This is a genomic window from Mesorhizobium sp. P3_A2 (assembly GCF_056403115.1).
Genome location: NZ_JBFUGC010000004.1, coordinates 170,376 through 391,141, shown reverse-complemented (window position 1 = coordinate 391,141; position 220,766 = coordinate 170,376). Strand labels below are relative to the sequence as shown.

The 220,766-nt window shown below is 63.4% G+C and carries 220 protein-coding genes, 2 tRNA genes and 1 pseudogene (1 of these 223 only partly in view); 97 read left to right on the top strand and 126 right to left on the bottom strand.

Annotated features, from left to right (window positions below; genetic code table 11):
- Positions 1-53: 53 nt before the first annotated feature.
- Together AC1DXM_RS12250 and sppA are read right to left on the bottom strand one after the other, a co-directional pair.
- On the bottom strand, positions 54-338 hold the full coding sequence (locus tag AC1DXM_RS12250; protein ID WP_006200394.1) for an integration host factor subunit beta: 285 nt from the start codon (positions 336-338) through the stop codon (positions 54-56).
- Between the two features lie 80 nt (positions 339-418).
- Positions 419-1,375, bottom strand: coding sequence for a signal peptide peptidase SppA (gene sppA / locus AC1DXM_RS12245; RefSeq protein WP_477233273.1), 957 nt, complete (start codon positions 1,373-1,375; stop codon positions 419-421).
- A 297-nt stretch (positions 1,376-1,672) separates the two neighbouring features.
- Between sppA and lptC the strand changes: the two genes are divergently transcribed.
- From lptC to ptsN, 6 genes are all read left to right on the top strand, one after another.
- Positions 1,673-2,386 carry an LPS export ABC transporter periplasmic protein LptC gene (lptC, locus tag AC1DXM_RS12240; protein WP_477233272.1) on the top strand — a complete coding sequence of 238 codons (714 nt, stop codon included), beginning with the start codon at positions 1,673-1,675 and terminating at the stop codon, positions 2,384-2,386.
- Positions 2,373-2,957: an LptA/OstA family protein gene (locus AC1DXM_RS12235; protein ID WP_477233271.1), complete on the top strand. Its 585-nt coding sequence runs from the start codon at positions 2,373-2,375 to the stop codon at positions 2,955-2,957. Before lptC ends, AC1DXM_RS12235 begins: the two co-directional genes overlap by 14 nt.
- Positions 2,954-3,772 carry an LPS export ABC transporter ATP-binding protein gene (lptB, locus tag AC1DXM_RS12230; RefSeq protein WP_477233270.1) on the top strand — a complete coding sequence of 273 codons (819 nt, stop codon included), beginning with the start codon at positions 2,954-2,956 and terminating at the stop codon, positions 3,770-3,772. Before AC1DXM_RS12235 ends, lptB begins: the two co-directional genes overlap by 4 nt.
- A 214-nt stretch (positions 3,773-3,986) precedes the next feature.
- The gene (rpoN, locus tag AC1DXM_RS12225; protein ID WP_477233269.1) at positions 3,987-5,513 is read left to right on the top strand and encodes an RNA polymerase factor sigma-54; all 1,527 of its coding nucleotides are present in this window, start codon (positions 3,987-3,989) and stop codon (positions 5,511-5,513) included.
- Between the two features lie 294 nt (positions 5,514-5,807).
- Complete coding sequence (gene hpf / locus AC1DXM_RS12220; RefSeq protein ID WP_112562681.1) at positions 5,808-6,392, top strand: ribosome hibernation-promoting factor, HPF/YfiA family; 585 nt, start codon at positions 5,808-5,810, stop codon at positions 6,390-6,392.
- Between the two features lie 83 nt (positions 6,393-6,475).
- Entirely contained in the window at positions 6,476-6,940 is a 465-nt protein-coding gene (gene ptsN / locus AC1DXM_RS12215; RefSeq protein WP_135898701.1) for a PTS IIA-like nitrogen regulatory protein PtsN, read from the top strand.
- Positions 6,941-7,073: 133 nt separating this feature from the next.
- On the opposite strand, the gene AC1DXM_RS12210 is transcribed toward ptsN, so the two are convergent.
- Both AC1DXM_RS12210 and AC1DXM_RS12205 read right to left on the bottom strand, forming a co-directional pair.
- Positions 7,074-7,331, bottom strand: coding sequence for a BQ00720 family protein (locus AC1DXM_RS12210; protein WP_112562677.1), 258 nt, complete (start codon positions 7,329-7,331; stop codon positions 7,074-7,076).
- Positions 7,332-7,395: 64 nt separating this feature from the next.
- Positions 7,396-7,821, bottom strand: coding sequence for an Hsp20 family protein (locus AC1DXM_RS12205; RefSeq protein ID WP_013893014.1), 426 nt, complete (start codon positions 7,819-7,821; stop codon positions 7,396-7,398).
- A 144-nt stretch (positions 7,822-7,965) separates the two neighbouring features.
- On the opposite strand from AC1DXM_RS12205, the gene AC1DXM_RS12200 reads away from it, so the two are divergent.
- On the top strand, positions 7,966-8,907 hold the full coding sequence (locus AC1DXM_RS12200) for a nucleoside hydrolase (RefSeq protein WP_477233268.1): 942 nt from the start codon (positions 7,966-7,968) through the stop codon (positions 8,905-8,907).
- A 61-nt stretch (positions 8,908-8,968) separates the two neighbouring features.
- Here the strand turns inward: AC1DXM_RS12200 and AC1DXM_RS12195 are convergent, their stop codons facing one another.
- The 6 genes from AC1DXM_RS12195 to AC1DXM_RS12170 all read right to left on the bottom strand — a co-directional run bounded on the left by AC1DXM_RS12195 (position 8,969) and on the right by AC1DXM_RS12170 (position 13,978).
- Positions 8,969-9,340, bottom strand: coding sequence for a hypothetical protein (locus AC1DXM_RS12195; protein ID WP_477233267.1), 372 nt, complete (start codon positions 9,338-9,340; stop codon positions 8,969-8,971).
- Positions 9,341-9,397: 57 nt separating this feature from the next.
- Positions 9,398-9,712 (bottom strand): hypothetical protein, encoded by a 315-nt coding sequence (locus AC1DXM_RS12190; protein WP_477233266.1) that lies wholly within the window; start codon positions 9,710-9,712, stop codon positions 9,398-9,400.
- A 106-nt stretch (positions 9,713-9,818) separates the two neighbouring features.
- Positions 9,819-10,433, bottom strand: a complete 615-nt coding sequence (locus tag AC1DXM_RS12185) for a LysE family translocator (protein ID WP_477233265.1) — start codon at positions 10,431-10,433, stop codon at positions 9,819-9,821.
- Positions 10,434-10,556: 123 nt separating this feature from the next.
- Positions 10,557-12,008, bottom strand: a complete 1,452-nt coding sequence (locus AC1DXM_RS12180) for an amidase (protein ID WP_477233264.1) — start codon at positions 12,006-12,008, stop codon at positions 10,557-10,559.
- 5 nt (positions 12,009-12,013) lie between these two features.
- Positions 12,014-12,922 (bottom strand): ribokinase, encoded by a 909-nt coding sequence (locus tag AC1DXM_RS12175; protein WP_477233263.1) that lies wholly within the window; start codon positions 12,920-12,922, stop codon positions 12,014-12,016.
- 150 nt (positions 12,923-13,072) lie between these two features.
- Entirely contained in the window at positions 13,073-13,978 is a 906-nt protein-coding gene (locus tag AC1DXM_RS12170; protein ID WP_477233262.1) for a methylated-DNA--[protein]-cysteine S-methyltransferase, read from the bottom strand.
- A gap of 115 nt (positions 13,979-14,093) precedes the next feature.
- On the opposite strand from AC1DXM_RS12170, the gene AC1DXM_RS12165 reads away from it, so the two are divergent.
- Positions 14,094-14,909, top strand: coding sequence for a class I SAM-dependent methyltransferase (locus AC1DXM_RS12165; protein WP_477233261.1), 816 nt, complete (start codon positions 14,094-14,096; stop codon positions 14,907-14,909).
- Positions 14,910-14,918: 9 nt separating this feature from the next.
- On the opposite strand, the gene AC1DXM_RS12160 is transcribed toward AC1DXM_RS12165, so the two are convergent.
- Entirely contained in the window at positions 14,919-15,413 is a 495-nt protein-coding gene (locus AC1DXM_RS12160; protein WP_112562662.1) for a DUF2244 domain-containing protein, read from the bottom strand.
- Between the two features lie 22 nt (positions 15,414-15,435).
- Here AC1DXM_RS12160 and nth point away from each other — a divergent pair, with 22 nt between their 5' ends.
- Positions 15,436-16,242: an endonuclease III gene (nth, locus tag AC1DXM_RS12155; protein WP_477233260.1), complete on the top strand. Its 807-nt coding sequence runs from the start codon at positions 15,436-15,438 to the stop codon at positions 16,240-16,242.
- Here nth and AC1DXM_RS12150 read toward each other — a convergent pair.
- The 4 genes from AC1DXM_RS12150 to AC1DXM_RS12135 form a co-directional block, all read right to left on the bottom strand.
- Entirely contained in the window at positions 16,239-17,747 is a 1,509-nt protein-coding gene (locus AC1DXM_RS12150; RefSeq protein WP_477233259.1) for a tripartite tricarboxylate transporter permease, read from the bottom strand. The genes nth and AC1DXM_RS12150 overlap by 4 nt on opposite strands.
- 9 nt (positions 17,748-17,756) lie before the next feature.
- Positions 17,757-18,218, bottom strand: a complete 462-nt coding sequence (locus tag AC1DXM_RS12145) for a tripartite tricarboxylate transporter TctB family protein (RefSeq protein WP_477233258.1) — start codon at positions 18,216-18,218, stop codon at positions 17,757-17,759.
- Positions 18,219-18,315: 97 nt separating this feature from the next.
- Positions 18,316-19,293 carry a tripartite tricarboxylate transporter substrate-binding protein gene (locus AC1DXM_RS12140; RefSeq protein WP_477233257.1) on the bottom strand — a complete coding sequence of 326 codons (978 nt, stop codon included), beginning with the start codon at positions 19,291-19,293 and terminating at the stop codon, positions 18,316-18,318.
- 179 nt (positions 19,294-19,472) lie between these two features.
- A complete protein-coding gene (locus AC1DXM_RS12135) occupies positions 19,473-19,928 on the bottom strand; it encodes a DUF2214 family protein (protein WP_477233256.1) in 456 nt (151 codons plus the stop codon).
- Positions 19,929-20,177: 249 nt separating this feature from the next.
- On the opposite strand from AC1DXM_RS12135, the gene AC1DXM_RS12130 reads away from it, so the two are divergent.
- Both AC1DXM_RS12130 and AC1DXM_RS12125 read left to right on the top strand, forming a co-directional pair.
- Positions 20,178-20,717 (top strand): GNAT family N-acetyltransferase, encoded by a 540-nt coding sequence (locus AC1DXM_RS12130; RefSeq protein WP_477233255.1) that lies wholly within the window; start codon positions 20,178-20,180, stop codon positions 20,715-20,717.
- Positions 20,718-20,838: 121 nt separating this feature from the next.
- A complete protein-coding gene (locus AC1DXM_RS12125) occupies positions 20,839-21,939 on the top strand; it encodes an OmpA family protein (protein WP_477233254.1) in 1,101 nt (366 codons plus the stop codon).
- A 25-nt stretch (positions 21,940-21,964) separates the two neighbouring features.
- Here AC1DXM_RS12125 and AC1DXM_RS12120 read toward each other — a convergent pair whose 3' ends face one another.
- The gene (locus AC1DXM_RS12120; protein ID WP_477233253.1) at positions 21,965-24,451 is read right to left on the bottom strand and encodes an EAL domain-containing protein; all 2,487 of its coding nucleotides are present in this window, start codon (positions 24,449-24,451) and stop codon (positions 21,965-21,967) included.
- Positions 24,452-24,784: 333 nt separating this feature from the next.
- On the bottom strand, positions 24,785-25,537 hold the full coding sequence (locus AC1DXM_RS12115; protein ID WP_477233252.1) for an IclR family transcriptional regulator: 753 nt from the start codon (positions 25,535-25,537) through the stop codon (positions 24,785-24,787).
- Between the two features lie 306 nt (positions 25,538-25,843).
- Between AC1DXM_RS12115 and AC1DXM_RS12110 the strand changes: the two genes are divergently transcribed.
- The 5 genes from AC1DXM_RS12110 (at position 25,844) to AC1DXM_RS12090 (ending at position 31,054) form a co-directional block, all read left to right on the top strand.
- On the top strand, positions 25,844-26,821 hold the full coding sequence (locus tag AC1DXM_RS12110) for a Bug family tripartite tricarboxylate transporter substrate binding protein (protein WP_142869019.1): 978 nt from the start codon (positions 25,844-25,846) through the stop codon (positions 26,819-26,821).
- A gap of 126 nt (positions 26,822-26,947) precedes the next feature.
- The gene (locus AC1DXM_RS12105) at positions 26,948-27,484 is read left to right on the top strand and encodes a tripartite tricarboxylate transporter TctB family protein (RefSeq protein WP_477233251.1); all 537 of its coding nucleotides are present in this window, start codon (positions 26,948-26,950) and stop codon (positions 27,482-27,484) included.
- A gap of 4 nt (positions 27,485-27,488) precedes the next feature.
- Positions 27,489-29,012 (top strand): tripartite tricarboxylate transporter permease, encoded by a 1,524-nt coding sequence (locus AC1DXM_RS12100; RefSeq protein ID WP_477233250.1) that lies wholly within the window; start codon positions 27,489-27,491, stop codon positions 29,010-29,012.
- Positions 29,013-29,027: 15 nt separating this feature from the next.
- Positions 29,028-30,206, top strand: coding sequence for a CaiB/BaiF CoA transferase family protein (locus AC1DXM_RS12095; RefSeq protein WP_477233249.1), 1,179 nt, complete (start codon positions 29,028-29,030; stop codon positions 30,204-30,206).
- Positions 30,203-31,054, top strand: coding sequence for a citryl-CoA lyase (locus tag AC1DXM_RS12090; protein ID WP_477233248.1), 852 nt, complete (start codon positions 30,203-30,205; stop codon positions 31,052-31,054). Before AC1DXM_RS12095 ends, AC1DXM_RS12090 begins: the two co-directional genes overlap by 4 nt.
- Positions 31,055-31,057: 3 nt before the next feature.
- Here AC1DXM_RS12090 and AC1DXM_RS12085 read toward each other — a convergent pair whose 3' ends face one another.
- Both AC1DXM_RS12085 and AC1DXM_RS12080 read right to left on the bottom strand, forming a co-directional pair.
- Positions 31,058-31,534 carry an NUDIX hydrolase gene (locus tag AC1DXM_RS12085; RefSeq protein ID WP_477233247.1) on the bottom strand — a complete coding sequence of 159 codons (477 nt, stop codon included), beginning with the start codon at positions 31,532-31,534 and terminating at the stop codon, positions 31,058-31,060.
- A 119-nt stretch (positions 31,535-31,653) separates the two neighbouring features.
- Complete coding sequence (locus AC1DXM_RS12080) at positions 31,654-31,956, bottom strand: hypothetical protein (protein ID WP_477233246.1); 303 nt, start codon at positions 31,954-31,956, stop codon at positions 31,654-31,656.
- A gap of 195 nt (positions 31,957-32,151) precedes the next feature.
- On the opposite strand from AC1DXM_RS12080, the gene AC1DXM_RS12075 reads away from it, so the two are divergent.
- Positions 32,152-32,730 (top strand): invasion associated locus B family protein, encoded by a 579-nt coding sequence (locus tag AC1DXM_RS12075; protein WP_477233245.1) that lies wholly within the window; start codon positions 32,152-32,154, stop codon positions 32,728-32,730.
- Positions 32,731-32,738: 8 nt separating this feature from the next.
- Here AC1DXM_RS12075 and AC1DXM_RS12070 read toward each other — a convergent pair whose 3' ends face one another.
- From AC1DXM_RS12070 to AC1DXM_RS12040, 7 genes are all read right to left on the bottom strand, one after another.
- Entirely contained in the window at positions 32,739-33,431 is a 693-nt protein-coding gene (locus tag AC1DXM_RS12070; RefSeq protein ID WP_477233244.1) for a response regulator transcription factor, read from the bottom strand.
- A complete protein-coding gene (locus AC1DXM_RS12065) occupies positions 33,428-36,163 on the bottom strand; it encodes a DUF4118 domain-containing protein (RefSeq protein ID WP_477233243.1) in 2,736 nt (911 codons plus the stop codon). The genes AC1DXM_RS12070 and AC1DXM_RS12065 overlap by 4 nt, the downstream gene beginning before the upstream one ends.
- A gap of 67 nt (positions 36,164-36,230) precedes the next feature.
- The gene (kdpC, locus tag AC1DXM_RS12060) at positions 36,231-36,794 is read right to left on the bottom strand and encodes a potassium-transporting ATPase subunit KdpC (RefSeq protein ID WP_477233242.1); all 564 of its coding nucleotides are present in this window, start codon (positions 36,792-36,794) and stop codon (positions 36,231-36,233) included.
- 12 nt (positions 36,795-36,806) lie between these two features.
- On the bottom strand, positions 36,807-38,900 hold the full coding sequence (gene kdpB, locus AC1DXM_RS12055) for a potassium-transporting ATPase subunit KdpB (RefSeq protein ID WP_477233241.1): 2,094 nt from the start codon (positions 38,898-38,900) through the stop codon (positions 36,807-36,809).
- Positions 38,897-39,112 carry a hypothetical protein gene (locus AC1DXM_RS12050; RefSeq protein ID WP_477233240.1) on the bottom strand — a complete coding sequence of 72 codons (216 nt, stop codon included), beginning with the start codon at positions 39,110-39,112 and terminating at the stop codon, positions 38,897-38,899. The genes kdpB and AC1DXM_RS12050 overlap by 4 nt, the downstream gene beginning before the upstream one ends.
- An 8-nt stretch (positions 39,113-39,120) precedes the next feature.
- Positions 39,121-40,824, bottom strand: a complete 1,704-nt coding sequence (kdpA, locus tag AC1DXM_RS12045) for a potassium-transporting ATPase subunit KdpA (RefSeq protein WP_477233239.1) — start codon at positions 40,822-40,824, stop codon at positions 39,121-39,123.
- A gap of 18 nt (positions 40,825-40,842) precedes the next feature.
- Positions 40,843-40,932, bottom strand: a complete 90-nt coding sequence (locus AC1DXM_RS12040) for a K(+)-transporting ATPase subunit F (protein ID WP_023669708.1) — start codon at positions 40,930-40,932, stop codon at positions 40,843-40,845.
- Between the two features lie 404 nt (positions 40,933-41,336).
- Between AC1DXM_RS12040 and AC1DXM_RS12035 the strand changes: the two genes are divergently transcribed.
- Positions 41,337-43,130: an NAD(P)-binding domain-containing protein gene (locus AC1DXM_RS12035; protein ID WP_477233238.1), complete on the top strand. Its 1,794-nt coding sequence runs from the start codon at positions 41,337-41,339 to the stop codon at positions 43,128-43,130.
- A 148-nt stretch (positions 43,131-43,278) separates the two neighbouring features.
- On the opposite strand, the gene AC1DXM_RS12030 is transcribed toward AC1DXM_RS12035, so the two are convergent.
- Together AC1DXM_RS12030 and AC1DXM_RS12025 are read right to left on the bottom strand one after the other, a co-directional pair.
- Entirely contained in the window at positions 43,279-44,505 is a 1,227-nt protein-coding gene (locus tag AC1DXM_RS12030) for an amidohydrolase/deacetylase family metallohydrolase (protein ID WP_477233237.1), read from the bottom strand.
- Between the two features lie 29 nt (positions 44,506-44,534).
- Entirely contained in the window at positions 44,535-44,900 is a 366-nt protein-coding gene (locus AC1DXM_RS12025; RefSeq protein ID WP_112562601.1) for a RidA family protein, read from the bottom strand.
- Positions 44,901-45,088: 188 nt separating this feature from the next.
- On the opposite strand from AC1DXM_RS12025, the gene AC1DXM_RS12020 reads away from it, so the two are divergent.
- Positions 45,089-45,574: a hypothetical protein gene (locus tag AC1DXM_RS12020; RefSeq protein WP_477233236.1), complete on the top strand. Its 486-nt coding sequence runs from the start codon at positions 45,089-45,091 to the stop codon at positions 45,572-45,574.
- A gap of 24 nt (positions 45,575-45,598) precedes the next feature.
- Here AC1DXM_RS12020 and AC1DXM_RS12015 read toward each other — a convergent pair whose 3' ends face one another.
- A complete protein-coding gene (locus AC1DXM_RS12015; RefSeq protein ID WP_477233235.1) occupies positions 45,599-45,853 on the bottom strand; it encodes a DUF982 domain-containing protein in 255 nt (84 codons plus the stop codon).
- A 152-nt stretch (positions 45,854-46,005) separates the two neighbouring features.
- Positions 46,006-46,236 carry a hypothetical protein gene (locus AC1DXM_RS12010; protein ID WP_477233234.1) on the bottom strand — a complete coding sequence of 77 codons (231 nt, stop codon included), beginning with the start codon at positions 46,234-46,236 and terminating at the stop codon, positions 46,006-46,008.
- A 152-nt stretch (positions 46,237-46,388) separates the two neighbouring features.
- On the opposite strand from AC1DXM_RS12010, the gene AC1DXM_RS12005 reads away from it, so the two are divergent.
- The 3 genes from AC1DXM_RS12005 (at position 46,389) to AC1DXM_RS11995 (ending at position 49,778) form a co-directional block, all read left to right on the top strand.
- Positions 46,389-47,030, top strand: coding sequence for a glutathione S-transferase family protein (locus tag AC1DXM_RS12005; protein WP_477233233.1), 642 nt, complete (start codon positions 46,389-46,391; stop codon positions 47,028-47,030).
- 136 nt (positions 47,031-47,166) lie between these two features.
- Positions 47,167-48,669 carry a helicase HerA domain-containing protein gene (locus tag AC1DXM_RS12000; protein WP_477233232.1) on the top strand — a complete coding sequence of 501 codons (1,503 nt, stop codon included), beginning with the start codon at positions 47,167-47,169 and terminating at the stop codon, positions 48,667-48,669.
- A gap of 143 nt (positions 48,670-48,812) precedes the next feature.
- Complete coding sequence (locus AC1DXM_RS11995; protein ID WP_477233231.1) at positions 48,813-49,778, top strand: hypothetical protein; 966 nt, start codon at positions 48,813-48,815, stop codon at positions 49,776-49,778.
- Positions 49,779-49,856: 78 nt separating this feature from the next.
- Here the strand turns inward: AC1DXM_RS11995 and AC1DXM_RS11990 are convergent, their stop codons facing one another.
- The gene (locus tag AC1DXM_RS11990) at positions 49,857-50,300 is read right to left on the bottom strand and encodes an SRPBCC family protein (protein ID WP_477233230.1); all 444 of its coding nucleotides are present in this window, start codon (positions 50,298-50,300) and stop codon (positions 49,857-49,859) included.
- A 415-nt stretch (positions 50,301-50,715) separates the two neighbouring features.
- Between AC1DXM_RS11990 and eglC the strand changes: the two genes are divergently transcribed.
- From eglC to AC1DXM_RS11975, 3 genes are read left to right on the top strand one after another with little or no spacing between them, the layout of a single operon-like run.
- A complete protein-coding gene (gene eglC, locus AC1DXM_RS11985; protein WP_477233229.1) occupies positions 50,716-52,140 on the top strand; it encodes an endo-1,3-1,4-beta-glycanase EglC in 1,425 nt (474 codons plus the stop codon).
- A complete protein-coding gene (locus AC1DXM_RS11980; protein WP_477233228.1) occupies positions 52,141-53,913 on the top strand; it encodes a type I secretion system permease/ATPase in 1,773 nt (590 codons plus the stop codon).
- Between the two features lie 3 nt (positions 53,914-53,916).
- The gene (locus AC1DXM_RS11975; protein WP_477233227.1) at positions 53,917-55,236 is read left to right on the top strand and encodes an HlyD family type I secretion periplasmic adaptor subunit; all 1,320 of its coding nucleotides are present in this window, start codon (positions 53,917-53,919) and stop codon (positions 55,234-55,236) included.
- Here the strand turns inward: AC1DXM_RS11975 and AC1DXM_RS11970 are convergent.
- Positions 55,223-56,212 carry a GlxA family transcriptional regulator gene (locus tag AC1DXM_RS11970; RefSeq protein WP_477233226.1) on the bottom strand — a complete coding sequence of 330 codons (990 nt, stop codon included), beginning with the start codon at positions 56,210-56,212 and terminating at the stop codon, positions 55,223-55,225. The genes AC1DXM_RS11975 and AC1DXM_RS11970 overlap by 14 nt on opposite strands.
- A gap of 212 nt (positions 56,213-56,424) precedes the next feature.
- Between AC1DXM_RS11970 and AC1DXM_RS11965 the strand changes: the two genes are divergently transcribed.
- From AC1DXM_RS11965 to AC1DXM_RS11945, 5 genes are all read left to right on the top strand, one after another.
- The gene (locus tag AC1DXM_RS11965) at positions 56,425-56,634 is read left to right on the top strand and encodes a hypothetical protein (protein WP_477233225.1); all 210 of its coding nucleotides are present in this window, start codon (positions 56,425-56,427) and stop codon (positions 56,632-56,634) included.
- 3 nt (positions 56,635-56,637) lie between these two features.
- The gene (locus AC1DXM_RS11960) at positions 56,638-57,069 is read left to right on the top strand and encodes a type II toxin-antitoxin system VapC family toxin (protein WP_477233224.1); all 432 of its coding nucleotides are present in this window, start codon (positions 56,638-56,640) and stop codon (positions 57,067-57,069) included.
- Positions 57,070-57,166: 97 nt separating this feature from the next.
- Entirely contained in the window at positions 57,167-58,315 is a 1,149-nt protein-coding gene (locus AC1DXM_RS11955) for an amidohydrolase (protein ID WP_477233223.1), read from the top strand.
- An 89-nt stretch (positions 58,316-58,404) separates the two neighbouring features.
- Positions 58,405-58,764, top strand: coding sequence for a hypothetical protein (locus AC1DXM_RS11950; protein ID WP_477233222.1), 360 nt, complete (start codon positions 58,405-58,407; stop codon positions 58,762-58,764).
- Between the two features lie 299 nt (positions 58,765-59,063).
- A complete protein-coding gene (locus AC1DXM_RS11945) occupies positions 59,064-59,504 on the top strand; it encodes a hypothetical protein (protein WP_477233221.1) in 441 nt (146 codons plus the stop codon).
- A gap of 362 nt (positions 59,505-59,866) precedes the next feature.
- On the opposite strand, the gene AC1DXM_RS11940 is transcribed toward AC1DXM_RS11945, so the two are convergent.
- The 8 genes from AC1DXM_RS11940 to AC1DXM_RS11905 all read right to left on the bottom strand — a co-directional run bounded on the left by AC1DXM_RS11940 (position 59,867) and on the right by AC1DXM_RS11905 (position 69,347).
- Positions 59,867-60,847 carry an ABC transporter permease gene (locus AC1DXM_RS11940; protein WP_477233220.1) on the bottom strand — a complete coding sequence of 327 codons (981 nt, stop codon included), beginning with the start codon at positions 60,845-60,847 and terminating at the stop codon, positions 59,867-59,869.
- Between the two features lie 268 nt (positions 60,848-61,115).
- Positions 61,116-62,087, bottom strand: a complete 972-nt coding sequence (locus AC1DXM_RS11935; RefSeq protein ID WP_477233219.1) for an ABC transporter permease — start codon at positions 62,085-62,087, stop codon at positions 61,116-61,118.
- Positions 62,084-63,634, bottom strand: coding sequence for a sugar ABC transporter ATP-binding protein (locus AC1DXM_RS11930; RefSeq protein WP_477233218.1), 1,551 nt, complete (start codon positions 63,632-63,634; stop codon positions 62,084-62,086). The genes AC1DXM_RS11935 and AC1DXM_RS11930 overlap by 4 nt, the downstream gene beginning before the upstream one ends.
- 371 nt (positions 63,635-64,005) lie before the next feature.
- The gene (locus AC1DXM_RS11925; RefSeq protein WP_477233217.1) at positions 64,006-65,040 is read right to left on the bottom strand and encodes an ABC transporter substrate-binding protein; all 1,035 of its coding nucleotides are present in this window, start codon (positions 65,038-65,040) and stop codon (positions 64,006-64,008) included.
- Between the two features lie 85 nt (positions 65,041-65,125).
- A complete protein-coding gene (locus tag AC1DXM_RS11920) occupies positions 65,126-66,040 on the bottom strand; it encodes a sugar phosphate isomerase/epimerase family protein (protein WP_477233216.1) in 915 nt (304 codons plus the stop codon).
- A 35-nt stretch (positions 66,041-66,075) separates the two neighbouring features.
- Positions 66,076-67,608 (bottom strand): mannitol dehydrogenase family protein, encoded by a 1,533-nt coding sequence (locus tag AC1DXM_RS11915; protein ID WP_477233215.1) that lies wholly within the window; start codon positions 67,606-67,608, stop codon positions 66,076-66,078.
- Positions 67,605-68,387, bottom strand: a complete 783-nt coding sequence (locus AC1DXM_RS11910; RefSeq protein ID WP_477233214.1) for an SDR family oxidoreductase — start codon at positions 68,385-68,387, stop codon at positions 67,605-67,607. Before AC1DXM_RS11910 ends, AC1DXM_RS11915 begins: the two co-directional genes overlap by 4 nt.
- Positions 68,388-68,465: 78 nt before the next feature.
- Entirely contained in the window at positions 68,466-69,347 is an 882-nt protein-coding gene (locus AC1DXM_RS11905) for a MurR/RpiR family transcriptional regulator (protein WP_477233213.1), read from the bottom strand.
- 151 nt (positions 69,348-69,498) lie between these two features.
- Here AC1DXM_RS11905 and AC1DXM_RS11900 point away from each other — a divergent pair, with 151 nt between their 5' ends.
- Together AC1DXM_RS11900 and AC1DXM_RS11895 are read left to right on the top strand one after the other, a co-directional pair.
- Positions 69,499-70,683, top strand: a complete 1,185-nt coding sequence (locus tag AC1DXM_RS11900; protein ID WP_477233212.1) for a Gfo/Idh/MocA family protein — start codon at positions 69,499-69,501, stop codon at positions 70,681-70,683.
- A 239-nt stretch (positions 70,684-70,922) separates the two neighbouring features.
- The gene (locus tag AC1DXM_RS11895) at positions 70,923-71,171 is read left to right on the top strand and encodes a hypothetical protein (RefSeq protein WP_477233211.1); all 249 of its coding nucleotides are present in this window, start codon (positions 70,923-70,925) and stop codon (positions 71,169-71,171) included.
- 50 nt (positions 71,172-71,221) lie between these two features.
- Here AC1DXM_RS11895 and rsgA read toward each other — a convergent pair whose 3' ends face one another.
- Positions 71,222-72,280 carry a ribosome small subunit-dependent GTPase A gene (gene rsgA / locus AC1DXM_RS11890; protein WP_477233210.1) on the bottom strand — a complete coding sequence of 353 codons (1,059 nt, stop codon included), beginning with the start codon at positions 72,278-72,280 and terminating at the stop codon, positions 71,222-71,224.
- Between rsgA and AC1DXM_RS11885 the strand changes: the two genes are divergently transcribed.
- A complete protein-coding gene (locus tag AC1DXM_RS11885) occupies positions 72,279-72,593 on the top strand; it encodes a hypothetical protein (RefSeq protein ID WP_477233209.1) in 315 nt (104 codons plus the stop codon). The two genes, rsgA and AC1DXM_RS11885, sit on opposite strands and share 2 nt — an antisense overlap.
- A 312-nt stretch (positions 72,594-72,905) precedes the next feature.
- Positions 72,906-74,051 (top strand): extracellular catalytic domain type 1 short-chain-length polyhydroxyalkanoate depolymerase, encoded by a 1,146-nt coding sequence (locus AC1DXM_RS11880; protein WP_477233208.1) that lies wholly within the window; start codon positions 72,906-72,908, stop codon positions 74,049-74,051.
- A 39-nt stretch (positions 74,052-74,090) separates the two neighbouring features.
- On the opposite strand, the gene AC1DXM_RS11875 is transcribed toward AC1DXM_RS11880, so the two are convergent.
- The 9 genes from AC1DXM_RS11875 to AC1DXM_RS11835 all read right to left on the bottom strand — a co-directional run bounded on the left by AC1DXM_RS11875 (position 74,091) and on the right by AC1DXM_RS11835 (position 81,240).
- Entirely contained in the window at positions 74,091-74,309 is a 219-nt protein-coding gene (locus AC1DXM_RS11875; RefSeq protein WP_477233207.1) for a hypothetical protein, read from the bottom strand.
- A gap of 39 nt (positions 74,310-74,348) precedes the next feature.
- Positions 74,349-76,460, bottom strand: coding sequence for a catalase (gene katE, locus AC1DXM_RS11870; RefSeq protein ID WP_477233206.1), 2,112 nt, complete (start codon positions 76,458-76,460; stop codon positions 74,349-74,351).
- 84 nt (positions 76,461-76,544) lie between these two features.
- Positions 76,545-77,150, bottom strand: a complete 606-nt coding sequence (locus tag AC1DXM_RS11865; RefSeq protein WP_477233205.1) for a general stress protein — start codon at positions 77,148-77,150, stop codon at positions 76,545-76,547.
- 33 nt (positions 77,151-77,183) lie between these two features.
- Complete coding sequence (locus tag AC1DXM_RS11860) at positions 77,184-77,948, bottom strand: DUF4142 domain-containing protein (protein WP_477233204.1); 765 nt, start codon at positions 77,946-77,948, stop codon at positions 77,184-77,186.
- Between the two features lie 517 nt (positions 77,949-78,465).
- On the bottom strand, positions 78,466-79,104 hold the full coding sequence (locus AC1DXM_RS11855) for a DUF6766 family protein (RefSeq protein WP_477233203.1): 639 nt from the start codon (positions 79,102-79,104) through the stop codon (positions 78,466-78,468).
- A 15-nt stretch (positions 79,105-79,119) separates the two neighbouring features.
- Entirely contained in the window at positions 79,120-79,728 is a 609-nt protein-coding gene (locus AC1DXM_RS11850) for a cysteine hydrolase family protein (RefSeq protein WP_477233202.1), read from the bottom strand.
- Positions 79,729-79,762: 34 nt separating this feature from the next.
- Positions 79,763-80,284: a DUF6894 family protein gene (locus AC1DXM_RS11845; protein WP_477233201.1), complete on the bottom strand. Its 522-nt coding sequence runs from the start codon at positions 80,282-80,284 to the stop codon at positions 79,763-79,765.
- A gap of 103 nt (positions 80,285-80,387) precedes the next feature.
- Positions 80,388-80,897, bottom strand: a complete 510-nt coding sequence (locus AC1DXM_RS11840; RefSeq protein WP_477233200.1) for a YciE/YciF ferroxidase family protein — start codon at positions 80,895-80,897, stop codon at positions 80,388-80,390.
- A gap of 133 nt (positions 80,898-81,030) precedes the next feature.
- Positions 81,031-81,240: a hypothetical protein gene (locus AC1DXM_RS11835; RefSeq protein WP_477233199.1), complete on the bottom strand. Its 210-nt coding sequence runs from the start codon at positions 81,238-81,240 to the stop codon at positions 81,031-81,033.
- Between the two features lie 215 nt (positions 81,241-81,455).
- Here AC1DXM_RS11835 and AC1DXM_RS11830 point away from each other — a divergent pair, with 215 nt between their 5' ends.
- Positions 81,456-81,893 carry an inorganic diphosphatase gene (locus tag AC1DXM_RS11830; RefSeq protein WP_477233198.1) on the top strand — a complete coding sequence of 146 codons (438 nt, stop codon included), beginning with the start codon at positions 81,456-81,458 and terminating at the stop codon, positions 81,891-81,893.
- 20 nt (positions 81,894-81,913) lie between these two features.
- Here AC1DXM_RS11830 and AC1DXM_RS11825 read toward each other — a convergent pair whose 3' ends face one another.
- From AC1DXM_RS11825 to AC1DXM_RS11805, 5 genes are all read right to left on the bottom strand, one after another.
- Complete coding sequence (locus tag AC1DXM_RS11825; protein ID WP_477233197.1) at positions 81,914-82,087, bottom strand: hypothetical protein; 174 nt, start codon at positions 82,085-82,087, stop codon at positions 81,914-81,916.
- Positions 82,088-82,164: 77 nt separating this feature from the next.
- The gene (locus AC1DXM_RS11820) at positions 82,165-82,371 is read right to left on the bottom strand and encodes a hypothetical protein (RefSeq protein WP_477233196.1); all 207 of its coding nucleotides are present in this window, start codon (positions 82,369-82,371) and stop codon (positions 82,165-82,167) included.
- 26 nt (positions 82,372-82,397) lie between these two features.
- Entirely contained in the window at positions 82,398-82,592 is a 195-nt protein-coding gene (locus tag AC1DXM_RS11815; protein WP_477233195.1) for a hypothetical protein, read from the bottom strand.
- Positions 82,593-82,640: 48 nt separating this feature from the next.
- Entirely contained in the window at positions 82,641-82,904 is a 264-nt protein-coding gene (locus AC1DXM_RS11810; RefSeq protein ID WP_477233194.1) for a hypothetical protein, read from the bottom strand.
- A gap of 201 nt (positions 82,905-83,105) precedes the next feature.
- Positions 83,106-83,336, bottom strand: coding sequence for a DUF6894 family protein (locus AC1DXM_RS11805; protein ID WP_477233193.1), 231 nt, complete (start codon positions 83,334-83,336; stop codon positions 83,106-83,108).
- 129 nt (positions 83,337-83,465) lie between these two features.
- Between AC1DXM_RS11805 and AC1DXM_RS11800 the strand changes: the two genes are divergently transcribed.
- Both AC1DXM_RS11800 and AC1DXM_RS11795 read left to right on the top strand, forming a co-directional pair.
- Entirely contained in the window at positions 83,466-84,278 is an 813-nt protein-coding gene (locus tag AC1DXM_RS11800) for a Crp/Fnr family transcriptional regulator (RefSeq protein ID WP_477233192.1), read from the top strand.
- A 123-nt stretch (positions 84,279-84,401) separates the two neighbouring features.
- A complete protein-coding gene (locus AC1DXM_RS11795) occupies positions 84,402-84,656 on the top strand; it encodes a DUF6894 family protein (protein WP_477233191.1) in 255 nt (84 codons plus the stop codon).
- Positions 84,657-84,736: 80 nt separating this feature from the next.
- On the opposite strand, the gene AC1DXM_RS11790 is transcribed toward AC1DXM_RS11795, so the two are convergent.
- Together AC1DXM_RS11790 and AC1DXM_RS11785 are read right to left on the bottom strand one after the other, a co-directional pair.
- The gene (locus tag AC1DXM_RS11790) at positions 84,737-84,928 is read right to left on the bottom strand and encodes a hypothetical protein (protein ID WP_477233190.1); all 192 of its coding nucleotides are present in this window, start codon (positions 84,926-84,928) and stop codon (positions 84,737-84,739) included.
- 106 nt (positions 84,929-85,034) lie between these two features.
- The gene (locus AC1DXM_RS11785; protein WP_477233189.1) at positions 85,035-85,211 is read right to left on the bottom strand and encodes a hypothetical protein; all 177 of its coding nucleotides are present in this window, start codon (positions 85,209-85,211) and stop codon (positions 85,035-85,037) included.
- Between the two features lie 191 nt (positions 85,212-85,402).
- On the opposite strand from AC1DXM_RS11785, the gene AC1DXM_RS11780 reads away from it, so the two are divergent.
- Positions 85,403-85,741, top strand: a complete 339-nt coding sequence (locus AC1DXM_RS11780) for a hypothetical protein (protein ID WP_477233188.1) — start codon at positions 85,403-85,405, stop codon at positions 85,739-85,741.
- Between the two features lie 16 nt (positions 85,742-85,757).
- On the opposite strand, the gene AC1DXM_RS11775 is transcribed toward AC1DXM_RS11780, so the two are convergent.
- On the bottom strand, positions 85,758-86,570 hold the full coding sequence (locus AC1DXM_RS11775) for a S1 family peptidase (protein WP_477233187.1): 813 nt from the start codon (positions 86,568-86,570) through the stop codon (positions 85,758-85,760).
- 125 nt (positions 86,571-86,695) lie between these two features.
- On the opposite strand from AC1DXM_RS11775, the gene AC1DXM_RS11770 reads away from it, so the two are divergent.
- Together AC1DXM_RS11770 and AC1DXM_RS11765 are read left to right on the top strand one after the other, a co-directional pair.
- Positions 86,696-87,283 carry a TetR/AcrR family transcriptional regulator gene (locus AC1DXM_RS11770; RefSeq protein ID WP_477233186.1) on the top strand — a complete coding sequence of 196 codons (588 nt, stop codon included), beginning with the start codon at positions 86,696-86,698 and terminating at the stop codon, positions 87,281-87,283.
- 90 nt (positions 87,284-87,373) lie between these two features.
- Positions 87,374-87,997, top strand: coding sequence for a hypothetical protein (locus tag AC1DXM_RS11765; RefSeq protein ID WP_477233185.1), 624 nt, complete (start codon positions 87,374-87,376; stop codon positions 87,995-87,997).
- 30 nt (positions 87,998-88,027) lie between these two features.
- On the opposite strand, the gene AC1DXM_RS11760 is transcribed toward AC1DXM_RS11765, so the two are convergent.
- Positions 88,028-88,219, bottom strand: a complete 192-nt coding sequence (locus AC1DXM_RS11760; RefSeq protein WP_477233184.1) for a hypothetical protein — start codon at positions 88,217-88,219, stop codon at positions 88,028-88,030.
- A gap of 517 nt (positions 88,220-88,736) precedes the next feature.
- On the opposite strand from AC1DXM_RS11760, the gene AC1DXM_RS11755 reads away from it, so the two are divergent.
- The gene (locus AC1DXM_RS11755) at positions 88,737-89,324 is read left to right on the top strand and encodes a DUF308 domain-containing protein (protein ID WP_477233183.1); all 588 of its coding nucleotides are present in this window, start codon (positions 88,737-88,739) and stop codon (positions 89,322-89,324) included.
- Between the two features lie 283 nt (positions 89,325-89,607).
- On the opposite strand, the gene AC1DXM_RS11750 is transcribed toward AC1DXM_RS11755, so the two are convergent.
- Entirely contained in the window at positions 89,608-90,066 is a 459-nt protein-coding gene (locus tag AC1DXM_RS11750) for a DUF3237 domain-containing protein (RefSeq protein ID WP_477233182.1), read from the bottom strand.
- A gap of 93 nt (positions 90,067-90,159) precedes the next feature.
- Between AC1DXM_RS11750 and AC1DXM_RS11745 the strand changes: the two genes are divergently transcribed.
- A complete protein-coding gene (locus tag AC1DXM_RS11745; RefSeq protein ID WP_477233404.1) occupies positions 90,160-91,017 on the top strand; it encodes a LysR family transcriptional regulator in 858 nt (285 codons plus the stop codon).
- Positions 91,018-91,153: 136 nt separating this feature from the next.
- Positions 91,154-91,363 (top strand): hypothetical protein, encoded by a 210-nt coding sequence (locus AC1DXM_RS11740; RefSeq protein ID WP_477233181.1) that lies wholly within the window; start codon positions 91,154-91,156, stop codon positions 91,361-91,363.
- Positions 91,364-91,790: 427 nt separating this feature from the next.
- Here AC1DXM_RS11740 and AC1DXM_RS11735 read toward each other — a convergent pair whose 3' ends face one another.
- Complete coding sequence (locus tag AC1DXM_RS11735; protein WP_477233180.1) at positions 91,791-92,735, bottom strand: DMT family transporter; 945 nt, start codon at positions 92,733-92,735, stop codon at positions 91,791-91,793.
- Positions 92,736-92,999: 264 nt separating this feature from the next.
- Here AC1DXM_RS11735 and AC1DXM_RS11730 point away from each other — a divergent pair, with 264 nt between their 5' ends.
- Positions 93,000-95,000 (top strand): AI-2E family transporter, encoded by a 2,001-nt coding sequence (locus AC1DXM_RS11730; protein ID WP_477233179.1) that lies wholly within the window; start codon positions 93,000-93,002, stop codon positions 94,998-95,000.
- A gap of 115 nt (positions 95,001-95,115) precedes the next feature.
- On the opposite strand, the gene AC1DXM_RS11725 is transcribed toward AC1DXM_RS11730, so the two are convergent.
- Positions 95,116-95,205 (bottom strand) — tRNA-Ser (locus tag AC1DXM_RS11725).
- A gap of 360 nt (positions 95,206-95,565) precedes the next feature.
- Here AC1DXM_RS11725 and AC1DXM_RS11720 point away from each other — a divergent pair.
- From AC1DXM_RS11720 to AC1DXM_RS11705, 4 genes are all read left to right on the top strand, one after another.
- Positions 95,566-96,303 (top strand): hypothetical protein, encoded by a 738-nt coding sequence (locus AC1DXM_RS11720; RefSeq protein WP_477233178.1) that lies wholly within the window; start codon positions 95,566-95,568, stop codon positions 96,301-96,303.
- A gap of 116 nt (positions 96,304-96,419) precedes the next feature.
- A complete protein-coding gene (locus tag AC1DXM_RS11715; RefSeq protein WP_477233177.1) occupies positions 96,420-96,743 on the top strand; it encodes a hypothetical protein in 324 nt (107 codons plus the stop codon).
- Between the two features lie 233 nt (positions 96,744-96,976).
- Positions 96,977-97,966, top strand: a complete 990-nt coding sequence (locus AC1DXM_RS11710; protein WP_477233176.1) for a BMP family lipoprotein — start codon at positions 96,977-96,979, stop codon at positions 97,964-97,966.
- 30 nt (positions 97,967-97,996) lie between these two features.
- A complete protein-coding gene (locus AC1DXM_RS11705; RefSeq protein WP_477233175.1) occupies positions 97,997-98,491 on the top strand; it encodes a GNAT family N-acetyltransferase in 495 nt (164 codons plus the stop codon).
- Here AC1DXM_RS11705 and AC1DXM_RS11700 read toward each other — a convergent pair.
- Positions 98,486-98,878: a hypothetical protein gene (locus AC1DXM_RS11700; RefSeq protein WP_477233174.1), complete on the bottom strand. Its 393-nt coding sequence runs from the start codon at positions 98,876-98,878 to the stop codon at positions 98,486-98,488. The genes AC1DXM_RS11705 and AC1DXM_RS11700 overlap by 6 nt on opposite strands.
- Before the next feature lie 13 nt (positions 98,879-98,891).
- The gene (locus tag AC1DXM_RS11695; RefSeq protein ID WP_477233173.1) at positions 98,892-99,101 is read right to left on the bottom strand and encodes a SlyX family protein; all 210 of its coding nucleotides are present in this window, start codon (positions 99,099-99,101) and stop codon (positions 98,892-98,894) included.
- A 214-nt stretch (positions 99,102-99,315) separates the two neighbouring features.
- Here AC1DXM_RS11695 and AC1DXM_RS11690 point away from each other — a divergent pair, with 214 nt between their 5' ends.
- The 6 genes from AC1DXM_RS11690 (at position 99,316) to deoA (ending at position 105,615) form a co-directional block, all read left to right on the top strand.
- Positions 99,316-100,848: an ABC transporter ATP-binding protein gene (locus AC1DXM_RS11690; RefSeq protein ID WP_352559571.1), complete on the top strand. Its 1,533-nt coding sequence runs from the start codon at positions 99,316-99,318 to the stop codon at positions 100,846-100,848.
- Positions 100,845-101,984, top strand: a complete 1,140-nt coding sequence (locus tag AC1DXM_RS11685; protein WP_477233172.1) for an ABC transporter permease — start codon at positions 100,845-100,847, stop codon at positions 101,982-101,984. Before AC1DXM_RS11690 ends, AC1DXM_RS11685 begins: the two co-directional genes overlap by 4 nt.
- 1 nt (position 101,985) lies before the next feature.
- Complete coding sequence (locus tag AC1DXM_RS11680) at positions 101,986-102,957, top strand: ABC transporter permease (RefSeq protein WP_023671125.1); 972 nt, start codon at positions 101,986-101,988, stop codon at positions 102,955-102,957.
- 114 nt (positions 102,958-103,071) lie between these two features.
- On the top strand, positions 103,072-103,464 hold the full coding sequence (cdd, locus tag AC1DXM_RS11675; RefSeq protein ID WP_352559568.1) for a cytidine deaminase: 393 nt from the start codon (positions 103,072-103,074) through the stop codon (positions 103,462-103,464).
- A gap of 10 nt (positions 103,465-103,474) precedes the next feature.
- Positions 103,475-104,296 (top strand): purine-nucleoside phosphorylase, encoded by an 822-nt coding sequence (locus AC1DXM_RS11670; RefSeq protein ID WP_477233171.1) that lies wholly within the window; start codon positions 103,475-103,477, stop codon positions 104,294-104,296.
- On the top strand, positions 104,296-105,615 hold the full coding sequence (gene deoA / locus AC1DXM_RS11665; protein ID WP_477233170.1) for a thymidine phosphorylase: 1,320 nt from the start codon (positions 104,296-104,298) through the stop codon (positions 105,613-105,615). The genes AC1DXM_RS11670 and deoA overlap by 1 nt, the downstream gene beginning before the upstream one ends.
- A 9-nt stretch (positions 105,616-105,624) precedes the next feature.
- On the opposite strand, the gene AC1DXM_RS11660 is transcribed toward deoA, so the two are convergent.
- From AC1DXM_RS11660 to AC1DXM_RS11650, 3 genes are all read right to left on the bottom strand, one after another.
- A complete protein-coding gene (locus tag AC1DXM_RS11660; RefSeq protein WP_477233169.1) occupies positions 105,625-106,188 on the bottom strand; it encodes a TIGR02281 family clan AA aspartic protease in 564 nt (187 codons plus the stop codon).
- Between the two features lie 129 nt (positions 106,189-106,317).
- Positions 106,318-106,947: a uracil phosphoribosyltransferase gene (gene upp / locus AC1DXM_RS11655; protein WP_095084682.1), complete on the bottom strand. Its 630-nt coding sequence runs from the start codon at positions 106,945-106,947 to the stop codon at positions 106,318-106,320.
- Positions 106,948-107,047: 100 nt separating this feature from the next.
- The gene (locus AC1DXM_RS11650) at positions 107,048-108,022 is read right to left on the bottom strand and encodes an adenosine deaminase (RefSeq protein WP_477233168.1); all 975 of its coding nucleotides are present in this window, start codon (positions 108,020-108,022) and stop codon (positions 107,048-107,050) included.
- A gap of 134 nt (positions 108,023-108,156) precedes the next feature.
- On the opposite strand from AC1DXM_RS11650, the gene ubiE reads away from it, so the two are divergent.
- From ubiE to coaBC, 3 genes are all read left to right on the top strand, one after another.
- Positions 108,157-108,933, top strand: a complete 777-nt coding sequence (gene ubiE / locus AC1DXM_RS11645) for a bifunctional demethylmenaquinone methyltransferase/2-methoxy-6-polyprenyl-1,4-benzoquinol methylase UbiE (RefSeq protein ID WP_477233167.1) — start codon at positions 108,157-108,159, stop codon at positions 108,931-108,933.
- A gap of 43 nt (positions 108,934-108,976) precedes the next feature.
- Positions 108,977-110,551, top strand: a complete 1,575-nt coding sequence (ubiB, locus tag AC1DXM_RS11640) for a 2-polyprenylphenol 6-hydroxylase (RefSeq protein WP_477233166.1) — start codon at positions 108,977-108,979, stop codon at positions 110,549-110,551.
- Between the two features lie 80 nt (positions 110,552-110,631).
- Positions 110,632-112,104 carry a bifunctional phosphopantothenoylcysteine decarboxylase/phosphopantothenate--cysteine ligase CoaBC gene (gene coaBC / locus AC1DXM_RS11635; RefSeq protein ID WP_477233165.1) on the top strand — a complete coding sequence of 491 codons (1,473 nt, stop codon included), beginning with the start codon at positions 110,632-110,634 and terminating at the stop codon, positions 112,102-112,104.
- 3 nt (positions 112,105-112,107) lie between these two features.
- On the opposite strand, the gene AC1DXM_RS11630 is transcribed toward coaBC, so the two are convergent.
- Positions 112,108-112,473: a VOC family protein gene (locus AC1DXM_RS11630; protein ID WP_477233164.1), complete on the bottom strand. Its 366-nt coding sequence runs from the start codon at positions 112,471-112,473 to the stop codon at positions 112,108-112,110.
- 106 nt (positions 112,474-112,579) lie between these two features.
- Positions 112,580-113,907, bottom strand: a pseudogene (locus AC1DXM_RS11625) (aspartate aminotransferase family protein).
- 98 nt (positions 113,908-114,005) lie between these two features.
- Here AC1DXM_RS11625 and AC1DXM_RS11620 point away from each other — a divergent pair.
- Complete coding sequence (locus AC1DXM_RS11620; protein ID WP_477233163.1) at positions 114,006-114,839, top strand: LysR family transcriptional regulator; 834 nt, start codon at positions 114,006-114,008, stop codon at positions 114,837-114,839.
- A gap of 45 nt (positions 114,840-114,884) precedes the next feature.
- Here AC1DXM_RS11620 and AC1DXM_RS11615 read toward each other — a convergent pair whose 3' ends face one another.
- The 9 genes from AC1DXM_RS11615 to AC1DXM_RS11575 form a co-directional block, all read right to left on the bottom strand.
- Positions 114,885-116,321 carry an MFS transporter gene (locus AC1DXM_RS11615; protein WP_477233162.1) on the bottom strand — a complete coding sequence of 479 codons (1,437 nt, stop codon included), beginning with the start codon at positions 116,319-116,321 and terminating at the stop codon, positions 114,885-114,887.
- 363 nt (positions 116,322-116,684) lie between these two features.
- Positions 116,685-117,164 carry a DUF992 domain-containing protein gene (locus AC1DXM_RS11610; RefSeq protein WP_477233161.1) on the bottom strand — a complete coding sequence of 160 codons (480 nt, stop codon included), beginning with the start codon at positions 117,162-117,164 and terminating at the stop codon, positions 116,685-116,687.
- A gap of 88 nt (positions 117,165-117,252) precedes the next feature.
- On the bottom strand, positions 117,253-117,726 hold the full coding sequence (locus AC1DXM_RS11605) for a DUF992 domain-containing protein (protein ID WP_477233160.1): 474 nt from the start codon (positions 117,724-117,726) through the stop codon (positions 117,253-117,255).
- 141 nt (positions 117,727-117,867) lie between these two features.
- Positions 117,868-118,428: a DUF4274 domain-containing protein gene (locus AC1DXM_RS11600; protein ID WP_477233159.1), complete on the bottom strand. Its 561-nt coding sequence runs from the start codon at positions 118,426-118,428 to the stop codon at positions 117,868-117,870.
- A gap of 157 nt (positions 118,429-118,585) precedes the next feature.
- Positions 118,586-119,440, bottom strand: coding sequence for a tetratricopeptide repeat protein (locus AC1DXM_RS11595; protein WP_477233158.1), 855 nt, complete (start codon positions 119,438-119,440; stop codon positions 118,586-118,588).
- Between the two features lie 214 nt (positions 119,441-119,654).
- Positions 119,655-119,933, bottom strand: coding sequence for a 30S ribosomal protein S21 (gene rpsU, locus AC1DXM_RS11590; protein WP_023671138.1), 279 nt, complete (start codon positions 119,931-119,933; stop codon positions 119,655-119,657).
- A gap of 176 nt (positions 119,934-120,109) precedes the next feature.
- Positions 120,110-120,496, bottom strand: coding sequence for an SET domain-containing protein (locus AC1DXM_RS11585; protein ID WP_477233157.1), 387 nt, complete (start codon positions 120,494-120,496; stop codon positions 120,110-120,112).
- A 103-nt stretch (positions 120,497-120,599) separates the two neighbouring features.
- Positions 120,600-121,358: an SDR family oxidoreductase gene (locus tag AC1DXM_RS11580; protein WP_477233156.1), complete on the bottom strand. Its 759-nt coding sequence runs from the start codon at positions 121,356-121,358 to the stop codon at positions 120,600-120,602.
- 135 nt (positions 121,359-121,493) lie between these two features.
- On the bottom strand, positions 121,494-121,862 hold the full coding sequence (locus tag AC1DXM_RS11575; RefSeq protein ID WP_477233155.1) for a YrdB family protein: 369 nt from the start codon (positions 121,860-121,862) through the stop codon (positions 121,494-121,496).
- 201 nt (positions 121,863-122,063) lie between these two features.
- On the opposite strand from AC1DXM_RS11575, the gene AC1DXM_RS11570 reads away from it, so the two are divergent.
- Genes AC1DXM_RS11570 through AC1DXM_RS11545 form a run of 6 tightly spaced genes read left to right on the top strand, consistent with a single transcriptional unit; the run spans position 122,064 to position 127,881 of the window.
- Positions 122,064-123,317 carry a sarcosine oxidase subunit beta gene (locus AC1DXM_RS11570; RefSeq protein ID WP_112559217.1) on the top strand — a complete coding sequence of 418 codons (1,254 nt, stop codon included), beginning with the start codon at positions 122,064-122,066 and terminating at the stop codon, positions 123,315-123,317.
- The gene (locus tag AC1DXM_RS11565) at positions 123,317-123,739 is read left to right on the top strand and encodes a hypothetical protein (protein WP_477233154.1); all 423 of its coding nucleotides are present in this window, start codon (positions 123,317-123,319) and stop codon (positions 123,737-123,739) included. Before AC1DXM_RS11570 ends, AC1DXM_RS11565 begins: the two co-directional genes overlap by 1 nt.
- Before the next feature lie 12 nt (positions 123,740-123,751).
- Entirely contained in the window at positions 123,752-124,048 is a 297-nt protein-coding gene (locus AC1DXM_RS11560) for a sarcosine oxidase subunit delta (RefSeq protein ID WP_477233153.1), read from the top strand.
- On the top strand, positions 124,045-127,035 hold the full coding sequence (locus AC1DXM_RS11555; protein ID WP_477233152.1) for a sarcosine oxidase subunit alpha: 2,991 nt from the start codon (positions 124,045-124,047) through the stop codon (positions 127,033-127,035). The genes AC1DXM_RS11560 and AC1DXM_RS11555 overlap by 4 nt, the downstream gene beginning before the upstream one ends.
- Entirely contained in the window at positions 127,028-127,600 is a 573-nt protein-coding gene (locus tag AC1DXM_RS11550) for a sarcosine oxidase subunit gamma (RefSeq protein WP_477233151.1), read from the top strand. The genes AC1DXM_RS11555 and AC1DXM_RS11550 overlap by 8 nt, the downstream gene beginning before the upstream one ends.
- A 53-nt stretch (positions 127,601-127,653) precedes the next feature.
- On the top strand, positions 127,654-127,881 hold the full coding sequence (locus AC1DXM_RS11545) for a hypothetical protein (protein WP_477233150.1): 228 nt from the start codon (positions 127,654-127,656) through the stop codon (positions 127,879-127,881).
- A 118-nt stretch (positions 127,882-127,999) separates the two neighbouring features.
- Here AC1DXM_RS11545 and AC1DXM_RS11540 read toward each other — a convergent pair whose 3' ends face one another.
- From AC1DXM_RS11540 to AC1DXM_RS11515, 6 genes are all read right to left on the bottom strand, one after another.
- Positions 128,000-128,233, bottom strand: coding sequence for a DUF680 domain-containing protein (locus AC1DXM_RS11540; protein WP_477233149.1), 234 nt, complete (start codon positions 128,231-128,233; stop codon positions 128,000-128,002).
- A 194-nt stretch (positions 128,234-128,427) separates the two neighbouring features.
- Positions 128,428-129,072: a TetR/AcrR family transcriptional regulator gene (locus AC1DXM_RS11535; protein WP_477233148.1), complete on the bottom strand. Its 645-nt coding sequence runs from the start codon at positions 129,070-129,072 to the stop codon at positions 128,428-128,430.
- Positions 129,073-129,196: 124 nt separating this feature from the next.
- Positions 129,197-129,973 (bottom strand): SDR family NAD(P)-dependent oxidoreductase, encoded by a 777-nt coding sequence (locus tag AC1DXM_RS11530; RefSeq protein ID WP_477233147.1) that lies wholly within the window; start codon positions 129,971-129,973, stop codon positions 129,197-129,199.
- Between the two features lie 17 nt (positions 129,974-129,990).
- The gene (locus AC1DXM_RS11525) at positions 129,991-131,025 is read right to left on the bottom strand and encodes a phosphotransferase (RefSeq protein WP_477233146.1); all 1,035 of its coding nucleotides are present in this window, start codon (positions 131,023-131,025) and stop codon (positions 129,991-129,993) included.
- Positions 131,022-131,516: a MaoC family dehydratase gene (locus AC1DXM_RS11520; RefSeq protein ID WP_477233145.1), complete on the bottom strand. Its 495-nt coding sequence runs from the start codon at positions 131,514-131,516 to the stop codon at positions 131,022-131,024. The genes AC1DXM_RS11525 and AC1DXM_RS11520 overlap by 4 nt, the downstream gene beginning before the upstream one ends.
- A 17-nt stretch (positions 131,517-131,533) precedes the next feature.
- The gene (locus AC1DXM_RS11515) at positions 131,534-132,349 is read right to left on the bottom strand and encodes an SDR family oxidoreductase (RefSeq protein ID WP_477233144.1); all 816 of its coding nucleotides are present in this window, start codon (positions 132,347-132,349) and stop codon (positions 131,534-131,536) included.
- A 139-nt stretch (positions 132,350-132,488) separates the two neighbouring features.
- On the opposite strand from AC1DXM_RS11515, the gene AC1DXM_RS11510 reads away from it, so the two are divergent.
- The 4 genes from AC1DXM_RS11510 to AC1DXM_RS11495 are packed head-to-tail and all read left to right on the top strand — an operon-like array spanning position 132,489 to position 136,388.
- Complete coding sequence (locus AC1DXM_RS11510) at positions 132,489-133,130, top strand: TetR family transcriptional regulator (protein ID WP_477233143.1); 642 nt, start codon at positions 132,489-132,491, stop codon at positions 133,128-133,130.
- On the top strand, positions 133,127-134,368 hold the full coding sequence (locus AC1DXM_RS11505; RefSeq protein ID WP_477233142.1) for an acyl-CoA dehydrogenase family protein: 1,242 nt from the start codon (positions 133,127-133,129) through the stop codon (positions 134,366-134,368). Before AC1DXM_RS11510 ends, AC1DXM_RS11505 begins: the two co-directional genes overlap by 4 nt.
- A gap of 3 nt (positions 134,369-134,371) precedes the next feature.
- Positions 134,372-135,340, top strand: coding sequence for an NADPH:quinone oxidoreductase family protein (locus AC1DXM_RS11500; RefSeq protein WP_477233141.1), 969 nt, complete (start codon positions 134,372-134,374; stop codon positions 135,338-135,340).
- A 10-nt stretch (positions 135,341-135,350) separates the two neighbouring features.
- Positions 135,351-136,388, top strand: coding sequence for a zinc-binding dehydrogenase (locus AC1DXM_RS11495; protein ID WP_477233140.1), 1,038 nt, complete (start codon positions 135,351-135,353; stop codon positions 136,386-136,388).
- Positions 136,389-136,414: 26 nt separating this feature from the next.
- Here the strand turns inward: AC1DXM_RS11495 and AC1DXM_RS11490 are convergent, their stop codons facing one another.
- From AC1DXM_RS11490 to AC1DXM_RS11480, 3 genes are all read right to left on the bottom strand, one after another.
- Complete coding sequence (locus AC1DXM_RS11490) at positions 136,415-139,546, bottom strand: efflux RND transporter permease subunit (RefSeq protein WP_477233139.1); 3,132 nt, start codon at positions 139,544-139,546, stop codon at positions 136,415-136,417.
- Positions 139,543-140,706, bottom strand: a complete 1,164-nt coding sequence (locus AC1DXM_RS11485; protein WP_477233138.1) for an efflux RND transporter periplasmic adaptor subunit — start codon at positions 140,704-140,706, stop codon at positions 139,543-139,545. The genes AC1DXM_RS11490 and AC1DXM_RS11485 overlap by 4 nt, the downstream gene beginning before the upstream one ends.
- 168 nt (positions 140,707-140,874) lie before the next feature.
- Positions 140,875-141,699, bottom strand: a complete 825-nt coding sequence (locus AC1DXM_RS11480) for a MurR/RpiR family transcriptional regulator (protein ID WP_477233137.1) — start codon at positions 141,697-141,699, stop codon at positions 140,875-140,877.
- A gap of 145 nt (positions 141,700-141,844) precedes the next feature.
- Here AC1DXM_RS11480 and AC1DXM_RS11475 point away from each other — a divergent pair, with 145 nt between their 5' ends.
- From AC1DXM_RS11475 to AC1DXM_RS11420, 12 genes are all read left to right on the top strand, one after another.
- Entirely contained in the window at positions 141,845-142,663 is an 819-nt protein-coding gene (locus AC1DXM_RS11475) for an N-formylglutamate amidohydrolase (protein ID WP_477233136.1), read from the top strand.
- A gap of 21 nt (positions 142,664-142,684) precedes the next feature.
- Positions 142,685-144,247, top strand: a complete 1,563-nt coding sequence (locus tag AC1DXM_RS11470) for an amino acid permease (protein ID WP_477233135.1) — start codon at positions 142,685-142,687, stop codon at positions 144,245-144,247.
- Positions 144,248-144,331: 84 nt separating this feature from the next.
- Positions 144,332-145,702 (top strand): glutamine synthetase family protein, encoded by a 1,371-nt coding sequence (locus tag AC1DXM_RS11465; protein WP_477233134.1) that lies wholly within the window; start codon positions 144,332-144,334, stop codon positions 145,700-145,702.
- Between the two features lie 229 nt (positions 145,703-145,931).
- On the top strand, positions 145,932-147,320 hold the full coding sequence (locus tag AC1DXM_RS11460) for an aldehyde dehydrogenase family protein (RefSeq protein WP_477233133.1): 1,389 nt from the start codon (positions 145,932-145,934) through the stop codon (positions 147,318-147,320).
- Between the two features lie 18 nt (positions 147,321-147,338).
- Complete coding sequence (locus AC1DXM_RS11455) at positions 147,339-148,511, top strand: iron-containing alcohol dehydrogenase (RefSeq protein WP_477233132.1); 1,173 nt, start codon at positions 147,339-147,341, stop codon at positions 148,509-148,511.
- A 241-nt stretch (positions 148,512-148,752) separates the two neighbouring features.
- Positions 148,753-149,859, top strand: coding sequence for an ABC transporter substrate-binding protein (locus AC1DXM_RS11450; RefSeq protein ID WP_477233131.1), 1,107 nt, complete (start codon positions 148,753-148,755; stop codon positions 149,857-149,859).
- 63 nt (positions 149,860-149,922) lie between these two features.
- Positions 149,923-150,837, top strand: coding sequence for an ABC transporter permease (locus tag AC1DXM_RS11445; protein WP_112559240.1), 915 nt, complete (start codon positions 149,923-149,925; stop codon positions 150,835-150,837).
- Positions 150,834-151,625 (top strand): ABC transporter permease, encoded by a 792-nt coding sequence (locus tag AC1DXM_RS11440; protein ID WP_477233130.1) that lies wholly within the window; start codon positions 150,834-150,836, stop codon positions 151,623-151,625. Before AC1DXM_RS11445 ends, AC1DXM_RS11440 begins: the two co-directional genes overlap by 4 nt.
- 30 nt (positions 151,626-151,655) lie before the next feature.
- Positions 151,656-152,720 (top strand): ABC transporter ATP-binding protein, encoded by a 1,065-nt coding sequence (locus AC1DXM_RS11435; RefSeq protein ID WP_112559242.1) that lies wholly within the window; start codon positions 151,656-151,658, stop codon positions 152,718-152,720.
- Between the two features lie 149 nt (positions 152,721-152,869).
- A complete protein-coding gene (locus AC1DXM_RS11430) occupies positions 152,870-154,423 on the top strand; it encodes a cation:proton antiporter (RefSeq protein WP_477233129.1) in 1,554 nt (517 codons plus the stop codon).
- Between the two features lie 203 nt (positions 154,424-154,626).
- Positions 154,627-155,535 carry an endonuclease/exonuclease/phosphatase family protein gene (locus AC1DXM_RS11425; RefSeq protein WP_477233128.1) on the top strand — a complete coding sequence of 303 codons (909 nt, stop codon included), beginning with the start codon at positions 154,627-154,629 and terminating at the stop codon, positions 155,533-155,535.
- Positions 155,536-155,542: 7 nt separating this feature from the next.
- A complete protein-coding gene (locus AC1DXM_RS11420) occupies positions 155,543-156,388 on the top strand; it encodes an EamA family transporter (protein WP_477233127.1) in 846 nt (281 codons plus the stop codon).
- On the opposite strand, the gene AC1DXM_RS11415 is transcribed toward AC1DXM_RS11420, so the two are convergent.
- The 13 genes from AC1DXM_RS11415 to AC1DXM_RS11355 all read right to left on the bottom strand — a co-directional run bounded on the left by AC1DXM_RS11415 (position 156,375) and on the right by AC1DXM_RS11355 (position 171,075).
- Positions 156,375-156,692: a Dabb family protein gene (locus tag AC1DXM_RS11415; protein ID WP_477233126.1), complete on the bottom strand. Its 318-nt coding sequence runs from the start codon at positions 156,690-156,692 to the stop codon at positions 156,375-156,377. The genes AC1DXM_RS11420 and AC1DXM_RS11415 overlap by 14 nt on opposite strands.
- Positions 156,693-156,712: 20 nt before the next feature.
- Positions 156,713-158,341: a GMC family oxidoreductase gene (locus tag AC1DXM_RS11410; protein WP_477233125.1), complete on the bottom strand. Its 1,629-nt coding sequence runs from the start codon at positions 158,339-158,341 to the stop codon at positions 156,713-156,715.
- Positions 158,342-158,351: 10 nt separating this feature from the next.
- Entirely contained in the window at positions 158,352-159,113 is a 762-nt protein-coding gene (locus tag AC1DXM_RS11405) for a 3-ketoacyl-ACP reductase (RefSeq protein WP_477233124.1), read from the bottom strand.
- On the bottom strand, positions 159,110-160,612 hold the full coding sequence (locus AC1DXM_RS11400) for a GMC oxidoreductase (protein WP_477233123.1): 1,503 nt from the start codon (positions 160,610-160,612) through the stop codon (positions 159,110-159,112). The genes AC1DXM_RS11405 and AC1DXM_RS11400 overlap by 4 nt, the downstream gene beginning before the upstream one ends.
- Before the next feature lie 5 nt (positions 160,613-160,617).
- The gene (locus AC1DXM_RS11395; RefSeq protein ID WP_477233122.1) at positions 160,618-161,733 is read right to left on the bottom strand and encodes an ABC transporter ATP-binding protein; all 1,116 of its coding nucleotides are present in this window, start codon (positions 161,731-161,733) and stop codon (positions 160,618-160,620) included.
- A gap of 21 nt (positions 161,734-161,754) precedes the next feature.
- Positions 161,755-162,699: a carbohydrate ABC transporter permease gene (locus tag AC1DXM_RS11390; RefSeq protein WP_477233121.1), complete on the bottom strand. Its 945-nt coding sequence runs from the start codon at positions 162,697-162,699 to the stop codon at positions 161,755-161,757.
- Positions 162,696-163,646, bottom strand: coding sequence for a carbohydrate ABC transporter permease (locus tag AC1DXM_RS11385; protein ID WP_172224447.1), 951 nt, complete (start codon positions 163,644-163,646; stop codon positions 162,696-162,698). Before AC1DXM_RS11385 ends, AC1DXM_RS11390 begins: the two co-directional genes overlap by 4 nt.
- A gap of 154 nt (positions 163,647-163,800) precedes the next feature.
- A complete protein-coding gene (locus tag AC1DXM_RS11380) occupies positions 163,801-165,054 on the bottom strand; it encodes an ABC transporter substrate-binding protein (RefSeq protein WP_477233120.1) in 1,254 nt (417 codons plus the stop codon).
- Positions 165,055-165,114: 60 nt separating this feature from the next.
- Entirely contained in the window at positions 165,115-166,626 is a 1,512-nt protein-coding gene (locus AC1DXM_RS11375; protein WP_477233403.1) for an aldehyde dehydrogenase family protein, read from the bottom strand.
- A gap of 10 nt (positions 166,627-166,636) precedes the next feature.
- The gene (locus AC1DXM_RS11370; RefSeq protein ID WP_477233119.1) at positions 166,637-167,413 is read right to left on the bottom strand and encodes an enoyl-CoA hydratase/isomerase family protein; all 777 of its coding nucleotides are present in this window, start codon (positions 167,411-167,413) and stop codon (positions 166,637-166,639) included.
- Positions 167,406-169,007, bottom strand: a complete 1,602-nt coding sequence (locus AC1DXM_RS11365; RefSeq protein WP_477233118.1) for an acyl CoA:acetate/3-ketoacid CoA transferase — start codon at positions 169,005-169,007, stop codon at positions 167,406-167,408. The genes AC1DXM_RS11370 and AC1DXM_RS11365 overlap by 8 nt, the downstream gene beginning before the upstream one ends.
- The gene (locus AC1DXM_RS11360) at positions 169,004-170,020 is read right to left on the bottom strand and encodes a Gfo/Idh/MocA family protein (RefSeq protein WP_477233117.1); all 1,017 of its coding nucleotides are present in this window, start codon (positions 170,018-170,020) and stop codon (positions 169,004-169,006) included. Before AC1DXM_RS11360 ends, AC1DXM_RS11365 begins: the two co-directional genes overlap by 4 nt.
- Positions 170,017-171,075, bottom strand: a complete 1,059-nt coding sequence (locus AC1DXM_RS11355; protein ID WP_477233116.1) for a LacI family DNA-binding transcriptional regulator — start codon at positions 171,073-171,075, stop codon at positions 170,017-170,019. The genes AC1DXM_RS11360 and AC1DXM_RS11355 overlap by 4 nt, the downstream gene beginning before the upstream one ends.
- A 229-nt stretch (positions 171,076-171,304) precedes the next feature.
- Here AC1DXM_RS11355 and AC1DXM_RS11350 point away from each other — a divergent pair, with 229 nt between their 5' ends.
- The 4 genes from AC1DXM_RS11350 (at position 171,305) to AC1DXM_RS11335 (ending at position 176,041) form a co-directional block, all read left to right on the top strand.
- The gene (locus tag AC1DXM_RS11350; protein ID WP_477233115.1) at positions 171,305-172,459 is read left to right on the top strand and encodes a dihydrodipicolinate synthase family protein; all 1,155 of its coding nucleotides are present in this window, start codon (positions 171,305-171,307) and stop codon (positions 172,457-172,459) included.
- A 104-nt stretch (positions 172,460-172,563) separates the two neighbouring features.
- A complete protein-coding gene (gmd, locus tag AC1DXM_RS11345; RefSeq protein ID WP_477233114.1) occupies positions 172,564-173,634 on the top strand; it encodes a GDP-mannose 4,6-dehydratase in 1,071 nt (356 codons plus the stop codon).
- A gap of 9 nt (positions 173,635-173,643) precedes the next feature.
- The gene (gene fcl, locus AC1DXM_RS11340) at positions 173,644-174,612 is read left to right on the top strand and encodes a GDP-L-fucose synthase (RefSeq protein ID WP_477233113.1); all 969 of its coding nucleotides are present in this window, start codon (positions 173,644-173,646) and stop codon (positions 174,610-174,612) included.
- Positions 174,557-176,041 carry a hypothetical protein gene (locus tag AC1DXM_RS11335; protein ID WP_477233112.1) on the top strand — a complete coding sequence of 495 codons (1,485 nt, stop codon included), beginning with the start codon at positions 174,557-174,559 and terminating at the stop codon, positions 176,039-176,041. The genes fcl and AC1DXM_RS11335 overlap by 56 nt, the downstream gene beginning before the upstream one ends.
- A 4-nt stretch (positions 176,042-176,045) precedes the next feature.
- On the opposite strand, the gene AC1DXM_RS11330 is transcribed toward AC1DXM_RS11335, so the two are convergent.
- The gene (locus AC1DXM_RS11330; RefSeq protein ID WP_477233111.1) at positions 176,046-178,091 is read right to left on the bottom strand and encodes an alginate lyase family protein; all 2,046 of its coding nucleotides are present in this window, start codon (positions 178,089-178,091) and stop codon (positions 176,046-176,048) included.
- Between the two features lie 279 nt (positions 178,092-178,370).
- Between AC1DXM_RS11330 and AC1DXM_RS11325 the strand changes: the two genes are divergently transcribed.
- The gene (locus AC1DXM_RS11325; RefSeq protein ID WP_477233110.1) at positions 178,371-178,577 is read left to right on the top strand and encodes a hypothetical protein; all 207 of its coding nucleotides are present in this window, start codon (positions 178,371-178,373) and stop codon (positions 178,575-178,577) included.
- Between the two features lie 103 nt (positions 178,578-178,680).
- On the top strand, positions 178,681-179,448 hold the full coding sequence (locus tag AC1DXM_RS11320) for a Stf0 family sulfotransferase (RefSeq protein WP_477233109.1): 768 nt from the start codon (positions 178,681-178,683) through the stop codon (positions 179,446-179,448).
- A 92-nt stretch (positions 179,449-179,540) separates the two neighbouring features.
- On the opposite strand, the gene AC1DXM_RS11315 is transcribed toward AC1DXM_RS11320, so the two are convergent.
- Positions 179,541-179,615 (bottom strand) — tRNA-Val (locus AC1DXM_RS11315).
- A 116-nt stretch (positions 179,616-179,731) separates the two neighbouring features.
- Complete coding sequence (gene cpdR, locus AC1DXM_RS11310) at positions 179,732-180,094, bottom strand: cell cycle two-component system response regulator CpdR (protein WP_023671195.1); 363 nt, start codon at positions 180,092-180,094, stop codon at positions 179,732-179,734.
- Positions 180,095-180,257: 163 nt separating this feature from the next.
- On the opposite strand from cpdR, the gene AC1DXM_RS11305 reads away from it, so the two are divergent.
- Positions 180,258-181,199: an N-formylglutamate amidohydrolase gene (locus AC1DXM_RS11305; protein ID WP_181057444.1), complete on the top strand. Its 942-nt coding sequence runs from the start codon at positions 180,258-180,260 to the stop codon at positions 181,197-181,199.
- Between the two features lie 338 nt (positions 181,200-181,537).
- The gene (gene hisN, locus AC1DXM_RS11300) at positions 181,538-182,311 is read left to right on the top strand and encodes a histidinol-phosphatase (RefSeq protein ID WP_477233108.1); all 774 of its coding nucleotides are present in this window, start codon (positions 181,538-181,540) and stop codon (positions 182,309-182,311) included.
- Between the two features lie 15 nt (positions 182,312-182,326).
- On the opposite strand, the gene AC1DXM_RS11295 is transcribed toward hisN, so the two are convergent.
- The 4 genes from AC1DXM_RS11295 to AC1DXM_RS11280 all read right to left on the bottom strand — a co-directional run bounded on the left by AC1DXM_RS11295 (position 182,327) and on the right by AC1DXM_RS11280 (position 184,809).
- Positions 182,327-183,157, bottom strand: a complete 831-nt coding sequence (locus AC1DXM_RS11295; protein ID WP_477233107.1) for a helix-turn-helix transcriptional regulator — start codon at positions 183,155-183,157, stop codon at positions 182,327-182,329.
- A 109-nt stretch (positions 183,158-183,266) separates the two neighbouring features.
- Positions 183,267-183,503 carry a DUF1127 domain-containing protein gene (locus AC1DXM_RS11290; protein ID WP_203278587.1) on the bottom strand — a complete coding sequence of 79 codons (237 nt, stop codon included), beginning with the start codon at positions 183,501-183,503 and terminating at the stop codon, positions 183,267-183,269.
- Between the two features lie 3 nt (positions 183,504-183,506).
- Entirely contained in the window at positions 183,507-183,677 is a 171-nt protein-coding gene (locus tag AC1DXM_RS11285) for a hypothetical protein (RefSeq protein WP_477233106.1), read from the bottom strand.
- A gap of 172 nt (positions 183,678-183,849) precedes the next feature.
- A complete protein-coding gene (locus AC1DXM_RS11280) occupies positions 183,850-184,809 on the bottom strand; it encodes an alpha/beta fold hydrolase (RefSeq protein ID WP_477233105.1) in 960 nt (319 codons plus the stop codon).
- 462 nt (positions 184,810-185,271) lie between these two features.
- Between AC1DXM_RS11280 and AC1DXM_RS11275 the strand changes: the two genes are divergently transcribed.
- Together AC1DXM_RS11275 and AC1DXM_RS11270 are read left to right on the top strand one after the other, a co-directional pair.
- The gene (locus tag AC1DXM_RS11275) at positions 185,272-185,739 is read left to right on the top strand and encodes an Hsp20 family protein (RefSeq protein WP_203278585.1); all 468 of its coding nucleotides are present in this window, start codon (positions 185,272-185,274) and stop codon (positions 185,737-185,739) included.
- Positions 185,740-185,895: 156 nt separating this feature from the next.
- Positions 185,896-186,648, top strand: coding sequence for a sulfite exporter TauE/SafE family protein (locus tag AC1DXM_RS11270; protein ID WP_477233104.1), 753 nt, complete (start codon positions 185,896-185,898; stop codon positions 186,646-186,648).
- Here AC1DXM_RS11270 and AC1DXM_RS11265 read toward each other — a convergent pair.
- Positions 186,645-187,541: an MBL fold metallo-hydrolase gene (locus AC1DXM_RS11265; RefSeq protein ID WP_477233103.1), complete on the bottom strand. Its 897-nt coding sequence runs from the start codon at positions 187,539-187,541 to the stop codon at positions 186,645-186,647. The genes AC1DXM_RS11270 and AC1DXM_RS11265 overlap by 4 nt on opposite strands.
- A 9-nt stretch (positions 187,542-187,550) precedes the next feature.
- Complete coding sequence (locus tag AC1DXM_RS11260) at positions 187,551-188,600, bottom strand: threonine aldolase family protein (protein WP_477233102.1); 1,050 nt, start codon at positions 188,598-188,600, stop codon at positions 187,551-187,553.
- 498 nt (positions 188,601-189,098) lie between these two features.
- On the opposite strand from AC1DXM_RS11260, the gene gltB reads away from it, so the two are divergent.
- Entirely contained in the window at positions 189,099-193,835 is a 4,737-nt protein-coding gene (gene gltB, locus AC1DXM_RS11255) for a glutamate synthase large subunit (RefSeq protein ID WP_477233101.1), read from the top strand.
- Between the two features lie 145 nt (positions 193,836-193,980).
- A complete protein-coding gene (locus tag AC1DXM_RS11250; protein ID WP_477233100.1) occupies positions 193,981-195,435 on the top strand; it encodes a glutamate synthase subunit beta in 1,455 nt (484 codons plus the stop codon).
- A 79-nt stretch (positions 195,436-195,514) separates the two neighbouring features.
- Here AC1DXM_RS11250 and AC1DXM_RS11245 read toward each other — a convergent pair whose 3' ends face one another.
- The 3 genes from AC1DXM_RS11245 to AC1DXM_RS11235 form a co-directional block, all read right to left on the bottom strand.
- Positions 195,515-195,922, bottom strand: a complete 408-nt coding sequence (locus tag AC1DXM_RS11245) for an MAPEG family protein (RefSeq protein ID WP_477233099.1) — start codon at positions 195,920-195,922, stop codon at positions 195,515-195,517.
- 86 nt (positions 195,923-196,008) lie between these two features.
- Positions 196,009-197,229 carry an SGNH/GDSL hydrolase family protein gene (locus tag AC1DXM_RS11240; protein ID WP_477233098.1) on the bottom strand — a complete coding sequence of 407 codons (1,221 nt, stop codon included), beginning with the start codon at positions 197,227-197,229 and terminating at the stop codon, positions 196,009-196,011.
- 103 nt (positions 197,230-197,332) lie between these two features.
- Positions 197,333-198,556, bottom strand: coding sequence for a lytic murein transglycosylase (locus AC1DXM_RS11235; protein WP_477233097.1), 1,224 nt, complete (start codon positions 198,554-198,556; stop codon positions 197,333-197,335).
- A gap of 207 nt (positions 198,557-198,763) precedes the next feature.
- Here AC1DXM_RS11235 and galU point away from each other — a divergent pair, with 207 nt between their 5' ends.
- Complete coding sequence (gene galU / locus AC1DXM_RS11230; protein WP_477233096.1) at positions 198,764-199,669, top strand: UTP--glucose-1-phosphate uridylyltransferase GalU; 906 nt, start codon at positions 198,764-198,766, stop codon at positions 199,667-199,669.
- Here the strand turns inward: galU and AC1DXM_RS11225 are convergent, their stop codons facing one another.
- A complete protein-coding gene (locus tag AC1DXM_RS11225) occupies positions 199,670-201,451 on the bottom strand; it encodes an outer membrane beta-barrel protein (RefSeq protein WP_477233095.1) in 1,782 nt (593 codons plus the stop codon).
- Positions 201,452-201,600: 149 nt separating this feature from the next.
- Here AC1DXM_RS11225 and AC1DXM_RS11220 point away from each other — a divergent pair, with 149 nt between their 5' ends.
- Positions 201,601-202,596, top strand: a complete 996-nt coding sequence (locus AC1DXM_RS11220) for a KpsF/GutQ family sugar-phosphate isomerase (RefSeq protein ID WP_477233094.1) — start codon at positions 201,601-201,603, stop codon at positions 202,594-202,596.
- Between the two features lie 79 nt (positions 202,597-202,675).
- Here AC1DXM_RS11220 and AC1DXM_RS11215 read toward each other — a convergent pair whose 3' ends face one another.
- The 7 genes from AC1DXM_RS11215 to AC1DXM_RS11185 all read right to left on the bottom strand — a co-directional run bounded on the left by AC1DXM_RS11215 (position 202,676) and on the right by AC1DXM_RS11185 (position 210,657).
- Complete coding sequence (locus tag AC1DXM_RS11215; protein WP_477233093.1) at positions 202,676-203,140, bottom strand: NfeD family protein; 465 nt, start codon at positions 203,138-203,140, stop codon at positions 202,676-202,678.
- A gap of 37 nt (positions 203,141-203,177) precedes the next feature.
- The gene (locus AC1DXM_RS11210; RefSeq protein WP_112559280.1) at positions 203,178-204,128 is read right to left on the bottom strand and encodes an SPFH domain-containing protein; all 951 of its coding nucleotides are present in this window, start codon (positions 204,126-204,128) and stop codon (positions 203,178-203,180) included.
- A gap of 161 nt (positions 204,129-204,289) precedes the next feature.
- Entirely contained in the window at positions 204,290-205,342 is a 1,053-nt protein-coding gene (gene hemH / locus AC1DXM_RS11205) for a ferrochelatase (RefSeq protein ID WP_477233092.1), read from the bottom strand.
- A 130-nt stretch (positions 205,343-205,472) separates the two neighbouring features.
- Positions 205,473-207,512 (bottom strand): 5'-nucleotidase C-terminal domain-containing protein, encoded by a 2,040-nt coding sequence (locus AC1DXM_RS11200; RefSeq protein ID WP_477233091.1) that lies wholly within the window; start codon positions 207,510-207,512, stop codon positions 205,473-205,475.
- 200 nt (positions 207,513-207,712) lie between these two features.
- Entirely contained in the window at positions 207,713-208,090 is a 378-nt protein-coding gene (locus AC1DXM_RS11195; RefSeq protein WP_477233090.1) for an Omp10 family outer membrane lipoprotein, read from the bottom strand.
- Positions 208,091-208,277: 187 nt separating this feature from the next.
- A complete protein-coding gene (locus tag AC1DXM_RS11190) occupies positions 208,278-209,723 on the bottom strand; it encodes a homospermidine synthase (protein ID WP_477233089.1) in 1,446 nt (481 codons plus the stop codon).
- Between the two features lie 187 nt (positions 209,724-209,910).
- A complete protein-coding gene (locus AC1DXM_RS11185) occupies positions 209,911-210,657 on the bottom strand; it encodes an SDR family NAD(P)-dependent oxidoreductase (RefSeq protein WP_477233088.1) in 747 nt (248 codons plus the stop codon).
- Positions 210,658-210,765: 108 nt separating this feature from the next.
- Between AC1DXM_RS11185 and AC1DXM_RS11180 the strand changes: the two genes are divergently transcribed.
- Positions 210,766-211,644 carry a LysR family transcriptional regulator gene (locus tag AC1DXM_RS11180; RefSeq protein ID WP_477233087.1) on the top strand — a complete coding sequence of 293 codons (879 nt, stop codon included), beginning with the start codon at positions 210,766-210,768 and terminating at the stop codon, positions 211,642-211,644.
- A gap of 6 nt (positions 211,645-211,650) precedes the next feature.
- Here AC1DXM_RS11180 and AC1DXM_RS11175 read toward each other — a convergent pair whose 3' ends face one another.
- The 6 genes from AC1DXM_RS11175 to AC1DXM_RS11150 form a co-directional block, all read right to left on the bottom strand.
- On the bottom strand, positions 211,651-212,571 hold the full coding sequence (locus AC1DXM_RS11175) for a heme-dependent oxidative N-demethylase family protein (protein ID WP_477233086.1): 921 nt from the start codon (positions 212,569-212,571) through the stop codon (positions 211,651-211,653).
- Positions 212,568-212,855: a YciI family protein gene (locus tag AC1DXM_RS11170; protein WP_477233085.1), complete on the bottom strand. Its 288-nt coding sequence runs from the start codon at positions 212,853-212,855 to the stop codon at positions 212,568-212,570. The genes AC1DXM_RS11175 and AC1DXM_RS11170 overlap by 4 nt, the downstream gene beginning before the upstream one ends.
- A gap of 76 nt (positions 212,856-212,931) precedes the next feature.
- Positions 212,932-213,597: an aminotransferase class IV family protein gene (locus AC1DXM_RS11165; protein ID WP_477233084.1), complete on the bottom strand. Its 666-nt coding sequence runs from the start codon at positions 213,595-213,597 to the stop codon at positions 212,932-212,934.
- A complete protein-coding gene (locus tag AC1DXM_RS11160; protein ID WP_477233083.1) occupies positions 213,546-214,691 on the bottom strand; it encodes an aminodeoxychorismate synthase component I in 1,146 nt (381 codons plus the stop codon). Before AC1DXM_RS11160 ends, AC1DXM_RS11165 begins: the two co-directional genes overlap by 52 nt.
- Positions 214,692-214,855: 164 nt before the next feature.
- A complete protein-coding gene (locus AC1DXM_RS11155) occupies positions 214,856-215,593 on the bottom strand; it encodes a proton-conducting membrane transporter (RefSeq protein WP_477233082.1) in 738 nt (245 codons plus the stop codon).
- Positions 215,594-216,012: 419 nt separating this feature from the next.
- Positions 216,013-217,851 carry a M3 family oligoendopeptidase gene (locus AC1DXM_RS11150; protein WP_477233081.1) on the bottom strand — a complete coding sequence of 613 codons (1,839 nt, stop codon included), beginning with the start codon at positions 217,849-217,851 and terminating at the stop codon, positions 216,013-216,015.
- A 145-nt stretch (positions 217,852-217,996) separates the two neighbouring features.
- On the opposite strand from AC1DXM_RS11150, the gene AC1DXM_RS11145 reads away from it, so the two are divergent.
- Positions 217,997-219,535, top strand: a complete 1,539-nt coding sequence (locus tag AC1DXM_RS11145; protein ID WP_477233080.1) for a sigma-54-dependent transcriptional regulator — start codon at positions 217,997-217,999, stop codon at positions 219,533-219,535.
- Positions 219,536-220,028: 493 nt separating this feature from the next.
- Positions 220,029-220,766: the 5' end (the start) of a peptidoglycan L,D-endopeptidase MepK gene (gene mepK / locus AC1DXM_RS11140; RefSeq protein WP_477233402.1), read on the top strand. It continues 1,104 nt past the right edge of the window; 738 of the gene's 1,842 nt are visible here — the first part of the coding sequence; it begins with the start codon at positions 220,029-220,031; its stop codon lies beyond the right edge, outside the window.

The window sequence follows — 220,766 nt, the reverse complement described above, 5'->3', positions numbered from 1 at the left end:
GAGATTCCTTGGGAAAGGCAGGCCTTGAGAAGGCCGACGCGTCAAGTCCGCGCTTATTTGCCGCCGTTCAGCCGTTCACGCAATTCCTTGCCGGTCTTGAAGAACGGCACCCACTTCTCCTCGACCTCGACGGATTCGCCGGTGCGCGGGTTGCGGCCGGTGCGGGCAGGGCGGTTTTTCACCGAAAAAGCGCCAAAGCCGCGCAACTCCACCCGGTTGCCTTCCGCAAGGGCATCAGTGATCTCGTCGAATATCGCCCCCACGATGTTTTCGACGTCGCGCAGGAAAAGATGCGGGTTGCGCGTGGCAATGATCTGCACAAGCTCGGATTTGATCATCAGAAAGGTCCCCGTGAAAGCGCTGCGGTCAAATTATCAGGATGATTTTATTTGTTTTTTTACTCGCCCCAAACGGCAGATCAAGGGTGCCAGACGGAAACGAGACCGTCAAGAAACAAGCGATCGGCGCCGATTTCGTGAAGAACGTCGCTTCCGGTCTCCGACAGCCCGAGCGCGCTGCCGACGCTGCGCGCTATTGCTTTCGAGAACAGGAAGCTGCCGCGCCGTTCGGTGTCCTTCCATTCCACCACCTTGAGCTTGGCGTCGACACCCTTGGTCGCCAGCCAGTCGATGGCCACGCTTTCGCCGCCGACGGCGTCGATCAGACCGTTGGCGAGACCCTGGCGGCCGGTGAAGATCGACCCGTCGGCGAGCGCCAATGCCTGGTCGCGGGTCATCTTGCGGCGCTCGGCGACGATGCCGACGAACCAGTCATAGCTGTCGAGGATGAGCTTGCGGACCATGGCGCGCTCGTCTTCATTGGTCGGCTTGAAGGGCGAGGGCGCGGCCTTCAGCGGCGAGGATTTCACTTCCTCGAGCTTGATGCCGACCTTGTCCATCAGGCCGCTGACATCGGGATACTGGATGAGCACGCCGATCGAGCCGACGATCGAGGTCTTGCGGGCGACGATGTGGTCGCTGGCGCTGGCGATCATGTAGCCGGCTGATGCGGCCAGCGTGCCGACCTCGGCCACGACCGGCTTGTCGGCGGCGAGCTTGCGCACCTCCTCATAGATCGATTCACCGCCGACCGTGGTGCCGCCGGGCGAATCGATGGCCAGGATGACGCCCTTGACCTGCGAGGACGCGCGGATGGTTTCCAGCCGCTTGATCAGCTCCTCGTCCTCGGTGATGGTGCCTTCGATCCTGACCTTGGCGATATGGTTGACCGAGGAGCCGCCGAGATCTTCGCCATAGAACCAGCTTGCAAGCGCAACCACCCCGAGCGCCACGATGGCAATGGCCGCGCCGCGCCAGAACGTCAACTTGCGTCGCAAGCGGCGGCGGTCGATCAGGTCGTCGGCTCTCAGTGCCATGGTCTGCCTCATAGTCTGTGGGAAGCGATGCTTTTAAAGCAAGCATCCGCGCCCGGCTACCTCTTCCTCACGGGCCCGCGACGAAGCGACCGTCACGCCCGGCGGCATTTCAGGAAAAAGTGACGCGGCGCCTTCGTTTCTGCTATGAAGTGCCGAAATTGTGTCGCCTGATTTCCGTTTGCAAAAACAACGGCTGTCACATTTTTGTGGTTTTCCTCCGCTTGTGCTTGCTTGCGGGGGCCGGCAACCCACCTATAGCAGGTGTTTTGGCGGGCAAGGGTTTATTAGAAGACAGTCATGCTAGCTCGATCGAACGAAACGACCAACGCCGATGCGGCCTTGGCGCCCACGGCGCCAGCGGGCACGCGCGGGGACGCCTTCGACCGCGCCCAGCGCCATTCGCGCCGCGTGCGCGTGCTGAAGTTTGCAGTGCCGGTGCTTGCCGCCGGGATCGCGGTTGCCTTTCCGGTCTATTCCTATTTCGCGGCGCCGGTCTCGATCTCGATACAGGCAGACGGCACCGCCTTTGCCAATGGCAAGCTGGTGATGGCCAATCCCAAGCTCAATGGCTTCACCAAGCAGAAGCTGCCCTATTCGCTGACGGCGCTGCGCGCCATCCAGGACGTCGGCAAGCAGGACATCATCGAACTCGAAGGCATCCATGCCAAACTGCCGCTGACGGCCGACAATGTGGCGATCGTCGACGCCAAGCGCGGCATCTATAACAGAAACGCCAACACGATGGACATGACCAGCGACGTCACCGTCACCACCACCGACGGCGTCGCTGCCATGTTCAAATCGGTCTTCCTCGACATGGGCAAAGGCTCTATGAAGACAGGTGATCCGGTCGATGTCAGCCGCAACGGCTCGCGGATCACGGCGGGTTCGATGTCGGTCGAGGAAAATGGCAAGGTTGTCGTTTTCGAAAACAAGGTAAGCGTTCACATCGATCCGGCCACTATGAAGGCGGCAGAGGCAAAGAGCGGAGAATCGAATGCGTCCCAGTAATTCGGCACGGCTTGTCGCCGCAGCTTCGGCCTTGCTGTTGCTGGGTGTGGCGCCGTCCTGGGCTCAGTCCAGCGCCAGCAGCCAATCCGGGCTCAAACTGTCGGGCGACCAGCCGATCCAGATCGAGAGCGACAAGCTCGAGGTCCGCCAGGCCGACAACATGGCGCTGTTCAGCGGCAACGTCACCGTGACGCAAGGGCCGACGCTGCTCAAGGCTGGCAGTATGGAGGTCTACTACGTCAAGGACCCCAACGCCGCCAAGGGTGCCGCCGCCGGCGCTTCGGCGATGACAGGTTCGGCCAACATCGATCACCTGGTGGTCAAAAACAAAGTCTACATGAAGTCGAATGACCAGATCGCCACCGGCGACAACGCCACGTTCGACATGAAGACGCAGGTTCTCGTCCTGTCGGGCAATGAAGTCGTGCTGTCCCAAGGCCCCAATGTGCTCAAGGGCTGCAAGCTCACCGTGCAGATGAAAAGCGGCCTGGCTCAGGTCGATGGCTGCGGCGGGCGAGTCATCATGTCGATGACACCGCCGCCGAAATCTGAGGCGCCGAAGCCCGAATGACTGGCGTATCTTCGCTGCTGACCCGCCTTCCGGGACGGGCGGCCAGCAAACTTGCTGCACCGGCCGCGGTCACCGTCGATTCCGCGAAGTTCAAGGGCACCCTGATCGCCAAGGGTCTGACCAAGAGCTACAAGGGTCGCAAGGTGGTCAGCGGCGTCACCATCGGTGTGCGCGCCGGCGAGGCTGTCGGGTTGCTCGGCCCCAACGGCGCCGGCAAGACCACCTGTTTCTACATGGTCACCGGCCTGGTGCCGGTCGACGAAGGTACGATCGAGATCGACGGTTTCGACGTCACCTCGATGCCGATGTACCGCCGCGCCCGCCTCGGCATCGGCTATCTGCCGCAGGAAGCGTCGATCTTCCGCGGCCTCAATGTCGAGCAGAACATTCGCGCCGTGCTCGAAGTGGTCGAGAAGGACCGCAAGGTGCGCGAGCGCAATCTCGACGAACTGCTCGAGGAATTTCACATCAGCCATCTGCGCAAGTCGCCGTCCATGTCGCTGTCCGGCGGCGAGCGGCGGCGCCTGGAAATCGCGCGCGCCCTGGCGACGCGGCCGGCCTACATGCTGCTCGACGAGCCTTTCGCCGGCATTGACCCGATTGCCGTCGCCGACATCCAGCAACTTGTGCGCCATCTGACGGCGCGCGGTATCGGCGTGCTCATCACCGACCACAATGTGCGCGAAACGCTCGGCCTCATCGACCGCGCCTACATTATCCATGCCGGCCAGGTGCTGACGCATGGCCGCGCCGACGAGGTGGTGGCAAACCCGGATGTGCGGCGGCTTTATCTCGGCGAGGGTTTCACGCTCTGAGCGTGAAATTTGTTTCCTGAGGCGAATTTTGCCGCCCCGTAGGGCCTTTTTCTCCGATTTTGCGTGAGATAATGCTCCGGTAGGGGCCTTTTGCCAGCATTTGCCTTGACAAGCAAAAGCCGGGCCAGTTTCTATGGAGGGTCGGAAAAATTCATTTTCCGGCAGCTTCTGATGTGTAGGCTTCCGGGTGCAGAAGGGCGTTTGAAACCGAACCATGGCGCTGGCGGCGAAATTACAGCTACGACAATCCCAGTCGCTGGTGATGACGCCGCAGCTGATGCAGTCGATCAGGCTGCTGCAGCTCACCCATATCGAGCTAGACCACTTCATCGACGACGAGATCGAGCGCAATCCGCTGCTGGAGCGCGCCGAGCCGCAGGATGACGCCGCAAGTGACCAGGTGCAGAAGGGCGACGCCGCGCCTGAGCCTGCCGCCGATGGCGACTGGTTCGAGAGCGAGACGGCGTGGAGCGCCGAGGCGATCTCCGACAAGCTCGACAGCTCGCTGGAGAACCTGTTTCCCGACGATCCCGGCACCAGCGAGCGACTCGGTCCCGACCTGACGGCGCAGTGGAAGTCGGCCACCGGCAATGGTTCGTCCGGCTCGTCCGAAGGCTTCGATGTCGGCGACATGGCTGCCGCCGCCATCACGCTGCGCCAGCATGTCGGTGAGCAAATCGCGCTTGCCTTTGCCGATCCGGCCGCAAGGCTGATCGCCGGCGAACTGGCCGACGGCCTGGACGAGGCCGGCTATCTGCGCGCCGACCTGGCAGACATCGCGAAACGGCTGGGCGCCGATCAGGCGATGGTGGCCAAGGTGCTGGCCGTTTGCCAGACATTCGAGCCGGTCGGCCTGTTTGCGCGCGACCTTGCCGAGTGCCTGTCGCTGCAGCTTGCCGTGCGCGATCGCCTCGATCCGGCGATGAAGACGCTGATCGGCAACCTCGAACTCCTGGCGCGGCGTGATTTCCAGACGCTGAAGCGGCTTTGCGGGGTCGACGAGGAGGATCTCCTCGACATGTTGGCCGAAATCCGCGCGCTCGACCCGCGCCCGGGCATGGCGTTCTCGGGCGGCACCAGCGACGCCATCGTCGCCGATGTCGAAGTCCGCGCCGCCAATGACGGCAGCTGGACGGTCGAGCTCAACGCCGAGACGCTGCCGCGCGTGCTGGTCGACCACATCTATTTCGCCCAGGTCTCGCCGCAGGCCAAGAACCAGGCGGAGAAGGATTTTTTGGCCGAATGCCTGCAGAACGCCAATTGGCTGACGCGCAGCCTCGACCAGCGGGCAAAGACGATCCTGAAAGTGGCGTCGGAAATCGTGCGCCAGCAGGACGCTTTTCTGGTCCATGGCGTGCGTCATCTCAGGCCGCTCAACCTGCGCACGGTGGCCGATGCCATCGGCATGCACGAATCGACCGTCAGCCGCGTGACGGCCAACAAATACATGCTGACGCCGCGCGGCGTATTCGAGCTGCGCTATTTCTTCACCGCCTCGATCGCGGCATCGGGTGGCGGCGACGCGCATTCCTCGGAAGCGGTGCGCGACCGCATCAAGCAGCTGATCGATGAGGAAAAGCCCGCAGACGTGCTGTCCGATGACGCCATCGTCGACATGTTGAAAGAAAGCGGCGTCGATATTGCCAGGCGCACCGTGGCCAAATACCGCGAGGGCATGAACATTCCGTCATCGGTGCAGAGGCGGCGCGAGAAGCGCGCTCTAGCCAGCGCCGGGCGCTAGTTCTGCTTGCCCGACACGGCGTTTGCTATGGCTGGATTTCCACAACTCTAGACCTTCATTGACAAGCCGCAATGAAGTGTCTAGAAGCCCGCCCGCATGAGACGGGCTGAATTGCCCGCATGCGGATGGTCCGTCACGATGAAGGCCACGGGACGGCCAAGAAGGCGGATTGTGATCAACCGGAAAGTTCGGATCTAAAATCGGCGCGAGTTGACGCCGCAAAGCTTGTGCGCACGGACCACGAGTATAAACTCTGGCCAGTTTGAAGCCTGAGCAAGGAAGGTCAGTTTTCAGATGAAGCTGCGCATATCGGGAAAGCACATGGATATCGGCGATGCGTTTCGTACGCGCATCACCGACCGTGTCGGAGAGGCGATCGGAAAATATTTCGACCGCGGTTTTTCAGGGCATGTCACGGTCATCAAATCGGGGTCGCGTTACTCCGCCGACTGTATGATCAGGCTGGATTCCGGCGCTTCGCTGCAGGCGACCGGGGACGCCCAGGATCCAACGCTTGCCTTCGAGGCGGCGGCGGATCGCCTCGAAACGCGGCTTCGGCGCTACAAGCGCCGGCTGAAGTCGCACAATTCAGGCAACGGAAATGGCGAAATCACCGACATCGCCTACACGGTGATGGCGCCGCTAGCCGACGACGACGAGGAGATCCCGGAGGATTTCGCGCCGGCCATCGTCGCCGAATCAACCATGACGCTGCAGACCATGTCGGTGGCGTCGGCAGTCATCGAGCTCGACACCAAGGAGAGCCCGGTCTTCGTCTTCCGCAACGCTGGAAACGACCACCTCAACATCGTCTATCGGCGGCCGGACGGAAATATCGGCTGGATCGACCCGTCCACGACCAAAGTCGCACAAGGATGACGACAATAGTCGCACAGGGATAAAGAACCAGCCGCGCGAGGGGCGAGGACTGGCGACGGCAGGCGAATAAGGGATTTTCAAGCATGGATCTGAGCGATCTTATCAACGTTCCGGCGATCTTGCCGGCGTTGAAGGCGAACTCCAAAAAACAGCTTCTGCAATTGCTGTCCGAGAGAGCGGCGGCGATTTCGGGCATTCCGGAGCGCGAAGTGTTCGACACCATCCTGCAGCGCGAACGGCTGGGCTCCACCGGCGTCGGCAACGGCATCGCCATTCCGCATGGCAAGCTCGCGGGGGTCAAACGCATCGCCGGCGTCTTTGCCCGGCTGGAGACGCCGGTCGATTTCGAGGCGCTGGACGACCAGCCGGTCGATCTGGTGTTCTTGCTGCTGGCCCCGGAAGGCGCCGGCGCCGATCACCTCAAGGCGCTGTCGCGCATCGCAAGGGTGTTGCGTGACGCCGACACGGTGGCCAAGATCAGGGGCACGCGCGATGCGGTCGCCATCCACGCGCTGCTGTCGGACACGCAGGCCTCGCACGCGGCCTGAAGTCTTTTGGGGATTAAGTCTTCCAGGGGCCGCCAAAGGCGGCCCTTTGCATTTCCGATCCTGACAATCGCCGATTTCTATCGGTAACTATGATCTTTCCCGAAAACCGGTTCCCACTTTTCGGGATCATGGTTTAGTGAATGGCGACAGTGGTCAGGTCGTTTTCCATGGCGCCGGCCAGAGCCCGGTCTTTCGCATCGGAAAGCAGGATCGGCTGGCCGTTGGCGGCAAACAGAGCCCACAAGACCATGCCGGGCGCGATTTCGCCGAGATTGGGGAAGCGGCCGAGCAATTCTTCGCTCGAGACCTTGCGGAGGTAAGCGACCGAGCCTTCGCCGAGATGGGCGAATTCGCCGCTGGTCATGGTGATGGTTTCGTCAGTTCTGGTCATTTCAAGCCTCCTTGGTGCGTGGACGCCGCTCAAGGCCATCCCGCATGAGAGCCATCGGTAAAGATCAGTCTTTCACCGATATATTTATTTTCCGTACCAGCCGTTCGGACTCCGGCCGATCGAGATCGATCGACAAAAGGCCGTTCTTCAGTTCCGCTGCGATCACCCGCATGCCGTCGGCCAGCACGAAACAGCGCTGGAACTGGCGCGCGGCAATGCCGCGGTGGAGGAATTCGCGCTCGGTGTCGTCGGTCTGACGGCCGCGCACGACCAGCTGGTTTTCCTCCGTTGTGACATCGAGATCGCTTTCGGCGAATCCCGCTACAGCGAGCGTAATGCGCAGCCTTTCGGCCTTGCCGTCGGCACCGCTGAGGCGCTCGATGTTGTAGGGAGGATAGCTGTCACCGGATTTCGCCAATCGTTCCAGGGTCTTTTCCATGGCATCGAAACCCAGGAGAAGCGGGCTGGAGAAGGGCGTCATTCGGCTCATGTTACACTGTCCTCTTTGGAGCGACATAAACTGGAAAAACCCGGATGGCATTTTTCCCGATGGTCTTGATATGGTCCGCGCCGCGGCGAAGTTCAAGCCGTCTAAAACCCCCGCCAAAAAGACTCCCCCGCATAAGGAAATGAAATGCCCCAAACCCGCAAGATCATCATCGACACGGATCCCGGCCAGGATGATGCCGTCGCCATATTGCTGGCGCTCGGCAGCGCCGAGCTGGAGATCGTCGGCATCTCCGCTGTTGCCGGCAACGTGCCGCTGAAATTGACCGAGAAGAACGCCAGAAAAATCTGCGAACTGGCCGGTCGGCCCGACATCAAGGTCTATGCCGGCGCCATCCGCCCGCTGGTGCGCGAACTCGTCACCGCCGAGGAAGTGCATGGCAAGACCGGCCTCAACGGCCCGCAACTGCCCGACCCGAAGATGAAGCTGCAGCACCAGTATGCGGTCGATTTCATGGTCGAGACGCTTATGAAGGAAGAGGCCGGCACGATCACGCTATGCGCACTCGGCCCGCTAACCAATGTCGCGCTGGCGCTGATCCGCGAGCCGAAGATCGCGCCGCGCATCAAGGAAATCGTGCTGATGGGCGGCGGTTTCTTCGAGGGCGGTAATGTCACACCGACCGCTGAGTTCAACATCTATGTCGACCCGCAGGCCGCCGACCTCGTGTTCAAATCCGGCATTCCGATCGTCATGATGCCGCTCGACGTTACCCACAAGGCGCTGACCACGGCCAAGCGCACGCAGGCCATCCGCAAGCTCGGTACCAGGGTCGGCACGGCGACGGCCGAGATGCTGGAATTCTTCGAGCGCTTCGACGAGGAGAAATACGGCACCGATGGCGGCCCGCTGCATGACCCCTGCGTCATCGCCTATCTGTTGAAGCCGGATCTGTTCAAGGGCCGCAACTGCAACGTCACCGTGGAAACGGCCTCCGAACTCACCATGGGCATGACCGTGATCGACTGGTGGGGCGTGACCAAGCGGCCGAAGAACGCCATGGTGATGCGCGACATCGACCATGACGCCTTTTTCGCGCTGCTGGTGGAGCGGTTGGCGCGGCTTTAAGCCTGCCTTGATGCAGATCGTTCGCCCAGGGGTCTAGCGCCTCTGGGCGATACCTGTGTGCCTATTCACGCAGCAGGCGGTATGTTTCGGTGTCGTTGCGGCGATGCTGTCGCTCGATCGAAACCTTCGAGCCGATGGCTCGCGGCGACGTCGTGTTGTCATAGGCAAACACCAGGCGGTCATTTTCATCGAGGCGAATTCCATACAAGTAGCGGAATCCGCTGCCGATCGCGACTTCGGGACTTGCAGGAGCGTTGAGAACGTTGACCACTGTACCGGTCAGGCGCTCGACATTGACGATCGGACTGCTTTGCCTTGCAATCGGGATGCCGATCGCCAGCGCGCAAACGCCCACAACAAGAATGGTGATGAGGATGCCCCTGAGGTTCTCCTGCAGGGTCATCCAGGCAAGGGAATGCCGAGCCTTGGCCATGCGTATCACCTGACAGCAAGGACGCTGTGTTTCATCGGTATCGTGATCGGCGGTGGTTCAATTCGCGAACCGGTAGAAGGTCGAGCCATTCTCGCGCGTGACGAGCTCAATGTTTGCGTGAGCGCCGATCAGATGTGGGCGTTCGTCTTCTACAAGAAAAGACGAGCCGTCCTCGACGGACACCAGATGGATGCCGCGGCCGTGATCCAACTGGACACTTTTGACTGTTGCATCGATTGGCTCAGCCGAGCGGATCGGGCTGGCGTCATTCGCCCATTTGTGCGGATCCATGGCAAAAAGCGCCGCAAACAAGGCAACGATCAGGATCACGCCAGGCGCATTTCTTTTTATATCGGCAATAGTCCACGACACGGCATGAATCTCCAACTGTCAATTCATGTGATGGACCGGAGGCCGACTTTCAATCGGCCTCCCTGTTCCAGGAGATTGTGGTTCGCGTCTTGGCTTCTGGCCGCCGTTACTTCGCCTTAGAGAACGCCAGCCACAGGCCGCCGCCGACCAAAAAACTGCCGCTGATCCTCGACATCAGCTTGATGCGGCTGGCCGAGAGCAGGCGGCCGGCGCGGCTGGCGGCGAGTGCATAGGTCGAATCCGAGACGGCGGCGAAGATCATGGCGGTGAGGCCCATGACGATGATCTGCAGGGTGTAATTGCCCTGCGGGGCGATGAACTGCGGGAAGAAGGCGCCGAAGAAGACCAGCGTCTTGGGGTTGCTCAGCGCCACAGCCAAGCCCTGCAGGAAGAAGCCGCCGCGCGGCTTCCTGGCGGTGCCGTCAGCGTTCAGCGTGCCCCTGGCGCGGAACATCTGCACGCCCATCCAGATCAGGTAGGCGGCGCCGATCAGGCGCACCCATTCGAACCAATGGCCCATGCCCGATATCAGCGTGTTGAGGCCGATGCCGACAATGGCGATCATCACGGCAAGGCCGGCCTGCGTGCCGGCGACATTGGCAAGCCCGGCGCGTGCGCCATGGCGGATGCTGTTGGCGATGATTAGCGTCACGGTCGGGCCGGGCACCAGGATGATGACGATGCAGGCAAGGACATAGGCGGCGTAGAGTTCCAGCGACATGGGGTTCCTCAGGGATTTCCTCGGCAGAAAGCGCCTCGCACGGACGCGTCGGAGCCTGATCATGCACGCCGGCGACGCTGGTGCAAGCCGGCAGGAGAGGTCGCCGGCAGCCGCGGGTTGACATCAGGAGGCTCCGGTCTGCCACGGCAGCGTCGCCTCATAGGCCGCGCCGGCCCTGAGCACGGCGAGATCGCCGCGCGGCCGTCCGATCAGCTGCATGCCCATCGGCCTGCCCCTGGCGTCGAAGCCGACCGGCACGTTGAGCGCCGGACAGCCACCCAGTGTGGCGAAGGCCGAAACCTGCATCCAGCGGTGGTAGCTGTCCATGGCGCGTCCGGCGACTTCGCGCGGCCAATGAATGCCGATTTCGAAAGGAAATACCTGCGCCGTCGGCAGCGCGATCAGGTCGAAGCGCTCGAACAGCGACAGCAGCGTCCGGTGCCAGGAGGTCCGGACAACCGAGGCCGCGCGGATCTGCGGCGCCGTCAGCCGCATGGCGTTCTCCACCTCCCAGACGGCTTCCGGCTTCAGCAGGGCGCGCTTGTGCGGGTCGTCATAGTGGATTTTGAGCGCAGATCCGCTGGTTGCCTGGCGCAGCGTCACGAAGGCTTGCCACAGCGCCTCGACATCGACATCCGGCAGCAAGGGCTCGCCCACGAAGGATGCCTGGGCGAAGCGGCCGAGCCCGGCCTCGCACAGGTCGAGGATGCCGGGTTCGAGCGGCAGATGACCACCGAGATCGCCGAGCCAGCCGATGCGGCCGCCGCTTGCCGTCGTTGCCAGGCCTTCGAGGAAGGAGCCAGGCTTGTCCCACGACAGTGGCGCCTGCGGGTGATAGCCCGCCTGCACATCAAGCAGCAGAGCCATGTCGCGCACATTGCGGCCCATCGGCCCGTCGACGCCCATCTGGGCATGAAAGACCTCGACGTCCGGTCCGCCGGGGACAAGGCCCTGCGACGGGCGGAAGCCATAGATATTGTTCCAGGCGGCCGGATTGCGCAGCGAGCCGCCGAAATCGCTGCCGTCGGCAACTGGCACCATGTCCAGCGCAAGGGCGACCGCGGCGCCGCCACTCGAACCGCCGGCAGTGAGGGCCGGATCGAAGGCATTCAGCGTCGGGCCGAACACGTTGTTGTAGGTGTTGGAGCCCAGGCCGAACTCGGGAACGTTGGTCTTGCCGATGATGATGGCGCCGGCGTTGCGGATACGCTCGACGAAGAAATCGTCTTCCTGCGGCACGAAATCGGCGAAGATCGGCGAGCCGGAACTGGTCCTCAAGCCGCGCGTCATTGCGAGGTCTTTTATCGCCATCGGCAGGCCGAACAGGGTGCCGGTCGGCTTGCCCTGCGCCAGATGCGCGTCAGCCTCGTCGGCCTCGCGCAAAATGTCTGCGCGCTCGCGCAACGACACGATAGCGTTGACCAGCGGGTTCACAGCGTCGATGCGGTCGAGGAAGGCTGTAACCACCTCGCGCACCGACAGGCGGCGAAGCCGGATCGCCTCGGCAAGGTCGATGCCGGAGAGGCGGCAGATGTCGCCGGCCGGCGGCACGGCATGCTTCGTGGCGGGGCGCATGGCTGTTACTCGGCGGTGTTGCTCAGGGCGGCATCGACATCCGCCGCCAGCGGGATCGCCGGCTGGGCGCCAGGCTTCAGGCAGGCCAGCGAACCGGCAGCGGCGGCGCGGATGAGAGCCTGCTCGAGTGGCAGGCCCGCCGCCAGCCCGGCAGCAAGATAGCCGCAAAACGTGTCGCCGGCCCCGACCGTATCGACCGGGGTGATCTTGAGTGCCGGCACGGTCAGGAAATCGTCCGGCGTCGCCGCCAGCACGCCGTCGCCGCCGAGCGTGACGACAATGGTTCGGCCGGTCTTGCCGGCGAAGTCACGCATGCGCGCCGGGCGGTCGCGGCCCTTCAACGACAGCGCCTCGCCGTAAAGGTCGAATTCGGTTTCGTTGGCGACGGCGTAATCGGCCTTGCCGAGAAACGCCGCCGCGTCGCCGCGGAAGGGGGCGGTGTTGAGCACGGTGATGGCGCCGGCGGCACGGGCGGCGTCAAGGGCGGCATCGACCGTCTGCAGCGGGATTTCGTGCTGCAGCAGGACGACGTCGCCTTTCCCAAGGAAAGCCTTGGCGAGATCGCCCGGCAGCACCGAATCATTGGCGCCCGGCACCACGGCAATGACGTTCTCGCCGTCGGCGCCGACCAGGATCAGCGCCGTGCCGGTGGAGGCGAAGCTCTGGCCAACGCCGGAAAGATCGACCTTGCCCGCGACAAGCAGCGCCTGCGCCTCGGTGGCAAAGTTGTCCTTGCCGACGGCGCCGACCATGCGCACCTTGGCGCCGGCCCGGGCCGCGGCCAGCGCCTGGTTGGCACCCTTGCCACCGGGCGCGGTGGTGAAACCGGAGCCGCGGACCGTCTCGCCCGGCGAGGGCAAGCGGTCGACATTGGCAATAAGGTCGAGGTTGATCGAGCCGACAACGATGATCAAGAAAAGGCCTCCTGCGGGATGCGCGGGAAGCTAACCTGTAAGCCGGCGGCTTGCCAGAGCGTGCGTATATTTTGCGCGATTTCCGAGGGCTCGCAAAAAGAAAAACGCCGGCGAAGGGTTTTCGCCGGCGTTGTTTGATGCGGGGTGTCTTCAGGATGCGGTCTGGCCTGCTTCCCAACCGAGGATGGCGCGTTTGCGCGTCAGACCCCAATGGTAGCCGGTCAGCGCGCCGGACTTGCCGATAGCCCGGTGGCATGGGACGACGAAGGACAACGGGTTGGCGCCGACTGCCGCGCCCACCGCCCGGCTGGCCTTCGGCGCGCCGATGCCGGCGGCGATCGAGGAGTAGGTGCAGGCCCTGCCCATCGGGATCCGGAGCAGCGCGTCCCAGACGCGCAGCTGGAAGTCGGTGCCGATCATCACCACCCGCAGCGGCTGGTCGGCGCGCCACAGCGTCGGATCGAAGATGCGCGCGGCATAGGGCTGGGTGGCGCTCATGTCCTCAACATAGGTCGCGTTCGGCCAACGGCCCGACATGTCGGCGAAGGCTGCCCGCTCGCCGCCCGGATCGTTGAAGGCGAGCCCGGCAAGGCCACGGTCGGTGACCATGATCAGCGCAATGCCGAAGGGCGAGATGTGATAGCCGTAGCGGATGGTGAGCCCCGCGCCGCGCGTCTTGTAGTCGCCTGGCGACATCGCCTCATGGGTGACGAACAGGTCATGCAGCCGGCCGGGGCCGGACATGCCGAGTTCGAATGAGGTTTCGAGCAGCGGCATGCCGGAATCGAGCAGCTTGCGCGCGTGGTCGAGGGTGACAGCCTGCAGGAAGGCTTTTGGCGACAGGCCGGCCCAGCGGGTGAACAGTTTCTGCAGGCCGGTCGGCGTCTCGCCGACATCGGCGGCCAGAGCTTCCAGCGAGGGCTGGTCGCGGTAATCGAGGCTGATCTTCTCGATGGCGCGGCGCACGACCTCGTAGTCGCTGCCTTCAGGCGTGATGTCGTTCTGCAGGATCGCTGTCGGTTTCATCTGCGTATTCATGGTCATCTGGGCGTTCATGGCAATATCTCCTTGACCGCGAATATCGGTCTTTCTGCCCTTTGCAACCACCCGAAACTTGCCTTGTTGCGGCGCAAACCCAGATAGAAGCTGGATCGCCAAGCAGGAGATGCCGATGGCCGGCGAAAAGGTAAGTCTGACCGGCGCGAGGGAGACCTTGCTGATGACGCTCTACGGCAAGGCGCTGGAGAGCCGGTTGGCGCATTCGCTGCTCAAGGACCGTTTCGCCGACGAGGCTGTGCGCGCCATCGACTATGATTTCTCGCGGCTGAAGGTCGACAGCAATCTCGGCATCGGCCTGGCGATCCGGGCCAGGACGTTTGATGTTCGCGTTCAGGACTTCATCGCCAGGAATCCCGGGGCCATCGTGCTGCATCTCGGCTGCGGGCTCGATACGCGCATCTTCCGCGTCGATCCGCTCGATGGCGTGGAGTGGTTCGATGTGGATTTTCCTGACGTCATCGCGCTCAGGCGCAAGCTCTACCCGTCCCGGGACAATTATCACCTCGTCGGGTCGTCGGTGACCGAACCGGACTGGCTGACGCAAGTGCCACGCAATCGCCCGGCCGTCGTGGTGATGGAGGGGCTGACGCCCTATCTGCCGGCCGAGGAAGGGCTGCGGCTGTTGTCGCGTCTCGTCTCGCATCTTGCCGGTGGCGAGCTGATGTTCGACGCCTACAGCCGCTTCGGCCTGAAGATGCTTCGCCTCAATCCGACCATCAGGGCGACAGGCGCCGAAGTCCACTGGGCGATCGACGACCCGCACGAGCTGGAGCGCGCCGTTCCGAAGCTGCGCTTTGTCGATGATATCTCGGCCTATAGCGCCGAACGCACAGCTCACATGGGCTGGTCGGCGAAACTGTTCATCGGGCTGTGGAGACACATTCCCGCGTTGCGCAAGGTCGGCAGAATCTTGCGCTACCGGTTCTGAGGCGCTGGGTCAGCGCGTTTTAGCGGTCGCCAGCGCGCGTGAGAACGCGGTGGCAAAACTCTCACGGGAATCTGGGTCCAGGAATGAGCCGATCGGTACATTCTGCCCCTGTGCTTCCACTGTCATCCTGGTGATGCCGATCTCGGCGTGGCGGGCGACGGAAAAGCGCGCCCAGAACGGATTGAAGCGATGCGCCTCCGATTTGCCCGAAGGCGCGGTCTTGCGGATGTCGAGGCTGGTGCGCGACACCGACACTTCTTCACGAGCGCGGGCCGCGCGGTAGTTGGCGCGGAAGGCGATGTAGACGGCGATCACGTCGAGCCCGAAGAAGCCGAACACCGGCCAGGCGCCGCGCGACAGGAAAAACGCACCGGTCACCACCCAACCGAACAGCAGCGCGCCCATCAGGATCAGGAAGCCCGTCCTGCCCAGCGACCGGTGTGGGGTCAGCAATGCGTGAAAGAAGGGCTCGTCAGCCTGAAACGAGGCGTTTGTGTCGCTCATGGCGGGATATTATAGGAGGGAAATGGCGAGCCCCAAGTCCAAAGATTCTTCCATGCCCAAAATCGAACTGCCGCCCGGGCGGCGCGACGGCTCGAACGCGAAGCCGCGGCCACGGCCGGCAAGGGTTCGTTCGCTCTACAGCGCCGCCGAAGTGCATGAGATTTTCCGGCGGTTTGCGGTGCAGCGGCCGGAGCCCAAGGGTGAACTCGAGCACGTCAACGCCTTCACGCTGCTGGTGGCGGTTGTGCTGTCGGCGCAGGCGACCGATGCCGGCGTCAACAAGGCGACGCGGGCGCTGTTCAAGATCGCCGACACGCCTGAAAAGATGCTGGCGCTGGGCGAGGCCAGGGTCGGCGAGTACGTCAAAACCATCGGGCTCTGGCGCAACAAGGCCAAGAACGTGATTGCGCTGTCGGAGGCGCTGATCCGCGACTATGGCGGCGAGGTGCCCGGCGACAGGGATGAACTGGTCAAACTGCCGGGGGTCGGGCGCAAGACCGCCAATGTCGTGCTCAACATGGCGTTCGGCCAGCACACGATGGCGGTCGACACGCACATTTTTCGCATCGGCAACCGGCTCGGCCTGGCGCCCGGCAAGACGCCGGAACAGGTCGAGCAAGGACTGCTGCGGATCATACCGGACGAGTATATGCGCCATGCGCATCACTGGCTGATTCTGCATGGCCGCTATGTCTGCAAGGCGCGCAAGCCGGATTGCCCGGCCTGCGTCATTGCCGATATCTGCAAGGCGGCGGAGAAGACCACCGATGTGCCGGCGCCGCTGGTGGAAATCGCTGCGCTCGGCCCTTCGGACGTCCCGGATAACTAGTTCTCCTCCACGAACACCTCTTCGCGCTTCTTCTTGACCGACGGCAGGAAGACGACGACGAGCACGGCGAGTGCCACGAGCAGCAGGCCGGCGCTGATCGGCCGCGTTACGAAGGTCGAGGGGTCGCCGCGCGACAGGATCATGGCGCGGCGCAGGTTCTCCTCCAGCAACGGGCCGAGCACGAAGCCGAGCAGCAGCGGTGCGGGTTCGCAGCGCAGCTTGGTCAGGACGTAGCCGAGCAGGCCGAAGAAGGCGACGGCATGGAGATCGAAGGCGTTGGTGTTGACGCTGTAAACGCCGATCGAGCAGAACGCCATGATGATCGGGAACAGCACGTAGTAGGGGATGGTCAGCAGCTTGACCCACAGCCCGATCAGCGGCAGGTTCAGCACGATCAGCATCAGATTGCCGATCCACATCGAGGCGATGATGCCCCAGAACAGCGCCGGCTGCTCGGTCGCGACATTGGGACCGGGCACGATGCCCTGGATGATCATGGCGCCGATCATCAGCGCCATGACCGGGTTGGCCGGAATGCCCAGCGTCAGCATCGGGATGAAGGAGGTCTGGGCGCCGGCATTGTTGGCCGATTCCGGCCCGGCGACGCCGGCGATCGCGCCCTTGCCGAATTCCTCCGGGTGTTTCGAGACGCGCTTTTCGACCGTGTAGGAGGCAAAGGCCGCAAGCACCGCGCCGCCGCCGGGCAGGATGCCGAGCGCCGAACCGATAATGGTGCCGCGCACGATGGGTGCTGCCATGGCCTTGAAGTCGTCGCGGGTCGGCATCAGGCCGGAGACCTTTTTGATCAGCACCGAGCGCTCGTGCTCGTTTTCGAGGTTACGCAGGATCTCGGCGACGCCGAACACACCGACCGCCACCGCGACAAAGTTCAGCCCGTCGGCATATTCGCGGATGCCCAGCGTGAAGCGCGGCGTGCCGGTGTAGATGTCGGTGCCGACAATGCCGAGCAGCAGGCCGAGCACGACCATGGCGAGCGCCTTGACGATCGAGCCATGGGCGAGCGCGATGGACGAGACGAGGCCGACGATCATCAGCGAAAAATACTCCGCCGCGCCGAACTGCAGGGCGATTGCCGTCAACGGCGGGGCAAAGACGGCGACGAGGAAGGTCGACACCGTGCCGGCGAAGAACGAGCCGATCGCGGCGATGGCGAGTGCTGCCCCGGCGCGGCCGTTCCTGGCCATCTGGTAGCCGTCGATGGCGGTGACGGCCGAGGAGGATTCGCCGGGCATGTTGATGAGAATGGCGGTGGTCGAGCCGCCATACTGGGCGCCATAGTAAATGCCGGCAAGCATGATGAGGGAGGAGACCGGATCGCCGATCTGGAAGGTGATCGGCAACAGCATGGCGATGGTTGCCGTGGCGCCGATGCCGGGCAGGACGCCGATCAGCGTGCCGAGCAGAACGCCGATCAGGCAGAACCCGAGATTGGCCGGCGTTGTCGCCGTCGAGAAGCCGAGTTCGAGGTTTTTGAGCAGGTCCATCTCATCACCTCAAAGCGGGAGCCAGGGGCCGAAGCGCTGGAACGGCAGCCCGAGCGCGTAGCTGAAGACCAGGACCGAAAACAGCGTCAGTGCGGCTGACAGCACAAGCGCGGTCACCGGCTTCATGCGGCTGCTGGCAAAGGAGGCGATCAGCGCGGTCAGGAAGATCGACGGGACGAAGCCGAGGCCGCGCACCGTCAGGCCGAAGAAGATCGGCGCCGGCAGGATGAACAGCATGCCGCGCCAGGCAATGGGGCCGATCGGCTCGCCCTCGACGCGCACCGCCTGGACAAGGATGATGGCGCCGAGCACGATCAGCACGATCGCCAGCACCAGCGGGAAATAGCCCGGCCCCATGCGGAAGGCGGTGCCGATCTCAAGTCCGAGCGATTGTATGGCGAAAAAGGCGCCGAAAAGGATGAACAGCGCGGCGCACAGGCCGTTTGTCCTGTCGATAGCGAAAGGTTTCATGACGGTCCTCCCCAGACCTTGCAGCGGCCTGCCGTTGCAAATGTGAAACGGGTGTCGAAGCGAAGACGGGGCGCTGGTCGTGCCCCGTTCAAGTCCCTCAGTCGGCGTACTGGCCGGCGGCTTCGATGATCGGTTTCCAGCGCGTGATCTCGCTTTCCAGCTTGGCCTTCAGCGCCGCCGGCGTCGCATCGGCTTCGGATGACGGCTTGGTGCCGAGTTCGGCGAAGCGGGCGATGACGTTGGGGTCCTTCAGCGCGACCTGGAGCGATTTCGAGAGCCTGTCGGTGATCGCGGCCGGCGTGCCCTTCGGCGCATAGAGGCCGTGCCAGATGCCGACCTGCACAGCGGGAAGGCCGCCTTCGATAGTCGTCGGGACGTCCTTCATGACGTCGAGGCGTTCCGGCGTGGTGACGGCATAGGCCTTTATCGTGCCGCCCTGGATCTGCTTGGTGGTGTTGGTGGTCTGGTCGCACATGATATCGACCTGGCCGCCGAGAAGGTCGGTCATGGCCGGGCCGGTGCCCTTGTAGGGCACCGTGACCAGCGGCGTGCCGATGGCGCTCATGAACAGCATGCCGCACAGATGCGAGGCGGCGCCGATGCCGGCATTGGCGACGGTGATGGAGTCCTTGTTGGCCTTGGCGTATTCGACCAGCCCTTTCAGGTCTGTCGGCTCCAGGTCCTTGCGGGCGACAATGGCCATCGGCACCTCGGTGACGAGGCCGACATACTCGAAAGCGTTCAGCGTGTCGTAGGCGAGCTTCCTGTAGAGTGTGGCGCTTGTCGCCATGCCGATGTGGTGGAGGAGCAGCGTGTAGCCGTCCGGGTCGGCGTTGGCGACGCGGCCCGCGCCCAGCGTGCCGCCGGCGCCGCCGACATTCTCGACGATGATCTGCTGGCCGAGATCCTTCGACATGGCTTCGGCGACAAGGCGCGTAACCGTATCGGTCGGACCGCCGGCCGCAAACGGCACGACGACGGTGATGGTGCGCTCGGGATAGGTCTGTGCTGAGGCGGTGAACGAATAGAGCGTGACGGCCGCGGCGGCGGCCAGGGCGGCAACAAATTTCCTCATCTTAATTCTCCTCCCAGGATATCAATTTCCAATCGCTGTGCAGGTCCGGCAGCGATGGGGCAACAAAGGCAAGCTAACAGATTGTCACCTGACGCAAACTGTTAAATACAGCCGTGCGCAACCGTGGCGATCAGTGGGGATTATGCCCGGCGGAGATGGGGTTTCGTGTTGGCGTTGCTTCAATAACCGTAGCCGCGCGCCATTGCCGCTGCAAAGACCGGGATCAGCAGGAAGATGAAGGCTTCGGCGCGCACATAAGTCTTCACCGAAGCGAGCTCGGCCGACGGCACCTGGAAGCCGGGACTGGCGCTGGCCTGCCGGTTCCAGGACAGGAAACGGATGGTGGGCACGATGGACAGCAGACCGACGACAGCGAATGCCGCCATCTTGGCCCAGAACACCCAGTTGTAGACGTAGAACTCCCAGCCCTTCAGGCCATAGATGACACGGCCAATGCCGATGATGATGATCAGGCTGGCGATGATGCCATAGTGGCGGTCAATGCCGGCAAGCCGTTTGAGCGTGGCGGCGGAGAGGTCGCCGCGGATCAGGACAAATTCGGCGCCGATGATGCCGGCCAGCGAGAACACCAGCAGGTGATGGAAAATGGCAAGCACAAGATCGGTGGTGTCCATGGCGTTCTCCTCCCATTGGCGGTATCGAGACCGGCCCTCGCCGGGCCGGTTGCGGAAGGTAGCATCGTTCGGCGGATTTCCCAGAGGCGGGCTGCTTCTGGCCCAGTCATCAGTGTCATTGACGCCACATCCTGACAACTAGCTGTGATTGATCGAGATAGCTTGCCTGGCCGTACGATGATGCGGCCTGGCCCTTGTCCGGGCGCGCTGGTTTGCTAAGCGCTGCCACGTCAACGGAGGCAGAGTTTCATGGGCAGTCCAAAAACAGCCGGCGTTCCGGTTCTCGAAACGGAGCGGACCATCATGCGGGCGCATCGGATCGATGACTTCGACGACTATGCCGTCATGTGGGCCAGTCCCGTCACCACCCGCTTCATCAGCGGTAAGCCGCGGACGCGCGAGGAAAGCTGGATGCGGTTTCTGCGGCACGCCGGCCTGTGGTCGCTGCTCGGTTACGGCTTCTGGGCGGTCGAGGACAAGGCCAGCGGCCGCTTCATCGGCGAGGCCGGGTTTCACGATCTGAAGCGCGATATCGAGCCGTCGCTCGAAGGCATCCCCGAAGCTGGCTGGGCCCTGGCGCCGCAAGCGCACGGCAAGGGTTTTGCCAGCGAAGTCGTCAGGCGGGCTCTGGCCTGGGGCGACGAAACCTTTGCCGGCACCAGGACCGTCTGCATCATCGATCCGGAAAACACCGGCTCGCTGAACGTCGCGGCAAAATGCGGCTACACCAAAGTGCTGGAAACCACCTATCACGATGGGCCGACCATCCTGCTCGAACGGCGGGTGTGAAGCACTTCATCGACGCAATTGCCTCGTTCTGCAAAAATTGCCATCCTGATCTAGCTACGCAGTTCCTGTGGGGAAAACCGCTCGCACTTTTCCTGGAATTGCTCTTTGGGGGAGGCTGACCATGCGTACGATCAATGCGATACTTGCAAAGCTTTTCTGGGCCGGGCTGCTCATCTTTGCGACCGTGCGGCTGGCTGGCGCCGATGCGACGGTGCCGACCGCCGACATCGAAGGCGCGGCCGACAATCATCTGGCCAAGCGTTATGAGGGGTCCTTCATCGTCTCCTACGAAAAATTCGCCTATACCGATTTCACCGTGCCGCTGTCGCCGCTGAAGCCGAGCGCCGATGCGGACGCGCGCGATACGATGAACAATCGCATCTATGCACCGGACAAGAAGGCCGAGGTCGAGGGTGCGCTGACCCGCATCGCCTATGTGCTGCCGGCCGAGCGCTCGCCGCTGGAAGTGCTGCGCAACTATCAGGATGTGATCGAGGCGGCCGGCGGCGAAGTCCTGTTCGAATGCAAGAAGGAAGAGTGCGGCGGCGCTGCCGACCGGTCGTCGAGCGGCGGTGGCGGCGACATGAGCCTGATGATGTATTTCTTCCATGAAAGCGACATCAAGGACGCGGCGTTTTCCAATGGCGCCTGTGCAGTAACCACGGGCATCAACGACCAGCGCTTCTTCTCAGCCAAGGTGCCGCAGGACGGTGGCGACGCCTTTGTCACTGTGCAGGCCTATTCCCTGATCGATGACCTCTACTGCAAGGAACTCAACGGCCGCACCATCGCCGTCGTCCAGGTGCTGGAGCCGAAGGCGCGCGACAAGAAGATGGTGGTCATCGAGGCCGCCAAGATGGCGGATTCGCTCTCCACCACCGGCTCGATCTCGCTCTACGGCATCTTCTTCGACACCGACAAGTCTGACATCAAGCCGGAATCGGAGCCGACGCTGAAGGAGATCTCGACACTTTTGACCAACGAACCCGGCATGGCGGTGATCGTCGTCGGCCACACCGACAATCAGGGCGCTTTCGACTACAATATCGACCTGTCGTCGCGGCGGGCGCAGTCGGTGAAGGCGGCGCTTGTCTCGAAATACGGCATTGACGGCGGGCGGCTGACTGCCGCCGGCGCCGGCATGATGGCGCCCGTCGCCAGCAATGACGATGAAACCGGCCGCGCCAAGAACCGGCGCGTGGTGCTGGTCAAGGCGAACTGACGAAGTCCGGCGACGGCTTTTCTTGTCATCCGGCCTTGCGCAATTTTCGCGCAAGGCCGTTCCAACGAGCTTTGTCCGTCCCCTTTGCCGGCCGCGCTGGATTCAGCAGCGTCATGGAGGCGTTGAAAGGTTGCGGCCTGGCTATCGCATAGCCTTGCGCATAGTCGACACCGATGGTCTTCAGCGCCGCGATGATGCCGTCGCTTTCGACGAATTCGGCAATGGTGCGCTTGCCCATCACCTTGCCGATATGATGGATCATCTCGACCATGGCACGGTCGATCCGATCCTCCAGCATGTCCTTGACGAAGCTGCCGTCGATTTTCAGATAGTCGACGGGGAGGTGTTTCAGGTAGGCGAAGGACGACATGCCGGAGCCGAAGTCGTCGAGGGCGAAGCGGCAACCCAAGCCGCGCAGATCGGCAATGAAGCGCATGGCATTGGCGAGATCGGCGATGGCGCTGGTCTCCGTGATCTCCAAACAAATCATTTTCGGCGGAATGCCATAGGCAAGAAACTGCTCGCGCAGGAAGCCGAGGAAGGTCTCGTCGCCGAAGCTGGCGCCGGAAAGATTGATGGCACAAGTGGTGATGGGGGAGGCCGTTCGATCGGCGAGGCGCGCCGCCAGGACGCCGAAGGTGTTGCGCACGACCCAACGGTCGATCGACGGCATCAACCCATAGCGCTCGGCCGCCGGAATGAAGCTGGCGGGCGAGACGACGAGACCGTCCTCGTCGGTCAGCCGCAGCAGGATCTCGATATGCGCGCCGGCTTCGGCGGCCGCCTCGTTCAGCGGCCAGATCTCCTGGGCATGAAGCGCAAAGCGATTTTCTTCCAGCGCGGCATGGAGGCGCTGAACCCAGGCCATCTCGCCGAAGCGTTCGCGCAAGGCGACGTCGCTGTCGCTGTGCAGTTGAACCCGGTTGCGGCCTTTTTCCTTGGCCATGTAACAGGCGACATCCGCAGCCCGCAGGGTCTCTTCAAGTGTAATTTCGGCATTGGTGATCTGAACCATGCCGATGCTGACACTGCTGTTGAAAGGCCTGGCTTCCCAGGTGAAGTGCAGGTCCTGCACCGTTGCACGCAGGCGTTCGGCGATATCGACAGCGAGATCCAGGCTGCAATCGAACAGCAGAACGCCGAACTCGTCGCCACCCAGCCGCGCCAGCATGTCGCCCGGCCGCAGCGCATTGCCGAGGAGCACGGAAATCTGCCGTAGCAACTGATCGCCGGCCGCATGGCCACACGTATCGTTGACAAGCTTGAACTGATCGAGATCCAGGTACATCAGCGCGTGCTGGCGGGACTTGTGACGCAATTCGGCGATTTCCGACTCCAGCCGGCTTTCGAAGTCGTGGCGGTTGGCAAGTCCGGTCAGCGCGTCATGCGAGGCCTGCCAGGAGAGCCGCTCGATGTAGTCCTGCTCGCGCGTCATGTCGTGGAAGGCCAGCACTGCGCCAACCACATGGCCGGAAATGAGCAGTGGCGCCCCGGTCAGCGCCACGGGAATGACCGAGCCGTCGTCGCGCTGCAGCAGTTGCGGGCGGACGTTGGGGCGACGTGGCTCGCCAGCCAGCAGGCGTTCCGCCAACCCGAGTTCCTCGACACCAGTGTCCTTGTCCAGCAAGCGGAACAGCGAGGCGATCGGCTTGCCCCTGGCCGCGTGGAGCGAGTGTGCCAGCAGCCGCTCGGCGACGGGGTTCATGTAGTCCACCAGTCCGTCCGCTTGCGTGCTGATGACAGCCTGGCCGATCGAGGCGAGGGTGATCTGGGCGCGCTCGCGTTCGGCGTTGAGGGCGGATTGGAAAGCCCGGCGCTGCGCCAGCAGTTTGCGGGTGCGCCACACGGCGAGCAGGATGAGCAAGGCGGCTGTAACCAGATTGGCGAGCGTCAGCACCATCTTGATGAAACGGGATCCCTCGCCGAGGCTGTCGGAGAAGGCTTTGGAAAGGGGACCGATCAGATGGTTGAGCTGATGGATTTGGGCTTTCCAGGTGTTGATCTGCGCGGCCGAAACTGCCCCTTCAACAAATCCTTGGTGGATCGTGGTGCCGAGCCGATCGATTTCAAGAATCATGCTGTCGGCGGCCGTCCAATGCTGGATGGCAATGTCGAGATAGCTCACCTTGCGGAAGTTCTGGAACAGCCAGATCAATCCCGCCAGATCGTCAGGGTGGTTGCCGCCTTGCAGGAAGCCGGCGCGGGCGGCGCTGATGTCGGGTTCGGGCTGCTCGAGGGCAAGTCGGGCCGAACGATCGGCGAGTGGAATGGCGATGGCCTCGCGATACTCGTTGAAGAATTCTTCCTTGCCGGTTTCGGCATAGAGACTGAGAAAATAGATGGCCTGCTTCTGTCCCTTGGACCAGTGGCTCTCGCCGCCGACATAGGCGCGTACCGCCGAGAGTGTGTAAAGGCTGCCGCTGGCAACCAGAGCCTGGACAAGAACAACGAGGATGAATGGCCAGACCAGCCCGAGAAGACGGGGGCTGGTGTCTGTTGGTGACAGCCTCATCAAGCTTCCATGGGAATAGCCATGGCTCCTCACGAATTGCCTGCCGACCAGATGCCGGCCGGCCGACGCCCTCTCCCCATGTCGCCCATATCCGGCGACGCTTGTTTGACTAGCCTACCGGCATTAACAGCCAATAAATTCTTCGGCTATTTGCTACCGGATTGGCCCGATTTCTGTAAAATTTGCTTACGCGGCGTCAGGGGTGCAATCTTTCGCAAAAGCTGCATTGTATTCGAGTAAACTACTAGAATACATTCGCGGTCGGGGGGCCGCAAGAGCGGGTGGAAACACTGTGTGACCGCTTGCTTGATTGCGTTGCGGGGCTTGATTGCGCTAGGTGAGGTTGCCTGCTTTCTCGCCTGCGCGTTCAAGGGCTGACGCGTCCTCGCCGAAGGCACGCGTGGCACGGGCGGCAGCCTCCAGCAGGGCCGGCGTCATGCGGCGCAGAAAGGCCATATCGACGCGCGTCGACGGGCCGGCGAGCGTCAAGGCGCCGAGCAGAACACGGCCCGGTCCGAACACCGGGGCCGACACGCCGGCCGTCTCCGGGTCGCGGTCGCCGATCGACAGATAGTGGCAGGCCTGGCGAATTGTCTCGTAAGGCTCGCCCGGCTGGCCTGAAAACGCTGCCAACACGCGGCCGCCGGAACCGGCGAGCAGGGGCAGCAGGTCGCCTTCCCGGATCGTGTAGCGGATTGGATGCTTGGATTCGACGCGGTAGAGGCAGGTTCGGGCGTCACCTGAGCGGACATAGAAGGCCACGCTTTCCCAGCTGCGCTCGGCGAGATCGCGCATGATCGGCAGCAGGATGTCGACCGCCACCACCGAGCGCTGGTAGAGCGCGCCGAGCCGGAAGGTGGCCGGCCCGATGCGGTAGCGGCCATCGTCGAGCCGCTCCAGCAACTGGCCACGCAGCAACGAGTTCGCCAGCCTCAATATTGTGCTCTTGTAGAGCCCGGTGCGCGCTGCGATCTCGGCCAGGCTGAGCGAGCGGTCGGCGGTGGCGAAAGCGTCGAGAATGGCGATCGCGCGGTCAAGCGCGGCGACGCCACCTGCCTGTAACGGCTGGGATCGCGCTTCGGTCATCTCACGGACGGTTTCATTCCGGTTTACTCGTTCGGACCCGCGCGGTTCGCCGTTTCACGSAAACGGCGAACCGCTCTATCTCTTTGTTTTTGCGCAATTCCGGACGGAAAACCGATCACACTTTTCCTGGAATTGCTCTAGGCCGATCGGCGCGATTGTGCCGCACATCCCATGTTCTGTCTAGTAGAACGTCGTTCCTGTTGACAGAACGTACCGAAATCGGCATGAATTTTTACCGAGCGGGTCTGTTTTCAGGCTACGTTTCTGGCAGGCACCGGAGGAGGTGTCGTGATTTGGAGGAATCCCATGCTGAACAGACGCAGATTTTTGATGAGCACCGCAGCCGCAGGCGCTGCCGGTTTCGTCGCAACGCATTTGACGCCCGCCTTCGCTCAGGATGCACCGCAGATCCAGATCTTCGTGCCGGCCGCGCCCGGCGGCGGCTGGGACCAGACAGGGCGCACCATCGACCAGGTGCTGCGCAGTGAAAAACTGATCTCCGGCTCGCAGATCACCAATGTCGGCGGCGCCGGCGGTACGGTCGGCCTGCCGCAGTTCATCAGCCAGTGGAAGGGCAAGGGCAATTCGCTGATGGTTGCCGGCATGGTCATGGTCGGCGCCATCATCGCCAACAAATCGGCCAACAACCTCTCCGAAGTCACGCCGATCGCCCGCCTTACCGGCGAGTTCGAGGCGCTGGTGGTGCCGGCGGATTCGCCGTTCAAGACGGCCGGCGATTTCGTTGCCGCGCTCAAGGCGGATCCGACCAAGGTGCCGGTTGCCGGCGGCTCGGCCGGCGGCTCCGACCACATACTCTTCGGCCTGATCGCCAAGACGGTCGGCGTTCCGGCAACCAACCTCTCCTATGTGCCGTTCGCCGGTGGCGGCGAGGCGCTGTCGGCGCTGCTCGGCAACCAGGTGGCGGCCGGCATTTCCGGCTTCGGCGAGTTCTCCGAACAGATCAAGGCGGGCGCGCTTCGGCTGTTGGCGATCTCCGCCGACAAGCGCCAGGACGGCATCGACGCACCGACGATGAAGGAAGCCGGCATCGATGTCGAATTGTTCAACTGGCGCGGCGTCTTTGCACCGCCCGGCGTGTCCGATGCCGACAAGGCGGCGATGGTCACGATGATCGAAACCATGGCCAAGAGCGACGCCTGGGCAACCGAGTGCAAGAACCGCAACTGGACGCCCATCCTGTTGACCGGCGACGACTATGCAAAATTCCTCGCCGACGACACCGCACGCATCACCGCGATCCTCAAGGATCTCGGCCTCGCCTAAACCTCCAAGGGGGCGGCCAACACCGCCCCCTTCCGACTTCGCCTGCGGCATGGACATATCATGCGGTGGGAGTGAAACTGCGGATGCGGCCGGCGGGAGGATGCCGGCCATATTGGGAGGACATTGATGAGCAGCAGCGACCAGCAGCCGGCGCCCCCGCGCCTTCCCATGCCCGAATTGTTGATCGGCGTTGGGCTTCTCGCCTGCGCCGCGGCCGTGGCGTGGCAGACCCTGGCGATCCCGGTGTCGCCGCTCTATTCCAAGGTAGGGCCGACCGTCTTTCCCTACATCACCATGACCGGCATGATCGTGCTTTCGCTGCTGCTCATCCTCGCCGCGGTGCGCGGCGGCTGGCAGCCGCCGGAGGAAAAGGAAACGCCGACCGACTGGAAGGCGATGGGCATCGTCATTGCCGGTCTGGTCGCAAATCTGGTGCTGATCCAGCCGCTCGGTTTCACCGCCGCCTCCGTCATCATGTTCGTGCTCGTCTGCTACGGCTTCGGCAGCAGGCACACGCTGCGCGATGCGCTGACTGGTCTGATCCTGGCGCTGGCAGCCTATTTCGGCTTTGCCAGGGCGCTCGGCGTCAACATCGGCGCCGGCTTCATCGAAAACCAGCTGAACACGGTGATCGACGCGATCATCACGACGTTGAGGGGCTGACGCCATGGAGACGCTCAGTCATCTCGGACACGGATTTTCCGTCGCTTTCTCACCGATGAACCTGCTGTGGTGCCTGGTCGGCACCACGCTCGGCACCGCCATCGGCGTGCTGCCCGGCCTCGGGCCGGCACTCACCATCGCGCTTTTGTTGCCGATCACCTACCAGGTGGCGCCGGAGGCCTCCTTCATCCTGTTCGCCGGCATCTATTACGGCGCCATGTATGGCGGCTCGACGACGTCGATCCTGCTCAACACACCCGGCGAAAGCGCCACCATCGTCACCGCGCTGGAAGGCAACAGGATGGCCCGCTCCGGCCGCGGCGGCGCGGCACTGGCGACGTCGGCGATCGGCTCCTTCGTCGCCGGCACCATCGGCACGCTGGGCGTCGCCTTCCTGGCACCGGTGGTGGTGAAGTTCGCGCTGGCTTTCGGGCCGGCCGAATATTTCTCGCTGATGGTGCTCGCCTTCATCACCGTCTCGGCAGTGCTCGGCTCGTCGTCGGTGCGCGGCCTCACCAGCCTGTTCATCGGCTTTGTCATTGGCATGATCGGCGTCGACCTGCAGACCGGACAGCCGCGCTTCACCTTCGGCATGAACGAACTGCTTGACGGTGTCGATGTCATCATTGCCGCGGTCGGCCTGTTTGCGGTCGGCGAGACGCTCTACATGGCCTCGCGCCGCTATGCCGGCAAGGACGAGATCGTGCCGCTCAAGGGTTCGCTCTACATGACGGCTGCCGAATGGGGGCGCTCGTGGAAGCCATGGCTGCGCGGCGCTTTCATCGGCTTCCCGATCGGCGCCATGCCGGCCGGCGGCGCCGAAATCCCGACCTTCCTGTCCTATGCGATCGAAAAGAAGCTGTCGAAGCACAAGGAGGAGTTCGGCACGGTCGGCGCCATCGAGGGCGTGGCCGGTCCGGAAGCCGCCAACAATGCCTCGGCCGCCGGCGTGCTGGTGCCGATGCTGACGCTTGGCCTGCCGACCTCGGCGACCGCCGCGATCATGCTGTCGGCCTTCCAGAGCTACGGCATCAACCCGGGACCGCTGCTGTTGACGACGCAGGCCGATCTGGTCTGGGGCCTGATCGCCAGCCTGTTCATCGCCAACGTCATCCTGGTCATCCTCAATCTGCCGCTGATCGGGCTGTGGGTGCGGCTGCTCAAGATCCCGGCGCCGCAACTCTATGCCGGCATCCTGGTGTTCGCCACCGTCGGCACCTACGGCATCTCGCAGTCGCCGATCGACCTCGTCATCCTCTACCTGCTGGGGGCCGCCGGCTTCCTGATGCGGCGCTTCGATTTCCCGACCGCGCCTGTCATCATCGGCATGATTCTGGGGCCGCTCGCCGAAACCCAGTTCCGCCGGGCGATGACGATCTCGAATGGTGACTGGTCGGTGTTCTACACCCACAAGCTGTCGCTGGTGCTGCTGATCCTCGCCTTCATCGGGCTGGCCGGTCCGCATATCTGGGCCTTCATTGAGCATAGGCGCCGGCGTGGACCGGAGCATGTGCCGGGCGATGCCTGAGCGATCTGGAGCGTCATGACCGATCTGCTTGCCGGCATCCGCGTTCTCGACCTGACCAATGTTCTGGCCGGGCCTTACTGCGCCTACCAGCTGGCGCTGCTCGGCGCCGACGTCATCAAGGTCGAGGCGCCGCAAGGCGGCGATCTGGCGCGCCAACTCGGCGCCTCGCCGACGCTCAACAAAGCCAGCATGGGCGCATCGTTCCTGGCGCAGAACGCGGGCAAACGATCGGTGGTGCTCGATCTGAAGAAAGAGGCCGACCGCGAACGCTTCCTCGACCTGGTCGCCTCGGCCGACGCGCTGGTCGAGAATTTTCGCCCCGGCGTGATGGAGCGCCTTGGGCTCGGCTATGAGAAGCTGAAAGAGGTTCGCCCCGGTCTCGTCTATTGCGCGATATCGGGGTTCGGCCAGACCGGGCCGATGCGCGACAACCCGGCCTATGACCAGATCATCCAGGGGCTTTCCGGCATTATGAGCATCACCGGCACGCCGGAGACCGCACCCTTGCGGGTCGGTTATCCCGTCGCCGACACGCTGGGCGGACTGGTCGGGGCCTTTGCCATTGCCGCAGCACTTGTGAGGCAGAAGACCTCAGGCGAGGGCGCGTTTCTCGATGTCTCGATGCTCGAATGCACGCTGTCGGCGCTCGGCTGGCCGGTGTCCAACTACCTGACGGCCGGGGTCGAGCCAAAGCCAATGGGCAACGAGAACATGACGGCGGCGCCCTCCGGTGCGTTTCGCACCGGCGACGGCCTGCTCAACATCGCTGCCAACAAGCAGGAACAGTTCGTCACGCTGTGCCGGTTGATCGGCCAGCCGGAGCTGGCGTCGGATCCGCGCTTTGCCGAACGCGAGACGCGCAAGCAGAACCGTGCGGCGCTGAAGGCGCTGATCGAGACGGCTCTGGCGAGTGGCTCGGCCGCCGCCTGGGAAGAAAAGCTCAACCGCGCCGGCGTGCCGGCAGGCCGGGTGCTGACCATCCCGCAGGTGCTTGGCGAACGGCAGGTGACTGAGCGCGACATGACCACTCGCTTCCAGGGCCTGCCCGGCATGGAGCAGCCGCTGACCGTCGTGCGCGGCGGCTTCATGGTCGATGGCCAGGCACCTTTGCCGGTCCTGCCGCCGCCTGTGCTCGGCGAACACATGGACGAGGTTTTTTCCGCCCTGCCGCCGCGCACCAGGAGAAGCGCGTGAGCGAGCTTGAGAAAAAAACCGGCCGCGAGCGCGGTGAGGAATGGTGGCAGACCGGCATCATCGAGATGAGCCCCGGCATCATCCGGCTACGCGGCTATGAAATCCAGGATTTGATCGGCCGCGTCAGCTTTCCGGCTGTCATCTGGCTGATGTTGCGCGGCGAACTGCCAAGCGAGGACCAGGCGGCGCTGCTCGGCATTGCGCTGGGTGCAGCCGTTGACCACGGGCCGCAGGCGCCGTCGATCGCCATTGCCCGCATGGCCATCACCTGTGGCGTCGGCATCAACAGCGCCATGGCCTCGGCAGTCAACGTGCTGGGCGACGTGCATGGCGGCGCCGGCGAACAGGCGCTGTCCTTCTACGGCGACATTGCCGTGGCGCTCGACCAGGGCGCGAGGCTCAGCGAAGCCGTATCGGCCCGGCTCGATCGCTTCTTCTCCGAGGAGAAGGGCTATGTGCCGGGGTTTGGCCACCGCTTCCATCCGATCGATCCGCGCGCGCCGCGGCTGATCGAGGTGACCCGCGATTTTGCCGCGCGCGGCGTCGTCAGCGGACGCTTCGCCGACATCGCCGAGGCGGTCGAGGCGGAGGTGGCGCGGCGCAAGCGCAAGAAGATACCGCTCAACATCGACGGCGCCACCGCCGTCATCTATGGCGAACTCGGCTTTCCGCCGCCGCTGACGCGCGGCTTGTTCGTGTTGTCGCGCTCGGTCGGCATCCTCGCGCACGCCTGGGAGCAGTCGCAGCAGAGCGACCGCAACAAGGGGCCGCTGCCGCGCGAATGGCTGTGGGCCTATACAGGCACGCCCGTGCGGCCGTTTCCCGCTGAAGGCGACGAGGGCAAGTGAGGCTCAGGCCGGGTCTGGCACCGCTGGCTGCGTGGTCGCCAGGTTTGCCATCAATGTCGAAAGATCGGGCTCATCGATGAGCAACGCCGCGTCTTGCGGCTTGAGCCAGGCGCGCTGGCGGCTCTTGGCCTCTTGCCAGTTGGCCAGTTCTTCGGACACTTCGAGCAAATAGACGACGACGTCGACACGGACGAAATTGTTTTCCAATCGTTTCCAGTAGGAATAGCTGCCGGCCGGCGCCTTGCGGGTCTTACCGAGCACGCCCGCCTCTTCGCGTGCTTCGATGGTGGCGGCCTTGCGCCCGCTCTTGCCTTTCATCGGCCAGCCCTTGGGCACGATGAAGCGCTTCGTTGTGCGCGACGTCACCAGCATCACTTCGAAATTACCGTCAACGTCCAGGCGAAAGGGTATGGCGGCGACCTGGCGAATCCGCTCACCTCGCCTTGCCTTGCGCACCGCCTTTTTCTTCGTCGTTGCCATAAGCTGAAAACCCGGTCGGGCGTACCGCCGCACGCCGCCTGCAAACCCCAAAAATGCCCGCGAGGCAATGAAGCATTTTTATTAGATAAGTCGACTAAGTAAATCGCAAGCGACCGATATCAACGGCAAACACGCACAATCTGGTTGCCGACGATGTGAATCGGGCAAGCTTGCCTGACGACCGGTACTTCAGGGCGCGGCTGCGGCACGATCCGGCGGTCCTGCTCGCGATATTGCTGCTGCTGTTGCTGGAACTGCTGCCGCTGCAGGCTGTTGCGCAACTGCTGCAGCTCGTTCTGCTGGATCAGCCCGTTTGTGCCGGGATTGACGGCCTGCGCCGCGGCAGATTGCACGATGCCCGGCAGCGTCACCGCCGCCAGCATCGCCGACATCAGAATTGTCGATAGACGAAGCGTCGACATTCGTTCATTCCCGCACAGACATAGCCTCCCTTCTATATAGGGCGTTCGTCCCGATCTGCCATGGTTGCGAAATCGGCGGAGCCAGTGGCGGATGGGACCTGCCCGCACTTGACAGAAAAGATCGATTGAACGCTCTATCGGGCGCGGTCCTTGAGCGCAATGGCGGCTGGCTCGAGGCACAATCGGGAGATATTGATGAAAAGCAGGCAAGTATATTTCGCAGCGCTACTGGGAAGCGTCTGTATTCTTGGCCCGGCGGCGGTCGTCGCGCAGACCAAGACCGACAAGGCAGCACCTGCCGCCGCTGCCGCTGGCCCGACACTGCCTGGCGGCGCGTCGGCGCTGTCCGAAACCCATGGCGACTGGACGGTCAATTGCCAGATAACGGGGACCAATAAGGCCTGCAGCCTGTCGCATCAGCAGTTCAACAAGCAAACCAACCAGCGCCTGCTGGCAATTGAGCTGTCGAGCAAGAGCGGCGAGGATGCGGCCGGAACGCTGGCGCTGCCATTCGGCCTGGCGCTGGCCAAGGGCGTCAGCCTGACCATCGACGAGCAGAAGCTGGATGGCAGCCTGCCGTTCAACACCTGCCAGGCCGTCGGTTGTTTGGTGCCGGTGGCGTTCGACGCCAGCGTCACGCCGCTGCTCAAGGGAGCCACCACGCTGAAGATCGGCGCCTTCGCGGCCGACACCGGGCAAGCGGTGAGCTTTACCATCCCGCTCAACGGCTTCGGCGGCGCACTGACCCGGACCGCGGAATTGTCAGCTGACTGAGCGCCCGGTCATTCAACCTCGCGCAGCCGATACCCCACGCCGGTCTCGGTGGTGATGTAGCGCGGCTGGTCGGGCGATTTTTCGATCTTCTGCCTGAGCTGGCGAACATAGACCCTGAGATACTGCACGTCGGTGGAATCGCCCCACACCTGCTTCAGCAGGAAATGGTGGGTGAGAACCTTGCCGGCGTGCTGCACCAGAATACGCAATATGTCGTATTCCTTCGGCGAGAGTTTTACCTCCTTGCCCTCGACTTTGACGATACGCTTGACCAGGTCGACGCTGAGATCGCCGGTGTTGAAGACCGGCTTTTCGCCCTGTTGCTGGAATTTGTGGCGCAGCGCCACGCGAATGCGGGCGACCAGCTCGTTCATGCCGAATGGTTTGGTGATGTAATCGTCGGCGCCCAGTTCCAGTGCGGCGACGATGCCGGCCTCGTCGGTGCGGCTGGACAGGATGACCACGGGGACGTCGAGCCCGTCGTCGCGCCATTTGCGCAAAAGATCGAGGCCGCCCATGCCGGGCAGGCCGAGATCGAGCAGGATCAGATCCGGCTTTTGCGTATCGGCGATCTCGATCGCCGCCCTGGCGTTGGGCGCCTCGCTGACCGCATAGCCCTGGCTGCCGAGGCCGACGCGCAGCAGTTTGCGAATCGGCGGCTCGTCATCGACCACCAATATGCTGACGTTGGAATTTGTCATGCCAGATCACCGGATGTTTGCCCGTCCGCGCTTTGTTCGTCCATGCCGGGCGATTGTGACGGTCTCGGCATGCGGATGGTGAAGACCGCGCCCGGCCCGTCGCTGCGATTTGCCGCCGTGATCGTGCCCCCCATCGCCTCGATGAAGCCGCGGCAGATCGACAGGCCGAGCCCGGTGCCGGCCTGGACCTGATCGCGCTTGCGCACCCGGTAGAAGCTGTCGAAGATCCGCTCCAGGTCGGCGGATGGAATGCCCGGTCCTTCATCCATGACCTGCAGCACGACGGAGCCATTGTCGACCCAGCCCTGCAGCCGGATCGTCGATCCCTGCGGCGCGTATTTTGCGGCATTGTCGAGAAGGTTGAACAGCGCCTGCTCGAACAGGACGGGATCGAGCTTCAGCATTGGCAGATCGGCCGGAATATCGACCTCGGTCTTGTGCCCGGCAGTGATCTTGCGCGCCCGCTGCAAGGCCGAGCCGACGACGTCGCCGACATAGTGAAGAGCGAAATTCGGCTCCATGGCGCCGGACTCGATCTTGGTCATGTCGAGCAGGTTGGCGATGAAGCGGTTCAGCCGCTCCGATTCGTCGAGCACGGTGGTCAGCAGCTCCGCCCGATCACTCTCGGGCAATGAGGGCGCGTATTCCCGCAGTGTGCCGGCAGCACCCATGATGGCCGCAAGCGGCGTCTTCAGATCATGGGAGATTGAGGTCAGCAGCGCCGAGCGCAGCCGGTCGGCCTCGGCCGCCAGATTGGCGCGGTCGACATCGGCGACCAACTGAATGCGCTCGATGGCGACCGCCGCCTGGTCGGCCAGCGCGTCGAGCAAGCGCTGCTGCTCAGGCGTCAGCAGCGGCCCTTGCTTGTCGTTGTCGAGGCCGACGACGCCGATGGCGGTGCGGCCTGTCCGCAAGGGCAGATAGAGGCGCTTAGCGCCGGGCAGCGTGTCGGCGCCACGGCCGGCGGCACGGTTGTGCTCCCAGGCCCAGCGGGCGGCGGCGATGTCGGCCTCGGCCAGTGTGTCGTCGGGTGGATAGCCGGCCTTGACGGTGATCGTTCCGTCCTCCGGCAGCAGCAGCACCACGCGCAGTTTCAGCATCGAGGCGATCTGGAAGGCGGTGGCCCACAGCACGTCGTCGAGCGTGCCGGCGCCGGCGAGCTTCTTGGAGAATAGGTAGATATCCTCCGTCGCCCGAGCGCGTGAACGGGCAGCGACCGCCTGGCGCTGCACGCGCGCCGTCAGATTGCTGGCGATGACGGCAACGACAAGGAAGACGGCGAGCGCGACAATGCTCTCCGGATCCCGGATGGTGAGCGTGTAGCGCGGCTCGAGGAAAAAAAAGTTGAAGGCAAGGGCGCTGGCCACACAGGCATATAGAGCCGGCCACAGACCACCGGCCACCGCCGATGTCAGCACGCCGATGAGAAAGATGATCGCAAGATTGCGGACGTCGAGAAACTGGTCGAGCAGGGCGGCGAAACCGAGCGAGCCGGCAACGAAGGCCGTCGCCTTGAGATAGGGCCAGACATCGAACTGCCATTGTTCGTCCGCTGCCTTGACGTTCCGCGAGGCCTCCTCGTTGCCGCGCTCGGTTCCCGAAATGACATGGACGCTGATGTCGCCGGCATTGCGGATGAGATCGTAGGTGAGCGAGCCTTCGATCAGCTCGCGCCAGCGCGACCGGGTTGGCCTGCCGATGACGATGTGGGTAAAATTGTTGGCCGTCGCGTGGCGGACGATGTCCTGGGCAACGTTCTGGCCCGGAATGGTCGTCACCTCGGCGCCGAGCTGCTCAGCCAGGCGCAGCAGCGTCGCCAGCCGGTCCTTGTCCTCCTCGGACATGGTGGCGGAACGCGGCGTCTCGACGTGGAGTGCCGTCCAGGGCGCGCGCAGCCGGTCGGCCAGCCGGCGCGCATAGCGGATGCGGGAGGCTCCGCCCGGACGCGAGTCGACGCAGACAAGCACCCTTTCGCCGGCCGCCCATGGGCCAGGAATCGCGTGCGACTGCATGTGGTTGAGCAACTGCTCGTCGACGCGCTGGGCGGTGCGGCGCAGCGCCAGTTCGCGAAGCGCCGTCAGATTGCCGGGCGAAAAATAGTTCTCGATCGCGCGCTGGGCAGTGTTGGGGAAATAGACCTTGCCTTCCTTCAACCGCTTGATCAGGTCGTCGGGGGTGAGATCGATGATCTCGATGTCGTCAGCCTGGTCGATGATGGAGTCGGGAACGGTTTCGCGCACTCGTACGCGAGTGATCTGCGCCACGACGTCGTTCAGGCTCTCGACATGCTGGATGTTGAGCGTGGTGTAGACGTCGATGCCGCGTGCCAGGAGTTCCTGGACGTCGAGATAGCGCTTGGGGTGGCGGCTGCCTGGCGCATTGGTGTGGGCAAGCTCGTCGACAAGCACCAGCGCCGGACGGCGGGTGAGGATAGCGTCGATGTCCATCTCGTCCAGCACGCGGTCCTTGTAGCTGACCTTCTGGCGTGGGATGACCTCGTAGCCTTCGACCAGCGCCAGGGTTTCCTTGCGGCCGTGGGTTTCGACGATGCCGATCACCACGTCGACGCCGTCGGCCAGCCTGGCGCGGCCGGCCATCAGCATCTCATAGGTCTTGCCGACGCCGGGTGCCGCGCCCAGGAATATCCGCAGACGGCCACGCTCTTCCCGCTCCGCATGCTCGAGCAGTGCGTCCGGAGAGGGTCTGTTGTCGTTGCTTCTGTCGTCCGGCATCAGGCTCGATCATGAACGGCGCCGGGGATGCTGTCGATCCCCGGCACTAGGCTTCAAAGACTGTCTCTCACTTGGTATCGTCCAGCGCCAGGTTGAGCGCCAGAACATTGACGACCGGTTCGCCGAGGAAGCCAAGTTCGCGGCCTTCGACATGGCTGTCGACAAGCGCCTTGACCTTGGCTTCGTCAAAGCCCCTGGCCTTGGCCACCCTGGCGACCTGGAAATAGGCGGCCTCAGGGCTGATATCGGGATCGAGGCCGCTGCCGGAGGTGGTGACCAGGTCCATCGGCACCGGCTGGTTCGGATTCTCCGCCTTCAGCTTGTCGGCGTCGCCCTTGATGCGGTCAATCAGCTTGGGATTGGTCGGGCCGAGGTTGGAGCCGCTGGAGGCTGTGGCGTTGTAGCCGTCGCCGGCAGCCGAAGGGCGGCCATGGAAATATTTGTCGCCGGCAAAGCCCTGGCCGATCAGTTCGGAGCCGACGACCTTGCCGTCCTTTTCGATCAGGCTGCCATTGGCCTGGTGCGGAAACAGCGCCTGGGCGATGCCGGTCATCCCCAGGGGATAGACCAGGCCGGTCAGGACAGTGAAGAAGACGATCATGATGATCGCGGGTCGTATCTGGGTGAGCATGGACGTGTTTCCTTAAGCGAGGCCGAGGCCGGTGACGATCATGTCGATCGCCTTGATGCCGACGAAGGGAACGATGATGCCGCCGAGGCCGTAAACCAGCAGGTTGCGGCTGAGCAGGGCGCCGGCGCCGATGGCGCGGTATTTGACGCCTTTCAGCGACAGCGGGATCAGCGCGATGATGATCAGCGCATTGAAGATGATGGCCGACAGGATGGCGCTTTGCGGTGTCGCCAGGTGCATGATGTTGAGCGCCTGCAACGGACCGGTGGTCTGCCCCGGCGCGACGTAGAAGACGGCGAACATCGCCGGGATGATGGCAAAATACTTGGCAACGTCGTTGGCGATCGAGAAGGTCGTCAGCGAGCCGCGCGTCATCAGCAGCGCCTTGCCGATCTCGACGATCTCGATCAGCTTGGTCGGATCGCTGTCGAGGTCGACCATGTTGCCGGCCTCGCGGGCGGCGACTGTGCCGGTGTTCATGGCAACGCCGACATCGGCCTGGGCAAGGGCGGGTGCGTCGTTGGTGCCGTCGCCGCACATGGCGACCAGCTTGCCCTTGGCCTGTTCGTCGCGGATCAGCTTCAGCTTGTCCTCCGGCGTTGCCTGGGCAAGGAAGTCGTCGACGCCGGCTTCCGCCGCGATCGCCGCCGCCGTCATCGGATTGTCGCCGGTGATCATCACAGTGCGGATGCCCATCTTGCGCAGCTCGGCGAAGCGCTCCCTGATGCCGCCCTTGACGATGTCCTTGAGGTGGACGACGCCGAGCAGTCGCCCGTCGCGCTCGACCGCCAGCGGCGTGCCGCCAGACTTGCCAATCTCGTCGGCGATCGCCTGGAGATCCTTGACGGTGTCGCTGCCGGGGCGCGCGCCATGGGTGGCCGATGTCGACTGGTTGACATAGGCGAGAACCGAATCGACCGCGCCCTTGCGCACCGACGAGCCATCGACGTCGACGCCGCTCATGCGGGTCTGCGCGGTGAAGGGCACGAAAGTGGCGTGCAGCGTTGCCATGTCGCGGGCGCGGATGGCGTATTTCTCCTTGGCCAGGACGACGATCGAGCGTCCCTCCGGCGTTTCGTCGGCGAGCGAGGCCAGCTGCGCCGCATCGGCCAGTTCCTGCTCGGTGACACCTTTGACCGGGCGGAACTCGGTGGCCTGGCGGTTGCCGAGCGTGATGGTGCCGGTCTTGTCGAGCAGCAGCGTGTCGACGTCGCCGGCGGCTTCCACGGCACGACCCGACATGGCCAGCACGTTGAAGCGCACCAGGCGGTCCATGCCGGCAATGCCGATGGCCGACAGCAGCGCGCCGATGGTGGTCGGGATCAAGGTGACGAACAGCGCGACCAGCACGGTCACCGAGATGTAGCCACCGGAATAGGAGGCAAAGCTCGGGATCGTCGCGGTGGCGAGCACGAAGATCAGCGTCATGCCGACGAGCAGGATGTTGAGCGCGATCTCGTTCGGTGTCTTCTGGCGCGCGGCACCTTCGACCAGCGAGATCATGCGGTCGAGGAAGGTGTGGCCGGAAGCGGCCGATATGCGCACGCGGATCCAGTCGGACAAAACCTGCGTGCCGCCGGTGACGGCCGAACGGTCGCCGCCGGATTCGCGGATGACGGGCGCGGACTCGCCGGTGATCGCCGCTTCGTTGACAGAAGCCACGCCTTCGATCACTTCGCCGTCGGACGGGATGATGTCGCCGGCTTCGACCAGCACGATGTCGCCGACCTTCAGGCTGGTGCCGGGCACCAGCTTGAATTTGGAGCGGTCCTCGCCGGCAAGCAGCTTGGCCTGCGTCTCGGTGCGCGCCTTGCGCAGCGAGTCGGCCTGCGCCTTGCCACGGCCTTCGGCAACGGCTTCGGCGAAGTTGGCGAACAGCACGGTGAACCACAGCCAGATGATGATCTGCAGGGTGAAGCCGAAATCGCCGCCACCAGTGAAGCGATCCCTGACGAAGAGGACCGTGGTCAGCAGCGAGACGATGGCGACGACGAACATCACCGGGTTCTTGACCAGGGTGCGCGGGTCGAGCTTCCTGAAGGCGCCGCCGATGGCGGGCCACAGGATGCTGGCATCCATGATGACAGCGGATTTGGACTGGCTCATTTGGTGGCTCCAGTATCTGAACTGTTGGCAGGCACCGATCGATCGGATGCCGAGAAAAGATGCGGCGGCCCGTAGGCCAGCAGCCAGATCACGATCATGACTGCCGCGAGGCCGAGGAAGGTGGACACGCCGGGGAAGGGAGGGGGAGTTTCTTCCCCCTCGGTGCCGGCGCGCGGCCGGCCCTTCGTGCGTTTTGGGTTGAACCAGGACATGACAAGCCTCAGAAGGTCTGCCCGTTGATGGCAGCCAGGTGCTCGACGATCGGTCCGATCGCCAGTGCCGGGAAGAAGGTCAGGCCAACGACGATCAGGATGACGCCGACGAGCAGGCCGACGAACAGCGGACCATCGGTCGGGAAGGTGCCGGCCGAGGCAGGCACCGTCTTCTTCGCCACCAGCGAGCCGGCAATGGCCAGCGCCGGGATGATGACCAGGAAGCGGCCCATCAGCATGGTGATGCCAAGCGTGATGTTGTACCAGGGCGTGTTGCCGGAAAGGCCGCCGAAGGCCGAGCCGTTGTTGGCCGCGGCCGAGGTATAGGCGTAGAGAACCTCGGAGAAGCCATGCGGCCCGCCATTGGCCATCGAGGCCACGGCGCTTGGCAGCACCACGGCGATGGCCGTGAAGGTCAGCATCGCCAGCGGCAGGCAGAGGATGGCGAGCATCGCCATCTTGACCTCCTTGGCCTCGATCTTCTTGCCGAGATATTCCGGCGTGCGGCCGACCATCAGGCCGGCAACGAAGACGGCGACGATGATGAACATCATGATGCCGTAGAAGCCGGCGCCGACGCCGCCGACGATGACCTCGCCGAGCTGCATGTTGACCATCGGGATCAGGCCGCCAAGCGCGGTGAACGAGTCATGCATGGCGTTGACGGCGCCGCAGCTTGCGGCCGTGGTGATGACCGCGAACAGTGCCGAAGCGGCAATGCCGAAGCGGCTCTCCTTGCCTTCCATGTTGCCGCCGTCGATGCCAAGCGCGTGAACCAGCGGATTGCCTGCGGCTTCGGCCCAGTAGCAGATGGCGACGCCGGCGATGAACAGCACGCCCATCGTGGCCAGGATCGCCCAGCCCTGGCGCTGGTTGCCGACCATTCGGCCGAAGACGTTGGTCAGCGCCGCGCCCAACGCGAAGATCGTCACCATCTGGATCAGGTTGGAGACAGCATCCGGGTTCTCGAAGGGATGCGCGGCATTGGCGTTGAAGAAGCCGCCGCCATTGGTGCCGAGCATCTTGATGGCGACCTGCGAGGCAACGGGGCCGAGCGCCAGCGTCTGCTTGGCGCCTTCCAGCGTGGTGGCGTCGACATACGGCCCCAGCGTCTGCGGTATGCCCAGCCAGACATAGACGAGGGAGAGCACGATGCAGAGCGGCAGCAGGATGTAGAGCGTGCAGCGGGTCATATCGACCCAGAAATTGCCGATCGACCTGACCGAGTGCCGGGCGAAGCCGCGGATCAGCGCCACCGCGATGGCGACGCCGACGGCGGCGGACATGAAGTTCTGCACGGTGAGGCCGGCCATCTGCACGAGATAGGACATCGTGCTTTCGCCGCCGTAATTCTGCCAGTTGGTGTTGGTGACGAAGCTGACGGCGGTGTTGAAGGCGAGGTTGGGCTCGACAGCGGTCATGCCCGCCGGATTGTAAGGCAGCACGCCTTGCAGGCGCTGCAGGACATAAAGCACCAGAAAGCTGGCGAGGCTGAAGAAGATGATGCCTGCCGAATAGGTCGTCCAGTGCTGCTCTTCGCGTTCACTGGTTCCCGAGATGCGATAAAGGCCGCGTTCAACCGGGCCAAGTATGGGCGAGAGAAAGGTGCGATCGCCGTTGAAGACGCGATACATGTAGCCGCCGAGCGGCTTCACCAGCAAAACGACGATCCCGCAATAGACGAGGATCTGTATCCATCCGTTGAGAGTCATAGCTTTCCGTGCCTTGCGTCAGAAGCGTTCTGGACGAACGAGAGCGTATGTCAGGTAGACGAGCAGGAACAAGGTCACGCCGCCACCGAGGATGTAATCGACAAGCATGATGTGATCCTTCCGCCTAAAGAGCGTCGCAAGCTTTGATGTAGGCGAGGGAAAGAGCGAAAAACAAAACGTCGATCCCGATGACGACAATGTCCATTGTGTTGGTCCTTGCTTCTGCTTGTATTTGGCGCCGGCTGCTGGCGAGCCAGAAATTCCATGAGAACGACCCGCCGTACCTCGATCGGTCACGACGGCCGGAGCGTTTTGCTCGAGATGGAATATGGACCCGATCGCCATAAAGGTTCGAGACGGGCCGCGGAGGAAAGATATAAAATTCCTATAAAGATTTCGCGCCAGCAGGCTCGATTCCGGGTCGCTCAAAAATCGATGCCTTGATATTGCGGCCCCCCTTGCGGCGGCGCCGTCTTTCGAAACAATGAGAGCGCAAAACAAGGGAAGAAAAGATGCTCGACATGGCCCCATCGAAACAGGCGGCGACATGGCTTTCCGCTCTTGCGCGGGCGCTGGAAGCGGACGACATCGAGGCGGCCGCCAACCTGTTCGTCGACGACTGCTACTGGCGCGATCTTCTGACCTTCACCTGGAACATCACGACCATGGAAGGCCGCGACGCCATCCGCGACATGCTGCAAGCGGCGCTGGCGGCAGCGAGGCCCTCACGCTGGACCCTCTCCAGCGAGGCGACCTCGGACGAGGGCACTGTCGAGGCCTGGTTCACCTTCGAAACCTCTGTCGCGCGTGGCGAAGGGATCTTGCGGCTTCGGGATGGCCGCTGCCGGACCTTGTTCACGGCGATGCGCGAGCTCAAGGGGTTCGAGGAACAAAAGGGTCCGGCGCGGCCGCTGGGGATCCGCCACAAGGCCGATCCTGAGCGCGAGACCTGGGCGGAGGCGCGGGCGCGCGAGACGCGCGACCTCGGCGCCACCGAGCAGCCCTATTGCCTGGTCATCGGCGGCGGCCAGGGCGGCATCATGCTCGGCGCGCGGCTGAGGCAGCTCGGCGTGCCCACGATCATCATCGAGAAGAATGCGCGTCCCGGCGATTCCTGGCGCAACCGCTACCGCTCGCTCGTGCTGCACGATCCGGTCTGGTATGACCATCTGCCCTACATTCCGTTCCCCGAGAACTGGCCGGTGTTCACGCCCAAGGATAAGATGGGCGACTGGCTGGAGATGTATACCAGGGTGATGGAGCTCAATTACTGGGTCGCCACCAAATGCGTCAGCGCCAGTTATGACGAGGCCGAGAAGGTATGGACGGTGGTGGTCGACCGTGTCGGCCGACACATCACGCTGAAGCCGAAGCACATCGTCTTTGCCACCGGCGCCTATGGTCCGCCACGGAAGATCGCGCTGCCGGGTTCAGAGGCCTTCAGGGGCGAGTTGCTGCATTCCAGCCAGTATGCGAGTGGCGAGAAATTTCGCGGCAAAAAGGTCGCGGTCATCGGCGCGGCAAGTTCCGGCCATGACGTCAGCGTCGACCTCTGGGAGAGCGGCGCCGACGTCACCATGATCCAGCGTTCGCCGACGACGGTGGTGAAATCCGACACGCTGATGGAAGTCGGCTTCGAGATCTTTTCGGAAAACGCGCTGGCGCGCGGCATCACCACCGACAAGGCCGACATGATCGTCGCCTCGACGCCATTCGCGCTGGTGCCCAAAGGCCAGCGCGACCTCTACGAGGTGATCAAGGAACGCGACGCGGTGTTCTACGACCGGCTGCGCGCTTCAGGCTTCGCCATCGATTTCGGCGACGACGAAACCGGGCTTTTGATGAAAGCTTACCGCACCGGCTCCGGCTTCTACATCGATGTCGGCGCCTGCGAACTGATCATCAATGGCGAGATCAAGGTGAGGAGCGGCGTCGGCCTCAAGTCGCTGACGCCGACCGGCATCGCCTTCGACGACGGCAGCGAGCTGGCGGTCGATGCGATCATCTCGTGCACCGGCTATCAGTCGATGAACGAAACGGTGGCTTCCATCGTCTCGCGCGAGGTCGCCGACAAGGTCGGGCCATGCTGGGGCCTCGGCTCCGGCGTCAAGGGCGATCCCGGACCGTGGCAAGGCGAATTGCGCAACATGTGGAAGCCGACGGCGCAGGAGGCGCTATGGTTCCACGGCGGCAACCTGGCGCTGTCGCGGTTTTATTCGAAATATGTGGCGCTGCAGATCAAGGCGCGGATGGAGGGGATTGCGACGCCGGTTTATGGGGCGGTGAGTAATGCGGGGCGCTACTGATCTCCCCCCTTGAGGGGGAGATGTCGCCGAAGGCGACAGAGGGGGTCGCCGCGCGTGGAGCGCTGACCTTCATCCGCCGCAAGCAGGTCGCGTCCGGTCGAACCGACCCCCTCTGGCCTACCGGCCATCTCCCCCTCAAGGGGGGAGATTACCCACGACCGAAATGCCGCGCCGCGACCTCGGCATGCGTATGCGACGCATGCGCCTCGAATCTCTCGGTCTCATTGTAATCGCCGGCCTCGTTCGGCCACCAGACACCGCCGATGGCGATGCCGTCCGAGGTGAGCCGCTGATCGGCGATCAGTGCTGCACCGACGGCGTCGACGAAAGTGAAGCGGCCGGAGGTCAGGCGTAGCACCGCGACATCGCCGACACCGCCGACCTTCAGCGTGCCGAGCTCCGGCCTGGCGATCGCTTCGGCAGGGCGCTGCGTGGCGGCGCGCAGGACTTCGACCAGCGGCATGCCGAGCGCCATCAGCTTCGACATGCAGACGAGGATGTCGAAGGCCGGGCCGTCGACGCAGTAGAGATGGACGTCGCTCGAGATGACGTCGGGCGCCAGGCCTTCGGCCAGCATGGCTTTGGCCACCGCAAAGTCGAACGAGCCCATGCCGTGGCCGATGTCGAAGATGACGCCGCGTTCGCGCGCCAGATACATGTCCGGCCGTACGGCGCCGGAGGCGAAGACCGGCGCGTTGGGGAACGGCCGGAAGCAGTGGGTGAGGATATCGCCCTTGCGCAGCCGCGGCAGCACTTCGGAGCGGCCGGGCGGCGGCTCGTCTATATGCGCCATCAGCGGCAGCCCGGCCCGGTCGGCGGCTTCGAGCGCGAGGTCCACCGGCGCAATGCCGCTGGTGCCGCCGGCATGCTTGCCGGAGCGCACCTTGACGCCGACGACGACATCGGTGTGCTCGCGCACCGCCGCCACCGTCTCGCGCGGTTCGCAGAGCCTCAGATCGCTGCATTCGCCGACCGAGACCGTCTGGGAAAAGCCGAATATGCCGGCAAAGGAGATGTTGACATAGGCGAGGATGCGCACCTTCGAGCGCTCGATGACGTGGCGGCGGAAACCGAGGAAATTGCCCGCACCCGCGCTGCCGGCGTCGATGAAGGTGGTGGTGCCGCTCTTGGCCGCCAGCCGGTCGGCGTCGACGCCGAGCGAGGTGCCGCCCCAGTAGACATGGCTGTGCAGGTCGATAAGGCCGGGCGTGACGATGCAATCCCTGGCGTCGACGACCTGCGTGGCGTGCTCGGCATCGATGGCGGCTTCGATCGCCGCAATGCGGCCATCGGCGATGGCGACATCGCGCACGGCGTCCAGGCCGGAGGCCGGATCGATCAGGCGGCCGCCCTTGATCAGGAGATCGAACTGCATCGGCGCCTCCGCTGGTATTTATCTACTGATCAAACCGGCCGGTAGGCGACGGCTTCGACCTCGATCTTGATGTCAATCATCAGCCGCGACTCGACCGTGGTGCGAGCCGGCGGGTTGCTGGGAAAATGTTTGGCGTAGACGGTGTTGAAGGCGCCGAAATCGCGCGCGTCCTCGAGCCAGACGGTGGTCTTGACGACATCGTCCATGGTGCAGCCGGCCAGTGCGAGTGCCGCCTTCACATTCTGCAGCACCTGCTCGGTCTGCTCCGTAATGCCGCCCTTGACCACGATGCGGTCAGCGTCGACCGGTACCTGCCCGGAGATGTAGACAAAATCGCCGGCGCGCACCGCCGGCGACAGCGGCACATGCGATGTTCCAAAACACTGTTTGGGCAAGGGAAAACTCCTGTTCAGACTTGGGCGGATCACGCCTGCGGTTGCGTTTCAGTCGACCGCTCTACGCCTCTCCCCATGATCCTCATAGGGGGCTTTTGGGAAAGCAAGATTTTTCCAGATGCGTGTTGCTTTATCAGGGCCCGGCCAGCATCTTGCGCGTCGCATTTTCCCGACAGGAGTTTTTTTAAATGACCTTCGACAAGAACCCGTTTCCGGAAGGCGATGCCGATCGTCACGCGCTCTGGGAAATGCTGGTGCGGCGCGACATCGACGCTTTCATCGGTCAGGACTGGTCGATGGTCGAGGATGATTTCGTCGCCGAAAGTTTCTTCGGCATGCACGCGCATTTCCTCAATGACGCCGACGCCTGGCGCCTGCAATTCCCGAGCCTTGCCGTCTATCGCGACGAGTGGTTGCGCCAGGCCAAGGAGACGGCGGCGACCAAATTCGCCGAGCCGCTGCGCGAAGCCCTGTTTCGCGTCACCAATATGCGCGACATCGATGTCGACGGCGATCGCGCGGTGCTGCACAAGAAGTTCAACGGTTCGGTGGCCAAGGCCGACGGCACCGTCGACCGGCTGAAATGGCAGACCCTGTATTTCTGCAGGAAGGTGTCGGGGCGCTGGAAGATTGCCGGCTTCGTCGGCTACATGCCGCACCCCCTGGGGAGCTGAGGCGCGCTCCGCAACGTCAGTAGGCTAATGCCGGCCTTCGCGCACGAACATGTTTGCTTCCCGGGCTGCGGCGGTGAAGGCGCCGCGCGCCGTGCCAACCGCTCGGCGCTGCTCCATCGCATCCATCATCGCTTTCAGCGCGGACCGGTATTTCGGGCCGCGATCCTCGTCCGGCCATCGGTCGACCAGCAGCGAGGCTGCCTGCACTGTTCCGGTCACGGTCAGGCCGCTGCCTTCGCTTTCGATGGTCACGGGAACGTCGAATTGTTCATCACGCATTGACGCTACTCCTGGAACTCAACCCTTTGTTTTGACGCAATTCCCAAGGGAAAGCGCTACGCGCTTTTTCCGGGAAAGCCGCTCACACTTTTCCTGGAATTGCTCGAACTTGAAGACGTCAGAAACGGCGTAATGCTCGTTTCGTTCCAGCGTCACTGCTTGCGGTGGTCGAATACGACCGCCATGGTCTTACCAATTGCCGCCATCACGATCAGTTCGACCAGATCGTCGTCGCTGTCGATGCAAGTCGGAGCCATGCGGCGGATGGCGTCGAGCGCCGCCCTGGTCGAGACGGTATCGCCGGCGCGGAATTTGGAAAGCGCAGAGGAAACAAGATTTTGAGCTGTCAGATCGATGACAGGTACGCTCGATACTGCGTTCATTGGCTTCCTCCTGCCAAGAACCCTCACCCGCAGGAATGATACGCCGAACGGCGATTTCCGCCAGCGGAATCGTGGTCCGACCAGATTGCCGAGCGGGCACGTTTGCGTGTTTGATAAGGTCGAGCCAACAGTGTCCAGGAACCGGCCCGAACATGAAACTGTACTTCAGCCGCAATCCCAATCCGCGCCTCGCGGTTGCAACGGCGCGTCATCTCAGGGTCAAGGTCGAGTTTGAGTTCGCGGCACCCATGGCGCCGGGGCAGGCCGAGCGGTTCCGACCGCTCAATCCCAATCTTACCCTGCCGACATTGGCATGGCCCGGCGGCAGCCTCTGGGAGGCCGACGCCATAGCCTGCCTGCTGTCGCGCGAGGCGGGTTCGGATTTCTGGCGCAATGGCGACGACCAACCCGACATGATCCGCTGGTTGAGCTGGGGCAAGGAGAATTTCGTCAGGGCCTGCGACACCGTGCATTTCGAGCGCGGCACCAAGCAGCGCTACGGGATTGGCCCGATCGACCAGGGTAAGGTCGAGGAAGGAACGGGCGAGTTTCGCAGAGCGGCAGGGATTCTCGAGGCCGAACTGTCCCAACGGCAGTGGCTGGTCGGCAGCTCACTTTCCTATGCCGATTTTCGCATGGCGACGTTCCTGCCCTTCAACGATGTCGCCGGCCTGCCGTTGGATGATTATCCATCGGTCCTCAGTTGGTATCGCCGGCTCGAGGCCATCGACTCCTGGCGCGATCCCTTTGACGGGCTGGATGCGCCGCTTTTGCCGCCGGTGAAGCCGGTCTAGCCAGCTTTTCAACCGGCCAGACCGGCCAAGTGTGGCGCTTTGGCAGCATAGGTGTGGAACACCGAGCCTGTTGCCTCGGCGCGCTCGACGGCTTGCGGTCGGGTTGATAAGCCCTCTCCTCAAGGAGAGTCGCGACATGACCGTAGCCATCGAGATGGGACAGACGTCGGCGGGCGCGCCGGCGGCGCTCGACCTTGAGGAGCTGCTCGCGACCCGGCTTCTGGTGCAGGGCAATTCCGGCTCCGGCAAATCGCATCTTTTGCGCCGGCTCTTGGAGCAGAGCGCGCCCTGGGTACAGCAGACCATCATTGATCCCGAAGGCGATTTCGTCTCGCTGGGCGACCATTACGGCCATCTGGTGATCGATGCCGAGGAGCATACCGAGCGCGGCCTGCAGGCGGCCGGCGAGCGGGCGCGCATCCACCGCGTCTCCACCGTGCTCAATCTCGAAGGGCTCGACGCCGAGAACCAGATGCGGCGCGCCGCCGCCTTCCTCGGCGGCCTCTTCGAAGTCGCCCGCGAGCACTGGTACCCGATGCTGGTGGTGGTCGACGAGGCGCAGCTGTTCGCCCCGGCGGTGGCCGGCGAGGTGTCCGACGAAGCGCGCAAGCTCTCGCTCGGCGCCATGACCAATCTGATGTGTCGTGGCCGCAAACGCGGCCTTGCCGGCATCATCGCCACCCAGCGGCTGGCCAAGCTCGCCAAGAATGTCGCGGCGGAAGCCTCAAATTTCCTCATGGGCCGCACCTTTCTCGACATCGACATGGCGCGCGCCGCCGACCTTCTCGGCATGGAGCGGCGCCAGGCCGAGGCGTTCCGTGACCTGGAGCGGGGGCACTTCATGGCGCTCGGGCCGGCGCTGTCGCGCCGTCCGCTCGGCGTGCGCATCGGCCAGACCGAGACAAGCCCGCGCAACGGGACGCCGCGGCTGATGGCGATGCCGGAATCGGCACTTGAGGACGCCCGTGCGATCATCCTGGCGGCGCCGCCGCCCGAGACGATGCGCGCACCGCGCCGGGTGGCATCGCCCGACCTGCTCGACCAGCTGATGGCGGCCAAGTCTGCGGCGTTGGAAATCCGCCCCGAACCGGCGGAGCCGGCGGTAAGCGCCGAGGATCTGGCCGAGCGGCGAGAGCGGGTGGACCGTGTCCTGCGCGCCATCCTGGCGCAGCCCGATGCGGGCTTTCGCGTCATCGGCGTGCTCTATCAGGAGTTCGTGGTCCGCTGCCGCATCGAAGGGCTTGCTTCGGTTGTGCCGGACCTCTCCGAATTCCGCCGCATGCTGACACGAGCCCGCGCCGGTCTCGGCGCCGACATGGCAGGCGATGACGCCTGGCAAGATGTTTCCGTCCGCGCGTCGCTGCTGCCCGAGGACATGCAGGGCGTGTTCATGATGATCGCGCGCGCCGCCAAGGAAGGCTGGCCGTGCCCGAGTGACGCGGCGATCGCGCGCGCCTACGGTTCGCACTCGCTGCGCCGCGCCAGGCGCCTGCTCACCTATATCGAGGAGCAGGGTCTCATCGTCTGCCAGCTCGACGGCACCGGCCGTCGCACGGTGACGCTGGTCGAACTCGCCTGGGCAACGGCGCCCGGCGACCCCAATGCCGCGGAGGCGGAGCAGGGCAGTTTGGCACTGTGAGGCACGCCGTGACGGTCGCTCGCGGGCGTAGCACATCGCTTATGTAGGCGGTTCTGAACAAGATGTGTTTCGCCGATCGGTGCGCGGCGAATTATGATCGCTTTCTGAGAATCGCAGAACGGTTCGGGCGGGAGGGTTGTCCGGTGCGGTTGAAATCTCTGGCTGTCTTTGTCCTCGGCATCCTTGCCGTCGCCGTCATTGCGATCACGGTGTCGGCCCGGTCGTTTGCCGCGTCCTCCGATATCCCGGCATGGTTGCAGGCTCATGTCGGCGATGGCGACGGCGAAATCTCTCAAGTGGTGCTGGAACGGGCGCGCGCGCTTTATCAGAAGAAGGTGTCGCAGGGCGCGGTCCACAATGGCTGCTATTTCGCCATGGATGCGACGCGTCCGGGCGATCTCGGCGGCGGTGCGTTGGGGCGGCGCTACTACGTCATCTGCGAAGCCAAGCAGTCGTTTCGCGCGATTTCGTCAGGGCATGGCGGCGGCCGCAATCTGAAGGGCGTCGTCGATTTCTCCAATGGGAAACGCTGTGCGAAAAACTTCGGCAATGCCCTGGACTCGTCCTTGACGATGGGCGGCGCCTATATGACCAGCGAGGCAAAGACGTCATTCAAGGGTTTCTATCGCGTCGGCGCGAAGCAGGATCAGATTCTGCAACGCACCTTTATCCAGTTCGACGGCGAGGGTGAGACGGCGAACGCCAGGCAGCGTGTGATCGGCGGCCACGCGGCGCGGCTGTTGCGCGGCATGTGCCTGCGCAAGAAGTCGAACAGCTCCTACGCCGACCATGACGGCTTTGTGCCCTACGGCAAGCTGGTCGACTATGCCGGCGGCCGCAGCAATGGCTGCACTAGCTGGTCGCCGGCCGATGCCGACCAGATCATTTCGATGGTGAAGGGCAATCCGACGACGCTCTACATCTACCCGGAATCGCGCGACATCGCCGCCGTCGGCAAAGCCGGCGCCTACTGGAACGCGTCCTGCCTGAAGGAGATCGGCAAGCCGAAATTCTGGCCGCGCCAGCGCCTCGAGCCGATCATCGCGCAATACAAGAAGGACAACCCGCCACCGCCGCCGCAGCCGCTGCCGATCTGCAGCGGGCCGTGAGGCGATGAGAGCTCGGCTCGGCATTGTCGCGGCGCGGGCTGGGCCGCGCCGCCGTCGATTTGCGATGGGGTGGTGGCTCTACTGATTGATCTCGGGTTCGACGAGCTTTGCCAGGTTCCTGAGCGACTCCTGCCAGCCCAGATAGCACGCCTCGGCCGGAATGGCGTCCGGAATGCCCGCCTGCGTGATATCGAGTTCCGTGCCGACCGACACTTTCTTCAAGGTCACGGTCACCACGATCTCGCCGGGCAGGTTGGGATCGTCGAACCTGTCGGTGTAGCGCAGGCTTTCGCCGGGAACGAGCTCGAGATATTCACCGCCGAAGGCGTGGCTGCCGCCCGTGGTGAAGTTGCGGAACGACATCTTGAAAGTGCCGCCGACTTTCGCCTCGAAGCTGTGCACCGAGCAGGTGAAGCCGTTCGGCGGAAGCCATTTCGCCAGTGCATCGGCTTCAGTGAACGCGCGGTAGACCTTCTCCGGGCTGGTCGTCAGAACGCGGTGCAAACGTACGGTGCTTGGCATGTCTTCGGTATCCTTTGTGGTTCGTTGGTCGATGCCCCAAGGACGGTCGGGCTTCGACCGATCCGACATTGCTTGTCAAATTTTTAGACCCTTTGCCTGCGACCATCCATCCTGCGCTTCCGAAGTGCCGCTTCAGGCGTGCAGCCGGGGCGCGACGAATTGCATGCATCATCGACAATTTGCCTAATCTTTCGGCACAAATTTCACAATATTTATTAAAATTTATCAAGTCTCACCCTTAAATTGTATTAGGGTTGGCTTATTATACTCAGCTTGATATATTTTCACGAGTGACGATCTTCTTCGTGTACTATAGGATGATTCCCTGGAGCCAGGGATTAATCTAAACGTTGATCCGAGGTGATCGCTCGAAGGTTGTCGAGCGGCCAAGGCAGCACGCGCAAGGAGTGTCCGAATGAGCACCGTCCTCAACGCCAAAGGCATTCCGCTTCCCTACACCGGGGCTTCCACCCACTGGTTTTCGGCGACCGGGGCCGGGCCGCAGCTCTACGGCACTTCGGGCAACGATTCCTTCTGGGGCGACACCAGCGTCAAGGTCACCATGTATGGCGGCGCGGGCGATGATTATTACCACCTCTATTCGACGATCAACAAAGCGGTCGAGCTGCCCGGCGAGGGTATCGACACGATCGACACCTGGATGAGCTACAAGCTCCCCGACAATTTCGAGAACCTCGTCGTCACCGGCGCCAATCACTACGCGTTCGGAAATTCGCTCGACAACATCATCAAGGGCGGCACCAGCAGCCAGACGTTCGACGGCGGCCTGGGTAACGACGTGCTGATCGGCGGTGGCGGCACTGACACTTTCATCATCACCAAGGGCCACGGCAGCGACCTGATCACCGATTTCGGCGCGGACGACACCATTCGGCTCAATGGCTACGACTTCATGTCGTTCGACGCCGTCAAGGCGCATATGACGCAGGCGGGAGCGAACGTTGCGCTGACCCTCGGATCCGACGAGGTGCTGGTGTTCAACAACACCACCATCGACAAGCTGCAGCCCGGCCAGTTCGAGCTGCCGGTCGACAAGTCCGGCATGACGCTGTCGTTCTCCGACGACTTCAACACGCTGAGCCTTCACAATAGCCAAGGCGGCACGTGGGACACCAACTTCTGGTGGGGCGCGCCGAACGGCAGCACGTTGACCCAGAACAACGAGCTGCAGTGGTATATCGACGCCAATTACGCGCCGACGAGCTCGGTCCATCCGTTCAGTGTGGCAAGCGGCGTTCTCACCATCACCGCGGCGCAGACGCCGGCGGACATCAAGCCGCTGATCAACAACTACGAATACACCTCCGGGCTCCTGACCACACACGACTCCTTCTCGCAGACCTATGGCTATTTCGAAATGCGGGCCGACCTGCCCGAAAACACCGGGGCCTGGCCGGCTTTCTGGCTGTTGCCGGAAGACGGCTCATGGCCGCCGGAGCTGGACGTCGTGGAAATGTACGGCCAGAACCCGAACCAGCTTCTGATGACCGCGCACACGAATGCGACAGGGCAGCACACCACGGTCGGGTCGACGGTGAATGTCTCGGACACCGCCAGCTTCCACACCTATGGCCTTTTGTGGGCGCCGGACAAGCTGGTCTGGACCTACGATGGCGTCCAGGTCGCGGAAGCGGCGACGCCGTCCGATATGAACAAGCCCATGTATATGCTGGTCGACCTTGCGATCGGCGGTCAAGCCGGCGCGCCGCCCGACCATCTCGCCACGCCCGCGCAGATGAAGATCGACTATATCCACGCCTATACGCTGAACGATTTGCAGCAGAGCCATCTGAGCGCAACAGGCGAGCACGCGGTCTAGATGTCGCGGGACCGCGCGCCGCTGAGGGATGCGGCCATCCGGCCCGGCCTGCGCCCGGTCTTCCTGCGCGCCGTCGCCGATATTGGCGTCTTCTCGTTGCTGATCAACATCCTGCTTCTGGTGATTCCGCTCTATCTGCTGCAGGTCTATGATCGGGTGCTGCCGTCCTCCAGCGTCGAGACGCTGATTTATCTCTCGGCCATGGCGGTCGTCGCGCTCGCCTTCCTCGGCCTGCTGGATGCGGTTCGCGCCATTTACGCGCAGCGTATTGCGGCCACCGTCGACCAGAAACTGGGCGCGCGGACATTCGCTGCCTCGCTTGGCGCCAGATATGCCGGCAGCGCGCTGTCGCCGCTGAACGACCTTGCCACGGCCTGCGCCTTCATCAGGTCACGCGGCGTGGCGGTGCTGTTCGACCTGCCGTTTGCGCCCGTCTTCCTCGCCTTGCTCTATTTCATCCATCCCGTCCTGTTCTGGCTGACGCTCGCCGGCGCCGTGCTGCTGTTTCTCCTCGTCGTGGCCAACCAGTCTGCCATCGGCAGGAACGATGCCATGTCGGCGGAACGCTCTGCCGTGGCCAGCCAGGCGGAGCAGGCCTTTGCCCGCAACAAGGACACGCTGCGCGCCATGGGCATGGTGCAAAATGCGGCCGCGGTTTGGGGGCAGCACGTGGCCGAAGCGCTGACCCTGCACGACCGTTCCGGAAGCGCCAACGCGATCTTCAGCGCGACATCACGGTCGCTGCGCATGATGCTGCAGCTGGCGATCCTAGGCGCCGGCGCGTGGCTGGTGCTGCAAGGGCAGATGACCGCCGGCATGATCTTCGCGTCCTCGCTGGTGTCGTCGCGCGCGCTGCAGCCGCTCGACCAATTGATCGGATCGTGGCGGCAGATCGTCGACGCCAGGCGATGCTGGAAGCGGTTGGGCGCCGCGCTTGCGGCGCAACCTTCGGAAGCGCGCAAGCTCGTCCTGCCCGATCCGTCCGGCGCGATTTCGGTGCAGGATCTTTTCTTCATTGCGCCGAATGCGTCCTTCGGCACGGAGCCCATCCTGAAGCGGCTGAATTTTACCATCGGCGCCGGTGAAGCGGTGGCGATCGTCGGCCCGAGCGGCGCGGGCAAATCGACGCTGGCGAAACTGCTTGTCGGGGCACTGCAGCCGACCGGCGGCGCGGTCAGGATCGACGGCGCCGACCTGAGGAGCTGGGACGAAACCCAGCTTGGCAGGCATATCGGCTATCTCCCGCAGGAGGTCGAACTTTTCCCCGGATCGATCGCGCAAAACGTCGCCCGCTTCGACTCCGCTGCCGATGACGCAGCGATCGTCGAAGCGGCCAGGCATGCCGAGGCGCATGAGCTGGTGCTTACGCTGCGCGATGGCTATCAGACCGTGATCGACCCGTTGCACACCGTGCTGTCGGGCGGTGAGCGTCAGCGGATCGGGCTGGCGCGCGCCCTCTACGGCAAGCCACGCATGCTGGTATTGGACGAGCCCAACGCCCATCTAGACGGCAGTGGCGAAACGGCGCTCGAGGCGATGCTGTCGGCCGCGCGCGGCGCCGGCGTCACGGTGCTGGTGATCACGCATCGCCCGTCGATCGCGGCGGCCTGCGACCGCGTGATGGTCCTGCGCAACGGCGCGATCGAAGCCTTCGGCCCCGCGAGCGAAGTGCTGCGGCAATCCACAACCGCCAAGGGCGTTGCCGGGAGCGCGGTGGTGACGGGCTCGTTTGTGCCGACCGTGCGCCCGCACAGCGTCCGCTTCGGATCATAGACGATGATGCAGCAGAGCCTTGCCTTCGAAAGCCGACCGCGCACCGACTTCCGCCGCACGGCCGTTGTTGGCTACGCGGCCATAGCGCTTTTCGCCGGCTGCTTCGGCTATTGGGCGGCGAGCGCGCCGCTCTCCGGCGCGGTGATCACGTCCGGCACGATCTCGGCGACCGGCGGCAACATCCTCATCCAGCACCCCGAGGGCGGCATCATCGAGCAGTTGCTGGTGCATGAGGGCGACCGCGTGCAACAAAGCGAGCCGCTGGTCCTCCTCGACCGCACGGCGGCCGAGGCCGACCTCAACCGGCTGACCAGACAGTCGATCGCGCTCAGGGCAAGTGCTGCGCGGCTGGAAGCGGAGCGCGATGGATCGGACAGGCTGGCGCCGATCACCGATGCGGCACCCGCGCCGTTCCAGAGCGACTTCGACAATCTGGTGCGCGAACAGCAGAAGGAGTTCGACGCCAGGCTCGCCCGGTTCCGGTCCGAGCAGTCGATCCTGGCGCAGCGCGTCGCCATGCATGGCGAGTCGGCGCTGGGCCTGGACGCGCAGAAACTGGCCATCCAGCAACAGGCCGACATCGTGAAGAAGGAGCTCGGCATCAAGGCCAGCCTGCTCGACAAGGGCCTCACCAACCGCAGCGAATATTCGCAGCTTCTGCGCAGCGAGGCCGATCTGGTCGGCCAGGCCGGTGCGCTGGAGGCGGACCTTGCGGCGACCAAGACGCAGATCGTCGAAGCCCAGGCGCAGGTCGAGCGCGCGACCACGCAACGTGTCGAGGAGGCGCTGACCAAGCTCGACGAGGTCCGCACCAAGCTGGCCGACATCGGTGAACAGATCACCGCGGCAGAAGCGGTGCTGAAGCGCACGACGATCAAGGCGCCGGCAGCCGGCATCGTGGTGTCGTCGACCTACAATTCCAAGGGCAGCGTGATTGCGCCTGGACAGAAGATTATGGAGATCCTGCCCACCGCGTCAGGTCTCATCGTCGACGCGAAGCTGCGGCCGAAGGACGTGGATCTGGTTCGCGTCGGCCAGCCGGCGAAACTCAGATTGTCGGCCCTCAACGCGCGCCTCACGCCTGAGGTCCCGGCGACGGTGACAGAGATTTCGGCCGACCGGCTGATCGATGAAACCACGCACGAGGCGTATTTCCGCGCCAGGCTGAAGATTACGGACACGCTGCCGCAGGGGGTGAAGGCCGGGCAGCTTTACCCGGGAACGCCGGTCGAGGCGTTTATCAGCACCGGCGACAGGACCTTCTTCGAGTATCTTGCGCGGCCGATGCTGGATTCGTTCGCGCGGGCGTTCACGGAGCGGTAGGCGAGGGTGCCCCACCCGGCATTCGGCCCGGATGCCTGAGATGGGTCGGCGTGATGCCGGTCTGCTGGCGGAAGACGCGGCTGAAATGGCCGGCATTGGGAAAGCCGCAGCGGTAGGCGATGTCGCCGATTGCCAAGTCGCTCCCTTCCAGCAGCGACTTGGCTTGATGCACGCGCAACGCAAGATAGGCCGCCATCGGGCCTATGCCGAGCTCGGCGCCGAACAGCCGCTCGAGCTGGCGCCGCGATAAATTCAGCCGGCTCGCGATCTCGGCGACCGACAGCGTCTCCTGGAGGTTGCTTTCCATCAGCAGCAAGGCCCGCTTCACGGCGCGGCTCGACGCCGCGGGAAAGAGGTCGCCGACGGGCTGCACGTCGCGGCTCGAGCGGATGCGGTCGAGCACGAGGATCTTGGCGGCTTTTTCCGCTGCCTTGCGGCCGATGAACTGCGAGACGAAATGGCCGGCAAGGTCGGCCGCACCCGTGCCGCCGGCGCAGGTCGAACGGCCGCGGTCGACGGAAAACAGGCTGTCGGCATGGGCGTTCACGTCAGGGAACTGGCTGCGGAAATCCTTGATGTGGAACCAGCTGACGGCGGCGCTGTAGCCATCGAGCAAACCGTAGCGCGCGAGCACGAAGCTGCCGGTGCAGAGCGCCGTCAGCGGCACGCCCTTTTCGGCGGCGCGCAACAGGAAGGCCTCCTTTTCGGAGCTCAGGCTGCGGTTGGTGTCGAGCAGGCCGCCGACCACGACGACATTGTCGAACTCCTCCGGATTGCCCATCGCCTTGGTTGGCAGCAGTTCGACACCGCAGCTCGCCCGGATCGGCAGGCCGCGTTCGCCGACGATCTCCCAATCGAACTCGATCCTGCGGCTGCGGTCGCCCTCATCGCCGGCCAGCCGCAGCGTGTCGATGAACAGCGACAGCGGCGACAGCGTGAAGTCGCGAACCAAGAGAAACGCAAACCGCCTGGCCATTGTTGTTCCGGAACCGTCCCTCGGCTGATGGAGCCTGATATCACCCGAAGGTTTGGCACAGGCATGCGCGCCGTGCTTCTCAGGAGCGGCCGCCGAATGTCGGAGATGAGATCGACGACTTTCTGATCCGCCGTGGACGTCACGGCATCGCCTTTGGCTTCAGCAGGCCGAGACCGCTCGCATTGGCCACAATTTGTCGTTATATTGTGGGTATGACAAAAGCACTGATCAAACAGGAACCGACCGGCAAGTGGGTGGTGCGTGATTCGCGCAGCGGTCGCTTCATTGAAGTCCATGGCGCCGATTCGATGAAGTCCTCACAGCTGCCTCTGAAAAAGAGCGTGGACCTCACGAAGCCAATCGCCGAGCAGGCCTTCAAAGGCGTCTCCCCAAAGGAACGCAAGTCCTCCATAAAGAACTGATCCTTGGCGGGGGCGCTGCTCGACACCCATACGTTCTATTGGCTGGTAACGGCTGCGCGCACCCTTTCAGAAGAAGCCCTCATCGCAATCGCTGAAAGCCAAGTCGCCGGAAAACTTTATGTATCTCCGATTACTGCATGGGAACTGACGATCGCCTCCCGCAAGCCAGTGCATAAGAATCCGCCAAACCTGGGTGCAGGGACACCCGCGAGGTGGTTCTCGGAAGCGGTTGCCGCTACGGGTTCGAAGATCATCCCAATCAAGCTACGGATCGCCTGCGAGGCAGCGGCTGTTGCGACCGATACCGGGCATAAGGACCCTGGCGATTGCTATCTGATAGCGACGGCGCGAGTAAGAAAAATTCCCATCATCACCCGCGACACAATCATGTTGGAGCTTGCTTCGACGGACTATCTGCGGGTCATTGTGTGCTGAGTTTGCTGTGTGCCAATCACCTCAGGCATTGATCGGCGCGGCGCGAGAAAAACCCTATCGTGTTTGTGTGACCTGTAGCGCCACCGGAGCGGAAAACATGACCCTGACCAATCGCGATATCATCGAGCTGACGGCGTGGCGGCGCAAGCTGCACCAGAAGCCGGAGATTTCGAACGAAGAAGAGAACACGGCCAAGGAAGTCGTCTCCTTCCTCGCCGACACCGGGCCGGACAAGGTGCTGACCGGTCTGGGCGGACATGGTGTGGCCGCGGTCTATGACAGCGGCCAGGCAGGGCCGACGGTGCTGTTCCGCTCGGAGCTCGATGCGCTGCCGATCGAGGAACTTTCGGGCGTCGACCATGCCTCGCAGGTGCCGGGAAAATCGCATATGTGCGGCCATGACGGGCATACCGCGATCCTCGCCGCACTCGGCCGCCAGCTCGGGCGTGATAGGCCGGCGCGCGGCCGCGTCGTCTTGATGTTCCAGCCGGCGGAAGAGACCGGAAATGGTGCGGCCGGCGTCGTCGCCGATCCGCGCTTTGCCGAGATCGCGCCGGATTTTGCCTTCTCGCTGCACAATCTGCCCGGCGTGCCGCTCGGCGAGGTGCGGCTCAAGCCCGGCGTGGTCAACTGCGCCTCGCGCGGCATGCGCATCGTGCTGGAGGGCAAGACCGCGCATTCCTCCATGCCCGAAACCGGGTTGTCGCCGATGCCGGCGATCAGCCAGCTGATGCCGGCGCTGCCCGCGCTCGGGCGCGGCACCTTTGCCGATGACGATTTCAGCATGGTGACCGTCACCCATGCGACGATGGGCGAGGCCGTGTTCGGCATCTCGCCTGCTCACGCCGAGGTGTGGGCGACGCTGCGCACAAGGCGCGACGAGCGCATGGCGGAGCTGGTCGCTGCCGCCGAAGTGCTGGCCGCCAGGATCGCGGTCGAGAACCGCCTGTCCGTCCGCTGCGATTACCACGAGATCTTCGTCGCCAGCGTCAATGCGCCGGATGCGGTGGAGCATCTCAACCGCGCACTGGACGAAGAAGGTGTCATGCGCAGCGAGGAAGCCCTGCCAATGCGCGCTTCGGAAGATTTCGGCATTTTCGGCCACAAGGCCAAGTCGGCGATGTTCTTCCTCGGCGCCGGCGAGCGCACCCCTTCGCTGCACAATCCGGACTATGATTTTCCCGACGACCTGATCCCGATCGGCTCGAAAATCTTCATGCGCACCGCGCGCAACCTGCTGGGCTGAGCGGCTGTGCGAAATCCGCTCGCCGAAGCTGCCTTTTTGCGGCTCGAATCATCCTGTAGTCGCCGCCCTAAATTAGGAGGGGCTTGCGGATGAGGATTGCAATGGTCGTCGCATTGACCGCGACAGTGGCGGGATGTGTCAGTTCTCCGGTCCAGTACGGCGCATCGCTTTCGCCGCAGGACCCGAAATGGGCGACGCCGGAATGCCAGCAGGCCCGCACCGATGCCATGAATTACGACCAGCGCGAGAAGGGGCAGCCGGGATGGGGCTTTGGCGTGCTGCTTGGGCCCTACAGCATGGGCCTCGTCGCGGCAGCCAAGGAACATCAGCAGCAGCAGCGAAGGCTGCTTGCCCGCCAGGTGCATCTGCAGTGCTCGAGCCTGCCGCTGCCGAAGGGTCTGGACTTCGATCCACAGATCTACGCGCCAAAGCCGGCGAAGTATCCGTAGCGGCGGCGGCCTAATTTACCCCGGTTCAATCATAAATGGCAGCGCCTGCCCCTCACTCCGTTTCGGCCCGGTACAGGATGAACACCAATGGTGGTGTCGGTGCCTCGGCCGCGCTTCGGCTCCCGCCGTCTTCGGTGTTCCAATCGGCGTATGACTTCACTTGCCCTCTTTTCGTGGTGATCATTCCCGCATCCATCTTCCAGTAGCCTGCCTGGAACCAAATCCCAGCCTAAACTGTTCAAGTTTGATTCGACGCCGCCTGCCGGTTGGGTAAGCGGCGCACTTGAGGAGCTTCCATCATGACCATCTCATCCAGCTTTCGTTCGCTCGCGGTTGCGGCCATCGCCACTCTTGCTGTCAGCGCCGCCAGTGCCGCGCATGCCGACAGCGGCACGATCCGCTTTGCCGTCTACAAGGCGGCCTTCTTCGTCGGCGGCTCCGGCGGCGAGGGCACGCTGACCTTCCATGGCCGCTCCTATCCCATCTCGATCGGCGGCGTTTCGGGCGGCTTCGCCTTCGGCGTGTCCAAGACCTATTTCCGGGGCACCGTGCGGCACATCAGAAGGGTTCGCGATGCGACCGGGGTTTACGGCGCGGCGGGCGGTGGCGGCGCGCTCGGCAAGGGCGCGCAGGTGATCGTCATGACCAACGACAAGGGCGCCACGCTCGAGCTCACGGGCCGGCAGGTGGGGCTGCAGGTGAATGCGGATTTGAGTGGGATGGCGATTTCGTTGAAGTAGGGGTGACACCAGTTCGTCGCGTCCTGGGTTGGTACGACCGTCCAGGACCGTGGCAATCGCATAGGGTGCTCCCCCACTCCGTCTCGGCTTCGCCGAGCCACCTCTACCCCCACATTCGTGGGGGAGAGGAAATGCTAATCTCCGAGGTCGCGGCTTCGAAAAGCTTGGGTTTCCCCCTCCCTCAAAAGCTTGGGTTTCCTCACCGTCAAAAAGCTTGGGCTTTCCTCTCCCCCACTATGTGGGGGTAGAGGTGGCTCGGCGAAGCCGAGACGGAGTGGGGGCCGGCGCTGCCATAGGCGGTTGGCCTGCATCTGGGCGGGTACGCTTGGCTTGCAGCGTCGCGCTCGACTGCAACGCCAGCCCTACCTCTCCTCCACAATCCTTAGATACGCCGCCGTCACGAACAGAACGATCAGCCCGAACAATATCCGTCTTGCGCCCTCCGGCATCTGCAGGATCGTCAGCAGCGTCGTCAGCACGGTCAGGATCAGCGCGCCGATGATGGTGCCGGTATAGCCGCCGCGGCCGCCGAAGATGGAGGTGCCGCCGATCACGGCAGCGGCGACCGAGGGCAGCACCAGCGGTTCGGCGAGCGACAGCGAGGGGGCCTTGATCAGGCCGATATAGAGCAGGCCGGTGATGCCTGCGAGCACGCTGGAGGTGACGTAGAGCGCGGTGATCACCTGCCAGTATTGCACGCCCGACAGGCGGGTCGCGCGCTCATTGTCGCCGACGGCGTAGAGCAGGCGGCCGAAGCCGGTGCGGGCGAGCGTGAAGACGATGAGGGCGGCCAGCGGGGCGAACAGCAAGAGCGCGTTGGGGAAGCCCCACGTCACGCCGGTGCCGAGCCAGGCGAGGAAGTCGGGGATCTTGGCGCCCGACGCGATTACCGTGCGCTGGTAGACCTGCAGGCAGCCGGTGCCGATCAGGCTGGTGCCTAGCGTCATGATCAGCGGATGGACGCGAAAGACGCCGACACCGATGCCGTTGACGAGGCCGATCAGCACCGCCGGCATCATCGCCAAGAGGAAGGCCACTGCCGGGTCCTGGTTGACGACTTGCGTGGCCATGATGAAGGCGCTCATCGTCGCCACCGTGCCGACCGACAGATCGATGCCGCCGGTCAGCATGGTCATGGTCTGGCAGCCCGCCAGAATCGCCAGCGGAATGGCAAATTTGATGGTGTTGGCGATCCAGCGCTCGTTGACGATGCCGGGGCGCAGGATCTGCAGGATCACCACCAGGATGATGAGCAGGATGACCAGCGGGATGAGCGGCCGGTCGGCCATGAAGCGTTTTAGGCGGCGGCCGAGGGGGACGGGAGTGATGGCGGTGGTGGTCATGACGCTGCCCTAGCTCGCGAAGAGGTTTGCCAGGTGCGGTAAGTGGGCGAGGCTGGCGCTCTACGGCGCCCCCCTCTGTCCTGCCGGACATCTCCCCCACGAGTGGGGAGATTGGCGGTTTTGGCGCCCCGCTCTTTTTTGCAACGGTGGAGATTGGCGAAGACCGCAATGACAGCTGATCTCCCCCCTCGTGGGGGAGATGTCCGGCAGGACAGAGGGGGGCGCGCAGGAACGCCGACATTCCGCGGCAACAGCATAACCCCTCCCATCATTGCCGCCCCCGCATCGTGATAAACGCGCCGAACATCACCACCGCCACCATGATCAAGCCTTCGATGATGGCGGTGACGTTCGGATCGATGGCGAGCAGCGTGAGATCCGTGCGCACCAGGCGCAGCACGAAGACGGCGACGATGGGGCCGAGCAGGCCGCCCTTGCCGCCGCCGAGCGCGACGCCGCCCAGCACCACCGCAGCGACGCTGGCCAAGAGATAGGGGCCGGGGATGGGGGCGCCGATGCCGGTGCTCATGGTCAGCGCCAGGCCGCCAAAGGCAGCAAACAGGCCCGACAGCGCATAGGCGATGATGCGGGTGCGCTTGACCGGCACGCCTGAGCGGAACGCCGCCAGTTCGCTGGAGCCGATGGCGTAGAGGGAGAGGCCGAGGCGCGAGCGCCGGAGCGGTATCCAGATGATGCAGAGGCAGACGATCAGCACCAGCAGCGCCTTGGGCAGCCAGGCGTCGATGGCGTCGGGCAGACCGGGGATCGGCGCGGTGCCGGAGATCAGCGCCTTCAGCCATTCGGCGATGCCACCGCCCGGCGCGTCGAGCACCAGAAGCGCGGCACCCTGCAGCACGAACAGCATGGCGAGCGTGACGACAATGTCAGGCACGCGGGTGACGACGATGAGCAGGCCGTTGAGCGCGCCGAGGACAAAACCCATGGCGAGCACGAAGGGCACGACGAACAGCGCGTATTCCTCCGACGCGCCGTTCATCATCGACGCCGCGGTGACGCTGGTCAGCGCCATCATGGCGGCGACCGACAGGTCGATGCCGCCGGCGATGACCACCACCGTCTGCGCTGCAACAGCAAAGGCGTAAGGCAGCACGGCCCGCGCCAGCGAACCGAAATCATTGCTGCCATAGGCCGGCTGGATGATCCTGGTGGCGATAAACAGGACGATGAGCAGGGCGAACAGGCCGACGACCCAACCCTGGCGGCGCAGGAAATGGCTCATGGCGTCGCCTCCGGCGCATCGGAGGCATGGGCGGTGGGATCCGCCAGAATGCCGATATCGGCCTTGGCGCCGCGCGGCAGGCCGTAGGCGGCGCGCATCAGCGCCGGCTCGTCGGCCTCCTCGACCGGAAAAATGTCGACCAGGCGGCCGCCGAAGATGACGATGACGCGGTCGCAGACACGTTGCACCTCTTCCAGCTCCGAGGTGTAGAACAGCACCGACTTGCCGTTGCCGGCGAGCTCGCGCAGCAGTTTGTAGATCTCCTGCTTGGTGCCGACATCGATGCCGCGCGTCGGGTCGAAGCACAAGATGGTGCGGGCATCCGCCGCGATCCAGCGGGCGATGGTCACCTTCTGCTGGTTGCCGCCGGACAGGCGCTGCACCTCGCCCTGCGCGCGGGTGTCGATCTGCAGCCGCTCGATGGCGCTGAGCACCGTGGCGCGCTCGCGGCGCATGTTGATCGGGCCCCAGTTGCGGAGCGCGGCAGAGAAGGGCAGGGCGATGTTTTCACGGACCGAGCGCTGCACGGCGAGCGCTTCGGAACGGTCGCCCGGCACATAGGCAATGCCGGCGCGGATCGCGTCGATCGGGTGCGAGAATTTCACCGGGGCGCCATCGACCTCGATCGTGCCGCCGGAGGGCCGGATCGAGCCGGCAAGGGCGGCGAACAATTCGTCCTGGCCCTGGCCTTCGAGCGCAACGACGCCGGCGACCTCGCCATCGGCGAGATCGAAGGAGACGTCGCTGAGCTTGGTGCCGACGCGCAGATTGTGCACCGAAAGACGCGGCCGGGCAGCGGCGGGTGCGGCCTTCTGCGCGGCGCTGCGGGCTGCGACATGGGTTTTGACGATGCGGGTGCCGAGCATCAGCTCGACGATCTTTTCCTCGACGCCCGGCACGATGTCGACGACGCCGACGGTCTCGCCGTCGCGCAGCACGGTCGCGCGGTCGCAGAGTGCCGAGATTTCGACGAAGCGGTGCGAGATGAAGATCACGGCGCGGCCGGCATCGCCCTGGCGGCGCACCACTTCCAGCACCTTTTCGGCGAGGTTGGCGGGAAGTGCGGCCGTCATCTCGTCGAGCAGCAGCACGTCGGGCTCGACGGCCAGCGCGCGTGCCAGGTCGAGCACGCGCAGCACGGCCAGCGGAATGTCGCGTGCGGTGTCGCGCAAATCGAGGGCCGTAATGCCGAGCTCGCGCACCCAGGCGCGGAACGGCTCGACCGGCGTGCCGGTGAGCCTGAGATTGGACAGGACGTCGAGATCGGGGATCAGCGACGGCTCCTGGTAGACCGGCAGCAGCCCGGCACGGCGCGCAGCGGCGGGCGAGCGAATGTCGCGCGCCTCGCCGCGGATCAGGATGCGCCCGGCATTGGCCGGAATGGCGCCGGTCAGAATCTTCACCAGCGTTGACTTGCCAGCACCATTGGCGCCCATCAGAGCGTGCACCTCGCCCGGCAGGACGGAGAGCGACGCGTCGCGCAGCGCTGCAACCGCGCCGTAGTTCTTGGCGACGCCGGTGGCGTCGAGGAGGGGGCTGGTGGTCAAATGGTTTGGGTCTCGATTTCTGTGCTCAAATAACTGCGAATGTCAGCGCCGCCCCTCACTGTCCTGCCGGACATCTCTCCCCGTAAACGGCAGGGGAATCGCATATGCGGAACAAAGATGGAATCTCGCGACGTTTGTTCTCGACGCGATTCCGATTTGTTCGCCGTTCGATTCCTCGAAAGAGTCCATATGCGATAGCCCTACCGTAAACGGGGAGAGAGAAGCTGGCCGCGGCGCCGGCGCCCTTCCTGCAACGTTGAAGGTTGGCGAAATCGGCGACGAGCGTCCCTCTCCCCGTCACTATACGGGGAGAGGATGCCGGCAGGCAGGTGAGGGGCAGCGCCGACGGATAGTCGTCAGCAAAAACCTGCTTACTCCCCCGGCCCCTTGCACGCGATGATCTGCTCCTTGGTGTACGTCGTCCACTCCGGGATCGAGATCGAGACCGGCCATTCCGGGCTGAGCGACGGGTCGGCTGCTGCCTTCACCTTGGCCTTGCCTTCGTCGGTGGCGTTGTCCCACAGCTGCGGGTCGACCAGCACGGTCTGCTGTGCCGGCTTCTTGCCGTCGAGGATCTGCAAAGCGAGCGTTACGCCCGCACCGCCGATCGAGCCGGGGTTTGTTACGGCAGCACCGACGAGACCCTTGACCGAGCTCAGCTGGCCGACGAAGCCGGCATTGTCGGCGCCGACAATCGGCACCAGCGGCGCCTGCGATTCGACCAGCGCGTCGACGATGACGTTGTCGATTCCGGAAGTCCAGATGCCGTTGAACGGCGTGCCGGTGGCGAGGAACGACAGCATCTGCTGCTTGGCCTGGTCCTGCTGCCAGCCGGTGAAGACTTCCTGCGCAACCTTCACGTCAGGGTTTTCGGCCAGCGCCTTCTTGAAGCCTTTGTCGCGATCACTGTCGGCCGAGGCACCTGCAGCGCCGCGCATGTAAAACACCTCGCCCTTGCCGCCCATCTGCTGGAACAGCCATTTGGCGCCGAGATAAGCATACTGTTCCTGGTTGTTGGAGATGATGTAGGCCGACGGCTCGGTGACCGCCTGGTCGACGGCGACGACGACGATGCCGGCCTTGGTGGCTTCTTCGAGGCCTGCCTTGATGCCGGCGGGGTCAGCGGGGTTGACGACGATGGCGTCGACCTTGGCGCTGATCAGGTTGCGGATGTCTTCGAGCTGGCCGGCGGCATCGGTGTTGCGGTGGGCGATGTTGAGTTTCGTCACTTCGCCCGACGCCAACGCTTGCGCCTTCATGGCGCAGACCATCTCCTCGCGCCAGCCATTGCCCTGCACGGTGTTGGAAATGCCGATCGTGTATTTGCCCTCCGCCGACGAGACGCCCATCGAGGCGAGCAGCGCGGCACCCGCAAGCAGCGGAACCATGGTCAGTATTTTCTTCATGTCAGTACTCCTCCACATTGTTTTTCAGTTTCTGGGTTTCGCTCCCGCCGGATTGCGACAGGATCAAAACCAAGTTGTTGCCTCGTCATTTGACGAAGGGACGCAGCACGTCGCGGGCAAGCAGGAAACCGCGCTTGACCTGATCATCGCTGCCTTCAAAGCGTCGGTCCTCGTGCTCGATGATGACGGAGCCGTCATAGCCGGCGCGGTAGAGGCCGGAGAAGAAGCCGCTCCAGTCGACATCGCCCAACCCCGGCATGCGCGGCACCTGCCAGCCTATCCCGGCCGAGAGGATCCCGCGCTCATAAAGTCCATCATGACCAATCATCAGGTCCTTGGCATGGACATGCAGCATGTAGGGACCGAATTCCCTGATGAAGCGGCCCTGGTCGATCATCTGCCAGATCAGATGCGAGGGGTCGAAATTCATGCCGACCTCGCCGCCCCAGGCCTCCAGGATGCGGCGCCAGACCTGCGGCGAATAGGCGATGTTGTGCCCGCCCGGCCACTCGTCATAGCTGAAGATCATCGGGCAATTCTCGAAGGCGAGTTTGATCTCGTGATCGCGCGCATAGGCGACGATTTCGGGCCAGACCTTCAGCGCATCCTGCCAGTTGACGTCGACGGTCTTCGAGGCATCGCCGCCGCAGAAGGTGTTGACCACCGGCACGCCCATGTTGGCGGCCAGCACGATGACCTTCTTCAGATGGCCGATGACGGCTTCGCGGTGCGCAGGGTCCGGATGCAGCGGGTTCGGATAGTAGCCAAGGCCGGAGACGGTCAGCTTCTTCTCCGTCAGCGAGGCGACGATCTCCTTGGCCTGCGCAGGCGAGGTCGAAGCAGCATCGATGTGGCTGGTGCCGGCATAGCGTCGCGTCGCGCCGGAAGTTTTCGGCCAGCAGGCAATCTCCAGGGCCTCGAAGCCGGCCGCGTTTGCCCAATCGGCGACTTCGGCAAGCGGCGTCTCCGCGAACGGTGCCGTCAGCAGTCCAAGTTTCATAGTGCCTCCCTTGGTCGTGGCTTCACGACCGGAACCTATAATGCCGATTGTTTGGATCGCTTCAACCGTGCGACCTCATCTCGTTCAAGACTGTGCCGAACGGCCGCCATCGGATCGTCCGATAGCAGGTCGCCCAGCGCCGATGTGACGGCCGCGCGGAATGTCTCGTCAGCGGCGAGGCCGGGGTCGAATATCCCGTCGATGGCGAGGATGGCGGACGCCAGCGCCTGCGCATCATGGCCGGTCATGTCGGCGATGTCGGCGACCTTATCGGCATAGGGATCCGACACCGGCCAGCGTTTGCCGAAGCGGTCAGAGGCCTGGATGAGATAGGCCATCCAGCCGGCGACCGGCACCGACAGCAGCCCGATGCTGGCGCCCTGGCTCAGCCGATCGCGGATCGGGTTGAGCAGGCGCTGGACGATCTTTTGCGAACCGTCGGTGGCGACCTGGTGGTTGCGGTGGCGGATAGCTGTGTTCTTCAGCCGGGCAAGGCTCTGCTCGACATAGGCGAGCGGCAGGATGCCGGGCACCGGCATCAGCGTTGGCAGCGTTTCTTCGACCAGCATGCGCCTGATGAAGTCCGACAGCAGCGGGTCGGCCATGGCATCCGATGTGTGTTCGAGCCCGGCCAGCACGCCGAGTGTGGCAAGCGTCGTCTGGGCGCCGTTCAGCACCCGCATCTTGAGATGCTCGAACGGCGTGACATCGTCGACGAAGGTGGCGCCGACCAGATCCCAGCGCGGCATGCGGCCGGCGAATTTTTCCTCGATCACCCATTGCCGGAACGGCTCGCCGACGGCGACAGCGCCGTCGCGATAACCGAACCACTGCTCGACGCTGTCGAGGTCGGCCTGCGTCACCGCCGGCGCGATGCGGTCGACCATGGCTGAGGGGAAAGCGACATTGGCCGCGATCCAATCCGCCAGGCCATTGCCGCGCCGTTCGGCAAAGCTGCGCACGACATTGCCGAGGATGACGCCATTGGTCGGAATGTTGTCGCAGGAGAGCAGCGTCAGCGGCCTTCCATGCGTGGCCATGCGCAGCTCCAGCGCCCGCACCAACAGGCCGGGCACGCTGCGCGGGGTCTCGGGGTTGGCGAGGTCGTGGACGATGTCGGGATGGCCAAGGTCGAGCTCGCCGCTCGACGGGATGTGGCAATAGCCTTTTTCGGTCACCGTCATCGTCACCAGTTCGATGTCAGGCGACACCAGCACGCCGAGCGCCGGTGCCGCACTCTCCTCGCTGTCGACCACCCGGACGATGCTGCCGATGACGCGTGCCTCGATATGGCTGTTTTCGCGGATCAGCCTTGTATAGAGCCCGCTCTGTCGTCCCAGCGTGTCGGCGAGGCTGGGCGGGCGGACGTTGATGCCCACGATGCCCCAGCGGTCGAAGCGCAGCGACAGAAGATCATCGGTGTATTCGGCCTGGTGGCAGCGGTGGAAAGCGCCGACACCAAGATGCGCCATGCCGGGCGCCAGCATCGTGCGGTCGTAGGACGGTGTCTGGACCGATGCCGGCAAACGGTCGAGCAACGCCGGCCCAAGCGTTTCGATGGCGCTCATCGGTTCGCCCCGATCACCGCTTGCTCCTGGTCGATCACGGCACCGGTCATCGGCCCCGCGGCGTCGGAGAGCAGGAAGACGGCAAGGCTGGCGATGTCGTTCGGCGTCAGCAGCCGGCCGAAAGGCTGCGCGGCGTTGGCCTTGTCGAGCCAGCCCGGACCATTGCCCAGCGTTTCAGCCTGCATGATGCGTTCGGCCGGCGTGTCGGTCCAGCCGACATTGATGCCGTTGACGCGGATGCGGTCGAAGCGATGGGCGTTGGCGGCATTCTTGGTCAGCGTCGCCAGCGCACCCTTGGTGGCGGAATAGACGGCAAGCTCCGGTGAGCCGCAATGGGCGTTGATCGACAGGATGTTGAGAATAGCGCCACCCTGGCCGCGCGTCTTCATGTCGGCAATGGCCGCCTGCATCAGGAAGAACGGCGCACGCGCATTGACGGCAAACAGCGCCGCCCAGTCGTCGAGGCTGGCGTCGAGGAAAGAGGCGCGGTCGGTCAGCCCTGCGGCGTTGACCAGCGCATCGATGCGGCCGAAGCGCTCGATGCAGGCTTGCGCCAGAAGGGCGGGGGCCTCCGGGTCGGCAAGATCGGCGGCAACGAAGATGGTCGGCGTGCCCAATTGCGAAAGCTCTGCCGCCACGGCCTTGCCACGCGTTATCTCGCGCCCGGTGACGAGAAGGCCGGCGGCGCCGGAACGCGCCAGCGTTTCGGCAATGGCACGGCCAATGCCTTGCGTCGACCCGGTGACCAAGGCCACCTTGCCGTCAAGCCGGATCTCCATTCCTCCTCCCGGAACAAAGTTTCTATTTTTCTAGATATGGAACGGTAATTCCCGATAGTCAATTGTGCCAGCGACGCCTCACTCTCCGCGTCGCGCCGCCACCCCATGGACCAGCGCCATCCCTACGGCGAGCGATGCCGCCAGCGAACGGAAACCGGCGAAGTCGGATTCCACCACTTCCAGCCAGGCATCCGACAGCGGGATCAGCGGGCTGAAGGTGCTGTCGGTGACGGTGACGATGCGCGCCTTGCGCTCATGCGCCACCGCGACCAGATCGGGAGTGATTGAATTGTAAGGACTGAAGGAGACGGCGAGCACCGCATCCTTTGTGCCGATGCAGCCGATCTGGTCGAGCGCTGAGGAGCCGACATTGTCGACCAGCACGTTGCGCACGCCCTGCTGCGAGAGGGTCAGCGACAGGTAGGCGGTGACGGGAAAGGCGCGCTTGGAGCCGATGACATAGATCAGCTCGGCATCCGCCAGCAGCGCCACCATCTTGTCGAAACTCTTGACGTCGAAGCCGGCCTCGATGCGGCCGAGCGAGGCCTGCGATGCCCCAACCATGCCGTGCAGGAAATGCAGATTGGGTTCGGTCTCGGTGCGCGGCTCGCCGCGCCCTTCCGGCCATGATCCCTTGATGTGCTCCTTGAACAGGCCCTGGAAATCGGAAAAGCCGGAATAGCCGAAGATCTGCGCAAAGCGCACCAGCGTCGAGGGCTGCACGCCGGCCTGTGCCGCCACCTGCGCGATGGTGCCGAGCGCGACATCGCTCGGATGCTGCCACAGGAAAATCGCCACCTGCCGAAGCCGCTTGGGGAAATGCACCGTGCCCGACGACAGCACCGCGCGCAGCTCCTCGTAAGTCTGTGGCTGGATGTAGCCGAGTGCCGCCAGCGAGCGCCCGCGCTTGCGCGTCGCCGCCTCGTCGGCGATCGATCGTCCCTTGCTTGCCCCACTCATGATTTCAGGCTAGCGCGATACGATCGTTTTACAATATGAAAATTGGAAATCGTGTTCGAAAGCGGTGATTGATGCGAGCGGTCAAAAGCAGCGCTCTACGGGCGGGACAGAACTCGACGACGGCAACAAAACAGTCTTCCCGGGAGGAAACATGGTCTACGCAACATCGGACGGATCGGCGGGCAAGCGGCTGAGGGTCGGCATGGTCGGCGGTGGGCGCAATGCCTTTATCGGCGCCGTGCATCGGCTCGCCATGCGTCTCGACGATCAGATCGTTCTGGTTGCCGGCGCGCTGTCGTCCGACCCGGAGAATGCCGCTGCCTCGGCGGCCGAGATCGGCATCGCGCCGGAGCGCAGCTATGCCGATTATCGCGAGATGGCGCGAGCCGAAGCCGGGCGGCCGGACGGCATCGAGGCGGTGGTCATCGTCACGCCCAACCACTTGCATGCGCCTATCGCGACAGTCTTTCTCGAAGCCGGCATCGACGTCATCTGCGACAAGCCGTTGTCGACGACGCTCAGCGATGCCGAAGCGCTGGTGGCGCTGTCGCGAGCGAAAAAACGCCGCTTCGTCGTCACGCTCAACAACACCGGCTACGCCATGGTGCGCCAGGCGCGCGAAATGGTGGCGGCGGGTGAACTTGGCCGCATCGTGTCGGTGCACGGAGCCTACATCCAGGACTGGCTGACGAAGCCGATCGACGCCGAAGGCCAGAAGCAGGCGGAGTGGCGCACCGATCCGGCGCGCGCCGGGCAGTCGGCGGTGCTGGCCGATATCGGCGTGCATGCCTTCAACCTGGCAAGCTACATCTCCGGCTGCGAGGCCGAGGCTGTTTCGGCCGATCTGTTCACCGCCGTGCCCGGGCGCCGGCTCGACGACAATGCGCATGTGCTGCTGCGCTGGACCGGCGGCGCGCGCGGCACGATCCTCGCCAGCCAGACCTCGCCCGGCCACTACAATGACCTCTCCGTGCGCATCTATGGCGACAGAGCCGGGCTCGAATGGTCGGGCGGCCGGCCGGAGGAATTGCGCTTCTCCGTCTATGGCGAGGAAACCCGCACGCTTGTGCGCGGCGGTCATGGCTCGACGGCGGAAGCCCAGCGTGTGTCGCGCATGCCAGCGGCGCACCCCGAAGGCTATATCGAGGCCTTCGCCAATTTCTACCGCGACGCCGCGGATATTATTCGCGCGCATCGCGCTGGTGGGGTGGTGGATGCGGCGCGGGCGGCGCAGGTGCCGGATGTGGTCGATGGGGCGCGGGGTGTGAAGTTTGTTGCGGCGGCGGTGGAGTCGAATGCGGCCGGCGGAGCCTGGACCGCGGCGCGGTTTGGGTGAAGTGAGAGGACGAGCTGCTGTGGTTAGCGGCATAGGCAATCGCTGAAGGCGTTCTCGGCGCTGCCCTACGCGATTGTCCTGCCGAAGGCGCTGCAGCGGTTCATCTGACCTGGCTGCATCTGGGTGCCGAAGTACTCTTCGGCGGCTTTACTGGATAAAACAAAACACTGCTACGCGTGTGTTAATCATGATATGGCTTGTTCATTGTCAGGACACCGGCCCTTCCGTATTCGGTAACAATGCGCAACGTCCAACTGTTCCTTGCCGCCAGTCTTGGCTGCCTCGTTCTCTCGGCGTTTTCCTTTGGCGCGCCGCAAAGCCTGCTGGTCACCCTGTTTCCAGACGGCAATGCAGCGAAGGTGGCGCAATGCAGAAGCCTTCTCAAAATCCATTTCGACAGCGGTAAATGGCCGGACAAGGGTACGCCCGACTATATAAGCTTCTATGATTGCTACGTTCTGATCTGCGGGCGCAAGCCGGGCGCTTGAAGGCACATCGCCGGGCTTCCTGAATCCTCTTTCTGGAATGCCTTATCCGCTCAACGCCGCTTTGGGCGACTGCCGGGGGACTTGTTGCCGCGCGGGCCGCTCTGAACCGGCGTGTTGCCCTGGTTTTCCTCGGATAGTTTGCGCCAGCGGGCCAGGCGCTCGGGATCGAGCGTACCGGCCTTCAAGGCAGCCTGCACCGCGCAGCCCGGTTCGTGGACATGGGTGCAGTCGCGGAATTTGCACAGCGGGGCAAGCTCGGTGATTTCGGCAAACAGCGTGTCGATGCCGGAGGCGACGTCGCTGACATGCAGCGTGCGCATGCCCGGCGTATCGATCACCCAGCCGCCGCCGGCAATGGCGTGCAGCGACCGCGCCGTGGTGGTGTGGCGCCCCTTGGCATCGTGCTCCCGGATGCCGGCGGTCTGTTGCGGCGCTTGCTGCGCCGATCCGGCCAGCGTGTTGACCAGCGTCGATTTGCCGACGCCGGAGGAACCGACCAGCGCCACAGTCTGGCCCGCACCGCACCAGGCGGCGAGCGCGGTTGCGGCATCGGCGACGCGCGGGTTCAGCGTCACCACCGCCAGCCCCCGCTGCAGGGCCGCAGCCTGGCTTTGGTACGCCTCGGCATCGTCAGCCGTGTCGGCCTTGGTCAGCAGGATTACCGGCGTCGTTCCGGCCTCGTTGGCCAGCGCCAGATAGCGCTCGAGCCGGGCGATGTTGAAATCGGCATTGCAGGAGGTGACGATGAAGAGCGTATCGACATTGGCCGCCGCCAGCTGCGGCACCCTGCCGCCCTGCGTGCGGCGCTCCAGCACCGTCTTGCGGGTCAGGCGGCGGCGCAGCAGATGCGTGTGGGGCTCGACGAGCACCCAGTCGCCGACGGCGTAGTCGCCGGTGTTGGCATTCGCCGGCAGCGCCAGGTCTGCCGGCCCTGCCTGGGACAGGCCGGTCAGGCGGTCCCGGTGCACCGAGGCGATGCGCGTCGGGACGAGGTCTGCCTCATCGGCCTCAAGTTGATCGCCGAAGAACTCGGTCCAGCCCAGGCTTGCGAGGGAAGTCGTCACGGTTTTGACCAAGGCGTCACAGACATCGAGGTATCCTTGGCACATGGCTGCAGGCAGCAGCCTCTCGGAGCAGGATGATAGTCCGAGCCGTTCTATGGGCGGCATGGCGGGATTTGGCAAGCCGACCATGCGGACAGGCGAGCCGTTTCGTGATCTGGCTGCCGCCGATCCCGACCCTTTCGCGGACGAGAAAGGGCGTGCCGCGGCCAAGAAAGAAGAAGCCGCCGCAGGCTTAAGCGCTGTCGGCGATCACTGGGTTCACAAGGAGAAGGAGGGGATGGCCGGCGCCACAGGGGGCGGGGGGTTGGGATGGGGTTGCCTGAAGCACCGGCCAAAGCGGGACAAGTCCCGCTGCTGAACAAGGTATCAGAGGTTGGATCGGTTCATATGGTGTGATCGCGGAACTGGCGCAAAAGCGCTTTCGCATCGCCGCTTCGGTGCCGCCAAAGGCCCTGCAACCGGTGGTTTTCCGGTGGGTTGCGTGGGTTGCGCAAGCGCCGGTTGAAGGTGCTCAGGCAGCTGTCGTTTTGAGTGTTGGTTCCGGCATCACGCAACGGATTGTATGATCGGCCATTAATCCGCCGTGCAGCTTGTTATTGTGCAGTGCAGCAACGATATTGCTGCGAGTGCGTTGTGCACGACTGCCATTCCGGCGCGCAAGGATACTGATTTGCGAAATATGTCCGATACGATCGCTCGCCTCAGCGCGATGCGCGGCCGGCCTGTCGGCTCCATGCAGAGCAAGGACGACCATCTGTCCGACATGACGGGGTTCGGGTCCAATCCCGGCGCCTTGCGGGCGCGGCTTTATCTTCCTGACAATCTGCCGCGGCAGGCGGCGCTGGTCGTCGTGCTGCATGGCTGTACCCAGAATGCCGCCGCCTACGATCACGGTTCCGGCTGGAGTGAGCTCGCAGCGGAGCAGGGTTTTGCGGTGCTCTTCCCGGAGCAGCAGCGCGCCAACAACGCCAATCTTTGCTTCAACTGGTTTGTGCCCGGCGATATCCGCCGCGACAGCGGCGAGGCGCTATCCATCCGCCAGATGATCGAGGCGGCTGTCGTCACGCATGGCCTCGACCGCAGTCGTATCTTCGTCACCGGACTGTCGGCTGGCGGCGCCATGGCGGCGGCGATGCTGGCTGCCTATCCGGAGGTGTTTGCCGGCGGCGCGATCATTGCCGGGCTTGCCTACGGCAGCGCCTCGACCATCCCCGAAGCCTTCGACCGCATGCGCGGCCATGGCGGCCCGTCCAAAACCGAGCTGCAGCGTCTGTTGCGGCAGGCCTCGCCGCACAAGGGGCCGTGGCCGCGGATTTCGGTGTGGCAGGGCTCGGCCGACACCACCGTCGTGCCGGCCAACGCGGGCGCGGTGCTGGCGCAATGGCAGAGTGTGCACGGCGTCGGCGAGAAGCCGGCACGGACGGAAAAGGTCGACGGTCAGACGCGGAAGGTCTGGTCCGACAACGATGGACGCGACGTGGTCGAGACATTCACCATTGCCGGCATGGGCCACGGCACACCGCTGAAGACGAGCGGCGACGATGGCCTCGGCGAAGCAGGGCCGTTCATGCTGGATGTCGGGATTTCCTCGACGCGCCACATCGCCCGCTTCTGGGATCTGGCAAAGCCGGACGTTCGACATAAGGCGAAAGCCGCGACCGCTTCAGGCGCCGCGTTGCAGCCCTTTGCGCCGAAGGAAAAGCCGCGCGCGGTCCGTGTCGATCCCGCTCCGGAACCTGCTAACGCACGCGGCACGGCAGGCGGGATTACCAAGGTCATCGAAGATGCACTGCGCGCAGCGGGGCTGATGCGCTAGCGTTGGCGGCGGACGAGCTTACGGGCTCGCCCGTCGTGCTCACTCCTTGCGAGCAGGGACCGGCGAAGGGGCGGGCTCTTTCCCCTCGACGCTGTTGTCGTTCACCCGCAGCGCGTTGCCCTCCACCTTGTTCGGTTCGGCATCGGTGCGCGCCTTCGGCGGCGCCGGCGAGGACGTTTCGTCGCGCTCGCTCGCGCTGTTGTCGTTTACCCGCAACGCCTTGCCTGTGACCTTTGTTCGGTCGCTGTCATCGTTCATGTCGAACTCCTTGCTTGTGCCAACCAGGGCCACGCTTGGCTATGCCATCTTCACCTTCGGCTCGCGCGCCCACAGGCGCAGCACGCCGAGGGCCGACACAAAGCCGGCGACATCCTTGGGTCCGGAGACCGCGACGCAGCCATCGTCGAGGCTGTCGGCAATGCCCGCCTTGTCAAGCAGCGGCAGTGCCGCCTCGACATAGCCGATGAACTTGCAGTGCGCGAAAGCATCGGCGACGAAATCGCGCGCCGTGGATTCCTTGACCAGATCGGCCATCGCCGCCTTGGACGGCAGCAAGGCGACCGCGTCGTAGAGCACGGACGGGCCGCCGCCGATCATCTGCTGCGCCTCGATCAGGCTGCCGTCGCTGGCCTTGGCGCCGCCGACCTTGGGAGCGATGATTTCGAACACCGCACCGGCCTTGGTCAATGCAGCGGTCAGCGCCTTGAGCAGCGCGGCATCGGTGCCGTCGGTAACCAATATGCCGAGCTTGCGGCCCTCGAAACGGTTGGGGCCGTTGGCGACGATGCTGAGCGAAGGTGAAGCGGCCAAATCCTGCCTGGTGGCAATGGCGGCATCGGCCGGTTTCGGCATCGCCTTCAGACCAAGCCCGTCGCCGACCTTGTTGGCCAGCCCTTCATCGATGTTGAGCAGGTGGGACACCATGCGTTCGCGAATGACAGGGGTTTGCACCTTGCTGAGTTCGAAGGTCAGCGCGGCCGCGATATGGCCTTGCTCGGGCGGTGTCTGGCTGATGTAGAACTGCCGCGCCTGGCTGTAGTGGTCGGCAAAGCTTTCGGCGCGGATGCGCTGTTTGGGACCCTGCTCGGCTTCGGCAAACGAGCGGAAGCCATGCTGCGGCGATTCCCGTGGACCTTCGCCAAACGAATTCGGCTGGTAGTTCACCCGGCCGACCGGATTGCGCATGGCCATATGGCCGTCCTGCTGGAAATTGTGGAACGGGCATTTCGGCGCGTTGATCGGGATGTGGGTGAAGTTGGTGCTGCCCAGCCGCTTTATCTGCGTGTCGAGATAGGAAAAGTTCCGGCCCTGCAGCAGCGGGTCGTTGGAGAAGTCGATACCGGGCGGAACGTTCTGGGTCATGAAGGCGACCTGCTCCGTCTCGGCGAAGAAATTGTCCGGCATGTGGTCGAGAACCAGGCGGCCGACAGGGATCGGCGGCAGGATCTCTTCGGGGATCAGTTTGGTGGCGTCGAGCACGTCGAAATCGAAACCGTCGGCAAAGTCCTGGTCGAACAATTGCAGCTGCAATTCCCACTCGGGAAACGCGCCGGCCTTGATCGAGTCCCAGAGATCACGGCGATGGAAATCCGGATCGGCGCCATTGATCTTCACCGCTTCGTTCCACGCCACCGATTGCAGCCCGAGCTTCGGCTTCCAGTGAAACTTGACGAAGGTGGATTCGTCCTTGGCGTTGAGCATGCGGAAGGTGTGGACGCCGAAGCCTTCCATGAAGCGGAAGGAGCGCGGGATCGCCCGGTCCGACATCACCCACATGATCATGTGCATGGACTCAGGCGTCAGAGAGATGAAGTCCCAGAAATTGTCATGCGCCGATTGCGCCTGCGGAAAGGCGCGGTCGGGCTCTTCCTTCACGGCATGGACCATGTCGGGAAACTTCATCGCATCCTGGATGAAGAACACCGGGATGTTGTTGCCGACAATGTCCCAATTGCCTTCCTGCGTGTAGAGCTTCACAGCGAAGCCGCGCACGTCGCGCGCCAGGTCGAACGATCCCTTGTTGCCGGCGACGGTGGAGAAGCGCACGAAGGCCGGCGTCTTCTCGCCGGCGCGCTGGAAGATGTCGGCGCGGGTGTATTTGGCCAGCGATTCATAAGTCTCGAAATAGCCGTGCGCGCCGTAGCCGCGCGCATGCACGACGCGCTCAGGGATGCGTTCGTGATCGAAATGGAAAATCTTCTCGCGGAAATGAAAGTCTTCGAGCACCGTCGGCCCGCGCGCGCCGATCTTCAGGGAGTTCTGGTCGTCCGAAACCGGTCCGCCCTGGGCGGTGGTGAGGGCGGGAACGTCGCCCTCGGCAATCTGATGCAATTCTCCCCCTTCGCCTCGAACCAGCTTCTGATCGTGGATGACAGCCTGATTGCTGACGCGGCTTGGAGACTTGGACATGGACGGGTTCCTTGGGTAGCGAGTGGATCCTGGGTGGTCGATATGACGAAGCCCCGCCGTCTTTCGGCGGCGGGGCTTCGATGATCAGAGCGGGCTGGCGTTGCGCGTCCTGTCGCGTTCCACCTCGATGTCGGTGTAAGGGTCGGCCTTGGGATCGAAGCCGGTCCAGCCACCGGCTTCATAGGCGCCACGGCGGTCTTCCAGGTTGACCGAGTTGGCCTGGCCTAGGATCCGCTCGGCTTCGCCGGCAAGCTCGTCGCTGACCCTGGCGGTCACCATCGTGCCACCGCGGCGAACGCCCTCGGCATAGACATGGGCATCCTTTTCCGAGACGCCGGAATCGGTCAGCGCGCCGACGATGCCGCCGGCGGCACCACCGACCACCGCGCCGCCCACGGCGCCGACCGCGGTGGCGGCCAGCCAGCCGGCTGCGACGACAGGACCGACACCCGGGATGGCCATGAGGCCGAGACCGGTCAGCAGGCCACCGGCGCCGCCGATGACGGCGCCAACGCCGGCACCGCCGGTTGCATCTTCAGCCGCCTTGGAGGTGTTGCCATCCTCGTACCAGTCGTCCGAATTGTTGGCGACGATGCTGATATCGGCATGCGGAATACCGCTGGCCTCCAGCTCGCCGACGGCATCGGAAGCGTCATCGTAATTGTCGAAAAGTCCGGTTACGGTTTTCATGGTCTTGATCTCCTCGATCTGGTTTCAGTCGGTTCAGTTGGTGCCGGCAACGATGTTGCCCTGGTAGTCGAGCGCGACGGTGGTGTTCTTGCCGTCCTTGGTCGCCTGGCCGCGCCAGATGCCCTGGTCGTCCTTGGTCAGCTTCGACACATCGGAGTAGCCGGCATCCTGGATGCGATCCTTGGCCTGGTCCTCGGTGAAGCTGTTGGCGCCGGGAACGGGAGCGGCTGGATTGGCGGTGTCCGTCGTGGTCACGGCAGGGGTGGTCGAGCTCGTGGCTGGGGCCGCCTCGCCGGTGGTGGAAGCGCCGGTGGCGGCAATCTTCTCGACCATCTCCTGATGCATCTTGAGCGTAGGCAAGGTCTCCGAGGCAAAGGTCTTCAGCTGCGCGTTGTCGCCGTCCTTGGCGTAGCTCTCGAACAGCGTGACCGCCTCCGAATGCGCATCGCGCTGCAACTGGACATAGGGCTTGTCGACAGCGTCCTTGGCAGTCTGCAGGCTGTCGAGATCGGCCTTGTGCTTGGCGTCCAGTTCCTTGGGCACCGTCAGCTTCTGCTCGCCGGCGATGGTCTCGAGCTTAGCGTTGGCCGCGCCATGGTCGTCGATCATCTTCTTGGCGAAATCCTTGACGCCCTGGTCCTGCGCCTTGCCCTCGGCGATCTTGCTGGAATCGACTTCGAACATGCCGCCGACGGCGGCCTTGTCGACAAAATCCTGCGCGCTGTCGGCAGCGAAAGCGGGCAGGGCGAAGGTCATGGCAGTGGCAGCGGCCAGAGCCAGAAGCATACGGTTTCTCATGAATAGGATCCTCGTTAGGCACACATCGTGCTGAGGGGCTAACAAGTACTGGAGGGCTTTGTTCCGCCGCGCGAACGTTTATGGCGGGGACGCAAGGTCAGCGGAACAAGATGGCGCGGGCAGCGTTGCACGGCGATCAGTAAAGATGCCGAACTTGTTGAACCCGCCCGTCAGATGTCCTAGCAGGCGGGCTTTATTCATGCAGGTAGCCGGACTTATTTTCTGGCTGGGCGCGAGGCAGGCTTGGGAGGATTTCGTCCGTCGGATTGATGCGTCTTGTCGTCGACATCCCCGACAGGCCGGGTCAAGCCCATGCCACTTGGCGGCTTCTTGTTGGCCGCGGCATCCTGAGAGAAATTGTCCGACGGGTCGGGACCGGTCCGTGCCGGGTATTTGGTGGCACCGGTCTCACGATGGTTTTCATTCGCGGTCATGTTTCGATCCTCCTGGGGTTGATCGTAAACAAAGATCCGAGCCGCCGGTTCCGCCAATGATTGGGCGAAGGCCACGGACCTACCTAGTCACCGGTATCGGAATGTGCTGCACCCACCGGCTTCGATTCCGGCGAGCCCTTGTGCCGCAGGACGATCGAGAGCAGCACCAGCACCGCTGTCGACAAAAATTCCGACTGCCAGTTCTGGAAAGACTCGAACCAGAGCTCTGCGTCGAAGAGGTAGCTTGCGAGCGATTGAGTTTGGCCGCCATGGCGCAGCGCCTCGGCATTCGAGGCCGCCATACTCCCCCACCAGTGCAGGACGAAGGATGCTATGAACAGTACGGCCAAGGCTATCCCCAGCGAGTAGGAATAGAGCCAGGACAGGATTGGCATCTGCCGGCGCATGGCCGACCGGATCTGGTCGTTGGGTCTGTCGGGATCATCGGGATCGCGCGACTCCGACGAGCCGCGCTGATGGAGCATCGCGGTCAGCATCACATAGGCCGACATCTGCAGAAATTCGCTTTCCCAATTTTCGAATAGGGCAGACACGAAGTCGCCGCTCGTCACATAGGCTGCCAGGCCGACCAATGGCGCGCCGTGCTCCCGGAGATCTTCATTATGCGCCGCCTGACCTGACCAGATCATGCCCAGAACGCTGAGCAGGAACATCGCGCTCAAAGCAACGGTCAGTCCGTTGTTTCGGAAGAAGGCTCTCATGCTCGTGGTCCTGTCTTAGTGCCAGTTTTCCAAGACGTCCTGCATGGCAACGGCCTCGACCTGCTCGCTAAAACGCGATCGGTAGAGTTCCATCAGCGCATTATGGGTCTGGTCGGCCGAGCTGCAGACGGCATCAGTCACCACGATCGCGCGGAAGCCTCGATCAATCGCACCCAGCAGCGTGGCAAGCACACACACGTCCGTCTCCGCGCCCGTGATGACGAGCGTGTCGATATCCCGCCCCGCCAGCGCAGCGTCCAGGCGACCTCCCGTCCATGGTGAATACACCCGCTTGTCGAGCACCGTCGCGGGCGGCACGAAACGCGCCAGCCGCGGCATGATATCCACGAGCCTGCGATCGATATTGGCAAGGGTGACGTCCGCCCAGCGTCGATAATAATGCGCCCACATGCCGGTTCCATCGCCGGGCTTCTCGGCAGGGATGAAGCGGGTAAACACGGTTTGATGGGGATGTTTGCCGGCAAGCTCTTCAATCGCCGGGAGCACCTTTTCCGTCCAGGGTACTGCCCAAGGCCCTTCGGGCGCGAACAGCCGTTGCATGTCGACGCACAGATGAAGGCAGGTTTCTCCCAGAGGGCCATGAACAAGGCCGCGCGCCGCCATCCTCAACTCCCGACTACATGGATCCTCACCGCTTTCAAAACGCGGCAACCTCGGCTTGGCGCGCTGCTTCCGCCTCGGAAACGTCGATCGAGCAGAGCAGGCCGCCATTCTCGTCGAGCACCCGCACCAGCCAGCCGGACAGATCGTCGGTGCCCGGTTGCAGATCGGCCAGCACGTCGACGGCACAGCGGATGGCTTCCTGGCGGGCCGCTTCGAAACTTGGCATCGTCGAGGCGGGAACCTGGCGGACGCCGTCGCCATCGCGATACTCAAAAATGTAGGTCGCGCCGCTCTCGTCGTTGACGGCGGTCACCGCGACTTCGTCGAAATTGCCGCTGCTTTCAGCCTCGTAGTCGTTGGCCGCCAAACCGAAGGTGGCGGTCTGCACGAGCACCGCTCTCGCCCGCTCGATAGTCGCCCCCTCATTCTCGGCTGCTTGCGCCTTTGCCATGTCGACGCTGACGCATTCGCCGCCTTCACCGCAAAAAACCACGCGCCGAACGGGTTGGCCGCCGCGCCCGATCGTGTCGTCGACCTCAGTCCGGATGATTTGCATGAGAGAATTCCGATCGCTGGTTGGATGCGCGAAGAGCCCCGATGCGTGGGCATCGAGGCTCCAGAGCAGATGCCGTGAAGTGCCGTCGACGCTGCTGCTTTGCTTAAGCGGCTTCGGCTGCGACGTTGACGGCCGACTCGGCGAGTTGGGTCAGCGCCGTATCGGTCTCCTTTTCCTCGCTGAGCGTCAGCTCGAGCAGGTTGACCGCATCGTTGTAGCCGAGTTCGGAGGCCCAGGTGCGCAAGGTGCCGTAGCGCGAGATTTCGTAATGCTCGACGGACTGTGCTGCCGCCAACAGGCCGGCATCGAGAGCTGCCGCGCCCTTGTATTCGTCCATGATCTCGGCGCCTTCCTCGGTGATGCCCATGATCGCCGCGCAGGTCTTGCCGACCGGCTTCTTGCCGATGACGGCGAAAACTTTCTCCAGCCGGGCAACATGCTCTTCGGTCTGGCCACGATGCTTTTCGAAGGCTGCCTTCAGCTCGCGGCTCTGCGCTGCCTTGGCCATTTTGGGAAGTGTCGCCAGGATCTTCTTCTCGGCGAAATAGATGTCCTTCAGCGTGTCGTGGAAGAGGTTGCTCAGGTCTTTGGAGGATGCCTTTGTCGGTGCCATTGTTGTTCGTCCTTTCTTGAGGGTGGGTTCCTCTCAACTCTTGCATCCGGGACAGGTTCCGATGGATTTCGATTAAACAGACGCCTGCTGCGACGGCCTAATCGGCGTCGAATGAAGGGCAGGCTGGCTGGCGCTATTTGTGCTCCTGGCGCTTTTCGATCTCATAGGTGAGCCACCGGCAGAACATTCCGACGATCGATGCCGCAGCGCCGCCAAGCAGGCAGGCGACCAGCAGCGGACTTTGCGAGGCGCTCGACCAACTGACGATCGCAAGCAGGACGACACTTGCGGTGGAAATCAGATAGCCGACGCCCTTCAGCAGGTGCAAAGCAGCTCTCGTCATCAGCTTATCTCCATCAAGTCCAGCCTTCGGAATCAGGGGCCCGCCTTCGGAATCAGGGACCTGCCTTCGGAACATTCTTCGTCGGCTGAAGTTCCATGCGGAGTCACCCGCGAAAGACAAGACGATGCCCGACTATCTGAAACTGCCGACCACGACCAAAGGCCTGGTCAGAGTGGTGATCGAAACTCCGCGCGGCGCTGCCGCCAAAATGGCCTATGACCCGGCCATCCAGGCCTTCCTATATCCGCCCGCTGCCGGTCGGGATGACCTATCCCTACGATTGGGGCTTTATCCCGTCGACGCTCGGCGAGGACGGAGACCCCCTCGACGGGCTGGTCATCCACCAGGCGGCCTCAGCCCCCGGCGTCGTCATCAAATGCGACCTGCTGGGCGCCTTGCGGGTCAAGCAGAAGGAGAGGGGCGGCGCGCCTCTGCGCAATGACCGCTATATCCTCTGCCCGCGCAAGGAGGACGCCGAAGACGAGCCGGTCGCGGATCACGTGCCCGAGCATCTCAGGCGCGAAATCGAACAGTTCTTTCGCTCGTCAGTGTCGGAAACGGGCAAGGAGATCAGGTTCAAGGGTTGGCAGGATGCCGCGGAAGCGCGCAAGTCTATCAAGAAGGGGATGAAGGCCTTCGCGGCCCGCACGTGACGATGGGCCGGTTTCAGCGCTCAGCGCTCGCTGCGTTCGAGGTTGCGAGCAATCTCGGTCTGGGCGACCTGCAGCAACGTGTCTATTTCGAACATCGCCACGGCATGCCCGCCATCGCGGATGATAAGGCGGGCGCGGTGAAGCAGGTCCGACACCGCCCGCAATGTTTCGACATGGTTCAATGGATTCGGCATCGCGTCCTCCCTTCGGAGGACAACCCTTGGGCGCAGAGAGCGTTCCAAAGGATTCACCGCAAGATCAGACCAATTTCTCAGCTTCGGCGAAGTTCGCCATAGAGCGCGTCTTCCTCAAAAATCCCGCGGCTGAAAAGGTCCATCGCCATTGCAGCCAATTCGGCAGCCTCGGGACAACCGTGAGACAGGGTCCGTTCGGCGCAGATGCGGTCGTACACCCTTTTCAACAACGTCAGGTCATCCGGATATGCTACGCCGCTTTTCGATATAAAATGCTCAGCCATAGCCCGCCTCCCGCAGCGCGTATCCATTAGTCGCGTTGCCACTGCCTGTTGCGCATCGACAGCGCTTCCTTGAAAGCGCGGGCCGCGGCATCACATGCAACTTTCGACGGCCCGTTGGAAATCAGAACGACCTCGGCTGCGCGCACCGTCAGGCCGTGTTTTTCCGCGAAGCCCTCCGTGTCGTAGGGCATGTCGACCAGACCATCGTTGTCGGATTTCATCACAAGCACTCCCAAAGGGCACAGAGCGCCAGAAGCGGTGCGCAGCCTCTAGAATTCAACGGGTGCTTCGCTATCGGACGCCATGGGCGGGCCGCTGTCGATCGCGTTGAAATACCAGGCTTCGCCGGTCCTCGTGGTAATCGCAGCGACCAGCTTGGCGTAGGTGGTTGCGCCGGCGTTGTGCGCCTGCAGAATTTCCCACGCCAAATCCTCGCGCGACAACGTTTCGACTAGACCACTGAGCCCGGACCAATGTCGGAAAACTTGCCTGCAAAGAGCAAGCTCGTCTCTATTCAATACGCCGAATAGCATAGTGGCTGCCCTCCCGCGAAGGCGCACGCGCTCGCCCGGATTTGATCGCGTGGGAGGATTATGCCGTTCTTCGGATTGTCCGCCTCAACCTATGTTAACGCTAGAGCGGTTCACCGTTTTTCGGAAACGGCGAACCGCTCTATCTCTTTGTTTTTACGCAATTCCGGACGGAAAACCGCTTACACTTTTCCTGGAATTGCTCTAGGCGTTCCATTTGCCGACAAGGCTGAGTGTCGCCTGATAAAGCTGCAGGGTTCCGCCGCCCCGCACCGAGATGACAATGGTCATCAGTTGCGGCAAGGCCTCCCTTGCAATCTCCAGCGCCAATCCCAACGCCAGTTGCGGAACGAGGTCATCGCCGCTGAGTTCGGTGCCGATCAGATCGGGTTCGGAGACCGCGTCCCGCTGAACGTCGAAATAAAATCGTGGCACGCAAATCCTCGGTTTGCGAAGAAACCGATCCACCGGCCGATCCCGCGCTGGGGAGGGCATCGTTCGCTGCTGGGGAAGTCATCCCGCCTTCGACGACCACTTTTAGAGAGATAGGCCGCGTGACGGCTTTTGGCCAGCCGCGTCTTATCATATGTTAAGGCCGATCCCGGAACTGGCCTTAAATCTGCAGGAGAATTCACCGCAGGTTGGATGATGAGCGTCAACTTTCTCAGTCGAAAGCTTCTCAATTTCGGCCCTCTCGACCAAGCCGATCTCGCTCTCCTCGACGCGGTGGTGGGCAAGACCCGCACAGTCCAGCCCTATGTCGACCTGATCGCGGAAGGTGACAAGCCGGGCGATGTCCATCTGGTGCTGCGCGGCTTTGCATGCCGCTACAAGATATTGCAGGACGGCCGGCGCCAGATCATGGCCTACCTTGTGCCCGGCGACTTGTGTGACCTGCATGTCTATCTGCTCGATCACATGGATCACTCCGTTGGCACGCTTGCCGAATGCCAGGTGGTGGATGTCAGCCGTTCTTCCATCCAACAGTTGCTTGGCCGCCCGGCCATCGCCCGGGCTATGCTGATGAGCACGATGGTCGACGAGGGGACATTGCGCGAATGGCTGGTCAACATCGGACAACGACAGGCCGAACCGAGGGTGGCGCACCTGTTGTGCGAATTGCTGGCCCGGCTGCGCTCGGTGGGTCTGGTCTCCGACGACAGATACACGCTGCCGCTCACGCAGGTCGAACTGGCAGACACGATGGGCGTGACGCCGGTGCACATGAACCGCGTCCTGCAGTCGCTTCGGCGCAAATCGCTGATCAGCCTCGAAGGCGACCAGTTGACGGTGCTGAATTCCAAGGGGCTCGAACAGGAAGCCGGGTGGAATCCAAGCTATCTGCATCTGCGGACGCAAGCAGCGGTCGGCGGCTGAAGCCTTGCGCACGGCCCTAATTCATGTGGCCTTAATGCATGTGAATGCGTGAGGGGCGATTTCCTGTCTTATGGCAGGACCAGCCCATCCCGGGTTGCGAAGCTAAGCCTTGAGGCAGACCCGATGCCCAGATATTTCTTCGACACCGGCTACGGACCGCTTCTGCGCGATGACGAGGGCGTTGTCCTGCCCGATGTCGAGACCGCCTGGGAACAGGCAACGCAGACCACCGGCTACATACTGCGCGATCTGGACGGCGCTTTCGAACGCGATCGGGAATGGCGTATGGAAGTCAGCGATGGAGAGGGCCGCAAGCTGTTTGCCCTGCACATTTCGACCACCGTCTTCAAGGACTGGCCGCCTGCCGTCAGAGGGTGAAGGCTGCAGCGCCCAAGGCGATAGCGGATGCGGCTCGCCACCGGACAAAACATGCCTTGCCCCGTGCGTTGGCGCCAACGCTAGACCCTCGTGATCGTCTCCAGCCGCAGGCGTATTCGCTGACCCTCGGCAAAGGTCAGGGCGAAGGCTTCGCGTTCGAAAGATGTCGTGGTTGCCTTGCCGTGTTCGACCACGCGGACAAACCATTCTCCGCAGGCCTCGACCACCTCAACGGCAGGTCGGTCGACTTCGTTGCTCTGGACGTTATCCATCGCCAATCTCCTTCAATGAGCAATGGGAAACGTCGATTTTTATAAGGCGCGCGCGACGCGTTTTTCAACATCAAAAGCTAGACCGGGTCGCCGGTCCGCAAGGCCGTCAGCTCTCGGCCGTCGATGGGCCGAGGCCGGCCATGTCGGCCAGGCGGATGGCGGTGAGCGTGGCGATTTCCCTGGAGACGGGCGTATCGGTATGGGTCGGGATGGTGGGGACGCGCTTGGACAAACCGATCGCATCGCGGGTCTGGCCGATCATCATTCGAACGGTGCTTAGCACGTGCGGTATCCCTCTCGCTTGGCTCTGAAGCCTACAACACGGCAGACTCATCGTGGTTCCGCAGCGTTGCGAAGAAGCTGGCGGGGCGAGCCGAAGCCGGATGAGAATGCCGTGTGTGGCGGTACGGACAAGCGTTCGGAACCATCCCTGTCTGTAAGCCGTTCCCCGTACCTTAACGAAAGGAACAGCCCATGGCCGACAACGAAACCCCGAAGATTTCCGCCCGCGAAGCCCAGGAGGCCCTGGAAAAGCAGGTTGCATCGCTGAAGCGGGAGATAGCCAAGATCAACAGGACACTTGCCGACCGCGCCGAAGATGCCGTCGACGAGGCAGGCGGCTGGTATGGCAGCGCGGCCGAGCGCGCGGCACGGGCAGCGCAGCAGTTGAGATCGCAGGCACAGACGGTGTCCGAAACCGTCCAGCAGAATCCCGGCACGATCAGCAGTGCTTTCGTCCTTGGCGGCATTGCCGGGCTGCTGATCGGCATGCTGCTCGGGCAAACCCTGGAACGCGACCGCCGCTGGTTCTAGTGGGTGTGGCCCGCCACTACAGTCGGGAATGGATAAGATTGTCGTCCATGAGATGTTTTATGGAAAAGGCATATCCAATCCCGACATTGGCCTGCCTCTCGATTTCTGCGATCGTGCGTAACATTTGATTTTGACTAGCAATGAAAGCAGCATTCGGATCGATCCCCATGAGGCTTACCCCTCCCATTTTGGTGGCAGCCTCAACCAACGCTATATTTTTCTTTATTGCCTCTCGTAGTTCTCCAAAAGCTCTCGTTAAACCTGTTGCTTTGCGTGTAATAACTCCGATGGCCTCGCCAGTTTCGATGTCAAAGAGCGGGCCGCCTGAATTGCTTACATTGACGCTTGCGTCCAATTGCAAGACGTTAGCCGGTCCCGATCGGTAAAATGACGATATTATTCCTGAGTGACAAGACAAGTTCTGATGCTCAAAAGGGTATCCTAGAAAAGCCACGGATTGCCCAACTCGATAACCATCTGGGTCTCGCATCGTGAAAGAGTGGCTATTATCCCTTTCGGTTACTTCTGGAATTTCAAGAATCGAAAAATCATGATTGTTTTCATCTGATGCGCTCTTTTGCCGGAATCGAAATCTCTGTCCCTTAATTTTGAAGCCATCATTCTGGCTATCACCCTCTCTCCTGATCCACACTGTGCAACCCGCCGGCACCTGAGCGACATGAGCGTTCGTTATGAGGTAGCCATAGCTAGAGAATGCCGTTCCACTGGCTATTCGGTTACCGAAATCGTCAAGGCAGACGATATGGAAGACTCCGGATCGGATTCGATCGATTGTATCGGAAAGTGCCATTGTAACCGGATTACTCATCAAACCCCTCCACCATGCGGAATTCCTTTAAGACCCGCAACCGAGCCGGCGCACATGAGGATTTGTCTCCGCGTATGTAAAAATTAGAGATTGACAACAACCCTACTAGTAGGTAGTTAACCGCCATGGGCAATCTTGTGATGACCTCCGATCAGATTCTGGCGTCGGCGCGAAGCTTCATCGTGGCGGGCGGCTACAACGGATTCAGCTACGCCGATATCGCCGGCGAAGTGGGAATCCGCAAGGCGAGCATCCACCACCATTTCCCCAGCAAGGTCGACCTCGTTCGCACGCTTGTGGTGCGCCATCGCGAGCGTACCGAGGCCGGCATGGCAGATCTGGAAAGCAAATTCCCCGACCCGCTCGCGCTGCTTCGAACCTATGCCGGCTACTGGGCAAAATGCATTGAGGATGCGAGCGTTCCGTTTTGCGTCTGCGCGCTGCTTGCCAGCGAACTCCCGGCGCTGCCGCCTGAAATTGCCGTCGAGGTGCGGGCTTACTTCAGGTTTCTGTCGTCCTGGCTGACCAAGGTCATGCAGCGGGGCGCCGAACAGGGGATACTCAAATTCGCCGGCTCGGCGGAACTGGAGGCTGAGATGTTCATGGCAACTGTCCATGGCGCGATGCTGTCCGCGCGTGCCTATGGCAACCCTGCCGTCTTCGACGCCATCCTGACGCCGACCGTGCAGCGACTATCGGCGAAGGTTCACTAACAAGTTGTTTGCGCGGCAGAGGCGGCTAGCCCGCCTCCGAATTCTCATATTATGTTCAACAACTACCAACCAGTAGGTAAGGAAACCACCATGATCCGAAAGATTTTACCCGCGCTGGTCGCCTTGGGCTTTGCTGCATTTCCGCTGCTAACCAGCGCTGCGCAGGCGGAGGACCAGAAGGCGCCCCAACTCCACATCAGAGGGACGGTTGAGACCTTCAGTGCATCGGTGCTGAAAGTAAAAACTCGGGAGGGCGAAACACTTGACGTCACTTTGGCCGATGGTTGGAAAATCTCGGCCGTGGCCCGGGCACAGGTCACCGACATCAAGCCTGGCGATTTTGTCGGGATCGCCTCTCAGCCAAAAGCTGAGGGCGGCGACGGTGCGCTTGAGGTCCTCATCTTCCCGCCGGCGTTGCGGGGCGCCGGCGAGGGAAGTTACGGCTGGGATCTCAAGCCCGACAGCAGCATGACCAATGCCACGGTGGCCGATGCGGTCACGGGCATCCAGGGGCGGACCGTAACCGTGTCCTACCATGGCAAGGAAAAGAAGATCTCCATCCCTGACAGCACGCCTGTTGTCACCCTAGCCGCGGCTACAAAGGACGACCTCGCACCGGGGGCGGTCGTCTTCATCATTGCTGAGAAAGCGGCAAGTGGCGTGCTCGGACAGCAGGTGGTCGTCGGCAAAGATGGCGTCGTCCCGCCGATGTGAAAGCCGGATGATCTCTGACCTTGATGCAGATTAAGGACGCCGGAACATGGCCATTCGATCGACGACAAGTAAGGTACAGAAGGTGTCCGCCATCAGGCCGACATCGGCGTCGTCCGCCGTCGCAATTTGCCGGACAAGCTCGATAACGTCGGATTCCTTCAATGCCTGGATCGCGCGGCGGCAGTCGACGATCACCGCCGGGTTTGAGAAGGTGAAAGCCAATCGCCTCGTTCCGCCGACCCGTGATGAGAAGCCCGCTCGACCGGCCAAAGCGTGGCCAAGGGTTTTCATCTGGTTGCATCTGCGCTTCCCTCGGCCGTTAGCGGCTCCTTTGCCATTCAGATGGCGATGGGTCTTGGTTCCAAGGCGAGCTGATGTTTTGTTGGTTCGAGAGCAATTTCGCCCCCGGAGCAGTTGAATTGATCTGGAAATAGCGAGCCGGTCATCCACTGCGCCGGAGGTCAGCACTCGACTGATCCCCAGGGACCGATTTCGTTGGTGCGATCGGCCGTGCAACCGCTGCCGCGGCCGAGACAGGCATGTCGTTGACGGCCGAAGCGCTTCCCGAGCGAAGGCTGTGATCATGCCGGTTGGGCCGGAGTTCTGGTCCGCCCTGACCCCTTTTGGCCGGCAATGATGGTAGCCGGGATGGCTAGGTCCGATCGGCAAGAACAGGGGTTGACATCACATTGTCTACCTTCTAGTAGGTAGCCTAAGCAAACACAAAGGAGAAATCGAAATGCTTGCTAGGACAAATGAAACCAAGCTGATTCAATCCTCAACCGCCTGGCTTAAAAGCTACTATTTCACACGCTTTGCCGTTTCGACCGTCTGGGTCCTCCTGGCCTTCACGGTCGCCAAAACAATGCCTCCCCTGGCAGCCATCATGCTGGTCGCCTATCCGGCTTGGGATGCTCTGGCCAACTTCATCGACGCACAGCGCACTGGCGGCTTGAACCGCAACAAGACGCAGCTGCTTAACTTCGTCGTCAGCATCGTCACCACCGTGGCAGTCGCCATTGCTCTCGGCAAAGGTATGAGCACTGTGCTCGTCGTCTTCGGCGTCTGGGCAGTCTTTTCGGGCCTCTTTCAGCTGGCGACTGCGGTCAGGCGTTGGAAGTCCGGCGCGCAGTGGGCAATGGTGCTGAGCGGCGCTCAGTCGGCACTGGCCGGTATATTCTTTGTGAAGATGGCGGGCAGCGCGGCGACGATCGACATCACCAATGTCGCGCCCTATGCAGCGTTCGGCGCCTTCTACTTCCTGGTCTCCGCCGTCTGGCTGACGGTGAGCGACGCGCGGCGCAGGTCGGCGCAGGCCGCGGGATGAAGGTACCGCACGGCTGGCGAGGATGGGATGGCGGCCTTGCCGATTGCGCCGCTCAGCGACCGGAGTGACATGGACTGGCTAGCGTTCATCAAGGCGGTCTGTTGGGCGTGGCGAGACGTTCTCGTTGGAGCTGCGGCGCTGGCCAATGTCGCTGAGTTGCTCGTCTGTCAGCTCGCGCAGCATGCGCGAGCTTTGGCGCCTCTGCATGTGCAGCCAGAACCAGCGAAGCATCATCTGCCATGCTCGCTCCAAGCGAGGCGTATTGGGTAGCCGCGCTTTCACGTCAGAGGATTTCAAAGACCTCATATTCGACACCGCTTGCCGTCCGGCCACCGCTGGCGACCGATACAATGCTGTTGAGCCAGGCATGGGCCGGCGCAGCGGTCTCGAAATACGGCGTTGTGCGTAGATAGTATTCAGATGCATCGACCAACTCTCCGCGTGCCAGGCGTTCGTCGACGGCCTGAGACGCGCGCCTGACGCCGCGATAGGTCATGATGATCAAGCCGCCATCGTCGGCGACGAGGAGCAGCCTGACATCCTGTTGGAATGTGCCGTCCGTCCGGCCGAGAAGCAGATCGGACCCGATGAGCGGCGACACCGTGCCGCTAATGCGCTCGCCCTCGAAGTTTCCGCCCGAGACCGCGAAAATACGTCGGCCGCCCGCCGGCGTGTGCCCAAGATCCATGACGGGGTGAAGCGTCATGAAGAGGGTAAACAAGTGTCTTGATTGCAGCGACATCAAATGCCTCCTAGTTTCGAGGCCGGCATCTACACCAGTGCGCGTTACTCAAAAAACGCGCTCTTCTTGTCGCTGTCGCAAGGAAAACTAATCATGCGGCCCTCCCTGGAATCCCTGCGCATTCTCGAAGTATGCGTTGCGACCGCCAGCTTTGCGCGGGCCGCCGAACGCCTTTTCCTGACGCCTGCGGCCGTTAGCCTGCGTATCCGCTCACTGGAGGCCGAGCTTGGGCAGCCGCTTTTTGTACGCGTTCATGGCCGCGTTGTGCCGACACCTGCCGCCGCCGCGCTGGCAAGCCAGGTTCGGGAATCACTCGCCGGGATAGCGGAGGCGGTCGACCGATTTCAGGCGGCGACGCCTCCTCTAAAGGTCACCGCACCACCCACGTTCGCATCACGCTGGCTCGCGCAGCGTCTACCGCACTATCCTGATTCAGGACCGGCCGGCATCGAGCTGGATGTCTCGACGGATATACGCGATCCCAACGCATTTGACGTCATCATCAGAACGGGTCGCGGTGGGTGGACCGGCCTTGAGGAACACCGGCTCATCCCGGTGGACGTGACGCCAATGCTGGCGCCGTCCCTGCTCGGAACGCATTCGCTTGCAGTTCCGGCGGAACTGGTCGATTTCGAACTCTTGCCGCATCCCGACTGGGAACAATGGTTCATCGTGGCGCACGGCGAAATCCCGTCGGCCATACGGTTCGCCGCAGTCGATTTCCCGACCCATGAACTCAACGCCAATGCCGCATTGGCAGGTGGTGGTGTGGCGCTGCTGTCGCCCACCCTGTTCGGTTCTTTGTTGGCCCAAGGCCTTCTGGTCGCCCCCTTCCGTCACGTGCTGAGCGGTCCCGCCTGGCACTTTGCGCTGATGCGCGCCGACGACCGCCGCATGGCTCCGAGGCATTTCTGCGCCTGGCTGCGGGAGCAGGCCGGCAATCCGCCATGAAGATGGCGAGCGCGGCACAGGCCGCGGTGAGCTTCGCACGTCCGAAACGGCATTTGCGCGCCTGGGCGCCCTCAACAGTGGAGTTGAGTTTCCTGGCCGCGGTCGTATGTTCGTTGACCGCGGTGGAGGATAACACGTGACCATTCGACGCAAAGCCACGGAGGCTGGCATTCTGCAGCCATCCGAACTCGAACTGTTGGGGCGTGTATTCCAGCAGCTCAAGCTCGACGGCCAATCGCCGGAAGCACGCGAGGCTCTCGCATCCCGGATTATCGCGAACTATATGGCCGGCGTGGTCGACGAAGCCGAGCTCGTCAGTCTTTCGAGGCAGCCGCTGGGCCGGTAGTTTCCTTCCATCCCGCGTTCCGGAACGGTTTCGGTTCGTCAAATCAGAGGAATAAGGCAGTGCCGACTGACCCACCAATAGAGCGACGGTCGCATATCCGTGACCTTGTTCTGAAGGAAGCGACAATCGACTCCGGCGACGTCAGCATCAGTTGTCTGGTTTGTAACCAGCACGCTCACGGTGCGGAGTTGCGGGTGAAGGCCGACATCGCAATTCCCGACCGTTTCGTGCTTCATGTGCCTGTCGATCGAACCAGTTACCGCGCCGTGGTGCGGTGGAGAAGGAAAGAGCGACTTGGGGTGCAACTCGATTCGGGAAGGCAGACATAGATGGCGGTAGCCACCATCCATGCCTGGATGTAGGGCGCGTAGTTCCGCGTGGCGTGCCGCTCAGAGCGACGCGCGGTGCCCAGGCTGCCGGCTGATGGTTAAGCTGGCCTTGGTTTGATCACGGTGGCAAGTACGATGCCGGCGACGATGAAGGCCGCACCGACCAGGTCGTAATCGTGCAACTTCTCGCCGAGCAGAAGATAGGCGAGCATAGCGACGAACACCGTCTGCAGGTAAAGCAGCATGCTCGCCCGGCTCGCGCCGAGCGTTTCCACGCTTTTGTTGTAGAGATAGTACATCAAGGCGCCGCCGGGACCTGCCAGATAGGCGAGCGCGAGAATGCTGTCGACGTCCATGGCGGAGCGTTCGTCGTTGAACAATTCCCACAAATGGAAGGGCAAGGCGACCAGCGCGCCGGCGCCGAGCAGCAGCACGACCATCGGCAGGAGTTCGATGCCGAATTTGGCACGGCGCAAAAGCACGGTGTACAGGCCCCAGCAGAACGCACTGCCGACGATCCACAGCTCACCAGCGTTGAACTTGAGTTGCAGCAGCGCCGTCAGGTTCCCGTGGGCAACGATGAAAATCATCCCGGCGAGCGCAACCAGCGCGCCAAGCGACTTCCACAGCCCGAGCGGCTCGCCGAGCACGAAACGGGCGAGCACCATCGTCATGACAGGCGACAGCGCCATGATGATACCGGCCGTGGTGGCATCGGTGTGATTGAGGCCATGGTAAATCATACCCTGGCACAGCGTGAGACCGATCGCCCCCACGGCGATGACCTCCGCGGCGCGAGTGCGCAAAAGCCCGATCATCGCGTCGTGATGACGGTGCACAATCGGGAGCAGGATGGCGCAAGCAAGCGTCAGCCGCCAGAAGCAGAGGCCCCAGGGCGGCATTTCAGGCGCCACCCATTTGGCCGCGATATACACACCAGCCGAAAGCAGCCAGCACAGGACGGCGGCCGGATAGCCGGTCAAGGAGGATATGGGCCTGACCTCGGATTGCCCGGCTTGATGCGCTATCGGCATTGCCTGCATGTCATGCCCTCTCCTTCGATGACGTAGGCCCGGCGGGGCAACATAGCCTGCGTCGTTGGGTTGTGCATCCGTTTTGAAAGTATGAGGTCAAAAGGAATCTGCGCTCGGTCAGGTCGGAGGTTCCCGAGCTCGGTTTCACGGTTGAGAGAGCGTGAGGCGGAAAATCTGGAGCCTGCAAACCGCAAAACGCATGTATGCAACTCCGCTAACATTGCACGCTGGTCGAATGGGTCTAATCATGGGTGAGGCAACGGAGGAAATCAGGTGGCGGCCAACCGTAGAAACGAGATCCCATCGTCCGAGCGAGGGCTAGGAGGCATTCTGGCGGCCGGAACTGCCCGTCCGCGCACGGCTCTGCCCAACGTCGCAACTGTCGTCACGACGGTTGCTGCGCTGTATTTCGGTCGCGAGGTTTTTCTCCCGATTGCCATCGCGCTGCTTTTGACCTTTGCGCTGGCGCCGGTTGTTTCCGCACTGAAGCGCCTCGGATTGCCTCGGCTTCCCGCAGTCCTTCTCAGCGTGATTGGGGCATTCGCGGCCCTGGGCCTGTTCAGCTTTATTATGGCGACCCAGGTCAGCGAGCTTGCCCAGAACATTTCAACCTACCAGACAAACATTCTGACCAAGGTGCGTTCTCTCAAGGAAACGGGCGTTGGTGGCGGCATCATTGCCAGGCTAAGCCGCGTGATCGAGCGTGTCGGTCAGGAGATCGATAGACAGGACGTGGCGCCGCCGGCGGCGGACAAGCCCCGGCGCGAGCCTGTTCCCGTCGAGATCATCGCGCGCGAGCGACCACTCGAGGTCCTGCAGAACATCATCGGACCGTTGATCAGCCCGTTGGCATCGGCTGGCCTGATCATCATCGTGGTCATCTTCATGTTGCTCGAGCGCGAGGATCTGCGCGACCGGTTTATCCGCCTGGTCGGTTACGGGGATCTCCATCGCACGACACAGGCATTGCAGGAGGCCGGAAAGCGCGTGGGCCGCTATCTGATCATGCAATTGGTGGTCAACATTGTCTACGCAATACCCATTGCGATCGGGCTTTGGGTGCTCGGCATTCCCAACGCGCTGCTGTGGGGATTGATGGCACTGGCGCTTCGCTTTGTTCCCTATATCGGCCCGGTGATAGGCGCGCTGCTGCCATTGTTCCTCGCCTTGGCCGTGGCACCCGGCTGGTCGCTCGTGCTGTGGACCGCTGCATTGTTCATCGTGATGGAACTGGTAACCGGCAATGTCGTCGAACCGTGGCTCTACGGTTCGCGCACGGGACTTTCCCCTTTGGCCATCATCGTCGCGGCGATCTTCTGGACATGGCTGTGGGGGCCGCTCGGCCTGGTCCTCTCGACGCCGCTCACGGTTTGTCTCGTCGTCCTCGGGCGACACGTTCCGCAGTTCGAATTTCTCGACGTCCTGTTTGGCAACGAGCCCGTCCTCGAACCTCACGCCCGCCTCTATCAGCGGCTTCTGGCCGGCGATCCCGACGAGGCCACTGACCATGCCGAGGAGATCCTCGAGGAGAAGTATCTGATCGACTTCTACGACAAGGTCGCCATTCCTGCTCTCCTGTTGGGCGAGCAGGACCGCATGCGTGGCGTGATGGGTGATCAGCAGCGAAGGCAGGTGGCGGCGAGCGCCCAAATTCTTGTGGCAAATCTTGCCGACGATGCGCACGAGGAAGCAAGCGAGGAAGATGAGCCGACAGCCACCGCGGAAGGGAGCGTGAGCAAGGAACCAGATGGCGTCGAGGAGGAAGAGATCGAACTGCCCGATGGCAAGGACATGTCGGTGCTCTGTGCCGGCGGGCGGGGGGAACTCGACGACGCTGCGGCCGCCATGCTCGCTCAGGTGCTTGAGGTGCAAGGTGCAACAGTGGCGAAGGCAAGTTTCGTCGATATGGAGCCGGCAGGTATTCGTCTTCTCGAACTGGAGACGATAGACACTGTCGTGGTCGGTTTCCTGAACCGGGATTCTATCAAGCATGCTCGCTTTCTGGTTCGCAGACTGAAACGCGCCAAAGCAGGTTTGAGAATCGGAATTGTGTTCTGGTCGGACGCGGAGGAAGGCGATGCCTGGAAAGAAGGGCAAGCTCTGGCCGCCGACATCAGCGCCGATTTCGTGGCCAACGGCATGGTCAACGCTGTCATTGGCGCGCTGTCTCCAGCGCCGGCCGTTCCCCTCAAAGTCGTTTCGAAACGCCGCGATCGACGCCGTCCGGCCTCTCGAAAGCGGGTCCCTGCGCAGGCGACCGCGGCAACTGCCTAGACACGGCGCTAAGTCTCAGGTTGCTGCGCCGGCGCGGATCGCTTTGGGGCTCCGGCTGGTCGACGTTAATGAAATTTATATAATTATATCAAGTATTTGGTGATGATGAATAGGCTGGCGGAGAGAGCGGGATTCGAACCCGCGTTACGGTCTCCCGTAAACACACTTTCCAGGCGTGCGCCTTCAACCACTCGGCCACCTCTCCGTCTTGTGCATTCGCGCCGGCCGGTTGTGCCGCGCGGGTTGGGGAGATGCATCCCTTTGGGAAGTGCGGGGGAGACCCGCGTCACGGGCGCCGCCAACCAGCGGATGCCCTTCCCGGCGCCCGTCAATCAAACAGGCGCGGGGCTCATCTAGTCGATCCGGCGCCGAATGCCAAGCCATAACGGCAGTCTATTCGCTTTGCCGGCCATGCATCGTTCGCGGGATCGTCGGCGCCTCCGTTCCAGAAGCGCTGGGGCGCCGAATGGTGTGCACAGGCAACGCCGTGGGGACGGCCGCGCTTGACTTCGCCCCAGGCCAGTTGTCGAGTGAAGCAGAGGCTTTGCGGGGGGCATTGTCCGACGTGACATCGATTGGCGAAAATTCCGGCAGCGGAACGCCTGCCGGAGGCATCCCAGGCGGGTTGCCGCCCGGGCGTTCGGACCTGTCCTTCATCCCGGTGGTCTGGCTCCTCTTCGTCATGGCGTTGTCGGTCTATGGGCTGGTCTCGGCCTGGTGGCTGGTGGGCAGTTTCGGCCTGCCGGACACGGTCTTCTATTTCGTCCTTGGCGCGCTGGCCTTCGACATCATCACCATCCTGTGGGGGCTCTATCTGCTCGGCCTAGCCTTCGGCCGTTCGGCGAATTTCCCGCGCCATTTCACCTTCTGGCAGATCGCCATCATCGCCTTTCTGCTGGCAAGGCAGGCCTATGTGCTGGCTGTGCCCGAATTCGTCTTCTCCGCCGGGAGCATGGCGATCACTGCCGCCGAAATCGGCATCGGCCTGTTCTGCATCTACCTGCTGCGCCGCGATGCCGGACCTGCGGCCGTCTATACCGCGCGGCAAGCGCAAGCGCCGTCGGCCTTCGCCTCGATTGCCGCAGCCTTGCTCGGCATCATCCTCGGGGCGGCCGTCGGCGCCGTCGCCGGCTTCGCGCTGGGTGCTGCCATCGCCGAAGTCACCGACATCAGCTGTTTCGAAGGCGGTTGCGGCTACTTCGCGATGTTCATCGGCCTTGCCGGGCTGGTGGTCGGCGCGATTGCCGGCGGTATCCTCGGCGTCTGGCTCGTGCATCGGCGCAGCCGAAAGGCGGCGATATAGGCAGACGGGGGGCTTCAAATTCGCGTAGGCCGATTGCGCGCCGGGCCTACGCATTCTATTCCTCGTCTTGACCGGATGGTCCTCGGGAGGAGCTTGAGGACCGGAGGAAGATTTCGATGTTGCGTTTTCTGTTTCGCCTTGCGGCCATGGTCGCACTTTCGGTTGCCGTCATCATGGCGGTGCTCGACGCGACACGCTCGGTGGCGGCCTCCGCGCTGGTCATGACGCCGCTCAATTCGAGCTGGCTGGCGGTGTCGCCCGACACCCGCGCGGCTTTCGAGACCTTCGTGCGCGCCAAGGCTAGCCCGATCATATGGGATGCCGGCATCGCCTGGGTGCTTGCCCAGCCCGGCTTTGCCGTGTTCGCGGTGCTTGCCTTCCTCCTCCATGCGATCGGCTACCGGCGCCGGCGGCGAGGCGGAGAATTCGCCCCAAGCTGACGGGATTGTTCCGGCGGACTTGCGACGACAAGGCGGCAACCGCCCACGGTTGTCACCGCCTTGGGCATGCTTTTCCAAAAGGTCAAAATTCCGCGTGAATTTTGTTTCGGGCCGTGCCAGATTGCCTGGAGCGGGAGGGGAGTACGCTCCTGGCTGATGTCGTATGCCTGCCGGAGAACCGGGCAGGCGGGCGGCGCGTAACGGAAAAAAATAACCGACAGGGTGTGGATCACATGAAACGTATCGTTCTCGGCCTCCTGGCCGCAACCGCAATGGTTCTCCCGGCTGTCGCCGCGGATGTCCAGCCGGCCATCCTCTACGATCTCGGCGGCAAGTTTGACAAATCCTTCAACGAGGCTGCCTATCACGGCGCCGAAAAGTTCAAGACCGAAACCGGCACCGCCTATGTCGAGTTCGAAGTGTCCAACGCCTCACAGCGCGAGCAGGCGCTGCGCCGCTTCGCCGAGGACGGCCGCAATCCGATCGTCATGGCAGGCTTTGCCTGGGAGGATGCGCTGAAGGTGGTCGCGAAGGAATATCCGGACCTCAACTTCGCCATCATCGACGATGCCGTCGACCTGCCCAATGTCCGCTCGCTTGTCTTCAAGGAAAATGAAGGCTCCTATCTCGTCGGCATCATGGCGGCGATGGCTTCGAAGACGAAGAAGGTCTCCTTCATCGGCGGCATGGACATTCCGCTGATCCGCAAGTTCGAATGCGGCTATGTCGGCGGCGCCAAGTCTGCCGGTGCTACCGACGTCATCCAGAACATGACCGGTGACACGCCGGCGGCGTGGAACGATCCGGCCAAGGGCGGCGAGATCGCCAAGACGCAGATCGACCAGGGCTCCGACGTGGTCTATGCCGCGGCCGGCGGCACCGGCGTCGGCGTGCTGCAAGCGGCGGCGGATGCCGGCAAGCTCGGCATCGGCGTCGATTCCAACCAGAACGGCCTGCAGCCCGGCAAGGTGCTGACCTCGATGCTGAAGCGCGTCGACGTGGCCGTCTACACCGCCTTCATGGACGGCAAGAACGGCACCTTCAAAGGCGGCCTGCAAAATCTCGGCCTCAAGGAAGGCGGCGTCGACTACGCCATGGACGACAACAACAAGGCGCTGGTCACCGAAGAGATGAAGGCCGCGGTCGAAAAGGCCAAGGCCGACATCATCGCCGGCAAGATCGAGGTGCATGACTACACCGCCGACAACGCCTGCCCGTATTGATAGGCAAGGACTAAGGTTTGGAACCGCCGGGTGAAGCCCGGCGGTTTTGTTTTGGGGGGTGCAATTGTGATGCCGACCACAATCGAAGCCATGGCTGAGCGCGACGTGGGGGCGGTCGCAAGGCTGCGGCTTGCAGCGTTCTTCGCAGGTAGCGGACGAACTTTGGCGGAAGACGCAACCGGTCTTCGCGAATTGCTGGCCAGCGACGGGTTCGAAGCCGCGTTCGTTGCGCGAGACCAGGGCCTGCCAATCGGCAGTTGTCTGCTGGTCCGCAACGAGATCGATCCGGCGCACGATTTGACGCCATGGCTTGCCGGGCTGATTGTCGACCAAGACCATCGGGGGCGGGGTATCGGCACCTCGCTGGTCAGAGCGGTCGAAGCCCATGCGGCATCGGCGGGCGTTGGCAGGCTCTACCTCTACACCTGGCATGCGCGCCGCTTCTACGAAGCGCTCGGTTGGGTGGAGGTGCAGACCTTCGCGCAGGATGGCGAACCGATGGCTCTGATGTCGCGCGCGCTATAAAGTGCCCAAGAGATAACCCAGCGCAAACACCACGATCAGCGCGATGGCGATGACGGCGCCGCGCCGGCCGCCGAGCGAATGCACACCAACGCCGTAGGGGCGGCGCTCCAGCTTGCTGATCACCGGCGTGGGCTTTGCCTCGTCGTGGCCGACCACACGCATTTGCGGCATTTCGGCGATGCGCTGCGAGATCAGCCGCCAGCGGTCGCTGCCGCCCGACGGCTCAGCACGATCGAAGACATGCATGCGCTCGGCCAGCCGCATCACCGTGTCGCGGAAGACGGGGTCGATCTCGAGGTCGCGCTCGGCGCGCTCCCGCTCGCGGTCGTTCATCAGGCCAAGCACATAGTCGCCGGCACGGGCTACGCGATCGCTTTCACTGGCCATCGGCTTCTCCTTGCTACCAGTGCGGCGGTTTGATCACCGGCACATCCGGCGCCGACTGTTCCTCCAGCGCCATGAAGCGCTCGGTCAGGGCATCCAGCTTGCGCTGCATGCGTTCGATCACCTGCCACTGCTCGGCGATCTGGCCCGACAGTTCCTCGATGGTCTTTTCCTGCTCGGTGGCGCGGATTTCCAGCGTCGTCAGCCGGTCGGCAGGCATGATCATTCGAATTCCCCAGGTCTCGGCGCACGCAGTTACAAAGTGATGCGACTATTGAGCTTTGTATATTAGTGAATGTGAAGGTCTCCGGCCACGTTCGAAATTGACAATCGCACCGGGATTTGTCGAGAGTGGTCGCTGCGCCGCCAATTGGCACAGACGGGGCATCATGCTAGGCGTTTTGACCAAGCGATAAAAAAATAAGAGTGGGACAGGCTGCATGGCGCAAGCCGCAATCGAACTGATCGGCATCAACAAGAGTTTTGGCGCCGTGCGCGCCAATCGCGACATCAACCTGGAGATCGCGCGCGGCACCATCCACGGCATTGTCGGCGAGAACGGCGCCGGCAAGTCGACGCTGATGTCGATCCTCTACGGCTTCTACCAGGCCGACAGCGGCGAGATCCGCGTCGGCGGCAAGCCGGCGTCGATCAAGACCTCCAATGACGCCATCGCGCTCGGCATCGGCATGGTGCACCAGCACTTCATGCTGGTCGACAATTTCACCGTGCTGGAAAACATCATCCTCGGCGCCGAAAGCGATGCACTGCTGAAAAAGAGCATCGCCAAGGCGCGCTCCGAACTGGAGCGCCTGGAACGCGAATACGGGCTGGAAGTCGATCCCGACGCCATCATCGAGGAATTGCCGGTCGGCCTGCAGCAACGCGTCGAAATCCTGAAAGCGCTTTATCGCGGCGCCGAAATCCTGATCCTCGACGAGCCGACGGGGGTGCTGACGCCGGCCGAGGCCGACCACCTCTTCCGCATCCTCAAGCAATTGAAGGAGCAGGGAAAAACGGTGGTGCTGATCACCCACAAGCTGCGCGAGATCATGGCCATCACCGACAATGTCTCGGTGATGCGCCAGGGCACGATGGTGGCGACGCGCGAAACAGCCAAGACGACGGTGGGGGAACTGGCCGAGCTGATGGTCGGGCGGCGCGTGCTGCTGCGGGTCGAAAAGGGCGAGGCGGAAGCTGGCGCCGTCAAGCTCGCGGTCAAGAACCTGACGGTGAAGGATTCCCGTGGCGTCACCATGGTCGACGACATCTCCTTCGATATCCGCGCCGGCGAAATCGTCGGCATTGCCGGCGTCGCCGGCAACGGCCAGTCCGAACTGCTGGAGGCGATTTCCGGCATCAGGCGCGCGGTTTCCGGCTCGGTCATGCTCGACGGCAAGCCGATCGATTTGACCGGAGCGGCCGACCCCGGCGAGCTGCGCGACCGCGGGCTCGCCCATGTGCCGGAGGACCGCCACCACGTCGGCCTGGTGCTGGCCTTCGAGGAGAACGAGAATTCGATCCTCGGCTATCATGACGACCCGCGCTATCTCAAAGGGCCGTTCCTCAACATCGATGCGATCATGGCCGACGCCAAGGACAAGATCGAGAAATACGACATTCGTCCCGGCAATCCGCGCCTGAAGACGGCGAATTTCTCCGGCGGCAACCAGCAGAAGATCGTGCTGGCGCGGGAAATGGAACAAGACCCTGGTGTTCTCATCGTCGGTCAGCCGACGCGCGGGGTCGATGTCGGCGCCATCGAATTCATCCACAAGCGGCTGATCGCCATGCGCGACCAGGGCAAGGCAGTGCTGGTGGTGTCGGTGGAACTCGACGAGATCCGTTCGCTGTCCGACCGCATCCTGGTGATGTTTGCCGGCCGCATCGTCGGCGAACGCGGCCCCGAGGCGACCGAAGGCGAGCTTGGCCTGCTGATGGCGGGTGTCGAGCGCCAGGAGGCTGCAGAATGAGCACGCCTTACGCCAAATTGCCGGCTTGGGCCGATTATGGGCTGATTCCGCTGATCAACCTGTCTGTCGCCTTCATCGTTGCCGGTTTCGTCGTCATGCTTGTGGGCGAGAACCCGTTCCGCGCCGCCGTCATCCTGGTCGAAGGCGCCTTCGGTAAGGGAACCGGCATCGCCTTCACGCTGTTCTACGCCACCACCTTCATCTTCACCGGCCTGTCGGTGGCGGTGGCCGCGCATTGCGGCCTGTTCAACATCGGCACCGAGGGCCAGGCCTATATTGCCGGCCTCGGGGTGGGCGTGGTCTGTCTCGCCTTTGACAGCGTGCTGCCGTGGTGGCTGACCTTCCCGCTGGCGATCGTCGCCGGGGCCGCCGTCGGCGCGCTGTGGGCGCTGATCCCGGCCTATCTGCAGGCCAAGCGCGGTTCGCACATCGTCATCACCACCATCATGTTCAACTTCATCGCCGCCTCGATCATGGTCTATCTCCTGGTCGGACCGTTGAAGCCGGCTGCCTCGCAGGCGCCGCAGACGCGCAACTTCCTCGCTGGCGCCGAGCTGCCCAAGCTCAACTGGATCATCGAATTGTTCGGCGCCAAGATCCGCTCGGCGCCCTTCAACATCTGCTTCCTGCTGGCGCTGGTGATGGCCTTCCTGGTCTGGCTGCTGATCTGGCGCACCAAGCTCGGTTATGAGATGCGTACCTATGGGCATAGCCCGAAAGCGGCGCGTTATGCCGGCATTTCGGAGACGCGTATCATCCTCATCGCGATGATGATCTCGGGCGCGCTGGCCGGCATGATGACGCTGAACCCGGTGATGGGCGACCAGCACAATGTGGCGATCGATTTCGTCTCCGGCGCCGGCTTCGTCGGCATCGCCGTGGCGCTGATGGGTCGTCTGCATCCGGTCGGCATCGTGCTGGCGGCGATCCTGTTCGGCATGCTCTACCAGGGCGGCGCCGAACTTGCCTTCGAGATGCCGGCAATTTCCCGCGACATGATCGTCATCATCCAGGGCCTCGTCATCCTGTTTGCCGGTGCGCTGGAGCACATGTTCCGGCCCTATGTCCAGGCGCTGTTCGCTTCGTTCAGTCCAAGGTCGGTCGGCATTGAAGCGGTCAAAGGGAAGGGCGCCTGAGATGGATGTGTTCATCGCCATCGTACAGATCCTCGACTCGACCATACGCCTGTCGGTGCCGCTGCTGCTTGCTTGCCTCGCCGGCCTCTATTCCGAACGCGCTGGCGTCTTTGACATCGGGCTGGAAGGCAAGATGCTGGTCGGCGCCTTCGCCGGTGCGGCTGCAGCTTCGGTCTTCCATTCGGCGTTCCTCGGTCTTGGCATGGCGATCGTGATGTCGGTCGCCTTTGCCCTGGTGCACGGCTTCGCCTCGATCACCCACCGCGGCAACCAGATCGTCTCCGGTGTGGCAATCAACTTCGTCGCCGCCGGCTCGACCATCATTCTGGGCCAGGCCTGGTTCCAGCAGGGCGGGCGAACGCCGGCGCTGCAGCCGGGCGAGCGTTTTGAGGCCATCACTCTGCCTGGCGCGGCCGCCATCCACGATGTGCCGATCATCGGACCGATCTATTCCGAGCTTCTGTCCGGGCACTCGATCCTGGTCTATCTCGCTTTCGCCATGGTGCCGTTCACCTGGTGGGTGCTGTTTCGCACCCGCTTTGGCCTGAGGCTGCGCGCCGTCGGCGAGAACCCGGCCGCCGTCGACACCGCCGGCATCTCGGTCGCCTGGCTGCGCTACCGGGCGCTGATCTGCACCGGCATACTCACTGGCATTGCCGGCGCCTATCTGTCGATGGTGCAGAATGGCGGCTTCGTGAAGGATATGACCGCGGGCAAGGGCTACATCGCGCTGGCGGCGCTGATCTTTGCCAAATGGAGGCCGGTCAACGCCATGTTCGCCTGCCTTTTGTTCGGCTTCCTCGACGCGGCGGCGATCCGTCTGCAGGGCTCGCCGCTGCCGCTCATCGGCAAAGTGCCGGTACAGTTCATGCAGGCGCTGCCCTATGTGCTGACCGTCATCCTACTTGCCGGCTTCATCGGCAAGGCGATCCCGCCACGCGCCGGCGGCGTGCCCTATGTCAAGGAACGTTGATCCGGGCAGGCTAGTCTGGGACCGCTGAGCCGAACCTACGGCTCAGTGCTCGAAAGGCGCGAGGAAAACGCAAAGCGCCGGGTTTTGACCATGATCGTCGGAGAGAACACCTGAATGTCGCATGATCTGTTCGAAGCCGCGCAGGAGGCCATGGCCAAGGCCTACGCGCCCTATTCGAAATTTCCGGTGGGTGCGGCGTTGCGCACCGAGGATGGCCGTGTCTTCACCGGCGCCAACATCGAGGTTGCGTCCTATCCGGAAGGCTGGTGCGCCGAGACCACCGCGCTCGGCCACTACATCATGGGCGGCGGCGGCAAGATCGTGGAGATCGCCGTCATCGCTTCGCGCATGGCGAAGTGCACGCCCTGTGGCGGCTGCCGGCAGAGGCTGGCGGAGTTCTGCCGGCCTGACACCAAACTCTACCTCTGCGACAATGGCGGCGTGGTCGAGACCGTGACCATGGGCGACATGCTGCCCTACGGGTTCCGCGGCGACATTTTGAAGTGAGAGTGCTGACATGAAGGAAGCTCTGGACCACCTCGTCGAAAGGCTGGACGGGCTGGCGCCGACGACGGCGATGGTGCTCGGCTCGGGTCTCGGCGGGCTTGTCGACCAGGTCGAAAATGCCGTGCGCGTTTCCTATGCCGATTTGCCAGGTTTCCCCCGCAGCGGCGTTACCGGCCATGCCGGCGAGGTGGTGGCGGGGCTGTTTGCCGGCTCGCCGGTGCTGATGCTGTCGGGCCGCGCCCACTATTACGAGCACGGCGTTGCCGCGGCGATGCGGCCGGCGCTGGAGGTGCTCGCCGGCATCGGCATCACCAAACTGATCCTGACCAATGCCGCCGGCTCCGTCGATCCCGACATGCCGCCGGGATCGGTGATGCTGATCACCGACCATATCAATTTCTCCGGCTCCAACCCGCTGATCGGCGAGCCGAGCGACCGCCGCTTCGTCGGCCTGACCGAAGCCTATGACGCCGGCCTGCGTGCGGCGATCGAACGGGCGGCGAAGGCCACCGGGACCAGGCTGCATCAGGGCGTCTATATGTGGTTTTCCGGCCCGTGCTTCGAGACGCCGGCCGAAATCCGCATGGCGCGCATCATGGGCGCCAATGCGGTGGGCATGTCGACCGTGCCGGAGGTCATCCTCGCCCGCTTCCTCGGCTTGCGCGTTGCCGCCTGTTCGGTGATTACCAACCTTGCCGCCGGGATGACCGGGGCGGAGCTGTCGCACCAGGAGACCAAGGACATGGCGCCGGTCGGCGGCGCGCGGCTGGCGACGATCCTTGCGCATGTGTTCCAGGACGGGTTGCCGGAGCCGAAGGGCGACGACGCCTGATGCTTCCGCAGGAAATCATCCGCCGCAAGCGCGACGGCCAGAAACTGTCGGCGCAGGAGATAGCGGCCTTCGTCGCCGGCGTGACCTCGGGCAGCGTTTCGGACGGCCAGGTCGGCGCCTTCGCCATGGCGGTGTTCTTCAACGGCATGAGCCGCGACGAGGCGGTGGCGCTGACGCTGGCGATGCGCGATTCCGGCGACGTGCTCGACTGGTCGGACCTGCCGGGACCCGTCACCGACAAGCATTCGACCGGCGGCGTCGGCGACAATGTCTCGCTGATGCTGGCGCCGATCGTCGCCGCCTGCGGCGCCTATGTGCCGATGATCTCGGGTCGGGGGCTTGGCCATACCGGCGGCACGCTGGACAAGATGGATGCCATCCCCGGCTATATCAGCCAGCCGGACATCGCGCGCTTTCGCAAGACGGTGCTCGAGACCGGCTGTGCCATCATCGGCCAGACCTCTGACCTCGCGCCTGCCGACCGCCGCCTCTATGCTATCCGCGACGTGACCGGAACGGTGGAATCCGTGCCGCTGATCACCGCTTCGATCCTCTCGAAGAAGCTGGCGGCCGGCCTGCAATCGCTGGTGCTCGACGTCAAGGTCGGCAACGGCGCCTTCATGGAGAAGTCGCGCGATGCGACAGCACTGGCCAACAGTCTGGTCGAGGTCGCCAACGGCGCCGGCCTGAAGGCCTCGGCGCTGGTCACCGGCATGAACGAGCCGCTGGCGTCGGCAGCCGGCAATGCGGTCGAGGTGCGCAACGCCGTCGACTTCCTGACCGGGCGGTTCCGCGACAAGCGGCTGGAGGATGTAACGCTGGCGCTGGCCGCCGAGATGCTGCAGTCGACGGGACTGGTGTCATCCCAGCAAGATGGTCTCAGGCGCGCCGCCGAAACGCTGGCCGGCGGCCGCGCGGCGGCCATTTTCGCGCGCATGGTGGCCGCCCTTGGCGGCCCCCCCGATTTCGTCGAGAAGCCGGAGAAATACCTGCCCAAAGCGGCGTTGGAGTTTACGATCAAGGCAACCGAAAACGGCTTTGTCACGGGGATTGCCACCCGCGACATCGGCCTTGCCGTGGTCGGGCTCGGCGGCGGGCGGACGCGGCCGGACGACAGGATCGATCATGCGGTCGGTATCACCAGGCTGCTGCCGATCGGCGCCGAGGTGCGATCCGGCGATGCGTTGGCACTGGTCCATGCCCGCACGGAAGCGGAAGCCGAGGCAGCCGCGGCCGCCGTGCTTTCGGCCTACACGATCGGGGCTTCGAAGCCGGCCGCCGACAAGACCGTCATCCGCCGGGTGCTGGCGCGCGGTTAGTGGAAAGCGCTACTGCACGAGCAGCAAGGTGCCGTTTTCGACCTGGTATTTTGCCAGCCGCTGTAAAAAGCTCATGCCGATCAGGTTGGTGTGCAGCGCCCTGTCGTCGAGCACCACCGCCTGGATGTTGTCGACGCTGATCTTGCCGATCTGCAGGCGGTCGATGTTGACCACGGCTGCCCTGATCGCGCCGTTGGCGGTGTTGACCTGATGGCTGAAATCCGACGGGTTGAGCGAGATGCCGATGCGGCGCGCCGTCGAGGTGTTGATGGCGACCAAAGTGGCGCCGGTGTCGATCATGCCGTCGATCTGGCGGCCGTTGAGCTTGAAGGCGGAGGTGAAATGGCCGCGCTCGTCAGCCGCCACAGCTACCTTGCGGCCGGTGGGCAGCGGTGCGGCCGGCTTGTCGGGAACCGAGGCGAGGTTCAACTCGGGCTTCGGTTCGGTCACCGGCTTGCTGGCGACGGTCGACTTCAGCAGGCCGTCGAGGATCTGCGGGTTCGACTGGTAGACGATCGGGATCGACGCCGATGTTCCGGCGAAAACGCCCAGAATGAGAAGCTTGCGCAGCATGAATGGACCTTCGTGAAGGGCCATTCTTGTCCGCATATGGTGTTTGCCGCTTTAATGCCGGCCCGAAACCGAGGCTTTGCGTAAACGGGTGGTAAACGAGGCAGTGTCAGCAGGCTTTGTCAGCCGACGTCATTTGGTCCCGTACATGCGGTCGCCAGCATCGCCGAGGCCGGGCATGATGTAGCCCTTCTCGTTGAGCTGGCGGTCGATTGAGGCGGTGAACACCGGAACATCCGGATGCGCCTTGGTGAAGCGCTCGATGCCCTCTGGTGCCGCCAGCAGGCAGAGGAAGCGGATGTTGGTGGCGCCGCGCCCCTTCAGCTTGTCGATGGCCGCGATCGCCGAATTGGCGGTGGCCAGCATCGGATCGACGACGATCACCAGCCGGTCGGCGAGATCGCTCGGCGCCTTGAAGAAATACTCCACCGCCTCCAGCGTCTCGTGGTCGCGGTACAGCCCGATATGGGCGACACGCGCCGCCGGCACCAGGTCGAGCAGGCCTTCAAGTAGGCCGTTGCCGGCGCGCAGCACCGAGGCGAAGACCAGCTTCTTGCCCTCCAGCGTCGGCGCCTCCATTGTCTCGATCGGCGTCTCGATGGTGGTCGTCGTCAGTTCGAGGTTGCGGGTGACCTCATAGCCGAGCAGCAGCGAGATCTCGCGCAGCAGCCGCCGGAAGCCGGCTGTCGACGTCTCCTTCTTGCGCATGATGGTCAGCTTGTGCTGGACAAGCGGGTGGTCGACGACGGTGACGCCCTGCATGGGTTGCTCCTGAAATTTCGCTGCTTGCAACAACCCTAGCGACAATGCGCCGGCCAAGGAACCGCCTGGCGGCGCCGGCCACAGTTTTGTCGCGGACAAATCAGCGCGCGGCGCCGTTGAGGCGGGCGAGAAGTGCTGCCTTCGTCTTCCTGTCGACGAAAGCAGCCTCGATCGCCGTTTTGGTGACGGCAGTCAGCGCCTTTTCGTTCATGGCGAAATGCTCGGCGGCGATGTCATATTCGCGCTTCAGCGAGGTCCAGAAATAGGGCGGGTCGTCGGAGTTGAGCGTCACCTTGCAGCCGGCTGCCTGCAAAGCGGGGAAGGGGTGGTCGGCGAAACTGTCGTAGACCTTGAGCGCGATGTTGGAGCCAGGGCAGCATTCCAGCACCACGCCTTCGTCGGCGATGCGCCTGACAAGGTCGGGGTTTTCGATGGCGCGCACGCCGTGGCCGATGCGCGACGGGCGGATGTGGTCGAGGGCTGCCTGCACCGTCTCCCAGCCGGTCAGTTCGCCGGCGTGGATGGTGATGCCGAGGCCGGCTTCGCGGGCGATCTCGAAGGCACGGACATAATCCTCCATCTCGCCGATACGCTCGTCGCCGGCGACGCCGAAGCCGGTGACCAGCGGGTTGCCGCAACGCGTGGCGAAGCGCGCAGCCTGCTCGATCGATTCGACGCCGACATGGCGCACGCCGGTGACGATCATGCGGCCCTCTATGCCGGTCTTGGCTTTGGCGCGCAGCATGCCTTCGCCGAGCGCGTCGGTGTAGGCCTTGGGTGACAGGCCGGCCCTGACGGCATGATCGGGCGAGGTGAAGACTTCGGAATAGATGGCGCCGTCGCGGGCAAGGCTGGTCAGATAATGGTCGGCGAGGCGGGCATAATCCTCCTCGGTGCGGAACAGATCGGAGGAAAAATCGTAAGCCGCGAGGAAGGAGGTGAAATCGTGCCAGACGAAGGAACCGTTCTGGATATAGGGCGAGGTGTCCTTGCCGTATTTCTGCGCCTGGCGAATGACGAGTTCGGGCGCCGCTGCCCCTTCAATATGGCAGTGCAATTCTGCTTTCAAAGGCATTCAAATATCCCGTCGGTCAGTCCAGGTCTTGAAAACCCGCCACCTGGAAGCGCGGCTGAACACCGCGCCTTAAACAATAGCGCCCGCACCATCGATCGGCTATGGTCCCGCCGGTTTTATGGCGGATCAAAATAATGTCAGTTGAGAGAACCACGGCCGCGGGCGGCATGGAAACCTCCTATGGTTTCAAGAGCGTAGGGCCAGGCGACAAGCAGCCTCTGGTCAACGAGGTTTTCCACAAGGTGGCGAACCGCTACGACCTGATGAACGACCTGATGTCGGCCGGACTGCACCGGCTGTGGAAGGACGCCATGGTGACATGGCTCAATCCGCCGAAACGTCCGGGCTGGAAAGTACTCGACGTGGCCGGCGGCACCGGCGACATCGCCTTCCGCATCGTTGACGCCAGCCACGGCAATGCGCATGCCACGGTGCTCGACATCAATGGCTCGATGCTCAGCGTCGGCCGCGACCGGGCTGAGAAGAAGGGGCTCTCCGGAAGCACCGATTTCGTCGAGGCCAATGCCGAAGAACTGCCTTTTGCAGATAGCACGTTCAACGCCTACACCATCGCTTTCGGCATCCGCAACGTGCCGCGCATCGATGTCGCGCTCAGCGAGGCATTCCGCGTGCTGAAGCCCGGCGGGCGGTTCTTGTGCCTGGAGTTTTCCGAGGTCGAGATGCCGCTGCTCGACAAGGTCTACGAAGCGTGGTCGTTCAACGCCATTCCGCAGATCGGCAAGATGGTGACCGGCGACGGCGAGCCCTATTCCTATCTGGTCGAATCGATCCGCAAATTTCCCAACCAGCAGAACTTTGCTTCGATGATCGCCCGGGCCGGCTTCGAGCGGGTATCGTTCCGCAACTATTCCGGCGGCATTGCCGCGCTGCATTCGGGCTGGAAGCTTTGAGGCAGGACAGTTTGCAGCAGGCCAATTTGCAGCAGGTTTGGGCATGAGCAGCGTCGGCGCCGCCTTTCGGCTCGCACGGGCCGGCTGGGTGCTGGTCCGCGAGGGCGTGATCGCAGCACTTCCGGGCGACGAGCTCAGCGGCCTGCCGAAATTCGGCTGGCGCATGGCGCGGCTGTTCACCCGTCGCCGCGCGCTTGCCTATGAGCGCAGCGACCGGCTGGCCAAGGCGGTGGTCCGGCTTGGGCCCTCCTACGTCAAGCTAGGTCAGTTCCTGGCGACGCGGCCCGATGTCGTCGGCAACGACATGGCGCTCGACCTCGCCATGCTGCAGGACAAGATGCACACCTTCCCGCAAGCGGAAGCTGTGGCGGCGATAGAGGGCTCGCTCGGGCGCAAGATCGGCGAGCTCTATACCGAGTTCGGCGATCCGGTCGCGGCGGCCTCCATTGCCCAGGTTCATCCTGCGCAAGCCATCCATGATGGTGTCGATACCAAGGTGGCGGTGAAGGTGATCCGGCCTGGCGTGCGCCGCCGCTTCTTCCAAGACCTCGAAAGCTATTTCCTCGCCGCCCGTCTGCAGGAGAAATACATCCCGTCATCGCGCCGGCTGCGGCCGGTCGAGGTGACCGAGACGCTGGCGCAGACCACCAAGATCGAAATGGATCTGAGGCTCGAGGCGGCCGCGCTTTCGGAGCTCGGCGAAAACACCAAGGACGATCCGGGGTTTCGCGTGCCGTCGGTCGATTGGGAGCGCACCGGCCGCGACGTGCTGACCATGGAGTGGGTCGACGGCGTCAAAATGAACGACGTGGCTGGTCTCGTGGCGGTCGGTCACGATCTCAAGGCGATCGCCACCAACCTGATCCAATCGTTCCTGCGCCACACGCTGCGCGACGGCTTCTTCCATGCCGACATGCATCCGGGCAATCTGTTCGTCGAGGCGAACGGCGATATCGTCGCCGTCGATCTCGGCATTGCCGGACGGCTCGGCAAGAAGGAGCGCCGCTTCCTCGCCGAAATCCTCTACGGCTTCATCACCCGCGACTATCTGCGCGTGGCCGAAGTCCATTTCGAGGCCGGCTATGTGCCGCGCCAGCACAATGTCGCGGCCTTCGCTCAGGCGATCCGCGCCATTGGCGAGCCGATCCATGGCCAGCCGGCCGAGACCATCTCGATGGCCAAGCTTTTGACGCTGCTCTTCGAGGTGACGGAACTGTTCGACATGGCGACGCGACCCGAATTGATCCTGCTGCAGAAGACCATGGTCGTGGTCGAAGGCGTCGCCCGCACGCTCGATCCGGCCTTCAACATGTGGAAGACGTCCGAGCCGGTGGTCGGCCAGTGGATTGCCGGCAATCTTGGCCCGAGCGGACTTTTGATGGATGCGCGCGACAGCGCCAAGGCGCTGCTGGCGCTGGCCCGCCAGGCGCCCGACCTTGCCGCCCGCACCGAGCGGCTGTCGCGCGAGATCGATTTGATGGCCGAGCACGGGCTGCGTTTCGACGAGGCGACATCGCGCGCCATCGGCAAGGCCGAAGCCCGCTACACACGCTCAGGCCGGCTGGCGCTGTGGGTGATCGCGCTGACGCTGGTTTATATTGCCTGGAAGCTGCTCTAGCCGTCTGCCGGGAACGGCTTGTCTCAAAATGATTGCATTGCTATCGTTGCATCCGGGGATTTCGAGCAGAGTGCAATCATATGGCCAGCATCACCATTCGCAACCTTGACGATGAGGTCAAGGATCTGCTGCGCCGGCTTGCGGCGGAGAACGATCGCTCGATGGAAGAGCAGGCGCGGGTGATGATCCGCGCCGCGGTCGAGGGCCAACTTGCCCCCTCTGGCCGCATCGATCGGATCGAACAGACGCTGCGCGAACTGGCTGTTGCACGCAGCCCGGCGACGCCGGTCGCTGCTGCGGCCAGCAAGGTCGTGTCGCGTGGCAGCCTCTCCGGCAAGCGCATCCTGCTGATCATCGGCGGCGGCATTGCCGCCTACAAGGCGCTCGACCTGATCCGCCGGCTGCGCGAGCGCGGTGCTGCGGTGCGCGTGGTGATGACGGCGGCAGCGCAGGAGTTCGTCACCACGCTGTCGGTCGGTGCGCTTTCAGCCGACCATGTCTTTACCGACCTGTTCGACCGCAATGATGAACACGATGTCGGCCATATCAGGCTGTCGCGCGAGGCCGATCTTCTGGTGGTGGCGCCGGCCACCGCCGACCTGATGGCCAAGCTCGCCAACGGCCACGCCAACGACCTCGCCTCCACCGTGCTGCTCGCCACCGACAAGAAAGTTTTGCTGGCGCCGGCGATGAACCCGAAAATGTGGTCGCATACCGCGACGCGCCGTAATCGGGGGACGTTGGCCAAGGACGGCATCGCCTTTGTCGGTCCGGCCAAGGGCGAGATGGCCGAAAGCAACGAGGCCGGCGAAGGCCGCATGGCCGAGCCGTTGGAGATTGTCGCCGCGATCGAAGCGATGCTCGACACCAGGCCGAAGCCGCTCGCCGGCCGCAGGATCATCGTCACCTCGGGCCCGACGCATGAGCCGATCGACCCGGTGCGCTACATCGCCAACCGCTCGTCGGGCAAGCAGGGTCATGCGATCGCGGCAGCGCTGGCGACGCTCGGCGCCGATGTCCAACTGGTCTCCGGCCCTGTGAGCATTGCCGATCCGGCCGGCGTTGCGACGACGCATGTCGAGACCGCAAGCGAGATGAAGGCCGCCGTCGAGAGCCTACTGCCGGCGGACGCCGCTGTGTTCGTCGCTGCCGTTGCCGACTGGCGCACCGCCAATTCCGCCGGCGAGAAGATCAAGAAAGTGGCGGGCGAAGGGCCGCCGGCACTGCAGATGGTCGAAAACCCCGATATTCTGGCCGGCGTCGGTCATCACCAGAAGCGGCCGGGGCTGGTCGTCGGCTTCGCCGCCGAGACGCAGGACCTGATCGCCAACGCCGAGGCCAAGCTAAAGAAGAAGGGCGCCGATCTTATCGTCGCCAATGACGTCTCGCATGAAAGCGGCGTCGGCCCCACCGGCGTCATGGGCGGCGACCGCAACAAGGTGCGCATCGTCTCGAAGTCAGGCGTCGAGGAATGGCCGGAAATGGGCAAGGACGAGGTGGCGGCGCGGCTCGCCGCGCTCATCGCCGAGCGGCTAAAGACCATCGTGGTCTGATCGTCAGCCTTCTTCGAAGAGTTCTATGCAGTTTCCGGAAGGATCATGGATAACCAGTTGCGACCCGCCGGGGCCGCTCCGCAGCGGCACCCGTATTTTGCAGCCGGCAGCTTCGATCCCTGGCAAGCGGGATTTCAAATCCTCGACGAGCAGGACAATACGGTTCCAGCCTCCGGGCGAAGGGATCTCGCCGTCGGCGGTCGGTTGCGCGGCCGATGAGCTAGGACCGGCAAGCCACAGCGTCAGCGATCCGCGCCTGACGATGGCCATTGCTGGCCCATATTGTGCGATTACCTCGAATTCCAGGGTATCTCTGTAAAAAGCAATCGCTTCCGGAACATCATGGACAAAGTAACGTACGGCGGACATAGCGCATCCTCGCTGCGTTTTTTCGCACACTAGCCAATCCGCCAGGCGAGCGGCAGTATCAAAGTGGTGAAAAACCGTCGCGGCGCGGCTCGCCGCGCTCAGGACCTCACTCGGCGGCGATGCCCGCAACGCTGGTGTTCGCGGCAAGCCCGGCTTCAATCGACTCGGCGATGATGCGCAAGCCGAGATCCAGTTCCTGTTCGGAGATGGTCAGCGGCGGGGCGATGCGGAAGACGCCGCCCATGCCCGGGAGCTTGACGATGTTCATGCTGAGCCCGCGCCGGAACGCCTCCGTCGCGATCGTGGCGCCGAGCTGGTGGTCCGGCTCCTTGCCTTGACGATCTCGACGCCAAGCAGGAGGCCGCGCCCGCGCACGTCGCCGACGCATTCATAGCGCTGCTTGAGCCGCGACAACCCGTCGAACAAACGCGCGCCCATACTCCGTGCCCTGTCGACCAGCCGCTCCTCCTCCACCACATCGAGCACGGCGAGGCCGACGGCCGCCGGCAGCGGGTCGGAGACGTGCGTGGTGTAGAACAGGAAGCCTTTCTCGTGCGCGGCGTCTTCGATTTCGGCCGTCGTCATCACGGCTGACAGAGGCAGGCCGGCGCCGATGGTCTTGGACAGCGTGAGGATGTCAGGGGTGACGCCGTCCCGCTGGAAGGCGAACATGTCGCCTGTGCGGCCAATGCCGGTCTGCGCCTCGTCCAGAATCAGCAGCATGCCGCGCTCGCGACACTTCTGCTGCAGCGCCGCCAGATATCCCGGCGGCAGTTCCAGTATGCCGCCGCTCGACAGAATCGGCTCGGCGACGAACGCCGCCAGGCTCCCCGTCGACTGGCTGTCGACAAGGTCGAAGGCATCGTCGAGTTCGGTGCGCCAGTCGAGCGAGCCGTCGGCGTGCTTGAAGCGCGGCCGAAAACTGTTGTGAGCGGGGATAGCGAGTGATCCGACCGTGGCGGGACCGTAGCCCTTGCGGCCGGCGCTGTAGGTCGCCGATGCCGCGGCCCCGGTCATGCCGTGCCAGCTCTTGGAGAAGGCAACGACCTCGTGCTTGCCTGTCACCAGCTTGGCCATGCGGATCGCGGCTTCATTCGATTCCGCACCCGTCGAAAGCAGCATGACCCGGTCGAGTCCTGGCGCCAGTGCCGCAAGGCGTTCGGCAAGCTCGACCACCGGTCGCGACAGCATGCCGCTGAAGAGATGCGCGACCTCCGCGATTTGGCGGGTCACCGTCGACACGATCCTGGGATGAGAATGCCCGAGCAGCGCGCTCATCTGGCCGGAGGTGAAGTCGAGGATCGGCCTGTCGTCGGCATCGTAGACGAAGGAGCCGGCGGCTCGCTCGATGATGGCGGGTTCGAAGCTGCCGCCATAGCGTATCAAATGCTTCTGCGCCGCAGCCCAGAATTCCCGATCCGCATTTTTCGACATGCCGCAGCTCCATAAAACCGTTGAGGAGGAAAAAATAGCCGATGGCGCGGGTGCAGTAAAATTGATATTAGTCGGATTCCGATATCAATGGAATTGATATGCAGGTTCCACTCGATCTCAAGCTGCTGACGACCTTTGTGCGTGCGGCGCATTCGGGAACGCTGAGTGCGGTGGCCATACAGGTTGGGCGCACGCAGTCGGCCGTGACCATGCAGATACAACGGCTCGAGGAGGCGCTGGGCCAAAACCTGTTTCATCGCAGCGGCAGCACCGGCAGCGGCGAGCGCTTTCTCGCCTATGCCGAGCGCATTCTCAAAATCCATGATGAAGCGATCTCGGCGCTGTCCGACAAGGGCCTGCACGGCTCGATCATTTTCGGCAGCCCCGAGGATTATCTGAGCGCCTTCTTTCCCGCCCTCTTGAAGAGTTTCGGCACGATGTATCCCGATGTCGAGATCAAGGTGGTCTCAGCGCCGACCGTCGAATTGCGGACGCTGCTCAACGCACGCCAGATCGACCTGGCGCTGGTTTCGAATGCGCATGATGCACAAGGCGTCGTGCGCACGGAACGGCTGGTCTGGGTCGGCAGCAAGCCGACCTTGGATCTCTATGAATTCGGCGACACCGTGCCGCTGGCGCTGTCGGCGTCGAACGCTGTCGACCACAGAGCGGCGTGCGAGGCCATGGCCCGCGCCGGGCTGCGCTACAAAATCGCCTATGCCAGCAACAGCCTTGCGGGGTTGATCGCGGTGGCGCGGTCGGGTCTCGCGATCAGCGTGATGGCGCAGGAGGCGGTGCCATCTGACCTGCATATTCTGCCGCTGCCTCCACTGCCGCGCCTTGGCATTCTCATCGCCTTTGCCGACACCGAGCGGTCGCCTGCGGTGGAGGCGTTTGCCAATCACATCCGCAGCGTTCTTCCGTCTCTTTGAGCGCTGGCCGGCCGGAGGCGACCGGCCAGTTTTCCGGCCGTGGCCTCAGCCTGTCGCCAATTGCGGCCGGCTTGCCGTCAAAGCCATCCTCAACGCCGCCAGGCAGCCGATAATGCCGAGCGGCACGAAGGCGAGGAACAGCCAGCCGGCGACGCTGGCCGCGGCGTCGCGGTTGAGCCCCGCGGAGAAGCCGCTGGCATTGGCGATGATGCCGGCGACAGCAGCACCGACGGCGTAGCCGATGCGCTGCATGGTCGGCACGGCGGCCGAGGCAATCGTCTGCTCGCCATCGCGAGCCGAGGCGACGATGATGCGCGTCAGGAACGGCCAGGTGACGCCGAAGCCACCACCTTGCAGCAGGGCGCAGACCAGGATCAGCGGGATCGACCCCGACGGGATCGAGTAAGCGAAACCGGCGAGGCCGGATGCAATCATCAGCGCGCCGATGACGATGATTTGCCGTTCGCGCTCCAGCGGCGCATTGGCGACGGCAATCGACAGGATCGACCAGGCGATCGATTCGGCGGCGATGATGTAGCCGGTGGTCAGGATCGGGATGCCGTGCAGCGTGGTCAGCAGCAGTGGCCCGTAGATCGAGAAGGAGACCGTCGCCACCGAAAAGGCCGCGACCACGGTCATGCCGCTGCCGACCGGCGAGCGCCACGAAAACAGCTGTGAGGGGAACAGCCGCGAGCGCGGCTTCATGGCGTCGACGAATACGAACAGCGCCAGTCCGGCGAGGCCGAGAAAAAGCAGCAGCGAGGAGCGCAGCAGGGCGACGTCGACGCCAGCTGTGGCGATCAGCACGACAGCGATGGCGAGACAGCCAAGTGCGGCATAGGGGAAGGGTGGCGAGGTGCCGGCGGCGGCTTGCGGCTTTGTCGCTTCCGGCGTGTTCAGCACGATGAAACTCGCCAGCGCCATGGCGATGCCGCCCAGCACGAAGACGCCGAAGGCCCAGCGCCAGGACAACAGCTCGACCATGATGGCGCCGAGCATCGGGCCGCTGAAGGCGGCGACGCCCCAGATCGCCGACATGATGCCGAACAGCTGCGGCCAGATGTTGCGGTTAAACAGCCGCTCGACCGAGACGAAGGCCAGCGACACCAGCGCGCCGCCGCCGAGACCCTCGACCAGGCGGCCGGCGAGAAACACGGGCATGGACGGAGCGGTGGCGCAGATCAGCGCGCCGGCGGCATAGAGCAGAGCGGCGACTGTCACATTGGAACGCAGCGCGACATAGCTGACCATGCGCCCCGCGGCAGCACCGGCGACAATGGCGCCCAGTTCGTAGACCGCCAGCGACCATCCGACGAACTGAACGCCGGCGAGGTCGCCGACCATGGCCGGCATGACGGTCGCTACCATCGTCTCGTTGGTGGCGTGCAGCAGGATGCCGAGGCTGATGAAGCAGAAGCGCGCGAGGTCGCCGCTTGCCCACAAGGCCCGCCAGTCGACTTTGTTGCTGGTGATTTCCGTCATTCTTTTTACCCTGCTTTACATATGCGCGTGCCGGCGCATGGCGCCAGAAGCCAGCGGGGCTTTCCGGCGGGGCCATGCGCGCTGTTTCAGTCAGGGCAGGCTTCTAAAACCTCAACCGTGGTTGAGTTCAAGCGGCTTTTTTCACCCTCGACTTCGTCATCCCTGGGCGGAGCGTCGCGAAGCGGCGCGCAGACCCGGGGATCCATGCCGCGACCTCCGTGAAGGGCACAGCAGATCAGAATTCTGCACTGTGGCGGGGCTCGGGAGTCCCGGCATGGATCCTCGGGTCTGCGCCGCGTCGCTTCGCTCCTTGCTCCGCCCGTGGATGACGAAGCGTTGGAGGGATCGCCCTTACCTCGCCGATCAGTTCTCGGTGCTGCGCAGCTGGAACTGGCTGACGCCGATGGCGATGTTGATGCCGGTCTGCGTCTGCAGGCTGAGCGGCTGCAAGGTGAAAGCCTGCGAGGAACCGCCGACCAGCAGATTGGCGCCGGCGCCGACCGCCGCCGTCACTTCGGCGCTGGCGCCGACATAGTCGCCGGCCAGCGCGCCCGGGGCATAGATGTTCTTCAGCGGCGTCAGCACCAGCCACTGCATGACCGTCTGCTGGGTGGTGCCAATATCGAGCCCGTATTTGTTGACGGCGCCGAAATAGGCTTCCGGCGAAAAGCTCTTGTCGGCCGGCGTGAAGGTGCAGCTCAGATCCTTGCTGGAGCCGAAGATGAAGCCGGTGCCGCCGCCGATGGCGCAATCGAGCACGCCGAGTTCTATGCCCTGGTCCTGCGCTTGAGCCTGTCCTGCCCAGGCAATGGCGATGATGGCGGCGGCGATGGTCTTCAGCACGGCGGTTCCCCCAAAAGCATACGGCGCGAAACAGTATCCTGTTCCGCGCCGTACGTAGAGGGATCAGTCGATCCTTATTTGCCGATACTTACTTGAACGAGTGGATCAGCTCCAGCGAGGTCACCGCCACCGCCACATTGACGCCGGTCTGCGCCTGGACGCTGAGCGGCTCCAGCACAAAGGCGCCGTCCAGCCCGCCGACCAGCAGATTGGCGCCGCCGCCGGTCACGACGCTCGCCTCGGCGTTGACGCCATAATAATGGCCGGCAAGGTCGCCCCCGTCATGGCTGCGGGTGGCGGCCAGAACAGCCCACACCAGCTGGCCCTGATGCGTCTGGCCGAGATCGACGCCGAGCTTGGAGATCATCCCCGTGTATTTCTCGGACGGCCCATGGTGGTAGGGGCGGAAGGTGCAGTCGACGCCCTTGTTCGACGTGACGACGTAACCGACGCCACCGTCGATGGTGCAATCGAGCGTGCCGAGTTGAAGGTTGCCGGCGCTGGCGGGAACGGCAAGCAGCGTCGTGGCGAGCGCTGCGGCGCAGCCGAGTTTCTTGATCATGGGTCAGTCCTTTCGAAAAATTGCCTTCAACAACGGTTGAACGGCCCGGAGCGTTCCGCTGAAAACTTGGCGCGATCAAGGCAAGGGTTAACGCTTTGCCCCTCGGTGGTTAAGATTGAGTGATGGCGTGTCGGCCAGAGCTCAGTGGCGCCACAGGCGCCCGAGCGCCGACCAGGCCTTGTCCAGCGGACCTGGGTCCGGCAAATCGACCAGCACCGTACCGTGGAAATCCTCAGGATAGCGCCGGTAGAAGTCGATGTCGTTGACGGGCCGCCGTCCGCGAAGGGCGCGGCGCATATCCGGATGCGGCTTGAGCGGCGAGTGGGCCAGCTGCCCCGCCTTCTCAGCCAGCTCTTCAAAATCCTGCTCTATGAAATCATCCACGTCGAAGGCGATTTTCGACCTGATATAGTCATTGGTGTTGATGCGATGCGCGATGAACTTCAGCATCTCCCACACCGGGGCGTCGCTGTTGTCCGTTCCGTCATTCTCCGCGGCCAGGATGAGGTAGTAGGCCGGCTGCCCCAGCCAGAACATGGTCAACGCGGTGGCCTTGTCGCATTGCGGCTGGCGCGCGATCCAGAACAGCGGGTCGATGTCGCAATCCCAGTTGAAGTCGAGCACGGCCCGGTGCCACTCGTCGGGAGAGGCGGTTTCAAGCCAGGCGATCTGTCGCTGGATCTGGAGTTCGTTCTCATCCATAGCGGTGCCGTTCCGATGTCGCGGTCCGGCTTCCATTCTGGCACGCAAAGATTGCGATTTTGCTGCGCGGGCCGCTTTGCGGCGACCTGCACAGGGAAGGGAACACTGTCGGATAAAACGTTGCCGGCGACGTCCCGCGCGGCGAACCGGTTGGGTATCAGCCGGCGGTGGCGGTGGCGGTGCGCGACAGGCCGTCCTTGGCCGGCTGGTAGGTCGGGTCGAGGTGAACCGCTTCGCGGTAGGCCTTCGACGCCTTGACCTTGTCGCCGCGGCGCTCGTAGATCAGCGCCTGATTGGACCATGCCTCGGCGTTCTTGCCGTCGAGCTTGATGGCCATGTTGAAGTCGGAGAAAGCGTTGTCCTCGTCATTCATGGCGAGATAGGACAGGCCGCGGCCGTTATAGGGTTCGGCGGCATCCGGCGCCAGCGAGATGGCGGTCGAGAAATCCTCGATGGCAAATTTGTGCTGGCCCTGGCTCTGATAGATCAGGCCGCGATTGTGGTAGGCGCGGGCATCGGTGGTGTCGAGCTGGATCGCCTTCTGGAAATCGTTGAAGGCCTGCTGGGTCTGGCCAGCCTTGCGATAGAGATTGCCGCGGCCGATATAGGCGGCGTCATAATTGCCGTTGATCTGGATCGAGCGGTTGTAGTCGGCAAGGGCGGCGGCCTGGTTGCCGAGGAAGCGCTGGATCAGCGCCCGGTTCGAATAGGCCTGGTAGAAATTCGGATTGAGCTGGATGGCGGTGTCGAAGTCCTTCAGCGCCGCCTGGTACTGGCCGCCACGGCCATAGGCCGAGCCGCGCACATTGTAGCCTTCCGGATCCTGCGGATTGCGCTGGATGACCGCCGACAGCGAGGAGATGTTCTCGGTCGAGCCTTGCGCCTTGTCGATGTTGTTGAATTCGCCGGTCGGGACGCTCTGGCAGCTGGCAAGCACCAGGCCGGACATCAGGGCTGCCGTCAGGGCGAAACCGCGCATTGTGGTTCTGCGCTCTACGCTGATTGCATTCATGTCTGCCCTGTCCTCACTTCAGTCGCGTCGCTCAGTCCAGGTCCCCCTCCGGGCCGGGTTCACAGATTGTCGTAACAAAATCTAGAGCGTCGTTTGCGCGTTCAAGGGAACGCCCTTCATTCTAACAAAAAGGCGGCGCTCTAAACAAAAAGGTGGCGGCGATTCCGCATCGCGCCACCTCAAATTATCCTTCGAAAAGGACGAAAAATTGGCGTCAGAACCGCGGCGGGCGCGGAGCACCACCAGGACCACCGGCGGCGCCGGCAGCAACCGGGCGCGGCGTCATCGGCAGCAGGCCTTCGCGCTGAGCGCGCTTGCGGGCCAGCTTGCGGGCGCGGCGAACGGCTTCAGCCTTTTCACGGGCGCGCTTCTCAGAGGGCTTCTCGTAATGACCGCGCATCTTCATTTCGCGGAAAATGCCTTCACGCTGCATCTTCTTCTTGAGAGCGCGAAGCGCCTGATCAACGTTATTGTCGCGGACGAGTACCTGCACGGGCAATCCTGTCTTTCGGGTTTGATATCAACAGGCAAGCGGCCATAGCCACATGCCTCCGCGGCGATTTACACCACGAATTGTGGCGGCTGATAGCAGAATCAGGCCGCGCTGTCCACACTCGAAATGAAGGACAACCGCCAATTTGCCACGGTCACCTCCAGATAGGGCGCCAACTAGGCGCTGGCCAGGTGCAGTCGCGCGAAATCCTCGAAGAATTCGCCGTAGTCGCAGGTGATTTCCTCGCCAGCTGCAATGTCGCGGGTCGCGGTGGCGCCGCCATATTGCGAAAAGTCGGTGTTCGGCCGTTCGGCGTGGTTCATGAAGCGGCCATTGTCGACCTCATAGACCATGAATCCGGGTCGGTCCGGGCTCGGATAGGCGTAGCGGTCGAGCAATTCCCTGAGATGCGGGGGTGCCGCCTCGTATCTGTCCATCGGGATCAGCCGGTCGAACTCCGGATCGAGCCGCCAGATCGAGGCGCCCTTTTTGATCGGCTCGGCGGCGAACACGCCGACGCCTTCGATTGCGCTCTGGGCGATATAGGTTCTGATCAGCAGCATATCCGTCTCCTCACTCGAAACCGAATCGCCAAATCGCGTGGAAAAAGCAAGGCCGGTTTCGGGCTCTATGGCTGATCGGTGCAGGCTGTGACCGCGAAATGCTTCACGTCCGGGTGATCGAGATGCCGCCATCGGCAAACAGCGCCGATCCAGTGGTGAAACTCGAAGCATCCGAGGCCAGAAAGAGCGCCGCGCGGGCGATCTCTTCGGGCTCCGCCACGCGCTTCAAGGCGTGCAGGTTTTCGACGAAAGCACGCGTTTCCGGAGTCTTGAACGTCGCCGACGGCGTGTCGGTGCCGCCCGGCACCAGTGCGTTGACCCGCACGCCCTTGGGACCGTATTCGGCGGCCAGTACCTGCGTCAGCCCGATCAGTCCGGCCTTGCTGGCGGCATAGCTGGTCATACCGGGCATGCCGACGGTGTGACCGACAAAGGTGGAGGTGAAGATCAGCGATCCGCCGCCAAGCTCGACCATCGCCGGCACCTGGTATTTGGCGCCGAGAAAGGCGCTGGTCAAATTGGTGTCGAGCGTTTCGCGCCAGCCCTTGAGCGACAGGTCCGAAATCGCACCCATTGGGCCGACGGCGCCGACATTGTTGAAGGCGATATTGAGCCCGCCAAACCTTTCGATGGCCAGATCGACAAGGGCCTTTGCATAGGCCTCGTCGGTGACGTCGCCGGCCAGCGCGATTGCCGTGCCGTCGGCTTCCTCGATTTCGGCGACCAGCGCGTCAAGCTCGGCCTGGCGGCGAGCGGCGACAACGACCTTGGCGCCTTCCTCAGCAAAGAGTTTTGCCGTAGCGCGGCCGATGCCGGAACTGGCGCCAGTGACAATGGCGATCTTATTGGCGAGTGCGAACATTTTCTGCATCCTTTTTTTTCGCCAGCAGCGCCGGCAATTGGGATGTTAGTCGCAGGTTGGGGCAGCGCGAGCCACCCGATACGTGCGCACTGTTCGGTTTGCTGAATTGGATGATGGCGATACAGACCGCCCGGACTATTGCTTCAGCAGCCAGCCGAGGCGATCGAGCGAAAATGCGTAGCTGATGGCGATGAGCAGCGTGACGACAATGCCCGTGGTCGTGTGACCGGCGGCATAGAATCCGGCAGCACCGCCAAACAGGATCACCAGTTCTAACACCAACCGCACTGCTCCCGGCACAGGCACCGGCGCGCGTCCCGACCGGCTTGGGTCGCCGCGCACCGCGAAGATTCCCCACAGCACAGCTGCAATGGCCGGCAAGGTCAGAGCGAGGAGCCAGCGCCACCATCCACCGGAGAGGCTCCAGCCGGCGATGCCAAGGCCAAGCAAAGCGGCAAGTTCCAGCAGGAAGCGCAACGTCAGATTCCACCAGGCATTGCCCATATCCGTCCTCCAGAGTCTCGCGACCGCCAGTGTGGCCGAACGCAACCATGGCTGCCAGTCCGGGCAGGTCTTTTCCACCACGGCGCAAAACGGCAAGCGCCGTCGCAAACAGCGCAAGGGTGGAAGCGCTGTTTCGCTAGTGATACACCTCGCGCGCCAGGGCCGAGTGAATGCCCTGCCGCCATTTGCGAGGCTGGAACGTTGAAAAAATATTCGGTATTCGCCATCGCCCGCGAGGCCATGCGCGGCCACAAGGGCTGGGAGGAACAATGGTCCTCGCCGGAGCCGAACAAGGAATACGACGTCATCATCGTCGGCGCCGGCGGCCATGGCCTTGCCACCGCCTATTATCTCGCCACCGTGCACGGCATCACCAATGTCGCGGTGCTGGAAAAGGGCTGGCTCGGCGGCGGCAACACGGGGCGCAACACCACCATTATCCGCTCCAACTATCTCTATGACGAGAGCGCGGGCATTTACGACCATGCGCTTAAGCTGTGGGACGGGCTCTCCCAGGAGCTCAACTACAACGTCATGTATTCGGCGCGCGGCGTGATGATGCTGGCGCACAATGTGCACGACATCCAGGTGCTGAAGCGCCATGTTCACGCCAATCGCCTCAACGGCATCGACAATGAATGGCTGACGCCGGAACAGGCGAAGGAATTCTGCCCGCCGCTCAACATTTCCAAGCAGGCACGCTATCCCGTCGTCGGTGCAGCCCTTCAGCGCCGCGGCGGCACGGCGCGCCATGACGCGGTGGCCTGGGGCTATGCGCGCGGTGCTTCGGCGCGCGGCGTGCACATCATCCAGAATTGCGAGGTCACCGGGGTCAAGCGCGCCGCCAATGGCGCGGTCATGGGTGTCGACACCACGCGCGGCTTCATCGGCGCGAAAAAGGTCGGCGTGGTTGCCGCCGGCCATTCCTCCGTGATCATGAACATGGCTGGCGTGCGCATGCCGCTGGAGAGCTATCCGCTGCAGGCGCTGGTGTCGGAGCCGGTCAAGCCGGTGGTGCCCTGCGTGGTGATGTCGAACACGGTGCACGCCTACATCTCGCAGTCCGACAAGGGCGAACTGGTGATCGGCGCCGGCACCGATCAATATGTCTCCTATTCGCAGACCGGCGGCCTGCACATCTTGCAGCATACACTGGACGCCATCTGCGAGATGTTCCCGATCTTCACCCGCATGAAGATGCTGCGCTCGTGGGGCGGCATCGTCGACGTCACGCCCGACCGTTCGCCGATCCTGGCCAAGACGCCGGTGCCCGGCCTTTACGTCAATTGCGGCTGGGGCACGGGTGGCTTCAAGGCGACGCCCGGTTCGGGTCATGTCTTTGCCCACACCATTGCCAAGGACGATCCGCACCCGATCAACGCGCCCTTCACCATCGAGCGCTTCCGCACCGGCCGCCTCATCGACGAGGCAGCGGCGGCGGCGGTGGCGCACTGATGATGGCGGAGCTGGCTGTCGCCATGCCGCTGGTGCTGGCGGGGGAACAGGACCTGTTCCACTTCCCGTCACCGGAAGAGGTGCGCACGCAGCCGATCAGCCGCGCCGGCAACGAGGCGAGTTGGCCGTTTTCGATCGAGGACGGCATTCTGGCCTGCGTGTGGAGCGGTGGCCAGAAGGTGGTCATCTTCATGGAGAACAGGCCTTCCGATCTCGGCGAGGACGATACATTCGAGCCACGCAGCGTCATCGTGACGACCGATCCGTTTCAGCTCACCATCGGCAACATGGCGTATCGCGAGTTGTTTCGCCCCGCCGCAAGCGTCGAGGAGCGCATTCGGCTCGTCGCGCCATTTGCGGCGATGGGCCAAAGGCTTTGCAACCAACCTGCCGGCGCGCGTGTCGGCCACGGCGAATTGTAGGAACGAACAACAATGCTTCTCATCCGCTGCCCCTATTGCGAGGAAGAGCGCCCGGAGCTCGAGTTCCGCAACGCCGGCGAGGCGCATATTGCGCGCTCGGCCAACATGGCGGGCGAGAGCGATGACGACTTCGAAAAGTTCTTCTTCATCCGCTCCAACCCCAAAGGCATCATCTACGAGCGCTGGCGCCACATCCATGGTTGCGCGCGCTTCTTCAACGCGGTGCGCGACACCGTCACCGACAAGTTCGTCATGACTTACAAAGCCGGCGAGCCGAAACCGTCCAAGCTGCCGGGAGCCTCCAAATGAGCGGCGCGTTCCGTATCCCCAGCGCCGGCCGCCTCAGCCAGGCCAAGACCGCGCGCTTCAGCTTCGACGGCCAGTCCTATACCGGCATCGAGGGCGACACGCTGGCTTCGGCGCTGCTGGCCAATGGCGTGCATCTGGTCGGCCGCTCGTTCAAATATCACCGGCCGCGCGGCTTCCTGTCGGCCGGGGCGGAAGAGCCGAATGCGCTGGTTCAAATCGAGCGCGACGCGGCACGCAAGGCGCCCAACATCCGCGCTACGGTGCAGGAGCTCTATGATGGGCTCGTCGCGAGCTCGCAGAACCGCTGGCCCTCGCTTGCCTTCGACGTCGGCGCGGTCAACGACATTGCATCGCCGCTGTTTTCGGCCGGTTTCTACTACAAGACCTTCATGTGGCCGAAGGCCGCCTGGAAGAGCCTGTACGAGCCGAAGATCCGCGCCGCGGCCGGCCTCGGCGTTTCGCCTGACAAGCCCGATCCCGACCATTATTCGTCGCGCTATGCGCATTGCGACGTGCTGGTGCTGGGCGGCGGTGCGGCCGGCATCGCGGCGGCGCTTGCCGCTGCCGAAACCGGCGCCCGCGTCATCCTCGCCGACGAGCAGGCGGATTTCGGCGGCAGCCTGCGCTTCGAGACCGGCGCGAAGATCGATGGCCAGGACGGCTATGCCTGGGCGCAAGCGGCGATCGCGAAGCTCAGGGGCATGGACAATGTCCGCGTGCTCTCGCGCACGACGGCGTTCGGCTATTACGCGCAGAATTTCGTCGGCCTGGTCGAGCGCGTCAGCGACCATCTGCAAAGTCCCGGCCATGACCTGCCGCGCGAGCGGCTGTGGCAGGTCCGCGCCAAGCGCGTGGTGCTGGCGACAGGCTCCATCGAACGCCACATGGTGTTTGCCGACAATGACCGCCCCGGCATCATGCTGGCCTCGGCGGCGCGCATCTATCTCAACCACTACGGTGTCGCGGTCGGCAAAAATGTCGGCGTCTACACCGCCAATGATTCAGCCTATTCGGCAGCGATCGACCTGAAGAAGGCCGGCGTCAACATCGCGGCGATCGTCGATTTACGCGACCATCCGACCGGGCCGGTGATCGACGAGGCGAGGGTGCTCGGCATCGAGGTCAATTTCGGCCGCGCGGTGATCCGCGCCGGCGGCAAATTGCGTGTGACGTCGATGACCGTGCAGCCAAAGAATGGCGGCGGCGAGCGCACCATTCCGGTCGATGCCATCCTGATGTCGGCCGGCTGGACGCCGTCGGTGCATCTCTTCTCGCAGTCGCGCGGCAAGGTCGCTTTCAACGACGAAACCAAGCGTTTCGTGCCCGGAATTTATGCGCAGGATTGCATCTCGGTCGGCGCCTGCAACGGCACGGACGGGCTGTCGGCAAGCATCGACGAAGCCTATGCGGCCGGCGCCAAGGCGGCGAAGGACGCCGGTGCGAAAACCGCGAAGGGCACGAAGCCGAAGGTCGACGCGTCGGAAAGCTGGTCGCGCGGCATGCTGGGGGCTGCGCCTGGCGCCGGGCCGGACAAGACAGTCAAGGCTTTCGTCGATTTCCAGAACGACGTCACCGCCAAGGACATCCGCCAGGCGGTGCATGAAGGCATGCGCTCGATCGAGCACGTCAAGCGCTTCACCACCAACGGCATGGCGACCGACCAGGGCAAGACCTCCAACATGCACGGCCTGGCGATTGCCGCCGAGACGCTGGGCAAGCCGATCCCGGAGGTCGGTCTCACCACCTTCCGCGCGCCCTATACGCCGGTCACCTTCGGCGCGATCGTCAGCCATGCACGCGGGCCGTTGTTCGACCCGACGCGAAAGACCGCGATCCATCCCTGGGCCGAAGCGCAAGGTGCGGTGTTCGAGGATGTCGGCCAGTGGAAGCGCGCCTGGTATTTCCCTAGGGGCGGCGAGGACATGCATGCGGCTGTCGACCGCGAATGCGTTGCGGTTCGCACCAGTGCCGGCCTGTTTGACGCCTCGACGCTGGGCAAGATCGAAGTGGTTGGGCCGGATGCGGCGAAGTTCATGGAATTGCTCTACACCAATCCGTGGGAGAAGCTGGAGCCCGGCCGCTGCCGCTATGGCATCATGCTGCGCGAAGACGGCTTCATCTATGATGACGGCGTCGTCGGCCGGCTGGCGCCGGACCGTTTCCATGTCACGACGACGACGGGCGGTGCGCCGCGCGTCATGAACCATATGGAGGATTATCTCCAGACCGAATTCCCGCATCTCAATGTCTGGCTGACCTCGATCACCGAGCAGTGGGCGGTCATCGCCGTGCAGGGACCGAAGTCGCGCGACATCATCGCGCCGCTGGTCGAAGGCATCGATATGTCGGATGAGGCGCTGCCGCATATGTCGGTGCGCGAGGGCAAGATCTGCGGCGTGCCGGCCAGGCTGTTCCGCATGTCGTTCACCGGTGAGCGCGGCTTCGAAGTCAACGTGCCGGCCGATTATGGCCAGGCCGTCTGGGAAGCGCTGTGGGTCGAAGGCCAGAAGCATGGCGCCACCGCTTACGGCACCGAGGCCATGCACGTGCTGCGCGCCGAAAAAGGCTACATCATCGTCGGCCAGGACACAGACGGCACGGTAACGCCGAACGATGCCGGGCTCGACTGGGCGGTCGGCAAGAAGAAGACCGACTTCGTTGGTATCAGAGGCCTGACGCGGCCCGACCTCGTCGCCAAGGGCCGCAAGCAACTGGTCGGGTTGAAAACCAGGGACCCGAAGGTGGTGTTGGAGGAAGGCGCGCAGATCGTCGCCGAAAAACAGGCGATCCCGATGAAGATGATCGGCCACGTCACCTCGAGCTACTGGTCGCAAAATTGCGGCCGCTCGATCGCGCTGGCGCTGGTCGCAGGCGGGCGCGACCGGATGGGCGAGACGCTTTACGTGCCGATGCCAAACGGGGTGATCGAAGTGGAGGTTACCGGCATGGTGTTCTTCGACGAGACGGGAGGGCGCCTCAATGGCTAAGGCTGCTGTGAAAACCAGTGCATCCGCTGCCGAGCGTCGTCCGGCGCAGGCCGGGCGCAGTGTATCGGCGAAGAACGTGAAGGTTGAGGCGCTGCCGCCGGCTGAGCGTGTGTCGCTGCGCGCGCCGGAGGCTTCCATTGCCGCGCTGTCGAAGGCGCTCGGGCTGACCTTGCCGAAGAGCCCGAAGACCTCGGCTTCGAAGGCCGGCCGCACGGCGCTGTGGCTCGGACCAGACGAATGGTTTCTTATCGACGAGGCCGGCAAGGACCTGCTCGCCGACTGCGCCAAGGTATCCGCGCTGCATTCGGCCGTCGGTATTTCACACCGCAACGTCGCCTTCGCCGTCACCGGCCCGGCGGCGGCCGCCGCGATCAATGCCGGCTGCCCGCAGGACCTGTCGCTGGAAGCTTTCCCTGTGGGTGCGGCGTCGCGCACCATTCTTGGCAAGTGCGAAATCGTGCTGTTGCGCACGGCAGCCGACGCCTTCCGGGTCGAGTGCTGGCGTTCCTTCTCGGACTATGTCTTTACTTTCCTGTCGGAGGCAGCCAGCGACGCGGCGGCGTAGGAACGTTTGACGCGTACGCTCGTTCTGCTTGCGCCTGTCGAGGGAGAATGCCAATGCCGTCGAAATCCGCGCCGAAGTCAGCCAGGAAAACCGCGGCGGTCCGCTCGCTCGAACATGAACAGCACCACGAGGTGAGTGCCGAAGAGGAACTTGAGGAAGGTCTCGAGGACACGTTCCCGGCCAGCGATCCGGTGTCGATCACCGCGACCTCCATCTCCGGTGCGCCGGCAAGACCCGGCAAGACCAAGACCGTGCCAGGGCGGAAGCCGCGGAAGACATAGTCTCTCCGCTACGGCTTGAGTTCCCGAAAACCCGGCATGCGCCGAGGAAAAAGGGGCGGCCGGGACTTATCCTGCCGCCCTTAGTCGTTGTGCTGTTCGGTGGTCGAGCTTAATCACTTTAGAACGTGCTCGGCACGATCCACGGGTCGATCTCGATGCCGACGCGCGGGCCCTTGGCTTTGACGTCCGGCTTTTCGACCGAGCCGGTCACACCGCAATCGAGCTTGGCATTGGTCGTGGTGTCGACGCAGGTGGCAGCCGGGGCCTGCTTGGGCGAATGGTTGTCGCCGGCGGCGAAGGCCGAGCCGGAGAGCGCCAGCACAGCGGCGAGGGCGAGAAGGGTCTTGTTCATGTCAGTCTCCATCGGATAAATTGTTTTTGTACATGTACAATACAGTGTACACATACGTCCGAGGAAACGGGTTTTCAAGTCAGAAAACGTACACGTACGACAATTTTTTTGAACGCCGAAAATTGCGGCTGACTGACACAGCCGAAGCTGTCAGGCCGGACGTTCAATTGAAGGGGCGGGGGATACCCAGGTGCTCAGCAGTTGACCGGGGTCTTGGTCAGCGGTGGCACGTCCTGCGTGGTGAGCGAGGCAAGGGTGGAATCGCACATCCGCTTCACGAAAGCCTGCGGATCGCCAAAGGGGTAAAACGGAAAGGTAATGAGCAACGAGATGGTGCCGTGGCCGACCGCCCACAGCATGGTGGCGATCGCGCGCGCATCGCCGTGCAATTTGCCGGCGGCGACGCAAGCCTCGACCCTTGAGATCAGCGCTTTCATCGCCGGGTTGCCCTCTTCCATGTCCTCATAGCTTCTGCCCTCCGGCAGCTTGGTCTTTTCGGTCATGAAGACGGTACGGTATTCGTTGGGGTTGCCGAGCCCGAAGGCGGCATACTCGGTCATCACCGCCTTCAGCGCCTCGATCGGGTCGTCGGAGGGGTGCGCCTCGATGTTGCGGGCAAGTGTTTCGAACGCATCCTCGGCCAGCGCAAACAGGATGTCCTGCTTGTCGGCGAAGTAGGAATAGACCGACATCGGGGCGTAGCCGACCCGGTTGGCCAGCTTGCGGATCGTCAGGCCTTCATAGCCCTCTTCCTTGACGAGCTTGTGGGCTGCGTCGAGCAGCTCGGAACGCAGTTCGGCCTTTTGTTTTTCGCGGCGTTTCTGGACGCTCAGCGGCACGTGAGTCTGCCTTCATGTGGTGGGGTGTTGGCTAAATTATATACGCTGTACGAAAACGGACAAGGGCGCGGCAGGTTCCCATGCGGCAATGGTTACCAAATCTTGGGTTGCCAAATCGGGGCTATCAAATTGCGCCGACGCCGCCGTCCACAGCCAGCGTGTGGCCGGTCATGAAAGAATTGGCGGGTTCAGCGGCAAACAGGATGGCGGTCACGACCTCGTCCACTTCAGCCACCCGTTTCATCGGTACGCCGCGTGTCAACTCGGCCAGGGCTTCGGCCTCCGGCGCGCCTGAGATGCGCACGAAGCTGTCGACCATGGCCGTTCGCGTATGCGCCGGGCAGACGGCATTGACGCGTATGCCCTTGGTTGCGTATTCGGCCGCAGCCGACTTGGTCAGCCCGACGACGCCATGCTTGGCGGCGGCATAGACCGACAGTTTTGGCGCGCCGACCAGCCCGGCAATCGAGGCGATGTTGACGATGGCGCCGCCTTTCCCGTCCGATTTGAACTGCCGCTCCATCTGCGGGATCTGGTGCTTCATGGCATAGAAAACGCCGAGCAGATCGATCTCCAGCACCCGGCGCGCCTCGTCGGAGGCGACTTGCGGCAGGCGCACGAAACTCTGGACGATGCCGGCATTGTTGATGGCGATGTCCAGCCGGCCGAATTTATCGGCCGCCAGTTTCACCAGGTCCTCTGACAGTTTTTCGTCCGCTATGTTGCCAGCAAGGATGACTGTTTCGGCCTGCAGCGAGCCAGCCAGTTCGGCCAGCGCCTTTTCGTCGATGTCGGACAACACCAGGCGGGCGCCTTCAGCGGCAAAGCCTTTGGCAGCGCCGCGGCCGAGGCCGCCGGCGGCACCCGTGATCAGCACGGTCGCTCCGTCAAAACGGCCCATTATGCCTCCTTGTCGGTTCAGGTTCGGTCGATCAGTTTTCCGGCAAGATGCGACAGCAGCTTCACTGCCTCGCCATAAGTCTTGGCCTTTTCGGGATTGGAGGCGTTGCCGTCGAGCGCCCGTTTGTAGACACCCTGGCAGATGGCCGCCAAACGGAAGAAGGAGAAAGCGAGGAAGAAGCTCCAATTGTCGATGCCGGCCAGCCCGCGCCGCCGGCAATACGCCGTGACATAGGCTTCCTCAGAGGGCAGACCGAGCGCGGCGCGGTCGATACCGCCAAGCCCGCGAAAGCCCGAGGCGTGCGGCAGGCGCCATTGCATGCACTGGTAGGCGATGTCGGCGAAGGGGTGGCCGAGTGTCGACAGTTCCCAGTCGAGCACCGCCAGCACCTTTGGCTCACTGGCTGCAAAGATCATGTTGTCCAGCCGGTAGTCGCCATGCACCAACGAGACACGGCCGTCATCAGCCGGCATATGCGTCTCCAGCCAGGCGATCAGCCGGCCCATGTCGTCGACGGTGCCGGTCTCCGAGGCGCGATATTGGCTGGTCCAGCGGGCCAGCTGGCGTTCGAAGTAATTGCCCGGCCGGCCGAAATCGCCGAGCCCGACGGCTTCGACATCGACATCGTGCAGCGCCGCGAGCGTGGCGTTCATGGCGTCGTAGAGGACGGCGCGCTCATCGTTGCCGGCGGCTTCCGGTACGGCCGGATCCCAGAAGATGCGGCCGTCGAGGAACTCCATGACGTAGAACATGCGGCCGATCGGCGAATCTTCGCCCGACAGATGCAGCATTCTCGGCACCGGCACGGCGGTGCCGGCAAGCGCCTTCATCACGGTGAATTCGCGGTCGACCTGATGCGCCGATTTCAGCAGTTGGCCCGGCGGCTTGGCGCGCAGCACATAGCGGCCGCTGGCCGCAGTCAGCAGATAGGTCGGGTTCGACTGGCCGGATTTGAATTTTTCGATTGCCGAAAGCCCGGCGAAACCCGGGATGTGCGCCTCGAGATAGGGCGCTAGTGCTGTCTGATCCAGTGCATTCGCATCGCCGCTCATGCGGTCTCCGGCTCACGCTCGATCAGCGTCAGCGTCAGCCAGCGTGCGGTCAGCGCCGGCTTCTTCGAGCCCTCGATCTCGATGGTCACGTCATGCGCCGTCTGCACCCAGCCGGACGGCCGGACCTTGACGTCGGCCAGCACGAAACGGGTGCGGATGCGTGAGCCGGTCTTCACCGGCGCCAGGAAGCGCAGCGAATCGAAACCGTGGTTGACGCCCATCTTGCTCTTTTCCAGCGGCGGCATGGTCTCGAAGGTCATCGCCGAGAGCAGCGACAGCGACAGGAAGCCATGCGCAATGGTGCCGCCGAACGGCGTCTCCAGCCTGGCCCGCTCGGGGTCGCAATGGATGAACTGGTGGTCGTCGGTGGCGTCAGCGAACTGGTCGATCATGGTCTGCGTGACCACGCGCCAGGGTGAAACGCCGACTTCCTTGCCGACGCTGGCCAAAAGCACATCGAGACTGATCGGTTCCACTGCGACGTCCTCCATCTGCCGCCGACCGCGGCTCATTCCTTGAACAATGTCAGCCCATGCTGCACCGACTGCCCGCCGTCGATCGGCAGGATGGCGCCGGTGACATAGGAGCCGGCACGGCTGCACAAATAGAGCGTTGCGCCGCCAATGTCATCCGCCACGCCGATACGGCCGATGGGGACATGGCTGCCGACATGTTTGGCCTTTTCTTCCGTGCCGGTGGCAAAGGCGGTCATGCGGCTCTGGAAGGGGCCAGGAGCGAAGGCGTTGACGGTGATGCGCCGCGCCGCGAGTTCGATTGCCAGCGTGCGGGTCAGATGGTGAACGGCGCCCTTGGACGCCGTGTATGAGTACGCATCGTCGGCCAGCGGCTGCGTGCCCATCACCGAGCCAAGGTTGATGACGCGGGCCGGATCGGCGTCGCTGGCGGCGGCTTCCAGCAGCGGCAGCAATTCTCGCGTCAGATGAAAGACGGCGGTGACGTTGACGGCGAACACCTTGGCCCAGCCGTGGTAGGGAAAATCCTCGAGCGAGGCGCCCCAGGATATGCCGGCATTGTTGACGAGGATGTGCAGCTTTTCGGTGCGCGCCTTGACCTCGGCGACCAGCGCGGCAATGCCGGCCTCGGTGGAGACGTCACCGGCGAAGCCCTCGGCGCGGCCGGAGGCACCGAGCCCGTTCAACTCGGCCGCGACCTTGATGCAATCCTCGCCCTTGCGCGAAGCGATCATCACGGTGGCGCCGGCCTGGACCAGGGCGGTCGCAACCATGCGGCCGATGCCGGTCGCGGCTCCGGTCACCAGTGCGGTCTTGCCGGCAACTGAGAACAGCTCGTCGAGATAGCTCATCGATCCTCCCCCGCGGAAACGTCGCCTCGTTGGGCGGTTGTCGCATTGACAACATACCCGGTAGTATGTTGATCTTTTGCCCAGACGTAAAGGCCTTGAATGCAGCATCGCTGCGGAAGCAGGCGAAAGGCGAAAACCGATGCTCAGCGTCGAAGCTCCACTGCCCGATCGCCCGCGCGCCGATATCTTGCGCGCCGCCGCCCTCTGTTTCATGCAGCGCGGCTATACGGCGAGCTCCATCGACGACGTCGCGCGCAGCCTCGGCTCGACCAAGGGCCGCATCTACCACCACTATCCGTCCAAAGCCGATCTGTTCGCCGACGTGTTTCGCGCCGGCATGGACATGAATTTTGCGGCAATCGAGCCGGTGCGCGCGCAGCCAGGTCCGGCGATCGGACGGTGGCGCAAGATGGCTTCCATCCATTGCGGCCAGATGATCCGCACCAAGCCGTTCCAGCGTGTCGTCTGGGAAGGCGTCGAGCTCTATCTGCGCGGCGCGACGACGCCCGAACAGCGCGAGGAGTTCACCCGGCTGATGCAGTCGCGCGACGCTTACGGGCGCATCTTTCGCGAGGCGATCGCCGTCGCGCGCGACGAAGGCGACATGCGCTTCGACACGATCGGCATTGCCGAACAACTGATGTTCCTGACGCTGAACTCGCCGCTGTTCTGGTACACGCCGCGCCCGACAGAGACGGACGAGGATATCGAGGCAATTGTCGGCGAGGTCGTCGCGTTCGCGGCGCGCGGCCTGGGTGCGGCTGAGGAGAACACACGATGAGCGACATGAATCTCGGCATGACCGAGCGGCTGAAGCCGATCCACGCCCGCGTCGCCGCCATGGTGCGCGACGAGATCATGCCGCTCGACCATGAATTTCTGAGCGAGGTCGGCAAGGCCGGCGACCGCTGGGTCTACACAGCGCGGCAGACCGAAATTCTCGAAGGGCTGAAGAACAAGGCCAGGGAGCGCGGCCTGTGGAATTTCTGGCTGACCGGATCCGAGCGTGGCTATGGGCTCTCGACCGTCGAGTATGCCTATCTCGCGGAGGAGATGGGCAAGGCGCATCTGGGTGCTGAAACCTTCAACTGCTCGGCGCCCGACACCGGCAATATGGAGGTGCTGGAGCGCTACGGTTCGGCCGATCACAAGACGGCATGGCTGGAGCTGCTGCTCGATGGCAAGATCCGTTCGGCCTATCTGATGACCGAGCCGGATGTCGCCTCCTCCGACGCTACCAACATCGCCATGCGCTGCGAACGACAGGGCGACGACTATGTGCTCAACGGCGAGAAATGGTGGGCGTCGGGCGCCGGCGATCCGCGCTGCGCCATCTATGTCGTCATGGTGCGCACCGGCGGCGACAGCGAGCCGCAGCACCGCCGGCATTCGATGATCCTGGTGCCTTCCGACACCAAGGGCGTGACCAAGCTTCGACCGATGCAGGTCTATGGCGATGACGACGCGCCGCATGGCCACATGCACCTCCGCTTCGACAATGTGCGGGTGCCGGCCTCCAACCTGATCCTCGGCGAGGGCAGGGGGTTCGAGATCGCGCAAGGCAGGCTCGGGCCCGGCCGCATCCACCATTGCATGCGCGCCATCGGCCAGGCCGAGATGGCACTGGAGATGCTGTGCCAGCGCTCGGTGCGGCGCGAGGCCTTCGGCCAGCCATTGGCGAAGCTCGGCGCCAATTTCGACATCATTGCCGAATGCCGGATGGAGATCGAGATGGCGCGGCTGCTCTGCCTCAAGGCGGCGTGGATGATCGACCAGGGCGATGCGCGTGCCGCCGCCCCCTGGATCAGCCAGATCAAGGTCATCGCACCGCGCGTCGCGCTCAAGGTCACCGACGAGGCCGTGCAGATGTTCGGCGCGCAAGGCATCAGCCAGGACACGCCGCTGGCGCGTTCGTGGACACATCTGCGGACCCTGCGCCTCGCCGACGGGCCGGATGCGGTGCATCGCCGGCAAGTGGCGCGCACCGAGCTCAGGAAATACACGCAGGAAAAGGTGTGAGGCATGAAAGCCATCATCGCCCGCGAATTCGCGCCGCTCGACCAGCTCGTCTATGGCGACTGGCCGGAACCGCAGGCCAAGGACAACACCGTCGTCATCGAGGCCGAGGCGATCGGCGTCAACTACCCCGACGGGCTGCTGGTACAGGGCCTCTACCAGATGAAGCCGCCGCTGCCCTTCGTGCCCGGTATGGAGGTCGCGGGACGGGTGATCGCTGTCGGGCCGGGGGTGAAATCGGTCAAGGTCGGCGACCGCGTTGCCGCGCTCTCGACCCATGGCAGTTATGCCGAGCGGGTGGGCGCTGCCGAACCGTTCGTCATGCCTTTGCCGCCCGATATGCCTGCCGCTGACGCCTGCGCGCTGCTAGCCGGCTACGGCACGTCGCATTATGCGCTGAAGCAGCGCAGCGCGCTCAGGGAAGGCGAGACGCTTTGCGTGCTGGGCGCGGCCGGCGCCACCGGCATCGCCGCCATCCAGATCGGCAAGGCGCTTGGCGCGCGCGTCATCGGTGTCGCCTCGTCGGAGGAAAAACGCCGCATTGCCGCCGAAGCCGGCGCCGACATCGCGCTCGGCTACGACAACCTCAAGGAGGCGCTGAAAGAGGTCACCGGCGGCAAGGGCGTCGATGTCGGCTTCGATCCGGTCGGTGGCGAAACCTTCGACGTGCTCGCCCGCTCGATGGCGTGGAACGGCCGCCTGCTGGTCATCGGCTTTGCCTCGGGCGCCATCCCGCAATTCCCCGTCAACCTGGCGCTGGTCAAGGGCTTTTCTGTCGTCGGTGTGTTTTGGGGCGCGTTCACGGCCAAGGAGCCGCACGTCTATGCCGACAATATGAAGGAGCTGGTCGGTTGGTACCTCGCCGGCAAGGTCCGGCCGGTGATCGAAGGCACCTATCCGCTTGCCGATGCAGCCGCCGTGCTGACACGCGTGCTCGGCCGTGGTTCCTCCGGCAAGCTCATCCTCAAACCTTAAGGAGCCCGCCATGGCCGTCCCCTCCGACATGAAAGCACTGCTGCTCACCGGCGACGGCTATACCCGGACGCCGACTGGCACAGTGCTGGAAGCGATGGAGCCGTATCTCCAGCCGGGCAGGATCGGCGTGCCGACGCCCGGACCGAGCCAGGTGCTGATCAAGGTCGGCCTCGCCTCGATCAATCCGTCCGATGTCATGTTCATCAAGGGCCAGTACGGCCAGCCACGCGCCAAGGGCCAGCCAGCCGGTTTCGAAGGCGTCGGCACCATTGTCGCCACGGGCGATGAGCCTTATCCCAAAACCCTGGCCGGCAAGCGCGTCGCCTTTGCCACCGGTGTCACCAACTGGGGCTCCTGGGCCGAATACGCGGTCGCGGAAGCCGCCGTCTGCATCCCGCTGCTCGACACCGTCCGCGACGAGGACGGTGCGGCATTGATCGTCAACCCGCTGACCGCGCTCGCCATGTTCGACATCGTCAAGGAGGCCGGCGAAAAAGCCTTCATCATGACTGCGGGCGCCAGCCAGCTGTGCAAACTGATTGCGGGCCTCGCCAAGGAGGCGGGGTATCGGCCGATCGTCACCGTGCGCCGCGACGAACAGATCCCGCTACTGAAAGAGATTGGCGCTACCCATGTGCTCAACGAGAAGGCGCCGGACTTCAAGGCGGCGCTACGCGAGGTGGTCAAGACCGAACAGCCGCGCATCTTCCTCGACGCGGTGACCGGGCCGCTGGCGTCGGCCATCTTCGACGCCATGCCGAAGCGCGCGCGCTGGATCATCTATGGCCGGCTCGACCCCGACACCACTGTCATCCGCGAGCCCGGCCAGATGATCTTCCAGCACAAGCACATTGAAGGCTTCTGGCTGGTCGAATGGATGCGCCAGTTCCGCGACAAACGCGGCCCTGCGATTATGGAAGCACAGAAGCGCTTTTCCGACGGCCGCTGGTCGACCGATGTGACCGCGGTGCTGCCGCTGGACGAGGCGATGGCGAAGGTGCCAGTGGAACTGGCCAAGCCGAACGGGAAAGTGTTTTTGAAGCCGTGACGTTTTTTACCCTCCCCCAACGCTGATCATTCTGCCGGCTTCACATTCGTATACGCCGCCTCTTCCAGCTCGCGCTTCAGCCTCGCCTCCTCATGCGTCTTGGGCGTGACGAAGCGACCGAGCAGGAGATAGGCGACCGGGGTCAGGAACAGCGTCGAGACGGTGGCTAGCCCCAGCCCGCCGACGATCACCCAGCCAAGCGCGATGCGCGCTTCGGCGCCGGCGCCGGTGGCCAGCACCAGCGGCACGCCGCCGAGGATGGTGCAGATCATGGTCATCATCACCGGCCGCAGGCGGATGATCGAGGCCTGCTCGATCGCCTCGCGCACGCCGAGCCCACGGTCGCGCAGTTGGTTGGCGAATTCGACGATGAGGATGCCGTTCTTGGCCATGACGCCGACCAAAAGCACCAGGCCGATCTGGCTATAGGCGTTGAGGCTGGTCCCTGACAAAAGCAGGGCAAAGATCGCGCAGGCAAGGCCGAGCGGCACCGTCGCCATGATGATGACGGCGCTGACGAAGCTTTCGAACTGGGCGGCAAGCACCAGCAGGATGATGACCAGGGCGAAGCCGAAAATGGTGACCATGGCGCTGTTGGTTTCGCCCAGCGTCGCGGCTTCCGCCAGTGGCAGGATGCGGCTGCCCGGCGGCAGCAGAGGCGTGGCGATCTGCTCGGCGACCCCAAGCGCATCGCCAAGCGCGAAATTGCCGTTCAGATTGGAGGTGATCGCCACCGAGGGCTGCTGCTGTTCGCGCGTCAGCGACGGCGGTACGGCGCGCTCGGTCAGCGTGGCGATGGTCGACATCGGCACGAAACGACCGTCGGCTGTTTTCAGGAAGATGTTTTCCAGATCGGTCGGGTCGTTGATCGGATTGGTGGTCGAAACCAGCTTCACGCCATAGCTGCGGTCGGCGATGTAGACGTCGACGACATCATTGCCGTCGAGCATCGCCTGCAGCGTGTTGGCAAGCCCGGTGATGTCAATGCCGAGGTCGGAGGCGCGCTCGCGGTCGATGGCGACGGCCAGCTGTGGCTGCGTCGGGTCGACGGAGAGGCGCGGGTTCTGGAAGCGCGGGTCGGCCTGCATCTGGGCGATGATCTTGACCGCCGCGCCGCCCAGCGCCTTGCGGTCATTACCGACCAGCGCGAATTGCAGGCCGTTGCCTGCGCCTCTGATGCCGAGGCTGTTGGCCTGCACCGGGAAGATGCGCACGGATGGCACCTGCCGGGTCAGCTGGGTGATCTCGGCCATGATTTCCTGCTGGCTGCGCGCACGCTCGTCCCACGGCGCCAGCGTCATCACCATGAAGCCTGAGTTGTAGGCGCCGTTCTGGCCGGCATTTTCGAAGGTTGAGACGATCTCGCCGGAATCGCGCAGCGGCTGGATCAGCCGCTCGATCTTCTGCATCTGTTGCGCGGTGTAGTCGAGGCTGACGCCTTGCGGCGCGTTGATGCGCAAAAGCACGACGGCGCGGTCCTCGCTCGGCGTCAATTCCTGGCGGATGGTGCCGAACAAAGTGAAGGCGGTGGCGGCGAACAGCACCGCGACCAGAAGCACGATCCACGGTGCGCCGAGGCAGGCATGCAGGCCACGTTTGTAGGCTGAATTCAGCGCGCCGCCGATGCGGGCGCCAATGCCGTGGCTGCCTTCGTGGTGGAGCGAGGCGCCGGTCAGCATGCGCGAGGCCAGCATCGGACACAGCGTCAGCGCTACCACGCAGGAGAGCAGCACCGACATAGCGAGCACGAAGCCGAATTCGCGGAACAGGCCGCCGGTCTGTCCGGGCAGGAAGGAGATCGGCACGAAGACGGCGACCAGCGTCAATGTCGTGGCGATGACGGCGAAAAACACCTCCTGCGCGCCGAGCACGGCGGCGGCACGCGGCCCCATGCCTTCGTTGCGCCGTCGCACGATGTTTTCCAGCACGACGATGGCGTCGTCGACGACGAGGCCCGTCGCCAGCACCAGCGCTAGCAAGGTCAGGATGTTGATCGAGAAGCCGGCGAGATAGATGGCGGCGATGGTGCCGATCATGGCGACCGGCATCGACAGGCCGGGGATCAGCGTTGCGCGCCAGTCGAGCAGGAAGACATAGATGACGATCAGCACCATGGAAATCGACAGGCCGAGCGCGATCTCGACCTCATGCACGGCGCCGTTGACGAAGACGGCGTCGTCGCTGGTGATCTTGATCGACATGCCCTTGGGCAGGTTTTCCTGCAGCGTGGCGACGGCCGCCTTCACGCCGGTGGAAATATCCAGCGTGTTCGATTCCGCCTGGCGGATGATGCCAAGGCCGATGCCGGTCTTGCCGTCGGAGCGCAATGAGGTCTGGCCGATGTCGGGGCCGAGCGTGACGGTGGCGACATCGCGGATGCGCGTCGTGCCGCCGATGATGATGTTTTCGAACTCTTCCGGCGTCGTCACATCGGCTGTGGTGCGAACGATCAAGTCCTGGTTGGTGGTGGTGATCGAACCGGCCGGCGAATCGAAGGCCACAGAGCCAAGTGCCGCCCTCAAATCGGCGACGGTGAAGCCTAGGCTCGCCAGCTTGTTCTGGTCGACGTCGATGCGGAAGATCTTGTCGCGATCGCCATAGACCTGGACGTCGGCGACGCCGGGCACGGCGGCCAGTTCGTCCTCGATCTGGTCCTGGACGATCACCGTCATGTCCTGCACCGACATGCTATCGGAGGTGACGGCCAGCCGCATCACCGGATCGGAGTTCGCGTCGGCTTTGACGATGCGCGGCGGATCGGCGGTGTCCGGCATCTGGTTGGCGACACGGCCGACGGCGTCGCGCACATCGGAGGCGGCGACGTTCAGATCGACGCCGTCATTGAACTCGATGGTGACGCGGCTCTGGCCGAAGGACGAGGTCGACGAGATCGACTTGACGCCGGAGACGCGCGCGACCGCGCCCTCGATCGTGTCGGTCAGCTCGCGGTCGACCGTTTCGGCGGCAGCACCTTCGAACGCCGTCGACACGGTGACGACGGCGCGGTCGACATCGGGCAGTTCGCGGATCTCGACGCCGTAGAAGGCGGCAAGGCCGGCCACCGCAATCAGCGTGTTGAGCACGAAGGCCATGACCGGCCTGCGGATGAAGAGCGCGGTGAAGCCGGTTTCGCTGGCGGCGTTGGCGGTTGCGGTCATGAGCCTTCGGCGGCGTTGGCGGCGCGCTGGGCCTGGCCAGCTATGCGGACCTCGCCGCCTTCGCTGACGCTCTGGGTGCCTTCGGTGACCACCATGTCGCCGTCCTCGATGTCGGCGTCGATCAGCACGGTCTCGGTGTTGCGCTGGATGATGCGCACGGGAACGCGCCTGGCCTTGCCATCCTCGACCTGCCAGACATAGGCGCCGTCGGAGCCCCACAGGATCGCCAGCGGGCTAACCGCCGGATAGGTGTCGCCGGGGAAGCGCATGGTGATGCCGAACGACATGCCGGCGCGTAGCGAATCCGCCGGGTTGGCGATCGCCGCCTTGACCAGAAGGGTGCGGCTCTTTTCGTCGATATGGTTGTCGATGGCCGACACCGTGCCGGTATAGGCTTTGCTCGGATTGGCGATCGGCGTCGCCGACAGCTGCGCGCCGACCTTGACGGCGGCGGCAAAGCGCTCCGGCACCAGGAACTCCACCAGGATGGAAGAGCGGTCGTCGAGCGTGGCGATCGCCGACTGGCTGGTCACGTAATTGCCGGCCGATATCGGCAGGATGCCGACCGTGCCGGCGATCGGCGCCACGATCGAGCGGCGCTGCAGGGCAAGTTCAGCATCGCGAAGTACCAGTTTGGCGACCGCCAGCACCACTTCGGCATCGGCGACGGCGACCGGTGTCGCGGCGTTGGAAGCCCGCAGCGATATCACCCTGTCGAGCTTGTTCTGCGAGTCCTGTACGACGAGCTTGGCACGATCCTGAGCGATCACCTCGGTTTCGGAATCGAGGACGGCGATGATCTGTCCCTTGTCGACACGGGTGCCGGACTGGACCAGGAATTCAACGAGCCGGCCTGAGCTGTAAGGGTTGACCGTCACCGAAGCGTTGGCGCGGCCGGTGCCGATCGCCTGCAGGCGATCGTTGATGGTTGCGGTGCCCGCCGGCAAGACAACGACATTTGCCGGCCGCGCGGCGGCGTTGCGGCCGCCTGCCTGTTTCGTTGTATCGACCGCGCCGGTTGTGGCGGGTGCCGAGGCATAGGCCCAGTCGATGCCCCAGCGTGCCAGAACCTCCGGCGCGCCTGGAAAGAAGCGCGCCCAGGCCAGGACAGCCGCGACCAGGATCACAAGCGCAAAAACGATCTGTTTCCAGGCGGCCATCGGCACTCCGGTAGGCAAAATCGACCGGTTTCCCCAAGCAAAAAACGCGCAGCGACGCACCCGGTATGCGCGAAGCCACGGCAATATCATGGCTTTATGGCAATTCTGCCGCGGCCATGCACATTAAATCTGCGTAACGTTGCGCGCCTGAGGCCGGGATTGAGGCTGTCAGCGCAGGCTTTCCAGGTCGCGGATGCGCCTGGCGCTATCGGCCTCGAGCTGCCGGGTGACAGCACTGATCAGCGTCTCGGCGACGACGAACAATGCCGCCGAGGAATCCCATGCCGAAGGCACCGCGGTGCGGCCGGCGATGACATGGCGGGCGAAGCGGGCGATCGGCGACAGCCACTGGTCCGTGAACAGAACGATCTGCACGCCGCGCTGATGCGCCGTCTCGGCGAAGCGCACCAGGCTGTCCTGGTAGCGCCTTATGTCGAAGATCACCAGCACGTCGCGCTTGCCCATGTCGATCAGCCGGTCGCGCCAGATGCTCTCCTGGCCGGCGAGGTGATAGACATCGGGCTGGATGATGGCGAGGTGGGCGGCCATGTAACGCGCCAGCGGATCGGTGAAGCGGCCGCCGATCAGGAAGGTCTTGCCGCGTCGCTCGGCAAGCCTGGCGGCGATATCGGCAAGCTGCCTGTCGGAGAGATGCCGGAAGGTCTCGCGCAAGTTTTCCAGCGTCGCTTCCAGCATCGGCGATATCGCACCGCTTGGGGACGCCGGGTTGAGCGTGCGCGATGCCGGCGACTGCAACTGCGCCGCCAGCTCGTCCTGCAACGCCGACTGGAATTCGGGATAGTTCTGGAACCCCAGCCTGGAGACAAAGCGCAGGATGGTCGGCGACGATACGCCGGCAGCAGTCGAGAACTCGGCGACCGTCTTCAGCCCGATCAGCGGATAGTTGGCGATCAACGTCTGCGCGGCGCGGCGCTCGCCGGCCGGCATCGTACCGATGCGGTCCGAAATCAGTTCGGCAATGCTGGAAATCATGGTTTTCCCCACCCTTGGCCATGTCTACACCGCTTCCCCGAAATCGCGTTTGACAAAGCCGGATAAACTGTATGAAATCATCCACAGGGACGCAATGAGGCAAAATACGTAACATAAGATACAGCGCTCCCCAGGGGACGGCAGTATGGAGAGAGCACGGCCCGCCAGCCTTGCATCGTCTGATACCGTAGGGGTGACGAATCCCGGGGGGTCCAGCCCTTTCGTGCTGACCTGCGACCACTCTTCCAATTTCCTGCCGGCTGAATTCGGCACGCTCGGCCTGCCCGCCGAAGATCTTTCCCGCCACATCGCCTGGGACCCGGGCGCGTTGCCGGTGGCCCGCCGCATGGCTGAAGCGCTCGATGCGACGCTCATCGAAACCCGCATCTCGCGTCTCATCGTCGACTGCAACCGTCCGCTCGACGCGCCCGACCTGGTGCCGCCGGTCAGCGAGACGACGATCATTCCAGGTAATGCCGGCCTGTCGGATACGCAGCGCGCCGAGCGCATCGCTTTGTCGTGGCAGCCCTTCCATGGCGCGGTGGCAAATATCATCGACAAAAGGTTGGCACGCGGCCAGGAAACGCGGCTGGTTTCAGTCCATTCCTTCACCCCGGTCTACAAGGGTAAAAACCGGCCCTGGCACATCGGCATCATCCATGACGAGGATCGCCGGTTGGCGTCACCGCTGATCGCCGCGCTTAAGCGACTTGCCGGCGTCACCGTCGGCATCAACGAGCCCTATTCGCCGGCCGACCGAGTCTATTTCACACTGGAACGCCATGCGCGCTCGCGCGGCCTGCCTTGCGCGATGATCGAAATCCGCAATGATGAAATCTCCGGCGAAGCCGGGCAGCGGAAATGGGCGGATCTGCTCACAGGCATTTTTCTGGATCTGGAGCCCGAGGCGGCCAGGGGCTCTCGACAACGTGCAATGGGAAAGTCAGTTCAATCGGCCAGCTAAGAACTTAAAAAGGGGACAAAAATGTCAGCGCAAGACTACACGGAAGTCGACAAGAAGGAGGATCTGAAGGTCCTCCACGGAATGGGCTATGCCCAAGAATTGTCGCGAAGCATGAGTCGCTTCTCGAATTTTGCCATCTCGTTCTCGATTATCTGCATCCTCTCGGGTGGTATCAATTCCTTCGCCCAGGCCACGTCGTCGATCGGCGGCGCCGGCGCCGGCATCGGCTGGATCGTCGGCTGTGCCGTCTCCGGATTTTTCGCGCTCGCCATGGCGCAGATCGCTTCGGCTTTTCCGACCGCCGGCGGTCTCTATCATTGGGCGTCCATTCTGGGGAACCGATTCACCGGCTGGCTCACCGCCTGGCTCAACCTGCTCGGCCTGATCACCGTGCTCGGCGCGATCAATATCGGCACTGCTTTCTTCTTTGTCGGAACGTTCGGCAGCTGGTTCGGCATCACCGGCACGCCGGGCGAGATCGTAGGGTTCGTCGCCTTCATCACCGTGCTGCAGGCGCTGTGCAACCATTTCGGCATCAAGCTGACCGCCATGCTGACGGACGCTTCCGGATTCATCATCCTCGGAACGACAGCGGTACTGATCGTGGCTTGCCTGGTGTTTGCTCCGGCGATCGACATCACGCGGCTGTGGACCTTCACCAACTATTCGGGTGACGCAGGTGGTGGTGTGTTCCCGCAGACCGATTCCATGAGCTACCTCTTCCTGCTGTGCCTGCTTCTGCCGGTCTACACCATCACCGGATATGATGCGTCGGCCCACACGTCGGAAGAGACGCTGAAGGCGGCGCACTCCGTTCCGCGAGCGATCGTCTCGTCCGTGGTCTGGTCCTCGCTAATCGGCTGGGTGATGCTGTGCGCCATCGTTCTGGCGATCCCGGATCTAGCGGCAGGCGCCAAGCAGGGCTGGACCGTGTTCTTCGCAACCATGGACGCGATCCTGCCGGTATGGCTGAAGGAACTGCTTTATCTGGGAATCCTGATAGCCCAGTTCCTGTGCGGTCTCGCCACGGTGACTTCGGCCTCGCGCATGCTGTTTGCCTTCTCTCGCGACGGCGGCATGCCGGTCGGCTCGGCTTCGCTGGCGAAGGTCAGCCCGACCTGGCGCACGCCCGTCCATGCGATCTGGACGGCTGCGGCCCTCGAGATCATCTATGTCTTTCTTGCTCAGTTCATTTCGATCGGCGGCACCAACATCTACACCATCGTCGTTAACTCGACGCTGGTGTTCCTGTTCCTATCGTTCATCATTCCGATCGTGCTCGGCATGCTGGCTTACGGGACGGCGAAATGGCCTAAGCCGGGCCCGTGGAATCTCGGCGCCGGGCTGTTCAAGCTGTTTTGCATCCTGTCGGTTATCGGCATGGTGATCATTTTCTACATCGCCATCCAGCCGCCGAACGACAAGGTGCTCTACATCACCTTGGCCTTCATTGTGCTGACCGCCGTGCTTTGGTTTGGTTTCGAGAACCGCCGCTTCCAGGGCCCGCCGATCGGCGATCAGATAGCCAAGCGCCAGGCAGCAATCGCGGCTGCCGAGGTGGCGATAGGCGAGGCCGGCCACTGACACTCCCTATCATGACCATGGCCGGCACGTTGCCGGCCATGGTTTCGTTTACCCTCAATCGTCCAGCGCTGGAGTGCCAAAGGAATGGCCGGAAATTTCTCGTTCGATCAGTTGAAGAAAGCGGTCTCCAATGGCGAGATCGACACGGTGCTGGCCTGCATCGTCGACATGCAGGGGCGGCTCGCGGGAAAGCGTTTCCTGGCGCAGTACTTCGTCGATTCCGCCCATGACGAGACGCACGGCTGCAACTATCTGCTCGCCGCCGACATCGATATGGAGCCGGTGCCGGGCTACAAGGCGGCAAGCTGGTCGAAGGGCTATGGCGACTTCGTCATGAAGCCGGATCTGGCGACACTGCGGCGCCTTCCGTGGCTGGAAAAGACAGCACTCGTGATCTGCGACGTGCTCGACCACCAGACCCATGACGACCTGCCGCATTCGCCGCGCGCCATCCTGAAGAAGCAGGTCAAGCGGCTGACGGAGCGTGGCTATATCGGCTACTTCGCCTCCGAGCTTGAATTCTATCTGTTCAACGAGACCTACGATTCCGCCCGCAAGAAGCATTGGCAGGGCCTCGACACTGCCTCGCCCTATATCGGCGATTACCAGATCGGTATCACCACCAAGGAAGAAGGCGTCATGCGCCGGCTTCGCAACGAGATGGAGGCCGCCGGCATCCCGATCGAAAACTCCAAGGGCGAATGGGGTCCGGGCCAGGAAGAGATCAATGTGCGCTATGCCGAGGCGCTCGACATGGCCGACCGCCACGTCATCCTGAAGAACGGCGCCAAGGAAATCGCCGAGTCCGAAGGCAAGTCGATTTCCTTCATGTCGAAGTACAATTATGGGCTCGCCGGCAATTCCAGCCACATCCACAATTCGCTGTGGAGCGCCGACGGCAAGACGCCGCTGTTCTTCGACAAAAAGGCGGACTGGACTTTGTCGACGCTCGGCCAGCAATGGGCGGCCGGTCAGCTGAAATACGCCAAGGAGTTCACCTGGTTCCTGGCGCCCTACATCAATTCCTACAAACGCTTCCAGGCCGGCACCTTCGCGCCGACCAAGATCATGTGGAGCGAGGACAACCGCACCGCCGGCTTCCGCCTCTGCGGCGAGGGCACCAAGGGCATCCGCATGGAATGCCGCATCGGCGGCGCCGACCTGAACCCGTATCTGGCCTTCGCCGCGTTGATCGCAGCCGGCCTTGCCGGCATCGACGAGAAGCTCGAACTGCAAAAGCCGTTCGTCGGCGATGCCTATCAGGCCTCGCGCCTGCCCGAGATTCCGAAGACGCTTCGGGACGCCACCGAGACGCTGGCCAAGTCGAAGATGCTGAAGCAGGCGCTCGGCGACGACGTGCTCGAACATTATGTCCACACCGCGAAGTGGGAGCAGTTCGAATACGACCGCCGCATTACGGATTGGGAACTGCACAGGGGGTTCGAGCGGTACTAGGATAGCCTGCGAAACGTCGGCGCTGCCCCTCACCCTTACCTATTCCGGGGCGAGCCGCTTGTCTCGCCCGTCCTTCGGACCCCCGTGAAGAACGGGGAGAGGGGGGGGCGCGACGTTGGAGCTTTCCCTTCTCCCTGTCGCTATACGGGGAGAAGGTGCCGGTAGGCGGATGAGGGGCAGCACAAAGCCAGATGATTTTCGATTTCAAAGAAGTGCGAGGACTTAAACGATGACCGAAACGGTCAAACTCAAATCCCCCATCGATGGCTCTATCTATGCGGAGCGGCCGATCGCGACCGACCAGGCGATCAATGCGGCGGTCGAGCGCGCCAAGGCGGCGCAGGAGAAGTGGGCGCTGACACCGATCGTAGAGCGCGGCAAGTATATGCTGGCGATGCTCGAAGCGTTGGTCGCGATGACCGACGAGATCGTGCCGGAGATCGCCTGGCAGATGGGGCGCCCGGTGCGTTATGGCGGTGAGTTCGGCGGCGTCAAGGAACGCACCAATTACATGGTCGAGATTGCTGACGCTGCGCTCAAATCCGTGCCGGCCTCCAACCCGAAGGACGGCTTCCGCCGCTATGTGAAGAAGGATCCGCTCGGCGTCGTCATGGTGATCGCGCCGTGGAACTATCCTTATCTGACCGCGGTCAACACTATCGTGCCGGCGCTGATGGCTGGCAACACGGTCATCCTGAAGCATGCGGCGCAGACGCTGCTGGTCGGTGAACGTTTTCAGCAGGCTTTCGACAAGATTGGGCTGCCCAAGGGCGTGTTCCAGAATGTCGTGCTCAACCACGCTCAGACCGAAAAACTGCTCGGCTCGGGCAAGATCGACCATGTCAACTTCACCGGCTCGGTCGGCGGTGGCCGCGCCATCGAGAAGGCGGCGGCCGGCACCTTCATGACACTCGGCCTCGAGCTCGGCGGCAAGGACCCGGCCTATGTGCTGCCTGACGCCAAACTCGATCATGCGGTGGCCAATCTGGTCGACGGCGCCTTCTACAATTCCGGCCAGTGCTGCTGCGGCATCGAGCGCGTCTATGTGCATGAGAAGGTCTACGACCAGTTCGTCGAAGGCTTCATTGCAGAGACGAAGAACTATGTCGTCGGCAATCCGCTGGAGCAGGCGACGACAATGGGGCCGATGGCGCAGGCGCGTTTCGCCGACCTGATCCGCGAGCAGAAGGCCGAGGCGCTGCGCAAAGGCGCGGTAGCACATATCAATATGAAGGTGGCTAATGACCAAGCCGGCTCGCCCTACCTGGCGCCGGAAGTGCTGACCAGTGTCGACCACCAGATGAGCGTCATGCGCGAGGAAAGCTTTGGCCCGATCGTCGGCATCATGAAGGTGCGCAACGACGAGGAGGCGATCGCGCTGATGAACGACAGCCCCTATGGGCTGACGGCCTCGATCTGGACGCGCGACACGGAGCACGCCATCGCGATCGGCGACCGCGTCGAGACCGGCACGGTGTTCATGAACCGCTGCGACTATCTCGATCCGGCGCTGGTGTGGACCGGCGTCAAGGACACCGGCAAGGGCGTTGCCCTGTCGGCGCTCGGCTACGACAATCTGACCCGGCCGAAATCCTTCCACCTGCGCGAAGCCATCTGATTTTTTGAAAGACAAGACATGTCCAAGCTGATCTCCAAATGGAACTACCCGACCACCGTCCGCTTCGGCGCCGGGCGCATCAAGGAATTGCCCGAGGTGCTTGCGGCCACCGGCATCAAGCGGCCGCTCTTCGTCACCGATCCGGGCCTGGCGAAACTGCCGGTCGTCGCTTCGACGCTAAAGATCCTCGACGACGCCAAGGTGCCTTATGGCGTGTTTTCCGAGGTGAAGCCGAACCCGGTCGATTCCAACCTGACCGCCGGCATTGCCGTGTTCAAGAAAGGCAAGCATGACGGCGTCATCGCCTTCGGTGGCGGTTCGGCGCTCGATCTCGGCAAGCTGATCGCCTTCCAGGCCGGGCAGACGAGGCCCGTCTGGGACTTCGAGGATGTCGGCGACTGGTGGACGCGCGCCAATTCGGATGCCATCGCGCCGATCATTGCCGTGCCGACCACCGCCGGCACCGGCTCCGAAGTCGGCCGCGCCGGTGTCATCACCAATGAGGCGACGCACACCAAGAAGGTGATCTTCCATCCGAAACTTTTGCCGGCAATCGTCATTGCCGACCCGGAACTTTCGGTCGGCATGCCCGGCTTCATCACCGCCGGCACCGGCATGGATGCGCTGGCGCACTGTCTCGAAGCCTATTGCGCGCCGGGCTATCATCCGATGGCCGACGGCATTGCCGTCGAAGGTATCCGGCTGGTGTTCGAGAATCTGCCCAAGGCTTATGCCAACGGCAAGGACCTGGTCGCCCGTGCCCATATGATGAGCGCGGCCGCCATGGGCGCCGCGGCCTTCCAGAAGGGGCTTGGCGCCATCCATTCGCTGTCGCACCCGATCGGCGCGCTCTACGACACCCATCACGGCATGACCAATGCGGTGTTCATGCCTTACGTCCTGGCCTTCAACCGGGACTCGATCGAGGAGCGCATCGCCCGGCTTGCCGCCTATTGCGGCATCAAGGGCGGCTTCGACGGCTTCGCCAAAGCGATCATCAAGCTGCGCAAGGAGCTGAAGGTGCCGCATGCGCTGCCCGGGCTGATCAAGGGGCTCGACATGGACAAGAAGCGCAAGGGGCTGATCGCCGACATGGCGGTGGTCGATCCGACCGCCGGCGGCAATCCGGTCAAGCTGACCAAGAAGGCGGCGCTGACGCTGCTCGAAAACGCCATTGCCGGCACCGTCTGAGGCGGAGTGCGGTGCCGGAACTTGATCTGGAAACGAGGGGAAAGGAAGGGCAAGGGGTAGGAGACAAGGCGATAAACCATTAGCCGGAAAATTAAGTGCGGGCTAATTGCTACAGCCTGTTAAAAAGAGTTAACTTTTGGTGCCGCCGGGGGCCAGTTTCAAAAAGCTTTCATCTGGCTGTCACATGAAAAAGATACCGCATCGCAGGCGTCCAGCGACGCCAGTTCAACGGAGAGAACACATGTTCAAGTTTACGGGGAAAGTGCTTTCCCTATCGGCCGTCGCCCTCATGGCGACCTCTGCTATCTCGTCGGCCCAGTCCATGGATGAACTGGTTGCCGCGGCAAAGAAGGAAGGCCAGCTCACCACCATCGCCCTGCCGCATGACTGGTGTGGCTATGGCGCCGTCATCGACGGTTTCAAGGCGAAGTATCCGGAAATCACCATCAACGAGCTCAACCCCGATGCCGGCTCCGGCGACGAGGTCGAAGCCATCAAGGCCAACAAGGACAACAAGGGCCCGCAGGCTCCCGACGTCATCGACGTCGGCCTGTCGTTCGGCCCGACTGCCAAGGCGGACGGCCTTATCCAGGCCTACAAAGTGTCGACCTGGGACTCGATCCCCGACAGCGCCAAGGATCCCGACGGTTTCTGGACCGGCGACTACTACGGCGTGCTGTCCTTCCTGGTGAATAAGGATCTCGTCAAGGAAGCACCGGCTGACTGGGCTGACCTGCTGAAGCCGGAATTCGCCAACACCGTGGCGCTTGCAGGCGACCCGCGCGCCTCGAACCAGGCCATCCAGGCCGTCTACGCGGCCGGCCTTTCCGGCGGCGCGGCTGCCGGCGAAGCTGCCGGTACCGCCGGCCTCGACTTCTTCAAGAAGCTCAATGCCGCCGGCAATTTCGTGCCGGTCATCGGCAAGCCGGCGACCCTGGCTCAAGGCCAGACGCCGATCCTGGTGACCTGGGACTACAATGCACTTGCCGGTCGCGACACGCTGAAGGGCAATCCGCCCGTCGACGTCGTCGTGCCGAAGACGGGTGTCGTTGCCGGCGTCTACGTGCAGGCGATCAGTGCTTTCGCACCGCATCCGAACGCTGCCAAGCTGTGGCTGGAGTATCTCTACTCCGACGAAGGCCAGATCGGCTGGCTGAAAGGCTATTGCCACCCGATCCGCTTCAACGACCTTGCCAAGAACGGCAAGCTCCCGGCGGACGTGATGGCCAAGCTGCCGCCGGCTGAGGCTTACGCTGCGGCGGTGTTCCCGACGCTGGACGAGCAGGGCAAGGCAAAGGAAGCCGTCACCAAGAACTGGGATGCCGTCGTCGGCGCCAACGTCAAGTAAGGCTTGAAGCCAACCGGGCGGCCTCGCGGCCGCCCGGTTTTCCTCGGAGACGGTAGCCGGCGCATGACAGATCTCTCGCTTTCCGATCACGCAGTCGCCGGGAAGACCGCGCCCCCCAGCGAGGCGCGCGCATTGCGACTGCCGACGCAATGGCTCGGTGTCGCGCCATTTTTCATCTTCGCAATCATGTTCCTGATCTTGCCCACGCTCTATCTGATGCTGGGCGCATTCCAGAACGATGCCGGCGAATTCACGTTCGAAAACATAGCGGCGCTGGCGCAGCCATCGATTGTCGCCGCCTACTGGATCTCGCTCAAGGTCAGCCTTTCCTCGGCGCTGATCGGTGCCTTCGCAGGTCTCGCCATCGCCATCGCGATCGTGCGCGGCGGCCTGCCGGAGTGGATACGTTCGGCAACGCTAACCTTTTCCGGCGTTGCTTCCAATTTCGCCGGCGTACCGCTGGCCTTCGCCTTCCTCGCGACACTCGGACGGCTCGGTCTCGCGACGGTACTTCTGAACACGGTGTTCGGCCTCAACATCTACGCACACGGCTTCAACATCCTGTCGTTCTGGGGCCTGACGCTGACCTATGTCTATTTCCAGATCCCGCTGATGGTGGTCATCATCACGCCGGCGATCGACGGCTTGAAGAAGGAATGGGGCGAGGCCGCCGCGACGCTCGGCGCCACCCAGGCGCAATACTGGCGCATGGTGGTGATCCCGGTGATCTGGCCAAGCTTCCTTGGCACGGTCATCCTGCTCTTTGCCAATGCCTTCGGCGCCATCGCCACCGCTTATGCGCTGACCGGCTCCTCGCTCAACATCGTGCCGATCCTGCTCTATGCGCAGATCCGCGGCGACGTGCTGCACAATGCGCATCTCGGCTATGCGATCGCCTTCGGCATGATCGTCATTACCGGTCTGGCCAACGTCTTCTACATCTGGTTCCGAACCCGCTCGGAGAGGTGGCTGAAATGAAGTCCGGCAAATTCTGGGCCTGGGTCGTCTTCATCCTCGGCGCGGCCTATTTCTTCATTCCGCTGATCGCGACCGTCGAATTCTCCATGCGCATGCGTCGCGGCGCCTATTCCTTCGACGCCTATCAGATCGTGCTGGGCGATGCCCGCTTCCAGGCGACGTTCATGTATTCGGTGATTGCCGCGATCTTCACCATCATCCTCGGCGTGCTGATCGTGGTGCCTGCGGCCTACTGGATCCGGTTGCGCATGCCGCAGCTGAGGCCGGTCGTGGAGTTCATCACGCTGCTGCCGCTGGTCATCCCGGCCATCGTCATCGTCTTCGGCTATATCAGGATGTACGGTTCGAATTCGCCGCTGCCGTTCCTGGCGACCGACATGGGTACAAATGCCTTGCTGGTCATCGGTTATGCGATGCTGGCGCTGCCCTACATGTACCGCGCCGTCGATACCGGCCTTCGCACCATTGATGTCAGGACGCTGACGGAAGCGGCGCAGATTCTGGGCGCCGGTTGGGGCACGATCATTGGTCGAGTGATCCTGCCCAATGTACTGATCGCGGTGTTGTCGGGCGCCTTCCTCACGTTCGCCATCGTCATTGGCGAATTCACCATGGCCAGCCTGCTCAACCGACCCGCCTTCGGCCCCTATCTGCAAAACGTTGGCGCCAACCGCGCTTATGAGCCGGCGGCGCTTGCCATCATCGCCTTCGCCATCACCTGGGGCTGCATGTCGCTGATCCAGATCCTGTCCCGGTTCGCGCCGAGATCGGCGAACCGCCCGAACTGATCGACAAAGTACTGATCGAAAGAAAAAGCCATGGCCGAACCATTCCTCTCCATCCAGCATGTGCGAAAATCCTTCGGCGCCACCACTGTGGTCGAGGATTTCAATCTCGATGTCGAGCCGGGCGAGTTCGTTTCCTTCCTCGGGCCGTCCGGCTGCGGCAAGACCACCGTTCTGCGAATGGTCGCCGGTTTCGAAGAGCCGTCGGCGGGCAAGATCGTCGTTGCAGGCAAGGACATCACGAGGCTGAAGCCAAACCAGCGCAATGTCGGCATGGTGTTCCAGGCCTATGCGCTGTTCCCCAACCTGACGGTGGCGCAGAACATCGGCTTTGGACTGAAGGTCGCCGGCATGCCCAGGGCAGATATTGATGCCCGCGTTGCCGAGATGCTCGACATCATCAAGCTGCCGCAGATGGCCGACCGCTATCCCTACCAGCTCTCCGGCGGCCAGCAGCAGCGCATTGCGCTGGCGCGGGCGATTGCGCCGAAGCCGAAGCTTTTGCTCCTCGACGAGCCGCTGTCGGCGCTCGACGCCAAGGTTCGCGTGTCGCTGCGCGAGGAAATCCGTTCCATCCAGAAGAAGCTTGGCATCACCACCATCTTCGTCACCCATGACCAGGAAGAGGCGCTGTCGATCTCGGACCGCATCGCGGTGATGTATGGCGGCAAGGCCGAGCAGGTCGGCACGCCGTTCGAGATCTACAATCGCCCAGCAACCAAGTTCGTCGCCAATTTCGTCGGCACGCTGAACGTGCTCGAAGGCAAGGTCACCGATGCCGCGGCCGGCACGGTGCAGGTCAACACGCAGGAGGTCTCGCTCAAGGGCAAGCTCAACGGGTCGAAGTCCGGCGACATGCTGTCTCTGGCGCTGCGGCCGGAGGCGATTTCGCTGGGACGCCAGCCTGGCCGTGACTCCAGCCTGTCAGGCGAAATTTCCGAAGTGCACTTCCTCGGCTCGGTCATCCGGGTTCGCGTCGGTATCGGCGGTAACACGGTCTCGCTCGACACATTCAACAGCCCGGCAACGCCGCCGCCGGCAGTCGGCGAGAAGGCCGAGATATCGTTCTCGTCGAGCGATATGCTGGTGCTGCACTAATAAAGCAGCATCCTCAGGAAAACTGAGGCGGTCGATTCAAGCCGGTGCGATGAGCGGCTGCAGGCCAGAGCCGGAAGCGTACTGGACAATCAACAGCATCTTGCCATCCAGCCACTGCCCACGATGCCGCTTCGCCGCTACCATGGGCCATGGCGCTTTTCGAACTGACCCTTGTCCTGCTTCTGGCCGCCGTCGCGCTGACGGCGCTGTCGCGGCGGCTGGAAATTCCCTATCCCTCCCTGCTGGCTCTGGCCGGGGTGGCGATCGCCTTCGTGCCAGGCGCGCCGACGATCGAGATCGATCCGGAACTGGCGCTTGCGCTGTTCATCGCGCCGGTGCTTCTCGACGCCGCCTATGACACCTCGTTGCGCGACCTGAAACGCTACCGGTTGTCGCTGGCGCTGCTGGCGCTTGGCGCCGTTGTCTTTACCACCGTGGTGGTTGCCTTTGTCGGCTGGAAGATGGCCGGCCTGCCGATCGCGGCGGCAATCGCGCTTGGCGCCATTGTCGCGCCGCCGGATGCCGTGGCGGCCAGTGCCGTTCTCAGCCAGTTCAAGGTGCCGCACCGCATAACGGCCATCCTGCAGGGCGAGAGCCTGCTCAACGATGCCACCGCGCTCTTGATCTACCGGCTGGCGGTTTCGGCGGCGCTCGGCACGATCATGCTGAGCAACGCCATTCCGGTGATCCTGCTGGCAACGATCGGCAGTCTGGTCGCGGGCCACGTGTTCGGCCGGATCTCGCTGCTGACGCTTGGCCGCATCGAGGACGCGGCGAGCAGCACGGTGGTGCAGTTCGCCGGAACCTTTGCCGTCTGGATCATCGCCGACAAGCTCGGCCTTTCCGCCATCATCACCATCGTCGTCTATGCCATCACCATTGCGCGCAGGGCACCCCGCCGCATGTCGGCGCGGCGCCGCGTCAGCACCTATTCGGTCTGGGAATCGGCGGTGTTCGTGCTCAACGTGCTGGCTTTCGTGCTGATGGGCCTGCAGGCACGCACGATCGTCGGCAGGCTTGCTGGCGACGGGCAGGGCGAAGCCTTTCTCTTTGCCGGAACCGTGCTGGTCGTCGTCATCGTCGCGCGGCTGGTCTGGGTGGGGAGTTACGTAGCCATTATCCGCTGGCTTGCCCGCCTCGGCAGCCAAGAGGCAAGGCGCGATCTGCCGACATTTGGCGGCGCCGTGCTGGTCGGTTGGTGCGGCATGCGGGGGCTGGTGACGCTGGTTGTGGCCATTGCCCTGCCGGCCGATTTTCCCCACCGCGACCCGATCGTGCTTGCCGCCTTCGCTGTGGTGCTGGGCACGCTGGTGCTGCAAGGCATGACCCTGAAGCCGCTGCTGCGCTGGATCAACTTCGCCCCGGACAGAACGGTCGACAACGAGGTGGCGCAGGCGCGTGTCGCCGTCATGCAGGCCGCACTCGATGTGCTCAGCCGCAAGACCTCGGCGGCGGCTGCCGTCGTGCGAGAACAGTATGAAGCTCAGCGCGTGATCGCGGAAAACCCGGACGATGCACAGGCCGCCACCGAATACGACCGGTTGCGCCTCTATGCCATCAACCGCCAGCGCGACACGCTCGAGGAGCTGCGCCGCAACGGCACGATCGGCGACGAGGCCTATCACCGGCTGGAGGAAGAGATCGACTGGGCGGAACTGGCCGCATCGCCGGCGGGCCGGTTCCAGCCGCTGACGACAGACTAGCGCCAATTTCGCGCCATCACTTTCCACGGCGCGCCTCGCGGCGTTTTCCGGCGTGCGGAGGATACCGAGCCGGGCGGGAATCGGTGCATGATGGCGCAGCAAGGGCGGGGAGGCTTCTGGCACAAGCCGCTTCCATTCTCGTGCACATTGCAACCAATCTGCCGAACCGCTACTGCCAACAGCGAAACTGAGCCGGATAAGCAATGAAGCTGGTCAGCTACAACATCCAGTACGGGTTTGGCGGTGACGGCCGCTACGATCTGACGCGCTGCGCCAGGCTGGTCGAGGGCGCCGACATCATTGCGCTGCAGGAGGTCGAGCGGCATTGGCAGCGGAGCAATGAGGACGACCAGCCGGAGATCCTGTCGAGGCTGCTGCCGGACTATCATTGGGTTTACGGCCCGGCCTTCGACATGGACGCAAGCGAGCGGCGCGATGGCCGCATCGTCAACCGCCGCCGGCAGTTCGGCACCATGCTGCTGTCGAAGCTGCCGATCGTCTGGTCGCGTCTGCACGCGCTGCCGATGCGCCGCACGCTGAGGCCGCTCAACACCCGCAATGCCGCGCTTGAATGCATGATCCGCACGCCGGCCGGCCCAGTGCGTTTCCTGTCACTGCACCTCGCCCATATAGCAGTGGAGGAGCGGCTGGAGCAGATCGACTATCTGCTTGCCGAACATCGCCGTGCGCCGTCCGAGGGTGGACCGTGGAGCGGCATTGATGACGAGCCTTCCCGCAACTGGACCAGCGGCGAAGGCGAGCCGGAGAATCCTCATGCGGCGATCTGGATGGGCGACTTCAACATGGAGCCGGGCAGCGTGGAATATCGCCGCATCGTCGGCAGCGCGCCCTATCACCGCGCCGCCGCCTATCTCGACGGTTTTGTCGATGCGGTTTCCATTGCCAGCGAGCCGACTGCTGACTTCCACACCCATGTGAAGACCATCGACGGCAAGGTGGCAAAGCGCCGGCTCGATCATTGCTTCGTCGGCGGCATATTCGCGGACCGCGTGCGATCGGTCAGCGCCGATGTCGGCGAGGTGGCCTCCGATCACTTCCCCCTCCGGGTCGATATCGATCTCGAAACGCCGTTGGGCTCGGGAGGTCGGTGAGCCCTCGATGACGCTTTTCGTCTTCTTCGCGGTGCTTGCCGCAGCCGCAATGCACGCGATCTGGAACGCGCTGGTCAAGGTGCATCTCGACCGCTTCCTGTCCATCACTCTGATGACGCTGGGCATGGGGGTTGCCGCGCTGTTCGTGCTGCCCTTCGTCGAGTTTCCGAAGGCCGAAGTGTGGCCCTACATCATCGCCTCGGTGATCTTTCACATGGGCTATCGGACCTTCCTGATCGGCGCCTACAAGGCCGGTGATTTCGCCCAGACCTATCCGTTGGCGCGCGGTACGGCGCCGCTGCTGACCGCGCTCGGCGGCGTTGTCGTGGTGCAGGAGATGCCGGCGCCGTTCGCCATCCTCGGCATCCTTTTGCTGTCGGCTGGCACGCTGGTGATGTCGTTTCGCGGCGGCGCGCATCTGGAGCGGATCAATTTGCGCGCGGTGGCTTTTGCGCTCGGCACTTCGATCTTCATCGCCAGCTATACGCTGTCCGACGGCAGCGGCGCGCGGCTGGCGGCGACGGCGCAGAGCTACGCCGCATGGCTGTTCGTCTGCGATGCCCTTGGCGCGCTGGTGCTGTGTCTCATCTTTCGCGGGCCCAAGGCACTGCCCGTTCTGGCGCGTGACTGGAAGGCCGGGCTGTTCACCGGCGTGCTCAGCGGTGCCGCCTACTGGATCGTCATGTGGGCGATGACCAAGGCGCCGATCGCATCGGTGGCGTCGCTGCGCGAGACCTCGATCCTGTTCGCCATGATGATCTCGGTCTTTGCGCTGGGCGAAAAGATGACGGGCTGGCGCGGGGCTGCCGCGCTCAGCATTGTTGCCGGTGTCGTGGCGCTCAGGCTGGGCTGATCTCGAGATCGAACACCATCAGCCCGTCGGTACCGCCTTCGAGTGCGGCGACCAGTCGGGCGCCGGCGCGCTGATGCGCTTCATGCACCAGGTAGGCGTCGCGGGCAGCGGCATCGCGAAAGTCGATGGTGAAGCCATGGCTGAAACCGCACGCGAATGGCTCCGGGCTGACATTGGCGCTGAAGTGGACCGTGTCCATGCCGTCGATTACCTGGCGCAGCGCTTCGAGGTCGGCGTCAATCGCCGACCGCTCGGCGTCGAGAACATCACCGCGGAATTTAACGAAGACGCAATGCCTGATCATTGAGTGGCTCTCCCGAATGACTATGCGGCGCGATTGCCGGAAAACACCGCTGGCGGCAGCGGCTCGCGGCCAAGGATAATATCCGAGCCCTTTTCGCCGACCATGATGGTCGGCGCATTGGTGTTGGAGGAGGGTACGCGCGGCATCACCGAGGCATCGCAGACGCGCAAGCCCTCGATGCCGCGCAGCCGCAGGTCCGGTGTCACCACGGCCATATCGTCATGGCCCATGCGGCAGGTGCCCACCGGGTGATGATCGGTCTTGGCGGTGCGGCAGGCATAGTCGAACAACTCGTCATCGCTGGCGAGCGATGGGCCGGGCAGCACTTCGCGCAGCACGTAAGGCGCTAGCGCCTTCTGCCGCATGATTTCGCGCGCGAGTCTCAGCCCCTTGATCGACATGGCGCGGTCATAGGGATCGGACCAGTAGTTCGGATCGATCAGCGGGTGGTCGGCCGGATCGCCGCTCTTCAGCCGCACCGTGCCGCGCGAGCGCGGGCGCAGGAAGGCCGAGTTCAGGGTGACTCCCGGATTGTTCAGCTTTTCGACGCCGGCCTCGATGCCGGAGCCCAGTCCGAGATGGAACTGGATGTCGGGCGAGGCGGCGGTCGGGTCGGCGTACCAGAAGCCGCCGGTTTCGAACAGGCTGGACGCGACGGGTCCCTTCTTCAGCAACAGATACTGCAGGCCGGCCCATGCCGTGCGGTGCAGTTTGGCGTAGTTGTCGTAGGTGTGGTCGCCGGTGCATTCGGCGATGACGAACAGGTCGAGATGGTCCTGCATGTTGGAGCCGACGCCGGGCAGATCATGCACCGGCGTCACGCCGACCGATTTCAGGTGATCGGCCGGACCGATGCCCGACTGCATCAACAGCTTCGGCGAACCGATGGCGCCGGACGAGACGATCACTTCGCGTTCGGCGCGCAGGATGGTCTTCTGGCCGCCGGGTTTGTCGACGATCTCGACGCCGATCGCGCGACCTTTCTCGACGACGATGCGGGTCACCAGCACATCGGTCCTGACGGTCAGGTTCTTGCGGGCGCGGATCGGTTTCAGATAGGCGACCGAAGCGGATGAACGCCGGGCGTCCTTCTGGGTCAGCTGGTAGTAGCCGACGCCTTCTTGGGCAGCGCCGTTGAAATCCGGGTTGAAGGGGATGCCCATCTCCTGGCCGGCACGGAAATAGGCCTCGCAAATCGGCAGCGGCGAAATCGGGTTCGACACGCCGAGCGGCCCCTGGTCGCCATGAAAATCGTTGGCGAAGCGCTGGTTGTTCTCGGCCCGCTTGAAATAGGGCAGCACGTCCCGATAGCCCCAGCCCGCGAGGCCCTCTTCCTTCTCCCACGCGTCGTAGTCGCGGGCGTTGCCGCGCGTGTAGATCTGGGCATTGATGGAGGAGCCGCCGCCGACCACCTTGGCCTGTGTGTACCAGAAGACGCGATCCTTCATGTTCTTCTGCGGCACAGTCGACCAGCCCCAGGATGCGATGCCCTTGGTCATCTTCGCGAAGCCCGCCGGCATGTGGATCAACGGATGCCAGTCCTTGCCGCCTGCTTCCAGCAGCAATACCGAATTGCCCGGATCCTCGCTCAGCCGGTTGGCGAGAACACAGCCGGCCGGGCCGGCGCCAACGATGATGTAGTCGGTCATGGCCTCACCCTTACAATCGCGGCACGGACAGCGCGCCGTCGACATTGATGATCGAGCCGGTGGAAAAGCCGAGCTTGCCGGCGGCAAGCGTCGCCACCACAGCGCCGATGTCGGAGGCTTCGCCCCAGCGTTTTGCCGGCACAAGGCCGCTATCGATCAGCGCGTCGTATTTGGCGGTCACGCCAGCCGTCATGTCGGTGCGGATGATGCCTGGGCGCAGCTCGAACACGCCGATGTTTTCCGGCGCGAGCCGCAGCGCCAGGTTCTTCACCCACATCGAAAGGCCGGCCTTCGAGATGCAGTAATCCGAGCGTTCCGGTGAGGCCATTTCGGCGCTGACCGAGGTGATGGTGATGATCGACTTTGGATAGTCGCCCGGCGTGGCGAGCATGGCCTTGGCGACGGCCTGGCTGAGGAAGACGGTGCCGCGCAGATTGATGTTCAGCGCGCGGTCGAAATTTTCGGGCTTCAGCTCCAGCAGATCGCCACGCACCACGGCGCCTACGCCGGCATTGTTGACGAGGCAGTCGATGCGGCCGAAGGTATTTGTCGCAGCATCGACCAATGCAGCGTGACCATCGAGGTCGGCGATATCGCAGCTGGTATAGGCGAACTTCGCACCCCGCGCCGCGATGTTCTCGGCGAGCCCATCCGGCGATTGTTCGGCAAGGTCGGCGACGAGGACATCGAAGCCGGCGTCGGCCAGCGCCTCGGCGCAGGCCAGCCCAATGCCGCGTGCACCGCCGGTGACGATGGCGGAAGGGCGGGTCATGCCGCGAGGTCCGTCTGACGGATATGCTCGGCGACCCGCAGCGCTTGTGCTGCAATCGACAGTGCCGGGTTCACCGCTGCCGAGTTCGGCAAAAAGCTGCCATCGACGACAAACAGGTTTTGGTGATCAAACGCACGGCAGAAGGGGTCGAGCGGCGAGGTCGCCGGATCGTCGCCCATCTTGACTGTGCCGCACTGATGCGACGGCGTGCGCTTGTCGAAGGGGCGCGACAGCACGATGGGATAACCGCAGGCGCGGAAGTTTTCGCGCATCACCTTGGTCAGCCCGTCGAGCGACTGCATGTTGGAGCGCCGCCACTGCATGACGATGTCCTTGCCGTCGACCATGATGCGGCTTTCCGGATCGGGCAGGTCTTCGCACATCAAATACCAGTCGACGGCATGGCCGGCCATGTAGTCCAGCGCGAATTTCGGCACGGACTTCACATTGGCCTTCAACATGTTGCCGTCGATCTTGCCGAGCAACTGGACGTTGCCGAGCGGTTTGCCGCCCTTGCCGTCGGAGAGATAATAGTCGTTGAGCATCAGCGTCTTCTGGTAGACGCTGTCGTTCCTGCGGCGCGGATCGATCGCCAGCATGGCGCTCGAATTGTGGTTCATGAAATTGCGGCCGACCTGGTCGGAGCGGTTGGCAAGGCCTTTGCCATTTGACGAGGGCGAGCGCAGCAGGACGACCGCGGAATTGACCGCGCCGGCGGACAGGATGACCAGCTTCGGCGCTACTTTCTTCAGCTCGCCATTCTGCCGGTAGTGAATGGCAGCAATGGTTTTTCCGTCCGGCGCCGCTTCGAGATACTCGACATAGCAGCCGGTTTCGAGCCGTATGTTGCTGTCCTTGAGTGCCGCCGTCAGTGGTCCAGTCTGGGCGTCGACCTTGCCCTGGCCGGTGTTGGGGAAAGCATCCCAGCCGGTCTTGCCCTCCTTCAGCCAGGTGTCGATGTCGACGCCGAGCGGCAGCGAGGCCGGATGCAGGCCAAGGCTCTTGAGCTCGGCGCGCGCGCGCGCGATCGGCGCTTCGTCGGGCACCGGCTTGAAGGCATAAGGGATCGAGTGAAACGGTTCGGTCGGGTCCTCGCCCAGCGAGCCGCGGACGCGAAACAGCTGCTCGGCTTTCGAATACCAGGGCTCGAATTCATCATAGGAAAACGGCCAGGCCGGCGAGACGCCGCCGAAGTGCTCCATCGCCGCAAAGTCTTCCTTGCGGTAGCGGATCAGCACCGCGCCGTAGAATTTCGAATTGCCGCCGACATAGTAGTAGTTGCCAGGGTTGAAGGCCGCACCGTCGGCCTCGCGCCACATCTCCTTGGGACGGTAATGGCCGTCGACGAAGATCGAGCGCGTGTCGCGGGCATGCGGCGTTGCCGGCAAGGGCTCGCCGCGCTCCAGCATCAGGATCGATGCGCCGCTGCCGGCCAGACCGGAGGCGATCGTGGCGCCGCCGATGCCGGAGCCGATGATGACGATGTCCGGATTTGTCATAGCCGTCAGCGAATGCGGTTCTCGGTCGCCGGATCGAAGAACACTGCCTTGGTCAAGTTGAAGGCGAGCGGCGTGCTGGTGCCCGGCTGGATGTTGGCGTCGGCGCGCAGCCGCGCCACAACGGGCTTGCCGCCGAGATTGGTGACCGCGAACGTGTCGGAGCCCGCAGGCTCGACCACTTCGATGTGCAGGTCGGCGGTGGCAATGTTGGAGGCGTTGCGTTCGGCTCCCTCCGGATCGGTCAGCGCTTCCGGCCGGACGCCGAAGATGATCGGCTTGCCCTGGAACGCCGAGAGGCCCGTCGGCGCATTGGCCATCGGCAGCGTGATCGGCTCGCGCGCCTCGCGCTGCAGCACGACGGACAGCGCATTGCCCGAGGTGGCGATGGTCGCCGGGATCAGGTTCATAGCCGGCGAGCCCATGAAGTCGGCGACGAACAGGTTGGTGGGGTTGTTGTAGATCTCGGCCGGGGTGCCGAACTGCTGCACCTCGCCGTCGCGCATGACGGCGATCTTGGTGGCCAGCGTCATCGCCTCGATCTGGTCGTGGGTGACATAGACGATCGTCGTGCCGGTGGTGGCATGCAGGCGCTTGATCTCGATGCGCATGTCGACGCGCAGCTTGGCGTCGAGGTTGGACAAGGGCTCATCGAACAGGAACAGTTTGGGGTCGCGCACCAGCGCCCGGCCCATGGCGACGCGCTGGCGCTGGCCGCCGGAAAGCTGGCTCGGCTTGCGCTGCAGGAGGTGGCCGATCTGCAGCACCTTGGCCACCTTGTCGATCGCCTTCTGGCGCTCGTCGGCCGGCACGCCGCGCATCTCCATGCCGAAGGAGATGTTCCCGGCCACGGTCATGTTCGGGTAGAGCGCATAGCTCTGGAACACCATGGCGATGTCGCGCTTGGAAGGATGCAGATCGTTGATGGCGCGGCCGTCGACGCGGATCTCGCCCTCGGTGATCTGCTCCAGGCCGGCAATGGTGTTGAGCAAGGTGGACTTGCCGCAACCGGACGGGCCGACCAGCACCAGGAAGCCGCCCTTTTCGAGCTCGACATCGATGCCCTTCAGGATTTCAACATTCCCGAAGCGCTTCTTCAGCCCATCAATTTCCAGAAAAGCCATGGGTCGTTCCTTCCTGATAGCTCAGCCTTTGACCGCACCAGCCATCAGCCCGCGCACGAAATAGCGGCCGGCGACGACATAGACGATCAGGGTGGGTAGCGCCGCGATCATCGCGGCCGCCATGTTGACGTTGTATTCGACGACACCGGTCGAGGTGTTGACGACGTTGTTGAGCGCCACCGTCATCGGCATGGAGTCGCCGGTGCCGGCATAGGCCGAGGCGAACAGGAAGTCGTTCCAGATGTTGGTGAACTGGTAGATCACGGTGACGACGAAGATCGGCATCGAGTTCGGCAGCATGATGCGGCGGAAGATCTGGAAGAAGGAGGCGCCGTCGACCTGTGCGGCCTTGATCAGCTCGTTCGGGAACGCCTCGTAGTAGTTGCGGAAGAACAGAGTGGTGAAGCCAATGCCGTAGACGACGTGGACGAAGACCAGATTGACCGTCGGGTTGCCGAGGCCGAAGCTGGTGCCGACCGAGTTCTGCAGCGAGACACCGAAACGTCCCAGGCTGCCGAGGATGGTCGCCATCGGCAACAGCACCGACTGGAACGGAATGAAGCAGGCAAACAGCATCAGCCCGAACACCAGCGTTGCGCCGCGGAAACGCCATTTGGTCAAGACATAGCCGTTGAGCGCGCCGAGCATGGTCGAGATCAGCACGGCCGGAACCACCATCTTGATGGAGTTCCAGAAATAGCCCTTGATCCCGGCGCAGGTGAGGCCGACGCAGGTCTCGCCCCAGGCCTTCAGCCAGGGGTCGAAGGTCGGCGCCTTGGGCAGCGCCAGCATGTTGCCGTTCTGGATCTCGTCCATGGTCTTGAACGACGTCACCAGCATGACGAACAGCGGCATCAGATAGAACAGAGCAAACAGCGCCAAGAGCCCGTAGATGACGATGCGGTTGAGGGTCTTGGTGCTCATGCCGCTAGAGGCCTGGCGGGCAGGGGTGGCGACAGCGCTCATCGCGGCTTCTCCCGCAGTTCCGAATAGAGATAGGGCACGATGATGGCGACGATGGTCATCAGCATGATCACCGCACTGGCCGAGCCGACGGCCATTTCGTTACGCTTGAAAGTGTACTCATACATGAAGTTGGAGGGCAGCCAGGCCGAGCCGCCGGGGCCGCCGCTGGTCAGCGCGACGACCAGATCGTAGGACTTGATGGCGAGGTGGGCGAGCACGATGAAGGCCGACAGGAAAATCGGCCGCAGCAGCGGGATGACGATGCGGCGGTAGAGCTGGAAGGTTGTGGCGCCATCGATCTGCGCCGCCTTCATGATCTCGCCGTCAATGCCTCGCAGGCCGGCCAGGAACATCGCCATGATGAAGCCGGAGGCCTGCCAGACGCCGGCGATGACCACGGTGTAGATGACGAAATCCTTGTTCTTGATCCAGTCGAAATGGAAGCTCGTCCAGCCCCACTGATGGAGGGTCTGCTCGAGGCCGAGACCGGGGTCGAGGAACCATTTCCAGGCAACGCCGGTGACGATGAAGGACAGCGCCATCGGGTAGAGATAGATCGGCCGCAACACGCCTTCACCGCGGATCTTCTGGTCGAGCAGGATGGCCAGGAACAGGCCGAGCGCCAGGCAGATGGCGATATAGAGAAAGCCGAAAATGCCCATATTGGTGATCGACGTGTACCAGCTCGACGGCGGGTCGGTGTCGAAGGTCCAGCCCCACAGCCGCTGATAGGCGCGCGAGCCGGTGATGACATAGGACGGGAAGGTCTTGGAATTGGTGAAGGACAGATAGATCGTCCACAGGATGAAGCCGTAGACGAACACGATGGTGATGGCGAAGCTCGGCGCCAGCACGATCTTCGGCAGGGCGTCCTGCAGGCGCGAGCGCACAGAAGCGCGCGGCCGCTCCGGCGTCAGCTTGATCTGTGTTGTCGCTACACTGCTCATGAGGCTCCTCCCGTTTCGGGTCGTCCGTGCTCTGCCGTCAGGCGGCAAGGCGGCCCCGTGCATACGGGTCCTTGGTCGGCATGGTGTTCAGGCCGGCCAATCCTGAGGTGAAACCTTCCCCGCCGAAGCGGGGAAGGTGGTTTAGGCATAGCGCTTACTTGGCGTCGTCGATTGCCTTGACCAGTTCGGTCACGGCTTCGTCCGAGGTCTTGATCTGACCATGGACGAACTTCGAAACGACGTCCTTGTAGGCATTGGCGACCGCCGGAGGCGCGCCGTAGCCCTGGGCCAGCGAGCCGAACAGCGTGCCGCCTTCATTGGCAGCCTTCAGGTCGGCGATGCCCTTCTTGCCGCACGCGTCGAAGTCGGTGTCCGGAACGTCGGTACGGGCCGGAACCGAACCCTTGACGACGTTGAAGGCCGACTGGAAGCTCTTCGACAGCGTGGCGGTGGCCAATGCGACCTGGGCGGCCTTGCGGTCGTCCGGAACGTTGAACATGCCGAACATGTCGGAGTTGTAGATCACGGAGCCGTCGGTGCCCGGGAAGCGATAGCACAGGAAGTCCGTGCCCGGCGTTTTCTTGGCGGCGTTGAACTCACCCTTGGCCCAGTCGCCCATGACCTGCACCAGGGCGTCGCCCTTGATGACCATGGCGGTGGCAAGGTTCCAGTCGCGGCCCGAGAAGTTCGGGTCGACATAGGTGACGAGTTTGGCAAGATTGTCGAACGACTTCTTCATCGTGTCGGACTTGAGCGACTCGTCGTCGAGGTCGTTGAAGGCCTTCTTGTAGAACTCAGGTCCACCGGTCGACAGTACGACCGAGTCGAACATGGTGGCTTCCTGCCAGTTCTGGCCGCCGAGAGCGAGCGGGATGACGCCAGCCGCCTTGGCCTTGTCGAGCAGGCCAACGAAGTCGTCGAAGGTCTTCGGCTCGGCGCCGCCGATCTTGTCCATCACCGCTTTGTTGATCCACAGCCAGTTGACCGAGTGGACGTTGACCGGAGCCGCGACCCACTTGCCGTCGTAGACGGAGAACTTCTGCAGGGCTGCCGGAACCGACTTGTCCCAGCCTTCCTTCTTCGCGGTCTCGGTGAGGTCGCCCATGACGCCGGCCGCTGCGTAGTCGAGCACGGTGTAGCCGAGCATCTGCGATGCGGTCGGGTAGTTGCCGGCCGCGACCATTGCCTTCAGCGCGGTCATGGCGGCGTCGCCGCCACCGCCGGCCACCGGCACGTCCTTCCAGGCATAGCCTTCCTTGGCCAGGTCGCCCTTGAGGACGTTGAGAGCAGCCGCTTCGCCGCCCGACGTCCACCAATGCAGCATCTGCACTTCCTTGACGTCCTCGGCATGGGCCGAGAAAGCAAAGGTCGTCGCCAGAGCCGTTCCGATAAGCAGTTTGCGCAACATGTACTACCTCCCTTTGTTGCATTCACAAAACCGACGGATGCCCGCCGGGCTCTTCCAAACTCAGCCGACCCACCAACCGGTGCGCTGGCCGCGATGAAACTGGATTGTTTTTTCCTCGGTATAGTCCTCGACAGCGCGTTTGCCGAGTTCGCGTCCGACACCGGACTGCTTGTAGCCCCCGAATGGCAGCTCGGGGTAGCCTTCCATGAATGTGTTCACCCAAACCGTCCCCGAACGCACACCACGCGCCACCGACATGCAAGTGTCGATGCTGGCGCTCCACACCCCTGCCGAGAGACCATAAGGCGTGTTGTTGGCGATGTGCAACGCCTTTTCAATCGATTCAAAAGTCAGCACGGAAAGCACCGGCCCGAACACTTCCTCACGCGCAATAGCCATGTCCTCGGTAACGCCGCTAACAATGGTTGGATCGAGGTATTGTCCGGCATTGGAGGCCCGCTGCGCACCGCCGCTGTAGACATTGCTGCCGCCGCTTGCCGCTGCCGTAACGTAACCGGCCACCTTGGCCAGATGGTCCGACGAAATCATCGCGCCGACCTTGGTGCGGTCGTCGAGCGGATCGCCTACCGTCACTTTAGCGGTGAGGGCCTTCACGGCGGCGAGGAAATCGTCGGCGATCGCCTCATGCACGATCAGCCGGCTGCCGGCATTGCAGCACTCACCGGCGTTGAAGAAGCCGCCGAACACCGCAGCGTCGGCGGCTGCTTTGAGATCGGCATCGGGGAAGACGATCTGGCCGTTCTTGCCGCCGAGCTCCATCGAGATTTTCTTCAGCGACTGCGCGGCTGCAGCCATGGTCATCTTGCCGACGCGGGTCGAGCCGGTGAAGGACACCATCTCGACCAGCGGATGGCTGACCATCGGCGCACCGACATCGGCGCCCAGTCCCGCAAGGATGTTGACGACACCGGCGGGCAGGCCGGCCTGCATCAGAATATCGCCGAGCAGGAAGGTCGAGGCCGAGGTCATTTCGCTGGGTTTGACCACCGCCGTGCAGCCGGCGGCGAGCGCGAAGGGGAGTTTCTGGCTGACGATGAGGAAAGGGAAATTCCACGGCGTAATGATCGAGACGACACCGATCGGTTCGCGCACGACCACGCCCAGCATGGCGTCGCCGAGATTGGCGTAGCTCTCGCCATGCAGCGTGCGGGCAAGCGAGGCGGCATAGCGCCAGATGTCGACGGCGCCACCGATCTCGCCGCGCGCCTGAGCGATCGGCTTGCCGGATTCCAGCGCATCGAGCCGGGCGATGTCTTCCAGCTGTGCCTCGATCAGGTCGGCCGTCTTGAGCAGGATTGCGGCGCGTTCGGAGGCTTTCATGCGCGGCCACGGGCCGGTCTCGAAGGCTCTGTGCGCGGCCTGCATCGCCGCTTCCACCTCGGGCTCGCCGGCCTGCGCATAGCGCGAAACGGTGAAGCCGTGGCCGGGGCTGTTGCGCTCCAGCGTGCGGCCATCGTGGGCATCGACATGCTTGCCGTCGATCAGGAGCTTATAGGCCTTCGGCGCCCTGGACGCTTCAGTCGGCATGGAAATGTTGAGCGGTGCGTTCATCATGCTTTCTCTAGGATCTTGAAAAGGCCGGCTTCTGCTTGGCCTTGAAGGCGCTTACGCCAGCCTTGAGGTCGCCGGTCAGCGCAATGAAGCCACTGGCCAGGGCTTCCGTTGCTGCGGCACTTTCCTCGCCTTCGGCGACTGCGATCATCAGTTTGGCGGCTTCGGTTGCGAGCGGTCCGCGTTCGGCGATTTTTCCTGCCCACACCTTGGCTTCGGCGAACGCCTGACCGGTCTCGACCACGCGGTCGACGATGCCGAGGGCGAGCGCGTCGGGGGCGGCAAAGACTTCGCCGCCGAGCGCCATGCGGCGGACGATCTGGGCGCCAAAGCGGCGCACGGCGCGTTGCGTGCCGGACCAGCCGGGGACAACGCCGATCGAGGTCTCGGGGAAGCCGAGCTTCACCTGCGTTTCTGCGACGCGGAAGTCGCAGGCGACTGCCAGTTCCAGCCCGCCGCCCAGCGCATGGCCGGACAGCACCGCAATGGTCGGTTGCCGGAGCCTTGCCAGCCGGTCGAAGACGCGGTGGCCATAGCGCACCCATTGCACCTGGAAGTCGGCGGCGCTCATGCCACCCCAGGCCTCGACGTCGCCGCCGGCGCAAAAGCCTTTGCCTTCGCCGCGGACCAGCACGACGCGCACGCCTTCAGCCATCTCGGCTTCGTCGAGCGCGGCTCCGAGAGCGCGCAGCATCGGGATGTCCAGCGCGTTGAACTTTTCAGGCCGGCGCAGCGTGACGATACCGATGGCGCCGTCCTGTTCGAAAGTTACGAGGCGCTCAGTCATGTGCGCCTCCGAGCGAAGCGCCGCCATTCAGCGACAGGCCGATCGGCCGATCCTGGTAGAGGGCCGTCGGCGTGACCTTGAGGTCGTTGGCGACGCCGAGCGGTGTCTCGGACTGCGCCAGCACGTCGCGCTCGAGGTCGATGCCCGGCGCCAGTTCCGTCACCATCAGGCCGTCCGGCGTCAGCTTCATCACGCAGCGCTCAGTGACGTAAGTGATGTCCTGCCCCTGCGCGACAGCACGCTTGCCAGAGAAGGAGATGTGCTCGACTTCGTTGACCACCTTCTTGACCTTGCCTTCGGTGTCGATGCGGATGCCGCCTTCGGCGAGCGACAGTTTCGCACCGGCATTGAAGAAGCCGGAGAAGACGATCTTCTTCGCCCGCGCGGTGATGTCGACGAAGCCACCGGCGCCGGCGGTGACATGCGGCCGTGCCGACAGCTTGGAGACATTGACCGAGCCGTGGCGGTCGATCTGCAGGAAGGATAGCAGCGAGGCGTCGAAGCCGCCGGCCTGGAAGTAGATGAACTGGTGCGGCGAGGGCATGATCGCCTCGGCATTGGAGGCGCAGCCGAACTTGAAGTCGAGCAGCGGCACGCCGCCGACAGCGCCTTGTTCGATCACCCAGGTGACCTTGCCGTGCTGGCCTTCCTCGAGGAGGATGCGTGGCACGTTGGCGGAGATGCCGAAGCCGATGTTGACGGCCATGCCGTCGCGCAATTCCATGGCAACGCGGCGTGCGATGACCTTCTGGACGTTCATCTCGGCGTTGCGGAAGCTCGACAGCGGCCGGAAGATCTCGCCTGAAATCGCCGGATCATAAGGCGTCAGCGTCGTCTGCAACTGATCCGGCGCCACCACGATATGGTCGACCAGAACGCCGGGCACGCGTACATCGTGCGGCTTCAGCGTGCCGTTCTCGACCACGCGCTTGACCTGCGCGATGACGATGCCGCCATTGTTGCGGGCAGCGAGTGCCTGTTCGAGACCGCCGAGATAGGCGCCTTCATGCTCATAGGTGAGGTTGCCGCGCTCGTCGGCGGTGGTGGCGCGGATGATCGAGATGTTGGGTACGATCGCGCGGAAATAGAGCCATTCCTCGCCGTCGAACTGCTGCACCGAGACGATCGGCTCGCTGGCGGCCGCGTTCATGGCGCAGCCCTGGTGGCGCGGATCGGCGAAAGTGTCGAGGCCGACCTTGGTCAGCACGCCCGGCCGCTTGGCGGCGGCCTCCCGATGCATGTCGAACAGGATGCCGGACGGCACATTGTAGGCGGCAACCGAATTGTCGCCGATCATTTTCCAAATCTGCGGCGGCTCGGACGAGGAGGGGCCCGAGGGATAGGAGCCGCAGAGCGTGCGCTTCAACAGGCCGGGCTTGGCCAGATGGTCGATGCCCTTGATGCCGTACATGTCGCCGGCGGCGATCGGGTGCAGCGTGGTGATGTTCTTGGGATGACCTTCGGTGTCGAAGCGCTCGCCGATGGCGGCCAGCACCGCATCCGGGCAGCCGAGGCCGCTCGACGAGGAGACGGATACGGTCATGCCGTCCTTGATCAGGCCGGCGGCCGCAGCGGCGGAGACGAGCTTGCTCACTTGGCACTCCCGAGCTTGGGATCGATTGCGACCGCCTTGCCGGATTTCTCCGACTGCAACGCCGCTTCTGCTGACGCAAGCGACCAGACGCCGTCCTCGCCGGTGGCGGAGGGCTGGCCTTTGCCGCTGATGGCGGCGTGGAACTGGCGCAGCGATCGGACGTAGAGGTCTTCGTGGTCGAAACTCAGTTCCTCCTCGCCCTTGGCTGTGCGCAGCAGCACCGTGCCGACCGGCTTTTGCGTCATCACATTTTTGCCGATCAACGAGCCTTCCGAACCATGCACCTCGAAGCCGGTGTCGGCGAACTTTGTGGTGAAGCCTTCATGCGACTGGGCAATGACGCCGGACTTGAAGCGCCAGATGCACATGGCGCCGTCTTCCAGCCCACTGCCGGCCATGCCGGCCGACTGGGTGAAGGCGGAAATCTCGATCGGGTCGTCGCCAAGCACGAAACGCAGCGTGTCGGCATCGTGCACGGTGATGTCGAGCACCACCCCGCCGCCGGCCTCAGGTTTGGTGATGCGCCAACCCTGCAGGTTCTCCGGCAGGTAGACGGCATGGAAGACACGCGCGGCGATCGGCTTGCCGATGCGGCCGGCTGATATGGCATCGCGCATGGCGCGGTGGGCGCCGGCATTGCGCAGATGATGGTTGGTGCCAAGCACGATTCCGGCTGCCTTGGCGGCGGCGACCATGGTGCGCGCATCGGCGCTGGTCAGCGCCAGCGGCTTTTCGCACAGAACATGCTTTCCCGCCTTGATGGCGGCCAGCGCCTGTTCGAGATGAAGTTCATTGGTGGTCGAGATGTAGACGGCGTCGATGCCGGCGCCGAGCAGGTCGTCGAGTGTCGAGACGGCAAGCGGAATGTTGTTTTCCGCGGCATAGGCCTTGGCCCGCTCCGGGCTGGAGCTCATCACCGCTGATATCTCGCCACCCTCTTGCGCACGGATGGCGTTGATCATGAACTGTTTGGCGATCGTGCTGGCGCCGATCAATCCCCATCTGACGCTCATGCCGCGTCTCCCATTCCTGCAGGCGTGTTCCGGGCGCGGCGATCGGGACCGCAGCTTTCCCTGACGACCAGATTGACGGCGCCGATATGGTCCTCGGCACGCGTGGTGCGCGACTGGATCATCTTCAGCATGACATGCGCGGCGCGCTCGCCAAGGCCTGCCGTGTCCACCGAGACGCTTGTCAGCGCCGGCATGTAGTGCTCGGCCTCGACCACGTCGTCGAAACCGACAACGGCGAAATCCGCGCCGGGCTCCAGCCCGCGCTTGCGCAGCGCCAGCATGACGCCGAAGGCAACGGCGTCGTTGAAACACAGCGCCGCCGTCGGCGGCTCGGGCATGGCAAGGGCGGTTTCCAGGCAGGCGATGCCGCCCCTGCGGCTGGTCTCGCCTTCGACGACGAGCACGTCTCGCCTGGCGATGCCCAATGTTTCGCAGGCTTCGCGAAAGCCGCCCAGGCGCTCCTGATAGACGACCAGATCGGACGTGCCACCGAAGAAAGCCAGCCGGCGATGGCCCTTGCCGATCAGATGGGCGGCCGCAAGGTACGCGCCGCGATGATTGTCGGGCGCGATCACCGGGATGCGGCTGTCCGGCAGGCGGCGCATCGCGAAGACCACCGGCACGCCGGCCGTCTCGATGCGGCGGAAGGCGCCCGGCGTCGTGCCGCGCGCCGGCGACACGATCAGGCCTGCGACGCCCTGTTCCATCAGCGACTTCAGCACTTCTTCCTGACGAACAGGATTTTCCGCCGTGTTGGCGATGAACGGCACGATGCCGGCCGACTGGAAGACACGCTCCATGCCGACCGCCAGCTCGGCGAAAAAGGGGTTGGTGAGATCGTTGATGACCATGCCGATGACGTTGGAGTGGGCCTTGCGCAGATTGGCGGCGCCGCGGTTGTAGACATAGCCGACATCCTCGATCGCCTTGCGAACCTTGACCGCGGTCTCAGGCCGGATCAGCCCTGAGCCTTGCAGCACGAGCGACACCGTCGATTTGGACACACCGGCCTCGCGGGCGATGTCCAGGATCGTTGCCTTGGGCCGGCTGGCCATACGGGTGGTTTCCTCCGCCTGGATTGGCAAATCTATTGGAACGTTCTAATCACTGTGCCAAACGAGAGTCAATCGGGATTCTGGAGAGGATCGAAAAATTGATGAATGTGATGTCTGGCAAGGCTCTTGGCCTCTTTTCGGCATTTGGACCGGTTCAATCTCAGGAATCATAAAGCTTCTTGATTTATTGGAACGTTCCATTTATAGGATGCCGGAAACGGAGGTTGCCATGGATATTACCCTGCCTGCGGAGAATGGCGGCCGCGTCAGCTACAAGCTCGTGGGCAACCCGGTGGAGCCCAGAATAGGTGCTGCTTTCCCGCGCATTGCCTATGCCGCGGCGCATGTCGTCGCCGACCCGCTTGCGATGACCAATCCGTGGTCGAAGCCTGCGGTCGACTGGGACAGGACGATGGCGTTTCGCCACCATCTGTGGCGGCTCGGCTTCCGCATCGCCGAAGCGATGGACACCTCGCAGCGCGGCATGGGGTTCGACTGGACAAATGCGCAGGAATTGATCCGGCGCTCGATCGCCGAGGCGCGCAGCGTCGAAGGCGCCGATCTGGCATCGGGCGCCGGCACCGATCATCTGATGCCGGGGGCTGCCAGGACGCTCGATGACGTGATCGCCGCCTATGAGGAACAGTTCACCTTCATCGAAGGGCAGGGTGGCAAGGCAATCATGATGGCCAGTCGGGCGCTGGCGGCGGTCGCCAAAGGCCCGGATGATTATATCAGGGTCTACGACCGCATCCTCAGTCAGGCCTCCGGCAAGGTCATCCTGCACTGGCTGGGCGACATGTTCGATCCGGCACTAAGGGGCTATTGGGGCAGTGAGAATTTCGAGACTGCGCTCGACACCGTCGTCGCCATCATCGAGCGCCATGCCGGCAAGGTCGAAGGGATAAAGATTTCCCTGCTCGATGCTGGCAAGGAAGTCGCCCTGCGCGACCGGTTGCCGGACGGCGTCGTCATGTTCACCGGCGACGATTTCAACTACCCTGAACTGATCGCAGGCGACGGGAAGCGGCATTCGCACGCCTTGCTCGGCATATTCGACGCCATCGCCCCGGCCGCCAATGCGGCCCTGGCGAAGTTGGCTGACGGCGACCGCGCCGGCTATGACGCGCTGATGGCGCCGACGGTGCCACTGTCGCGCAAGATCTTCGAGGCGCCGACCGAGTACTACAAGGCTGGCATTGTCTTCATGGCCTGGCTCAACGGCCATCAGGATCATTTCACAATGGTCGGCGGCATGCAGTCGGCGCGCGGCATCCTGCACTATGCCGACATCTTTCGCCTTGGCGACCAGGCAGGGTTGCTCGCCGATCCCGCGCTTGCGTTGGCCAGGATGAAGCATTTCTGCGCGGTCGCGGGTGCCTGAGCGCAACGCAACCGTTGGCTGAAAAGTATCCCCCGTGTGGGGGATTTGCGTTCTTGCGTCAAATCTGTATTCCGTTGCCGGATTAGATGCGGACGAATGCGGCAATGACGGAAAAAGTGGCGCTCATCACCGGTGTAACCGGGCAGGACGGGGCCTATCTTGCAGATTTTCTTCTGCGGAAGGGCTATATTGTCCATGGCGTCAAACGCCGCTCATCTTCGTTCAATACCGAGCGCGTCGATGACATCTATGTCGATCCGCACGAGCGCGGTGCGCGCTTTTTCCTGCATTATGGCGACCTGACCGATGCAACCAATCTCATTCGCCTCGTGCAGGAGACGCGGCCGAGCGAGATTTACAATCTTGGCGCCCAGAGCCATGTCCAGGTGAGTTTCGAGACGCCCGAATATACCGGCAATGCCGATGCGTTGGGCACGCTCAGGCTGCTGGAGGCGATCCGCATCCTCGGCATGGAAAAATCGGTGCGTTTCTACCAGGCCTCGACCTCGGAGCTTTACGGCAAGGCGCGCGAGGTCCCGCAAAGCGAGACGACGCCGTTCCATCCGCGCTCGCCCTATGCCGCGGCCAAGCTCTACGCCTACTGGATCACGGTCAATTACCGCGAAGCCTACGGCATGTTCGCCGCCAATGGCATCCTGTTCAACCACGAAAGCCCGACGCGCGGCGAAACCTTCGTCACCCGCAAGATCACACGAGCCGTCGCCTCGATCCAACACGGCCTGCAGGACACGCTCTATCTCGGCAATCTCGACGCCAGGCGTGACTGGGGCCATGCGCGCGACTACGTAGAAGGCATGTGGCGCATTCTGCAGCACAGCGAAGCCGACGATTTCGTGCTGGCGACCGGCGAGGCGCATTCGGTGCGCGAATTTGTCGAACTGGCATTTGCCGAGACCGGACGCAGCATCCGCTGGCAAGGCGAGGGTCTCGACGAGGTTGGTGTCGATGCCGGCTCGGGCACGGTCCTGGTGCGTATCGATCCGCGCTATTTTCGGCCGACCGAGGTCGACTTTTTGCTCGGCGACCCCGCCAAGGCCAAGGCGAAACTTGGCTGGTCGCACACGACCGGGTTCAGGGATCTTGTGGCGGAAATGGTGCAGGCCGATCTGGCGCGTGCTGCCGGCGGCACGCGGCAGAACAGCCGTTCTGCGTGAGGCAGGCCGATGGACGTGACATTTGAGCTGAAAGGCAAGCGTGTCTTCGTCGCCGGGCATCGCGGCATGGTCGGTTCGGCCGTCGTGCGACGGCTGGCGAGCGAGGATTGCGAGGTGCTCACCGTATCCCGCGACAGGTTCGACTTGCTCGACCAGGCCGGCGTGCGGCGCTGGATGACCGAGCACCGGCCGGATGCGGTGGTGATGGCGGCCGCCAAGGTCGGCGGCATTCTGGCCAATGACAGGTTCCCGGTCGATTTCCTGCAGGACAATCTGATCATGCAGAGCAATGTCATCGATAGCGCTTTTCGTAGCGAGGTCGGCAAGCTTTTGTTTCTCGGCTCGTCCTGCATCTATCCCAAGCTCGCGCCACAGCCGATCCCGGAAGATGCACTGCTGACCGGCCCGCTCGAGCCCACCAATGAATGGTATGCGATCGCCAAGATCGCAGGGCTGAAACTGTGCCAGGCCTATCGGCGCCAGCACGGCGTCGATTATATCTCGGCGATGCCGGCCAACCTTTACGGCCCAGGCGACAATTTCGACCTTCAGAGCAGCCATGTGGTGCCGGCGCTGATGCGAAAGGCGCATGCGCTGGCGCTGAGCGGCGGCAGCAGCCTCGAGGTTTGGGGCTCGGGCACGCCGAGGCGCGAATTCCTGCATGTCGACGACGCTGCCGATGCGCTGGTCTGGCTGTTGAAGAATTATAGCGGCGACAGCCACGTCAATGTCGGTTCGGGGGAGGATGTCACCATTGCCGAGCTTGCCCAAACCGTCGCATCCGTCGCCGGCGTCGAGGCTACGATCACCTTTGATACGACCAAGCCGGACGGCACGCCGCGCAAGCTGATGGATGTGTCGCGGCTGTTTGCAATGGGATGGCGCCCGCGCTACGTGCTTCGCAGTGGATTGGAACAGACATATGCGTGGTTTCTCAGCCATGTTGAGAAGGGTGACGTCCGCCTCGGCGCGGCCTGATCCCGATCCTCAGCATGCAAAGTTGATTGCCGCGACCAGGGATGACGGGCTGGGCGGCCGGCTTCTGGCCATGGTCAATGCAAAGGCGCTTGCCGATGCGACAGGCCACCGCTTTGGATTCACCTGGAAGAGAGCCGTCTCGGACAAGACGTTTCACATTGTCGATACGGTCGACAAAATATTTAATCCCGAATTCATCGAGAAACACTGGCTGGGCGAAAAGATCAGAGAGACGGATCTCGAGGTTCTCAAGAAAGGGAAATTCACCCGCGCAAGCCTGAATGCGTCAGCCCGCCGAAGCTTTTTTCGCGGCTGGCTCTGCAACGATTTCAACGTTCTGGAGTCTTTTCGCGACAAGGGAAAGCTGATCGCGACATCCGAAACGATCAGGACTCTCGGCTTTGCCGAGTCGGTGAACCATGCGCTGCACGCGGCCCAGTCCTGTCAATTTCCGGGGCAAATGGCCGGGCTGCATCTTCGCAGCGGCGACATCGTTCGCGGCAAATACCGCTCGATGCTGAATTTCAACGGCAAGGTAATCCCTTCCACGCTGGCCAAGGCGATTGTGGCCGAGCTCGCGTCACAGGGTATTGCGACTCTGCTGGTCGGCCAGGATCGTGCGACGCTCGACTATCTGAGGTCGCAAACCGGCGCGTTGCTGACCGACGATTTCGGCGCCAACGAATTCGAGGATGAGACGCTGAGGGCATTTTTCGAGATGGGCCTTCTGGCGCGTTGTCAGCGGATCTACGCCGGCAGCAGCGTGTTCGCATCCGTGTCGTCGGTGATGAGCGGCGTTCCGCGCACCAGGACCACGGCGCTGTTCAGCCCGCCCCTGGCGGCGCAACTCATGCTCGAAGAGCTGAAGCAGCATCAGTCCGACTATCATCCATTCGAAGCGGCGTTCGGCTATCTGTCGGCGTTCCTGAACATTGAGGACGACATCAGCCCGGCGCAGGCGAGGGACATTCTCGGCAAGGCCTACGCGCTCGATCCTGAAAACGATGCCTATCCCCTCAAGATCGCGGCGGCCTATTTTCGCGAGAAGGATTACGCAGCAGGGGAAGCCATTTTGAAGTCGCGCATGACGGTGCAATTCGAGGCGCGTCCCAAGATGCCGTTGCCAATGCTTTTGGCTCTGTCGCGCAAGACAGTGCACGGCCACGCCATGGGCAAGGATTTCGCGTCCTATTTTGCCGCGGCGAAGGCCGGTCATCCCTATGCCACGGCCTGTGCGGCCCATATTCTGCATGACGGCTTTGGCGAACTGAAACAGGCGCTTGAGATGATCGCCAGATCGCAGGCTGCCGAACCGGCCAATGCATTGTTCAGGACGATCAGGCGTTACATCCGGCCGATCGCGACCCGTGAATCCAGCCCGCTGTTGAAAGCGCGGCTGCGGCTCTGGAAAGCCGGGATCAGGATCTAGTCTATCACTGCCTTCGCCAGACCCAGAACGGTGCGATGCCCTGGTCGGGATGGAAAAGCGATCTCCCGGGGCTGACATCAAGCGCTGGCGTCGCGGGGTCGTGGCATGCGAGATCGAACAGCAGTGGCCGAGCCAGGTCCCGGTCGATGGTCTCAACATCTTGGCGGTCTATGTCGGCGGCAAGCCGGCGGAGCGCCGTGACCAGGCCCTGTCCCTCGGCAGCCTGGTGCCGCCACAAATCGTCGCCGACCGCGGACAAGACCCGCGCCAGGGCTGTCCAGCCCTGCAAGGCGAGCATGGCGCCGCACAGGCTGGAGGTTTGGCTCAAAAGCGAGCCGTCGGGTGCGATCTCGGCCGCCAGCCTTTCGCGGGCGTGGAGGCGGACCCTGGCCAGCGTTGCGCCGTCGTTCAGAAACATTGCGATCGATGCCCGCTGAAGATCGCTGAGGACACCGTGCTTGCCAAACTCTGTCGCCGGTGCCGTGGCCAGCCATTTGCCGTAGGTGCCAAGCCAGTTCCGGAAGTCCTCCCGTTCAGGCCCGGTCAGCGTCCCGGCCCGCTCGACAAGGCGGACGGCATCGAGAAAGAAGTGGAGACCACCGAGCTCGAAGACACCTTGTTTTGCGCGAGACGGGTTCATCCTTCTGCCGGGGTCGATGAAGCATGTGCGGATCCATTGCGCGGCATGGGCGGCAAAGCGCTGCTCATCGAGCACGGCCGCCGCCAGCGCCAGCACGGTGGCGTCGTGCAGGACGTGGCGCAGGCGGGCAGGATCGCCTGTTTGATGGAGATCGGTGCCGGGAGCGCGGGCGAGCACCTCGCTCGCGGCAGTTTCGAGATGGCGGCGAAGCTCGACGTCATTGCCTTGGGATACTGCTGCAAGAACAGCGTCGTCGTAAAAAACCAGGCGCGACGGGTCGAGCCTGGCGGCGGTCGCCAAGGCATCGCAGCGGTCGATCATATCGACGATGGCTTCGTCGCGGCTGCCCCAGCGGGCGACGAAACCGGCCTTGCCGATTTCCAGATGCGAGCGCCCGGAATCCAGGCGCGCCACCCAGCCGGCCTTGTGGAAAAGCCCGGCATCGGGGGCCAGCGACGGGCGTTGGAAATCCCACGGGTCGTCGCGGAAACGGTCCCATGGTCCGGGAACGCCGAGCCGCCACAGCATTTCGACCTTGGGCCGGCGGCCATAGGCATAATCTTCGTCGAACAGTTCGGTCGTATCGGCGCGAAAGATGATCTGGGGCTCTTCCGTAGCCCGCGGCTTAAAATTCTCGTCGAGCAGAGACAGGTTTTCGACAATGCGCGCCATCGGCACGATGACATAGGGCAGATACGGCCTTGCCTCGATTGCCCCGCGTATCTGCCGGAATGCCTGCTCGGTCAGATAGCAGTTTCCGTCCCACGGCATCAGCCACTTCGCCCGCGTGCGGGCGATCTCAAGCGCCTTGTTGCGGGCGCCGTTGTTGTTCATCAGATAGCGGTTCTTGCTGTGCCGGATGAGCGTTTCGTAGCGCGCCGGCGTGAGTTCAGCTGATTGGCCGCTCTTGCCGGAAAACCGGAGTTCCTTTGCCACCAGCCTGTCGATATCCCACGCAATCCGGCCATAGGCCTCGAGGTCGAAAGGGATGCGCACAAAGCTCTGGCCGCGGCCCTCCAGCAGCCTGACGATGCGGGCCTCCTCATCCGGATCGGCTATCCGATTGACGATCCAGAACTTGTCGCAGTCAGGAAAGGCAGGCTCATTGTCCAGGATGAAGCTGGCATTGTCGAAGGACTGGCCTTTGCGGTGCCGCGGCTCGAGATCGTTGCCAATGATGCGAACGAGCATGAAGCTGTCCTTCGCCGCCGCAATCGGCAAGGCAGGGTATGCGTCACGTGCCGCCCTGAGGCGAAGCCTGACATCGTGCCTGTGTTCGAGCGTTCGCTTTGCCGCAACCAGCACGCCGCCAAGGCTTGAACCTGGCGATTGGAGATATTTCCTCGCCCGTTTGAGTTCGAGGTAGATGCGTCGCCAGGTCGCCTTCCGCTCCGCCGGAGTTGACGTCATGGCCACCCGCCGGAGCGAGTGCGCCAATGGTCGGAGATCATCGACCATACTGATGTCGTCATTCGCATTGTTCCCCCGAACATCGCGTCTTGTCCCCAGCCTTAAAGCCATCGCGCCCGGGCGTCACGACTGAAAATTTGTCCCAGGCATTGTCGTGCCCGCTCGTCAGCCTGCACCGCAAAGGCTTTGCCGGCAATTTCAGGTTTGCTCGTGAACCATTTCGTTGCCGCCCGCGACCAAGCGCTGTGTAGCAAACACGACCCATCAAGGAGAACGTCCATGTCTATCACTTCAAGAAACGTCTTTCTCGCCGCCATCGCCGTTTCGGTGCTGGCGGGGTGTCAGACGGCACCGCCGAGGGAATGCGAGAAGACCAAGCCTGGTGTCACCTATAACGGCAAATGCTGCGGCATCGGCACCCCGTGCCGTGAAGGCAACAACAACCCCCATGACAAGCCCGACAGGCCCGATCCGCGGCCGCAATGATCCGGCCGAGAGGCCGCGCCGTCCCGGCTCGCGCCGGGGCGGTTTTGCATTCCTTGAATTGGCAAGGTGGACTCGGCTGTGGTCTCCTTGGTATTTGTCAGACATGCCGATCAGCCCGCCCACAGGTTGGAAACCTCCTGGCAAGACGCTCATTATCGCGACCTTGCAGCGATCCGGCAGCACGCTTCTTTGCGAAAAGATGGGCAGCACGGGCGTGCTGGGAAATCCGGAAGAGTACTTCAACCGGGAAGAGAAGACCCCGACCGTCGAGCGTTGCGCCCGTATTGCCGCCAGCGCTACGCCAAACGGAGTGGCCGCAACCAAACTATTTCCGTCCCATTTCTATGAGCTTAGCAGGGATATCAGGCTTACCGAGTGGTTTCCTGACCCGGTGTGGATATACCTTGAAAGACGCGATCGGCTGGGCCAGGCAATTTCCTGGGCGAAAGCATGGCAGGACGGTGCCTGGACCAGCAAATCTGCTGCCGTGAAAAATGCCGAGTATTCGGCGTATGGCATCGACTTCGCCCTTGCCCAGATAGCCATTGGCACCGGTCGCTGGACTTCGTTTTTTGCCAGGACCGGGATCGAACCGCTCCGCCTTTTTTATGAAGACACGCTGGATGATTTCGACAGCATCAGCCAGCGCATCGGCCTGCTGGCGGGGTTGGATGCTCCCGTCCCCCGTGAGGGCAAGGTGAGTCTCAGCCCGCAGCGAAACGAGGAAAGCGACGAATGGCGGCGACGGTTTCTAACCGAGTGCGGTAACCCGGATGATTTCGACAGGCCGATTGTCCGGCTTCGCAAGCGCAGAAGGTCCAAATGGATATTCTGGAGGAAATGGTTTGGCGGCGCCGCCGCCAAACGATGACCTTGCGCCATGGCGGAGCCATGAAAAGTGTCATCTCGTTCCGACAAGCGCATGATGGCATGCGGAACAAATCAAAGCCGCTTTGGTCTGGATGGTGGGCGTGACAGGGATTGAACCTGTGACCCCTGCAATGTCAATGCAGTGCTCTCCCGCTGAGCTACACGCCCATCCGAAGCCGCGCATACACCATTTTTGATCCAGCGCGTCAATAGCCGGAAAAGGGAAAGAACGGCTCGTTTTGTCGCGCCGCCAAGGCGAGCGGCGGCGTCTCGCCCGAAGTGCTTCAGGCGGCCTGCAGCATTTTTTCGACCTCGTTGACGAGATCGCGCAGATGGAACGGCTTCGACAGCACCTTGGCGTCTTTCGGCGCCTTGGAATCGGGGTTGAGCGCGACGGCCGCGAAACCGGTGATGAACATCACCTTGAGGTCGGGATCGATCTCGGTGGCGCGGCGGGCGAGCTCGATGCCATCCATCTCCGGCATGACGATGTCAGTCAGCAGCAGGGAGAACGGTTCTTCGCGCAGCCGCTCATAGGCGCTGGCGCCGTTGTCGAAATCGCTGACATGGTATCCGGCCCGCTCCAGTGCCTTGACCAGGAACCGGCGCATGTCGTCGTCGTCTTCCGCCAGCAGAATGCGTGCCATCTTATCCCGTCCGAATCACCCGCCCAAGCCTGCCGTCCGGCAAACCCGTTAACCATCCTGTATATGAGGAGGTGACGGTAAACATCAAGTGAACACTGGCGGCATTAATCCTGATTTGACGGGGTTCCCGGCATGCCGAAATGCTGGACATGCGGCCGATGAGGTGGCAGTTTCCCATCATGATGCATTGCTGTTTCCGGGTTCGTTCAAATTGACGACGGCAGCCGAGGATTTTTCGGTCGTTCCACCCTTCGAAATCCGATCGGGCGCCGAGCAGCGCGTTCCCTTCGTCTTCAACTCACCGCATAGCGGCCGTTATTATCCCGACCGCTTCCTGGCCATGGCCAGGCTCGACCGCAACGCCATCCGCCGTTCCGAGGATTGCTATGTCGACGAGTTGTTCGGCGGCGCGGTGGCGCTCGGCGCGCCGATGCTGGCGGCGAATTTTCCGCGCGCCTATCTCGACGTCAATCGCGAACCGTGGGAACTCGACCCGCGCATGTTCGCCGAGCCGGTGCCGTCCTTCTGCAACATCCGCTCGGCCCGCGTCGCCGGCGGGCTCGGCACCGTGCCCAAGCTGGTGGGCGAGGGGCTCGACATCTATTCCGGGCGGCTGCCGCTGGCGGAGGCAGTGCAGCGCATCGAGGCCGTCTACAAACCCTATCACGAGACGCTGAAGCGACTTTTGACCAGAACCCATGCCAGGTTCGGCTATGCCGTGCTGATCGACTGCCATTCGATGCCGGCGAGCATCAGGGTGGGCGACAGCGGCCTGCGGCCGGACTTCATCGTCGGCGACCGTTTCGGCATCTCGGCAACGGCTGCGCTGACCGAGACGGCGATCGGCCTGCTGATCGGCATGGGCTATACCGTCGCCCACAACAAACCCTATGCTGGCGGCTTCATCACCGAGCATTACGGCCGGCCGGCGCGCCATCTGCATGCGCTGCAGATCGAGGTCAATCGCGGGCTCTACATGAATGAGCGGACGTTCCAGAAATCGGCTGGTTTCGATGCACTGGCCGACGATATGGCGCGCTTTTCGGCCGACCTGATGGCGATGCCCGACCACCATTTCATCGACCTGCCGCTGGCTGCCGAATGACGCCGGAACGGCGGCTATCCATGAGATCCCGCGCCAGCCATGCGGCGGCGTAAAAAAAGACCGCATCGTTTGCACGACACGGTCGAAGTCTAGGGAGGAAACGCCCAAGGAGGGCATGAACAGGAAAACCTGTCCGACAACAAAGTTATTGTGCGATGCACAAATGTCAACCGACTCCACCCTTTTTTAATTCACTCTGATGTGGAAATTGCGCTTCGGTGGCGCCGATGTGACATTTTTGCAACAATTATCTCGGTAATAAATCGATAAACCGGCTTGTTTTGGCGCAAAAGTGCCGGCAGACCGGGGTCTGGCACTCTGCAATGCGGGAGAATCAGGTGGACATCAGCATCGATTTCATGCGCCGGATCGCGCAAGCGGCGGCGGCTGAAACCTTGCCGCGGTTCCGCGCCCAGGGCGCGGTGGCCAACAAGGAAAAGGGCAGTTTCGATCCGGTCACGGAAGCCGACCGCGAGACGGAACGCGCCATCCGGGCGCTGATATCGGCCGAGTATCCCGATCACGGCATTTTGGGCGAAGAGCACGGCAGCGAGAACGTCTCCAGCCGGCATGTCTGGGTGATCGATCCCATCGACGGCACCCGCGCCTTCATCTCCGGCCTGCCGGTGTGGGGCACATTGGTCGGGCTCACGATCGACGGCGACGCTGTCGCCGGCATGATGGCGCAGCCCTTCACCGGCGAGCTGTTCTACGCCAACGCTTCCGGCTCCCACTATGAAGGCCCCGGCGGACCGCGCAAGCTCTCGACCCGCAAGACGACGAAGCTCGACGAGGCGACGCTGTTCACCACCACACCGGCGCTGTTCAAGGGCGAGGCGCGCACGCGATTCGACAAATTCGAAAAAGAGGTCCAACTCGTCCGCTATGGCGCCGATTGCTACGCCTTCGCCATGATCGCCTCGGGCAGTGTCGACATCGTCACCGATCCCGGACTGAAGCCTTACGACATCGTGGCGCTGATCCCGATCATCGAAAAGGCCGGCGGCGTCGTCACCACATTCGAGGGTGGCCCGGCGGAGAAGGGCGGCGACATACTGGCCGCGGCTACGCCGGAACTTCACGCGGCGGCGATGGCGGCCCTGCGCGGATGATTTTTTTTTACCCTGTCAGCACGGCTTGATCGAACGCTGGAACTCCGCGGGCGTTCGCCCGTAGACCTGCCGGAACGCCGCGCTGAAGTGGCTGTGGCTGGAAAAGCCAAGGTCCATGCCGAGCGTCGTGAGATTGTCGTAGCGGCCAAGAAGGTCGAGCGCACGCGCCAGACGCAGGCGCAGATGATAGCGGTAGAGCGGTATCGCCTCGACCTGCTGGAAAACCTGTGTGAGATAAACCGGTGACACCCCGACTTCGGCGGCAATCTCGGCCAGCGTCCAGCGCCGCGACAGATCCGAGGACAGAACGAGCTTGGCACGGTCGACCAGTTTCTGCCGGCCAGCACTGGCGCCGGCGGCATGCGAGGTGCGCTCGCCGAGGGAGCGCCGCACCATCGTTAGCGCCAGGGTTTCAGCCTCCAGCGTTTCGGCAATGTTGCGGCTCAGGCTGTGGCGCAGCACTGCCACCAGCGCCTGGGCCCGCGGGTCGATGCGGCGGCGCTGGCGACGAAACGCCAACGCACTGCCCGAGCGCAGCTGCTCCTTCGGCGTCAGTTCCTGCAGTTGCGCCTCCTCGATGACGAGATCGAGGCAGGAATCGCCACCCTCGACCGGGTGGCTGATCCGATAGGGCTCCGCCTCATTGAAGAACAGCAACTGGTTGGCTTCGGCGACCGCATCGTTGCGGCCGACATGGCGCACGAAGACACCGCGATAGGGAAACACCAGATGGGTGGCGCCGGTACATTCTTCTTCGCTCTTGTGCCGGCATTCGCCGCTGCAGACGACGTCCCTTACCCTGACGGTGCCGGTGTCCAGGAGCGTCTGTACCGTGAACTGAGACATGGCCGCTGCGTTCCCTTTGTGCCGGAAGCTGTCCCGGCACTCTAGGCGATCGGCCTGCCCAGACCTGTCAGGAGACTTCACCTGTCGGCGTCTTCGCAACGGCCATGGCTCAGTCCCACAAGCGGCGCATATATTCCGTGTGGGCCTCACCGCGCGATAGGCCAATGTCCTTGAGCTGTTCGTCGGTCATTTCCAGCAAGGCAAGGCGGCTTCGGCGCCTTTCCAGCTGACGGCCGACCCAATTGGCCACCGCGATGCCTTGTGTCCGCAAGGACCGCCAGAAGGTCGCGGATTGGGTTGTGGGTGCCTGTGCCAGGTGCACTATCGTTGCATGATCGGGGCGCATCGCTCATGCCTCCCCGTTGCCGACCACTGAGGCGCCGGCCACCGAGGCGCCGGCTTCGTTCAGTGCAATCGCGCATTCCTCGCAGCAGACCTCGACGGTCTTGCCGCCGACCTTGACGCGGATCGAGTTGGCGTCCAGCTGGCAATCGCAGGCAGCGCAGGTCTTCTCGGTCATGATGTCATCTCCTTGGCGTTCAGTTCGACGTGGAGATGAGCATTCCGGGGCAGCACCGGCTGTCAGAATCTTTAGCTCTTTGCGTGCGGCTGGCGCTGCCGGGCGGTCCTCCTGACAGAAGGCTGTCAGCAGGCGCAAGCTCAAGGCGCCGCACCCTGCGGCGCTGGCGGCATCAGGCGGTGGGGTCGTCCTGGCCTGGAATGAAGGCGTCGAAGGCGGCGAGCAACTGCTCGCGATAAACATCGGCCTCCTGAAGGATCTCGTGCTTGGCGCCGTCGATCATCAGCAGCGAGCCGAGACGCAGCCGCCTTGTGTAGGCCTCCACGGCCTTGGTCGACACGACCTGATCGGCGCCGGCGGCGATCACCAGCAGCGGAACCTGGATCCTGGCCATGAAATCCGGATCGCTGATGGCTTCGCTTGCCTTGATGGCGGCCTGCAGCCAGCGGATCGTCGGGCCGCCGAGCGCCAGTTGTGGATAGTCCTCGTAGATTTTCGTGTTGCGCTGATAGCGCTCAGGGTCCGATGTCACCTTGTTGACGGCAAAGGGCAGGGTCTGCCTGGGTCTAGGCCCCCAGGCGGCATAGAGCCTGCCAAGGCCGAGAAAGCACAAGAGCGAGCAGACGCGGCGCACCGTTTTTACAGACAGCGGAAAATCGGGCACCGTCAGGAATGGCGCGATCAGCACCATGCGGCGCACCCGGTTGACCATCGACGGCGCGGCGAGCAGCGCAATCACAGCTCCGGCCGAATGGGCAAGGATGTAGTAGGGGCCGCGGCAGTCGGGCAGCACGATGTCCTCGAAAAACTGCTCGAGGTCGCCGGTGTAATCGTAGAAGGAGCGGACATAGCCGCGTTGCGGGTCACGGATCAGCCGGTCCGAACCGCCCTGGCCGCGCCAGTCGAGCGTGGCGACGCCGAGGCCGCGATCGGCAAGGTTGCGGATGGTCTCGAAATATTTCTCGATGCACTCGTTGCGGCCGGGCAGCAGGACGACCGTGCCCTTCAGCGGCCGGGTGACCGCGGCAAACAGGCCGTAGCGGATCTGCTTACGATCGCGCGTGGTGAAGAAGCCGCCGGCGACATTTTGCGGCGGCGGGTTGCCTGGCGTGGGGTGGAAGAGGTCCGTCATTCGGCGCTTGCGTTCGGTGGTGTCTCGCCCGGCAGGGCGTCGGCATGGTGATAGACGCCAATGGATGAAAAGCAAAGGGAGGGGCGCCAAGGGGCGGACGAACAACGAGTAAGGCCGGAAGCAGCCTGCGGCGGCATGCTTCCGGCCTCTGTCGATCCGGGAGGAAGGGACGTTACACCCGGTTCGGCCTCGTCGCGGCACCTTCATCCGGCGCCGCCTGGTTCTTGATCCTGGCTGCACTCTAGCGCCGGTCGGCTGAACGGGCGCCGAAGCTGCGGTTCATCTGCCGTTCATCGACGCCTCAATTCACAGCTCTTCAAAAATCCTTGAAATGCGAATTTGCACTCCCCAAATGTTGGATGCAGCCGCCGATGTCGGGGCTGCTGGTCCAGCCGAAACGCCTTTTTCAGGGTTTCGCACCGGCCACACGCAAACCATGTTGCTCAAACAGGAGAACACCTCATGCGTCACGTTGATTTTTCCCCGCTCTATCGCTCGACCGTAGGCTTCGACCGCCTGTTCACGATGCTCGACTCGCTGGCCCAGCCCGATGGCGCGCAGACCTATCCGCCCTACAATATCGAGCGCACCGGCGAGAACGCCTATCGCATCTCGATGGCGGTTGCCGGCTTTTCGGATGAAGAGATCTCGATCGAAGCCCACCGCAACGTGCTGACCGTCAAGGGTGAGCGCAAGGAAGACGGCAATGGCGAAGGCTCCGAGCTGCTCTATCGCGGCATTGCCTCGCGTTCCTTCGAGCGCCGCTTCCAGCTCGCCGACCATGTCGAGGTCGTTGGCGCCACGCTGAAGAACGGCCTGCTCTTCGTCGATCTCACGCGCAACATCCCTGAGGAGCTGAAGCCGCGCAAGATCGCGATTACCGCGAGCTCCGAGAAGGCCAAGCAGATCGAGGCCAAGAACGCCGCGTAATCAAGACGGCGGCGTCACGCCCAAGGACAGAAGCGTCTCCTCCCGAGACGAAAGCGGCGCCGCGAGGCGCCGCTTTTTTGTTGCGCGGAATCTGTGTCACCCAGAACCGGGAGTTCTGGCTCTTTTGGAATAGGCGCCGCCTTCCCATGAAGGGCGATGTCTGATTTCTCGCTGACACTGACAGCCACCATTGCCGTCACCTTCCTACTCGCCGGCCTCGTCAAGGGCGTTACCGGCATGGGCCTGCCGACGCTGGCAATGGGCCTGCTCGGCACCATCATGCCGCCGGTCGCCGCGGCCTCGCTGCTGATCGTGCCGTCCTTCGTCACCAACTTCTGGCAGCTGTTCGCGGGACCGAGCTTTGCCTCGATCCTCAAGCGGCTATGGCTGATGATGATCGGCATCGTTGCCGGCACGCTGGCCGGCTCATGGCTGCTGGCCAGCGACAACGTCAAGTGGACGACCGCCGGCCTCGGTGCCGCACTGATCGTCTATGCCGTCTATACGCTGCTGGCGCGGCAATTGACGGTCCCGGTGTCGGCCGAACGCTGGTCGTCACCTGTTATCGGTTTTCTTACCGGCCTCGTTACCGGCGGCACCGGCGTGTTCGTCGTCCCTGCGGTGCCCTATATCCAGGCCCTCGGGCTGAGCCGTGACGACCTGATCCAGGCGCTCGGCCTGTCCTTCACCGTGTCGACCATCGCACTTGCCGCCGGCCTTGCGTCGCATGGCGCATTCCAGGTCGATAACATCGCCATGTCGTCGCTGGCGATGCTGCCGGCCTTGCTCGGCATGTGGCTGGGACAGTTGCTGCGGCAGCGGATCAGCCCGGCAACCTTCCGGCGCTGGTTTCTCATCTTCCTGATCCTGCTTGGCCTGGAGCTTCTGCTGCGGCCCTTCCTCGCCTAGACACCGCCGCCGGCCGCGAGAACAGCCTCGACATTTTGCCGGTGAACGGGGTCGTATAGCGCGAAGTACTCGACCGCACCGGTGGCGAACATGTCGGCGCCGAAGGTCTTCAGATCCTGCTTCGCCAGATCGGGCTCGTGCCGGCAGCGCAGCAGTTTTTGGACATAAGCTTGCGTCGCCGCTATGAGACCTTTGTCATAGCCGCCTCGTTCGATCGCTTCGAACGCACCGTGATTGGGCAGGATGCGGCCTATCGGCCAGCCGGCCATGCGTTCGAGATCGACCAGATGTTGCGCCAGACGATCAGCCTCGCTGACATAGGTGATCGGGTCCTCCAGCGTGTCGCCCGCCAGCAGCAGGCCGTTCCCAGGCATGAACAGCACCGTGCCGTCATGGCTGTGGATTTCGACCTGGCGCAGCTCGACGGCAATCGATCCGACGGTGAGGTCAAGACTGCCTTCAAAAGTCCTGTTCGGCAGCACGAGCGGCTTGATCGGCGGAACGCCACCTTCGATCTCGGCCCGGTTTTGCACCAGCGCCGAGGCGGTGAGCGTGTTGGCGATGATCTCGCAATCCTGAAACACCTCATTGCCGGCAATATGATCGTCATGCCAGTGGCTGAGCACGACCCGGATCGAGCTGACGCCCATGGCTTCGAGCGCCTGCCGGACAAAGCGCGCGTGGGGCAGTGAAATATGCGTGTCGTAGACAAGCGCGTGCGGCCCGTCGACAACGGCATAGGTGCAGATGCCGAGGGCATAGGCACCGTCGTCCAGCCAGTTCGGCTCGTCCGACCAGGCGCGAACGCCGTCGATGCGGCCATCGTAAAAGCCCAGCACGTTCGGCGCCGGGCGAACCAGCCGCATTGTTGAGCCGAGAGGTGGCTTGGTCATCGGAAAAGCTCAGGCAATCATGTGGCCGAGGTGGTCGACTTCTTCAGTGGTCGTCGCAAAGCTGGCGACGAAGCGGTAGATCGCTTCATTGTCGCCGAGGTGGCCGTCGAAGCTTTGCGGCACGCCCCATTCATAGAATTTGGCGCCGTCGCCTTGCATTTTTTCCGCCTTGCTGCGGTCGAGAATGGCGAACACTTCATTGGCCTGCGGCAGCCAGGCCAGCCGGCCGGACGGCGCATCCTCGATCGCCGCCGCCAGCCTTGCGGCCATCGCATTGGCGTGGCGCGCCATCCTTAGCCACAGATCGTCGGTAAAATAGGCTTCGAACTGGGCCGAGATGAAGCGCGCCTTGGAGAAGGTTTGCCCGGCGCGCTGGCGAAGCAGGCGCAGGTCGCGCGCCACGTCGGGGTTGAGGACCACGACCGCGTCGGCCATCCAGCAGCCATTCTTGGTGCCGCCGAAGGAGATGATGTCGACACCGCTCTTCCAGGTCATTTCCGCAGGGCTGATGTCAGTCGCCGCAACGGCATTGGCGAAGCGCGCGCCGTCCATGTGCAGCGGCAGCTTGTGACGGCGAGCTACCTCGGCGATCGCCTTGATATCGTCGACGGCGTAAACGGTGCCGACTTCGGTCGCCTGGGTGATCGTCACTGCCATCGGCTGGCCGGCGGGGACGAGGTCCCGCGAATAGCGCTTGATGGCCTGGTCGAGCGCCGGCGGATTGATGCGCCCCAGAGGCCCCGGGACGGGCGACATGCGCGCGCCGCCGGTGTAAAAACCCGCGGCGCCGAATTCATCGACGTTCATATGCGCTTCAGCATGACAGAAAGCGACGCCGCCGATCCGGTTCAACGACGCCATCGACAGCGCGTTGGCCGCCGTGCCAGTGGCGACGAAGAAGACCGCGACCTCGCGCTCGAAGATCTCGTTGAAGCGCTTGTGGAGGGCGCGGTCGAGGTCGCTATCGCCATAGGCGGTGGCGATGCCGGCAGCATGGCGGGTCAGGTTGGCCGAGATATCGGGATGGACGCCCGCCCAGTTGTCGGATGCAAAGAACATTCGGAAAGTCCATGGCTGTTTGCGAAAAGGAGCGCGACCATGGCTGCTTCGGGGTTTGACGCGCAAGGGCCAAGGGCTGAAAAAGCGGTAAAGCCAGAGGCTGATCACGAAGGCGTGCTGCGGACCGAAGTTTTCGTTTCGACTGCGCGTCGCGTAATTTTCTGTCGCCAAACGCCCAAGATTTTTGTGAATCGGTCTTGTGTGTGCCCGGGATTTCTGCCATAAAAATTTAGGACAGTAGTGCTGTCTTATTTTGTCGCACAAGTCAGGCTGGATTGGCGTATCATTTGGGCCACTCCGGCCGTTGCCGCGAGCGACGGGTAGACGGCTCGGCTGTGGCCTGTACGATACCGGATACGAGCCGGCGGCGCATCGCTCGGTTCGCCAAGGATTTCGCAAGACGTGCCGCAAGAATGAGAGCGGAAGCCAGTCGCTTCCCAAGGTAGACCAGCGCCCCAAACGCAAGAAGTGCCAGGGGCCGGAACGGAGGACAGGACGATGACGGAACTGACGCCATCTGCGATTACCGGCCAGGCCGCGCAGACGAAAGCGGCAGCCGTTAAAAATACCGTTCTGACCAAAAGCGGCCGAACCACCAATGGCATGGCCGCGCAGGGTCTCTATGATCCGCGCAATGAGCATGACGCCTGCGGCGTCGGCTTCATCGTCAACATGAAGAATGTCAAGTCGCACCAGATCGTCAAGGACGGGCTGTTCGTGCTCGAAAACCTGACGCATCGCGGCGCCGTCGGCGCCGATCCGCTGATGGGTGACGGCGCCGGCGTGCTGGTGCAGATCCCGGACCGTTTCTTCCGCGAGGAGATGGCGGCCCAGGGCATCGAACTGCCGGCGGCGGGCCAATACGGCGTCGGCCACTGGTTCATGCCGCAGGACGCGGCGCTGCGCGCTCATATCGAAGACATCATCGCCGAATCGGCGCAGTCCGAGGGGCTGCCGCTGCTCGGGTTCCGCGACGTGCCGGTCGACAATTCATCGCTGTCGAAGGCGCCGGATATCGCGGCATCCGAACCCTTCCATCGCCAGGTCTTCATCGGCCGCACGGCCGATATTCCCGACGACGAGGAGTATGAGGCCAGGCTGTATCTGCTGCGCAAGGTCATTTCCGGCCGCATCTACGCCGAGAACAACAACAAGGATATCGGCGCCTACTGCGTGTCGCTGTCGGCACGCACCATCGTCTACAAGGGCATGTTCCTGGCCTACCAGGTCGGCGCCTACTACAAGGACCTGTCGGATCCGCGTTTCGAGACGGCGCTGATCCTCGTCCACCAGCGCTTCTCGACCAACACCTTCCCGTCGTGGAAGCTGGCGCATCCCTACCGCATGGTCGCGCACAATGGCGAGATCAACACGGTGCGCGGCAACAACAACTGGATGGCGGCGCGCCAGGCCTCGGTCGATTCCGAGCTGTTCGGCAACAACATCTCGAAGCTGTGGCCGATCTCCTATGACGGCCAGTCCGATACGGCGTGCTTCGACAATGCGCTGGAATTCCTGTTCCAGGGCGGTTACAGCCTCAGCCACGCCATGATGATGCTGATCCCGGAAGCCTGGGCCGGCAACAAGCTCATGGATGCCGACCGCAAGGCCTTCTACGAATACCATGCAGCCCTGATGGAGCCGTGGGACGGGCCGGCCGCGGTCGCCTTTACCGATGGCCGCCAGATCGGCGCCACGCTCGACCGCAACGGACTGCGCCCGGCGCGCTACATCGTCACCGACGACGACCGCGTCATCATGGCCTCGGAAGCCGGCGTGCTCCCGGTGCCGGAGGAGAAGATCGTCAAGAAGTGGCGGCTGCAGCCCGGCCGCATGCTTCTGATCGACCTCGCCAAGGGCCGCATCATTTCCGATGAGGAGATCAAGTCGGAGATCGCGACCAGGCATCCCTACAAGACCTGGCTCAACAACACGCAGCTGATCCTCGAGGATCTGAAGCCGGTCGAGCCGCGTGCGCTGCGCAAGGATGTCAGCCTGCTCGACCGCCAGCAGGCGTTCGGCTACAGCCAGGAAGACACCAAGCTGTTGATGTCGCCGATGGCGACCACCGGCCAGGAAGCCGTGGGTTCGATGGGTACCGACACGCCGATCTCGGCGATGTCGGACAAGTCGAAGCTGCTCTACACCTATTTCAAGCAGAACTTCGCCCAGGTCACCAACCCGCCGATCGACCCGATCCGCGAGGAGTTGGTGATGAGCCTGGTGTCGTTCATCGGGCCGCGGCCGAACATATTCGACCTGGTCGGCAATTCGCGCCGCAAGCGGCTCGAGGTGCGCCAGCCGATCCTGACCAATGGCGATCTGGAAAAGATCCGCTCGATTGGTCATACGGAAGACCGTTTCGACACCAAGACGATCGACATCACCTATGGGTCGAGCGAGGGCGCGGCCGGCATGCAGGGCGCCGTCGAACGTCTGTGCGAGCGTGCCGAGGCGGCCGTTGCCGGCGGCTACAACATCATCATCCTGTCCGACCGCCAGGTCGGGCCGGACCGGATCGCCATCCCGGCGCTGCTGGCGACAGCGGCGGTGCACCACCACCTGATCCGCAAGGGCCTGCGCACCGCGGTCGGTCTGGTCGTCGAATCCGGCGAGCCGCGGGAAGTGCACCATTTCTGCTGCCTCGCCGGCTATGGCGCCGAGGCGATCAATCCTTACCTCGCCTTCGACACGCTGCTCGACATGCACAAGCGCGGCGAACTGCCGGCGGAAGTCGATGCCTACGAGGTCGTCTCGCGCTACATCAAGTCGATCGGCAAGGGCATCCTCAAGGTGATGTCCAAGATGGGCATCTCGACCTACCAATCCTATTGCGGCGCGCAGATCTTCGACGCCATCGGGCTGAAGTCGGATTTCGTGCAACAGTATTTTACCGGCACCGCGACGCTGATCGAAGGTGTGGGTCTGGACGAGGTCGCAGCCGAGACGCTCAGCCGCCACACCGACGGCTTCGGCAACGATCCGGTGCTTCGCAACAGCCTCGAGGTCGGCGGCGAGTACATGTACCGCATGCGCGGCGAAGCCCATATGTGGTCGCCCGACGCGGTCGCCACCTTGCAGCACGCCGTGCGTCAGGGCTCGTGGGAGACGTTCAAGGAATATTCCGCGCAGATCGACAGCGAGACGGCCCGTGCCCAGACCATTCGCGGCCTGTTCAGGATCAAGCTTGCCGAAGAGACCGGCCGCAAGAAGGTCGCGATAGAGGACGTGATGTCGGCGGCCGACATCGTCAAGCGCTTCTCGACCGGGGCGATGTCGTTCGGCTCGATCTCGCGCGAAGCGCACACCACGCTGGCGCGCGCCATGAACCAGATCGGCGGCAAGTCGAACACTGGCGAGGGCGGCGAAGAGGCTGACCGTTATCTGCCGCTGCCCGGCGGCGGCAAGAACCCGGAACGCTCGGCGATCAAGCAGGTCGCTTCGGGGCGGTTCGGCGTAACGGCCGAATATCTCGTCAATTCCGATGTCATGCAGATCAAGGTCGCGCAGGGCGCCAAGCCAGGCGAGGGCGGCCAGCTGCCCGGCCACAAGGTCGACGCGACAATCGCCAAGGTCCGGCACTCGACGCCCGGCGTCGGCCTGATCTCGCCGCCGCCGCATCACGACATCTATTCGATCGAGGATCTGGCGCAGCTGATCTACGATCTGAAGAACGTCAATCCGGCGGCCGATGTCTCGGTCAAGCTGGTGTCGGAAGTCGGCGTCGGCACGGTAGCGGCCGGCGTCGCCAAGGCGCGCGCCGACCACATCACCATCTCCGGCTATGATGGCGGCACCGGCGCGTCGCCGCTGACCTCGCTCAAGCATGCCGGCAGCCCATGGGAAATGGGCCTTGCCGAGACGCATCAGACGCTGGTGCTGAATGGCTTGCGTTCACGTGTGGCGCTGCAGGTCGATGGTGGCCTGCGAACGGGGCGTGACGTCATCATCGGCGCGCTGCTCGGCGCCGACGAGTTCGGCTTCTCGACCGCGCCGCTGATCGCGGCCGGCTGCATCATGATGCGCAAGTGCCATCTCAACACCTGCCCGGTCGGCGTCGCGACGCAGGACCCGGTGCTGCGCAAGCGCTTCAAGGGCACGCCCGAGCACGTCATCAACTTCTTCTTCTATGTTGCGGAAGAGGTGAGGGGGTTGCTGGCCGAGATGGGCTACACCCATATCGACCAGATCATCGGCGACAGCGATCTTCTGGAAAAGCGCGAGATGATCCAGCACTGGAAGGCGCGCGGGCTCGATTTCGGCAAGATGTTCTTCAAGCCGGACGCGCCGCATGAAGCGGTGCACTGGACCGAGCGGCAGAAGCACCCGATCGACGACGTGCTCGACCGCAAGCTGATCGAACTGGCGAAGCCCGCGCTCGAGGCCAAGCAGCCGGTCAAGATCGAGGTCGACATCCGCAATGTCGACCGTTCGACCGGCGCCATGCTGTCGGGCGAAGTCGCCAAGCGCTTCAGGCACAAGGGCCTGCGCGAAGACACGATCCAGGTGAAGCTGACCGGCACGGCCGGCCAGTCCTTTGGCGCCTTCCTTGCGCGCGGCATCTCGTTCGATCTCGTCGGCGCCGCCAACGACTATGTCGGCAAGGGCCTGTCGGGCGGACGCATCGTCATCCGGCCGCCGGAAGAGTCGAAGATCGTCGCGGCGGAATCGATCATCGTCGGCAATACGGTGCTCTACGGCGCTACCGAGGGTGAGGCCTATTTCGCCGGTGTCGCCGGCGAACGCTTCGCGGTGCGCAATTCGGGTGTGGCCGCCGTCGTCGAAGGCGTCGGCGACCATGGCTGCGAATATATGACCGGCGGCATCGTCGTTGTCATCGGCCAGACCGGCCGCAACTTCGCCGCTGGCATGTCGGGTGGCGTCGCCTATGTGCTGGATGAGGCCGGCGACTTCGCCGCGCGCTGCAACATGGCGATGGTCGAGCTGGAGCCGGTTCCGGAAGAAGACGATCTGATGGAGAGGCTGCTGCACCATGGCGGCGATCTCGACCACAAGGGTCGCGTCGACGTCTCGGGCGACATGACCAGCCATGACGAGGAGCGGCTCTACCAGCTGATCTCGAACCACGTGCATTACACGGGTTCGGTGCGCGGTCGCGAGATCCTCGACGACTGGGCGACCTTCCGGCCGAAATTCCGCAAGATCATGCCGGTCGAATACCGCCGCGCTTTGATCGAGATGGAGCGCATGCGCATGGGCGTGGCGGCGGAATAGGCTTTTTGAGACTTGCCGGGGAGCCCAGGCTTCCCGGCGGAACTTTCAGCGACAGTTTGACCTCTGACGCAAGGTTGCCATGGCTGCCTCAAGGGGTTAACGGGTGCGGCGAACCCCGCACCATCTGGACAGCAGGAACTGGACTATGGGCAAGGTAACAGGCTTTCTCGAAATCGACCGGCAGGTGCACAAGTACCAGCCGGCCTCCGACCGCATCCGGCATTTCCGCGAGTTCACGCTGCCGATGTCGGACAAGGAGGTCGAGAAACAGGCCGCGCGCTGCATGGATTGCGGCATTCCGTTCTGCCATGGGCCGACGGGTTGCCCGATCCACAATCAGATCCCCGACTGGAACGACCTCGTCTATAATGGCGACTGGGACAATGCGATCCGCAACCTGCATTCGACCAACAATTTCCCCGAATTCACCGGCCGCATCTGTCCCGCGCCCTGCGAGGAGGCCTGCACGCTGAACCTCGAGGACATTCCGGTCGCCATCAAGACGGTCGAGCAGGCGATCGCCGACAAGGCTTACGAGACCGGCCATATCCGGCCCTATCCGCCAGAGAAGAAGACCGGCAAGCGGGTCGCCGTCATCGGCTCCGGCCCGGCAGGAATGGCGGCCGCGCAGCAACTCGGCCGCGCCGGGCACGAGGTCAGTGTCTACGAGCGCGAAAGCCGGCCCGGCGGGCTGATGCGCTACGGCATTCCCGACTTCAAGATCGAAAAGCACTATATCGACCGCCGCATCGAGCAGATGCAGGGCGAGGGCGTGACCTTCCATTGCGGCATCAATGTCGGCGTCGACAAGCCCGTGGCAGAGCTGCTCGCCGAATACGATGCGGTGCTCTATTGCGGCGGTTCGGAATCGCCGCGTCCGGCCAACATCCCTGGCGACGATCTCGGCGGCGTCTATGATGCCATGCCCTATTTGGTGCAGCAGAACCGCCGCGTCGGCGGCGAGCCGATCCAGTCGGTGGCCTGGCCGTCGCATCCGATCATCGCCGGCGGCCAGCATGTCGTCGTCGTCGGCGGCGGCGATACCGCGTCCGACTGCGTCGGCACGGCCTTCCGCCAGGGCGCGGTGCGTGTCACCCAGCTCGACATCCGCCCGCAGCCGCCTGAAAAGGAAGACAAGCTCGCAGTCTGGCCCTACTGGGCGACCAAGATGCGGACGTCGTCCTCACAGGCCGAAGGTGCGGAGCGCGAATTTCAGGTGGCGACGCTCGAATTCATCGGCGAAGACGGCCAGCTGACCGGCGTTAAGTGCTGCGAGGTCGACGAGAAGCGCAAGCCGATCGCCGGCACCGAATTCGTCATCCGCGCCGATCTCGCCTTCATCGCCATCGGCTTTGCCGGACCGGCTGCCGCTGGCGTCACGAAGGAGCTGGACGGTCAGATGAAGATCACGACCGACAGCCGGCGTTCCAGGAATGTCGAAGCCAACGATCGCGACTACAAGACCAGCGTCGATAAGCTTTTTGCCGCCGGCGATGTGCGCCGCGGCCAGTCATTGGTGGTGTGGGCGATCCGGGAGGGCCGCCAGGCGGCGCGCTCGATCGACGAGGCGCTGATGGGGTCTACGGTGTTGCCTCGCTGATATTCATGACAGCGCCGGAGACATTTCCTCGGCTTGGCGATATCTGCGGCCGAATCGCTGTCCGTACCTGCCGAAGCGCTTAGCTGATCAGCAGCTTGGTTGCCCAATAGAGGCCGATGGCCATCTGGGCCGCAAACGCGGAAAATCGAGCCTTGACCGCGTTTGGACTGGTCGACGTCAAATGAATGGCAGACTGGATCAATCGCGCAACGAGAAACCAGTACGCAAGCGGGTCGGTGATCCCGGTCCGCGAGGTCATCATGGCCAAGGCCATGAGACCTCCGAAGATTGGGAGTCCCTCGATGCAATTCGCGTGGGCTCGCGCAAGCCGCCGCAAAAAGGGCGAAAGACCTGCGTTATCCGGCGCGAATCCATTGGCGAGGATGCGGCCGCTCAGTACGAGGTGCGTGCGCAAGATCTCCATCCATGTGAGCAATAAAAGGGTCCAACTCACGAACCCAAGCAATGCGTAGCCCGTTGCCGACATATTCGCCCCCGACTTTGACTTCGGCCAAAAACTGATAATGCCATTGTTCGGCTTGGCGCGGAATTGCCGCTAGGCAGGAACGTCGGTCAAGGAGTTGCCGTCGTCGTATCGGGCGTTGCCGCTGCTGTCGCCGGCGGCTGTGCCTTCGGCGGCCAGGAGAAATCATCGGCGCGGCCGGGTGACGCCTCGGGGGCCTTGCCTTCGAGGATGAGTTTTTCGCCGGGCAGATCCGGATTGGCCTTCGGCGTCGCCGCGGCGCCGAGAAGTTCGGTACCGCCGTCGAGCGCCGGATCATTGAGCAGCATCGGCACCGTGCGGTCGACCACGATAGGCGCGGCGGGCAGGGACGGCGCCTCGACCGGGGCACCGGCGGGTGCGGCAGCCGTTACCACGCTTCCCGGCGCTGCCAGGCCGAGTATCTTGGCCAGCGGTTTTTCGGTGTAGAAGGCGAGCTTGCGCTTGCCGGCCTTCGAGACGTTGATGCCGTCGTCGGAGCGCAGCCGCACGGCTTGGCCGTTCATGTCGGGGCCGGTCGAGACGAAGGCGCCGTTCTCGTCGACGAACCCGTCCCAGACATCGACGAATTCGCCGCCGTTCTTCTCGGCGGCCGAGTGGTAGATGTCGTTGAAGGCGAGCATGTCGGAGGTCATCTTCGGCGCCTTGAAGGCCGGCATGCCGACCCACAGATACGGCACTTTGGTCGACGCCAGCGCCTCGCCGAACGCCTCGGTCCGGCGTTCGTATTCCTTGGTCCAGTTCTCGGAACGCGGCTGTTCGCGCACGTCGTTGACGCGCATCTGCTGGCGGTCGTTGGAGCCGAGCATGACGACCACCGCTGCCGGTTTCTCGGTCTCGATCAGCGATTTGACCTGTTCGGGCCAGTTGTAGACGTCGTCGCGCACGAAGCCTGACGAGCCGTTGGCGCGCTCGACGATCCTGATGGCGGGGTTGGCGGCAAAGGCGGCGTCGAGGCCCTCGGCAAGGCCACTCGCCATGAAATCGCCGATCACCAGGATGACGCGGGAATCCGGCGCCTTCTCGACAATCGGAACGGCAGGTTCAACGGGCGCACGGGGCTTTTTCTTGACCTTCGGCTTTGCCTTGCCGATGTCGAGCGGCGGCTCGATGCGCTCGCTGCGGCGCGGGAAAAACAGGTCGCGCAGCGACCAGCCGCGGTTCTGCGGTTGTTCCTGCGCCAAAGCCGGTGTGTGGAAAGTGCCGGCGATTCCTGTCGCCAGGACGACGACGGCCAGAATGAGGATCGGCAAACGGAATACGATCACACGGATACGCGCTGGCGAAACCAAGCACCCTCTCCATCCCTTGGTGCATGACCCTCGCAGGGATCATGCACAGATCGATGCTACAGCGTCCCTTGCGCGTCGCAAATGCGCTGCACTGCAGCTGGCCCTATTTCTTTCTGAGCCATTTGAGCACTTCCATGCTCGGATACCCGTCCTGGGTCAAGCCGACCTTTGCCTGATATGTCATGATGGCGGTTTTCGTGCCGTCACCGATCTTGCCGTCGAACTTGCCGTCGTAAAGCCCGTGCTGCGAAAGCCGCTTCTGCAACTCCTGCCTTTCCTCGAAGGACAGCTTGGTGAAAGGCCGCTTCCAGTCCTGCACCAGACCACTAGAGCCGGCGATTTCGTCGGCAAGAAGGCCGACGGCAAGGGCATATTTGTCGGCGTTGTTGTAGGCCTTGATGACGGAGAAGTTCTTGATCATCAGGAAGGCCGGTCCGCCGCGGCCGTCCGGCACTTTCAGCGTCGCCTTGTCGGTTGCGTTCCTGAACGGCTTGCCATTGGCCCTGGCGACGCCGAGCGCCTGCCACTGCGCCAGCGTCTTCGAGCCAGCGGGCAGTTTGCCGGCCGGAATGGTGACCTCATAGCCCCAGGTCTTGCCACCTTGCCAGCCATTCTTCTTCAGCAGATTGGCTGATGTCGCCAGCGCATCGGGGATCGAATTCCAGATGTCACGCTTGCCGTTGCCGTCCATGTCGACGGCATAATGCTGATAGCTGGTCGGAATGAACTGGGTCTGGCCCATGGCACCGGCCCAGGAGCCCATCAGGTGGCTTTCGTCGATGTCGCCGGTCTGCAGGATTTTCAGCGCGGCGACCAATTGGGTGCGGGCGAATTTCGACCGCTTCGGGTCGCCATAGGCGAGCGTCGCCAGCGAGCGGATGACGTTGCGCATGATGTCGTCGCGCTTGAGGATCTCGCCATAGTTCGATTCCATCGACCAGATGGCGAGCAGGATGTAGCGATCGACCCGGAACCTCGCTTCGATCCGGTCCAGCCACGGCTTCCATTTCTTGGCCATCTGCTGGCCGACGGCAACAGACTGGTCATGGACGCGGTTGTCGAAATAGTCCCAGGCGGGCGCGCTGAACTCAGGCTGCGTGCGGGCCTTTTCCAGCACCACCGGGTCGGGTTCGTTGATACCGCGGAACGCCTGGTCGTAGACCGCGCCGGAAACGCCGCCCGCCACGGCGGTCGCGCGGAAGCCGGCGACCCATTGCCGGAAACCGGCATCGGCAAAGGCCGGTCCGGCCGGCATCAGCAAGGCGAGCGAGAGGCTGGCCGCCGTCAGGACGCTGGTAAAGAGTTTTGCGGCACTGCGAACGGACATCTTTTCCTCCTTCACTATCTCAGGAAAGACCATTCATCGCCGAACCGGGTTAGGAATTAGTTTACCATAGGTGCCGTCGGGAACGAAAAGACACGTCGATGCTTTAGGCACTGGAAGTTCTCACCAGCAGCTCGTAATCCTCGATTTCGGCGTGAAAATGTCTCGAAACGGGATTGCGGAGCAGGCAATCAAACGGATAATTGACGCATGAAGCGAGTTCGCAAGGCAGTTTTCCCGGTCGCCGGTCTCGGCACGCGGTTCCTCCCGGCCACCAAGGCAATTCCCAAGGAAATGCTGACCGTCGTCGACCGGCCGGTCATCCAGTATGTCGTCGATGAGGCGCGCGAGGCCGGCATCGAACATTTCATCTTCGTCACCGGCCGCAACAAGGCGGTCATCGAAGACCATTTCGATATCCAGTTCGAGCTCTATGACACGCTCGCCCAGCGCGGCAAGGACGAGCAGTTGGCTCGCCTGCAGCGGCTGCAGCCGGCGCCGGGGCAGACCTCGTTCACCCGCCAACAGGTGCCGATGGGGCTCGGCCACGCCGTCTGGTGCGCGCGCGAACTGGTCGGCGATGAGCCGTTCGCGCTCTTGCTGCCCGACATGATCATGCAGTCGGAAAAGAGCTGCATGAAGGCCATGGTCGAACTCTATGAGGAGACCGGCAACAACATCATCGCCGTGCAGGAATGCGATCCGGCCGAAACCCACAAATATGGCATCGTCGGGCGCGGCGAGGACACCCATCACGGCTTCCGCATCACCGAGATGGTGGAGAAGCCGAAGGCCGGCACCGCGCCGTCCAATCTCTACATCAACGGCCGTTACATCCTGCAGCCCGAGATCTTCACGATCCTCGAAAGCCAGGAAAAGGGCGCCGGCAACGAGATCCAGCTCACCGACGCGATGCTGAAGCTGGAAAAGCAGCAGCCTTTCTTTGGCTACCACTATCAGGGCCGCACGTTCGATTGCGGCTCGCCGGAAGGATTCGTCGAGGCCAATGTCGCCTTCGCCCTGTGGCGCAGCGACATGAACGAGAACATAGCCGGCGTCATCCGCACGCTGCTCGACGAGATGAAGCCCTCCGAGCGCCGCGGCGCTGCCTTCTAGCTACCGCTGCAATTTCAGCCCGAGGTAGACGCTGTTGGCGGTGTAGTTGCGCCCGGGCAGATTGCTGGTCAGCTTTTCGGTGCGGGCGCGGCTGGTGAGGCCGACATAGCGGTTCAGCCACCATGTCAGCCCGGCCTCGGCGCTCAATGTCAGATCATGTCCATCGGAGCCGGTATAATTGCGCCAGTCCACGCCAAGGGCTGCGTTGCCGGTCAGGTCAGCGCGGATCTGCCGTTCGCCGGTGAGGCGGCCTGAATAGAGGAGGTCGCCGCTCTCATCGGCCGTCGTCGAGTCTTCGATCATGGTCTGCGCGGTCAGGCCGATGATGGTGCCGCGTTCGGGCGACCATTTGAGGTCGGCATTCACCGACGCCCCCGAATTCGCCTCCAGCCGGTTGTCGTCGATCGCTTCCCGGAGCCAGCCGGCCGAGAATTCGCCGGCCAGTTTCTCGCCCATGTCCACTTCGATACCGGCCCGCGCGCCAAGCCGCGTCGAGGACCGCTCAAAGCCGCTTGAATCGACGCGCAGATCATAGGCGCGGCGGCCGACTTCGATTTCGGCGAAAGGCGTGATGGCGGGCGAGATCTCGTAGCCGGTGCGCAAGGTCGCGGTGTAGAGGGTGGAATCGCGATCCTTCTGCGACAACACGGTGCCGTTCGTCAGCTTGGCGTCGCCATAGATATCGTGGGAGACCGCGCCGGTCAGCGCGAAGCGGAGCTTGCCGACATCCTTCTTGACGGCGAGGCTGCCGTCGACGGTCTGGCGGATCGGCTGCGAGGTGACGCCGGCAATGGCGTCGGGCGAGGAGGCCGATTCCGGCGCAATCTCGTAGCCGAGTTTGGCGATGGCGCGCAGTTCATTGTCGAGGTCGACATTGAGCGTGCCTTCGATACGACCGCGCCCCTCGTTGATCTTCTGGCCCGAAATGGTGTTGCGGAAGGTGCCGTAGCCGTCGATGACGGCCGAATTTTCGCGCCAGTCGGAGGCGGCGGAGAAACGCAACGCCGTTTCGGACAGCACCGCAGACTTGCCGCCAGAGCTGGAATCGGCGTTCGACGTGACGGTAACGCCTTGCTCGAGCGTCGGCCGCAGCAGGAAGGAGCCGACCTTGATGCCGGTTGCCGCGTACGGGTCGTCCTCGGGCTTCTTCTTCTGGCCTTCGATGGCATCGGTGCGCTCGGCGCCGGGGTCGAGCTTCTGTCGGTCGACGCTGTCGACGGTGAGGGCGCGGCGGTTGGCCGTATCCTGGTCAGTATCGACTGTCGTCGTGTCGGTCGAAGTCGTTCCGGTGGTGGTCGCGTCCGTGGCTTGGCCAGGCTTCTTCTTGTCGGCAGCCTTGGTTTTGTCCTTGGCCTTGTCCGCGTCGGCGGCGCGTTGTTTTGCCGTCGATGGCCGGCGTGGCTGCACGGTTGGTGGCTTGTCCGCGAACGAATCGTCGGTGGTCGCAGGTGTATCGAAAATGCTGTTTGCACCGGCCTGTGAAGGGTCGGTGTCGTCAGGCAGGGCGCCATCGCTGGCCGGCACATAGGCGGTTGGTGTGTTCTCCGTGGGGGCGGTGTCGGCAGGCGCCGGCTTGACCTGCGTGTTGGCCTTGCTCAATTGCCTGGCCCGGCGCTGCTGGTCGGACAGGATCGCCGATTCCGAAACTTCGCCGCGCAACTCGGTTTCCTGGGCATGAAGCGCAGTTGGCCGCAGCAATGCGAGCACGCTCGTCGCCACAAGCAGAGCGCAAAAGGCTCCGCCCGTTCGACCTTTTTTCTTTTCAGGCTGGGCCCGCGACATCGTCACCACTGCTTGCGCGGCGCAAGCGCGCCATACTTACCGAACCGTAAACGGGGATGGTTAACGGAGGGTTGAAGGGGTCCTGTCGGACCTGGCCGGACGGCAATTCTGTTGGACAGGCGAACGGCAACGCGCTAATCGCATCAGCCATGCATGCGGGATCCCCAGAAAAGAAGCCTTTGGAGGCTTCGATCGCCTCGGCGCTGAGAACGGTAGCCACGGAACAGGCCGGCGTGGCGGCATTGGCTGCCGCGCTGGAAAACGGACTGGCCGAACCCTTCGCGCACGCCGTCGACATCATCTCACGCATCGATGGCCGGGTCATCGTCACCGGCGTCGGCAAGAGCGGCCATATAGGCTCCAAGATCGCCGCCACGCTCGCCTCGACCGGCACGCCCGCCTTCTTCGTCCATCCGGCGGAGGCCAATCACGGCGACCTCGGCATGATCGCCAGGGATGATGCCATCATCGCCATGTCCTGGTCCGGTGAGAGCAAGGAATTGATGGGTATCGTCGCCTATTCCAGGCGCTTCTCGATCCCGCTGATTGCGATCACCGCGGGCGCGACTTCGGCGCTGGCGCGCGCAGCCGACGTGATGCTGCTTCTGCCATCGGTACCGGAAGCCTGCCCGCACGGCCTGGCGCCGACGACATCGACGCTGCTGCAACTGGTCGTCGGCGATGCGCTGGCCATCGCGTTGCTCGAAGCGCGCGGCTTCACGCCCGATCATTTCCGCACCTTCCATCCCGGGGGCCAGCTCGGCGCCAATCTGACCCAGATCCACGAGATCATGCATGTCGGCGACAGGCTGCCGCTGGTGGCTTCGGGCACCGGCATGCGCGAGGCGATCCTGGAATTGTCGAACAAGGGATTCGGCTGCGTGGCCATAACAGCGGCTGACGGCGCGTTGGTGGGCATCATCACCGATGGCGACATCAGGCGCCATATCGGCAGCAATCTCATGGAGATGAGCGTCGATCAGGTGATGACGAAAAAGCCGAAGACAGCCACCCCCGACACGCTGGTGGCGACGGCGCTGCAGACCATCAACAACTCGGCCATAACCAGCCTGATGGTGGTCGAGGGCAGGCGGCCCGTCGGGCTGGTCCATCTGCATGATCTGTTGCGGATCGGCGCCGCCTGAAAAAACAAGGGCACGTCACGTTCGGGAAGCCCTACGCGACGCGCCCTGATTTCCGAAAGCGCTGCGCGCTTTCAAGCGTTCAAACGGCCTCGACCGTCAGTTCCAGATCGGTGTCGGCCGAGCTGACGACACGCACCTGCGTGCCGGCCGGCAGGTCGGGACCCGAGACGCGCCACAGCGTGTCACCGAGCTTTATGCGGCCTCGGCCATCCTTGATCGGTTCGGCAAGGGTAGCCATCTTGCCGACCATCTGCGCGCCGCGGCGGTTGAGCAGCGGCTGGTCGGTCGCGTCATGACGCCCGCCAACCAGCTTCTTGCCGGCGAAGGCCGAGACCAGCGACAGCGCCAGGAAGGCAAGGACCTGGACTTCCCAGGTCCAGAAGCTTGCGTCCCAGATGAGCAGGGAAATCAAGCCGATCACCAATGCGGCGATGCCGATCCACAGCATGAAGATGCCTGGCGCGATGACCTCCATCACCAGGAGGACCAAACCCAGAACCATCCAGTTCCACGGGCCAAGTTCGGAAATGATGCGGTCGAACATGGGAGTATGCTCCTATGATCTCAATTGTCGCGTGATCTCAGTTCTCGCTCGGGCGAACCACCGGAGGGCGGGCAGCCTGCCGCGCGGCGCCGGCGGTGCCTTCGCTGCGGAACACCTCTTTGGCGATCTCGCTAATGCCGCCGAGCGTGCCGATCAGCGCCGAGGCTTCCATCGGCATCAGCACGACCTTGCTGTTGTTGGCGGTGCCGATCTTGCCCATCGCTTCGGTGTATTTCAGTGCCACGAAGTAGTTGAGGGCCTGCACGTCACCCTTGGAGATGGCTTCCGACACAACCTGGGTGGCGCGGGCTTCGGCTTCGGCTGAGCGTTCGCGCGCCTCGGCGTCGCGGAACGCGGCTTCCTTGCGGCCTTCGGCCTCGAGGATCTGCGACTGCTTGAGACCTTCGGCGGCGAGGATCTGCGCACGTTTGTTACGCTCGGCGGTCATCTGCCGGCCCATCGATTCGATGAGGTTGGCCGGCGGATTGATGTCCTTGATCTCGACGCGGGTGATCTTGATGCCCCACGGATGCGCCGCTTCGTCGACGACGCGCAGCAGCCGCTCGTTGATGGCGTCGCGGTTGGACAAGAGTTCGTCGAGGTCCATAGAGCCCATCACGGTACGAATGTTGGTCATCGTCAGGTTGAGGATGGCGTTCTCCAGGCCGGCGACCTGATAGGCGGCCTGCGCGGCATTGAGGATCTGGTAGAAGGCGATGCCGTCGACACCGACTATGGCGTTGTCGCGGGTGATGATTTCCTGGCTCGGAACGTCGAGCACCTGTTCCATCATGTTCATCTTGGCGCCGATACGGTCGACGAACGGCACGATGAGGTTGAGGCCGGGGCTTAGTGTTTTGGTGTAACGACCAAAGCGCTCCACCGTATAATTGTAGCCTTGCGGGATTGTCCGGATGCCTTTGATAAGAAGCACCAACACCAGAAAGGCAAGCGCACCAATTGCAATACCGAAACCACTGAAGTCCATTTAAATCTCCCTCAGATGCCGGACATGGCGTTGATTCCATGCAACCGACTTCACCAAACACTTAGGTGTGTTTCAATAATGTTACAATCAGGTGATCGCTGATTATTATTAGTGCGTAGAATACCGCAACAGTGGCGATCGATCGCTACAACGTAGCGGGCTCAGGCCCAGCCCGACAGTTCGCGCCGCACCATCGCCTCGATCACCGCCATGCCTTCTGCGCTGTCGTTGAGGCACGGGATGTGGGCGAATTTCGCGCCGCCGGCGTGGTGGAAGGTCTCGGCCGCCTCGCGGCCGATTTCGTCCAGCGTCTCGATGCAGTCGACGGAAAAGCCGGGGTTGACGATGGCGATCGATTTCACGCCGTCCTTGGCCAGTTTCTCCACCGTCTTGTCGGTGTAGGGCTGCAGCCATTCCTGCGCGCCGAAGCGCGACTGGAAGGTGATGATCAGTTTCTTTTCATCCCACCCCAGTCGTTCACGCAACAGCCGTGTCGTCTTCTGGCAGTGGCAGTAATAGGGATCGCCTTTCTCGAAATAGGGCTTCGGGATGCCGTGATAGGAAGTGATGACCACCTCCGGCTCGAAATTGAGTGTCGTCAGATGCTGCTCGATCGAACGCGCCAGCGCCTCGATATAGACCGCCTCGTCATAGTAGGGTGGCACGCTACGGATCGCCGGTGCCGCCCGCATCTTCATCAGCGCGCGAAACAGCTGGTCATTGGCGGTCGCGGTCGTGGTCGCCGAATATTGTGGATAGAGCGGGAAGGACAGGATGCGGTCACAGCCCTGAGCGACCAGCCGTTGCGCGACGCTCGCGGTTGAAGGGTTGCCGTAGCGCATCGCCCAGTCGACGACGACATCTGGCAGGTCGCGAAGGGCCGCGGCCAGCTTTTCGCTCTGGGCGCGGGTGTAGGTGCGCAGCGGCGACTCGTTCTTCTCTTGGTTCCAGATCCTGGCGTAATTGGCTCCGGACTTCTTCGGCCTCGTCGTCAACACCAGGCCATAGAGGATCGGATACCAGATCGCCTTGTTGAGTTCGATGACCCGCGGATCAGACAGGAATTCACGGAGGTAGCGCCACATCGGCTTGAAATCGGTGCCGTCGGGCGTGCCGAGATTGACCAGCATGACGCCGATCTTGCCTGCCTTGACCGGCGGATGTCCGGCCGGCAGTGGGCCGAACGCTTTCGCGGCTTTGGGATCAATCGTCATGGCAATTCTCCGGACACGCCGCGAAACTAACGGCGCTGCGCCCGTTTTCAATGCCACGTCTGGCCGCACCTGTCCGGAAAAGCAACACCCGCCCGGCGGACCGGACGGGTGTTGCGGATTTCTACCGGCTCTAATTACCAGCCGGCGGTATGGTCAGGGTTGCGCCGATCGGCAGCCGGCGTGGCTCGTAGCCCTTGTTGGCCTCGGAGATCACCTTCCATTTGGCGCCGTCGCCATAGGCCTTCTTGGCCAGGTCCCAATAGGTATCGCCGGCGACGATGACGTGGCTGGCCTCGGCCGGCTTTGCCGGCTCGGCCGGGGCAGGCGTTGCGGGAGCAGGGGCTGCTTCAGCCGGTTTGGCCGGTTCGGTAGGTGCTGCCGGGGCCGTTTCCGCCGGCACACTCGGCGGGGTGGTGGATATGTCGCCGGAGCCTGCCGGCAATGCGGGCATCGCCGGCTCCGCTGCTGGAGCTGCCTCGGCCGGCTTCGCTGGCTCGGCTGGGGCAGGCGCCGGTTCGGCAGGCTTGGCCGGCTCGGCGGCCGGAGCCGCTGCCACGGTTGCGGCGACCTCGCTAATGCGGCCGTCGAGCTTGGGCGTATAGGGCCGGTGCGCGGCGAGATAGTCGGCGACCACCTGTTCCAGGCCGGGGCCATAATCATAGGCGTTCTTGGCCTTGTCGGCGAAGACCTTGTAGCCGTCGCCGCCCTGGCGGACGTAATTGTTGGTCGCAACCAGATAGTCCTTGTCCGGATTGATCGGCGCCCAGGCGCCGCCTTCCATCACCTCGACCGACTTGACGCGGCCCGCATTGGGCGCGACCGACCTGTCGAACGAATATTTGAGACCTGCCACCTGCGGGAAGCGGCCGGCGCCGTCCTCGACCTGGCTGACGCCGTTTTCCAGCCCGGCAACCAGGTCCTTGCCGGAAATCTGGAAGGTCGCCAGCGTGTTCTGGAACGGCAGCACGGTCAGCACCTCGCCCATGGTCACGGTGCCCTTGTCGATCGAGGCACGCAGGCCGCCGCCATTGGAGACGACGATCTCGACGCCCTGTCCCTTGACGCGGTCGAGGATGGCGTCGGAGACGAGGTTGCCCATCGCACATTCCTTGGTGCGGCAATTCTCGCGGCTGCCGTCGATGGCCTCGGTGGTCTCGGCGACTTCCTTGTTCTTCAGCGCCTCGATCGGCGCGCCGAGTTCCTTGATACGGGCAAGCACGGCGGGATCAGGCGTGATCGACTTGTCGAGGAAGATCGGATCGCCGCTGGCTTCCTTGACGTTGCCATTGTCGTCGAACACGACCTTGAACTCGCCGAGATATTTCGAATAGGAAGCCGCCTGCACCACCGGCACTTTGGAGCCGTCCGGGTTATCGACCATGGTCGGATAGGGGCCTTCCGCCTTTGGGTCGGTGTTGGACAGAAGCGAATGGCTGTGGCCGCCGACGACCACATCGATGCCGGGGATCTTGGCAATGACATCGCGCTCGCGCCTGTAGCCGATATGGGTGACGGCGATGATCTTGTTGACGCCTTGCGCCTTCAGCTTCTCAACCTCCGCCGTGATCGACTTGACGTCGTCGGCGATGGTGATGTTGGGGCCAGGCGAGGCTAGTTCCGGCGTGTCATTGGTCACGGCGCCGATGATGCCGATCTTCTGGCCGCCGACCTCGACGACGATCGACGGCTTGATCTTGCCCGCGGCGCCGGACTTGTCGTTGGGCAGGACATTGGCGCTGACGACCGGGAACTGCGCCTTGTCGAGGTAAGGTACCAGCGCGCTCTCGCCATCGTCAAACTCATGATTGCCGAGCGTCACCGCGTCGGGTTTGATCTGATTGAGGAATTCCTCCTCCGCCGAGCCCTTGTAGGTGATGTAGAACAGCGATCCCTGGAAGCTGTCGCCGGCATTGAGCAGCAGCACGTTCTGGCCTTCGAGCTTCTTGCGCTCCTGGGCGATCGCGGTGACCAGCCGGCCGGCGCCGCCAATGCATTCACCCTTGGTCTCCTCCTCGGCCGAGCAGGTCGACTCGTATTTGTTGTTGCCTTCGATGCGGCTGTGCCAGTCGTTGAAATGCAGGATGTTCAACGTGTAGTCGGCAAAGGATGGCACGGCCGACAGGCCGAGCGTCGAGGCAGAAAGGGCGGCAATGGCGGCGAGCTTCTTCATCTTCGTCTCCCGGATGGATCTGACCAAGCGTTTAACGCTCTTGCTTGACTGCAGAATAACAGCCAGCTTTTGGTCATGTTCACATCGCGGTTGTGGCGATGCAAGAAGAATCAGGGCGGGCGAAATCGGCATCGGTTTGCCGGCATAAAAAAGGCGGCGGCATCGCGCCGCCGCCTTTTCGCAAGGCCGTATGCGATGGCTCAGCTGCGCCTGGTCAGAACGAAGTTCTGGCCGGCGGAGCTGGTGCAATTCAGCTGGTTGATCGACACCAGCAGGCAGTTGAAGGCGATCGGCTGCTGCCGGATCAGCGAGGTGCCGTTGATCTCAACCGACGTGGCGCCGGTCTTGGTATAGCTGCCATCAGCGAATTTCTCGCCGGTCTCTGCCGAAACGGTGGTGAAGACGCCGCCGTTCAATGTCGAGACTGCCTTGCCTTCGGCGTTCAGCCAGGACCCTTCGACGCCTCGCGGCTGCGATCCGATCGATGGCCCCTCGGAGCCGCCGGTGGTGCAGGCGGCAAGCATCGTCGCAAGAGCGCCCGCCGCGCCCGCCGAAAGAATTTTGCGCGCAATCGTCATATGAAATCCTCTCCTGACGCATCGGCCCAATCGCCAAACGACGTTTGGGAAACACGATGTGCGTGGCCTCAAGTTTCCAGAGCGGTCCCTCGTGCGCCCAAAGGGGCGCACACTGCTCTCGTCCGCATCCCTTCAATCGCCCGATTTCCGGGCGATTGCAAGGCGGTGAGGCAGGGGTATGGAACCGCTATCGGACGAGGATGTTGCGGAATTGCCACGGGTCGTTTTTGTCGAGGTCCTCCGGGAACAGACCCGGCCGGTTATCGAGCGGCGTCCAGTCGGTGTAGTAGCCCTTGACCGGCCCGAGATACGGCGACTGCACTTCCAGGCAGCGCTTGTAGTCCATCTCGTCGGCCTCGACGATGCCTGCCTCCGGGTTTTCCAGCGCCCAGACCATGCCGGCGAGCACGGCCGAGGTGACCTGCATGCCGGTGGCGTTCTGGTAGGGCGCCAGCTTGCGTGCCTCCGCCAGCGACAGCTGCGAACCGTACCAGTAGGCGTTCTTGTCGTGGCCGTAGAGCAGCACGCCGAGTTCGTCGACACCGTCGACCAGCTCGTTTTCGTCAAGCACATGATGGACCGGCTGTGGCTTGCCGGCCGCGCCGAACATTTCGTCCAGCGACAGCAGCGCGTCATTGCAGGGATGATAGGCATAGTGGCAGGTCGGGCGGTATTGGACCTTGCCCTTCTTGCCGCGCACGGTGAAGAAGTCGGCGATCGAGATCGCCTCGTTGTGGGTCACCAGCAAGCCGTATTGCGCGCCGGGCGTCGGACACCAGGAGCGTATGCGCGTGTTGGCGCCGGGCTGTTCCAGATAGATCGCCGCCTTGGAGCCATCTTTGTGCTCCTTGCCGTTCTTCGGCATCCATTTCTCATGCGTGCCCCAGCCAAGCTCGGCCGGCTGCAGGCCTTCCGAGATGAAGCCTTCGACCGACCAGGTGTTCCAGAACACGTTCATCGGCTTGGGCTTCTTGGTGCGCTGGGTGTCGCGCTCGGCGATGTGAATGCCCTTGACGCCGGCCTTCTTCATCAGCCTGGCCCAGCCGTCGCGGTCGTCCTGCGCCGGTTCGGAGAATTCGAGGCCGAGATCGCCGGCAAGGTTGAGCAGCGCCTGTTTGACGAACCACGAGACCATGCCTGGATTGGCGCCGCAGGTCGAAACCGCCGTCGCGCCGCCTGGCTTGTCGTGCTTCTCCTTGATCATCGCCTCGCGCAGCGCGTAGTTGGTGCGGCTGGCATTGTCTGCCTTGGCGTCGAAGTAGAAGCCGAGCCACGGCTCGACGACGGTGTCGATGTAGAGCACGCCGAGCTTGCGGCAGAGCCGCATCAGGTCGACCGAGCCGGTGTCGACCGACAGATTGACGCAAAAGCCCTGGCCGCCACCATTGGTCAGAAGCGGGGTCAACAGCTTCTTGTAGTTCTTCTCGGTGACGTGCTCCTGGACGAAGGCGATGCCGCGCTCGTCGAGCAGCTTGCGATCGGTATCGAGCGGATCGACGACCGTCATGCGCGACTTGTTGAACTTGAAATGGCGCTCGATCAGAGGCAGCGTTCCCCGTCCGATCGAACCGAAGCCGATCATCACGACAGGGCCGGTGATTTCACCGTAAACGGGCCAGTTTTCATTCGCCATTTTATCGAGCACTCCTTCAAAAAACACTCTGGAACAGCCGCTTGGCCGCGTCGCGACAAACCATAGATCATTGTCACAATAAAGCGAAAAGCGGCGAGAACGCCTGGGGCGCCCCAGCGTGAGGTGCTCGGTGATGCCACCGGGAGGCCGCACCCTGCCCGATGGCGGATGTTGAGCCGGCGTCGTATCAGCGAGCGCCGCCGGACGCGTTGATGCGTTCGCCGGTCAGCCAGGCCGCCTCGTCCGAGGCGAGGAAGGCCACGGTCGGGGCGATGTCATCCGGCTTGCCGAAGCGCTGACCAAGGGGGACGCCAGCGATCAGCATGTTGCCGAAATCGGTGCCGATCATGCCCTCGGTCATTTCGGTGTGGGTATAGCCAGGCGCAACGATGTTGACACGGATGTTGCGTGCCCCGAGTTCTCTCGACAGGCTAAGCGTCAGTGTGTCGATCGCCGCTTTGCTGGCGGAGTAGAGGCTGGTGTTTGGCACTGGGTTCCAGCTCGAGATCGTGCCGATGTTGACGATGCTGCCGCCGGTCTCGGGGAAGTGGCGCATGGCCGCCTTGGTGGTCAGGATCGTGCCGAGCACGTTGGTGTCGAACAGCCGCCGATAATCCGCCTCACTGGCTTCCTCGAACGTGCCGAAGCTGGCGGTCGCGGCGTTGTTGATCAGAATGCTTGGCTTGCCGAATGCGATCTCTGCGGCCTCGAATATCTTCTCGACTTCGGCGGCGTCGGCCACGTCACCCTGAACCGCGGTCGCCTTGCCACCAGCGGCTACGATCTCCTTGACAGTGCGTTCTGCAGCCTCACGGCTGGAGGCGTAGTTGACGACGACGGCGGCGCCTTCCGCCGCCAGCCGTTTGGCGATGCCCGCACCGATGCCTCGCGCGGCGCCGGTGACGATGGCGACCTTGTTGTTGAGCTTGCCCATTTTGTTTCTCCGAATGGCTGAATGGATTTGACATCAGGGCAATTGGCTATTCCCAAATCGTTCAAGTAGGGCAATAATTGCCATATAACTAATTCCGAGGAAGAATAAATGGACAGGCTGGCAGCGATGAGCACCTTCATACGGGTCGTCGAAACCGGTTCTTTCTCGGCCGCTGCACGGCATTTGCGCGTCGGGCAGCCAGCCGTCTCGAAGGCCATCGCGCAGCTCGAGGAACGGCTCGGCGTGCGCTTGCTGTCGCGCACCACCCGCGGTCTCTCGCCAACCGATGCCGGCCTCAGCTTCTACGAAGGCGCCAAACGCGCGGTCGACGAAGCGGACGAAGCCGAGAACGCGGCGCGGGGCGCGTCGGCGGCACTCACCGGCTTGTTGCGCATCGGCACGGCTGTGACCTTCGGCCGCCTGCATGTCGTGCCCCGGCTGAAGACCTTCCTCGACGCTCATCCGAAACTCGACATCGAGGTGGCGATGGACGACAGGAATGTCGACCTCGTCGAGGAAGGGGTGGATGTCATGCTGCGTCTGGGTGAAAGCTTCGCCCCCGCCCATGTCGGGCGCAAGATCGCCACCTGTCGTCGTCTCGTGGTGGCGGCACCCTCCTACCTGGCACGCCAGGGCGAACCCATGGCGCCGAATGAGCTGTCGCAGCACGAGGCGATCCTTTTCGTCCAAGCAGGCATTTCCAATCGCTGGACGTTCCGGCGAGGCGCCGAAGAGGTTTCGCTTGCCGGCCAAGGGCGGCTGCGCGTGACTTCCGCCGAAGGGATACGTGAGGCAGTACTTGCCGGCATCGGCTTCACGGTCGGCTCCGAATGGATGTTCGACGCAGAATTGCGCAGCGGTGCGGTGCGGCCGATCCTGGTCGATTGGGCGCTGCCGCCTGTTGAACTGTGGGCGCTGTTTCCGGCCGGACGCAAGGCCAGCGCCCGGGCAAGAACATTCGTCGAGTTCCTGGCCGCCAGCTTGTAGCGTGGCTCAGCGCGTCATCGTTTTTAAAAGCTCGACCAAGCGGTCGCGGTCAGCGGTCATGCCCTTATAGTCGAGTTGAGCCTCATCCAGGGCCAGCAATTGCGCCGCGAAAGATGCGGCAAGCGTTGCCCGGTCCGGGTGCCGCGCCAACACGGCCAGCGGGTCGAGATGGATGCGGATGGTGAACAGGATGTCGCGCGACACGGGCAGCTTGCGCAGCGTCTGGCGTTCGACGCGAATGAAGGCGTGGGCGTTGACGTCGCCATCCGGAAAGCGCGACGGGCGGCTGGTGGCTCGGTCGACGCGCTCGACATTGGAGAGCGGGTGATAGAGCGCATCGTCGGCCTGGATCGACCAGTTGAAGCGCTCGACGGCCTGGCCCTGCAGGCCGTCGAACATGCGGTTGATCAGCTCAGCCGGCCTGGTGCCCGGACCGAAGCCCGGCACCGGTGCGTGGATCTGCTGAAGCGGCAGCCCGAATTTTTCGAGCAGTGACCAGGATGATGGGAAGCACAGTGACCCGGCGGCGAGCCGCCAGCCACTGTCATCGCGGCGCATCAGTATCAGGTCTTCCTGGACGAGCAGCGAGGCTGCGACCAGCGGGGCGTCGCTGAAGACATCGGCTCTGTTGCCTTCGGCGCCGATGATCTCGAGGCCGGCGCCGGTTTGTCGGTACGTTTCAGGAAATGTCGACAGCAGATGGGCTTCGATGAGGTCGCGCACTTCGCGCTGGGCGTCGCGCGTGTCGTTCTCCTCGACAAACACCTTGTCGGGAATTTCGGCATAGAGCCGCCGCTTTTCGGCGAGATGGTCGATGAGGTGTTCGTCGACCTCGATCCATTTGTCGAGACCGAGCGGCTTCAGCCCGATGGTGAAGAGTTTCGAGGAGCCATCGTACGGCGTATGGGTGGGCTGGCGGACGCTCATGCCTCGTTGTAGGCGTCCAATGCAGCGGCGGTCATTTTTGCTTGGAATTCAGTGACATCGTAGTCGGCGGCGCCCGCCTTGGCGAAAGGATCGGCGGACAGCCTGGCGTCGAGCACCTCACGGGGGCCGCGTGCGATGATGACGCCGCCGGTTCTTGGTTTCTTCGGTCCGGAAGCGACAAAGATGCCTTCCGCATAGCAGGCCTTGAGCCACTCGATATGTTCGGGCGCCAGCCGATCGATCTCGGCCAGCGGCACCTTGTAGTTCAGCGAAACCACGAACATTCTTTTCTCCCGGACCTCTGTCAGCCTTTTTCCAGACCATGATCTTTTTCCGAAAAGGGGCTTCCACTTCTTGGGATCATGGTCCAAGTCGCGCGGGGATCAAAGCGCGCAGCGAATTGCCGACAAAGAGTGACTTGGCGGACTTCAGATCGTCATAGCAGTAGATCGCTTCCTGGGCGCGGCCTTCGTCCAGCAGCTCGGCGCGCAATACGCCAGGCAGCAGGCCGCAATCGAGCCGGGGCGTCATCAGCACGCCGTCACCGAAATCGGCGAAGACATTGGTGATCGTGCCTTCGCATATTTCGCCGCGCTCATTGGCGAGCAACACCTCGTCGGCCTGGGTGACAAGATGTTCAGACCGAGCATGGGTGAAGAGCTGACGCCGGCTGGTCTTGTGGCGCAGCAGCGTGTCGGTGGAGGAGAGCCGCACCCGCGCCAGCTGCAGCCGCCAGACCTTGTCGGCGGCGAGCGGCTCGTAAGGCTGAGCTGCAGCCGTGACCTCGCCATTGCGCTGCAGGACGAGACGGGTGCGTAACGCCGTGTGCTGCGCTCCGACGGCGTTGGCCAGCACCTCGCCGATGCGCTGCGGATCGCAGGCAAAGCCCAGTTCCTCCGCCGAGCCGTAGAGACGCGCGAGGTGGCGCTCGAAACGCAGGAAGCCCTGGCCGGGCTCCCAGCGCATGGTCTCGATCAGGTCGAAGTCGGCGGTGTTCCCGTCGCGAAGCGCGCCTTCAGCAGACACTCCTGATACTCCTCCTCGGCCGTCGAATCGAAGACGACGCCGCCGCCGACATTGTAGACGGCCTCGCCGCTGGAAAAGAGTGAGATGGTGCGGATCGCCACCGAAAAGCGCATCGTGCCGCCGGGCGCGATCCAGCCGATGGCGCCACAATAGACGTCACGCGGCGTGGCTTCCAGATCATGCAGGATTTCCATGGCGCGGATCTTTGGCGCGCCGGTGATCGAGCCGCAGGGGAAGAGTGCTGCGAAGATCTGGCGGATGCCGAGATCAGGCAACAGCTTCGCCCGCACACGGCTCACCATCTGGTGGACGGTCGGGTAGCTCTCGATGCGAAACAGTTCCGGCACCTCCAGCGTGCCGACCTCGCTGATCAGCGAGATGTCGTTGCGCAGGAGATCGACGATCATCCGGTTTTCGGCCTGGTTCTTTTCGTCATTGCGCAGGAACGCCTTCAGCCGCGCGTCCTCGGCCTTGGTTGCGCCGCGTGGCGCGGTGCCCTTCATCGGATGGGTTTCGATCATGCCTTCGGTGTCGATCTCGAAGAACAGTTCGGGCGAGCGCGACAGTACGATTGGATCGCCGAGCGAAATCAGCGCGCCATACTTTACCGGCTGGCGTCCGGTCAGCGCGTCGAAGGCGGCGAGCGGGTCGCCGGACCACTGCGCATGGACTGGAAAGGTCAGATTGCCCTGGTAGCAATCACCCTTGCGGATGTGCTCGTGAAGGCGCGCGAAGCGCTTGGCGTAATCGTGAGCAGACCAGCTGGCCGTGGCATCGAAGATCGGGCCGTTGGTCGCCGGCGCATCGCTGCGCGGCACGGCCTCTTCGACTGGAGCATCGAAGACGCCGAAGCAGATCAACGGCGCGCGCCGGCCCTCGGGCAGCAGCGGCACCAGCTTCGGCTCGAGCAAATAACCCGCTTCATAGGAGAAATAGCCGGCCAGCCATTTGCCGGCGTCAGATGCCGCCTGCGCAGCCGCCAGAGCCGGCAGAAAATCCTTGGCCTCATAGGCGACGATGATGTCGGCCGGGCGGTCGAAGACCAGCTGGCGGCCGCTTTCATCGTTGCGGAAAATGGCAGAGGGCAGGGGCATGGGGCTCGGATGCTGCGGTCGATGACGCCAGAACCGCTCTATATGGGGGGCGGGCGGCGTGCAATCGAGGGAGCGGCGTCGCAGGGCGCAAAGACGGTGGCACTTGCGAAAACAAAGGCGGCGCCCGAAGGCGCCGCTTTGTCGGCTTATTGCCGATGATCAGATCAGGTGTTGTTGGCGGTCCCGGCTGTCGGGAACTGGCGCGCGAATTCCTTCTCGTCGCCGGCGGCAAGCAGCTTGGCCTGTTCGATCCACTTTTCGCGTGCGATGCGGCCGTCGAAATTCAGCGTGTCCTCGATGCGCTTGACGTCGGCCGCCGTCCAGGCGGCGATCTGGGCGTAGGTCGTGACGCCAAGGCCCTTGAGCAGTTTGTCGTTGACCGGTCCGATGCCGATCAGGCGGCGCAGATTGTCGGCCTTCGCAGCTGGCGGTGCAGCCTTCTTCGGGGCTGCAGCCGGCTTTGAAGCGGCGGGCTTCGGAGCGGCGCTCGCCTTGGCAGCCGCAGGTTTGCTGGCAGCCGGTTTGGCGGCGGATTTGGCCGCAACTGGCTTGGCGGCGGCAGGCTTTGCCGCGGCAGGTTTCGCGGGCGCGGCCGGCTTCGCCGCCGGAGCTGACTTGGCCGTTGCGGGTGTCGAGACCAATGCGGCCGGCGCCGAGCTGGAAGGCTTGGCCGATGGAGTAGACGCTTCACGCAGCCGGCGCTCGAGATCGGCGCGGGTCTTGCCGCAGGCGTCGAGTTCGCCGGTCAGGCGATCGGCGTCGGCGCGCAGTCTGTCGCGCTCGCTGCGGGTGCGGTCGAGGTCGGCGCGCAGGCTGTCTAGTTCACCGCGCAGCCGGCCCCAGATAAACCACCCAACCAACAAACCTACAAGGAACGCCAGGACAATGTAGAAGAAGGTCATCGTCTCTCTCCAGTCGGATCCGTCCGCCGCCGTCTCAAGTCATGACCTTGGCAGATCGGATCATCCATTGGTGGTTCGGCGGTTCAGGGAACAGCCGGTCTGTCGTCGATTGCCGGCTTTCGGCTTTCCCGCCCATTGCCAACCGTCGCTGTCGCATTCGCCGGACCGCCGCCATGGGCCGGGATGCTGTCCGGCCTAAGCCGCGCGCCCGGCTGAGCTTCAGTCGGAAAGGCTATCATACGGATTCTGGAAAGCTAACGGAAAATTTGGCCCGAGAGTTCTTCAAGAACAGATATTTAGAACAAGAACAGAGCTGCCGTCACATGCATTCCGGCTAAACTGTTCTGCGATTTCGCAAAGTCGAGACCGGCCCCGCCGAACCTGTTGCTCTGCGCTACCGGTTCAACGGCTCCGTAGCATCAACTGTCGAGCGCTTCCAACTCGTCAATCAGGCCGCCGATTACGCCAAGGCCGATCTGCCAGAAGGCGGGATCGGTGGCGTCGAGGCCGAAGGGAGCGAGGAGCTCGGAGTGATGCTTGGTGCCACCGGCACGCAGCATCTCGAAATACTTGTCCTGGAAGCCGTGCTCGGCATTCTGGTAGACCGCGTAGAGCGAGTTCACCAGGCAGTCGCCAAAGGCATAGGCGTAGACGTAGAAGGGCGAATGGATGAAGTGCGGGATGTAGGTCCAGAAGACCTCATAGCCCTCGCGCAGCTTGATCGCCGGCCCCAGGCTCTCGGCCTGTACCTCGAGCCAGAATTGGCCAAGCTTGTCGGACGTCAGTTCGCCGTTCTTGCGCTCGGCATGCACCTTGCGCTCGAACTCGTAGAAGGCGATCTGGCGCACGACCGTGTTGATCATGTCCTCGACCTTCTGGGCGAGCATGGCCTTGCGCTCGCGCTTGTCGGTGGTCTGATCGAGCAGCGAACGGAAGGTCAGCATCTCGCCGAACACCGAGGCCGTCTCGGCCAAGGTCAACGGCGTCGAGGCCATCAGCGCACCCTGGCCGCCAGCCAGCACCTGGTGCACGCCGTGGCCGAGTTCATGCGCCAGTGTCATCACATCGCGCGGCTTGCCCATGTAGTTGAGCAGCACGTAGGGGTGCGCCGAGGGTACGGTCGGATGGGCAAAGGCGCCGGGCGACTTGCCGGGCCTGACCGGCGCGTCGATCCAGTTGCGGTCGAAGAAGACACGGGCGATCTCCGCCATATCAGGCGAAAAGCGCTGATAGGCCGACAGCACCGTGTTCCTGGCGTCGTCCCAGCGGATCACCGCTTGCGGGGTCTCGGGTAATGGCGCGTTGCGGTCCCAGTGGTTCATCACCTCCATGCCGAGCCAGCGCGCCTTCATGGCGTAGTAGCGGTGCGACAGGCGCGGATAGGCCTCGCGCACGGCGGAGGCCAGCGCATCGACCACGCTGCGCTCGACACGGTTGGCGAGATGGCGTGAATCGGCGATGTCCTCGAAGCCGCGCCAGCGGTCGGAAATCTCCTTGTCCTTGGCCAGCGTGTTGGTAATCAGCGTGAAGGTGCGCAGGCTCTTGCGGAAGGTGGTGGCCAGCGCCTCGGCGGCGCGGCGGCGGACTTCGCCGTCGGCGTCCTGCAGGCGGTTCAGCGCCGGCTCCAGCGTCAGCTCCTCGCCGTCTATGTCGAAGCGCAGATCGGTCATCGTCTCGTCGAACAGGCGGTTCCAGGCGCCCCGCCCAGTGATCGATTTTTCATGGAAAAGCTGCTCGACCCGGTCCTCGAGCTGGTAGGGTTTGTCCATTCTGAGATCGAGCACCCAGGGCCGGTAGTGGGCAAAGCCGGCATCGGCGGCAAGGGCTGCTTCGAGCGCCTTGTCGTCGATCAGGTTCAGCTCCAGCGCAAAAAACAACAGATGCGCGCTGGCGTCGGTCATCTTCTCCTGGATGTCGCCATAGAGTTTGGCGCGTTGCGGATCGGCGGTGTTGCCGGCATAGATCAGGCCGGCATAGGAGACGATGCGGCCGATCAGCTCCTCCAGCGCCTCATAGGCGCTCAGCGCCTCGCCGAGCTTGCCGGCGCTGCCGCGCTCGGCCTCCGCGGCCAGCGTGCCCTTCCAGCGGTTCTCGAAGGCGACGGCATCGGCCGCCGCCTTGGCGATGTCGCGCTTCAGCTCGGGCGCTTCCATCCCGGAATAGAGATCGGCGAGATTCCATTCCGGCAGGTCGCCGAGCTCCGCCGCGCCCTGACCGGACGCTGCCGCCGCAAGCTGCCGACCGAGAATCCTGCGCATCAACAATTACCTTCTGGAATCAAGGGGAAAGGGCAAGCCGGTCAAATCCTAAGGAATTCATTCACCGGGTTTTTTGAAACCTTGTTTAGAACCCTGTGCCAGGATGATCCATGGGGATTTCCCAGGCAGGCAACTCAAATCAGTCATGACAGGTTCCATTCTCATAGTCGATGACGATCCCGTGCAGCGCAGGCTGCTCGAGGCGGCGGTGACGAAATTCGGCCACAGTGCCATCGTCGCCGATGGCGGCGAGGCCGGCCTCGATGCTCTCGACGGACCCGGCGCGCGCGATGTGTCGGCGGTCATCCTCGACCTTGTCATGCCCGGCCTCGACGGCATCGGCGTGCTGAAGGCGATGCGGGAACGCGGCATCACGGTTCCCGTCATCGTGCAGACCGCGCAGGGCGGCATCGAGACCGTGGTTTCGGCGATGCGCCATGGCGCTTTCGATTTTGTCGTCAAGCCGGCATCCCCCGACCGGCTGCAGACCGCGATCGGCAACGCGCTCAAGGTCGAAGCGGTCGAGGACGAGGTCAAGCGCACGTCGCGGCGGCGTGGCGGCCACCTGACCTTCAAGGACATGATCACGCACAGCCCGGCGATGGACCGGGTGATCCGGCTCGGCCAGAAGGCGGCGGCCTCCAACATCCCGATCCTGATCGAGGGCGAATCGGGCGTTGGCAAGGAATTGGTGGCGCGCGCCATCCAGGGCACCGGTGATCGTCGTTCAAAACCCTTCGTCACCGTCAATTGCGGCGCCATCCCCGACAATCTGGTCGAATCGATCCTGTTCGGCCACGAGAAGGGATCGTTCACCGGCGCCACCGACAAACACACCGGCAAGTTCGTCGAGGCGCATTCAGGCACGTTGTTCCTGGACGAAATCGGCGACCTGCCGCTCGACGTGCAGGTCAAGCTGTTGCGCGCGGTGCAGGATGGCGAGGTCGATCCGGTCGGCGGTCGCGCCACGGTCAGGGTCGACATCAGGTTGATCTCGGCCACGCACCGCAACCTTCTGCAGCAGGTCAAGGACGGCAAGTTCCGCGAGGATTTGTTCTATCGGCTGAACGTCTACCCGATCTTCGTGCCGCCGCTGCGCGACCGGCGCGACGACATCCCTTATCTGGTCAAGCATTTCATGGGCAAGGTGGCGCCGGCGGGCCATCGCCTGCACGGCATTTCGGAAGCCGCATTGGCCATGCTGCAGGCCTATGACTGGCCGGGAAACATCAGGCAGCTGGAAAACGCCGTGTTCCGGGCCTCGGTGCTTGCCGAGGGCGACGTGCTGACAGCAGACGAATTCCCGCAGATCCGGGCACAAGTCGAGGGCACCGTCAATCTCGAGGCCGACGCGTCCCTGTCGGACCCCGTCATGGTCTGGAGCAGCGAATTGCAAGGCGATAGTGTCCAGACTGATGGCGTCGATTCCGTCGCGGCGGAGATCGAACCTCCGGCCAGGCTGCTTCAGCGTTTCGGCACGCTGAGGGCGTTGGACGAGCGCGGCAACGTGCGCGCGCTGGCCGATGTCGAGCTCGAGATGATTAAGCTCGCCATCGACCACTATAACGGCCAGATGAGCGAAGTCGCCCGCCGACTCGGCATCGGCCGCTCGACGCTCTACCGCAAGCTTAAAGAATACGGCATCGACCCGGAGACCGGCCGCCTCGACCGTCTTGCCTCCTAAAGCGCGTCGCGCCTGAACGGATTCAGGCGACGCGCTTTAGGTCTTTGCATTATGCATGTCGTTGTCTCAAAACCGGGACCACTTTTGAGCGACCATGCATTGGGAACCCGAATTCCACAGCTTGTTGGCGCAAGGCCGGGACCAGCTTGCGAGGCGATATCTAGCGCTGCATAAGGGGTTGGGGCGGGAATATGGCGATGCGGAGCGGCGATGTTCACGCATTAAGGCTAACAGTAACAGATCGTGTAGCGGAAAAGGCTGAATCTTGATCTAAACCAGCAGTTTACCAAGAAATCCTGTGTATTATTTTTGACGGGATATCGCCACGGTGTTACCGCATTTCGGCTTCAATAAGCGATGATTAACCATTAGGATCGATATTCGGATGTGAGAACCACGCATCCGTTTGGGCAAATCCGGGGACAAACGGCAGCCTGCAAGGCCTTTTGATTTGAACAAAGTCGAACGACACAGCAACGGGCGGCACTATCACATTGGCGTCTGGCCGAGATGGCTGGCAGCGGTGATTGTTGCGTTTGGTTTCCTTGCCGCAACTGCTGCCGGCGCAAGCGCCGAAACGCGCTCGCTGAAACTCTATCACCTCCACACGCACGAAAAGGCCGAGATCGTCTACAAGCGCAATGGCCGCTACGATCCGGAAGGCCTCAGGAAGATCAACATCATTCTGCGCGACTGGCGTCGCAACGAACCGACCAAGATGGACCCGCGCCTGCTCGACCTGGTGTGGGAAGCCTACCGGCAGGCAGGCGCCACAGACTACATCCAGGTCGTCTGCGGCTATCGCTCGCCGGCGACCAATTCGATGCTGCGCAGCCGCAGCCGAGGCGTCGCCAAGGAAAGCCAGCACATGCTGGGCAGGGCGATGGACTTCTACATTCCGGGCGTACCGCTGAAGAAGCTGCGGAACATTGGCCTGAAGATGCAGGGCGGCGGCGTCGGCTATTATCCGTCGTCCGGCTCGCCCTTCGTTCATATGGACGTCGGCAATGTGCGCCATTGGCCCGGCATCAGCCGCCAGGAACTGGTCAGCCTGTTCCCCAATGGCAAGACGCTGCATGTGCCGAGCGACGGCAAGCCGCTGCCGGGCTATGACCAGGCACTCGCCGCCTACAAGGCGCGCAAGGGCGCCGGTTCTCCGGCCATCATGATGGCCAGCGCTGGCGGCAGCACCAAGAAATCCGGTGGCTTCCTGTCCGCTTTCTTTGGCGGT

Excerpts from the sequence above, each read along its gene's own strand:
- AC1DXM_RS12250 (WP_006200394.1), bottom strand. The coding sequence starts at position 338 with ATGATCAAATCCGAGCTTGTGCAGATCATTGCCACGCGCAACCCGCAT.
- sppA (WP_477233273.1), bottom strand. The coding sequence starts at position 1,375 with ATGGCACTGAGAGCCGACGACCTGATCGACCGCCGCCGCTTGCGACGC.
- lptC (WP_477233272.1), top strand. The coding sequence starts at position 1,673 with ATGCTAGCTCGATCGAACGAAACGACCAACGCCGATGCGGCCTTGGCG.
- AC1DXM_RS12235 (WP_477233271.1), top strand. The coding sequence starts at position 2,373 with ATGCGTCCCAGTAATTCGGCACGGCTTGTCGCCGCAGCTTCGGCCTTG.
- lptB (WP_477233270.1), top strand. The coding sequence starts at position 2,954 with ATGACTGGCGTATCTTCGCTGCTGACCCGCCTTCCGGGACGGGCGGCC.
- rpoN (WP_477233269.1), top strand. The coding sequence starts at position 3,987 with ATGGCGCTGGCGGCGAAATTACAGCTACGACAATCCCAGTCGCTGGTG.
- hpf (WP_112562681.1), top strand. The coding sequence starts at position 5,808 with ATGAAGCTGCGCATATCGGGAAAGCACATGGATATCGGCGATGCGTTT.
- ptsN (WP_135898701.1), top strand. The coding sequence starts at position 6,476 with ATGGATCTGAGCGATCTTATCAACGTTCCGGCGATCTTGCCGGCGTTG.
- AC1DXM_RS12210 (WP_112562677.1), bottom strand. The coding sequence starts at position 7,331 with ATGACCAGAACTGACGAAACCATCACCATGACCAGCGGCGAATTCGCC.
- AC1DXM_RS12205 (WP_013893014.1), bottom strand. The coding sequence starts at position 7,821 with ATGAGCCGAATGACGCCCTTCTCCAGCCCGCTTCTCCTGGGTTTCGAT.
- AC1DXM_RS12200 (WP_477233268.1), top strand. The coding sequence starts at position 7,966 with ATGCCCCAAACCCGCAAGATCATCATCGACACGGATCCCGGCCAGGAT.
- AC1DXM_RS12195 (WP_477233267.1), bottom strand. The coding sequence starts at position 9,340 with ATGGCCAAGGCTCGGCATTCCCTTGCCTGGATGACCCTGCAGGAGAAC.
- AC1DXM_RS12185 (WP_477233265.1), bottom strand. The coding sequence starts at position 10,433 with ATGTCGCTGGAACTCTACGCCGCCTATGTCCTTGCCTGCATCGTCATC.
- AC1DXM_RS12180 (WP_477233264.1), bottom strand. The coding sequence starts at position 12,008 with ATGCGCCCCGCCACGAAGCATGCCGTGCCGCCGGCCGGCGACATCTGC.
- AC1DXM_RS12170 (WP_477233262.1), bottom strand. The coding sequence starts at position 13,978 with ATGAACGCCCAGATGACCATGAATACGCAGATGAAACCGACAGCGATC.
- AC1DXM_RS12165 (WP_477233261.1), top strand. The coding sequence starts at position 14,094 with ATGGCCGGCGAAAAGGTAAGTCTGACCGGCGCGAGGGAGACCTTGCTG.
- AC1DXM_RS12160 (WP_112562662.1), bottom strand. The coding sequence starts at position 15,413 with ATGAGCGACACAAACGCCTCGTTTCAGGCTGACGAGCCCTTCTTTCAC.
- nth (WP_477233260.1), top strand. The coding sequence starts at position 15,436 with ATGGCGAGCCCCAAGTCCAAAGATTCTTCCATGCCCAAAATCGAACTG.
- AC1DXM_RS12150 (WP_477233259.1), bottom strand. The coding sequence starts at position 17,747 with ATGGACCTGCTCAAAAACCTCGAACTCGGCTTCTCGACGGCGACAACG.
- AC1DXM_RS12145 (WP_477233258.1), bottom strand. The coding sequence starts at position 18,218 with ATGAAACCTTTCGCTATCGACAGGACAAACGGCCTGTGCGCCGCGCTG.
- AC1DXM_RS12140 (WP_477233257.1), bottom strand. The coding sequence starts at position 19,293 with ATGAGGAAATTTGTTGCCGCCCTGGCCGCCGCCGCGGCCGTCACGCTC.
- AC1DXM_RS12135 (WP_477233256.1), bottom strand. The coding sequence starts at position 19,928 with ATGGACACCACCGATCTTGTGCTTGCCATTTTCCATCACCTGCTGGTG.
- AC1DXM_RS12130 (WP_477233255.1), top strand. The coding sequence starts at position 20,178 with ATGGGCAGTCCAAAAACAGCCGGCGTTCCGGTTCTCGAAACGGAGCGG.
- AC1DXM_RS12125 (WP_477233254.1), top strand. The coding sequence starts at position 20,839 with ATGCGTACGATCAATGCGATACTTGCAAAGCTTTTCTGGGCCGGGCTG.
- AC1DXM_RS12120 (WP_477233253.1), bottom strand. The coding sequence starts at position 24,451 with ATGAGGCTGTCACCAACAGACACCAGCCCCCGTCTTCTCGGGCTGGTC.
- AC1DXM_RS12115 (WP_477233252.1), bottom strand. The coding sequence starts at position 25,537 with ATGACCGAAGCGCGATCCCAGCCGTTACAGGCAGGTGGCGTCGCCGCG.
- AC1DXM_RS12110 (WP_142869019.1), top strand. The coding sequence starts at position 25,844 with ATGCTGAACAGACGCAGATTTTTGATGAGCACCGCAGCCGCAGGCGCT.
- AC1DXM_RS12105 (WP_477233251.1), top strand. The coding sequence starts at position 26,948 with ATGAGCAGCAGCGACCAGCAGCCGGCGCCCCCGCGCCTTCCCATGCCC.
- AC1DXM_RS12100 (WP_477233250.1), top strand. The coding sequence starts at position 27,489 with ATGGAGACGCTCAGTCATCTCGGACACGGATTTTCCGTCGCTTTCTCA.
- AC1DXM_RS12095 (WP_477233249.1), top strand. The coding sequence starts at position 29,028 with ATGACCGATCTGCTTGCCGGCATCCGCGTTCTCGACCTGACCAATGTT.
- AC1DXM_RS12085 (WP_477233247.1), bottom strand. The coding sequence starts at position 31,534 with ATGGCAACGACGAAGAAAAAGGCGGTGCGCAAGGCAAGGCGAGGTGAG.
- AC1DXM_RS12080 (WP_477233246.1), bottom strand. The coding sequence starts at position 31,956 with ATGTCGACGCTTCGTCTATCGACAATTCTGATGTCGGCGATGCTGGCG.
- AC1DXM_RS12075 (WP_477233245.1), top strand. The coding sequence starts at position 32,152 with ATGAAAAGCAGGCAAGTATATTTCGCAGCGCTACTGGGAAGCGTCTGT.
- AC1DXM_RS12070 (WP_477233244.1), bottom strand. The coding sequence starts at position 33,431 with ATGACAAATTCCAACGTCAGCATATTGGTGGTCGATGACGAGCCGCCG.
- AC1DXM_RS12065 (WP_477233243.1), bottom strand. The coding sequence starts at position 36,163 with ATGCCGGACGACAGAAGCAACGACAACAGACCCTCTCCGGACGCACTG.
- kdpC (WP_477233242.1), bottom strand. The coding sequence starts at position 36,794 with ATGCTCACCCAGATACGACCCGCGATCATCATGATCGTCTTCTTCACT.
- kdpB (WP_477233241.1), bottom strand. The coding sequence starts at position 38,900 with ATGAGCCAGTCCAAATCCGCTGTCATCATGGATGCCAGCATCCTGTGG.
- AC1DXM_RS12050 (WP_477233240.1), bottom strand. The coding sequence starts at position 39,112 with ATGTCCTGGTTCAACCCAAAACGCACGAAGGGCCGGCCGCGCGCCGGC.
- kdpA (WP_477233239.1), bottom strand. The coding sequence starts at position 40,824 with ATGACTCTCAACGGATGGATACAGATCCTCGTCTATTGCGGGATCGTC.
- AC1DXM_RS12040 (WP_023669708.1), bottom strand. The coding sequence starts at position 40,932 with ATGCTTGTCGATTACATCCTCGGTGGCGGCGTGACCTTGTTCCTGCTC.
- AC1DXM_RS12035 (WP_477233238.1), top strand. The coding sequence starts at position 41,337 with ATGCTCGACATGGCCCCATCGAAACAGGCGGCGACATGGCTTTCCGCT.
- AC1DXM_RS12030 (WP_477233237.1), bottom strand. The coding sequence starts at position 44,505 with ATGCAGTTCGATCTCCTGATCAAGGGCGGCCGCCTGATCGATCCGGCC.
- AC1DXM_RS12020 (WP_477233236.1), top strand. The coding sequence starts at position 45,089 with ATGACCTTCGACAAGAACCCGTTTCCGGAAGGCGATGCCGATCGTCAC.
- AC1DXM_RS12015 (WP_477233235.1), bottom strand. The coding sequence starts at position 45,853 with ATGCGTGATGAACAATTCGACGTTCCCGTGACCATCGAAAGCGAAGGC.
- AC1DXM_RS12010 (WP_477233234.1), bottom strand. The coding sequence starts at position 46,236 with ATGAACGCAGTATCGAGCGTACCTGTCATCGATCTGACAGCTCAAAAT.
- AC1DXM_RS12005 (WP_477233233.1), top strand. The coding sequence starts at position 46,389 with ATGAAACTGTACTTCAGCCGCAATCCCAATCCGCGCCTCGCGGTTGCA.
- AC1DXM_RS12000 (WP_477233232.1), top strand. The coding sequence starts at position 47,167 with ATGACCGTAGCCATCGAGATGGGACAGACGTCGGCGGGCGCGCCGGCG.
- AC1DXM_RS11990 (WP_477233230.1), bottom strand. The coding sequence starts at position 50,300 with ATGCCAAGCACCGTACGTTTGCACCGCGTTCTGACGACCAGCCCGGAG.
- eglC (WP_477233229.1), top strand. The coding sequence starts at position 50,716 with ATGAGCACCGTCCTCAACGCCAAAGGCATTCCGCTTCCCTACACCGGG.
- AC1DXM_RS11980 (WP_477233228.1), top strand. The coding sequence starts at position 52,141 with ATGTCGCGGGACCGCGCGCCGCTGAGGGATGCGGCCATCCGGCCCGGC.
- AC1DXM_RS11975 (WP_477233227.1), top strand. The coding sequence starts at position 53,917 with ATGATGCAGCAGAGCCTTGCCTTCGAAAGCCGACCGCGCACCGACTTC.
- AC1DXM_RS11970 (WP_477233226.1), bottom strand. The coding sequence starts at position 56,212 with ATGGCCAGGCGGTTTGCGTTTCTCTTGGTTCGCGACTTCACGCTGTCG.
- AC1DXM_RS11965 (WP_477233225.1), top strand. The coding sequence starts at position 56,425 with ATGACAAAAGCACTGATCAAACAGGAACCGACCGGCAAGTGGGTGGTG.
- AC1DXM_RS11955 (WP_477233223.1), top strand. The coding sequence starts at position 57,167 with ATGACCCTGACCAATCGCGATATCATCGAGCTGACGGCGTGGCGGCGC.
- AC1DXM_RS11950 (WP_477233222.1), top strand. The coding sequence starts at position 58,405 with ATGAGGATTGCAATGGTCGTCGCATTGACCGCGACAGTGGCGGGATGT.
- AC1DXM_RS11945 (WP_477233221.1), top strand. The coding sequence starts at position 59,064 with ATGACCATCTCATCCAGCTTTCGTTCGCTCGCGGTTGCGGCCATCGCC.
- AC1DXM_RS11940 (WP_477233220.1), bottom strand. The coding sequence starts at position 60,847 with ATGACCACCACCGCCATCACTCCCGTCCCCCTCGGCCGCCGCCTAAAA.
- AC1DXM_RS11935 (WP_477233219.1), bottom strand. The coding sequence starts at position 62,087 with ATGAGCCATTTCCTGCGCCGCCAGGGTTGGGTCGTCGGCCTGTTCGCC.
- AC1DXM_RS11925 (WP_477233217.1), bottom strand. The coding sequence starts at position 65,040 with ATGAAGAAAATACTGACCATGGTTCCGCTGCTTGCGGGTGCCGCGCTG.
- AC1DXM_RS11920 (WP_477233216.1), bottom strand. The coding sequence starts at position 66,040 with ATGAAACTTGGACTGCTGACGGCACCGTTCGCGGAGACGCCGCTTGCC.
- AC1DXM_RS11915 (WP_477233215.1), bottom strand. The coding sequence starts at position 67,608 with ATGAGCGCCATCGAAACGCTTGGGCCGGCGTTGCTCGACCGTTTGCCG.
- AC1DXM_RS11910 (WP_477233214.1), bottom strand. The coding sequence starts at position 68,387 with ATGGAGATCCGGCTTGACGGCAAGGTGGCCTTGGTCACCGGGTCGACG.
- AC1DXM_RS11905 (WP_477233213.1), bottom strand. The coding sequence starts at position 69,347 with ATGAGTGGGGCAAGCAAGGGACGATCGATCGCCGACGAGGCGGCGACG.
- AC1DXM_RS11900 (WP_477233212.1), top strand. The coding sequence starts at position 69,499 with ATGGTCTACGCAACATCGGACGGATCGGCGGGCAAGCGGCTGAGGGTC.
- AC1DXM_RS11895 (WP_477233211.1), top strand. The coding sequence starts at position 70,923 with ATGCGCAACGTCCAACTGTTCCTTGCCGCCAGTCTTGGCTGCCTCGTT.
- AC1DXM_RS11885 (WP_477233209.1), top strand. The coding sequence starts at position 72,279 with ATGGCTGCAGGCAGCAGCCTCTCGGAGCAGGATGATAGTCCGAGCCGT.
- rsgA (WP_477233210.1), bottom strand. The coding sequence starts at position 72,280 with ATGTGCCAAGGATACCTCGATGTCTGTGACGCCTTGGTCAAAACCGTG.
- AC1DXM_RS11875 (WP_477233207.1), bottom strand. The coding sequence starts at position 74,309 with ATGAACGATGACAGCGACCGAACAAAGGTCACAGGCAAGGCGTTGCGG.
- katE (WP_477233206.1), bottom strand. The coding sequence starts at position 76,460 with ATGTCCAAGTCTCCAAGCCGCGTCAGCAATCAGGCTGTCATCCACGAT.
- AC1DXM_RS11865 (WP_477233205.1), bottom strand. The coding sequence starts at position 77,150 with ATGAAAACCGTAACCGGACTTTTCGACAATTACGATGACGCTTCCGAT.
- AC1DXM_RS11860 (WP_477233204.1), bottom strand. The coding sequence starts at position 77,948 with ATGAGAAACCGTATGCTTCTGGCTCTGGCCGCTGCCACTGCCATGACC.
- AC1DXM_RS11855 (WP_477233203.1), bottom strand. The coding sequence starts at position 79,104 with ATGAGAGCCTTCTTCCGAAACAACGGACTGACCGTTGCTTTGAGCGCG.
- AC1DXM_RS11850 (WP_477233202.1), bottom strand. The coding sequence starts at position 79,728 with ATGGCGGCGCGCGGCCTTGTTCATGGCCCTCTGGGAGAAACCTGCCTT.
- AC1DXM_RS11845 (WP_477233201.1), bottom strand. The coding sequence starts at position 80,284 with ATGCAAATCATCCGGACTGAGGTCGACGACACGATCGGGCGCGGCGGC.
- AC1DXM_RS11840 (WP_477233200.1), bottom strand. The coding sequence starts at position 80,897 with ATGGCACCGACAAAGGCATCCTCCAAAGACCTGAGCAACCTCTTCCAC.
- AC1DXM_RS11835 (WP_477233199.1), bottom strand. The coding sequence starts at position 81,240 with ATGACGAGAGCTGCTTTGCACCTGCTGAAGGGCGTCGGCTATCTGATT.
- AC1DXM_RS11830 (WP_477233198.1), top strand. The coding sequence starts at position 81,456 with ATGACCCGGCCATCCAGGCCTTCCTATATCCGCCCGCTGCCGGTCGGG.
- AC1DXM_RS11825 (WP_477233197.1), bottom strand. The coding sequence starts at position 82,087 with ATGCCGAATCCATTGAACCATGTCGAAACATTGCGGGCGGTGTCGGAC.
- AC1DXM_RS11820 (WP_477233196.1), bottom strand. The coding sequence starts at position 82,371 with ATGGCTGAGCATTTTATATCGAAAAGCGGCGTAGCATATCCGGATGAC.
- AC1DXM_RS11815 (WP_477233195.1), bottom strand. The coding sequence starts at position 82,592 with ATGAAATCCGACAACGATGGTCTGGTCGACATGCCCTACGACACGGAG.
- AC1DXM_RS11810 (WP_477233194.1), bottom strand. The coding sequence starts at position 82,904 with ATGCTATTCGGCGTATTGAATAGAGACGAGCTTGCTCTTTGCAGGCAA.
- AC1DXM_RS11795 (WP_477233191.1), top strand. The coding sequence starts at position 84,402 with ATGCCCAGATATTTCTTCGACACCGGCTACGGACCGCTTCTGCGCGAT.
- AC1DXM_RS11790 (WP_477233190.1), bottom strand. The coding sequence starts at position 84,928 with ATGGATAACGTCCAGAGCAACGAAGTCGACCGACCTGCCGTTGAGGTG.
- AC1DXM_RS11780 (WP_477233188.1), top strand. The coding sequence starts at position 85,403 with ATGGCCGACAACGAAACCCCGAAGATTTCCGCCCGCGAAGCCCAGGAG.
- AC1DXM_RS11775 (WP_477233187.1), bottom strand. The coding sequence starts at position 86,570 with ATGAGTAATCCGGTTACAATGGCACTTTCCGATACAATCGATCGAATC.
- AC1DXM_RS11770 (WP_477233186.1), top strand. The coding sequence starts at position 86,696 with ATGGGCAATCTTGTGATGACCTCCGATCAGATTCTGGCGTCGGCGCGA.
- AC1DXM_RS11765 (WP_477233185.1), top strand. The coding sequence starts at position 87,374 with ATGATCCGAAAGATTTTACCCGCGCTGGTCGCCTTGGGCTTTGCTGCA.
- AC1DXM_RS11755 (WP_477233183.1), top strand. The coding sequence starts at position 88,737 with ATGCTTGCTAGGACAAATGAAACCAAGCTGATTCAATCCTCAACCGCC.
- AC1DXM_RS11750 (WP_477233182.1), bottom strand. The coding sequence starts at position 90,066 with ATGTCGCTGCAATCAAGACACTTGTTTACCCTCTTCATGACGCTTCAC.
- AC1DXM_RS11745 (WP_477233404.1), top strand. The coding sequence starts at position 90,160 with ATGCGGCCCTCCCTGGAATCCCTGCGCATTCTCGAAGTATGCGTTGCG.
- AC1DXM_RS11735 (WP_477233180.1), bottom strand. The coding sequence starts at position 92,735 with ATGCAGGCAATGCCGATAGCGCATCAAGCCGGGCAATCCGAGGTCAGG.
- AC1DXM_RS11715 (WP_477233177.1), top strand. The coding sequence starts at position 96,420 with ATGTTGCGTTTTCTGTTTCGCCTTGCGGCCATGGTCGCACTTTCGGTT.
- AC1DXM_RS11710 (WP_477233176.1), top strand. The coding sequence starts at position 96,977 with ATGAAACGTATCGTTCTCGGCCTCCTGGCCGCAACCGCAATGGTTCTC.
- AC1DXM_RS11700 (WP_477233174.1), bottom strand. The coding sequence starts at position 98,878 with ATGGCCAGTGAAAGCGATCGCGTAGCCCGTGCCGGCGACTATGTGCTT.
- AC1DXM_RS11695 (WP_477233173.1), bottom strand. The coding sequence starts at position 99,101 with ATGATCATGCCTGCCGACCGGCTGACGACGCTGGAAATCCGCGCCACC.
- AC1DXM_RS11690 (WP_352559571.1), top strand. The coding sequence starts at position 99,316 with ATGGCGCAAGCCGCAATCGAACTGATCGGCATCAACAAGAGTTTTGGC.
- AC1DXM_RS11685 (WP_477233172.1), top strand. The coding sequence starts at position 100,845 with ATGAGCACGCCTTACGCCAAATTGCCGGCTTGGGCCGATTATGGGCTG.
- AC1DXM_RS11680 (WP_023671125.1), top strand. The coding sequence starts at position 101,986 with ATGGATGTGTTCATCGCCATCGTACAGATCCTCGACTCGACCATACGC.
- cdd (WP_352559568.1), top strand. The coding sequence starts at position 103,072 with ATGTCGCATGATCTGTTCGAAGCCGCGCAGGAGGCCATGGCCAAGGCC.
- AC1DXM_RS11670 (WP_477233171.1), top strand. The coding sequence starts at position 103,475 with ATGAAGGAAGCTCTGGACCACCTCGTCGAAAGGCTGGACGGGCTGGCG.
- deoA (WP_477233170.1), top strand. The coding sequence starts at position 104,296 with ATGCTTCCGCAGGAAATCATCCGCCGCAAGCGCGACGGCCAGAAACTG.
- AC1DXM_RS11660 (WP_477233169.1), bottom strand. The coding sequence starts at position 106,188 with ATGCTGCGCAAGCTTCTCATTCTGGGCGTTTTCGCCGGAACATCGGCG.
- upp (WP_095084682.1), bottom strand. The coding sequence starts at position 106,947 with ATGCAGGGCGTCACCGTCGTCGACCACCCGCTTGTCCAGCACAAGCTG.
- AC1DXM_RS11650 (WP_477233168.1), bottom strand. The coding sequence starts at position 108,022 with ATGCCTTTGAAAGCAGAATTGCACTGCCATATTGAAGGGGCAGCGGCG.
- ubiE (WP_477233167.1), top strand. The coding sequence starts at position 108,157 with ATGTCAGTTGAGAGAACCACGGCCGCGGGCGGCATGGAAACCTCCTAT.
- ubiB (WP_477233166.1), top strand. The coding sequence starts at position 108,977 with ATGAGCAGCGTCGGCGCCGCCTTTCGGCTCGCACGGGCCGGCTGGGTG.
- coaBC (WP_477233165.1), top strand. The coding sequence starts at position 110,632 with ATGGCCAGCATCACCATTCGCAACCTTGACGATGAGGTCAAGGATCTG.
- AC1DXM_RS11630 (WP_477233164.1), bottom strand. The coding sequence starts at position 112,473 with ATGTCCGCCGTACGTTACTTTGTCCATGATGTTCCGGAAGCGATTGCT.
- AC1DXM_RS11620 (WP_477233163.1), top strand. The coding sequence starts at position 114,006 with ATGCAGGTTCCACTCGATCTCAAGCTGCTGACGACCTTTGTGCGTGCG.
- AC1DXM_RS11615 (WP_477233162.1), bottom strand. The coding sequence starts at position 116,321 with ATGACGGAAATCACCAGCAACAAAGTCGACTGGCGGGCCTTGTGGGCA.
- AC1DXM_RS11605 (WP_477233160.1), bottom strand. The coding sequence starts at position 117,726 with ATGATCAAGAAACTCGGCTGCGCCGCAGCGCTCGCCACGACGCTGCTT.
- AC1DXM_RS11600 (WP_477233159.1), bottom strand. The coding sequence starts at position 118,428 with ATGGATGAGAACGAACTCCAGATCCAGCGACAGATCGCCTGGCTTGAA.
- AC1DXM_RS11595 (WP_477233158.1), bottom strand. The coding sequence starts at position 119,440 with ATGAATGCAATCAGCGTAGAGCGCAGAACCACAATGCGCGGTTTCGCC.
- AC1DXM_RS11585 (WP_477233157.1), bottom strand. The coding sequence starts at position 120,496 with ATGCTGCTGATCAGAACCTATATCGCCCAGAGCGCAATCGAAGGCGTC.
- AC1DXM_RS11580 (WP_477233156.1), bottom strand. The coding sequence starts at position 121,358 with ATGTTCGCACTCGCCAATAAGATCGCCATTGTCACTGGCGCCAGTTCC.
- AC1DXM_RS11575 (WP_477233155.1), bottom strand. The coding sequence starts at position 121,862 with ATGGGCAATGCCTGGTGGAATCTGACGTTGCGCTTCCTGCTGGAACTT.
- AC1DXM_RS11565 (WP_477233154.1), top strand. The coding sequence starts at position 123,317 with ATGATGGCGGAGCTGGCTGTCGCCATGCCGCTGGTGCTGGCGGGGGAA.
- AC1DXM_RS11560 (WP_477233153.1), top strand. The coding sequence starts at position 123,752 with ATGCTTCTCATCCGCTGCCCCTATTGCGAGGAAGAGCGCCCGGAGCTC.
- AC1DXM_RS11555 (WP_477233152.1), top strand. The coding sequence starts at position 124,045 with ATGAGCGGCGCGTTCCGTATCCCCAGCGCCGGCCGCCTCAGCCAGGCC.
- AC1DXM_RS11550 (WP_477233151.1), top strand. The coding sequence starts at position 127,028 with ATGGCTAAGGCTGCTGTGAAAACCAGTGCATCCGCTGCCGAGCGTCGT.
- AC1DXM_RS11545 (WP_477233150.1), top strand. The coding sequence starts at position 127,654 with ATGCCGTCGAAATCCGCGCCGAAGTCAGCCAGGAAAACCGCGGCGGTC.
- AC1DXM_RS11540 (WP_477233149.1), bottom strand. The coding sequence starts at position 128,233 with ATGAACAAGACCCTTCTCGCCCTCGCCGCTGTGCTGGCGCTCTCCGGC.
- AC1DXM_RS11530 (WP_477233147.1), bottom strand. The coding sequence starts at position 129,973 with ATGGGCCGTTTTGACGGAGCGACCGTGCTGATCACGGGTGCCGCCGGC.
- AC1DXM_RS11525 (WP_477233146.1), bottom strand. The coding sequence starts at position 131,025 with ATGAGCGGCGATGCGAATGCACTGGATCAGACAGCACTAGCGCCCTAT.
- AC1DXM_RS11520 (WP_477233145.1), bottom strand. The coding sequence starts at position 131,516 with ATGGAGGACGTCGCAGTGGAACCGATCAGTCTCGATGTGCTTTTGGCC.
- AC1DXM_RS11515 (WP_477233144.1), bottom strand. The coding sequence starts at position 132,349 with ATGAGCTATCTCGACGAGCTGTTCTCAGTTGCCGGCAAGACCGCACTG.
- AC1DXM_RS11510 (WP_477233143.1), top strand. The coding sequence starts at position 132,489 with ATGCTCAGCGTCGAAGCTCCACTGCCCGATCGCCCGCGCGCCGATATC.
- AC1DXM_RS11505 (WP_477233142.1), top strand. The coding sequence starts at position 133,127 with ATGAGCGACATGAATCTCGGCATGACCGAGCGGCTGAAGCCGATCCAC.
- AC1DXM_RS11500 (WP_477233141.1), top strand. The coding sequence starts at position 134,372 with ATGAAAGCCATCATCGCCCGCGAATTCGCGCCGCTCGACCAGCTCGTC.
- AC1DXM_RS11495 (WP_477233140.1), top strand. The coding sequence starts at position 135,351 with ATGGCCGTCCCCTCCGACATGAAAGCACTGCTGCTCACCGGCGACGGC.
- AC1DXM_RS11490 (WP_477233139.1), bottom strand. The coding sequence starts at position 139,546 with ATGACCGCAACCGCCAACGCCGCCAGCGAAACCGGCTTCACCGCGCTC.
- AC1DXM_RS11485 (WP_477233138.1), bottom strand. The coding sequence starts at position 140,706 with ATGGCCGCCTGGAAACAGATCGTTTTTGCGCTTGTGATCCTGGTCGCG.
- AC1DXM_RS11480 (WP_477233137.1), bottom strand. The coding sequence starts at position 141,699 with ATGATTTCCAGCATTGCCGAACTGATTTCGGACCGCATCGGTACGATG.
- AC1DXM_RS11475 (WP_477233136.1), top strand. The coding sequence starts at position 141,845 with ATGGAGAGAGCACGGCCCGCCAGCCTTGCATCGTCTGATACCGTAGGG.
- AC1DXM_RS11470 (WP_477233135.1), top strand. The coding sequence starts at position 142,685 with ATGTCAGCGCAAGACTACACGGAAGTCGACAAGAAGGAGGATCTGAAG.
- AC1DXM_RS11465 (WP_477233134.1), top strand. The coding sequence starts at position 144,332 with ATGGCCGGAAATTTCTCGTTCGATCAGTTGAAGAAAGCGGTCTCCAAT.
- AC1DXM_RS11460 (WP_477233133.1), top strand. The coding sequence starts at position 145,932 with ATGACCGAAACGGTCAAACTCAAATCCCCCATCGATGGCTCTATCTAT.
- AC1DXM_RS11455 (WP_477233132.1), top strand. The coding sequence starts at position 147,339 with ATGTCCAAGCTGATCTCCAAATGGAACTACCCGACCACCGTCCGCTTC.
- AC1DXM_RS11450 (WP_477233131.1), top strand. The coding sequence starts at position 148,753 with ATGTTCAAGTTTACGGGGAAAGTGCTTTCCCTATCGGCCGTCGCCCTC.
- AC1DXM_RS11445 (WP_112559240.1), top strand. The coding sequence starts at position 149,923 with ATGACAGATCTCTCGCTTTCCGATCACGCAGTCGCCGGGAAGACCGCG.
- AC1DXM_RS11440 (WP_477233130.1), top strand. The coding sequence starts at position 150,834 with ATGAAGTCCGGCAAATTCTGGGCCTGGGTCGTCTTCATCCTCGGCGCG.
- AC1DXM_RS11435 (WP_112559242.1), top strand. The coding sequence starts at position 151,656 with ATGGCCGAACCATTCCTCTCCATCCAGCATGTGCGAAAATCCTTCGGC.
- AC1DXM_RS11430 (WP_477233129.1), top strand. The coding sequence starts at position 152,870 with ATGGCGCTTTTCGAACTGACCCTTGTCCTGCTTCTGGCCGCCGTCGCG.
- AC1DXM_RS11425 (WP_477233128.1), top strand. The coding sequence starts at position 154,627 with ATGAAGCTGGTCAGCTACAACATCCAGTACGGGTTTGGCGGTGACGGC.
- AC1DXM_RS11420 (WP_477233127.1), top strand. The coding sequence starts at position 155,543 with ATGACGCTTTTCGTCTTCTTCGCGGTGCTTGCCGCAGCCGCAATGCAC.
- AC1DXM_RS11415 (WP_477233126.1), bottom strand. The coding sequence starts at position 156,692 with ATGATCAGGCATTGCGTCTTCGTTAAATTCCGCGGTGATGTTCTCGAC.
- AC1DXM_RS11410 (WP_477233125.1), bottom strand. The coding sequence starts at position 158,341 with ATGACCGACTACATCATCGTTGGCGCCGGCCCGGCCGGCTGTGTTCTC.
- AC1DXM_RS11405 (WP_477233124.1), bottom strand. The coding sequence starts at position 159,113 with ATGACCCGCCCTTCCGCCATCGTCACCGGCGGTGCACGCGGCATTGGG.
- AC1DXM_RS11400 (WP_477233123.1), bottom strand. The coding sequence starts at position 160,612 with ATGACAAATCCGGACATCGTCATCATCGGCTCCGGCATCGGCGGCGCC.
- AC1DXM_RS11395 (WP_477233122.1), bottom strand. The coding sequence starts at position 161,733 with ATGGCTTTTCTGGAAATTGATGGGCTGAAGAAGCGCTTCGGGAATGTT.
- AC1DXM_RS11390 (WP_477233121.1), bottom strand. The coding sequence starts at position 162,699 with ATGAGCGCTGTCGCCACCCCTGCCCGCCAGGCCTCTAGCGGCATGAGC.
- AC1DXM_RS11385 (WP_172224447.1), bottom strand. The coding sequence starts at position 163,646 with ATGAGCAGTGTAGCGACAACACAGATCAAGCTGACGCCGGAGCGGCCG.
- AC1DXM_RS11380 (WP_477233120.1), bottom strand. The coding sequence starts at position 165,054 with ATGTTGCGCAAACTGCTTATCGGAACGGCTCTGGCGACGACCTTTGCT.
- AC1DXM_RS11375 (WP_477233403.1), bottom strand. The coding sequence starts at position 166,626 with ATGAACGCACCGCTCAACATTTCCATGCCGACTGAAGCGTCCAGGGCG.
- AC1DXM_RS11370 (WP_477233119.1), bottom strand. The coding sequence starts at position 167,413 with ATGACTGAGCGCCTCGTAACTTTCGAACAGGACGGCGCCATCGGTATC.
- AC1DXM_RS11360 (WP_477233117.1), bottom strand. The coding sequence starts at position 170,020 with ATGAGCGTCAGATGGGGATTGATCGGCGCCAGCACGATCGCCAAACAG.
- AC1DXM_RS11355 (WP_477233116.1), bottom strand. The coding sequence starts at position 171,075 with ATGGCCAGCCGGCCCAAGGCAACGATCCTGGACATCGCCCGCGAGGCC.
- AC1DXM_RS11350 (WP_477233115.1), top strand. The coding sequence starts at position 171,305 with ATGGATATTACCCTGCCTGCGGAGAATGGCGGCCGCGTCAGCTACAAG.
- gmd (WP_477233114.1), top strand. The coding sequence starts at position 172,564 with ATGACGGAAAAAGTGGCGCTCATCACCGGTGTAACCGGGCAGGACGGG.
- fcl (WP_477233113.1), top strand. The coding sequence starts at position 173,644 with ATGGACGTGACATTTGAGCTGAAAGGCAAGCGTGTCTTCGTCGCCGGG.
- AC1DXM_RS11335 (WP_477233112.1), top strand. The coding sequence starts at position 174,557 with ATGCGTGGTTTCTCAGCCATGTTGAGAAGGGTGACGTCCGCCTCGGCG.
- AC1DXM_RS11330 (WP_477233111.1), bottom strand. The coding sequence starts at position 178,091 with ATGACGTCAACTCCGGCGGAGCGGAAGGCGACCTGGCGACGCATCTAC.
- AC1DXM_RS11325 (WP_477233110.1), top strand. The coding sequence starts at position 178,371 with ATGTCTATCACTTCAAGAAACGTCTTTCTCGCCGCCATCGCCGTTTCG.
- AC1DXM_RS11320 (WP_477233109.1), top strand. The coding sequence starts at position 178,681 with ATGCCGATCAGCCCGCCCACAGGTTGGAAACCTCCTGGCAAGACGCTC.
- cpdR (WP_023671195.1), bottom strand. The coding sequence starts at position 180,094 with ATGGCACGCATTCTGCTGGCGGAAGACGACGACGACATGCGCCGGTTC.
- AC1DXM_RS11295 (WP_477233107.1), bottom strand. The coding sequence starts at position 183,157 with ATGTCTCAGTTCACGGTACAGACGCTCCTGGACACCGGCACCGTCAGG.
- AC1DXM_RS11290 (WP_203278587.1), bottom strand. The coding sequence starts at position 183,503 with ATGCGCCCCGATCATGCAACGATAGTGCACCTGGCACAGGCACCCACA.
- AC1DXM_RS11285 (WP_477233106.1), bottom strand. The coding sequence starts at position 183,677 with ATGACCGAGAAGACCTGCGCTGCCTGCGATTGCCAGCTGGACGCCAAC.
- AC1DXM_RS11280 (WP_477233105.1), bottom strand. The coding sequence starts at position 184,809 with ATGACGGACCTCTTCCACCCCACGCCAGGCAACCCGCCGCCGCAAAAT.
- AC1DXM_RS11275 (WP_203278585.1), top strand. The coding sequence starts at position 185,272 with ATGCGTCACGTTGATTTTTCCCCGCTCTATCGCTCGACCGTAGGCTTC.
- AC1DXM_RS11270 (WP_477233104.1), top strand. The coding sequence starts at position 185,896 with ATGTCTGATTTCTCGCTGACACTGACAGCCACCATTGCCGTCACCTTC.
- AC1DXM_RS11265 (WP_477233103.1), bottom strand. The coding sequence starts at position 187,541 with ATGACCAAGCCACCTCTCGGCTCAACAATGCGGCTGGTTCGCCCGGCG.
- AC1DXM_RS11260 (WP_477233102.1), bottom strand. The coding sequence starts at position 188,600 with ATGTTCTTTGCATCCGACAACTGGGCGGGCGTCCATCCCGATATCTCG.
- gltB (WP_477233101.1), top strand. The coding sequence starts at position 189,099 with ATGACGGAACTGACGCCATCTGCGATTACCGGCCAGGCCGCGCAGACG.
- AC1DXM_RS11250 (WP_477233100.1), top strand. The coding sequence starts at position 193,981 with ATGGGCAAGGTAACAGGCTTTCTCGAAATCGACCGGCAGGTGCACAAG.
- AC1DXM_RS11245 (WP_477233099.1), bottom strand. The coding sequence starts at position 195,922 with ATGTCGGCAACGGGCTACGCATTGCTTGGGTTCGTGAGTTGGACCCTT.
- AC1DXM_RS11235 (WP_477233097.1), bottom strand. The coding sequence starts at position 198,556 with ATGTCCGTTCGCAGTGCCGCAAAACTCTTTACCAGCGTCCTGACGGCG.
- galU (WP_477233096.1), top strand. The coding sequence starts at position 198,764 with ATGAAGCGAGTTCGCAAGGCAGTTTTCCCGGTCGCCGGTCTCGGCACG.
- AC1DXM_RS11225 (WP_477233095.1), bottom strand. The coding sequence starts at position 201,451 with ATGTCGCGGGCCCAGCCTGAAAAGAAAAAAGGTCGAACGGGCGGAGCC.
- AC1DXM_RS11220 (WP_477233094.1), top strand. The coding sequence starts at position 201,601 with ATGCATGCGGGATCCCCAGAAAAGAAGCCTTTGGAGGCTTCGATCGCC.
- AC1DXM_RS11215 (WP_477233093.1), bottom strand. The coding sequence starts at position 203,140 with ATGTTCGACCGCATCATTTCCGAACTTGGCCCGTGGAACTGGATGGTT.
- AC1DXM_RS11210 (WP_112559280.1), bottom strand. The coding sequence starts at position 204,128 with ATGGACTTCAGTGGTTTCGGTATTGCAATTGGTGCGCTTGCCTTTCTG.
- hemH (WP_477233092.1), bottom strand. The coding sequence starts at position 205,342 with ATGACGATTGATCCCAAAGCCGCGAAAGCGTTCGGCCCACTGCCGGCC.
- AC1DXM_RS11200 (WP_477233091.1), bottom strand. The coding sequence starts at position 207,512 with ATGAAGAAGCTCGCCGCCATTGCCGCCCTTTCTGCCTCGACGCTCGGC.
- AC1DXM_RS11195 (WP_477233090.1), bottom strand. The coding sequence starts at position 208,090 with ATGACGATTGCGCGCAAAATTCTTTCGGCGGGCGCGGCGGGCGCTCTT.
- AC1DXM_RS11190 (WP_477233089.1), bottom strand. The coding sequence starts at position 209,723 with ATGGCGAATGAAAACTGGCCCGTTTACGGTGAAATCACCGGCCCTGTC.
- AC1DXM_RS11185 (WP_477233088.1), bottom strand. The coding sequence starts at position 210,657 with ATGGGCAAGCTCAACAACAAGGTCGCCATCGTCACCGGCGCCGCGCGA.
- AC1DXM_RS11180 (WP_477233087.1), top strand. The coding sequence starts at position 210,766 with ATGGACAGGCTGGCAGCGATGAGCACCTTCATACGGGTCGTCGAAACC.
- AC1DXM_RS11175 (WP_477233086.1), bottom strand. The coding sequence starts at position 212,571 with ATGAGCGTCCGCCAGCCCACCCATACGCCGTACGATGGCTCCTCGAAA.
- AC1DXM_RS11170 (WP_477233085.1), bottom strand. The coding sequence starts at position 212,855 with ATGTTCGTGGTTTCGCTGAACTACAAGGTGCCGCTGGCCGAGATCGAT.
- AC1DXM_RS11160 (WP_477233083.1), bottom strand. The coding sequence starts at position 214,691 with ATGCCCCTGCCCTCTGCCATTTTCCGCAACGATGAAAGCGGCCGCCAG.
- AC1DXM_RS11155 (WP_477233082.1), bottom strand. The coding sequence starts at position 215,593 with ATGACCTTCTTCTACATTGTCCTGGCGTTCCTTGTAGGTTTGTTGGTT.
- AC1DXM_RS11150 (WP_477233081.1), bottom strand. The coding sequence starts at position 217,851 with ATGCGCAGGATTCTCGGTCGGCAGCTTGCGGCGGCAGCGTCCGGTCAG.
- AC1DXM_RS11145 (WP_477233080.1), top strand. The coding sequence starts at position 217,997 with ATGACAGGTTCCATTCTCATAGTCGATGACGATCCCGTGCAGCGCAGG.